The sequence below is a fragment of the Streptomyces sp. Y1 genome, assembly GCF_041053115.1.
In the GTDB taxonomy this organism is placed as follows: Bacteria; Actinomycetota; Actinomycetes; order Streptomycetales; family Streptomycetaceae; genus Kitasatospora; species Kitasatospora rubellomurina.
Map to the genome: position 1 here is coordinate 6,242,567 of NZ_CP163445.1, position 226,194 is coordinate 6,468,760.

Annotated in this window: 204 protein-coding genes and 2 pseudogenes (2 of these 206 only partly in view); 122 read left to right on the plus strand and 84 right to left on the minus strand. The window is 73.1% G+C overall.

Annotated features, from left to right (window positions below; translation table 11 throughout):
* Nucleotides 1–75 carry the 5' end (the start) of a tetratricopeptide repeat protein gene (locus AB2U05_RS27370; protein WP_045700521.1) on the minus strand. The gene continues 243 nt to the left of window position 1, outside the view, so only the first 75 of its 318 coding nucleotides appear in the window; it begins with the start codon at nt 73–75; its stop codon lies off the left edge, out of view.
* Between the two features lie 86 nt (nt 76–161).
* Nucleotides 162–2,381 (minus strand): regulator, encoded by a 2,220-nt coding sequence (locus tag AB2U05_RS27375; RefSeq protein ID WP_369184508.1) that lies wholly within the window; start codon nt 2,379–2,381, stop codon nt 162–164.
* A gap of 227 nt (nt 2,382–2,608) precedes the next feature.
* On the opposite strand from AB2U05_RS27375, the gene AB2U05_RS27380 reads away from it, so the two are divergent.
* The 13 genes from AB2U05_RS27380 (at nt 2,609) to AB2U05_RS27440 (ending at nt 16,350) form a co-directional block, all read left to right on the plus strand.
* Nucleotides 2,609–3,091: a DUF948 domain-containing protein gene (locus tag AB2U05_RS27380; RefSeq protein ID WP_045700517.1), complete on the plus strand. Its 483-nt coding sequence runs from the start codon at nt 2,609–2,611 to the stop codon at nt 3,089–3,091.
* Between the two features lie 4 nt (nt 3,092–3,095).
* Nucleotides 3,096–3,560: a DUF6167 family protein gene (locus AB2U05_RS27385; RefSeq protein ID WP_052707559.1), complete on the plus strand. Its 465-nt coding sequence runs from the start codon at nt 3,096–3,098 to the stop codon at nt 3,558–3,560.
* Complete coding sequence (gene alaS, locus AB2U05_RS27390; protein WP_045700515.1) at nt 3,560–6,229, plus strand: alanine--tRNA ligase; 2,670 nt, start codon at nt 3,560–3,562, stop codon at nt 6,227–6,229. Before AB2U05_RS27385 ends, alaS begins: the two co-directional genes overlap by 1 nt.
* A complete protein-coding gene (ruvX, locus tag AB2U05_RS27395; RefSeq protein WP_045700512.1) occupies nt 6,229–6,711 on the plus strand; it encodes a Holliday junction resolvase RuvX in 483 nt (160 codons plus the stop codon). Before alaS ends, ruvX begins: the two co-directional genes overlap by 1 nt.
* Before the next feature lie 176 nt (nt 6,712–6,887).
* A complete protein-coding gene (gene mltG / locus AB2U05_RS27400; protein ID WP_369184509.1) occupies nt 6,888–8,153 on the plus strand; it encodes an endolytic transglycosylase MltG in 1,266 nt (421 codons plus the stop codon).
* Between the two features lie 183 nt (nt 8,154–8,336).
* The gene (gene mltG / locus AB2U05_RS27405) at nt 8,337–10,151 is read left to right on the plus strand and encodes an endolytic transglycosylase MltG (RefSeq protein WP_369184510.1); all 1,815 of its coding nucleotides are present in this window, start codon (nt 8,337–8,339) and stop codon (nt 10,149–10,151) included.
* Between the two features lie 34 nt (nt 10,152–10,185).
* Nucleotides 10,186–11,016, plus strand: coding sequence for a shikimate dehydrogenase (locus AB2U05_RS27410; RefSeq protein WP_369184511.1), 831 nt, complete (start codon nt 10,186–10,188; stop codon nt 11,014–11,016).
* Between the two features lie 168 nt (nt 11,017–11,184).
* On the plus strand, nt 11,185–12,369 hold the full coding sequence (gene aroC, locus AB2U05_RS27415) for a chorismate synthase (protein ID WP_369184512.1): 1,185 nt from the start codon (nt 11,185–11,187) through the stop codon (nt 12,367–12,369).
* Entirely contained in the window at nt 12,366–12,887 is a 522-nt protein-coding gene (locus AB2U05_RS27420) for a shikimate kinase (RefSeq protein WP_045700504.1), read from the plus strand. The genes aroC and AB2U05_RS27420 overlap by 4 nt, the downstream gene beginning before the upstream one ends.
* A complete protein-coding gene (aroB, locus tag AB2U05_RS27425; protein ID WP_045700502.1) occupies nt 12,880–13,971 on the plus strand; it encodes a 3-dehydroquinate synthase in 1,092 nt (363 codons plus the stop codon). The genes AB2U05_RS27420 and aroB overlap by 8 nt, the downstream gene beginning before the upstream one ends.
* An 8-nt stretch (nt 13,972–13,979) precedes the next feature.
* Entirely contained in the window at nt 13,980–14,408 is a 429-nt protein-coding gene (gene aroQ, locus AB2U05_RS27430; protein WP_045700577.1) for a type II 3-dehydroquinate dehydratase, read from the plus strand.
* 97 nt (nt 14,409–14,505) lie between these two features.
* Entirely contained in the window at nt 14,506–15,453 is a 948-nt protein-coding gene (locus AB2U05_RS27435; protein WP_369184513.1) for an AAA family ATPase, read from the plus strand.
* Nucleotides 15,454–15,540: 87 nt separating this feature from the next.
* A complete protein-coding gene (locus AB2U05_RS27440; protein WP_045700498.1) occupies nt 15,541–16,350 on the plus strand; it encodes an Fpg/Nei family DNA glycosylase in 810 nt (269 codons plus the stop codon).
* A 55-nt stretch (nt 16,351–16,405) separates the two neighbouring features.
* On the opposite strand, the gene AB2U05_RS27445 is transcribed toward AB2U05_RS27440, so the two are convergent.
* The gene (locus tag AB2U05_RS27445; protein WP_045700496.1) at nt 16,406–16,789 is read right to left on the minus strand and encodes a metalloregulator ArsR/SmtB family transcription factor; all 384 of its coding nucleotides are present in this window, start codon (nt 16,787–16,789) and stop codon (nt 16,406–16,408) included.
* 54 nt (nt 16,790–16,843) lie between these two features.
* Nucleotides 16,844–17,695 carry an EamA family transporter gene (locus AB2U05_RS27450; RefSeq protein ID WP_045700494.1) on the minus strand — a complete coding sequence of 284 codons (852 nt, stop codon included), beginning with the start codon at nt 17,693–17,695 and terminating at the stop codon, nt 16,844–16,846.
* 151 nt (nt 17,696–17,846) lie between these two features.
* On the opposite strand from AB2U05_RS27450, the gene AB2U05_RS27455 reads away from it, so the two are divergent.
* Entirely contained in the window at nt 17,847–18,419 is a 573-nt protein-coding gene (locus tag AB2U05_RS27455; protein ID WP_369184514.1) for a helix-turn-helix domain-containing protein, read from the plus strand.
* 73 nt (nt 18,420–18,492) lie between these two features.
* Here AB2U05_RS27455 and rpmG read toward each other — a convergent pair whose 3' ends face one another.
* Nucleotides 18,493–18,657, minus strand: a complete 165-nt coding sequence (gene rpmG, locus AB2U05_RS27460) for a 50S ribosomal protein L33 (RefSeq protein WP_045700490.1) — start codon at nt 18,655–18,657, stop codon at nt 18,493–18,495.
* 136 nt (nt 18,658–18,793) lie between these two features.
* Between rpmG and rpmB the strand changes: the two genes are divergently transcribed.
* The 10 genes from rpmB to AB2U05_RS27510 all read left to right on the plus strand — a co-directional run bounded on the left by rpmB (nt 18,794) and on the right by AB2U05_RS27510 (nt 25,336).
* A complete protein-coding gene (rpmB, locus tag AB2U05_RS27465) occupies nt 18,794–19,030 on the plus strand; it encodes a 50S ribosomal protein L28 (RefSeq protein ID WP_045700488.1) in 237 nt (78 codons plus the stop codon).
* Nucleotides 19,030–19,335, plus strand: a complete 306-nt coding sequence (rpsN, locus tag AB2U05_RS27470) for a 30S ribosomal protein S14 (RefSeq protein WP_369184515.1) — start codon at nt 19,030–19,032, stop codon at nt 19,333–19,335. The genes rpmB and rpsN overlap by 1 nt, the downstream gene beginning before the upstream one ends.
* Nucleotides 19,332–20,507: a GTP-binding protein gene (locus tag AB2U05_RS27475; protein WP_244178936.1), complete on the plus strand. Its 1,176-nt coding sequence runs from the start codon at nt 19,332–19,334 to the stop codon at nt 20,505–20,507. The genes rpsN and AB2U05_RS27475 overlap by 4 nt, the downstream gene beginning before the upstream one ends.
* Nucleotides 20,508–20,518: 11 nt before the next feature.
* Entirely contained in the window at nt 20,519–20,755 is a 237-nt protein-coding gene (rpsR, locus tag AB2U05_RS27480; protein WP_369184516.1) for a 30S ribosomal protein S18, read from the plus strand.
* Nucleotides 20,756–20,764: 9 nt separating this feature from the next.
* Nucleotides 20,765–20,938 carry a 50S ribosomal protein L32 gene (gene rpmF, locus AB2U05_RS27485; protein WP_369184517.1) on the plus strand — a complete coding sequence of 58 codons (174 nt, stop codon included), beginning with the start codon at nt 20,765–20,767 and terminating at the stop codon, nt 20,936–20,938.
* Between the two features lie 119 nt (nt 20,939–21,057).
* A complete protein-coding gene (locus AB2U05_RS27490) occupies nt 21,058–22,164 on the plus strand; it encodes a Xaa-Pro peptidase family protein (protein WP_045692865.1) in 1,107 nt (368 codons plus the stop codon).
* Between the two features lie 78 nt (nt 22,165–22,242).
* Nucleotides 22,243–22,806 (plus strand): elongation factor P, encoded by a 564-nt coding sequence (gene efp / locus AB2U05_RS27495; protein ID WP_045692866.1) that lies wholly within the window; start codon nt 22,243–22,245, stop codon nt 22,804–22,806.
* 4 nt (nt 22,807–22,810) lie between these two features.
* On the plus strand, nt 22,811–23,248 hold the full coding sequence (gene nusB / locus AB2U05_RS27500) for a transcription antitermination factor NusB (RefSeq protein ID WP_045692867.1): 438 nt from the start codon (nt 22,811–22,813) through the stop codon (nt 23,246–23,248).
* 167 nt (nt 23,249–23,415) lie between these two features.
* The gene (locus AB2U05_RS27505) at nt 23,416–24,255 is read left to right on the plus strand and encodes a thioesterase family protein (protein WP_045692868.1); all 840 of its coding nucleotides are present in this window, start codon (nt 23,416–23,418) and stop codon (nt 24,253–24,255) included.
* 148 nt (nt 24,256–24,403) lie between these two features.
* Entirely contained in the window at nt 24,404–25,336 is a 933-nt protein-coding gene (locus tag AB2U05_RS27510; protein WP_045692869.1) for a hypothetical protein, read from the plus strand.
* Nucleotides 25,337–25,481: 145 nt separating this feature from the next.
* Here the strand turns inward: AB2U05_RS27510 and AB2U05_RS27515 are convergent, their stop codons facing one another.
* Complete coding sequence (locus AB2U05_RS27515) at nt 25,482–25,985, minus strand: transcriptional regulator (protein WP_045692870.1); 504 nt, start codon at nt 25,983–25,985, stop codon at nt 25,482–25,484.
* Nucleotides 25,986–26,315: 330 nt separating this feature from the next.
* Here AB2U05_RS27515 and pyrR point away from each other — a divergent pair, with 330 nt between their 5' ends.
* The 14 genes from pyrR (at nt 26,316) to AB2U05_RS27585 (ending at nt 42,828) form a co-directional block, all read left to right on the plus strand.
* Nucleotides 26,316–26,939 (plus strand): bifunctional pyr operon transcriptional regulator/uracil phosphoribosyltransferase PyrR, encoded by a 624-nt coding sequence (gene pyrR / locus AB2U05_RS27520; protein WP_045692871.1) that lies wholly within the window; start codon nt 26,316–26,318, stop codon nt 26,937–26,939.
* 6 nt (nt 26,940–26,945) lie between these two features.
* Complete coding sequence (locus tag AB2U05_RS27525; RefSeq protein WP_045692872.1) at nt 26,946–27,923, plus strand: aspartate carbamoyltransferase catalytic subunit; 978 nt, start codon at nt 26,946–26,948, stop codon at nt 27,921–27,923.
* On the plus strand, nt 27,920–29,224 hold the full coding sequence (locus tag AB2U05_RS27530; RefSeq protein ID WP_045692873.1) for a dihydroorotase: 1,305 nt from the start codon (nt 27,920–27,922) through the stop codon (nt 29,222–29,224). The genes AB2U05_RS27525 and AB2U05_RS27530 overlap by 4 nt, the downstream gene beginning before the upstream one ends.
* Entirely contained in the window at nt 29,221–29,799 is a 579-nt protein-coding gene (locus AB2U05_RS27535; RefSeq protein WP_369184518.1) for a hypothetical protein, read from the plus strand. Before AB2U05_RS27530 ends, AB2U05_RS27535 begins: the two co-directional genes overlap by 4 nt.
* A complete protein-coding gene (gene carA / locus AB2U05_RS27540; RefSeq protein ID WP_045708606.1) occupies nt 29,796–30,953 on the plus strand; it encodes a glutamine-hydrolyzing carbamoyl-phosphate synthase small subunit in 1,158 nt (385 codons plus the stop codon). Before AB2U05_RS27535 ends, carA begins: the two co-directional genes overlap by 4 nt.
* Nucleotides 30,946–34,254 carry a carbamoyl-phosphate synthase large subunit gene (gene carB, locus AB2U05_RS27545; RefSeq protein WP_045692876.1) on the plus strand — a complete coding sequence of 1,103 codons (3,309 nt, stop codon included), beginning with the start codon at nt 30,946–30,948 and terminating at the stop codon, nt 34,252–34,254. The genes carA and carB overlap by 8 nt, the downstream gene beginning before the upstream one ends.
* 87 nt (nt 34,255–34,341) lie before the next feature.
* The gene (locus tag AB2U05_RS27550) at nt 34,342–35,445 is read left to right on the plus strand and encodes a quinone-dependent dihydroorotate dehydrogenase (RefSeq protein ID WP_045692877.1); all 1,104 of its coding nucleotides are present in this window, start codon (nt 34,342–34,344) and stop codon (nt 35,443–35,445) included.
* A 29-nt stretch (nt 35,446–35,474) separates the two neighbouring features.
* Nucleotides 35,475–36,308 (plus strand): orotidine-5'-phosphate decarboxylase, encoded by an 834-nt coding sequence (gene pyrF, locus AB2U05_RS27555; RefSeq protein WP_045708605.1) that lies wholly within the window; start codon nt 35,475–35,477, stop codon nt 36,306–36,308.
* A gap of 362 nt (nt 36,309–36,670) precedes the next feature.
* Complete coding sequence (gene mihF, locus AB2U05_RS27560) at nt 36,671–36,997, plus strand: integration host factor, actinobacterial type (protein WP_030290269.1); 327 nt, start codon at nt 36,671–36,673, stop codon at nt 36,995–36,997.
* Between the two features lie 49 nt (nt 36,998–37,046).
* Complete coding sequence (gene gmk / locus AB2U05_RS27565) at nt 37,047–37,604, plus strand: guanylate kinase (protein WP_045692879.1); 558 nt, start codon at nt 37,047–37,049, stop codon at nt 37,602–37,604.
* 37 nt (nt 37,605–37,641) lie between these two features.
* A complete protein-coding gene (gene rpoZ, locus AB2U05_RS27570) occupies nt 37,642–37,908 on the plus strand; it encodes a DNA-directed RNA polymerase subunit omega (RefSeq protein ID WP_045692880.1) in 267 nt (88 codons plus the stop codon).
* 171 nt (nt 37,909–38,079) lie between these two features.
* Entirely contained in the window at nt 38,080–39,309 is a 1,230-nt protein-coding gene (gene coaBC, locus AB2U05_RS27575; protein ID WP_045692881.1) for a bifunctional phosphopantothenoylcysteine decarboxylase/phosphopantothenate--cysteine ligase CoaBC, read from the plus strand.
* A gap of 152 nt (nt 39,310–39,461) precedes the next feature.
* Entirely contained in the window at nt 39,462–40,670 is a 1,209-nt protein-coding gene (gene metK / locus AB2U05_RS27580) for a methionine adenosyltransferase (RefSeq protein WP_045692882.1), read from the plus strand.
* Nucleotides 40,671–40,758: 88 nt separating this feature from the next.
* Nucleotides 40,759–42,828, plus strand: a complete 2,070-nt coding sequence (locus AB2U05_RS27585; RefSeq protein WP_369184519.1) for a primosomal protein N' — start codon at nt 40,759–40,761, stop codon at nt 42,826–42,828.
* A gap of 47 nt (nt 42,829–42,875) precedes the next feature.
* Here the strand turns inward: AB2U05_RS27585 and AB2U05_RS27590 are convergent, their stop codons facing one another.
* Entirely contained in the window at nt 42,876–43,475 is a 600-nt protein-coding gene (locus tag AB2U05_RS27590; protein ID WP_369184520.1) for a hypothetical protein, read from the minus strand.
* A gap of 256 nt (nt 43,476–43,731) precedes the next feature.
* Here AB2U05_RS27590 and def point away from each other — a divergent pair, with 256 nt between their 5' ends.
* The 4 genes from def to AB2U05_RS27610 all read left to right on the plus strand — a co-directional run bounded on the left by def (nt 43,732) and on the right by AB2U05_RS27610 (nt 47,291).
* On the plus strand, nt 43,732–44,277 hold the full coding sequence (gene def / locus AB2U05_RS27595) for a peptide deformylase (protein WP_045692884.1): 546 nt from the start codon (nt 43,732–43,734) through the stop codon (nt 44,275–44,277).
* Between the two features lie 40 nt (nt 44,278–44,317).
* Complete coding sequence (fmt, locus tag AB2U05_RS27600; RefSeq protein ID WP_045692885.1) at nt 44,318–45,256, plus strand: methionyl-tRNA formyltransferase; 939 nt, start codon at nt 44,318–44,320, stop codon at nt 45,254–45,256.
* Between the two features lie 92 nt (nt 45,257–45,348).
* Nucleotides 45,349–45,705 carry a hypothetical protein gene (locus AB2U05_RS27605; protein ID WP_045692886.1) on the plus strand — a complete coding sequence of 119 codons (357 nt, stop codon included), beginning with the start codon at nt 45,349–45,351 and terminating at the stop codon, nt 45,703–45,705.
* Nucleotides 45,706–45,857: 152 nt separating this feature from the next.
* A complete protein-coding gene (locus AB2U05_RS27610) occupies nt 45,858–47,291 on the plus strand; it encodes an RsmB/NOP family class I SAM-dependent RNA methyltransferase (RefSeq protein ID WP_045692887.1) in 1,434 nt (477 codons plus the stop codon).
* Between the two features lie 33 nt (nt 47,292–47,324).
* Here the strand turns inward: AB2U05_RS27610 and AB2U05_RS27615 are convergent, their stop codons facing one another.
* The 4 genes from AB2U05_RS27615 to AB2U05_RS27630 form a co-directional block, all read right to left on the minus strand.
* Nucleotides 47,325–47,756, minus strand: coding sequence for a hypothetical protein (locus AB2U05_RS27615; protein WP_369184521.1), 432 nt, complete (start codon nt 47,754–47,756; stop codon nt 47,325–47,327).
* Between the two features lie 101 nt (nt 47,757–47,857).
* Entirely contained in the window at nt 47,858–48,148 is a 291-nt protein-coding gene (locus AB2U05_RS27620; protein ID WP_045692889.1) for a sulfurtransferase TusA family protein, read from the minus strand.
* A gap of 42 nt (nt 48,149–48,190) precedes the next feature.
* Nucleotides 48,191–48,682, minus strand: a complete 492-nt coding sequence (locus AB2U05_RS27625; RefSeq protein WP_369184522.1) for a MarR family winged helix-turn-helix transcriptional regulator — start codon at nt 48,680–48,682, stop codon at nt 48,191–48,193.
* Between the two features lie 73 nt (nt 48,683–48,755).
* Complete coding sequence (locus AB2U05_RS27630) at nt 48,756–49,115, minus strand: DUF6204 family protein (protein WP_045692891.1); 360 nt, start codon at nt 49,113–49,115, stop codon at nt 48,756–48,758.
* A 217-nt stretch (nt 49,116–49,332) separates the two neighbouring features.
* Between AB2U05_RS27630 and AB2U05_RS27635 the strand changes: the two genes are divergently transcribed.
* The 3 genes from AB2U05_RS27635 to AB2U05_RS27645 all read left to right on the plus strand — a co-directional run bounded on the left by AB2U05_RS27635 (nt 49,333) and on the right by AB2U05_RS27645 (nt 53,392).
* On the plus strand, nt 49,333–50,829 hold the full coding sequence (locus tag AB2U05_RS27635) for a PQQ-binding-like beta-propeller repeat protein (RefSeq protein WP_369184523.1): 1,497 nt from the start codon (nt 49,333–49,335) through the stop codon (nt 50,827–50,829).
* Between the two features lie 128 nt (nt 50,830–50,957).
* The gene (locus AB2U05_RS27640; RefSeq protein ID WP_045692893.1) at nt 50,958–51,767 is read left to right on the plus strand and encodes an alpha/beta fold hydrolase; all 810 of its coding nucleotides are present in this window, start codon (nt 50,958–50,960) and stop codon (nt 51,765–51,767) included.
* 233 nt (nt 51,768–52,000) lie between these two features.
* Nucleotides 52,001–53,392 carry an alpha/beta fold hydrolase gene (locus AB2U05_RS27645; RefSeq protein WP_369184524.1) on the plus strand — a complete coding sequence of 464 codons (1,392 nt, stop codon included), beginning with the start codon at nt 52,001–52,003 and terminating at the stop codon, nt 53,390–53,392.
* A 61-nt stretch (nt 53,393–53,453) separates the two neighbouring features.
* On the opposite strand, the gene AB2U05_RS27650 is transcribed toward AB2U05_RS27645, so the two are convergent.
* From AB2U05_RS27650 to AB2U05_RS27660, 3 genes are all read right to left on the minus strand, one after another.
* The gene (locus AB2U05_RS27650) at nt 53,454–54,032 is read right to left on the minus strand and encodes a hypothetical protein (RefSeq protein ID WP_369184525.1); all 579 of its coding nucleotides are present in this window, start codon (nt 54,030–54,032) and stop codon (nt 53,454–53,456) included.
* Nucleotides 54,023–55,153, minus strand: coding sequence for a serine hydrolase (locus AB2U05_RS27655; protein ID WP_045708596.1), 1,131 nt, complete (start codon nt 55,151–55,153; stop codon nt 54,023–54,025). The genes AB2U05_RS27650 and AB2U05_RS27655 overlap by 10 nt, the downstream gene beginning before the upstream one ends.
* Nucleotides 55,154–55,520: 367 nt before the next feature.
* Nucleotides 55,521–56,009 carry a hypothetical protein gene (locus tag AB2U05_RS27660; protein WP_369184526.1) on the minus strand — a complete coding sequence of 163 codons (489 nt, stop codon included), beginning with the start codon at nt 56,007–56,009 and terminating at the stop codon, nt 55,521–55,523.
* Between the two features lie 213 nt (nt 56,010–56,222).
* Here AB2U05_RS27660 and AB2U05_RS27665 point away from each other — a divergent pair, with 213 nt between their 5' ends.
* A complete protein-coding gene (locus AB2U05_RS27665; RefSeq protein ID WP_045692896.1) occupies nt 56,223–57,599 on the plus strand; it encodes a pyridoxal-phosphate dependent enzyme in 1,377 nt (458 codons plus the stop codon).
* 58 nt (nt 57,600–57,657) lie between these two features.
* Here the strand turns inward: AB2U05_RS27665 and AB2U05_RS27670 are convergent, their stop codons facing one another.
* Entirely contained in the window at nt 57,658–58,470 is an 813-nt protein-coding gene (locus AB2U05_RS27670) for a TetR/AcrR family transcriptional regulator C-terminal domain-containing protein (protein WP_369184527.1), read from the minus strand.
* Nucleotides 58,471–58,573: 103 nt separating this feature from the next.
* Here AB2U05_RS27670 and AB2U05_RS27675 point away from each other — a divergent pair, with 103 nt between their 5' ends.
* The 6 genes from AB2U05_RS27675 to AB2U05_RS27700 all read left to right on the plus strand — a co-directional run bounded on the left by AB2U05_RS27675 (nt 58,574) and on the right by AB2U05_RS27700 (nt 63,811).
* Entirely contained in the window at nt 58,574–59,563 is a 990-nt protein-coding gene (locus tag AB2U05_RS27675; protein WP_369184528.1) for an ATP-binding cassette domain-containing protein, read from the plus strand.
* Entirely contained in the window at nt 59,563–60,384 is an 822-nt protein-coding gene (locus tag AB2U05_RS27680) for an ABC transporter permease (RefSeq protein WP_369184529.1), read from the plus strand. Before AB2U05_RS27675 ends, AB2U05_RS27680 begins: the two co-directional genes overlap by 1 nt.
* Before the next feature lie 59 nt (nt 60,385–60,443).
* Complete coding sequence (locus AB2U05_RS27685; protein WP_045692977.1) at nt 60,444–61,430, plus strand: aldo/keto reductase; 987 nt, start codon at nt 60,444–60,446, stop codon at nt 61,428–61,430.
* Between the two features lie 100 nt (nt 61,431–61,530).
* Nucleotides 61,531–62,166 carry a TetR/AcrR family transcriptional regulator gene (locus AB2U05_RS27690; RefSeq protein ID WP_369184530.1) on the plus strand — a complete coding sequence of 212 codons (636 nt, stop codon included), beginning with the start codon at nt 61,531–61,533 and terminating at the stop codon, nt 62,164–62,166.
* Between the two features lie 96 nt (nt 62,167–62,262).
* Nucleotides 62,263–62,856: a DUF4188 domain-containing protein gene (locus AB2U05_RS27695; RefSeq protein ID WP_078859622.1), complete on the plus strand. Its 594-nt coding sequence runs from the start codon at nt 62,263–62,265 to the stop codon at nt 62,854–62,856.
* Nucleotides 62,857–63,109: 253 nt separating this feature from the next.
* Entirely contained in the window at nt 63,110–63,811 is a 702-nt protein-coding gene (locus tag AB2U05_RS27700; RefSeq protein ID WP_369184531.1) for a C39 family peptidase, read from the plus strand.
* Here AB2U05_RS27700 and AB2U05_RS27705 read toward each other — a convergent pair.
* Nucleotides 63,808–64,659: a hypothetical protein gene (locus tag AB2U05_RS27705; protein ID WP_045692901.1), complete on the minus strand. Its 852-nt coding sequence runs from the start codon at nt 64,657–64,659 to the stop codon at nt 63,808–63,810. The genes AB2U05_RS27700 and AB2U05_RS27705 overlap by 4 nt on opposite strands.
* Before the next feature lie 242 nt (nt 64,660–64,901).
* A complete protein-coding gene (locus AB2U05_RS27710) occupies nt 64,902–65,762 on the minus strand; it encodes a hypothetical protein (protein ID WP_369184532.1) in 861 nt (286 codons plus the stop codon).
* Nucleotides 65,763–65,991: 229 nt separating this feature from the next.
* Between AB2U05_RS27710 and rpe the strand changes: the two genes are divergently transcribed.
* Together rpe and AB2U05_RS27720 are read left to right on the plus strand one after the other, a co-directional pair.
* Nucleotides 65,992–66,675 carry a ribulose-phosphate 3-epimerase gene (gene rpe / locus AB2U05_RS27715; RefSeq protein WP_045692903.1) on the plus strand — a complete coding sequence of 228 codons (684 nt, stop codon included), beginning with the start codon at nt 65,992–65,994 and terminating at the stop codon, nt 66,673–66,675.
* A 153-nt stretch (nt 66,676–66,828) separates the two neighbouring features.
* The gene (locus AB2U05_RS27720; protein WP_369184533.1) at nt 66,829–67,788 is read left to right on the plus strand and encodes a pirin family protein; all 960 of its coding nucleotides are present in this window, start codon (nt 66,829–66,831) and stop codon (nt 67,786–67,788) included.
* Nucleotides 67,789–68,322: 534 nt separating this feature from the next.
* On the opposite strand, the gene AB2U05_RS27725 is transcribed toward AB2U05_RS27720, so the two are convergent.
* From AB2U05_RS27725 to AB2U05_RS27745, 5 genes are all read right to left on the minus strand, one after another.
* Entirely contained in the window at nt 68,323–68,811 is a 489-nt protein-coding gene (locus tag AB2U05_RS27725; protein ID WP_369184534.1) for an NUDIX domain-containing protein, read from the minus strand.
* 65 nt (nt 68,812–68,876) lie between these two features.
* Complete coding sequence (locus AB2U05_RS27730; RefSeq protein ID WP_369184535.1) at nt 68,877–69,461, minus strand: AAA family ATPase; 585 nt, start codon at nt 69,459–69,461, stop codon at nt 68,877–68,879.
* Nucleotides 69,458–69,898: an NUDIX domain-containing protein gene (locus AB2U05_RS27735; protein ID WP_369184536.1), complete on the minus strand. Its 441-nt coding sequence runs from the start codon at nt 69,896–69,898 to the stop codon at nt 69,458–69,460. Before AB2U05_RS27735 ends, AB2U05_RS27730 begins: the two co-directional genes overlap by 4 nt.
* Nucleotides 69,899–69,951: 53 nt before the next feature.
* Nucleotides 69,952–71,553 (minus strand): tetratricopeptide repeat protein, encoded by a 1,602-nt coding sequence (locus tag AB2U05_RS27740; protein ID WP_369184537.1) that lies wholly within the window; start codon nt 71,551–71,553, stop codon nt 69,952–69,954.
* A gap of 288 nt (nt 71,554–71,841) precedes the next feature.
* The gene (locus tag AB2U05_RS27745) at nt 71,842–72,630 is read right to left on the minus strand and encodes a very short patch repair endonuclease (protein WP_369184538.1); all 789 of its coding nucleotides are present in this window, start codon (nt 72,628–72,630) and stop codon (nt 71,842–71,844) included.
* Between the two features lie 283 nt (nt 72,631–72,913).
* Here AB2U05_RS27745 and AB2U05_RS27750 point away from each other — a divergent pair, with 283 nt between their 5' ends.
* The 8 genes from AB2U05_RS27750 to AB2U05_RS27785 all read left to right on the plus strand — a co-directional run bounded on the left by AB2U05_RS27750 (nt 72,914) and on the right by AB2U05_RS27785 (nt 87,176).
* Nucleotides 72,914–73,231 (plus strand): CU044_2847 family protein, encoded by a 318-nt coding sequence (locus AB2U05_RS27750; RefSeq protein ID WP_369184539.1) that lies wholly within the window; start codon nt 72,914–72,916, stop codon nt 73,229–73,231.
* Nucleotides 73,228–77,400 carry a trypsin-like peptidase domain-containing protein gene (locus AB2U05_RS27755; protein WP_369184540.1) on the plus strand — a complete coding sequence of 1,391 codons (4,173 nt, stop codon included), beginning with the start codon at nt 73,228–73,230 and terminating at the stop codon, nt 77,398–77,400. Before AB2U05_RS27750 ends, AB2U05_RS27755 begins: the two co-directional genes overlap by 4 nt.
* Before the next feature lie 186 nt (nt 77,401–77,586).
* Nucleotides 77,587–80,193: a Z1 domain-containing protein gene (locus AB2U05_RS27760; RefSeq protein ID WP_369184541.1), complete on the plus strand. Its 2,607-nt coding sequence runs from the start codon at nt 77,587–77,589 to the stop codon at nt 80,191–80,193.
* Nucleotides 80,190–81,209, plus strand: a complete 1,020-nt coding sequence (locus AB2U05_RS27765; protein ID WP_369184542.1) for a PD-(D/E)XK motif protein — start codon at nt 80,190–80,192, stop codon at nt 81,207–81,209. Before AB2U05_RS27760 ends, AB2U05_RS27765 begins: the two co-directional genes overlap by 4 nt.
* Entirely contained in the window at nt 81,206–83,200 is a 1,995-nt protein-coding gene (locus AB2U05_RS27770) for a hypothetical protein (RefSeq protein ID WP_369184543.1), read from the plus strand. The genes AB2U05_RS27765 and AB2U05_RS27770 overlap by 4 nt, the downstream gene beginning before the upstream one ends.
* Nucleotides 83,197–84,096: a hypothetical protein gene (locus AB2U05_RS27775; protein WP_369184544.1), complete on the plus strand. Its 900-nt coding sequence runs from the start codon at nt 83,197–83,199 to the stop codon at nt 84,094–84,096. Before AB2U05_RS27770 ends, AB2U05_RS27775 begins: the two co-directional genes overlap by 4 nt.
* Nucleotides 84,093–85,982 (plus strand): DUF6339 family protein, encoded by a 1,890-nt coding sequence (locus AB2U05_RS27780; protein ID WP_369184545.1) that lies wholly within the window; start codon nt 84,093–84,095, stop codon nt 85,980–85,982. Before AB2U05_RS27775 ends, AB2U05_RS27780 begins: the two co-directional genes overlap by 4 nt.
* A gap of 84 nt (nt 85,983–86,066) precedes the next feature.
* Nucleotides 86,067–87,176 carry a DNA cytosine methyltransferase gene (locus AB2U05_RS27785; protein ID WP_369184546.1) on the plus strand — a complete coding sequence of 370 codons (1,110 nt, stop codon included), beginning with the start codon at nt 86,067–86,069 and terminating at the stop codon, nt 87,174–87,176.
* Nucleotides 87,177–87,459: 283 nt separating this feature from the next.
* Here the strand turns inward: AB2U05_RS27785 and drmB are convergent, their stop codons facing one another.
* From drmB to AB2U05_RS27805, 4 genes are read right to left on the minus strand one after another with little or no spacing between them, the layout of a single operon-like run.
* The gene (drmB, locus tag AB2U05_RS27790; protein WP_369184547.1) at nt 87,460–89,271 is read right to left on the minus strand and encodes a DrmB family protein; all 1,812 of its coding nucleotides are present in this window, start codon (nt 89,269–89,271) and stop codon (nt 87,460–87,462) included.
* Nucleotides 89,252–92,431 carry a helicase-related protein gene (locus AB2U05_RS27795; protein WP_369184548.1) on the minus strand — a complete coding sequence of 1,060 codons (3,180 nt, stop codon included), beginning with the start codon at nt 92,429–92,431 and terminating at the stop codon, nt 89,252–89,254. Before AB2U05_RS27795 ends, drmB begins: the two co-directional genes overlap by 20 nt.
* Before the next feature lie 2 nt (nt 92,432–92,433).
* Nucleotides 92,434–93,954 carry an NERD domain-containing protein gene (locus tag AB2U05_RS27800; protein WP_369184549.1) on the minus strand — a complete coding sequence of 507 codons (1,521 nt, stop codon included), beginning with the start codon at nt 93,952–93,954 and terminating at the stop codon, nt 92,434–92,436.
* Nucleotides 93,951–98,660 carry a sacsin N-terminal ATP-binding-like domain-containing protein gene (locus AB2U05_RS27805; protein WP_369184550.1) on the minus strand — a complete coding sequence of 1,570 codons (4,710 nt, stop codon included), beginning with the start codon at nt 98,658–98,660 and terminating at the stop codon, nt 93,951–93,953. The genes AB2U05_RS27800 and AB2U05_RS27805 overlap by 4 nt, the downstream gene beginning before the upstream one ends.
* Before the next feature lie 652 nt (nt 98,661–99,312).
* On the opposite strand from AB2U05_RS27805, the gene AB2U05_RS27810 reads away from it, so the two are divergent.
* The gene (locus AB2U05_RS27810) at nt 99,313–99,504 is read left to right on the plus strand and encodes a helix-turn-helix transcriptional regulator (protein ID WP_369184551.1); all 192 of its coding nucleotides are present in this window, start codon (nt 99,313–99,315) and stop codon (nt 99,502–99,504) included.
* A gap of 51 nt (nt 99,505–99,555) precedes the next feature.
* Here AB2U05_RS27810 and AB2U05_RS27815 read toward each other — a convergent pair whose 3' ends face one another.
* Complete coding sequence (locus tag AB2U05_RS27815) at nt 99,556–100,713, minus strand: tyrosine-type recombinase/integrase (RefSeq protein WP_369184552.1); 1,158 nt, start codon at nt 100,711–100,713, stop codon at nt 99,556–99,558.
* 92 nt (nt 100,714–100,805) lie between these two features.
* On the opposite strand from AB2U05_RS27815, the pseudogene AB2U05_RS27820 reads away from it, so the two are divergent.
* Nucleotides 100,806–100,970: pseudogene (locus tag AB2U05_RS27820) on the plus strand (pirin family protein); the annotation flags it as partial.
* Between the two features lie 21 nt (nt 100,971–100,991).
* On the opposite strand, the gene AB2U05_RS27825 reads toward AB2U05_RS27820, so the two are convergent.
* The 5 genes from AB2U05_RS27825 to AB2U05_RS27845 all read right to left on the minus strand — a co-directional run bounded on the left by AB2U05_RS27825 (nt 100,992) and on the right by AB2U05_RS27845 (nt 108,834).
* Nucleotides 100,992–103,793: a BTAD domain-containing putative transcriptional regulator gene (locus AB2U05_RS27825; RefSeq protein ID WP_369184553.1), complete on the minus strand. Its 2,802-nt coding sequence runs from the start codon at nt 103,791–103,793 to the stop codon at nt 100,992–100,994.
* Between the two features lie 146 nt (nt 103,794–103,939).
* Entirely contained in the window at nt 103,940–105,229 is a 1,290-nt protein-coding gene (locus tag AB2U05_RS27830) for an MFS transporter (protein ID WP_157881995.1), read from the minus strand.
* 224 nt (nt 105,230–105,453) lie between these two features.
* Entirely contained in the window at nt 105,454–106,194 is a 741-nt protein-coding gene (locus AB2U05_RS27835) for a sulfite exporter TauE/SafE family protein (protein WP_045692907.1), read from the minus strand.
* A 56-nt stretch (nt 106,195–106,250) separates the two neighbouring features.
* The gene (locus AB2U05_RS27840; protein WP_369184554.1) at nt 106,251–107,177 is read right to left on the minus strand and encodes a polysaccharide lyase; all 927 of its coding nucleotides are present in this window, start codon (nt 107,175–107,177) and stop codon (nt 106,251–106,253) included.
* Nucleotides 107,178–107,463: 286 nt separating this feature from the next.
* Nucleotides 107,464–108,834: a right-handed parallel beta-helix repeat-containing protein gene (locus tag AB2U05_RS27845; protein WP_078859623.1), complete on the minus strand. Its 1,371-nt coding sequence runs from the start codon at nt 108,832–108,834 to the stop codon at nt 107,464–107,466.
* A 31-nt stretch (nt 108,835–108,865) separates the two neighbouring features.
* Here AB2U05_RS27845 and AB2U05_RS27850 point away from each other — a divergent pair, with 31 nt between their 5' ends.
* Nucleotides 108,866–110,086, plus strand: coding sequence for a Dyp-type peroxidase (locus AB2U05_RS27850; protein WP_369184555.1), 1,221 nt, complete (start codon nt 108,866–108,868; stop codon nt 110,084–110,086).
* Nucleotides 110,087–110,129: 43 nt separating this feature from the next.
* Here the strand turns inward: AB2U05_RS27850 and AB2U05_RS27855 are convergent, their stop codons facing one another.
* The 5 genes from AB2U05_RS27855 to AB2U05_RS27875 all read right to left on the minus strand — a co-directional run bounded on the left by AB2U05_RS27855 (nt 110,130) and on the right by AB2U05_RS27875 (nt 113,732).
* A complete protein-coding gene (locus AB2U05_RS27855; protein WP_244178642.1) occupies nt 110,130–110,450 on the minus strand; it encodes a metal-sensitive transcriptional regulator in 321 nt (106 codons plus the stop codon).
* Nucleotides 110,451–110,529: 79 nt separating this feature from the next.
* A complete protein-coding gene (locus tag AB2U05_RS27860) occupies nt 110,530–110,850 on the minus strand; it encodes a heavy-metal-associated domain-containing protein (RefSeq protein WP_369184556.1) in 321 nt (106 codons plus the stop codon).
* Between the two features lie 179 nt (nt 110,851–111,029).
* Nucleotides 111,030–111,521 carry a hypothetical protein gene (locus AB2U05_RS27865; protein ID WP_045692910.1) on the minus strand — a complete coding sequence of 164 codons (492 nt, stop codon included), beginning with the start codon at nt 111,519–111,521 and terminating at the stop codon, nt 111,030–111,032.
* A gap of 331 nt (nt 111,522–111,852) precedes the next feature.
* Nucleotides 111,853–112,536 (minus strand): response regulator transcription factor, encoded by a 684-nt coding sequence (locus AB2U05_RS27870; protein WP_045692911.1) that lies wholly within the window; start codon nt 112,534–112,536, stop codon nt 111,853–111,855.
* Complete coding sequence (locus tag AB2U05_RS27875; RefSeq protein WP_369184557.1) at nt 112,533–113,732, minus strand: sensor histidine kinase; 1,200 nt, start codon at nt 113,730–113,732, stop codon at nt 112,533–112,535. Before AB2U05_RS27875 ends, AB2U05_RS27870 begins: the two co-directional genes overlap by 4 nt.
* A gap of 143 nt (nt 113,733–113,875) precedes the next feature.
* Between AB2U05_RS27875 and AB2U05_RS27880 the strand changes: the two genes are divergently transcribed.
* Together AB2U05_RS27880 and AB2U05_RS27885 are read left to right on the plus strand one after the other, a co-directional pair.
* Nucleotides 113,876–114,604: an ABC transporter ATP-binding protein gene (locus tag AB2U05_RS27880; RefSeq protein WP_045710861.1), complete on the plus strand. Its 729-nt coding sequence runs from the start codon at nt 113,876–113,878 to the stop codon at nt 114,602–114,604.
* A 29-nt stretch (nt 114,605–114,633) separates the two neighbouring features.
* Nucleotides 114,634–117,018: an ABC transporter permease gene (locus AB2U05_RS27885; RefSeq protein WP_369184558.1), complete on the plus strand. Its 2,385-nt coding sequence runs from the start codon at nt 114,634–114,636 to the stop codon at nt 117,016–117,018.
* Between the two features lie 145 nt (nt 117,019–117,163).
* On the opposite strand, the gene AB2U05_RS27890 is transcribed toward AB2U05_RS27885, so the two are convergent.
* Nucleotides 117,164–118,282: a helix-turn-helix transcriptional regulator gene (locus tag AB2U05_RS27890; RefSeq protein ID WP_157881996.1), complete on the minus strand. Its 1,119-nt coding sequence runs from the start codon at nt 118,280–118,282 to the stop codon at nt 117,164–117,166.
* Nucleotides 118,283–118,508: 226 nt separating this feature from the next.
* Between AB2U05_RS27890 and AB2U05_RS27895 the strand changes: the two genes are divergently transcribed.
* From AB2U05_RS27895 to AB2U05_RS27905, 3 genes are all read left to right on the plus strand, one after another.
* Entirely contained in the window at nt 118,509–118,739 is a 231-nt protein-coding gene (locus tag AB2U05_RS27895; protein ID WP_045692916.1) for a hypothetical protein, read from the plus strand.
* Between the two features lie 66 nt (nt 118,740–118,805).
* On the plus strand, nt 118,806–119,576 hold the full coding sequence (locus AB2U05_RS27900) for an HAD hydrolase family protein (RefSeq protein WP_369184559.1): 771 nt from the start codon (nt 118,806–118,808) through the stop codon (nt 119,574–119,576).
* Between the two features lie 207 nt (nt 119,577–119,783).
* Entirely contained in the window at nt 119,784–120,332 is a 549-nt protein-coding gene (locus tag AB2U05_RS27905) for a DUF1062 domain-containing protein (RefSeq protein WP_369184560.1), read from the plus strand.
* Nucleotides 120,333–120,568: 236 nt separating this feature from the next.
* Here the strand turns inward: AB2U05_RS27905 and AB2U05_RS27910 are convergent, their stop codons facing one another.
* The 5 genes from AB2U05_RS27910 to AB2U05_RS27930 form a co-directional block, all read right to left on the minus strand.
* The gene (locus AB2U05_RS27910; protein ID WP_369184561.1) at nt 120,569–121,024 is read right to left on the minus strand and encodes a hypothetical protein; all 456 of its coding nucleotides are present in this window, start codon (nt 121,022–121,024) and stop codon (nt 120,569–120,571) included.
* 168 nt (nt 121,025–121,192) lie between these two features.
* Complete coding sequence (locus tag AB2U05_RS27915) at nt 121,193–122,851, minus strand: alpha/beta hydrolase (protein ID WP_369184562.1); 1,659 nt, start codon at nt 122,849–122,851, stop codon at nt 121,193–121,195.
* Entirely contained in the window at nt 122,848–123,129 is a 282-nt protein-coding gene (locus AB2U05_RS27920) for a hypothetical protein (protein ID WP_369184563.1), read from the minus strand. Before AB2U05_RS27920 ends, AB2U05_RS27915 begins: the two co-directional genes overlap by 4 nt.
* Nucleotides 123,130–123,517: 388 nt before the next feature.
* The gene (locus AB2U05_RS27925; protein ID WP_369184564.1) at nt 123,518–124,405 is read right to left on the minus strand and encodes a hypothetical protein; all 888 of its coding nucleotides are present in this window, start codon (nt 124,403–124,405) and stop codon (nt 123,518–123,520) included.
* A 41-nt stretch (nt 124,406–124,446) separates the two neighbouring features.
* Nucleotides 124,447–124,731 carry a metal-sensitive transcriptional regulator gene (locus tag AB2U05_RS27930; protein ID WP_045692922.1) on the minus strand — a complete coding sequence of 95 codons (285 nt, stop codon included), beginning with the start codon at nt 124,729–124,731 and terminating at the stop codon, nt 124,447–124,449.
* Between the two features lie 255 nt (nt 124,732–124,986).
* Between AB2U05_RS27930 and AB2U05_RS27935 the strand changes: the two genes are divergently transcribed.
* The 5 genes from AB2U05_RS27935 to AB2U05_RS27955 all read left to right on the plus strand — a co-directional run bounded on the left by AB2U05_RS27935 (nt 124,987) and on the right by AB2U05_RS27955 (nt 131,764).
* Entirely contained in the window at nt 124,987–127,227 is a 2,241-nt protein-coding gene (locus tag AB2U05_RS27935; RefSeq protein WP_369184565.1) for a heavy metal translocating P-type ATPase, read from the plus strand.
* A 321-nt stretch (nt 127,228–127,548) separates the two neighbouring features.
* Nucleotides 127,549–128,601 (plus strand): iron ABC transporter substrate-binding protein, encoded by a 1,053-nt coding sequence (locus AB2U05_RS27940; RefSeq protein WP_045692924.1) that lies wholly within the window; start codon nt 127,549–127,551, stop codon nt 128,599–128,601.
* A 41-nt stretch (nt 128,602–128,642) separates the two neighbouring features.
* On the plus strand, nt 128,643–130,181 hold the full coding sequence (locus AB2U05_RS27945) for an ABC transporter permease (protein WP_369184566.1): 1,539 nt from the start codon (nt 128,643–128,645) through the stop codon (nt 130,179–130,181).
* Nucleotides 130,178–131,224: an ABC transporter ATP-binding protein gene (locus AB2U05_RS27950; RefSeq protein ID WP_369184567.1), complete on the plus strand. Its 1,047-nt coding sequence runs from the start codon at nt 130,178–130,180 to the stop codon at nt 131,222–131,224. Before AB2U05_RS27945 ends, AB2U05_RS27950 begins: the two co-directional genes overlap by 4 nt.
* A gap of 93 nt (nt 131,225–131,317) precedes the next feature.
* Nucleotides 131,318–131,764 carry a nuclear transport factor 2 family protein gene (locus AB2U05_RS27955; protein WP_045692926.1) on the plus strand — a complete coding sequence of 149 codons (447 nt, stop codon included), beginning with the start codon at nt 131,318–131,320 and terminating at the stop codon, nt 131,762–131,764.
* A 22-nt stretch (nt 131,765–131,786) separates the two neighbouring features.
* Here the strand turns inward: AB2U05_RS27955 and AB2U05_RS27960 are convergent, their stop codons facing one another.
* The gene (locus tag AB2U05_RS27960; protein ID WP_369184568.1) at nt 131,787–133,574 is read right to left on the minus strand and encodes a hypothetical protein; all 1,788 of its coding nucleotides are present in this window, start codon (nt 133,572–133,574) and stop codon (nt 131,787–131,789) included.
* 255 nt (nt 133,575–133,829) lie between these two features.
* Here AB2U05_RS27960 and AB2U05_RS27965 point away from each other — a divergent pair, with 255 nt between their 5' ends.
* The 8 genes from AB2U05_RS27965 to AB2U05_RS28000 all read left to right on the plus strand — a co-directional run bounded on the left by AB2U05_RS27965 (nt 133,830) and on the right by AB2U05_RS28000 (nt 144,791).
* Nucleotides 133,830–138,050, plus strand: a complete 4,221-nt coding sequence (locus AB2U05_RS27965; RefSeq protein ID WP_369184569.1) for a hypothetical protein — start codon at nt 133,830–133,832, stop codon at nt 138,048–138,050.
* 143 nt (nt 138,051–138,193) lie between these two features.
* Nucleotides 138,194–138,619: a hypothetical protein gene (locus AB2U05_RS27970; protein WP_045692929.1), complete on the plus strand. Its 426-nt coding sequence runs from the start codon at nt 138,194–138,196 to the stop codon at nt 138,617–138,619.
* Nucleotides 138,616–139,317: a nucleotide exchange factor GrpE gene (grpE, locus tag AB2U05_RS27975; RefSeq protein ID WP_369184570.1), complete on the plus strand. Its 702-nt coding sequence runs from the start codon at nt 138,616–138,618 to the stop codon at nt 139,315–139,317. The genes AB2U05_RS27970 and grpE overlap by 4 nt, the downstream gene beginning before the upstream one ends.
* A gap of 30 nt (nt 139,318–139,347) precedes the next feature.
* Complete coding sequence (locus AB2U05_RS27980) at nt 139,348–141,918, plus strand: Hsp70 family protein (protein WP_369184571.1); 2,571 nt, start codon at nt 139,348–139,350, stop codon at nt 141,916–141,918.
* Nucleotides 141,915–142,217, plus strand: coding sequence for a hypothetical protein (locus AB2U05_RS27985; RefSeq protein WP_369184572.1), 303 nt, complete (start codon nt 141,915–141,917; stop codon nt 142,215–142,217). The genes AB2U05_RS27980 and AB2U05_RS27985 overlap by 4 nt, the downstream gene beginning before the upstream one ends.
* 99 nt (nt 142,218–142,316) lie before the next feature.
* Nucleotides 142,317–142,556: a chaplin gene (locus tag AB2U05_RS27990; RefSeq protein ID WP_045692931.1), complete on the plus strand. Its 240-nt coding sequence runs from the start codon at nt 142,317–142,319 to the stop codon at nt 142,554–142,556.
* A gap of 149 nt (nt 142,557–142,705) precedes the next feature.
* Nucleotides 142,706–144,337: an AMP-binding protein gene (locus tag AB2U05_RS27995; RefSeq protein ID WP_369184573.1), complete on the plus strand. Its 1,632-nt coding sequence runs from the start codon at nt 142,706–142,708 to the stop codon at nt 144,335–144,337.
* 139 nt (nt 144,338–144,476) lie between these two features.
* Nucleotides 144,477–144,791 (plus strand): hypothetical protein, encoded by a 315-nt coding sequence (locus AB2U05_RS28000; RefSeq protein ID WP_244178645.1) that lies wholly within the window; start codon nt 144,477–144,479, stop codon nt 144,789–144,791.
* A 64-nt stretch (nt 144,792–144,855) separates the two neighbouring features.
* On the opposite strand, the gene AB2U05_RS28005 is transcribed toward AB2U05_RS28000, so the two are convergent.
* Nucleotides 144,856–145,257 (minus strand): YccF domain-containing protein, encoded by a 402-nt coding sequence (locus AB2U05_RS28005; protein WP_045692933.1) that lies wholly within the window; start codon nt 145,255–145,257, stop codon nt 144,856–144,858.
* A gap of 356 nt (nt 145,258–145,613) precedes the next feature.
* Between AB2U05_RS28005 and AB2U05_RS28010 the strand changes: the two genes are divergently transcribed.
* Nucleotides 145,614–146,168, plus strand: a complete 555-nt coding sequence (locus AB2U05_RS28010) for an RICIN domain-containing protein (RefSeq protein WP_369184574.1) — start codon at nt 145,614–145,616, stop codon at nt 146,166–146,168.
* A gap of 126 nt (nt 146,169–146,294) precedes the next feature.
* A complete protein-coding gene (locus tag AB2U05_RS28015) occupies nt 146,295–147,338 on the plus strand; it encodes a VanZ family protein (protein WP_369184575.1) in 1,044 nt (347 codons plus the stop codon).
* On the opposite strand, the gene AB2U05_RS28020 is transcribed toward AB2U05_RS28015, so the two are convergent.
* Nucleotides 147,335–148,387, minus strand: a complete 1,053-nt coding sequence (locus tag AB2U05_RS28020; RefSeq protein ID WP_045711050.1) for a YncE family protein — start codon at nt 148,385–148,387, stop codon at nt 147,335–147,337. The two genes, AB2U05_RS28015 and AB2U05_RS28020, sit on opposite strands and share 4 nt — an antisense overlap.
* 126 nt (nt 148,388–148,513) lie before the next feature.
* Between AB2U05_RS28020 and AB2U05_RS28025 the strand changes: the two genes are divergently transcribed.
* The 4 genes from AB2U05_RS28025 (at nt 148,514) to AB2U05_RS28040 (ending at nt 153,991) form a co-directional block, all read left to right on the plus strand.
* Nucleotides 148,514–149,446: a LysR family transcriptional regulator gene (locus tag AB2U05_RS28025; protein ID WP_369184576.1), complete on the plus strand. Its 933-nt coding sequence runs from the start codon at nt 148,514–148,516 to the stop codon at nt 149,444–149,446.
* 134 nt (nt 149,447–149,580) lie between these two features.
* Nucleotides 149,581–150,000 (plus strand): hypothetical protein, encoded by a 420-nt coding sequence (locus AB2U05_RS28030; RefSeq protein WP_369184577.1) that lies wholly within the window; start codon nt 149,581–149,583, stop codon nt 149,998–150,000.
* A 108-nt stretch (nt 150,001–150,108) separates the two neighbouring features.
* Nucleotides 150,109–151,749, plus strand: a complete 1,641-nt coding sequence (locus AB2U05_RS28035; protein WP_369184578.1) for a multicopper oxidase family protein — start codon at nt 150,109–150,111, stop codon at nt 151,747–151,749.
* A gap of 295 nt (nt 151,750–152,044) precedes the next feature.
* Nucleotides 152,045–153,991, plus strand: coding sequence for an amino acid transporter (locus AB2U05_RS28040; RefSeq protein ID WP_244178647.1), 1,947 nt, complete (start codon nt 152,045–152,047; stop codon nt 153,989–153,991).
* A 74-nt stretch (nt 153,992–154,065) separates the two neighbouring features.
* Here the strand turns inward: AB2U05_RS28040 and AB2U05_RS28045 are convergent, their stop codons facing one another.
* From AB2U05_RS28045 to AB2U05_RS28060, 4 genes are all read right to left on the minus strand, one after another.
* A complete protein-coding gene (locus AB2U05_RS28045; RefSeq protein WP_369184579.1) occupies nt 154,066–154,668 on the minus strand; it encodes a transglycosylase family protein in 603 nt (200 codons plus the stop codon).
* A 332-nt stretch (nt 154,669–155,000) separates the two neighbouring features.
* A complete protein-coding gene (locus tag AB2U05_RS28050; RefSeq protein ID WP_369184580.1) occupies nt 155,001–155,750 on the minus strand; it encodes a hypothetical protein in 750 nt (249 codons plus the stop codon).
* Between the two features lie 34 nt (nt 155,751–155,784).
* Nucleotides 155,785–156,528: a hypothetical protein gene (locus AB2U05_RS28055; RefSeq protein ID WP_369184581.1), complete on the minus strand. Its 744-nt coding sequence runs from the start codon at nt 156,526–156,528 to the stop codon at nt 155,785–155,787.
* On the minus strand, nt 156,525–157,460 hold the full coding sequence (locus AB2U05_RS28060; protein WP_045692990.1) for an ABC transporter ATP-binding protein: 936 nt from the start codon (nt 157,458–157,460) through the stop codon (nt 156,525–156,527). Before AB2U05_RS28060 ends, AB2U05_RS28055 begins: the two co-directional genes overlap by 4 nt.
* A gap of 247 nt (nt 157,461–157,707) precedes the next feature.
* Here AB2U05_RS28060 and AB2U05_RS28065 point away from each other — a divergent pair, with 247 nt between their 5' ends.
* Together AB2U05_RS28065 and AB2U05_RS28070 are read left to right on the plus strand one after the other, a co-directional pair.
* Nucleotides 157,708–158,919, plus strand: a complete 1,212-nt coding sequence (locus AB2U05_RS28065) for a sensor histidine kinase (protein ID WP_369184582.1) — start codon at nt 157,708–157,710, stop codon at nt 158,917–158,919.
* Nucleotides 158,916–159,578 (plus strand): response regulator transcription factor, encoded by a 663-nt coding sequence (locus AB2U05_RS28070; RefSeq protein ID WP_045709966.1) that lies wholly within the window; start codon nt 158,916–158,918, stop codon nt 159,576–159,578. The genes AB2U05_RS28065 and AB2U05_RS28070 overlap by 4 nt, the downstream gene beginning before the upstream one ends.
* 93 nt (nt 159,579–159,671) lie before the next feature.
* Here the strand turns inward: AB2U05_RS28070 and AB2U05_RS28075 are convergent, their stop codons facing one another.
* Entirely contained in the window at nt 159,672–160,157 is a 486-nt protein-coding gene (locus AB2U05_RS28075; RefSeq protein ID WP_045692946.1) for a hypothetical protein, read from the minus strand.
* A 68-nt stretch (nt 160,158–160,225) separates the two neighbouring features.
* On the minus strand, nt 160,226–160,861 hold the full coding sequence (locus AB2U05_RS28080) for a TetR/AcrR family transcriptional regulator (RefSeq protein WP_045692947.1): 636 nt from the start codon (nt 160,859–160,861) through the stop codon (nt 160,226–160,228).
* 57 nt (nt 160,862–160,918) lie between these two features.
* On the opposite strand from AB2U05_RS28080, the gene AB2U05_RS28085 reads away from it, so the two are divergent.
* Nucleotides 160,919–161,803, plus strand: a complete 885-nt coding sequence (locus tag AB2U05_RS28085; RefSeq protein ID WP_369184583.1) for an alpha/beta fold hydrolase — start codon at nt 160,919–160,921, stop codon at nt 161,801–161,803.
* Between the two features lie 41 nt (nt 161,804–161,844).
* The gene (locus AB2U05_RS28090; protein WP_369186006.1) at nt 161,845–162,633 is read left to right on the plus strand and encodes a nucleotidyltransferase domain-containing protein; all 789 of its coding nucleotides are present in this window, start codon (nt 161,845–161,847) and stop codon (nt 162,631–162,633) included.
* A gap of 141 nt (nt 162,634–162,774) precedes the next feature.
* Here AB2U05_RS28090 and AB2U05_RS28095 read toward each other — a convergent pair.
* A pseudogene (locus tag AB2U05_RS28095) lies at nt 162,775–162,999 on the minus strand (CbiX/SirB N-terminal domain-containing protein); the annotation flags it as partial.
* Nucleotides 162,999–163,262 carry a transcriptional regulator gene (locus AB2U05_RS28100; protein WP_369184584.1) on the minus strand — a complete coding sequence of 88 codons (264 nt, stop codon included), beginning with the start codon at nt 163,260–163,262 and terminating at the stop codon, nt 162,999–163,001. The pseudogene AB2U05_RS28095 and the gene AB2U05_RS28100, both read right to left, overlap by 1 nt.
* Between AB2U05_RS28100 and AB2U05_RS28105 the strand changes: the two genes are divergently transcribed.
* The 5 genes from AB2U05_RS28105 (at nt 163,218) to AB2U05_RS28125 (ending at nt 167,788) form a co-directional block, all read left to right on the plus strand.
* Nucleotides 163,218–163,568: a hypothetical protein gene (locus AB2U05_RS28105; RefSeq protein WP_369184585.1), complete on the plus strand. Its 351-nt coding sequence runs from the start codon at nt 163,218–163,220 to the stop codon at nt 163,566–163,568. The genes AB2U05_RS28100 and AB2U05_RS28105 overlap by 45 nt on opposite strands.
* 116 nt (nt 163,569–163,684) lie before the next feature.
* Entirely contained in the window at nt 163,685–164,140 is a 456-nt protein-coding gene (locus AB2U05_RS28110; protein WP_369184586.1) for a hypothetical protein, read from the plus strand.
* Nucleotides 164,141–164,310: 170 nt separating this feature from the next.
* Nucleotides 164,311–164,571, plus strand: coding sequence for a cupredoxin domain-containing protein (locus tag AB2U05_RS28115; protein ID WP_369184587.1), 261 nt, complete (start codon nt 164,311–164,313; stop codon nt 164,569–164,571).
* Between the two features lie 182 nt (nt 164,572–164,753).
* Entirely contained in the window at nt 164,754–165,374 is a 621-nt protein-coding gene (locus AB2U05_RS28120) for a hypothetical protein (protein ID WP_052706534.1), read from the plus strand.
* A 425-nt stretch (nt 165,375–165,799) separates the two neighbouring features.
* Complete coding sequence (locus tag AB2U05_RS28125; RefSeq protein ID WP_369184588.1) at nt 165,800–167,788, plus strand: Ig domain-containing protein; 1,989 nt, start codon at nt 165,800–165,802, stop codon at nt 167,786–167,788.
* A gap of 79 nt (nt 167,789–167,867) precedes the next feature.
* On the opposite strand, the gene AB2U05_RS28130 is transcribed toward AB2U05_RS28125, so the two are convergent.
* Nucleotides 167,868–168,332 carry a hypothetical protein gene (locus AB2U05_RS28130; protein WP_052707166.1) on the minus strand — a complete coding sequence of 155 codons (465 nt, stop codon included), beginning with the start codon at nt 168,330–168,332 and terminating at the stop codon, nt 167,868–167,870.
* Between the two features lie 386 nt (nt 168,333–168,718).
* Here AB2U05_RS28130 and AB2U05_RS28135 point away from each other — a divergent pair, with 386 nt between their 5' ends.
* Nucleotides 168,719–169,855 (plus strand): esterase family protein, encoded by a 1,137-nt coding sequence (locus AB2U05_RS28135; protein ID WP_045692951.1) that lies wholly within the window; start codon nt 168,719–168,721, stop codon nt 169,853–169,855.
* 96 nt (nt 169,856–169,951) lie between these two features.
* Here the strand turns inward: AB2U05_RS28135 and AB2U05_RS28140 are convergent, their stop codons facing one another.
* Both AB2U05_RS28140 and kdpB read right to left on the minus strand, forming a co-directional pair.
* Nucleotides 169,952–170,437 carry a universal stress protein gene (locus tag AB2U05_RS28140; protein ID WP_045692952.1) on the minus strand — a complete coding sequence of 162 codons (486 nt, stop codon included), beginning with the start codon at nt 170,435–170,437 and terminating at the stop codon, nt 169,952–169,954.
* 170 nt (nt 170,438–170,607) lie between these two features.
* Nucleotides 170,608–172,785, minus strand: coding sequence for a potassium-transporting ATPase subunit KdpB (gene kdpB, locus AB2U05_RS28145; protein ID WP_369184589.1), 2,178 nt, complete (start codon nt 172,783–172,785; stop codon nt 170,608–170,610).
* Nucleotides 172,786–173,114: 329 nt separating this feature from the next.
* Here kdpB and AB2U05_RS28150 point away from each other — a divergent pair, with 329 nt between their 5' ends.
* Both AB2U05_RS28150 and lysA read left to right on the plus strand, forming a co-directional pair.
* A complete protein-coding gene (locus AB2U05_RS28150; RefSeq protein ID WP_369184590.1) occupies nt 173,115–173,282 on the plus strand; it encodes a hypothetical protein in 168 nt (55 codons plus the stop codon).
* Nucleotides 173,283–173,301: 19 nt separating this feature from the next.
* Nucleotides 173,302–174,645 (plus strand): diaminopimelate decarboxylase, encoded by a 1,344-nt coding sequence (gene lysA, locus AB2U05_RS28155; RefSeq protein ID WP_369184591.1) that lies wholly within the window; start codon nt 173,302–173,304, stop codon nt 174,643–174,645.
* A gap of 10 nt (nt 174,646–174,655) precedes the next feature.
* Here lysA and AB2U05_RS28160 read toward each other — a convergent pair whose 3' ends face one another.
* Together AB2U05_RS28160 and AB2U05_RS28165 are read right to left on the minus strand one after the other, a co-directional pair.
* Nucleotides 174,656–174,922, minus strand: coding sequence for a GNAT family N-acetyltransferase (locus AB2U05_RS28160; protein WP_369184592.1), 267 nt, complete (start codon nt 174,920–174,922; stop codon nt 174,656–174,658).
* Between the two features lie 87 nt (nt 174,923–175,009).
* Nucleotides 175,010–175,303: a hypothetical protein gene (locus tag AB2U05_RS28165; RefSeq protein ID WP_167352895.1), complete on the minus strand. Its 294-nt coding sequence runs from the start codon at nt 175,301–175,303 to the stop codon at nt 175,010–175,012.
* A gap of 67 nt (nt 175,304–175,370) precedes the next feature.
* Between AB2U05_RS28165 and AB2U05_RS28170 the strand changes: the two genes are divergently transcribed.
* Nucleotides 175,371–175,637, plus strand: a complete 267-nt coding sequence (locus tag AB2U05_RS28170) for a hypothetical protein (protein ID WP_078859629.1) — start codon at nt 175,371–175,373, stop codon at nt 175,635–175,637.
* Nucleotides 175,638–175,706: 69 nt separating this feature from the next.
* On the opposite strand, the gene AB2U05_RS28175 is transcribed toward AB2U05_RS28170, so the two are convergent.
* The 3 genes from AB2U05_RS28175 to AB2U05_RS28185 all read right to left on the minus strand — a co-directional run bounded on the left by AB2U05_RS28175 (nt 175,707) and on the right by AB2U05_RS28185 (nt 177,157).
* Nucleotides 175,707–176,060 (minus strand): VOC family protein, encoded by a 354-nt coding sequence (locus AB2U05_RS28175; RefSeq protein WP_045692957.1) that lies wholly within the window; start codon nt 176,058–176,060, stop codon nt 175,707–175,709.
* Between the two features lie 12 nt (nt 176,061–176,072).
* Entirely contained in the window at nt 176,073–176,483 is a 411-nt protein-coding gene (locus AB2U05_RS28180) for a hypothetical protein (protein WP_369184593.1), read from the minus strand.
* Between the two features lie 116 nt (nt 176,484–176,599).
* Nucleotides 176,600–177,157, minus strand: coding sequence for a TetR/AcrR family transcriptional regulator (locus AB2U05_RS28185; protein WP_045692998.1), 558 nt, complete (start codon nt 177,155–177,157; stop codon nt 176,600–176,602).
* A 159-nt stretch (nt 177,158–177,316) separates the two neighbouring features.
* Here AB2U05_RS28185 and AB2U05_RS28190 point away from each other — a divergent pair, with 159 nt between their 5' ends.
* Nucleotides 177,317–178,162 carry an SDR family NAD(P)-dependent oxidoreductase gene (locus AB2U05_RS28190; RefSeq protein WP_369184594.1) on the plus strand — a complete coding sequence of 282 codons (846 nt, stop codon included), beginning with the start codon at nt 177,317–177,319 and terminating at the stop codon, nt 178,160–178,162.
* Here the strand turns inward: AB2U05_RS28190 and AB2U05_RS28195 are convergent.
* The 5 genes from AB2U05_RS28195 to AB2U05_RS28215 form a co-directional block, all read right to left on the minus strand.
* A complete protein-coding gene (locus tag AB2U05_RS28195; RefSeq protein ID WP_369184595.1) occupies nt 178,140–178,520 on the minus strand; it encodes a hypothetical protein in 381 nt (126 codons plus the stop codon). The two genes, AB2U05_RS28190 and AB2U05_RS28195, sit on opposite strands and share 23 nt — an antisense overlap.
* Before the next feature lie 84 nt (nt 178,521–178,604).
* The gene (locus AB2U05_RS28200; protein ID WP_369184596.1) at nt 178,605–180,956 is read right to left on the minus strand and encodes an FtsX-like permease family protein; all 2,352 of its coding nucleotides are present in this window, start codon (nt 180,954–180,956) and stop codon (nt 178,605–178,607) included.
* Nucleotides 180,953–181,687, minus strand: a complete 735-nt coding sequence (locus AB2U05_RS28205) for an ABC transporter ATP-binding protein (RefSeq protein ID WP_369184597.1) — start codon at nt 181,685–181,687, stop codon at nt 180,953–180,955. The genes AB2U05_RS28200 and AB2U05_RS28205 overlap by 4 nt, the downstream gene beginning before the upstream one ends.
* Nucleotides 181,687–182,211, minus strand: coding sequence for a PadR family transcriptional regulator (locus AB2U05_RS28210; protein WP_045709973.1), 525 nt, complete (start codon nt 182,209–182,211; stop codon nt 181,687–181,689). The genes AB2U05_RS28205 and AB2U05_RS28210 overlap by 1 nt, the downstream gene beginning before the upstream one ends.
* An 86-nt stretch (nt 182,212–182,297) precedes the next feature.
* The gene (locus tag AB2U05_RS28215) at nt 182,298–183,248 is read right to left on the minus strand and encodes an ArsR/SmtB family transcription factor (protein WP_369184598.1); all 951 of its coding nucleotides are present in this window, start codon (nt 183,246–183,248) and stop codon (nt 182,298–182,300) included.
* An 85-nt stretch (nt 183,249–183,333) separates the two neighbouring features.
* Here AB2U05_RS28215 and AB2U05_RS28220 point away from each other — a divergent pair, with 85 nt between their 5' ends.
* Together AB2U05_RS28220 and AB2U05_RS28225 are read left to right on the plus strand one after the other, a co-directional pair.
* A complete protein-coding gene (locus AB2U05_RS28220) occupies nt 183,334–183,840 on the plus strand; it encodes a hypothetical protein (protein ID WP_052706539.1) in 507 nt (168 codons plus the stop codon).
* Between the two features lie 117 nt (nt 183,841–183,957).
* Nucleotides 183,958–184,557, plus strand: a complete 600-nt coding sequence (locus AB2U05_RS28225) for an isochorismatase family protein (protein WP_045709974.1) — start codon at nt 183,958–183,960, stop codon at nt 184,555–184,557.
* Nucleotides 184,558–184,561: 4 nt separating this feature from the next.
* Here AB2U05_RS28225 and AB2U05_RS28230 read toward each other — a convergent pair whose 3' ends face one another.
* Nucleotides 184,562–185,650, minus strand: a complete 1,089-nt coding sequence (locus AB2U05_RS28230; RefSeq protein WP_369184599.1) for a hypothetical protein — start codon at nt 185,648–185,650, stop codon at nt 184,562–184,564.
* A 365-nt stretch (nt 185,651–186,015) separates the two neighbouring features.
* On the opposite strand from AB2U05_RS28230, the gene AB2U05_RS28235 reads away from it, so the two are divergent.
* The 6 genes from AB2U05_RS28235 to AB2U05_RS28260 all read left to right on the plus strand — a co-directional run bounded on the left by AB2U05_RS28235 (nt 186,016) and on the right by AB2U05_RS28260 (nt 192,468).
* Nucleotides 186,016–187,356 carry an ABC transporter substrate-binding protein gene (locus AB2U05_RS28235; protein ID WP_045692965.1) on the plus strand — a complete coding sequence of 447 codons (1,341 nt, stop codon included), beginning with the start codon at nt 186,016–186,018 and terminating at the stop codon, nt 187,354–187,356.
* Nucleotides 187,353–188,303, plus strand: a complete 951-nt coding sequence (locus AB2U05_RS28240) for a carbohydrate ABC transporter permease (RefSeq protein WP_369184600.1) — start codon at nt 187,353–187,355, stop codon at nt 188,301–188,303. The genes AB2U05_RS28235 and AB2U05_RS28240 overlap by 4 nt, the downstream gene beginning before the upstream one ends.
* Nucleotides 188,300–189,127, plus strand: a complete 828-nt coding sequence (locus AB2U05_RS28245) for a carbohydrate ABC transporter permease (RefSeq protein WP_045709976.1) — start codon at nt 188,300–188,302, stop codon at nt 189,125–189,127. Before AB2U05_RS28240 ends, AB2U05_RS28245 begins: the two co-directional genes overlap by 4 nt.
* 2 nt (nt 189,128–189,129) lie before the next feature.
* On the plus strand, nt 189,130–190,842 hold the full coding sequence (locus tag AB2U05_RS28250; protein ID WP_369184601.1) for a glycoside hydrolase family 36 protein: 1,713 nt from the start codon (nt 189,130–189,132) through the stop codon (nt 190,840–190,842).
* Between the two features lie 20 nt (nt 190,843–190,862).
* Nucleotides 190,863–191,897: a LacI family DNA-binding transcriptional regulator gene (locus AB2U05_RS28255; RefSeq protein WP_045709978.1), complete on the plus strand. Its 1,035-nt coding sequence runs from the start codon at nt 190,863–190,865 to the stop codon at nt 191,895–191,897.
* Nucleotides 191,898–192,177: 280 nt separating this feature from the next.
* Nucleotides 192,178–192,468: a hypothetical protein gene (locus AB2U05_RS28260; RefSeq protein WP_369184602.1), complete on the plus strand. Its 291-nt coding sequence runs from the start codon at nt 192,178–192,180 to the stop codon at nt 192,466–192,468.
* Between the two features lie 44 nt (nt 192,469–192,512).
* Here the strand turns inward: AB2U05_RS28260 and AB2U05_RS28265 are convergent, their stop codons facing one another.
* On the minus strand, nt 192,513–193,175 hold the full coding sequence (locus AB2U05_RS28265; RefSeq protein WP_045692971.1) for an NADPH-dependent F420 reductase: 663 nt from the start codon (nt 193,173–193,175) through the stop codon (nt 192,513–192,515).
* A 104-nt stretch (nt 193,176–193,279) separates the two neighbouring features.
* On the opposite strand from AB2U05_RS28265, the gene AB2U05_RS28270 reads away from it, so the two are divergent.
* A complete protein-coding gene (locus AB2U05_RS28270; RefSeq protein ID WP_369184603.1) occupies nt 193,280–193,969 on the plus strand; it encodes a hypothetical protein in 690 nt (229 codons plus the stop codon).
* 1 nt (nt 193,970) lies between these two features.
* On the opposite strand, the gene AB2U05_RS28275 is transcribed toward AB2U05_RS28270, so the two are convergent.
* The 5 genes from AB2U05_RS28275 to AB2U05_RS28295 form a co-directional block, all read right to left on the minus strand.
* A complete protein-coding gene (locus tag AB2U05_RS28275) occupies nt 193,971–194,591 on the minus strand; it encodes an L-threonylcarbamoyladenylate synthase (RefSeq protein WP_045692973.1) in 621 nt (206 codons plus the stop codon).
* Between the two features lie 83 nt (nt 194,592–194,674).
* Nucleotides 194,675–196,540 carry an acetolactate synthase large subunit gene (locus tag AB2U05_RS28280; protein WP_369184604.1) on the minus strand — a complete coding sequence of 622 codons (1,866 nt, stop codon included), beginning with the start codon at nt 196,538–196,540 and terminating at the stop codon, nt 194,675–194,677.
* A gap of 259 nt (nt 196,541–196,799) precedes the next feature.
* A complete protein-coding gene (locus AB2U05_RS28285; RefSeq protein ID WP_045694504.1) occupies nt 196,800–198,020 on the minus strand; it encodes an MFS transporter in 1,221 nt (406 codons plus the stop codon).
* Between the two features lie 79 nt (nt 198,021–198,099).
* Nucleotides 198,100–198,579 (minus strand): Rrf2 family transcriptional regulator, encoded by a 480-nt coding sequence (locus AB2U05_RS28290; protein ID WP_045694506.1) that lies wholly within the window; start codon nt 198,577–198,579, stop codon nt 198,100–198,102.
* Between the two features lie 124 nt (nt 198,580–198,703).
* Entirely contained in the window at nt 198,704–199,678 is a 975-nt protein-coding gene (locus tag AB2U05_RS28295) for an NADPH:quinone reductase (RefSeq protein ID WP_045711423.1), read from the minus strand.
* A 303-nt stretch (nt 199,679–199,981) separates the two neighbouring features.
* Between AB2U05_RS28295 and AB2U05_RS28300 the strand changes: the two genes are divergently transcribed.
* A complete protein-coding gene (locus AB2U05_RS28300) occupies nt 199,982–201,220 on the plus strand; it encodes an IS701 family transposase (RefSeq protein ID WP_369184605.1) in 1,239 nt (412 codons plus the stop codon).
* 21 nt (nt 201,221–201,241) lie between these two features.
* Here the strand turns inward: AB2U05_RS28300 and AB2U05_RS28305 are convergent, their stop codons facing one another.
* Nucleotides 201,242–203,155: a helix-turn-helix domain-containing protein gene (locus tag AB2U05_RS28305; protein ID WP_369184606.1), complete on the minus strand. Its 1,914-nt coding sequence runs from the start codon at nt 203,153–203,155 to the stop codon at nt 201,242–201,244.
* A gap of 446 nt (nt 203,156–203,601) precedes the next feature.
* Here AB2U05_RS28305 and AB2U05_RS28310 point away from each other — a divergent pair, with 446 nt between their 5' ends.
* From AB2U05_RS28310 to AB2U05_RS28325, 4 genes are all read left to right on the plus strand, one after another.
* Nucleotides 203,602–204,774 (plus strand): 3-deoxy-7-phosphoheptulonate synthase, encoded by a 1,173-nt coding sequence (locus tag AB2U05_RS28310; RefSeq protein ID WP_045694514.1) that lies wholly within the window; start codon nt 203,602–203,604, stop codon nt 204,772–204,774.
* 75 nt (nt 204,775–204,849) lie between these two features.
* The gene (locus AB2U05_RS28315) at nt 204,850–205,620 is read left to right on the plus strand and encodes a 2,3-dihydro-2,3-dihydroxybenzoate dehydrogenase (RefSeq protein WP_045694518.1); all 771 of its coding nucleotides are present in this window, start codon (nt 204,850–204,852) and stop codon (nt 205,618–205,620) included.
* A gap of 97 nt (nt 205,621–205,717) precedes the next feature.
* Entirely contained in the window at nt 205,718–206,347 is a 630-nt protein-coding gene (locus tag AB2U05_RS28320) for an isochorismatase family protein (RefSeq protein WP_045711426.1), read from the plus strand.
* The gene (locus AB2U05_RS28325; protein WP_369184607.1) at nt 206,344–208,254 is read left to right on the plus strand and encodes an anthranilate synthase family protein; all 1,911 of its coding nucleotides are present in this window, start codon (nt 206,344–206,346) and stop codon (nt 208,252–208,254) included. Before AB2U05_RS28320 ends, AB2U05_RS28325 begins: the two co-directional genes overlap by 4 nt.
* Nucleotides 208,255–208,327: 73 nt before the next feature.
* On the opposite strand, the gene AB2U05_RS28330 is transcribed toward AB2U05_RS28325, so the two are convergent.
* The 6 genes from AB2U05_RS28330 to AB2U05_RS28355 all read right to left on the minus strand — a co-directional run bounded on the left by AB2U05_RS28330 (nt 208,328) and on the right by AB2U05_RS28355 (nt 216,513).
* On the minus strand, nt 208,328–209,893 hold the full coding sequence (locus tag AB2U05_RS28330) for a class I adenylate-forming enzyme family protein (protein ID WP_369184608.1): 1,566 nt from the start codon (nt 209,891–209,893) through the stop codon (nt 208,328–208,330).
* A 227-nt stretch (nt 209,894–210,120) separates the two neighbouring features.
* A complete protein-coding gene (locus AB2U05_RS28335; protein ID WP_369184609.1) occupies nt 210,121–211,530 on the minus strand; it encodes an adenylosuccinate lyase family protein in 1,410 nt (469 codons plus the stop codon).
* Nucleotides 211,527–213,515, minus strand: a complete 1,989-nt coding sequence (locus AB2U05_RS28340) for an FAD/NAD(P)-binding domain-containing protein (RefSeq protein WP_045694530.1) — start codon at nt 213,513–213,515, stop codon at nt 211,527–211,529. Before AB2U05_RS28340 ends, AB2U05_RS28335 begins: the two co-directional genes overlap by 4 nt.
* Nucleotides 213,512–215,194 carry a class I adenylate-forming enzyme family protein gene (locus tag AB2U05_RS28345; protein ID WP_369184610.1) on the minus strand — a complete coding sequence of 561 codons (1,683 nt, stop codon included), beginning with the start codon at nt 215,192–215,194 and terminating at the stop codon, nt 213,512–213,514. The genes AB2U05_RS28340 and AB2U05_RS28345 overlap by 4 nt, the downstream gene beginning before the upstream one ends.
* A gap of 162 nt (nt 215,195–215,356) precedes the next feature.
* Nucleotides 215,357–215,905, minus strand: coding sequence for an SRPBCC family protein (locus AB2U05_RS28350; protein WP_045711224.1), 549 nt, complete (start codon nt 215,903–215,905; stop codon nt 215,357–215,359).
* A gap of 164 nt (nt 215,906–216,069) precedes the next feature.
* Nucleotides 216,070–216,513: a GNAT family N-acetyltransferase gene (locus tag AB2U05_RS28355; RefSeq protein WP_369184611.1), complete on the minus strand. Its 444-nt coding sequence runs from the start codon at nt 216,511–216,513 to the stop codon at nt 216,070–216,072.
* 91 nt (nt 216,514–216,604) lie between these two features.
* On the opposite strand from AB2U05_RS28355, the gene AB2U05_RS28360 reads away from it, so the two are divergent.
* From AB2U05_RS28360 to AB2U05_RS28370, 3 genes are all read left to right on the plus strand, one after another.
* Nucleotides 216,605–217,921 carry a cytochrome P450 gene (locus tag AB2U05_RS28360; RefSeq protein ID WP_369184612.1) on the plus strand — a complete coding sequence of 439 codons (1,317 nt, stop codon included), beginning with the start codon at nt 216,605–216,607 and terminating at the stop codon, nt 217,919–217,921.
* Nucleotides 217,922–218,113: 192 nt separating this feature from the next.
* Nucleotides 218,114–220,288 carry an RICIN domain-containing protein gene (locus AB2U05_RS28365; RefSeq protein WP_052706797.1) on the plus strand — a complete coding sequence of 725 codons (2,175 nt, stop codon included), beginning with the start codon at nt 218,114–218,116 and terminating at the stop codon, nt 220,286–220,288.
* Nucleotides 220,289–220,407: 119 nt separating this feature from the next.
* The gene (locus tag AB2U05_RS28370) at nt 220,408–220,998 is read left to right on the plus strand and encodes a hypothetical protein (RefSeq protein WP_369184613.1); all 591 of its coding nucleotides are present in this window, start codon (nt 220,408–220,410) and stop codon (nt 220,996–220,998) included.
* A gap of 18 nt (nt 220,999–221,016) precedes the next feature.
* Here the strand turns inward: AB2U05_RS28370 and AB2U05_RS28375 are convergent, their stop codons facing one another.
* Nucleotides 221,017–221,439 carry a Fur family transcriptional regulator gene (locus tag AB2U05_RS28375; protein ID WP_045694536.1) on the minus strand — a complete coding sequence of 141 codons (423 nt, stop codon included), beginning with the start codon at nt 221,437–221,439 and terminating at the stop codon, nt 221,017–221,019.
* A 192-nt stretch (nt 221,440–221,631) separates the two neighbouring features.
* On the opposite strand from AB2U05_RS28375, the gene katG reads away from it, so the two are divergent.
* The gene (gene katG / locus AB2U05_RS28380; protein ID WP_045711223.1) at nt 221,632–223,857 is read left to right on the plus strand and encodes a catalase/peroxidase HPI; all 2,226 of its coding nucleotides are present in this window, start codon (nt 221,632–221,634) and stop codon (nt 223,855–223,857) included.
* 61 nt (nt 223,858–223,918) lie between these two features.
* On the opposite strand, the gene AB2U05_RS28385 is transcribed toward katG, so the two are convergent.
* Together AB2U05_RS28385 and AB2U05_RS28390 are read right to left on the minus strand one after the other, a co-directional pair.
* Nucleotides 223,919–224,611, minus strand: a complete 693-nt coding sequence (locus tag AB2U05_RS28385) for a response regulator (protein ID WP_369184614.1) — start codon at nt 224,609–224,611, stop codon at nt 223,919–223,921.
* Entirely contained in the window at nt 224,611–225,849 is a 1,239-nt protein-coding gene (locus tag AB2U05_RS28390) for a sensor histidine kinase (protein ID WP_369184615.1), read from the minus strand. Before AB2U05_RS28390 ends, AB2U05_RS28385 begins: the two co-directional genes overlap by 1 nt.
* A gap of 207 nt (nt 225,850–226,056) precedes the next feature.
* On the opposite strand from AB2U05_RS28390, the gene AB2U05_RS28395 reads away from it, so the two are divergent.
* Nucleotides 226,057–226,194, plus strand: partial view of an ABC transporter ATP-binding protein gene (locus AB2U05_RS28395; protein ID WP_045694546.1) — the beginning only. 549 nt of this gene lie beyond the right edge of the window; only the first 138 of its 687 coding nucleotides appear in the window; the start codon lies at nt 226,057–226,059; its stop codon lies off the right edge, out of view.

Sequence of the window (226,194 nt, forward strand, 5' to 3'; positions counted from 1 at the left end):
CAGGCGGGCGGCGTCGGCGTACGCCTTGGAGTCGAAGTAGAACGCCGCGCGGCGGTACTCGTCGTGGACGGCCATGGTGCTCCTTCCGGGTGGTTGCTTGCCTCCTCAAGCAATCGGCAAGCTTCGGCTATTCCGGGCCGCCCCCTCAGCTGTTCGGGACCTCAGCTGTTCGGGACGGGCGCGGGCGCCGGAGCGGGCGGCACCGAGCAGGGGCCGGGGCCGGGCTCCGGGCCCTCCGGCGAGCCGCCGCCGTCCAGTGCCCGGGAGACCGCGGCGTCCAGGTCCAGCCGGGCGCCGGCCCGGTAGCAGTCGTCGAAGGCCTGCTGGGTGAGCCCGGCCCGGGCCCGCTCGGCGCACTCCTGGTGGGTGCCGAAGAACGAGCGCGAGCCCAGGAAGGGCGTGCCGACCGTGCGCCAGATCCGGTGCGCGGCGCCCTGCAGCACCCGGGCCTCGCACAGGTCGGCGGGCTCGCCCGGCCCGGCCGGCTCGGTCTCCAGCAGCGCCAGCAGGTCGATCCCCAGCACGATGCCGAGCAGGTCGCGGAACTGGTGGTTCAGCCGTACGCACTCCCGGGCCAGGGCGCGGGCGGGCTGGATCGCGCCGTCCAGGTAGTGCGAGTACGCCGACGCGTACAGCACGTACGCGTACGCCCACTGCTCGCCGTGCTCCTCGCAGACCTCGCGGGCCTGGCCGAACCAGAGCTCGCCGCTGTCGAGGTCGCCCTGGAACAGGTAGGCGAGGCCCAGCTCGATCATGGCCATCACGACGTTGCTGTTGAGCTCGCCGATCGTCCGGTAGTGCCAGAGCGCCTCCTCGAAGAGCTCGGCGGCGCGCTCCGGCTCGTCGCCGATCAGCGCCGCGCAGCCCTGGCGGTGGACGGCGTAGGCGAGCGCCCGGTCGTCGCCGGTGTCCAGCGCCTGGCGGCGGCACTCCTCCAGGGCCGGGCGGGCGGCCGTGAGGTCGCCCTGGAGGGTGGCCATGTAGCCGGTCACCCACAGCGCCTTGGCGCGGGCCTCGGTGGGTTCGCGGTCCAGCGCCAGCGCGCGGTCCAGCCAGTGCCGGCCCTCGCCGAGGTGGCCGCAGCCGACCCAGAAGAACCAGAGGGTGCCGGCCAGCAGCAGGGCGATCTGCTCCTCGCCGGGCTCGGACAGGCAGAACTCCAGCGCGGCGCGCAGGTTGGTGTGGGCGAGCTGGGTGCGTTCGGCGGTCTCCGCCTGGCGGGGGCCGAACCACTCGACCTCGCCCCAGGTGGCGACGCCCAGGTACCAGTCCCGGTGGCGGCGCAGCAGCCGCTGCTCCTCGCCGGCCGCGCGCAGCCAGTGGCCGCCGTACTCGCGCAGGGTGTCCAGCAGCCGGAAGCGGACGCCGAAGGGGCTGTCCTCGCGCAGCAGGACGGACTTGGCGACGAGTTCGTCCAGCAGGTCGAGCACGTCCTCGGGTTCGATGCCCGCGCCGGCGCAGACGTACTCGGCGGCCTCCAGGTCGAAACTCCCGGCGAAGACCGACAGGCGGGCCCAGAGTAAACGTTCCTGCACCGTGCAGAGCTCGTGACTCCAGCCGATCGTGGTGCGCAGCGTCTGGTGCCGGGGCAGCGCCGTCCGGGAGCCTCCGGTGAGCAGCCGGAACCGGTCGTCCAGCCGCGCGGTGATCTGCTCCACCGACAGCGCGCGCAGCCGCCCGGCCGCCAGCTCCACGGCCAGCGGGATGCCGTCCAGCCGGCGGCAGAGCAGGCCGACCGCCTCCGCGTTGGCCTCGGTGACCTCGAAGGACGGCAGCACCGCCCGGGCCCGGTCGGCGAACAGCCGCACCGCGTCCGGCAGCACGCCCGGGCCCGGGCGCTGCCCCGGCAGGGCGCCGACCGGCAGCGGCGCCAGGGTCAGCAGGTGCTCGCCCGAGGCCCGCAGCACCGAGCGGCTGGTGGTCAGCACCCGCAGGCCGGGCAGGGCCCGCAGCAGGGTGTCCGCCAGCTCGGCGCAGGCCTCCACCAGGTGCTCGCAGCCGTCCAGCACCAGCAGCAGGCGGCGGCCGGCCAGCCGCTCGGCCAGCACGTCCACCGGCGGGCGGGCGGTGCAGTCGGTCAGCCGCAGCGCCTCCAGGACGGCGTGGCCGAGCAGCAGCGGGTCCTGCACCGGGGCCACCTCGACCAGCCAGGTGCCGTCCGGGAAGGCGCCGGCCGCCCGGGCCGCCGCGCGCAGCGCCAGCCGGCTCTTGCCCACCCCGCCCGGGCCGGTCACCGTCACCAGCCGGGCGGCGGCCAACAGGGCCGCCAGCTCGGTCAGTTCGCGCTGCCGCCCGACGAAGCCGGTCACCTCGGCCGGCAGCCGGCCGGGCTCCGGCTCGCGCGGCTGCGCCGCGGGCTGTGCTGTCCAGTCGCCGGCCACGCCCTGCTCCCCGTCGTTCCTCGGCCCGGACCGCTGCGGTCCGGACGTGCGTCCGGGCCGTCCGTGCTGTCGGCCCGCCTGGCAGAACGAGGTGACCGGCCGGTAGGTTACGCGCGGGGATCGCACACCCGACCGGATCGGCGGGGGCGAACGGCCCGGTCCGGATTCCGGGCGCGGGCGCGATAGGGTTCCTTCTGAATACGTGCAAGGCGAGGGAGCGCGCAAAGGTGTCCGTGGGAGAGCTGGCCGGATTGCTCGTCGCCGTGTTCTGGGCGGTCCTGGTCACCCTGCTCGCCGTCGTGCTGGTCCGCCTCTCCCGGGTGCTGAAGGAGGCCGCCGTCCTGGTCTCCGCCGTCACCGAGCAGGCCGTGCCGCTGCTGTCCGAGGCGGGCGCCGCGGTGCGCAGCGCCAACCAGCAGCTGGAACGGGTGGACGAGATCACCGCCAACGTGCAGGATGCCGCCGCCAACGCCAACGCGCTGTCCTCCACCGTGGCCGCCACCCTCGGCGGGCCGCTGGTGAAGGTCGCGGCGTTCAGCTACGGCGTCCGCAAGGCGGTCGCCAAGCAGCAGGGCGGCGGGCTGCCGAACGTGCCGCTGCAGAGCGGCGAGCGCGAGGAGCTGGCCCGGCTGATCCGGGCCGAGGTGCGCGCCGCCACGGCGCCCCGCGGCGGCCTGCTCTCCCGGGTCCGGCGAGCGGTGAGGGGCTGACGGCATGGCACGCATCTTCTGGATGGCGGTCGGCGCCGGCGCCACCGTCTGGGTCATGAAGAAGGCCAACGAGGCGGCCCAGCGGCTCACCCCCGAAAGCCTCTCCGGCACCGCCGCGCGCGGTGCGCTGCACCTGGGCGACGCGGCCAAGCAGTTCGCGCTGGACGTGCGGGCCGGCATGGCCGAGCGCGAGGAGCAGCTGAAGGACGACCTGGGCCTGCGCGGCACCGCCGTGGTGGAGCCCCGGCGCACCCGCCGGGCCCGCCCGTCGCCCGCCGCCACCCTTCTTGGGAAGCGCTCCGCGCTGCCCCTCTCGGGCGAGCCGCAGTACCGAGCTATCTCGGCGGCGCCCGGTCGCCCGGCCGCCGCCCTGCCCCCGTCCGACAGCATCCGCACCACCCCCCAGACCATCGATGAAACGCCCCGCCGAGCCCTGCCGCGGGGCGGCACCAACCGGAAGGACCACTAATGGAGTCGGCTGAGATCCGCCGCCGCTGGCTGCGCTTCTTCGAGGAGCGCGGCCACACCGTCGTTCCGTCGGCGTCCCTGGTCGCCGACGACCCCACCCTGCTGCTCGTCAACGCCGGCATGGTGCCGTTCAAGCCCTACTTCCTGGGCGAGGTCAAGCCGCAGTTCTCGCGCGCCACCAGCGTCCAGAAGTGCGTGCGCACGCTGGACATCGAGGAGGTCGGGAAGACCACCCGGCACGGCTCCTTCTTCCAGATGTGCGGCAACTTCTCCTTCGGCGACTACTTCAAGGAAGGGGCCATCAAGTTCGCGTGGGAGCTGCTCACCACTCCCGTCGCGGACGGCGGCTACGGCCTGGAGAAGGAGAAGCTCTGGATCACCGTCTACAAGGACGACGACGAGGCCGAGCAGATCTGGCGTGACGTCATCGGCGTGCCCTCGGAGCGCATCCAGCGCCTGGGCATGAAGGACAACTTCTGGTCGATGGGCGTCCCCGGCCCGTGCGGCCCGTGCTCGGAGATCAACTACGACCGCGGCCCCGCGTACGGCGAGGAGGGCGGCCCGGCGGTCAACGGCGAGCGCTACCTGGAGATCTGGAACCTGGTCTTCATGCAGTACGAGCGCGGCCACGGCGACGGCAAGGACGGGTTCGAGATCCTCGGCGACCTGCCGAGCAAGAACATCGACACCGGTCTCGGCCTGGAGCGCCTCGCCGCGATCCTGCAGGGCGTCGACAACCTCTTCGAGATCGACACCAGCCGGATGATCCTCGACCGCGCCGCCGAGCTCACCGGCCACGCCTACGGCGCCGACCACAAGTCGGACGTGTCGCTGCGCGTGGTCACCGACCACATCCGCACCGCGCTGATGCTGGTCGGCGACGGCGTCACCCCCGGCAACGAGGGCCGCGGCTACGTGCTGCGCCGCATCCTGCGCCGCGCCATCCGCAACATGCGCCTGCTGGGCGCGACCGAGCCGGTGGCCAAGGAGCTCATCGACATCGCCATCAAGGCGATGGCCCCGCAGTACCCGGAGCTGGAGAGCGACCGCAAGCGCATCGAGACGGTCGTCGTCGGCGAGGAGGCGGCCTTCCTGCAGACGCTGAAGGCCGGCACCAACCTGCTGGACGCGGCGGTCACCGAGACCAAGCAGTCCGGCGGCGTCGTCCTCTCCGGCGACCAGGCGTTCAAGCTGCACGACACCTACGGCTTCCCGATCGACCTCACCCTGGAGATGGCCGAGGAGCAGGGCCTGCAGGTGGACGAGGCCGGCTTCCGCCGCCTGATGCAGGAGCAGCGGGACCGCGCCAAGGCGGACGCCAAGGCGAAGAAGATGGGCCACGCCGACGTCGCCGCGTACCGTGAGGTCGCCGACAAGTCCGGCGCCAGCGTCTTCACCGGCTACACCCTGACCGAGGGCGAGGCCACCGTGGTCGGCCTGCTGGTGGACGGCGTTCCGGCGCCGGCCGCCTCGGAGGGCGACGAGGTCGAGATCATCCTCGACCGCACCCCGTTCTACGCCGAGGGCGGCGGCCAGCTCGCCGACCAGGGCCGGATCCGGCTGGAGTCCGGCGCGGTGGTGGAGATCCGCGACGTGCAGCAGCCCGTCCCGGGCGTGGTCGTGCACTCCGGCGGCGTGCTGTTCGGCGAGGTCGTGCTCGGCGCCTCGGCGTACGCCACGATCGACACCGACCGCCGCCGGGCGATCGCCCGGGCCCACTCGGCCACCCACCTGACCCACCAGGCGCTGCGCGACGCGCTCGGCCCGACCGCCGCCCAGGCCGGTTCGGAGAACGCCCCCGGCCGCTTCCGCTTCGACTTCGGCTCGCCCGCGGCCGTCCCGGGCAGCGTGCTGGTCGACGTCGAGCAGAAGATCAACGACGTGCTGGGCCGCGAGCTGGAGGTCACCGCCGAGGTCATGACGATGGACCAGGCCCGCAAGGCCGGCGCCATCGCGATGTTCGGCGAGAAGTACGGCGACGAGGTGCGCGTCGTCACCATCGGCGACTTCTCCAAGGAGCTGTGCGGTGGCACGCACGTCGGCAACACCGCCCAGCTGGGCCTGGTGAAGCTGCTCGGCGAGTCCTCGATCGGCTCCGGCGTGCGCCGGGTGGAGGCGCTGGTCGGCGTCGACGCGTACAAGTTCCTGGCCCGTGAGCACACCGTGGTCGCCCAGCTGACCGAGCTGGTCAAGGGCCGTCCGGAGGAGCTGCCGGAGAAGATCTCGGGCATGCTCGCCAAGCTCAAGGATGCCGAGAAGGAGATCGAGCGCTTCCGCGCCGAGAAGGTGCTGGCCGCCGCGGCGGGCCTGGCCGACTCGGCCGAGGACGTCCACGGCATCGCCGTGGTCGCCGCCCAGGTCGCCGACGGCGTGGGCGCGGACGAGCTGCGCAAGCTGGTGCTGGACGTGCGCGGCCGCCTCGGCTCGCGCCCGGCCGTGGTCGCCGCGTTCACCGTGGCGAACGACCGCCCGCTGACCGTGATCGCCACCAACGAGGACGCCCGCGGCCGCGGCATCAAGGCCGGCGAGCTGGTCCGGACCGCCGCCAAGACCCTCGGCGGCGGCGGTGGCGGCAAGGACGACGTCGCCCAGGGCGGCGGCACCAACCCGGCGGCGATCGGCGAGGCCGTCGCCGCGGTGCGCGGCCTGGTCGCGGAGCGCGCCTCCTGATGATCGAGCAGGAGCCGAAGCCCTTTCGTCGCGGCCGGCGGATCGCCGTCGACGTCGGCGACGCCCGGATCGGGGTCGCGTCCTGCGACCCCGACGGGGTGCTCGCCACGCCGGTGGAGACCGTGCCCGCCGGGGTGAAGTCGCAGGCCAGGATCGCCGCGATCGTCGAGGAGTACGACGCGATCGAGGTGATCGTGGGGCTGCCGCGCTCGCTGAGCGGCAAGGAGGGCCCGGCGGCCGAGAAGGTCCGCGCGTACTGCGCGCGGCTGGCCAACCGGCTCTACCCGGTGCCGGTGCGGCTGGTGGACGAGCGGATGACGACCGTCACCGCGACCCACGGGCTGCGCGCTTCGGGGGTCAAGGCGAAGAAGGGCCGCTCGGTGGTCGACCAGGCCGCCGCGGTGGTGATCCTGCAGACCGCCCTTGAGTCCGAACGGGTGAGCGGAAGGCCGCCCGGTGAGAGCGTCGAGGCGGCGGGCTGACCGGCCTGGTCTAACGTCCCGTCGAGGGGTCCGTGCGGACGCGTCCGCACGGACCCCTCTTCGTTCGTGTCCGGTTTCCTCCCGTGTCGTGGTGGCCTTTCGGATCGACCTCCGATCGGCGCTGATCGAGGCGGACGGATCCGGGCCGGTTCGAGACCGCCGAGGGGACGCCCGCCATGACCGACCAGGACTGCCACCCGGGGCTCACGCCCGGCCACCTGGGTGCGCCGGTGTGGGAGCCGGAGGGTCGGCCGCCGTCCGCGCCCCGTCCGCGCTCCGATGCGCCCGATCCGCACCGACGGCGTAACGGGCTGGCCTGCGGGCTCACCGCGCTCGCCCTGGTCGCGGTGATCGGCGGGGTCGGACTGACCGGCTACACCTGGTTCCAGGGGCAGCGCCGGCCGGCGGCCGCCGCCGACTACGCCGGGCAGGGCAGCGGCAGCGTCCAGGTCTCGGTGCCCGAGGGCGCCGGCCTGACCCAGATCGCCTCCGCGCTGGTCCGCAACGGGGTGGTGGCCAGCTCGCTCGCCTTCACGCGGGCGGCGAAGGGCAGCGCGGCGGCCGCCGGGCGCATCCAGCCGGGGACGTACACCCTCAAGCTGAAGATGTCGGCCGCGGCCGCGCTCGCCGTCCTGATCGACCCGGCCAACGCCAACGGCCTGACCATTCCCGAGGGTTGGCGCGGCTACCAGATCTACGCGGCGATCGACAAGAAGCTGAACCTGCCCGAGGGCACCACCCAGCGCACCGCGAAGGAGCAGAGCGCCGAGCTGGGCCTGCCGGAGTTCGCGGCCGGCAGCCCCGAGGGCTACCTGTTCCCGGCGACGTACAGCGTCACCGAGGGCACCACCGCGCTCGACCTGCTCAAGCAGATGGTCGAGCGGGCCGGCAAGGAGTTCAGCCGGGACGACGCCGACATCGTCGCCCAGACCCTCGGGCAGAGCCTGTACGGGCTGGTCACCGTGGCCAGCATGGTCCAGGGCGAGGCCGACAACACCGAGGACATGGGCCGGGTGGCCCGGGTGATCTACAACCGGCTGGCCAAGGGCATGCCGCTGCAGCTGGACTCCACCATCAACTACGCGCTCGGCCGTTCGACGCTGAACACCACCGTCACCGAGACCAAGCTCGACTCCCCGTACAACACCTACCTGCACGCCGGGCTGCCGCCGACCCCGATCTCCAACCCCGGGCGGCAGGCGATCATGGCGGCGCTGGACCCGACGCCGGGGGACTGGCTCTACTTCGTCACCGTGAAGCCGGGGGACACCCGCTTCACCGACAGCTTCGAGGTGCAGCAGCGCAACGTGGCGGAGTTCAACGCCAACCGGGCGGCGGCGCCGGGCGCTTCGTCGTCCGCGTCGGCCGCCGCCTCGGCGTCGGCCCAGCCCTCCGCCCAGCCCTCCGCCCCGGCCCAGGTGCCCGGCACGGGGACGCCGTAGCGGACGGTGGCCGCGGGTGAGGTCGGGCACTGACGGTACGTCCGCCCTGCCGGAGGCCCGGCTGCGGTACGGTAACGTCTCCTCCCAGGCGTTGCGCTAGCACGCCGGTTCGAGAATCAGCCGGGACGGCGTCCCGGACGGCCGGTCCGATCCGTCGGTCGTCACTGTCGGTTAAGGGGATCAATGACCGATCTGGGTCGGGGCTACGGCCCCCAGGGCGAGCCGTGGCACCCCGGTGATCCCGGGTACGGCGGCCAGCAGCCGGTCCCCGGCCAGCAGGACGGCCAGTGGCAGCAGCAGTACCAGCAGCCCCAGCAGCAGGGTTACCAGCAGCCGATGGCCCCGCAGGGCCAGTACCCGCAGCAGCAGGCGCCCCAGCCGATGTCGCCGCAGATGTCGCAGCAGGGCTACCCGCAGGGCGGCGGCCAGTACGGCCAGCAGCAGGGCTACCAGGGCGGGCAGCAGGCGTACCCGCAGCAGGGCCAGAGTTTCGGCGGGCAGCAGGGCTTCCAGCCGCAGGCGCCGCAGCAGGGGCAGTACCCGCAGCAGCAGATGCCCCAGCAGATGTCGCAGCCGATGCCGCAGCAGGGCTACCCGCAGGGCGGCGGCCAGTACGGGCAGCAGCAGATGCCCCAGCAGGTCCAGCAGGCTCAGCAGCCCGAGCCGGTGTCCGGTCCCGGCCCGGACGGCATCGACTGGGAGGCCGAGGCCGCCGCGCTGGAGGCCGGCGCCGACCCGGTCGGCGGCGCGCACGAGGCCGAGGCCGAGGAGTGGGACGGCCACCCCGAGGACCACCTGGACGGCCACCACGAGGACGGCGCGTACCTCGAGGAGGAGGCCGAGCACGAGGGCGGCTTCCTCGGCGTGGAGGACGAGTCCCGCGACGCGAAGAAGAAGCGCAAGGAGAAGAGCAAGAAGTCGGGCCGGCGCAACGGCGGGGCCTGCCTGGTGGTCGCGCTGGTGCTGCTCGGCGCCGTGGGCGGCGCCGGCTGGTGGGGCTACGGCTTCTACCAGGACCACTTCGGCCCGCCGCCGGACTTCTCCGGCGAGGGCAGCGGCAGCGTGCAGGTCGAGGTCGAGAAGGGCGCGGTCGGCGGGCAGATCGGCCTGAAGCTGAAGAACGCCGGCGTGGTCAAGAGCGTCGACGCCTTCACCAAGGCCTGCGACGCCGACAAGAAGTGCCAGAACATCCAGCCGGGCTTCTACGCGCTGAAGAAGGAGATGTCGGCGGCCTCCGCCGTGCAGTCCCTGGTCGACCAGATGGGCGGCGCCGCGCTGGTGCTGCCCGAGGGGCTCAACTCCAGCGAGATCTACGCCAAGATCGACGGGAAGCTGAAGCTGGCGCCGGGCACCACGGCCGGTGTCGCCAAGGCCCAGGCCGGCAGCCTCGGCTTGCCCGCGTACGCGAACGGCAACGTCGAGGGCTTCCTCTGGCCGACGCGCTACAACATCTCCGACGGCATGAAGCCCGAGGACCTGCTCAAGCAGATGGTCAAGAACGCCACCGAGAAGTACGCGAACCTGGACGCCCAGGCCTCCCAGGCGGGCCTCAAGAACGGCTACGAGGTGCTCATCGAGGCGAGCATCCTGCAGCGCGAGGGCAACAACGTCGGGGACTTCGCCAAGATGGCCAAGACCATCCAGAACCGGCTGGCCAACGAGCCCGAGACCCACCACCGGCTCGGCATGGACACCACGCTGCAGTACTCGCTGGGCCGCAAGGAGCTCACCAAGAAGGACATGGACGACGCGTCCAACAAGTACAACACCTACCTCAACGCGGGCCTGCCGCCGACGCCGATCTCCAACCCCGGCGACGACGCGATCAACGCGGTGCTGCACCCGGCGGACGGCAAGTGGCTGTACTTCATCGCGATGTCCGCGAGCGACACCCGGTTCGCCGAGACGGCCAAGGAGCACTACGCCAACGTCGAGGAGTACTGCAAGAACGCCGGCCAGGGCTTCGACAAGGAGCGCGGCCACTGCACCAGCAAGTAGCCCCGGTTCGAAGGACGCCCACGGAGAGGCAGCGTTGACCAGCAAGCACCGGGCGGCCGTCCTCGGCTCGCCGATCGCCCACTCGCTCTCGCCGGACCTGCACCGGGCCGCCTTCGCGGCGCTCGGGCTGGACGGCTGGCGCTACGACCGCTTCGAGGTCGACGAGGCCGGGCTGCCCGGCTTCCTCGCCGGGCTGGACGAGGCCGAGTGGGCGGGGCTGTCGCTGACCATGCCGCTCAAGCGGGCCGTCATCCCGCTGCTCGACGAGGTGAGCGCGACGGCCCGCTCGGTGGACGCCGTCAACACCGTGGTGTTCACCGCGGACGGACGGCGCACCGGGGACAACACCGACGTCCCCGGCCTGGTGAACGCGCTGCGCGAGCGGGGGATCACCGAGGTGCCCGAGGCGGCCGTGCTCGGCGCCGGGGCGACCGCCTCCTCGGCGCTGGCGGCGCTCGCCCAGATCTGCTCCGGCGAGGTCACCGTCTACGTCCGCAGCCCCGAACGGGCGCGGGAGATGGCCGAGTTGGGCGAGCGGCTGGGCGTCGCGGTGCGCACCGCCGACTGGGCCCGCGGAGCCGAGGCGCTGGCGCGGCCGCTGACCGTCTCCACCACGCCGGTCGGCGCCACGGACGGCTTCGCCGCGGCGCTGCCGGGCGCGCCGGGCGCGCTGTTCGACGTGCTCTACCACCCGTGGCCGACCGCGCTGGCCGCCGCCTGCGCCGAGCGCGGGGCCACCGTGCTCGGCGGGCTGGACCTCCTGGTGCACCAGGCGGTGCTGCAGAGCGAGGCCTTCACCGGGCGCACGCCGGGCCCGCTGGCCGCGATGCGCGAAGCGGGGGAGAAGGCGCTCGCCGGGCAGTGACCGGCCGGGCACCGACCGGCCGCGCCGGTCCGAGGTGTGTCCACTTGCTGTCCGGCACGCGGACTGCGGCCCCGGTGCGCCGCCGCGGCATGAAAGGATTCGGACAGAAGGCACGCCCGGGCGGGCCCCGGCGGTGCCGTGGGCCGGTCCGCTGATGAAGGAGCTCCGTTGGGTACGTTGCGCTGGCTGACGGCGGGGGAGTCGCACGGCCCCGCACTCGTCGCGACGCTGGAGGGCCTGCCCGCCGGTGTACCGGTCACCACCGCCGTGGTGGCCGACGCGCTGGCGCGCCGCCGGCTCGGTTACGGCCGCGGCGCGCGGATGAAGTTCGAACAGGACGAGGTGACCTTCCTCGGCGGCGTCCGGCACGGCCTGACCATGGGCAGCCCGGTCGCGATCATGGTCGGCAACACCGAGTGGCCGAAGTGGGAGCAGGTCATGTCGGCCGACCCGGTCGACCCCGAGGTGCTGGCTGGCCTGGCCCGCAACGAGGCGCTCACCCGCCCCCGGCCCGGCCACGCGGACCTGGCCGGCATGCAGAAGTACTCGATCGAGGAGGCCCGGCCGATCCTGGAGCGCGCCAGCGCCCGGGAGACCGCCGCCCGCGTCGCGCTGGGCGCCGTCGCGCGCGCCTACCTGCGCGAGGTGGCCGGGATCGAGATCGTCAGCCACGTGGTCGAGCTGGCCGCCGCCAAGGCCCCGGCCGGCGTGCTGCCGCTGCCCTCGGACGAGCCCCGGCTGGACGCCGACCCGGTGCGCTGCCTGGACGCCGACGCCTCGAAGGCGATGGTCGCCGAGATCGACCAGGCCCACAAGGACGGCGACACCCTCGGCGGCGTGGTCGAGGTGCTGGCGTACGGCGTGCCGGTGGGCCTCGGCTCGCACGTGCACTGGGACCGCCGCCTCGACGCGCGGCTGGCCGCCGCGCTGATGGGCATCCAGGCGATCAAGGGCGTCGAGGTCGGCGACGGCTTCGAGCTGGCCCGGGTGCCCGGCTCGAAGGCGCACGACGAGATCGTGCCGACCCCCGAGGGCGTCAAGCGCACCTCCGGACGGGCCGGCGGCACCGAGGGCGGCCTGTCCACCGGCGAGGTGCTGCGGGTGCGCGCCGCGATGAAGCCGATCGCCACCGTGCCGCGGGCGCTGCAGACCCTGGACGTGCGGACCGGCGAGCCGGCCAAGGCGCACCACCAGCGGTCGGACGTCTGCGCCGTGCCGGCCGCCGGCATCGTCGCCGAGGCGATGGTCGCGCTGGTGCTGGCCGACGCGGTGAACGAGAAGTTCGGCGGCGACCACGTGTCCGAGACCCGCCGCAACGTGCAGGGCTACCTCGACCACCTGATCGTCCGATGACGAATCCCGTCGTGGTGCTGGTCGGGCCGCCCGGCAGTGGCAAGTCCACCGTCGGGCGGGCCCTGGCCGAGCGCCTGGGCGTCGGCTTCCGGGACACCGACGCCGACATCGAGTCGGCGGCCGGCAAGCCGATCCCGGAGATCTTCATCGACGAGGGCGAGCCGCACTTCCGCGCGCTGGAGGTGGCCGCCGTCCGGGCGGCCGCGACCGGGCACGGCGGCGTGCTGGCGCTCGGCGGCGGCGCGGTGATGGCCGAGGCCACCCGCGAGCTGCTGCGCGAGCTGCCGGTCGTGTTCCTGGAGGTCCCGCTGGCCGACGCCGTCAAGCGGGTCGGCCTGGACGCGCCGCGCCCGCTGCTGGCCGTCAACCCCCGCGCCCGCTGGCGCGAGCTGATGGAGGCCCGCCGCCCCCTCTACCTCGAGGTGGCCACCGCCGTCGTCGACACCGCCGGCCGCACCCCCGAGCAGGTCGCGGACGCCGTACTGGAAGCACTGGAGCTGAAGACCCCCCATGACTGACCCCATCGTCAGGATTCACGTCGGCGGCAGCGCCGGCCACGACCCGTACGACGTGCTGATCGGGCACCAGCTGCTCGGCGAGCTGGCGCCGCTGATCGGCGGCCGGGCGAAGCGGGTCGCGATCATCCACCCGGAGGCGCTGGCCGCCACCGCGGACGCGATCCGCGAGGACCTGGTCGCCGAGGGCTACGAGGCGATCGGCCTGCAGGTGCCGAACGCCGAGGACGCCAAGAGCGCCGAGGTCGCCGCGTACTGCTGGTCGGTGCTCGGGCAGACCGGCTTCACCCGCAGCGACGTGGTCGTCGGCCTCGGCGGCGGTGCCACCACCGACCTGGCCGGCTTCGTCGCCGCGACCTGGCTGCGCGGGGTGCGCTGGGTCTCGATGCCCACCACGCTGCTCGGCATGGTCGACGCGGCCGTGGGCGGCAAGACCGGCATCAACATCGCCGAGGGCAAGAACATGGTCGGCGCCTTCCACCCGCCGGTGGGCGTGCTGGCCGACCTCGGCACCCTGGAGACCGTGCCCAAGCACGACTACGTCTCCGGCCTCGCCGAGGTCATCAAGTGCGGCTTCATCGCCGACCCGGCCATCCTCGACCTGATCGAGGCCGACCCGGAGGGCGCCAAGTCCCCGGCCGGCCCGCACACCGTCGAGCTGATCCGCCGGGCCATCCAGGTCAAGGCCGACGTGGTCTCCGGGGACCTCAAGGAGTCCGGCCGGCGGGAGATCCTCAACTACGGCCACACCCTGGGCCACGCCATCGAGCGGGCCGAGCGGTACAAGTGGCGGCACGGCGCCGCGATCTCCATCGGCATGGTCTTCGCCGCCGAACTCGGCCGCCTGGCGGGCCGGTTGGACGACGAGACGGCCGACCGGCACCGCAGCGTGCTGGCCTCGGTCGGGCTGCCGCTGAGCTACCGGGCGGACGCCTGGCCGAAGTTGCTGGACGCGATGAAGATCGACAAGAAGTCGCGCGGCGACCTCATCCGCTTCATCGTCCTGGACGGCCTCGGCAAGACCTCCGTGCTGGAGGGCCCCGACCCGTCGCTGCTGGTCGCCGCGTACGCCGAGGTCTCCTCGTGACCAGGGTGATGGTGCTCAACGGCCCCAACCTGGGCCGGCTGGGCAGCCGCGAGCCCGACGTCTACGGCGCCACCTCGTACGCCGGGCTGGTCGAGCGCTGCACCGCGCTCGGCAAGGAGTTCGGCTTCGAGGTCGAGGTCCACGAGACCAACTCCGAGCAGCAGATGGTGGAGTGGCTGCACGAGGCGGCGGACGGGCAGGTGCCCGTGGTGATCAACCCGGGCGCGTTCACGCACTACTCGTACGCGATGCGGGACGCCGCCGCGCAGCGCACCGCTCCGCTGATCGAGGTGCACATCTCCAACCCGTACGCCCGGGAGGCGTTCCGGCACACCTCGGTGATCGCCGCGGTGGCCTCCGGCACCATCGCCGGGTTCGGGATCGGCTCGTACGAGCTGGCGCTGCGGGCGCTGGCGGAGCAGCTGACCACGCGCTGAGCGCGGGGGGCGAGGACCGGCCGAGGGCCCGGTGGCGGACTGTGCCCGCCGCCGGGCCGCCGTGTAGTGTCCCCGCTGAGAGGTGTCGGGAGGTTCCGTGACGCAGTACGCCGCAGGCGGGCAGGTCCCGCCGCGTCCCGCGGGTCCGCCGGTGCCGCCGGGGGGCGGTGCGGCGGTGTCGGGTCCGCCGGTGCCGCCGGGGGCGGGGGCGCCCGTTCCGCCGTCACCGCCGACGTCACCGCCGCCCGCGCCGCAGCCCGTGCCTGCGCCCGCGCCGCAGGCCGTGCCTGCGCCCGCGCCGCAGGCCGTGCCTGCGCCCGCGCCGCAGCCCGTGCCTGCGCCCGCGGCGCAGCCCGCGCCGGTGCCCGTTCACGCGACCGTGCAGCTGTCGACCGTGCCCGTTCCGCCCGGCGGCACCGGGCACTTCGTGCTGCCCCCCGGCACGCCCGTCCAGCTGCCCGCCCACCCGCCGCGCCCGCACGCGCCCGCCGGGCCGATCGCGGTGCTGCTGATCGGGCCCGCCGGGGCCGGCAAGACCACCGTCGCCCGGTACTGGGCCGAGCGGCGGCCCACGCCGACCGCCCACGTCAGCCTGGACGACGTCCGCGAGTGGGTGCAGTCCGGCTTCGCCAACCCGCAGGCCGGCTGGAACAACGCCTCCGAGGCGCAGTACCGGCTGGCCCGGCGCACCTGCGGCTTCGCCTGCCGCAACTACCTGGCCAACGGCATCTCGTGCATCATCGACGACGCCGTCTTCCCGGACCGCCCGGCGATCGGCCTCGGCGGCTGGAAGCGGCACATCGGCCCGGGCATGCTCCCGGTCGTGCTGCTGCCGAGCCTGGACTCGGTGCTGCGCCGCAACTCCCGGCGCAGCGGCAACCGGCGGCTCGGCGACGAGGAGGTGGCGCGCATCCACGGGCGGATGGCGGGCTGGTACAACTCCGGGCTGCCGATCATCGACAACTCGTACCTGGACGTCGCCGGGACGGCCGCCGAGCTGGACCGGGTGATCCTGGCGCGGCTGACGGGGATGCCGGTCCGCTGACCTCGGGGGTCCGGGGGCGCCCGGGCTGTCGGTGCCGGCTGGGATGATGGACCGGTCCAGTCGAACCGACCGTGGGGAGTCGCGCCCGTGCCGGAAGGCCACATCATCCACCGTCTCGCCGCCGAGAACCTGAAGGCCTTCGGCGGCCGCGCCGTCCGGGCCGCGAGCCCGCAGGGCCGCTTCGCCGACGAGGCGAAGGTGATCGACGGGCAGCTGCTCACGGGTGCGGAGGCCTTCGGCAAGCACCTGTTCCTCGGCTTCGAGGAGGGCGGCTGGGTGCACGTCCACCTCGGTCTGTACGGCGGCTTCACCTTCGGCACCGGCCCGGCGCCCGAGCCGGTGGGCCTGGTCCGGCTGCGGCTGGAGAACGAGGACGGCTACGCGGACCTGCGCGGTCCCAACACCTGCGCGCTGGTCACCGACGCCGAGAAGGCCGCGGTGGCCGCCCGGCTCGGCCCCGACCCGCTGCGTGCCGACGCCGAGCCGGAGGCCGCCTGGCGGCGGATATCGGGCAGCCGGACGACCGTCGCCGCGCTGCTGATGGACCAGAAGGTGCTGGCCGGGGTGGGCAACGTCTACCGGGCCGAGGTGCTGTTCCGGCACGGCATCGACCCGCACCGGGCCGGGCGGGACCTCACCCGGCGCGAGTGGGACGCGATCTGGGCGGACCTGGTCGCGCTGATGCGCGAGGGCGTCGGGGCCGGCCGGATCGACACCGTCCGCCCGGAGCACACCCCCGAGGCGATGGGCCGTCCGCCGCGGGTGGACGACCACGGCGGCGAGGTGTACGTCTACCGGCGCGCGGCCATGCCGTGCCTGGTCTGCGGCACGGAGGTGCGGACGGAGGAGCACGCCGCGCGGAACCTGTTCTGGTGCCCGTCCTGCCAGCAGGCCTGAGGCCGTCCGGCCGGGCGGGCCGCCGGGTCGGTCGCCGGGTCGGTCGCCGAGTGGGTCAGCAGACGGCGGCGGAGGGCTCGTTGTGCTCCCCGGCGACGCACTCGTCGAGCAGGGGGCGCATGCTCTCGTCCACGAGCCGGTAGCGCACCACGCGGCCGTCCTTGTCCCCGGTGACCACGCCCGCCGTCCGCAGCAGCCGCAGCGCCTGCGAGACGGCGGTGTCGCGCATGCCGGTGGCGACGGCGAGGTCGGACACGGCGAGCGCCCCGGCCCGGTGCAGGGCGAGCAGCAGGGCGAGCCGCCCGGGGTCGGCGAGCAGGGAGAAGCGCTCGGCCCAGGACCGGACGTGCGCGGGATCGCCGATCGCGGCGATGGCCTCGCAGACCCGGTGCCCGTCGATGGTGCGGTGGCCCGCGCGGTCGGCCGGTACGAGATGCATACCGACATTCTGGCAGGGCGGGCCCCTGTCGGCGGTCCGCCCGGGCCGGCGGCGCTACGCCGCCGCGAGCAGCAGGGTGCCGGCGACGGCGAGCCCGGCGCCGACCACCTGGACCGGGCGCAGCCGTTCCTTCAGCAGTCCGCGCGCCAGCAGCGCGGTGACCACCGGGTAGAGCGAGGCGAGCACGGCGGCCACCGCCGCCGAGCCGGCGTGCGCGGCCAGCGCGTACGCGGCGTTCCCGGCGACGTCGGCCAGCCCGACCGCGGTGAGCAGGGGCAGCCGGGAGCGCAGGTCCGGCAGCAGCCCGGCGGTGTCGGCGCCGCGCTGCTCGACCACCAGCGCGGCGCCGCCCACGGCGACGTTGACGAGCCGCTGGACGCACAGCACGAGCAGCAGCCCGCCGCCGGCCGAGGCCCGGGAGAGCAGGGCCATGTTGGCGCCGAAGCCGAACGCGGCGGCCAGGGTGAGCAGCAGGGCCGTGCGGGCGGCGGACGGCCCGCCGCGCTCGGGGCCGCCGGCCAGCACCACGCCGGCCACGGCCACCGCGATCCCGGCCAGCTGGCCGGGGCCGGGCCGCTCGCCGAGCGCGAGCCCGACGCCGACCGGCACCGCGACGCCCACGGTGGCCAGCGGGGACACCACGCCCATCGGGCCGAGCGCGAGTGCCCGGTAGAAGGCGAGCATCGCGAAGGGGCCGATCACTCCGGCGGCGACGGCGTACCAGAGCGCGGGGGAGGCGTCGGCCCAGCCGCCGGTGGCGAGGACGGCGAGCAGGAGGACGACGGTGGCCGTGGCCTGGGAGACGACCACGACGGCGAGCGCGGGCAGCCGGCGGGTGAGGACGCCGCCGCCGAAGTCGCCCAGGCCGGTGAGCAGGCTGGCAGTGAGGGCGAGCAGGGCGGTCACGGGAGGGACCGGGGGATCGAGGACAGCACGATGCACTCCGCAGTACAGTCGGGTGGACTTGTTGCCGGATCGGCAGCGTAGTGCACTGAACTGAACTCGGCCGAACAATATTCTGTACGTCTCGTACAGTGGACACCGGAGGGCTGCCCGCGTGCCGGACCCCGACCTCGTCTCCCGGGCGCTCGCCCGCAACCTCAAGCGGCTGCGCGCCGAGCGCGGCCACACCCTGGACGCCCTCGCCGCCCGCTCCGGGGTGAGCCGCGGCATGATCGTCCAGATCGAGCAGGGCCGTACCAACCCGAGCGTGGCCACCGTCGTCCGGCTCGGCGACGCGCTCGGCGTCTCGATCGCCACGCTGCTCGACTACGAGGAGGGGCCGGACGTCCGGATCATCCCCGGCGACCAGGCCGTCCCGCTCTGGACCGGCGTCAGCGGCGGGACGGGCACCCTGCTGCACGGGATCGAGGCGCCCGGGCCGCTGGAGCTGTGGGAGTGGCGGATGGAGCCGGGCGAGGAGTACTCCTCCGAGCCGCACCCGGCCGGGACGGTGGAGATCGTCCGGGTCGACGAGGGCGAGCTCACGCTGGTGCACGACGGCGCGGGCCACCCCGTCCCGGCCGGCAGCACGGTCTCCTTCGACGCGGCCTACGCGCACGTCTACCGCAACGCGGGGGACCGGGTGCTGCGGCTGACCATGGTGGTCTCCGTCCCGCCGCCGCGCTGAGGCGGCTCCGCGCGTGCCGAAGCGGCGCCTCCCCGCGGTGGGGGAGGCGCCGCTTCGCGTTGTCCGGCGCGGTTCAGCGCTCCTCGCGGAAGTCGACGTGCCGACCGGCCATCGGGTCGTACTTGCGCAGCACCATCCGGTCCGGGTCGTTCCGGCGGTTCTTGCGGGTCACGTACGTGTAGCCGGTGCCGGCGGTGGAGCGGAGCTTGATCACGGGGCGCAGTTCGCTGCGGGCCATCGGGGCCTCCTGGGGGTCGGGGGTGCGGTCGGCTCGAAACCGTACACCGAAATGGAAGTCATTTTCATGTGGTGTAACGTGAGCCCGGTCCTGCCCATTCCCGGATCCCCGGGTACCCGGACGCCAGGGAGCACCCATGTCCGCACACTGCCAACTCACCGGCCGCCGCCCCGGGTTCGGCAACGCGATCTCGCACTCGCACCGCCGCACCCCGCGCCGCTTCGACCCCAACATCCAGCGCAAGCGCTACTGGCTGCCCAGCGAGGGCCGGTACGTCCGGCTCGTGCTCAGCGCCAAGGGCATCCGCACCGTCGACGCGATCGGCGTCGAAGCCGCCGTCGCCCGCATCCGGGCGCGAGGGGGGAAGGTCTGATGGCCAAGCGGAGCAAGATCGCCAAGAACGAGCGGCGGCGCGCCCTCGTCGCCCGGTACGCCGAGCGCCGCGCCGAACTCAAGCGGGCCATCGCCCACCCCGGCACCGGCCCCGCCGAACGCGCCGCCGCCCTGGCCGAACTCGCCCGTCAGCCGCGCGACGCCAGCGCCACCCGGGTGCGCAACCGCGACGCCGTCGACGGCCGTCCGCGCGGCTACCTGCGCGCCTTCGGCCTCTCCCGGATCAACCTGCGGGCACACGCGCACGCCGGCCACCTGCCCGGCGTGCGCAAGGCCAGCTGGTGAGCGCCGTGGAAGCGGTCAGGCTGCCCGTGGTCGTGGTCGGCGGCCTGCACGCCGACGAACGCCGCGATGCCGTCCGGGAGTTGGCGGAGGCGGCGGTGGACGCCGTGATCCTGCGGCACGACCTGCGGGACGCCGCGCGCGGCCTCGTCCACCGCGAACTGCGCGACGGGCGCGGCGCGTTCGACCGGGCCGAGGTGCCGCTGCCCAACGACTGCCCCTGCTGCGCCCTGCGCGAGGACCTGCTGCCCAGGCTGCTGGACTTCGCCGAGAACGGCCGGTACGGGCTCGCGATCGTCGAGCTCTGGGGCGGCAGCGACCCGCACCCCGCCGTCGAGGTGATCGCCGGGGGAGAGGCGGACGGGCGCTGCGCGGCCGACCTGCTGGAGATCGCGGGCGTCGTCACCGCCGTCGACCCGGACCGGCTGCTCGGCGAACTCTCCGTCCCCGACGAGCTGGTGGAGCACGGCGAGCACACCGCCCGGCAGGACCGGCGGACCCGGGCGGAGGCGCTCGCCCACCAGGTCGAGTACGCCACCACCCTCGCCGTGCCGCGCGCCACCGCGCACGCGCCGGGGCTCGCGCTGCTGCGACAGCTCCACCCCACCGCCCGGATCGTCCGGCTCGGCAGCGGCGCGCTCACCCGGGCCGCGCTCGGCGGCTTCGACGTCCCCGCCGCCCGCGACCGCGTCAACCCGGCGATCGCGCTGCTCCCCCAGGAGGGCGACGAGGCCGGCGTCGCCACGCTCGTCTGGGAACGGCGCCGGCCCCTGCACCCGGACCGGCTGCACCGGGCGCTCGACCTGCTCGTCCCGGCCGCGCAGCGCAGCCGAGGACGGTTCTGGCTCGCCAACCGGCCCGCGCTGATGCTCGGGTGGGACGCGGCCGGGGCCAACCTCGCCGTCGAGGAGTGCGGGCCCTGGCTCGGCTCCGTGCCCGACGCCGTCTGGGACCTCTACCCGCCGGCCCGCCGGGCGGCCGCCGCCCTCGACTGGCACCCCGTGCACGCCGACCGGGTGCAGCAGCTCAGCTTCACCGCGCACGGGCTGGACGTCGACGGCATCACCGAGCTGCTCGACTCCTGCCTGCTCACCGACGCCGAACTCGCCGCCGGCGAACCGGGCTGGAAGGCCCTGCCGGACGGCTTCCAGGACCTGCTCGACCCCGTCTGCTGAAGGAGCCGCCCGTGCGCCGACGACCCGCCCCCTCGAAGACCCGGCCCGACCCGCTGACGGCGGCCGGCATCGAATACATCGACTACCAGGACACCGACCTGCTGCGCCGCTTCGTCTCCGACCGGGGCAAGATCCGCAGCCGCAGGGTCACCCGGCTCACCGTTCAGCAGCAGCGGGCGATGGCCCGGGCGATCAAGAACGCCCGCGAGATGGCCCTCCTCCCGTACGCCTCCGGAACCAACCGATAGGAGCCCCCGATGGCAGTCCCCAAGCGCAGGACCTCCCGCAGCAACACCCGGCACCGCCGCGCCCAGTGGAAGGCGAAGGCCCCCAGGCTCGTCCCCGTCACCCTCAACGGCCGCGAGTTGCTCGTCCCGCAGAACCTCGTCCCCGCCTACCGGCGCGGGCTGCTGGGGGAGGAGGAGGCGTAGGCCGCCGCGCGGGCGGCGAGGCGGGGGGAGGAGGGGCGCGGCCGATGGGGTCGCCCCCGGCTGCCGGGGCGGGGGCCGTTCGGCGGGCGGGGTGGGGCGGGGGTCCGTAGGCTCGACGCATGGTGGATGCGTACGCGGCGCGGCGGGAGCGGGTGCGGGAGCACTGCGGTGCGGCCGGGGCCGATGCGGCGCTGATCACCCGGGCGGCGAACGTGCGGTACCTGACGGGCTGCGCGCCGTGCGGGGCGACGGTGCTGCTGACCCGCGAGGAGGTGCTGCTGGCGCTGCCGGACGACCTGCCGCCGGACGATTCGGGCGAGCACCTGATCGCCCCCGACGTCGCCCAGCTGCCGGTCTCGGCCGGGGCGGACACCGCGCTGGCCGCCGCCGCGGCGGCCGTCCGGCTGGGGGTGGCGGGCCTGGCGGTGGAGGAGCACGACCTGACCGTGAGTCGGCACCGGGCGGTGGCGGCGCTGGCCGAGGGGGCCCGGCTGACGGACCTCGGGCAGGTGGTCGAGCGGCTGCGGGTGGTCAAGGACGAGCACGAGATCGCCGACCTGCGGATCGCCGCCGAGATCGCCGACCAGGCGCTCGGCGAGCTGCTGGAGTCGATCCTGGTCGGCCGCACCGAGCGGCACCTGGCGATGGAGCTGGAGCGCCGGATGATCGACCACGGCGCGGACCGGGCGGCCTTCCCGGTCTCGGTCGGCACCGGCACCCACTCCGGCCAGCCCGCCCACCAGCCGACCGACCGCCGGGTGGAGGAGGGCGACTTCCTCACCGTCGTGCTGGGCGCCCAGTACCGGGGTTACGGCGTCTCGACGGCCCGGACCTTCGTGATCGGCGCGGCCCCCGCGCCCTGGCAGGTCGAGCTGCACCGGCTGGTCTTCCGCGCGCAGCGGGCCGGCCGGGAGGCGCTGGAGCCGGGGGTGGAGCTGTCCGTGCCCGACCGGGCCGCGCGGCAGGTGCTGGAGGCGGCCGGCCACACCGAGCCGTCCCCGCGCCCGATCGGGCACGGCATCGGGCTGGAGATCCGGGAGGCGCCGCGCCTCGGCCCGGCGGACATGGGTAAACTGGACAGCCGCGTACCGGTCACCGTCGGTCCGGGAGTCCACCTCCCGGGCAAGGGTGGTGTCCGGATCGAGGACACGCTCGTCGTGCGCCCCCTCGAGGAGGGCGGGCCCGAGCTGCTCACCATCACCACCAAGGAGCTCCTCGCCCTGTGACGGCGGCCCCTGACGGCCGCCGGCGGCAGGACGCAAGCCTTGGTTCCTTGACAGCTATATCCAGGAGTAAGTGCGCCCGTGGCTTCCACGAACGATCTCAAGAACGGCATGGTCCTCAAGCTGGAGGGCGGCAAGCTCTGGTCCGTCGTCGAGTTCCAGCACGTCAAGCCCGGCAAGGGCCCGGCCTTCGTGCGTACCAAGCTCAAGGAGGTCCTGACCGGCAAGGTCGTCGACAAGACCTTCAACGCGGGCACCAAGGTCGAGACCGCCAACGTCGACAAGCGCGGCATGCAGTTCTCGTACAAGGACGGCGAGAACTTCGTGTTCATGGACATGGACACCTACGACCAGCTGACGGTCGAGCCGGCCGTCGTCGGCGACGCCGCCAAGTACCTGCTGGAGGGCTTCGAGGCCCTGGTCGCCACCAACGAGGGCGCGGTGCTCTACATCGAGCTCCCGGCCGCCGTCGAGCTGACCATCGAGCACACCGAGCCGGGCGTCCAGGGCGACCGCTCCACCGGTGGCACCAAGCCGGCCACCCTGGAGACCGGTGCGGAGATCCAGGTCCCGCTCTTCGTCGTCACCGGCGAGAAGGTCAAGGTCGACACCCGCGACGGCAGCTACCTCGGCCGGGTGAAGTAAGTCCGTGTCGGCCGCACGTAGCAAGGCCCGCACCCGGGCCTTCCAGATCCTCTTCGAGGCCGACCACCGCGGGGTCGACCCGCAGCAGGTCCTCGCCGACTGGGTGGCCCGCGCCCGCGAGCCCAAGCCCGACGAGGGCACCCCGCAGGTCGCCGAGTACACGATGGAGCTCGTCGAGGGGTACGTCCAGCACGCTCGCCGCATCGACGAGCTGATCTCGCAGTACGCGGTGGGCTGGACCCTCGACCGGATGCCGATCGTGGACCGCAACGTCCTGCGCCTCGGCGCGTACGAGCTGATCTGGGAAGACGGCGTCCCGGACGCGGTCGTCCTGGACGAGGCCGTCGAGATCGCCAAGGAGTTCTCCACGGACGACTCCCCGGCCTTCGTCAACGGTCTGCTGGCCCGCTTCCTGGAGCTGAAGCCGAGCATCCGCCGGTAGTCCTCCGGAAGGCGACGCACGAACGCACGGCCGCCGGACCCGAACCTCGTTCCGGGTCCGGCGGCCGTTCCGCGCTTCACCCGCGCGGCGTATGGTGGTGCCCTATGGTGGTTCCCTACTCGCCGGTAACTTGACGCCGGTAACCCGTCGAAGGGCAGGCCACCCCCATGACCACCGTGACCCGCAGCGAGTTCGACCAGGGCATCGCCCTCACCAGACACGCCGAGGAGCCCGGCCGCTACGACGGCGACCTGGGCGCCGGCTGGCAGATCGGCGGCGGCGTCAACGGCGGGCTGCTGCTCGCCGTGGCCGCCCACGCGCTCTCGCTGGAGCACGGGCAGCACGCGGCGCACCCGGACCCGATCTCGGTCAGCGGCTACTACCTCTCCGCCTCCACCCCCGGCCCGGCCACCGTCCGCACCGAGGTGCTGCGCACCGGTCGCGGCCTGTCCACCGGCACCGCCTCGCTCAGCCAGGACGGCGTCGAGCGGCTGCGGGTGGTGGCCAGCCACGGCGACCTCGCCACCGCGGACGGCGAGGTGCGCACCACGGCCACCCCGCCCCAGCTCCCGCCGCCGGACCAGTGCATCGGCATCGAGCACGCCCCCCGGCAGCTGGTCGAGCAGGCCGCCCTGCTGGAGCGCTTCGACCTGCGGCTCGACCCGGCCGCGGTCGGCTGGGCGCTCGGGCAGCCCTCCGGCCAGGGGCGGATCCAGGGCTGGTTCCGGCTCGCGGACGGCCGCCAGCCCGACCCGCTGATGCTCCTGCTGGTCGCCGACGCGCTGCCGCCCGTCACCTTCGACCTCGGCCTGCCGGGCTGGGCCCCGACCGTCGAGCTGACCGTGCACCTGCGCGCCAAGCCCGCCCCGGGCTGGCTGCGGGTCGTGCACGCCACCCGCAACCTGGCCGGCGGGTACTTCGAGGAGGACGCCGAGGTCTGGGACGAGACCGGCCGCCTCGTCGCGCAGTCCCGGCAGCTGGCCCGGGTGCCGCGCGGCCAGGGCTGACGCCCGGGGCCCTGCGCCGAAAATTCCGACTTACGTTCGGTTACATTCCTGTGACACGCCGTACGTGTGCGGCGCGCGCGGGTGGGGAGGAAGACGGTCGGCGGCACGCCCGCCGTCGACCGTCACCCGCCGATGCCAGGAGCCACCGATGAGTAGCCACCAGGGCCGCGCCCGCCGTAACTCCGACTGCACCGCGGGCGGCTCGCGGCCCGTCGCGCGGGCGCCGCACCGGCGGCAGCGGGCCGAGGGCGCCGACCAGGCCTTCGTCATCGGGGTGCTCACCAACGCCGCGGACTTCGCCCGGGCCCGCGCCTGGGGCGTCACCGACGCCCCCGACTTCGAGCGCTACCTGGCCGACACCGCCGAGCTGCTGGCCGACGCGCTGGAGCGCTTCGACACCGTCCGGGCCCGGATGTTCCACCCGCAGGACTTCGCCGAGTTCTGCCTGCTGCACGGCCTGGACCCGGCCGAGGCCGCCGCCCGCGACCGCTACCTGGTCAACCCGCCGCTGCGCACCCAGCTGCTGCCCTACCAGGGCGAGGAGCTGGCCGGGGACTACCTGCCGCGGCTGGTCCGGGCCCGCGAGAACGGGCTGACGCTCTGCCACGCCGACCTGCTGCTCGACGGCGCCCTGTACGGCGCGGCGCAGGGCGCGGAGGGCGAGGCCGACGAGGAGCACGTGCGCTGGGTGCGGTCCGCCTACCAGCGCGGCGGCGAGGTGTTCCGCCGGATGCTGGTCGGCGCGGGCGCCGGGGTGTACGAGCTGCGGCTGCGGGTGGACGCGCCGGGCGGACGGCTGACGGCGGCGGCGCGGGTGCTCCAGTGGGAGGACGGCGTGGTGCGGATCAACGACGAGGACCTGGAGCTGGTCTGCGCGGTGCTGTGCGCCGGTCTGGCGCTGGAGCTGCCGGGGGTCGCGGTGCTGCACGGCTCGCAGGGCTCGGCGGCGACCTGCGGGGAGTACCTGCCGGCGGCCTGGGCCTGGTCGAGCGGCGGGCCGGACTGGGGCCCGGCGGCCCGGCCGGTGCGGCTGGACGGCGTGGCCGCCCGGCCCGGCTACAGCCTGGGCACGGTCTGCTGACCGTGCGGCGGCGGGGAACGCCGCGGCGCGGCCCCGGGTCTCCCGGGGCCGCGCCGCGCAACGCAGGGACGTTTCTGCGCCTCTGCTGAATGCTCCCGTGCGGACTGCTGGGTGCCTCCGCCGGCGGGAGCCGGTGCGGTCGGCCTCAGCCGGCCTCCTCCTCGCGCACCGCACGGCGCGCGTCGGGGTTCAGCACGCCCCAGGAGATGAGCTGCTCGGTGAGGATCGACGGCGACTGGTCGTAGATGACCGCCAGGGTGCGCAGGTCGTCCTGGCGGATCGACAGCACCTTGCCGTTGTAGTCGCCGCGCTGGCTCTGGATGGTCGCCGCGTAGCGCTGCAGCGGGCCGGCCTTCTCGGACGGAACCTGAGTCAGTCTTTCGAGGTCGAGGACCAGGCGCGGCGGCGGCTCGGCCGCGCCGCCGGGGGTGCCGCCGGGCAGCAGCTCCTGCACCGGGACGCCGTAGAACTCCGCCAGTTCGGCCAGCCGCTGCACGGTGACCGCACGGTCGCCGCGCTCGTACGAGCCGACGACGACTGCCTTCCAGCGCCCCTGGGACTTCTCCTCGACACCGTGCAGGGAGAGCCCCTGCTGAGTGCGGATCGCTCGGAGCTTGCCTCCGAGCTGCTTCGCGTAGTCGCTGGACATTGATCTCCCCGGACGAGATTGCTTCGCGTTCAGTAGTGGGTCACGGGCGATTGTCGACGCCGTTACCGGTGGGTTCGACGTCCATCTCGTAACTCACTGTGAGGTTACGTAGAGTAAGGTAGTTGCGTCAAGCCGAATGGGGCACCCGTGCGAATGGACCGCATCGTCGGCGCATCCGCGGCGTGAACCCGGTGAAGCGGAATGATGGAGGTCTGTTTGCCTCCAGGCTCGCTGATAGGATGACCCGAAGTCCACGCCCGGTCGGCGTGGCACCCCCCAGGCATCCTTTAAGGCCCGTCCCGTGAGGCGGGGAAGGAGGTCCGCTTCGGCATGACCACACATCGAGAACCGACGCCGCGCCCGCCGCACCAGGTGCTGGACGGCACGGACATCACCCGGGTCGTCACCCGGATAGCGCACGAGATCGTCGAGCGCGCCAAGGGCGCGGAGGACGTCGTGCTGCTCGGCATCCACACCAGGGGTGTCCACCTCGCCCGGCGGCTGCACGCCCGGCTGGCCCAGATCACCGGCCGCGAGATCCCGCTCGGCACCCTGGACATCACCATGTACCGGGACGACCTGCGGCTGAAGCCCGCCCGGGCCCTGGAGCACACCGAGATCCCGCCCGGCGGCATCGACGGCAAGCTCGTCATCCTCGTGGACGACGTGCTCTTCTCCGGCCGCACCATCCGGGCCGCGCTCGACGCGCTCAACGACATCGGCCGCCCGCGCGCCGTCCAGCTGGCCGTCCTGGTCGACCGCGGCCACCGCGAGCTGCCGATCCGGGCCGACTACGTGGGCAAGAACCTCCCCACCTCGCTGCGCGAGGCCGTGCAGGTGCGGCTGTCCGACTCCGACGGCGTGGACGCCGTCCTGGTCGGGGACCGTGACTTCGCCTCCCGCAGTTCGCAAGCCATGGCCGCCGAGCCGTCCGCACCGCACCTCCCGGAGTAAACCCGCGTGAAGCGCCACCTCGTCTCCACCGCAGATCTCACCCGTGACGACGCGCTGCTGATCCTGGACACCGCCGAGGAGCTGGCCCAGCTCTCCGGCCGGGCCGTCAAGAAGCTGCCCACGCTGCGCGGTCGCACCGTCGTCAACCTCTTCTTCGAGGACTCCACCCGCACCAAGACGTCCTTCGAGGTCGCCGAGAAGCGGCTGTCCGCCGACGTCATCAACTTCTCCGCCAAGGGCTCCTCGGTCTCCAAGGGCGAGAGCCTCAAGGACACCGCGCTGACCCTGCAGGCGATGGGCGCCGACGCCGTCGTCATCCGGCACCACGCCTCGGGCGCGCCGGCCCGGCTCGCGCAGTCCGACTGGCTGCACGGCAGCGTGATCAACGCCGGCGACGGCACCCACGAGCACCCCACCCAGGCGCTGCTCGACGCCTTCACCATGCGCCGCCACCTGAACGCCGGCCCGGGCAAGGACCTGGCCGGCCGCCGGGTGACCATCGTCGGCGACGTCCTGCACAGCCGGGTCGCCCGCTCCAACGTGCACCTGCTGACCACCCTCGGCGCCGAGGTCACCTTCGTCGCCCCGCCGACCCTGCTGCCGATCGGCATCCAGAACTGGCCCTGCGAGGTCAGCTACGACCTCGACGCCGTGCTGCCCAAGACCGACGCGCTGATGATGCTGCGGGTGCAGCGCGAGCGGATGAACGCCGCGTTCTTCCCGACCGAGCGCGAGTACAGCCGCCGCTACGGCATGAACGGCATCCGGATGGCCCAGCTGCCCGAGCACGCCATCGTCATGCACCCCGGCCCGATGGTCCGCGGCATGGAGATCACCGCCGAGGTCGCCGACTCGCCGCGCTGCACCGCGGTCGAGCAGGTCGCCAACGGCGTCTCGATCCGGATGGCCGTCCTGTACCTGCTGCTCGGCGGCGCCACCCTCGCCGACAGCCCCCGCACCGAATCCGTGGAGACCGCTCAGTGACCAGCTACCTGATCCGCAACGCCCAGATCCTCGGCGGCGCCCCGCAGGACCTCCACATCGCCGACGGCGTGTTCAAGGCGATCGGCACCGGCCTGGCGGTCGAGGCGGACATCGAGATCGACGCCACCGGCCTGGTCGCCCTCCCCGGCCTGGTCGACCTGCACACCCACCTGCGCGAGCCCGGCCGCGAGGACGCCGAGACCGTCCTCACCGGCACCCGGGCCGCCGCGATGGGCGGCTTCACCGCCGTGCACGCGATGGCCAACACCACCCCGGTGGCCGACACCGCCGGTGTCGTCGAGCAGGTCTGGCGGCTCGGCCAGGAGGCCGGCTACTGCGACGTGCAGCCGGTCGGCGCCGTGACCGTGGGCCTGGAGGGCAAGCAGCTCGCCGAGCTCGGCGCGATGCACGAGTCCGCCGCCGGCGTCCGGGTCTTCTCCGACGACGGCAAGTGCGTGGACGACGCGGTGCTTATGCGCCGCGCCCTGGAGTACGTCAAGGCCTTCGACGGCGTCGTCGCCCAGCACGCCCAGGAGCCGCGGCTCACCGAGGGCGCCCAGATGAACGAGGGCCAGGTCTCCGGCGAGCTCGGGCTCGGCGGCTGGCCGGCCGTCGCCGAGGAGTCGATCATCGCCCGCGACGTGCTGCTCGCCGCGCACGTCGGCTCCCGGCTGCACGTCTGCCACCTCTCCACCGCCGGCTCGGTCGAGATCGTCCGCTGGGCCAAGTCCAAGGGCTGGGACGTCACCGCCGAGGTCACCCCGCACCACCTGCTGCTCACCGACGAGCTGGTCCGCACCTACGACCCGGTGTACAAGGTGAACCCGCCGCTGCGCACCGCCGAGGACGTCCAGGCGCTGCGCAAGGCGCTGGCCGACGGCACCATCGACGCCGTCGCCACCGACCACGCGCCGCACCCGGCCGAGGACAAGGACTGCGAGTGGGCCGTCGCCGCGATGGGCATGGTCGGCCTGGAGACCGCGCTGTCGGTCGTCCAGCAGACCATGGTCGACACGGGCCTGCTGAACTGGGAGGGCGTCGCCGACCGGATGTCGCACCGCCCGGCGCGGATCGGCCGTCTCACCGGGCAGGGCCGCCCCATCTCGGTCGGTGAGCCGGCCAACCTGGTGCTGTTCGATCCCGCGTACCGTGGTGCCGTGAACCCGGAAAGCTTCGCCACCCGCAGCCGCAACACCCCCTACAAGGGCCTCGACCTGCCCGGACGGGTGCACGCGACCTTCCTGCGCGGCCGCGCCACCGTGCTCGCCGGCGAGCTGGCCGAGCAGGGCGGGCTGGCGTGACCGGCCGGCTCCCCGCGCTCCAGCCGCTCGCCACGGAGCAGGCCAAGGTCACCAACTGGCCCGGCTACATCGGCTGGACCGTGGGCCTGCTGATCATCATCGGCCTGGTCTACTGGCTGATGCGGCAGGGCTGGAACTGGCGGCGCACGCTGCAGTCCGGCATGCCGCCGCTGCCCGCCGTGCCGGACGGCGCCGGGCGCACCATCCTGGAGACCAGCGGCCGGTACCACGGCACCACCACCGCCGGGAACTGGCTCGACCGGGTGGTCGCCCACGGGCTGGGCACCCGCAGCCGCGCCGACCTCACCCTCGGGGAGGACGGCCTGCTGGTCCGCCGCCCCGGTGACGTCGACCTCTGGATCCCCGCCGAGCGCCTGACCGGTGCCCGGACGGACTCCGGGATCGCCGGCAAGGTCGTCCCGTCCGGACTGCTCGTCGTCAGCTGGACGCACGAGGGGACCGAACTGGACTCCGGCTTCCGGGCCGACCACCCGGACGAGCACACCGCCTGGGTCGAGGCGATCGCTCACCTCGCAACACGTACGAAGACGAAGACGGAAGAGGCCGCGCAATGACCGCACCTGCCCCCACCACGCAGCGCCAACGGCGGGAACGAGTGCCCGCCGTGCTCGTCCTGGAGGACGGCCGGACGTTCCGCGGCCAGGCCTACGGCGCGACCGGCGAGACCTTCGGCGAGGCGGTCTTCAACACCGGCATGTCCGGCTACCAGGAGACCCTGACCGACCCGTCGTACCACCGCCAGGTGGTCGTGATGACCGCCCCGCAGATCGGCAACACCGGCTGGAACGACGAGGACGACGAGTCCAAGCAGATCTGGGTCGCCGGCTACGTCGTGCGCGACCCCGCCCGGGTCGCGTCCAACTGGCGCTCCCGCCGCTCGCTGGACGAGGAGCTGGACCGCCAGGGCGTCGTCGGCATCAGCGGCATCGACACCCGCGCGCTGACCCGCCACCTGCGCGAGCGCGGCGCGATGCGCTGCGGCATCTTCTCCGGCGAGGCGCTGGCCGAGCCGGCCGCGCTGCTGGCCCGGGTGCAGCAGTCGCCCGAGATGAAGGGCGCCGACCTGTGCGCCGAGGTGGCCACCACCGAGCCGTACGTCGTCCCCGCCATCGGTGAGAAGAAGTTCACCGTCGCCGCGCTGGACCTCGGCATCAAGGCGATGACCCCGCAGCGGATGGCCGAGCGCGGCATCGAGGTGCACGTGCTGCCGGCCAACTCCACCCTGGAGGACGTCTACGCCGTCAACCCGGACGGCGTGTTCTTCTCCAACGGCCCGGGCGACCCGGCCACCGCCGACCACCAGGTCGCCGTCGCGCAGGGCGTGCTGGAGCGCAGGACCCCGTTCTTCGGGATCTGCTTCGGCAACCAGATCCTCGGCCGGGCGCTGGGCTTCGGCACCTACAAGCTCAAGTACGGCCACCGCGGCATCAACCAGCCGGTGCAGGACCGCACCACCGGCAAGGTCGAGGTCACCGCCCACAACCACGGCTTCGCCGTGAACGCCCCGCTGGACAAGGTCAGCGACACCCCGTACGGGCGCGTCGAGGTCTCCCACGTCTGCCTCAACGACGACGTGGTCGAGGGCCTGCAGGCGCTCGACGTCCCCGCGTTCAGCGTGCAGTACCACCCCGAAGCGGCCGCCGGCCCGCACGACGCCGCCTACCTGTTCGACCGCTTCGTGAAGCTCATGGAGGGCCAGCGTGCCTAAGCGCACTGACATCAAGTCCGTCCTGGTGATCGGGTCCGGCCCGATCGTGATCGGCCAGGCCGCCGAGTTCGACTACTCGGGTACGCAGGCCTGCCGCGTCCTCAAGGCCGAGGGCCTGCGGGTCGTGCTGGTCAACTCCAACCCGGCCACGATCATGACCGACCCGGAGATCGCCGACGCCACCTACGTCGAGCCGATCACCCCGGAGTTCGTCGAGAAGATCATCGCCAAGGAGCGCCCCGACGCGCTGCTGCCGACCCTCGGCGGGCAGACCGCGCTCAACACCGCGATCTCCCTGCACGCGGCCGGCACCCTGGACAAGTACGGCGTCGAGCTGATCGGCGCCGACGTCGTGGCGATCAACAAGGGCGAGGACCGCGACCTGTTCAAGGGCGTCGTCGAGGCCGTCAACGCCAAGATCGGCTACGGCGAGTCCGCCCGCTCGGTCATCTGCCACACCATGGACGAGGTGCTGGCCGGCGTCGACACCCTCGGCGGCTACCCGGTCGTCGTGCGCCCCTCCTTCACCATGGGCGGCGCCGGCTCCGGCTTCGCCCACGACGAGGAGGACCTGCGCCGCATCGCCGGCCAGGGCCTGGCCCTCTCGCCGACCACCGAGGTGCTCCTGGAGGAGTCCATCCTCGGCTGGAAGGAGTACGAGCTGGAGCTCATGCGCGACAAGCACGACAACGTCGTGGTCGTCTGCTCCATCGAGAACTTCGACCCGATGGGCGTGCACACCGGTGACTCGATCACCGTCGCCCCGGCGATGACCCTCACCGACCGCGAGTACCAGATCCTGCGGGACATCGGCATCGCCGTCATCCGCGAGGTCGGCGTCGACACCGGCGGCTGCAACATCCAGTTCGCCGTCAACCCCGAGGACGGCCGGGTCATCGTCATCGAGATGAACCCGCGCGTCTCCCGCTCCTCGGCGCTCGCCTCCAAGGCCACCGGCTTCCCGATCGCCAAGATCGCCGCCAAGCTGGCCGTGGGCTACACCCTGGACGAGATCCCCAACGACATCACCGAGGAGACCCCGGCCTCCTTCGAGCCGACCCTCGACTACGTCGTGGTCAAGGTGCCGCGGTTCGCGTTCGAGAAGTTCCCGAGCGCCGACGCCACCCTCACCACCACCATGAAGTCGGTCGGCGAGGCCATGGCGCTGGGCCGCAACTTCCCCGAGGCGCTGCAGAAGGCGCTGCGCTCGCTGGAGAAGAAGGGCTCGCAGTTCTCCTGGACCGGCCCGGTCGGGGAGAAGTCCGAGCTGCTCGCCAAGGCGGTCGTGCCGACCGACGGCCGGATCAACACCGTCATGGACGCGATCCGGGCCGGCGCCACCCCGGAGGAGGTGTTCGAGGCCACCAAGATCGACCCGTGGTTCGTCGACCAGCTCTTCCTGCTCGACGAGATCGCCGGCGAGCTCGCCGACGCCGCCGAGCTGACCCCCGAGCTGCTGCGCCACGCCAAGCGGCACGGCTTCTCCGACCAGCAGATCGGCGAGATCCGCGGCCTCAAGCCGGACGTGGTCCGCGAGGTGCGGCACGCGCTGGGCATCCGCCCGGTGTTCAAGACCGTCGACACCTGCGCCGCCGAGTTCGCCGCCAAGACCCCGTACTTCTACTCGTCCTACGACGAGGAGAACGAGGTCGCGCCGCGCACCAAGCCCGCGGTGATCATCCTCGGCTCCGGCCCGAACCGCATCGGCCAGGGCATCGAGTTCGACTACTCCTGCGTGCACGCCTCCTTCGCGCTGGCCGAGGCCGGGTACGAGACCGTGATGGTCAACTGCAACCCGGAGACCGTCTCCACCGACTACGACACCTCCGACCGGCTCTACTTCGAGCCGCTCACCCTGGAGGACGTGCTGGAGATCGTCCACGCCGAGCAGCAGGCCGGCCCGCTGGCGGGCGTCATCGTCCAGCTCGGCGGCCAGACCCCGCTGGGCCTCGCCCAGGCGCTCAAGGACAACGGCGTGCCGATCGTCGGCACCCAGCCCGAGGCGATCGACCTCGCCGAGGAGCGCGGCGCCTTCGGCCGCGTGCTGCGCGACGCCGGCCTGCCGGCCCCCAAGCACGGCACCGCCTTCTCCTTCGAGGAGGCCAAGGCGATCGCCGACGAGATCGGCTACCCCGTGCTGGCCCGCCCGTCCTACGTGCTCGGCGGCCGCGGCATGGAGATCGTCTACGACGAGGCCTCGCTCGCCTCCTACCTGGAGCGGCACGCCGGCCTGATCTCCGAGCACCCGGTGCTCATCGACCGCTTCCTCGACGACGCGGTGGAGATCGACGTCGACGCGCTCTACGACGGCACCGAGCTGTACCTCGGCGGCGTCATGGAGCACATCGAGGAGGCCGGCATCCACTCCGGCGACTCCGCCTGCGCGCTGCCCCCGATCACCCTCGGCGGCCACGACATCAAGCGCCTGCGCACCTCCACCGAGGCGATCGCGCGCGGCGTCGGCGTCCGCGGCCTGATCAACATCCAGTTCGCGCTGGCCGGGGACATCCTCTACGTCCTGGAGGCCAACCCGCGCGCCTCCCGGACCGTCCCGTTCACGTCCAAGGCGACCGCCGTGCCGCTGGCCAAGGCCGCCGCCCGGATCTCGCTCGGCGCCACCATCGCCGAGCTGCGCGCCGAGGGCATGCTCCCGACCGAGGGCGACGGCGGCACGCTGCCGGCCGACGCGCCGATCGCGGTCAAGGAGGCCGTGATGCCGTGGAGCCGCTTCCGCGACATCCACGGCCGCGGCGTGGACACCGTGCTCGGCCCGGAGATGCGCTCGACCGGTGAGGTCATGGGCATCGACAAGGTCTTCGGCACCGCCTACGCCAAGGCGCAGTCCGGCGCGTACGGCGCGCTGCCGACCAAGGGCAAGGTCTTCGTCTCCGTCGCCAACCGGGACAAGCGCAACCTGGTCTTCCCGGCCCGCGCGCTGGTCGGCCTCGGCTTCGAGGTGCTCGCCACCGCCGGCACCGCCGAGGTGCTGCAGCGCGGCGGCATCCCGTCCACGCTGGTGCGCAAGCACAGCGAGGGCGAGGGCCCGAACGGCGAGAAGACCATCGTCCAGCTGATCCACGACGGCGAGGTCGACCTCATCATCAACACGCCGTACGGCACCGGCGGGCGCCTCGACGGCTACGAGATCCGCACCGCGGCCGTCTCGCGCGGCGTGCCGTGCCTGACCACCGTCCAGGCGATGGGCGCGGCCGTCCAGGGCATGGACGCGCAGCTGCGGGACGAGGTCGGGGTGATGTCGCTCCAGGAGCACGCCGAACTGATCAACGCCGGCCGCAAGTAGCTCCACCGCAGTGGGGGGCACCGGAGCCTGTCGGGTGCCCCCCACTCCCATGCCCAAGTCCTATAGCTGTCCGGGGAGTTAGCCGCTTTGTACAAGCTCCTGTTCAACCTCGTGTTCAAGAAGATGGACCCGGAGAAGGCGCACCACATGGCCTTCTTCTGGATCCGGCTCTGCCACTCGGTGCCCGTCCTGCGCACCGTGGTGCGGATGGTGCTCGCCCCGCAGGACCGGGCGCTGCGCACCCGGGCCCTCGGCCTCGACCTGCCCGGCCCGTTCGGCCTCGGGGCCGGCTTCGACAAGAACGGCATCGGCATCGACGGCCTCGCGATGATGGGCTTCGACTACGTCGAGATCGGCACCGTCACCGGCGAGCCGCAGCCGGGCAACCCGACGCCCCGGATGTTCCGCCTGGTCGAGGACCGCGCGCTGATCAACCGGATGGGCTTCAACAACCAGGGCTCGGCCCGGGTCGCCGCCCGGCTGGCCGCCCGCCCGCACACCAGCTCCACCCCGGTGATCGGCGTCAACATCGGCAAGACCAAGGTGGTGCCGGAGGCCGAGGCCGTCGCCGACTACGTCAAGTCGACCGAGCGGCTGGCCAAGTACGCCGACTACCTGGTGGTCAACGTCAGCTCGCCGAACACCCCCGGGCTGCGCAACCTGCAGGCCGTCGACCAGCTGCGCCCGCTGCTCTCCGCCGTCCGCGAGGCCGCCGACCGCACCACCGCGCACCGGGTGCCGCTGCTGGTCAAGATCGCGCCCGACCTGGCCGACGAGGACGTCGACGCCGTCGCCGACCTGGCCCTGGAGCTGGGCCTGGACGGCATCATCGCCACCAACACCACGATCGGCCGCGAGGGCCTGGTCGCCGACCCGGCGCTCGTCGAGGAGATCGGCATGGGCGGCCTGTCCGGCGCCCCGCTCAAGGCCCGCGCCCTGGAGGTGCTGCAGCGGCTGCGCGCCCGCACCGGGGGCCGGCTGACCCTGGTCTCGGTGGGCGGCATCGAGACCGCCGAGGACGCCTGGCAGCGGATCATCCACGGCGCCGACCTGATCCAGGGCTTCAGCGGCTTCATCTACGAGGGCCCGTTCTGGTGCCGCGCCCTCCACAAGGGCCTGTCCGCCCGGGTCCGGGGCGCGGGCTTCCGCGACCTGTCCGAGGCCGTGGGCAGCGCCGTACGCAGCTCCTGACCCACTTCTACCCCGCACCCGGAGACGACATGACCCTCGCCCCGTTCGGCGCCCGCCTGCGCCAGGCCCTCGACACCCGCGGCCAGCTCTGCGTCGGCATCGACCCGCACGCCTCCCTGCTCTCCGCCTGGGGGCTCGGCGACGACCTGGCCGGGCTGGAGACCTTCAGCCGCACCGTGGTGGAGGCACTGGCCGACCGGGTGGCCGTGCTCAAGCCGCAGGCCGCCTTCTTCGAGCGCTTCGGCAGCAAGGGCGTCGCCGTGCTGGAGAAGTCCGTCGAGGAGGCCCGGGCGGCCGGCGCGCTGGTGCTGATGGACGCCAAGCGCGGCGACATCGGCTCGACCATGGCCGCGTACGCCGAGGCCTTCCTGGCGGCCGGCAGCCCGCTGTTCTCGGACGCCGTCACGGTCAGCCCGTACCTGGGCTTCGGCTCGCTGCGCCCGGCGCTGGACCTGGCGCGGGCGAACGGCTGCGGCGTGTTCGCGCTGGCGCTCACGTCCAACCCGGAGGGCGCCGAGGTGCAGCGCGCGGTCGGTGCGGACGGCGAGCCGGTGGCGGCCTCGGTGCTGCGGCAGCTGGCGGCGGAGAACGCCGGGGCCGAGCCGCTGGGCTCCTTCGGCGCGGTGGTCGGCGCGACCCTGTCCGACGCGGGCGTGGACCTCGCCATCAACGGGCCGCTGCTGGCGCCGGGGATCGGCGCCCAGGGCGCGACGATGGCGGACCTGCCGCGGGTGTTCGGCGCCTCGGTGCGCAACGTGGTGCCGAGCGTCAGCCGGGACGTGCTCAAGCACGGTCCCTCGGTGGCGGCGCTGCGGGAGGCGGCCGAGCGGTTCGTCGGCGAGTACGCGGACGCCGTCAAGTAGCCCTCGGCGGTGGGCCCGCGGCCCGCTGCGTGGTCGGGTCGTGACGCTGCGCAATGTGCGCAGGACGGCGGCGGGGCACCGCAGTTGGCGTGAGCGCCGTCACATCGGCGGTGTCAAAGTCTCGCAATCGCGGTCATTTTGCCCGGGAAAGTCCTGGTCGGCCTTGGCTGACCAGGACTTTTCGTGTTCTTTTCCTGACGCGGCGCCGCAATCCGGGTAGTGTCCGGCGAGAGGTCATCGGAGAGCCGCGTTTGTCGTAGCTCCCGCAGGTCAGGGCCCTGTGGTTCCACTTGCGGACGGTGTCCCGGGTACCAAAACAGTCATAGCTCAATCCCTACCTTCCACACCCTGAGGTGAACGGCGTGGCTCTTCCGCCCCTTACCCCTGAACAGCGCACCGCCGCGCTCGCCAAGGCCGCCGAGGCTCGCCGGGAGCGCGCCGAGGTCAAGAACCGGCTCAAGCACTCCGGCGCCTCCCTGCACGAGGTCATCAAGGCGGGCAAGAACGACAACGACGTCATCGGCAAGATGAAGGTGTCGGCCCTGCTGGAGTCCCTCCCGGGCGTCGGCAAGGTCCGTGCCAAGCAGATCATGGAGCGCCTCGGCATCAGCGAGAGCCGGCGTGTCCGCGGCCTCGGTACGAACCAGATCGCTTCCCTGGAGCGGGAGTTCGGCGGCGGCGCCGCCTGACCGTGCCCCCCGTGTCCCGGTATCGCCCGCGATCCGGGATAATCGGTGCATGAGTGAGCGTCCGCGGCTGACCGTGCTCTCCGGCCCTTCGGGGGTCGGCAAGAGCACGGTCGTCGCTCATATGAGGAAGATGCACCCCGAGGTCTGGCTCTCGGTGTCGGCGACGACCCGCCACCCGAGGCCGGGCGAGAAGAACGGGGTCCAGTACCACTTCGTCGACAACGACGAGTTCGACAAGCTGGTCGCCAACGGCGAGCTGCTGGAGTGGGCCGAGTTCGCCGGGAACCGCTACGGGACCCCGCGCGCGGCGGTGCTGGAGAAGCTGGAGCGCGGCGAGCCCGTGCTGCTGGAGATCGACCTGCAGGGTGCCCGGCAGGTCCGGGAGTCGATGCCCGAGGCGCAGCTGGTCTTCCTGGCCCCGCCGAGCTGGGACGAGCTGGTCCGCCGGCTGACCGGCCGGGGCACGGAGCCGCAGGACGTGATCGAGCGGCGGCTGGAGGCGGCCAGGGTGGAGCTCGCGGCCGAGCCGGAGTTCGACTCGACCCTTGTCAACCACTCCGTCGAGCAGGTAGCGGCCGAACTGCTAGCCTTGCTCGGTGTAGCCTGACCTGTCAGTCTTTTCCACCCTTTCGGAAGGTTTTCGCGTGTCCTCTTCCATGACCGCGCCCGAGGGCATCATCAACCCGCCGATCGACGAGCTGCTTGAGGCCACCGACTCGAAGTACAGCCTCGTGATCTACGCCGCCAAGCGCGCGCGCCAGATCAACGCGTACTACTCCCAGCTCGGCGAGGGTCTGCTGGAGTACGTCGGCCCGCTGGTCGACACCCACGTGCACGAGAAGCCGCTGTCGATCGCGCTGCGCGAGATCAACGCGGGCATGCTGACCGCCGAGGCGGTCGAGACTGCCTGAGCAGTCCCACGTTCCCGGAAGGGCCCGGCGGAATCGTTTCCGCCGGGCCCTTCGGCTTTTCCGGGTGTTCCCGGGTGTTCCCGGGTGTTTCCCGGATGGTGGGGCGCGGTGCGGCGCGTCGCTGAGGGGCCGTAGGGTGGGCGGGTTCCCGATGCGGAGAAAGGCCGGAACATGAGCGCGAACGTGGAAGCCCCCCGCGTGGTCCTCGGGGTCAGCGGCGGGATCGCCGCCTACAAGGCGTGCGAGCTGCTGCGCCGGTTCACCGAGTCCGGCCACCGGGTCACCGTGGTGCCGACCGCGGCCGCGCTGCACTTCGTCGGCGAGGCGACCTGGGCCGCGCTGTCCGGCCGCCCGGCCGCCACCGAGACCTGGGAGAACGTGCACGAGGTGCCGCACGTGCGGATCGGCCGGGAGGCCGACCTCGTCGTGGTCGCCCCCGCGACCGCCGACCTGATGGCCAAGGCCGCCCACGGCCTGGCCGACGACCTGCTCACCAACACCCTGCTCACGGCCGGCTGCCCGGTCGTGCTGGCGCCCGCCATGCACACCGAGATGTGGGAGCACCCGGCCACCCGGGAGAACGTCGCCACGCTGCGCCGCCGGGGCGTGGTCGTGCTGGAGCCGGCCGTGGGGCGGCTGACCGGCAAGGACACCGGCAAGGGGCGGCTGCCGGAGCCGTCCGCGATCTTCGAGGCCTGCCAGGCGGTGCTGCGCCGCGGCGGCGCGGTGCCGACCGACCTGGCGGGCCGGCACGTGGTGGTCTCGGCCGGCGGCACCCGGGAGCCGCTGGACCCGGTGCGCTTCCTCGGCAACCGCTCCTCCGGCAAGCAGGGCTACGCGCTGGCGGTGACGGCCGCGGCGCGCGGGGCCAGGGTGACGCTCGTCTCGGCCAACGCCGAGCTGCCCGACCCGGCCGGGGTGGACGTGGTGCACGTCTCGACCGCGCTGGAGCTGCGGGAGGCGGCGCTGAAGGCGGCCGGCGACGCGGACGCGGTCGTGATGGCCGCGGCGGTGGCCGACTTCCGGCCAGCGGAGTACGCCACCGGCAAGATCAAGAAGGTCGAGGGGGTCGAGCCCGCCCCGGTCGCCCTGGTGCGCAACCCCGACGTGCTGGCCGAGCTGGCGGCCCACCGCACCCGTTCGGGCCAACTGGTGGTCGGTTTCGCGGCCGAGACCGACGACGTGCTCGCCAACGGCCGGGCCAAGCTCGCCCGCAAGGGCTGCGACCTCCTGGTGGTCAACGAGGTCGGGAACGGCAAGGCGTTCGGCCAGGACGTCAACGAAGCCGTGGTCCTGGGCTCGGACGGCTCCGAGACGCCGGTGCCGGTGGGGCCCAAGGAGGCCCTGGCGGATGTGGTCTGGGATCTGGTGGTAAAGCGGCTCGAAACGGTCGATAGCTGATCCGGACGGCCGGAAAATCGATCTTTATTTTCCGGAGCGGGTGCCGTTTGACGGAACCAGACCGTTAGACTCCAGGAATCAAGTCTTTCCGGATGTCCCCGGTTTCCCCCGGGGGCCTTCAGTCAGCAGCCGCTGCAACCCCAGGGAGCGCTGTGTCTCGCCGCCTGTTCACCTCGGAGTCCGTGACCGAGGGACACCCCGACAAGATCGCTGACCAGATCAGCGACACCATCCTTGACGCTCTCCTCCGGGAGGACCCGACGTCCCGGGTCGCCGTGGAGACGCTCATCACCACCGGCCAGGTGCACGTGGCCGGCGAGGTGACCACCAAGGCGTACGCGCCGATCGCCCAGCTCGTCCGGGACAAGATCCTGGAGATCGGCTACGACAGCTCGAAGAAGGGCTTCGACGGCGCCTCCTGCGGCGTGTCGGTGTCCATCGGCGCGCAGTCGCCCGACATTGCTCAGGGTGTCGACACCGCGTACGAGGCCCGTGTCGAGGGCGATGAGGACGACCTGGACAAGCAGGGCGCCGGTGACCAGGGCCTGATGTTCGGCTACGCGTCGGACGAGACGCCCGAGCTCATGCCGCTGCCGATCACCCTGGCGCACCGCCTCTCGCGCCGCCTGACCGAGGTCCGCAAGAACGGGACGATCCCGTACCTGCGCCCGGACGGCAAGACCCAGGTCACCATCGAGTACGACGGCGACAAGGCCGTCCGCCTCGACACCGTGGTCGTCTCGACCCAGCACGCCAGCGACATCGACCTGGAGTCGCTGCTCACCCCCGACATCCGCGAGTTCGTCGTGGAGCCGGAGCTGAAGGCGCTGGCCGAGCAGGGCATCAAGCTCGTCACCGACGGCTACCGCCTGCTGGTCAACCCGACCGGCCGCTTCGAGATCGGCGGCCCGATGGGCGACGCCGGCCTCACCGGCCGCAAGATCATCATCGACACCTACGGCGGCATGGCCCGCCACGGTGGCGGCGCCTTCTCCGGCAAGGACCCGTCCAAGGTGGACCGCTCGGCCGCGTACGCGATGCGCTGGGTGGCGAAGAACATCGTCGCCGCCGGCCTCGCCCGCCGCGCCGAGGTGCAGGTCGCGTACGCGATCGGCAAGGCCGAGCCGGTCGGCCTCTTCGTCGAGACCTTCGGCACCGAGACCGTCCCGGTCCTGGACATCCAGAAGGCCGTCTCCGAGGTCTTCGACCTGCGCCCGGCCGCGATCATCCGCGACCTGGACCTGCTGCGCCCGATCTACTCGCAGACCGCCGCGTACGGCCACTTCGGCCGTGAGCTGCCGGACTTCACCTGGGAGCGCACCGACCGGGTCGACGCCCTGAAGGCCGCCCTGGAGGCCTGATCCGTCGTTCGCAGCGGCGCCCGTCCCCGGTGGGGGCGGGCGCCGTTCTGTGCGTGGTGTCGGTGTGACCTGGTAGTACTTGGGAGCGATGAGCAATACAGGGGAGCCGGAGCAGCTGGCGTTCATCCGGGAGACGGTGAAGCGGGCCAAGCCCCGGACGTGGCGGGGTGCCAAGCGGGCCGAGCACCTGCCGGTGGCCCGGGTCGTGGTGGACAAGGGCGTGCTCACCATCGACAAGTTCTTCGACTACGAGGTGCCGGCCGCGATGGCCGAGGAGGCCCGGCCGGGCGTCCGGGTGCGGGTGCGGTTCGGGGCCCGGGTGGTGCGGGGCCAGCGCGAGGGCGGGGAACTGCACGACGGGTTCATCGTCGCCCGGCTGGAGAAGAGCGACTTCCCCGGGCCGCTCGCCCCGCTCGCCCAGGTGCTCTCGCCCGAGCCGGTGCTCACCCCGCAACTGCTGCGGCTGTGCCGCACCGTCGCCGACCGGTACGCCGGCACCCTGGCCGACGTGCTCCAACTGGCCGTCCCGCCCCGGCACGCCAAGGCCGAGGCCGAGCCCTCGCCGGAGCCGCGGCCCCGCCCGCAGGCCCCGGCGCCCGGCGGCTGGCAGCGCTACCCGGCCGGGCCGGAGCTGCTCGCCTCGCTGGCCGGCGGTGGCTCGCCGCGCGCGGTCTGGGCGGCGCTGCCCGGGCCCGGCTGGCCGTACGAGATCGCCCGGGCGGTGGCGGCGACGCTGGCGAGCGGGCGCGGCGCGCTGGTGGTGCTGCCGGACAAGCGGTCGGTGGCCCGGGTCGACCAGGCGCTGACCGAACTGCTCGGGCCGGGGCTGCACACCGCGCTGGAGGCCGAGCTGGGCCCGCGCGAGCGCTACCGGCGCTGGCTCTCGGTCAGCCGGGGCTCGGTGCACGCCGCGATCGGCACCCGGGCCGCCATGTTCGCGCCGGTGCGCGACCTCGGGCTGATCGTGGTCTGGTCGGACGGCGACGGCAGCCACAGCGACCCGCGCGCGCCGCACCCGCACGTCCGGGAGGTCGCGCTGCTGCGGGCCGCCGAGGAGGGCGCGGCAGTGCTGCTCGGCGGCCACGCCGTCACCGTCGAGGGCGCGCAGCTGGTCAGCACCGGGTGGGCCCGGCCGCTGGTCGCCGACCGGGAGACCGTGCGGCGGACCGCGCCCCGGGTGCGGACCGTCACCGACCAGGACCAGCACCGGGACGCGGCCGCGCAGGCCGCCCGGCTGCCCTCGGTGGCCTGGGAGGCCGCCCGGGAGTCGCTGGCCGCCGGGCACCCGGTGCTCATCCAGGTGCCCCGGCGCGGCTACGTGCCCCGGCTCGCCTGCGGGCGCTGCCGCACCCCCGCGCGCTGCCGGCGGTGCGAGGGGCCGCTGGAGGCGCCCTCGGCGGACGCCTCCCTGGTGTGCGGCTGGTGCGGCGAGGCGGAGAACGACTGGCACTGCCCGGAGTGCGGGTCGTTCCGGCTGCGGGCGCAGGTGGTCGGCGCCCGGCGCACGGCCGAGGAGCTGGGCAAGGCTTTCCCGCGCATCCCGGTGCGGACCTCCGGGCGGGACGCGGTGCTGGCGACCGTCCCGGACGAGCCCTCGCTGGTGATCTCCACGCCCGGCGCGGAGCCGGTGGTCGAGGGCGGCTCCGGGTACGGGGCGGCGCTGCTGCTGGACGGCTGGGCGCTGCTCGGCCGGCCCGACCTGCGGGCCGGGGAGGAGGCCCTGCGGCTGTGGCTGGCGGCCGCGGCGCTGGTGCGGTCGGCGGAGGAGGGCGGCACGGTGGTGGTCGTCGCCGAGCAGTCGGCGCGGCCGGTGCAGGCGCTGGTGCGCTGGGACCCGCTGGGGCACGCCGGGCTGGAGCGGGACGAGCGGGCGCAGCTGCACTTCCCGCCGGTGTCGCGGATGGCCTCGGTGAGCGGCAGCCCGGGGGCCGTCGCCGACCTGCTGGGGCTGATCCGGCTGCCGGAGGGGGCGGACGTGCTCGGGCCGGTGCCGGTGACCGCCCTGCGCGGGGAGGAGCAGGAGCGCGCGCTGCTGCGGGTGGCGCCCGGGCAGGGGGCGGCGCTGGCGGCGGCGCTCAAGGCGGCGCAGATCGCCCGGATCGCGCTGCGGACGCCGGAGGCGGTGCGGGTACGGGTGGATCCGACCGACATCGGGTGAGCCGCCGGGGCGGGGTGGGGTGGCCACCCCGCCCGGGGCGGGTCGGGTCAGCCGCGCAGGGGGATGCCCGTGCGGTCGGTGGTGCCGCGCTCGATCGCGCCGCGCTCCAGGGCGGTGCGCTCCAGGGCGGTGCGCTCGATGGCGTTGCGCTCCAGCGCGGTGCGGTCCAGGCCGCCCTGGCGGGCCGCCGGGACGGTGGCGGCCAGGCCGCCGCGCTCGGGGGCGGCGGGCAGCTCCTCGGAGCGGTCCGGGCGGCTCGGGCCGGGGACGGCGCCGCCGGCGGCGAGGAGTTCGCTGGTCGGTCGGCGCATGCCGTAGCGGCGGTGCACGGCCTGCTTGGTGACCCCGAGGGCGGAGCCCACCGAGTCCCAGGAGAAGCCCAGCGCCCGGTCGAACTCGACCGCCGCCGCGACCAGGGTCTCCACGCTCTCCCGCAGCTCCTGCGCGAGGCGCACGGTCGGCGCGGGCGCCCGGCCGTACACCACGAAGCCGGCCGAGGTGCTCGGGCGGCGCGGACGGTAGACGTTGCCCAGCTGGGCGGTGAGCGTCCGCAGCGCGTCGACCTGGCGCCTCACGCGCTCGATGTCCCGCACCAGCAGGTGCAGGCTCGCCCTCGCCCGGGCGTCGTGGTTGATCTGCTCGGCCATGGCTTACGCGCCGCCTTCCGTACGGTCAGCTCGGCCGGGGCGCGGTGTCCCGTGCGCCCGGCCCCGGTCAATCTCTCTTGACCAACGCCGAAGCGGGGGCCGGGGTAACGCGGTGGAACCGAGACGGGATATGCCAGCCGGGTCCGCGCGGCCGGGGGAGGACCCGGGGGAGTTGCATAGACTTGGCGGCGCACCAGCCGTAGCCCCCACCCGTAGCCCCAGCCCCGCGCGTCCGAAGGACAGGAGCCCGCACCCCGTGGCGATCCAGCCGATCCGTCTCTTCGGAGACCCCGTCCTGCGGGCCACCGCGAAGCCGGTGACCACCTTCGACAAGGAGCTGCGCACCCTCGTCCGCGACCTCACGGAGACCATGCTCGACGCCCCCGGCGCCGGGCTCGCGGCCCCCCAACTCGGCATCTCGCTGCGGGTGTTCACCTACCACGTGGACGGCGTCACCGGGCACCTGATCAACCCCGACCTGTCGCTCAGCGAGGAGGAGCAGGACGGCCCGGAGGGCTGCCTCTCGCTGCCCGGCCTGCGCTACGACACCCGGCGCGCGTACGGCGTGGTCGCCAAGGGCTTCAACGAGTACGGCGATCCGGTCACCGTGGAGGGCACCCAGCTGCTCGCCCGGTGCATCCAGCACGAGACCGACCACCTGGACGGCATCGTCTTCATCGACCGGCTCGACCGGGAGCAGCGCAAGGCCGCGCTCCGGGCGATCCGGGAGGCGGACTGGGGCGGCGGGCCCGCGCCGGTCGTCAAGGTCTCGCCGCACAGCACCTTCGGCTCGGCGCGCTGAGTCCCACCACGTCCAACGTTCGTTTGCAGAAAGGCACTTGATGCGTCTCGTCTTCGCCGGCACCCCCGAGGTCGCCGTTCCCGCGCTCGACGCGCTGCTCGCCTCCGACCAGCACGAGGTGGTCGCGGTGGTCACCCGCCCCGACGCCCCGGCCGGGCGCGGGCGCAAGCTCGTCGCGAGCCCCGTCGCGCAGCGCGCCGAGGAGGCCGGGATCGAGGTCCTCAAGCCGGCGAAGCCCAGCGACCCGGACTTCGTCGCCCGGCTCACCGAACTCGCCCCCGACTGCTGCCCGGTGGTCGCCTACGGCGCGCTGCTGCGGCCCGGCACCCTGGAGATCCCCAAGCACGGCTGGGTCAACCTGCACTTCTCGCTGCTGCCCGCCTGGCGCGGCGCGGCGCCCGTCCAGCACGCGGTGCTGGCCGGCGACGAGGTCACCGGCGCGTCCACCTTCCTGATCGAGCAGGGCCTGGACTCCGGGCCGGTCTACGGCGTGATCACCGAGGAGGTCCGGCCGACCGACACCAGCGGTGAACTGCTCACCCGGCTGTCGCACTCCGGCGCCCGGCTGCTCGCCGCCACCATGGACGGCATCGCGGACGGCTCGCTGCACGCCGTGCCGCAGCCCGCCGAGGGCGTCACCCTCGCCCCGAAGATCACCGTCGAGGACGCCCGGATCGACTGGAACCTGCCCGCGCTGCGGATCGACCGGGTGGTGCGCGGCTGCGCGCCCGCGCCGGGCGCCTGGACGGAGTTCCGCGGCGAGCGGCTGAAGGTCACCGGGCCGGTCACGCTGCTGCCCGGCACGGCCGAGCTGGCGCCCGGTCAGGTCGCGATGGCCGGCAAGAACAGCGTGCGGGTCGGGACCGGGTCGCACGACATCGAGCTCGGGGAGGTGCGTCCGCAGGGCAAGAAGGAGATGCGGGCCGCCGACTGGGCGCGCGGGGCGCGGCTGGAGGAGGGGGAGCGGTTCGGGGCCTGACCTCCCGGGCCGGTCCGGCTCGCCGCGCGGGGCGCCGCGGGCGGGCCTACCTTGGTCCGAGTGGGGGATTCCTCACCAGGAAGGCTGATCCCATGGCCCGACTCACCTGGACGAGCCCGCGTACGTGGACCGCCGTGGCCGGCGCACTGCTGGTGACCGGGGTCTTCGGGCTGGCGACCGCACCCCCGGCCGGCGCCGTGGCCACCTCGGTGGTCACGGGGGATCTGGCGGCCTCCGGCTCGGTGTCCCACGCGACCTGCGGTCAGGGCACCCACCTGATCGGGGGAGGTTTCAGCCTGGGGCCCGTCACGGTCGACCAGAGCACCAACACCCCCCAGCCCGAGCTGCTGATCGTCAACGCCCCTTCGCCCGACCAGCACGACACCTGGCTGGCCGGCGCGGTCGGGGCGGTCGGGGCGCAGGCCTTCGCCCTCTGCGAGGCGGACTGACGAGCCGTCCGGGGTCGCCCCCGCCGCCCGGGCGGCGGGGGCGCGGAGGGAATCACGGCGGGGCGCGGAGGGGCGGCGGTGGGGAATTCGGGCGGGATGTCCGGGGCGGGATATCGTGGGTGTGATAGCCACCGCAGCACTTTGAGGCACCTGTGACCACTCCCAGCGCCAAGCGCGCCCCCCGCCCGCACCGCCGTCCGAAGAAGGACCCGGCCCGGATCGTCGCGTTCCGCGCGCTGCGCGCCGTCGACGAGCGGGACGCCTACGCCAACCTGATCCTGCCCTCACTGCTGCGCGAGGCCGAGCAGAAGGGCATGGACCGGCGCGACGCCGCGCTCGCCACCGAGCTGGTCTACGGCACCCTGCGCCTGCAGGGCACCTACGACGCCGTCATCGCGGCCTGCGTCGACCGGCCGCTCAGCAAGGTCGACCCGCCGGTGCTCGACGTGCTCTCGCTCGGCGCCCACCAGCTGCTCACCACCCGCATCCCCACCCACGCGGCCGTCTCGGCGACCGTCGAACTGGCCCGGGTGGTGCTCGGCGACGGCAAGGCGAAGTTCGTCAACGCCGTGCTGCGCCGGATCAGCGCGCACGACCTGGACACCTGGATCGAGCAGGTCGCCCCGCCGTACGACCAGGACGCCGAGGACCACCTGGCGGTCGTGCACTCCCACCCCCGCTGGGTGGTCGCCGCGCTCTGGGACTCGCTCGGCCGCTGGCAGCCGGACGCCTCCGGGCGCACCGCGATGGAGGAGCTGCTGCGCGCCGACAACGAGCGGCCCGAGGTCACCCTGGTGGCCCGCCCCGGGCGGGCCACGGTCGGCGAGCTGGCCGACGCGCTGCCGGAGGCCGAGCCCGGCCGCTGGTCGCCGTTCGCGCTGCGCCTCGCCGAGGGCGGCGACCCGGGCGCGCTGGACGCCGTCCGGGAGAACCGGGCGGGTGTGCAGGACGAGGGCAGCCAGCTCGTCGCCCTCGCCCTGGCCTCGGCGCCGGTGGACGGCCCGGACCGGCTCTGGCTGGACGGCTGCGCCGGCCCCGGCGGCAAGGCCGCGCTGCTCGGGGCGCTGGCCGCCGAGCGCGGCGCGGCGCTGGTCGCGAGCGAGAAGCAGCCGCACCGGGCCCGGCTGGTGGCCCGGGCGCTGGAGGGCAACCCCGGCCCGTACACCGTGATCGCGGCGGACGGGACCCGGCCGGCCTGGAAGTCCGGCGGCTTCGACCGGGTGCTGGTCGACGTGCCCTGCTCCGGCCTGGGCGCGCTGCGCCGGCGGCCGGAGGCCCGCTGGCGGCGCCGGCCGGCCGACGTCGCGGCCTTCGGGCCGCTGCAGCGGGACCTGCTGCGCTCGGCGATCGAGGCGACCCGGGTCGGCGGGGTGGTCGGCTACGCGACCTGCTCGCCGCACCTCGCCGAGACCCGGGCCGTGGTGGACGACGTGCTGCGCGGCGAGGGCGGCCGGGTCGAGTGGATCGACGCGCGGCCGCTGCTGCCCGGCCTCCCGGCGCTCGGGGACGGGCCGGACGTGCAGCTGTGGCCGCACCTGCACGGGACGGACGCGATGTACCTGGCGCTGCTGCGGCGTACGGCCTGAGGCCGGCGGTGTGATGGCCTGCCGGTCCGACGGTCAGATCGGCAGGCTGCTGAGGAGGGCGCGCGCCTGGGTGCGGAGCTCCTCGACCGGGACGTTGTCGCAGACCACCTCCAGGCCGAGCGCGGGCCCCAGCCGGGTGTTCGACCAGGACTGGAAGACGAAGTACGGGCGGTGGTCGGCCTGCGGTTCGGTGGCCAGGTGGAGGGTCGCGCCGCCCGGGAACGGCCAGCCGGAGGGATCGCCCGGATCCTCGAACTCCCAGTCGTACTGGTACGGCGCGGGTTCGGTGGGCAGGTCGAGCAGGGTCCGGGCGAACTCGCGGACCTCGTCCGGGCCCGCGAACGGCATCGTTTCGCTGCCCCAGCGGTTGCCGACCTCCAGCTCCCAGCCGTCGCCGACGCGCTGGACGGACAGCGACCACCAGCCCTGCTCGTCGTGCGACTCGCAGTCGATGATCGGATCCATGGTCAACCTCCTGGTGGCAGGCGGGAGTTCGAGGACCCGCAGGGGCAGTGTGCCCCGGGGGCGGGGGTCGGCGCGCGGGGATTTTCGGGGCGGAGCTGCCGTCAGTCGGTGGCCGGGTGCCAGGGGCGGCCCGGGCGGGTGGGGACCGGCGCCGAGGTGAGGCGCAGCGCGTACACCTCGTGGTCGGTGGCCGGGTGCGGGACCGGGCCGAGGTAGTCGTGGCCGGTGAGGTGGCACCAGGCGGGCAGGTCGAGCGGCGCGGCCGGGTCGGTGGTGCGGATGTGGACGACGGCGCCGGCCGGTAGGTGGGCGATCGTGGCGCGCAGGCGGAGCAGGAGCTGGACGCAGAGCAGGCCGGTGCCGTCCACGGTGAGGTCGGGGGTGTCGGTCACGGGTGCTGCCCTTTGCGCGGAAGCGGATGCGTCCGGCCCAGCCTAGGAGGCCGGGTCGACGGGACGCTGGTCGGGGGCGGTGCCGCCGGCGCGGGTGAGGAGGGTGGTGAGCCGGTCGAGGTCGTCGGGACTCCAGCGCTCGGCGGCGAAGTGTTCGGCGGCGACCTTGCGGGCGGTGTAGCGCATCTCGGCGAGCCGGTCGCGGCCGGTGGGGGTGAGGGCGGCGTAGGCGACCCGCGCGTCGCGGGCGGCGGCCTCGCGGGAGACCAGGCCGATCCGCTCCAGCGGGGCGAGGCCGCGGGTGACGCCGGAGGCGGTGAGGCCGAGGGCTTCGGCGAGGTCGACGCGGCGCATCCGGCCGCCGGGGGCCTGGCCGAGGTGGAGCAGCAGGGTGAAGTCGGAGAGGCTGACTCCGTGCAGGCCGCTGAGGCTCGCGTCGAAGCGCTTCACCAGGGCGGCCTGGGCGCGGACCAGCCGCAGGGCGGTGTCCAGCGGGTCGGGCGTCGGGGTCGGCGTCGGGTCGGGGATTGTCATTGCCACCTCCTTGACTACTCAAGCATAGGGTACGGGAGAGCCGTCAAGGAGGTGGCGGGGGAGGGGGTGTGGACTACCGGGAGGGCTGTGCGGCCTGGCGCTTCCGGCGCTTGCCGAGCGGCGCCTGGGACAGGTCCTCGGCCTGGGAGCGGAGGTTCTTGTGGCCGTAGCCGCGCTCGGCCAGCCAGGCGAGCGCCGCCCGCTCGGCCCGCTCGGTGGCGAGCAGGATGTCCGCTTCCTCCTCGCCCTCGTCGAGGAAGCGGAAGGTGAACGCGGCACGGGCGGTGAGGTCGTAGCTGAGGTGGCCCTCGCGGGTGAAGGCGGCGTGCAGCACGTCGTGCTCGGCGGCCTCGGCCTGGAGGGCGGCGCGCTGCTCGTCGGTGAGGCCGTCGAAGACGCCGCGCACCATGATGCGGAAGGTTCGGATGGTCATTCCCCGACGATAGGCGCGCGGAGTGCCCGGCCGCTAACGCGTATTCGACCCTCACGCGCCCTCACGCGCCCGGCGCCGGGTCGGCGAGGGCGCGGACTTCGGCAACGCCGGGTTTTCCATGCTCTTTGTTCCGGATCTTCCCGGGCTCTGCGACGATCCGAAGATCGCCGCCCTCGCTGAGCGGGGGCGGTCCGGGCAGGGGAGAGAAGAGACCGGGATGGCCGATGGGCCCGTGGACGACGGCGTCCTGGGGAGGTGGCGGGGCGGCCGGATCGCCCTGGACAAGGAGACCTGGCTGGTGGTCTCCGGCGGGGTGCTGGGCGCCATGTTCGCGGCCATGGGGCTGGCGGTGCTGTTCGGCCCGGCCAACGGCTTCGGCGGCCCCGGCCTGTCGTACATGGGGATCGGCAGCGTCCTCGGCCTGATGCCCTGCGGCGCCGGCCTGGTGTGGGCGCTGATCCACCCCCGGTACGGCTTCCCGTCGATCGCGGCGGGCGCGCTGCTCGGCCTCGGCCTGTTCCTCTGGTTCGCCGGGGACGGGCTGAACGACGCCTGGAAGGCCGCGGCCGACCGGCCGTCCACCGTCCGCGCGGTCGGCAGCTGGACCAGCGGCGACCTGGTCGTCCGGGTGCGGCCCGACCAGGTGGTGGCCTACCGGGGCGCCACCGGGGCCGTCGCCTGGCGCTGGACGCCGCCCGGCGAGGACTCGGTGTGCGCGATGAGCCGCGGCGTCGGGGCCGGCCGGCTCGGGCTGCTCGGGCACTCGCCGCACGACCGGCCCTGCGCCGCCGTCACCGCGCTCGACCTCGCCACCGGCGCGGCGGACTGGACGGCGGCCGTGGACGCCCCCGCCCGGGACGGCGACTCGGCCGCGCCCGACCAGATCGCCGTCGCCGGCGACCGGGCCGTCCTGCAGGAACGCGAAGCCTGGCGGGCCGTCCGGCTGGCCGACGGCGGCCCGCTGTGGCGCAGCGCCGTCGACGCCGGCTGCTCGCCGCTGGAGGTCGCGGGCGGGGCGGACGAGGTGGTGACCGTCGCGCAGTGCGGCACCGCCGCGCCCGTGCTGCGTTCGCTGGCGCCCGCGGACGGGCGGGAGCGCTCGCGCACCGCCCTGCCCGCGGCCGGCGGGCTGAAGAACCTCGCCGTGGTGTCCGTCGACCCGCTCGCCGTCTGGGTCGACGCGCAGGCCGAGCGCGGCACCCACGCGGTGCTCAGCTACGACGCCGCGGGGCGGCAGCGGGCGGCGATACCGGTATCCGGGGACGAGTACGACCTCGACGTGATGCTCGGCGGCGTGCACGCCTTCGACGAGTTCAACGCCCGGCCGCTGTTCGGCGGGGTGGTGGTCGGAGACCTGTTCATCGCCCCCGCCCAGAAGCCCGGGGACGTCCGGATCGGCGGCGGGAGGAACCCCAGCCGGATCGCCACCGGGCGGCTGGTCGCCTACTCGCTGGCGGACGGGCGGCAGCGGTGGACGGCCGCGCTCGACGACCAGGTCACCGGTGTGCTGGCGGACGGCGGCTCGGTGTGGGCGCTCACCCGCAACTCCCTGACCAGGGTCGACGCGGCCACCGGGCGCCGGACGAGGGAGCTGGACGTGAACGACACCGCCTCGCTGTACCCCGTCGACCTCTCGGCCTTCGGGGGCGAGCGCTTCACCGTCGTCGCCGAGGACGGCACCCGGGACGAGCCGCCGGTGCGCGGGCTGAACTGACCCGGTCCGCCGGTGCGGGGCCGGGCGGGATCCGGAAGAGCGGCCTCCGCCCGAGCCGACCCGGTCGGGGCCGGTTGTGTCAGGCTGGTGGGGGAGCACCGCCGAGACGACCGATCGGGAGGCTCGTGATGGCCGGGATCAGCGTGAACGGGGTCTCGCTGCACTACGAGGCCAGCGGCTCCGGCCCCGGCGTCGTCCTGGTGCACGGCTCGTGGAGCGACGGCGACACGTGGGCCCGGGTGGTGCCCGGCCTCGCCGCGCGCACCACCGTCGTCACCTACGACCGGCGCGGCCACAGCCGCAGCGAGGACCCGCTCACCCAGGGCTCGGTGCACGAGGACGCGGCCGACCTCGCCGAACTGATCCACGCCCTCGGCCTCGCCCCGGCCTACGTCTACGGCGACTCCTACGGCGCCCTCGTCACGCTCCGGCTCGCCGCCGCCCGCCCCGACCTGCTGCGCGGCCTCGCCGTCCACGAGCCGCCCGGCACCGGCATCCTGCTCGCCGACCCCGACCTGCGGCCGATCGGCACCGCCTTCGCCGACCGGATCGCCGCCGTCCGGGAACTGCTGGAACAGGCCGAGTCCGCCGCGGCCGCCGAGCTGTACGTCGACACCCTCGCCTTCGGGCCGGGCGCCTGGGAGCAGCTGCCGGCGCCCGTCCGGCACACCTACGTCCGCAACGCGCCCACCTACCTGGACGAGCTGCGCGACCCGGACGCCCTCGATCTCGACCTGGTCGGCCTCGCCCGCTACGGCGACCCGGCGCTGCTCACCCAGAGCGACGACAGCGCGCCGATGTTCGGCGAGGTGCTGGACCTCATCGACCTCACCCTGCCGAAGGCCGAGCGCCACCTCTACGAGGGCGCCGGGCACGCCCCGCACCTGGCGCAGCCGGAGGAGTGGGTGCGGGTGGTGCTGCCGCGCGCGCTCGCGTAGCGGCCACCGGGCCCGTCCCCTCCGGACCTGGTCCGGAACGTTCTGTCGGGTGTGCTCCGGGGACCGGAAAGCCCGGTTCGTCCGCCTTCCGCGGCCCGACGACGGCCCGACGACAGCCCGACGATTCGACACTGGTCGAATCCTGGCGCGAACGCTCGCCAACCGGGCGCCCCCGGGCACAAGCTTCTCCCTGACCGCGTCGGACCGGACGCGGCACGACCGGGAGGACGAACATGACGAGCACGCGTGGCCGCGTCGCCGCCCTGCTGGGCACCGTCGCGGTGGTCGCCGGCACCACCCTCGCCACCCCCGCCGCCGCGACGCCGGACCCGGGCCGCCGCGGCGGCGGAGTCGCCGGCCAGGCACCCTGCCAGGGCGCGCCCGAGTTCGTCTGCGGAACCGTCGACGTGCCGCTCGACCACAGCGGCGCCACCCCCGGCACCCTCACCCTCGACGTCGCCATGACCGGCAACGCCGACGCCCCCAAGGGCGACCTGCTCTTCCTCACCGGCGGCCCCGGCCAGCCCGGCGTGCCGTTCCTCGGGAGGCTCTCCACCAAGCTGGCGCCGCTGCTGAAGGACTACCGGATCGTCGTGTACGACCAGCGCGGCACCGGGCGGCACGCCCTCGACTGCCCGGGCCTGCAACAGGACATGGGCTCCTCCGACCTCGCCGTGCCGAGCAGGCGGTCCGTCGCGGACTGCGCCGCCACCCTCGGCCCGAACGCCCGCTACTACAGCACTGCGGACACCGTCGAGGACATCGACGTGCTGCGCCGGGACCTCGGCGACAAGCGGCTGACCATCGACGGCGTCTCCTACGGCAGCTTCGTCGCCGAGCGGTACGCGCTCGCCCACCCGGCGCACGTCAACGCCCTGGTGCTCGACTCCGTGGTGCCGCAGCAGGGTTACGACCCGCTCGACCTGGTCGCCCTGCCCGCCACCGCCCGGGTCCTGGGCGCCGCCTGCCGGGCCACCGGCTGCACCACCGACCCGGCCGCCGACCTCGCCGCGACCGTGCGGCGGTACGGCAACGGGGCGCAGATCCTGGACGCCCTCACCAGCTACGAGTTCGCCGACCCGAACTACGGCGGGGTGGCCGAGTACCTGCACGAGGCCGCGGCCGGGAAGCCGGAGAAGCTCCGGGCGTTCATCGACGACGTCCACAAGAACGACGCCGCCCCCGCCGAGGCGCTCAGCCAGGGCCTGCACGCCGCCACCCTGTGCGCGGACGGCGTCTACCCGTGGGGCACCGCGGACACCCCGGTCGAGGGCCGGGCGGCCGACCTGGCGCAGACCCGGGCCGAGCTGGCCGCCGACCCCGAGCTGACCTGGCCGTACGACGCGGCGACCGCGACCGGGCTCGGCAGCCTGCTGGTCTGCGAGGACTGGCCGCGCATGCCGGTGCCGCCGGCGCCGCCGGAGCACCGCAAGCTGCCCAACGTGCCGGTGCTGCTGCTCGGCGGCGACCGGGACCTCTCCACGCCGTACGAGTGGCTCTACCGGGAGGCGGCTTCCGCCCACGACCCGACGATCGTGATCGTCCCCGGGGCGGCGCACTCGGTGCAGAACCGGGCGGCGAACCCGGCCGGGCGGCAGGCGGTGTTCGACTTCCTGCTCGCGTAGGGCGGGGTTGATCGGGCGGCGGGTCGTTCCGTACAGGGGTCGGAACGACCCGCCGCCGGTTCTACCGGCGGTCCGGGGTGTCGGCGCCCCAGCCGTCGTCGGGGAGGGTGCGGTCGGGCTCGGGGCAGTCCGGGTGGTCGTAGCCCCAGAGGCTGACCGTGTGCAACAGCCAGTCGGCGGCGGGCGGTTGGTCGCGGTCGATGCGGTCGACCAGGACGAGGGCCACCCGCACCTCCGGGGCCGGGGCCACCTCCAGGGTGCGCTGGCCGGGGATGTGCTCGTACGTCACCGTCTCCCAGCGGCAGCCGGCGGCGGTGAGCGCGGCGGTCAGCGCGGACTCGGTGACCCGGGTGTCGTAGGTGGTGAACTCCTCGCCGGGCTCGGGGAGTTCGAGCTCGCCGTGCCAGGTCGGCAGGGAGAGCGAGCGGAGCCGGCGGCAGCGGCAGAACACCGTCCAGACGTCGCCCCAGCCGAAGGCGTGCGGCCAGCGCGAGTCCTTGTGGACGCGCCCGCAGTCGTACGGATCGCCGAAGCGGGCCGCGAGTTCGGGCAGCGAGGCGTCGTAGCGCAGCGCGGCGCCGAGGCCGCCGGTGGTGGCGAGCTCGGTGAGCCGGTGCGCGAAGGCGGCGGCTACAGGCATCCGCGCACCGCCTCGATCAGGCGGTTGGCCCGGGCGTCGCCGTGGCCGATCATCCGGTTCGCGACGTAGGCGAAGCCGACGCCGAACTCGTCGTCGCCGAAGGCGAACTGGCCGCCGGCGCCGTCGTTGCCGAAGCTGCGGGCGCCGAGCAGCGGGCGGAAGGCGGGGGAGTCCAGCAGGAAGCCGGAGCCCCAGCGGGCGCCCAGGTCGAAGCCCAGGTAGCCGGCGCCGGCGGAGAGTTCGCGGGTGGCGTCGGCGAGGGTGGCGGGCGAGAGCAGCGGCTCGCCGCCGTCCAGGCCGGTCGCGGCGGCCGCGTACAGGCCGGCCAGGCCGCTCGCGGAGGCGACGGCGCCCGCGCCCGGCAGCTCGATCGCGTGCAGGGCCGGGTCGTTCCAGCCGCGCGGGACGTCCAGGCCGGGGAAGACCAGCGCGCCGTTCATCGTCACGATCCGGGTCAGCAGGTGCTCCGGGCCGGGCATCGGGCGGCGGCCCTCGGCCTCCACCAGGCGGGCCACGTGCGGGAGTTCGTGGTGCGGCAGGCCGAGGTAGACCGGGAGGTCGGGGAGCTCCGCGCGCAGGAAGGCGCCCGGCGTCCGGCCGGTGATCCGGCGGATCACCTCGCCGACCGCGAAGCCGAGCACATGGCCGTGGTACTCGTAGGTGCTGCCCGGCTCCCACAACGGCGGCTGGTCCTCGATCGCGCGGACCACCGGCTCCCAGGCGGCGATCTGCTCGAAGGTGAGCGCCGCGTCCAGGGCCGGGATGCCGGCGCGGTGGCCGAGGATCATCCGGGTGGTGATCGCCTGCTTGCCGTGCCGGGCGAACTCGGGCCAGTAGCGGGCGACCGGGGCGTCCAGGTCGAGCCGGCCGCGCTCGGCGAGCAGGTGGGCGGCGATGCCCACCGCGCCCTTGGCGCAGGAGAACACCGGGACGAGCGTGTCCCGCACCCACGGCCGCCCGGTGCGCTCGTCGGCGGTGCCGCCCCACAGCTCCACCACCTTGCGGCCGCCGACGAACACGGTGACGGCGGCGCCGAGTTCGGGGAACTCCGCGAAGTTGCGGCCGAAGACGTCGGCGACGGCGCCGTACCGCTCGTCCGCCCAGCCCTGGTAGTCCTGCATGGTGTACCGCCCCGTTCTGTTCGCACGTCATGGCGCCCGACATCTCGCGCGACGTGCCGCATGGTGTCTGCCAAGATCAACGACCGGACCACGCTACGGGGTCGGGACCCGCAGGACGACGGGTTTTCCCCGGACTGGGGCGGATGGGGCAGGTGAGGCGGGGTACGCCCGCGCTGCGGGAGGAGCCCGGGGTGGACCTGTCGGAGTCGACCGCGCGCCGGGAGCGCCGGTGGCCGGGCAGCCGGCCGGTCGGACACGAGATCGACGCGCGGGAAGTCGGTCCGGCCGACTTCCTGATCCGTTGGTGCGGCGGGTCAGGAGGTGGTCCGCACCTCGGAGTGCGCCGAGGCCGTGGGGCACGTGCGGATCAGTGCGCGCCGGTCCGTGCGCCCCGTCGCAGCGGGCGGTGCGGCCAGGCGGCGGCCGCGAGGGCGGTGCCGATGCCGACGAAGGCCGCGACTCCGGCCGGGAGGATCCAGCCGGTGATGCGGGCGTCCTCCGCGCCGGTGCCGAGCGCGCCGAGCAGCGCGGTCAGCAGGCCGTAGGGGATCAGCAGCGTGCCCGCCCAGGCGGGGGCGAGCAACAGGCGCCGTAGCAGGGGGTTTTGGGGGAGGTGGCGGGCGACGGCGAAGGCCAGCGCGACACCCGTGAGAGCGAGCACGGCGGTGAAGTCGACGCCGTGGTGCTCCAGCCGGATCAGGGCCGCGGGCCCGCCGTTGCGGCGGAACTCGTCCGCGAGCGAGAAGCCGTCCGCGAGTCCGGCCCGGCCGCCGGCCGCCCAGTAGGTCTTCATCGCGACGTACGGCAGGGCGAGGCTGCCGGCCAGGGTGACGGTGCGCAGCTGGTGGCGGGTCATGTCGGGCTCCCGTGTTCGGTGGTGGTCCCATGGTCGGGCGGCGGTGCTCCGGCGGGCGTCCTGCCGGGGGACGGGGTGGGGCCGGTGTCTCCCTCGGGCGGGCCTCCTCCCGGGGGAGCGGGCCCTCCCCCCGGTGGGGGAGCCGTGTGCCGGGAGGCGGGGGTGGGCAGGCTCGTTCGGGTACCGAGCTGAACCGAACCGAGGAGGCCCGAGTTGGCCGCAGTCCACGAATCAGTGCTCGACGCGATCGGCGGGACGCCGCTGTTCCGCCTCGCCCGCCTCGGCGCCGGGCTCGCCGCGCCGGTCTACGCCAAGGCGGAGTTCTTCAACGTCGGCGGCAGCGTCAAGGACCGCGCGGCGCTCTCCATGGTGCTGGCCGCCGAGCGGGAGGGGCTGCTGAAGCCGGGCGGGACGATCGTCGAGGCGACCTCCGGCAACACCGGCATCGGGCTGACCATCGTCGGGCGGCAGCGCGGGTACCGGGTGATCGCCGGGGTGTCGGACAGGTCGGCGGCGGAGAAGTCGGACATCCTGCGGGCGTACGGGGCCGAGGTGGTGACCGCCGCGACCTCCGTGCCGCGGGAGGATCCGAGCCACCTGTTCAACGTCGTCCGCCGGCTGGTGGCGGAGATCCCCGGCGCCTGGCTCGCCGACCAGTACGACAACCCGGCCAATCCCGACGCGCACCTGCGCACCACCGGCCCCGAGATCTGGGAGCAGACCGCCGGCCGGGTCACCCACTTCGTCGCGGGCGTCGGTACGGGCGGCAGCATCACCGGCACCGGCGAGTACCTGAAGCGGGTCAGCGGCGGCGCCGTCCGGGTGGTCGGCGCCGACCCGGAGTCCTCGATGTACGGCGGCGGCGACGGCAGCCCCTGGTACGTCGAGAGCATCGGCCACTTCCTGCACCCCGAGACCGTCGAGGACCGCTGGCCCAAGGCCTACCGGGCGGAGGCGGTGGACACCTTCGAGTGCATTCCGGACCGCGAGTCGCTGCTGACCGCCCGCCGGCTCGCCCGCGAGGAGGGCATCCTGGCCGGCCCGTCCTCCGGCACGGCGGTCGCGGCGGCGCTGCGGGTGGCCCGGCGGCTGGGGCCGGACGACCTGGTGGTGGTCCTGCTGCCGGACTCCGGGCGGTCCTACCTGTCCAAGGTGCACAGCGACGCGTGGATGCGGCAGTGGGGCTTCCTGGAGGACGGGGACGGTCTGCGGCCCCTGCTGGACGCCGCCGGCCTGCTGGTGGCGGTGACGGCGGACACCACCGTGGCCCGGGCGCTGGAGGCGCTGCGCACCGCGCCGGGCGGGGTCGCGCCGGTCCTGCTGGCGCGCGGGGCGCGGCCGTACGGGGTCGCCGCGTCCGAGGTGGTCGGCACGGCGTCGCGGGAGGTGCTGGCGGCGGCGCTCGCGGACGGCTCCGTCCGGGCGGAGGACCCGGTGGGCGGGCTGCTCGGGCCGGCCCTGCCGGTGGTCGGGGTGGGCCAGCCGGTCGGCGAGGCGCGGGAGGCGCTGGGGGAGGCGCATCCGGCGGTGGCGGTGCTGGTGGACGGGCGGGTGGCGGGGGTGCTGCCGCGGGCGGCGCTGCTGGCGTAGGGCCTTCGGTCGTGCGGCCCGGGCCGGCTCGGCCCGGGCCGCGTTCGGCCGCTGTGCGCTACTCCCCGGGCGGCGTCAGGACGGCCAGGATCACCCGGTCCAGGGAGCGGTCGAAGACCCGGGCCGGATCGGCCGGCCGGCCGGCGGTCGCGAACGCCTGGGCGAGGTGCGGGTACTGGCCGCTCATCGCCGCCTGGGTGAGGTAACCCACCATCTCCGCCTGCCACTTGGCGCCCGCGGCGGCGGTCTGCTCGTACTGGGCGAACTGGCACAGGAAGCCGTTGAACATCGCCATCGCCTCCATCCGCGTGCCGCCGGGCAGGCCGGTGGCGGCGGTGACGGCCAGGAAGTGGTCGGTGTAGCGCAGCGCGTTGGGCCCGATGCCGGGCCGGGAGAGCACCAGGCCGGGCAGCCAGGGGTGGCGACGGAAGATGGCGAGCTGCTGGTGCGCGAGGTCGGCGAGGTCGGCCCGGACGTCGCCGCTCGGCTCCGCCGGGAACCGGTACTCGGCGACGGCCGCGTCGAGCATCAGGTCGAGCAGGTGCTCCTTCTTCGGCACGTAGTTGTAGAGCGACATGGTGCCCGCGCCGAGCGCGGCCGCGACGCGGCGCATCGAGACGGCGTCTAGGCCCTCGGCGTCGGCGATCCCGATGGCGGCGGCGGCGATGGAGTCGCGGCTGTGGGCCGGGCGGGGGCCGCGGCCGGTGCGCTCGGGGCGCAGCCAGATCAGTTCGGGGGCCTCGGGGGGTGTGGGGCGCCCGGGTTGAGCGGCGCTGCCGGGTTGATCCGGGCTGCCGGGCTGATCCGGCCTGCCCGGCTGATCCGGATTGTCGGGACTGTCGGGACTGCTGGGGGGCTTGCTGGACGGCACGGAAGATCACCTCGCGCTCCCATCTTAGATACGTACGGCGTACGTAGTACGATACGTGGGCACGAGCTTCTACGTACGCTGTACCTAGAGAAGGGGCAGAGCCATGTCCGATGTCACCCGGCCCGCCATCGAGATGGCGGGCGTCGAGAAACGCTTCGGCGCCACCGAGGCCCTGTGCGGCCTCGACCTGGTCGTCCCCGCCGGCACCGTCTGCGGCCTGCTCGGCCCCAACGGCGCCGGCAAGACCACCGCCGTGCGCGTGCTCGCCACCCTGGTCGCCCCCGACCGGGGCGTCGCCCGGGTCGCCGGGCACGACGTCGTCCGCGCCGCCGAGGAGGTGCGGCGCGCCATCGGCCTCGCCGGCCAGTACGCCGCCCTGGACGAGGGCATCACCGGCCGCGACAACCTGCGGATCTTCGGGCGGCTGCACCGCCTCGGCGCCCGCGGGGCCCGGCGGCGCGCCGACGAACTGCTGGAGCGCTTCGGACTCGCCGACGCCGGCGACCGGCTGGTGCGCACCTACTCCGGCGGCATGCGCCGGCGCCTCGACCTGATCGCCAGCCTGGTCACCAGCCCGCCGGTGCTCTTCCTCGACGAGCCCACCACCGGGCTCGACCCGCGCAGCCGCCAGGGGATCTGGGACACCGTCAAGGAACTGGCGGACGGCGGCACCACCGTGCTGCTCACCACCCAGTACCTGGAGGAGGCCGACCGGCTCGCCGACGAGATCGTGGTCGTCGACCACGGCGCCGCGATCGCCACCGGCCCGCCCGACCGGCTCAAGGCGGCGATCGGCAGCGAGGTCTCCGTCACGCTCGTCGATCCCGGCCGACTCCCCGCCGCCGCCGCGGTGGTGACCGCGCTGGCCGGCGGCGAGGCGCAGCTGGACGTCGCCGCGCGGACGGTCACCGTGCTGACCGAACCCGGCCGTGCCGTCCTGCTGCCCGCGCTGGTGCGGGAGTTGGACGCCGCCGGCGTCGCCGCCGAGGACGTCGCGGTGCGCGCGCCCTCGCTGGACGACGTGTTCCTCGCGCTCACCGGGGAGGCGCGAGTGAAGCCCGAGCTGACCGTTCTCGAAGGGGAGGCCGCCTGATGGCCACGGCCGTGTACACCGCCTCGCGTCCGTCCACCGGTGGCCGGCTGGCCTCCGACACCTGGACGTCGATGCTCCGCGTGCTGCTCAACTACCGCCACTCGCCGGGCCTGTTGGTCGCCTCGTTGGCCGTGCCGGTGCTCATGGTGGTGGTCTTCGGGTACGTCTTCGGCAGCGCCATGCAGGTGCCCGGCGGCGGGGACTACCGGGAGTTCCTGATGCCCGGCCTGTTCGCCATGGTCGCCACCAACGGCATCATGCCCACCATGGTCGGCGCCGCCCGCGACGTCGGGCGCGGCGTCACCGACCGGCTGCGCTCGATGCCGGTCTCCCGCGCCGGACTGCTGCTCGGCCAGACCCTGGCCGACCTGCTGGTCAGCCTCGTCGTCATGGCGCTGATGGCGCTGGTCGGGCTCGCCGCCGGCTGGCGCGCCCGGCACGGGCTCGCCGACACGGCGGAGGCGTTCGCGCTGCTGCTGCTCTTCCGGTTCGTGATGACCTGGGTCGGCACACTGCTCGGCCTGGCCGTGGGCAAGGAGGAGCAGGCCGGTCAACTCGCCGTCGCGGTCTTCCCGTTGGCGATGATCACGAACGCCTACGTGCCCACCGGCGGGATGCCCGGCTGGCTGCGCGCCGTCGCCGACTGGAACCCGATCAGCGCCGTCGTCCAGGCCTGCCGGGAGCTGTTCGGCAACCCGTCCGCGGCCGGCTCCGCCTGGCCGATGCAGCACGCCGTGCTGACCGCGCTGCTGTGGAGCGCCGCCCTGATCGCGCTCTGCGGGCCGCTGGCCGTACGGAAGTTCGCCACCCACGGGCGGTGATCCACTCGTCCCGGTAAATGTGCTGGACACCGGTGTCGGTGCGGCAGAAGGTGGGCGCCATGGAGTACACCCACCTCGGCCGCACCGGCCTGACCGTCTCCCGGCTCTGCCTCGGCACCATGAACTTCGGCCCGCACACCGAGGAAGCCGACGCCCACGCCATCATGGACACCGCGCACGAACGCGGCATCAACTTCTTCGACACCGCCAACACCTACGGCCGCGACAGCGAAGGCCGGCAGCAGGGGCGCACCGAGGAGATCATCGGCCGCTGGTTCGCCCGCGGCGGCGGCCGCCGCGAGCGCACCGTCCTCGCCACCAAGGCCTACGGCAACACGAGCGACTGGCCCAACGACGGCAAGCTCTCCGCGCTCGCCATCCGCAAGGCCGTCGAGGCCAGCCTGCGGCGGCTGCAGACCGACCACATCGACGTCTACCAGATGCACCACATCGACCGGGACACGCCCTGGGAGGAGATCTGGCAGGCGATGGAGGTCCTGGTCGCCCAGGGCAAGGTCATCTACGTCGGCTCGTCCAACTTCGCCGGCTGGCACATCGCCCAGGCCCAGGAGGCCGCCCGCTCCCGCAACTTCCTCGGCCTGGTCAGCGAGCAGTCGCTGTACAACCTGCTCGACCGCACGGTCGAGCTGGAGGTCGTCCCGGCCGTCCGGCACTACGGCCTCGGCCTCATCCCGTGGTCCCCGCTGCGCAGCGGCCTGCTCGGCGGCGTCCTGCGCAAGGAGCGCGAGGGCACCCGGGTGCGCGGCGCCATGGGCCTCGCGAGCGAACTGCTGGACAAGCACCGCGACCGGATCCAGGCCTACGAGGACTTCGCCGACGAACTCGGCGCCGACCCGGCCGAACTCGCCCTCGCCTGGCTGCTCAGCCGCCCCGCCGTCACCGCCCCGATCGTCGGCCCCCGCACCCCGGCCCACCTGGACGCGGCCGTCCGGGCCCTCGACCTGACGCTCGACCAGAAGACCCTCGACCGCCTCGACGAGATCTTCCCCGGCCACCGCCCCGCCCCGGAGGACTACGCCTGGTAGCGCCCGGCTGGTGGGGCCCGGCTGATGGGCCCCGCTGGTGAGGCCCCGCGCCCGCCCCGGCACCGCGCCGGGGCGGGCGCGTTGTGGTAGCAAGGCGGGCATGACGGGAGAGCGTGGAGAGCGCGGGGAACGCTGGGTGCGTGGGGCGTACCACCACGGGGCGTTGCCGGAGGCGTTGGTGGCGGCGGCGCTGGAGGTGTTGGACGAGCAGGGGCAGGAGAAGGTCAGCGTCCGGGAGGTGGCCCGGCGGGCGGGGGTGTCGGCGGGGGCGCCGTTCCGGCACTTCGCCGATCGCCGGGCGCTGTTGACGGCGCTGGCCGACCGGGTGCTGGCGGACTACGCGTGCTGGCAGGAGGCCCAGGTGGCCGCCTCGGACGCGGCCGGCAGATCGGGGATGCGGGCGCTCGGCCTGGGGTGCGTCCGGTACGCGCTGCGGCACCCCCGGCGGTTCGAGCTGCTGCGCTCGCGGGCGTTCACGGCGGTGCGGGATCCCGAGTTGCGGGACCAACTGGAGTTCTTCGACCGGGCGTTGACCGGCCAGGTGGCGGCGGACCAGGCGGCCGGAAAGCTCCGCCCGGGCGATCCGGAGGTGGTCGGCCTGGCCGGGCAGGCGCTGGTGTACGGGCTGGCGCAGATGATCGTGGACGGCTACCTGCCGGCCGAGAAGGCGGAGGAGCTGGCCGTCCGGGTGCTGGACACCTTCGGCGAAGGGGTCGCCAACCGGCCTGGGCGGTAACCGAATTGTGGCTGCGGTGAGCCTTGACCGGCCTGGCGCCCGCTGATGTAATCGCCGATTACATAGTGCGTGGATCCGGGGAGGCCGGAAATGCCCTTGTTCGCGAAGACGCAACCGGGCTACACCACCGCCGCCGCGACCGGCGACACCGTGGTGCTGCTGATCGGGATGCGGATCAACCGGTTCTGGGCCGTGCACCACTGGGCCCCGCTCATGTTCGCGATGTTCCGGATGCTGCACGAGCTGCGCCGCAGCCCCGAGCGCGGCCTGCGCGGCCGCGTCCTGCTCACCGCCTCGCCGCGCACCTGGTACGTCGTCCAGTACTGGGAGTCCAAGGAGAAGCTGTACCGCTACGCGAGCGCGCCGGACGGCTTCCACCACACCGTGTGGGGCATCGCCAACCGCATGGTGAAGGAGGGGAAGACGCACCGGCACGTCGGGCTCTGGCACGAGACGTACATCGTGCCGGAGGGCGGCTACGAGTCGATCTACTTCGACATGCCCGCCTTCGGCCTGGCCGGAGCCACCGGCGTGATCCCGGTGGAGGAGCGCGGCCGGCGCGCGGCGCAGCGGCTGGCCTACCGGAGCGGCGCCGGCGGTGCGGGGGAGCCGAACGGGTCGAAGGAGCCGAGCGGCGCGGGGATGCGGGACGGCGAGGCGGCGGTGGGGGACGGCGCGGCGGGCGCGTAGGTGGGGGCGTCCGGCCAGTCGGGCGAGTCCGGCCCCAGCGTGAACGCCAGGTAGATCCACGGCGCGAAGAGCAGGAACGCGCCCATCGCCACCAGGAACAGCACGCCCGGAGCGACCTTCTTCACCGTTGCCTCCCGTGTCCTCGTTCGCGGCGTGATCAAGCTGGGGACGCGCCGCGGGCCGGCGCCTGAGTACGGGTACTCAAGGAGTGTCGTGAGTCGCCCGGTCACCCCGGGCGTGAGAGCGTCTGGGCATGGCGGACAGGGCGACGGACAACACCGCGGACCGGGCCGGGGCACCGGTGGTGCACGAGGTGCCGTACCACTCGCAGTGGGAGTCGGCGGAGCTGGTGCGGGCGATCATCGACGGGCGGCTGGACGCGGCCGAGGACCCGCGCTGGGGCCAGTCCGGCGCCGCCACCCCGGAGGAGTACGCCTGGTGGTCGTGGCGGCTGTGCGGGGTGGCCTGCCTGCGGATGGCGCTGGACCACTGGTGGGGGGTGGCCCCGCCGGCGCTGACGCTGGCGGACGAGTGCGTGAAGGCCGGCGCGTACGTCCGGGACGGCGAGAGCCTGCGCGGGCTGGTGCACACGCCGTTCGCGGCGTACGTGCGGGAGCGCTGGGGGCTGGCCGCGCAGGCCCGGGAGGCGAGCCCGGAGGAGGTGGCGGCCGAGGTGGCCGGCGGTCGGCTGGTGATGCTGTCGGTGCACCCGTCGATCCGGGAGCCGGCCGGGCCGGAGCCGGTGCGCCGGGGCGGCCACCTGGTGCTCGCGGTGGGCGTCACGGACACGGCGCTGGTGATCCACAACCCGTCCGGGTTCCCGGGGGAGTCGCAGGAGTTCGCGCACGTGCCGTGGCGCTCGTTCGGGCCGTTCTACGCCGGGCGGGCGATCGTCCTCGGCCCGCCCGGCGGCGAGGGCCGGGCGGCCTCCGGCAGGCCGGCCGCCGGTGGCTAGGAGTTCTCCGGCAGCCCGACCGGGTACCACGGCAGGCTGCCCCGACAGAGTGCCGAGATCGGCTTCAACGCGGCGGCCAGCCGGTCGAGTTCGGCGCGCGGGTAGTCCTCCCAGACCCGGGCGGCGGCCAGGTCGGTGGCGGCCTCCAGGGCCTGGTGGCGGATCCGGCCGAGCTCGGTGACGGTGCCGGCGGGCGTCAGCCAGCCGCGCTCGACCAGGCGGCCGGCGGCGGCCTCCCACTCGGCGTCGGTCCAGCCGCGCACCGGCTGGACCTGCTCGCGGCGCATGTCCATCGCGCAGCGGACGACCAGCGCCTCGCAGCCGTCCAGGCCGGCCGCGACCAGGGCGGCCACGTGGCCGTCGCCGCGGTGTTCGCGCATCACCGTGGTGGCCTGCCAGAGCCGTTCGAACAGTCCGGTGGGCCGGGGGAGAGCGGCGTTGGCGGCGGCCAGCACCCGGCCGGCGCAGTCCAGCCGGGCCGCGGCCTGCTCCAGCGTCTCCGTCGCCCGCTCGACCTGCTCGCGGTCGACGTGCTCCAGCAGCCGGGCCAGCGCCTGCCCCGCTCCCTTGGACCGGGCCGCCAGCGTCTCCTGCGGGCTCGCCAGTGACCACAGCGAGGGGAGCGCGCGCTCCACCATCGGCGGGGCGAAGCCGAAGAACGCGGCGATCACCGGCGGTGCGTCCACCGGGCCCAACGGGGCGGCGCGGCCGCCGAAGTAGCCGCGCCAGAAGCCGCGCAGGCCGGCCTCCTCGAAGGCGCCGAGGCACTCGGGCTGGAAGTAGGTGACGGCGTGCACCGGTTCGAAGAGCCACCACAGTGCGCGGGCGGGGTGGACGAGATCGGCCATCGGGAGACCTTCCTCGGACGGGCTCCGGGCGGGGCGGGCGCGGGGAGCGGGGCTGGACGGGGACGGCCGGGCGCTCGGCGGGGCCGCTCACGTGCTGATGACCCCGGCGGGGGCCCGGGTAATCCCGGAGCCGGGTGTGATGACGGTCACGCGGGCGGTGTCTCCGCCCCGGCCCCGCCCCGGCCCCGGCCCGTCCGCGTCCCCGGCCGTACCCGGCCGTCCCCGGCCGTCCGCGCGTCCGGCTACCGGGGCGCCGTCACCGGTGGCATCGCGAGCGGGTTGATCGGCATCTGCTCGCGGCAGAGCGCCGCGATCGGCGTCAACGCGTCGGTCAGCCGGTCGAGTTCGCCGTCCGGCCGGTCCTCCCACGCCCGGCCGGCGGCCAGGTCGGTGGCGGCTTCCAGGGCCTGGTGGCGGATCCGGCCGAGCTCGGTGACGGTGCCGGCGGGCGTCAGCCAGCCGCGCTCGACCAGGCGGCCGGCGGCGGCCGCCCACTCCTCGTCCGTCCATCCGCGCAGCGGCTGCAGCACCTCGCGGCTGGCCTCCAGCGCGCAGTGCAGCACCGGCGCCTCGCAGCCGTCCAGGCCGGCCGCGACCAGGGCGGCCACGTGGCCGTCGCCGCGGTGCTCGCGCAGCACGGTCGCGGCCTGCCAGAGCCGTTCGAAGAGTCCGGTGGGTCGGGGCAGCGCGGCGTTGGCGGCGGCCAGCACCCGGCCGCCGCAGTCCAGTCGGGCCGCGGCCTGCTCCAGCGCCTCGGTCGCCCGCTCGACCGGCTCCCGGTCGACGGGCGCCAGCAGCCGGGCCAGCGCGGCCGCCGCGCCCTCGGCCCGGGCGGCCAGCGCCTGCTCGGGGCTCGCCCGCGTCCACACCTCCGGCAGGGCCTGCTCGACCCGGGCCGGGGCGAAGCTGAACAGCGCGGCGACCGCCGGCGGCGCGTCCACCGGGCCCAGCGGGGCGCAGCGGCCGGCGAAGTAGCCGAGCCAGCCGCCGTCCAGCCCGATCGCCTCGAAGGAGGCCCGGCTCTCGGGCTGGAGGAAGGCGACGGCGTGCACCGGCTCGAAGAGCCGCCACAGTGCGCGGGCGGGGTGGACGGGAGCGGACATCGGGAGGCCTTCCTCGGTGGGGTGCGGGGCGGGTGGGGCGCGGCGGACGGGCCGCTCACGTGCTGATGACCCCGGCCGCCGCCGCGGTAACCCCCGGGGCGGGTGTGATCACGGTCACCCGTGGCTCGCCGGGGGCGGTCGGCGCCCGCGCGGCGCGCGAGAATGGGGCGAGGTGCCCGTCGCCGGGCGCCCAGGTCCCCTCAAAGTCCTCGCACGAAGGTAGTCGGCCATGGCCCAGATCAACCCCAGCATCCTGTCCGCGGACTTCGCCCGGCTCGCCGAGGAGGCCGAGGCCGTCCGGGGTTCCGACTGGCTGCACGTGGACGTCATGGACAACCACTTCGTGCCCAACCTGACCCTCGGCGTCCCGGTCGTCGAATCGCTCGCCCGCGCCACGGACACCCCGCTCGACTGCCACCTGATGATCGAGGACCCGGACCGCTGGGCCCCGCAGTACGTCGAGGCCGGCGCCGGCTCGGTCACCTTCCACGTCGAGGCCGCCGCCGCGCCCGTCCGCCTGGCCCGGGAGATCCGCGCCAAGGGTGCCCGCGCCTCCATGGCGCTCAAGCCCGGCACCCCGATCGAGCCCTACGAGGACCTGCTCCCCGAGCTGGACATGCTGCTGATCATGACCGTCGAGCCCGGCTTCGGCGGCCAGGCCTTCCTGGACATCATGCTGCCGAAGATCCGCCGCACCCGGGAGCTGATCGCCAAGCACGACCTGGAGCTGTGGCTGCAGGTCGACGGCGGCGTCTCCGCCGACACCATCGAGCGCTGCGCCGAGGCGGGCGCCGACGTGTTCGTGGCCGGCTCGGCCGTGTACGGCGCCGAGGACCCGGCCGAGGCCGTCCGCAAGCTGCGCGAGCTCGCCGACAAGGCGACCGCCGAGGCCTGGTGGGCCTGCGAGCACTAAGCCCCCCGGGCTTCGGGCCTCCAGGGCTCCGGGCCTCCGGGGCTCCGGGCCTCCGGGGCAGCCGGACGGCCCGGCGCGGGTGGAGGGCCGGCGCCGGGTGACGGATGATCGGGGCGGACGCACGCCCCCTTCTCCGTACGGTGGTGGAACCGCATGAGCAACCTCGACCGCAAGCCCGCCCCGACCGCATGCGGCCGGGAGGCCGCCATCGGCCCGGTGCGCGACCTGCTGGCGGCCCGTCAGGTCCGGCTCGGCGAGAGCACGGTGGTGCGCCGGCTGCTCCCCAACCTCGGCCGCCGGATGGTCGGCGCCTGGTGCTTCGTCGACCACTACGGCCCGGACGACATCGCCGACGAGCCCGGCATGCAGGTGCCGCCGCACCCGCACATGGGCCTGCAGACGGTCAGCTGGCTGCACCAGGGCGAGGTGCTGCACCGCGACAGCCTCGGCAGCCTGCAGACCGTCCGCCCGTACGAGCTGGGCCTGATGACCTCCGGCCGGGCGATCTCGCACTCCGAGGAGTCGCCCCGCCCGCACGCCCGCTACCTGCACGGCGCCCAGCTGTGGGTCGCCCTGCCGGACACCCACCGGCACACCGCCCCGGCCTTCGAGCACCACCCCGACCTGCCCGTCGTCACCGCCCCCGGCCTGCGCGCCACCGTCATCCTCGGCACCCTCGACACCGCCACCTCCCCCGGCACCGCCTACACCCCCCTGGTCGGCGCCGACCTGGCACTCGCCGAGGGCGCCTCGCCGCGGCTGCCGGTCCTGCCGGACTTCGAGTACGCCGTCCTCGCGATGGCCGGCCGGATCGACGTCGACGGCGTCCCGGTGGAGCCCGGCTCGATGCTCTACCTCGGCTGCGGCCGCACCGCCCTCCCGCTGCGCGCCCACACCGACGGCGCCGTCCTGCTGCTCGGCGGCGCGCCCTTCGAGGAACGCCTCGTCATGTGGTGGAACTTCATCGGCCGATCCGGTGAGGAGATCGTACAGGCACGGAACGACTGGGAGAAAGGCTCGCGATTCGGTGAAGTTCATGGCTACGACGGCGCCCGGCTACGGGCCCCAGAGCTCCCGTCGATCCCGCTGAAGACGCGTGGGCGAGCGCGCTGACCTGTGGAAACGTCTCGTGCGGGATTGCGTCCGGTGCTTGCTGGCCGGTGCACTCCGGGCGTGCCTCGGGTCCTGGCGTGAGGGGGCTCCTAGCGTCGTGCGGCCCGCTCTGGCGGTTCGAAATGAGGGCTCGCCGATTCTCATGTTTGGCCACGTGTGGCAGGGTCTAATCGGATCGATGCTGACCTTTTGCTGACTTATCTGACGTCGAGTCAGTCGATTGGGTCTTGACAATATCCCCAGCGCTGCGTCTCGCCGCCAGTTGTCTTCCCGAGTCTCAACGCCTGCTGGGACCTACGCCGGCAGACGGCTGCCACCGGATTGCGGGAGCCTGGGGCGTTCGGTGCGCGGCGCTGGGCTGCGTCCACCGCCCGGGAGGCTTGGTCTCGTAGCGTCAGCTACGTGATCAAGGCGATGGCGCCAGCCAGGGACCGGCGTAGCCGTGGGGCGACCGGTACGGACCGGGCAGGGTTGGACCGGTCTGCACCGTGCCGGGCGGGCGCACTCGCCCGGCACGGTGCAGACGGGCGCCGGTCACGTCTCGACGAGCTCCCGCTGTCCGGAGGCGGGGTCGAATCCGTGGGTGGAGAATGCGGGCCCGCCGGCCAGGTACGCCTCCACCGCGGCCTTGGAGGTCGGGAACATCGGGCTGGGCAGGACGTCGGCGGCGGGGTGCCAGCGCACCTCCAGGTGCTTGTCCGGCTCGACGTTGACCAGCTCGCCCGTGAACTCGCTGGTAGCGAAGACGAACAGCACGAAACCGCCGCGCCCGTCCCAGCCCTCCTTGGCCTGGATGGTGTGCACCAGGCGCAGGTCGGACGGCCGGGCGATGAGCCCGGCTTCCTCACGCAGTTCCCGGGCGGCAGCGTCGGGGATCTCCTCCCCGGGGTCGACCTTTCCACCAGGGATCGTCCACGCGGGGCCGGGGGTCCAACTTCGTTGGGCGTAGTGGACGGTGGCGATCCGGTCGGTGCTCAGGTCGTGGGCGATGACGCCGACCGACAGCCTGCTCGTCTCGTGCATCAGGGGCTCCTGGTTGAAGGTTGAGGGGGCGATGGAGGGGAGGCGACGGTCGAGTAACTGCGCTTCTACGTGTCGCGCGGGGGCAACTCCGAGAGCGCGGTCTCGCGCATGATGCGGTCGACCGTGTCGTGGAGGGTGCTGTCGCTGCCGATGACGGTCTCGATCCCGCCGGGAAGGACGTCGTGCTCGCGGTACCAGTCGCGCAGTTCACGCTCGGTGACGGCCGTCAGGTACTCGCGATCGGCCTTCGAGGCGTGACGGACCAGCGTCTCGTCGATCGGGATGTCGAGGTAGTAGCAGCGGGTGACGCCGCGGTGGTCGCCCACCAGGCGTGTGAGCATCGCTCCGTAGTGATCGGCGTACAGGATGCCTTCGATGACGACGTGGTAGCCGGCGCCGAGTGCGTACCGAGCCACGGTGTCGATCAGGCCGATGTTCGCGCCGCCGGGCCGGTCCCGTTCGCGCAGCACGATGCGGCGCAGGTTGTCCTGCGCGACCACGGCCAGGCCCCGACCGAACCGGTCCCGGATGCCCGCCGCCACCGACGACTTGCCCGAGGCCGAATTTCCCCGAACGACCACGAGCCGGGTCTCCGCGCTCCCCGCAGGCGCCCCGGCCGCCAGGAGTCCTGGGTGGCTCGTGGTGCTCATGCCGGCCATCCGACGACGGACAGCGGGCGGCCGGCGGTGATCCGGGCGAGCGCGTCAGCGGTGTAGCCGACGATCGGCTCCGGAAGGCCGTCCAGCGGCCAGAAGCGGAGGGCGGCGCACTTGTCCGGTTCGCGGTTAGTGATCTTGCCGGTGTACGCGCACGGAGTGAAGAACAGTTGGAGGCGTCCGGCGCCGTCGTCGGCGTCGAGGTGGTGGAGGGTGTGCACCAGGTCGAGGTCCTCCTCCCGGATGGTGATGCCGAGTTCCTCGTCGGCCTCGCGGGCCATGCCGGCCAGGACGGACTCTCCCGCTTCGAGGTGGCCGGCCGGAGTGTGCCAGTGCCCTTCGGCGTATGTGGTATTGGCGCGCTGTCCGAGCAGCACCCGGCCGTTCTCGATCACGACCAGGTGCACTCCGACACCCAGGGTGTGCGGCACTCGACGTCTCCTTCCCAGGGGGTGAGGGAACCGGCGCAGGGAGCGCCGCCGGTTCAGGGCATGGCAAAGCTGCGATCAATCTGGTGATCGTTCGTCGTACGTGAGTGCGTAGGCAGGTGTCCCACCGTAGGCGGCCCGGCGGGGCCGCGTCGGCGTGTCGTGGCAGAAGCCACACGATCCGGTGAACGGCCCCAACTCGTCATACTGGTACGGCGGTTGCGGGTCGAACAGGGCAGTGTGCCACGGGGTACTGACAATCGCGCCGTGCTCGGCGGGAGGCGGGCGTTCACGTCTCCGCCAGGGCGGTGACCCGGCTCCGGAGGCGCTCGGTGTCGCGGGTGCTTCCGAGGTTTTCGTACTGCCGGAGGCTCGCGGTGTACCAGTCGCGGGCGGTGTCCGGGAGGCCGGAGCGTTCGGCGGGCCTGTCCGAGGAACTCGGTGGCGTAGGCCGTCCAGTGGTCGTGGCCGAGGTCCGTGAACTCCCGGCGGGCCTCGCTGATGGTGGCGACGGCGAGGCCGTGCTCGCCTGCCAGGGACTGCGCCTCGCCGAGGAAGACCTTCGCGCGGGCCATGTTCAGCGGGTCGGGCGGGGCGAGCGAGCCGAGGTCGACGATGGCCTGCCACAGCAGCGGTACGCCGAAGTCGGTGTTGCCCTGGCGGGCAGCGGCGGAGCCGAGGAGGATCTTGGCAAGGTCGGCACCGCGCCGGTCGTCGAGGTCGGCGTAGAGCTCGATGGCGCGGGTGAGTTCGGGTTCGGCTGCGGCGTACCGCTCGGCGTCGTAGAGCGTGGCGCCGATTCCGGCGGTGCACTGGGCGATGCCGTGGGGGTCGTGGTCATCGGTGGCGAGAGCGAGGGCCTCTCGGTAGAACCGGCGGGCTTCCTCGTGGTCCCCGGCGCGCTTGTGCGAGATGGCCAGGGTGGTGGTCATCTCCCGGATGGCCATGTGGTGGCCCCAGATCCGGGCGGAGGCCAGGCCCAGCTCGTGGAAGGCAATGCTGAGGTCGGTGCGCCGCAGGCGGTGGAACAAGGGCCACAGGTCATGGGTCAAGACGACCAGGGCCTGGTGCTCGCCGAGTTCACGGGCAGCGGCGAGGGCCGATGGTATGGCGGGGGCGATGGCCTCCAGCCAGTCGAGGCCGGCGCGGTCGTCGGCGATGTGCACCGGCTCGGCAGGGTGGTGGCGGTGTTGGCGCGGCAGGACGAGGTGGTGCGGGGTGAGGCGCTGGACGGTCTCCTGGGCGGTGGCGATCAGGTAGTCGAGGCAGCGCTGCACGATGAGCAGGCGTGTGTCGTCCGAGCTCCGGAACAGCTCCGGGACGCCGGGGCGGATGCGGTAGACGTCACCGCGCACGGGCTGGCGGCCGGCGTGCTCCAAGAGGTGCCGGGCTGCGAGTTCTTCGAGCAGCTGCCGGGTGTGGGTCGCGGGGGTGGCGGTGGCGGCGGCCACCGTGAGGTGGTCAAGGTCAGGCGCGGGGATTAACGCGGCGAGCCGGAGAAGGCGTGCTTCGCTTTCGGGTAGCGCTGCGCAGGCGACGGCGATGGCCATCGGAACACCGTCCAGTTCGGGCGCAGCAGTCAGCACGGGGTGGGAAGCGAGCGGGCGAGCGGGGGTGAGGACGGCTTCGCCGGCGGCCAGCCCCAGGGCCAGCGGCATACCGTCGCAGGCCCGAGCGAGGGCTTCGGCAGCGGCCGGCTCTCGCTTCTACGGCCTTGTCCGTCAGTATCGACGCCGGGCGAAGTCACCGGTGATAGATGCAAAATGCGCGGCCGAAGCCGGTCGCCAGATCATTGCTGGCCCCCGGGCGTTTCTTAGGCGTCCGGGGGGATCCGGACCTTCGTCCATTGAACTCCATCGAATATGGGACCGAAGTATTCCACTTCGCCCTCGGAACGCCGGACCGTGGCCGATATTTACGACCTGCTCAGCGGCCGTGCTCTCTGATCACTTCGCTGCAGCAGCCTCCGCGCGCGCTGCGGTAACCGCCTCGATCACGGTACGGGCAGCCTCCTCTGGAGAGGTGTGCTCCCAGAATCGCAGCACCTTCCAACCGGATTGCTCGAGAAGTCGAACCGTTTCCCGGTCCCGAGCCTTGTTTCCCTCGATCTTCTTAGCCCAGAAGCTCTGATTCGTCTTAGGCAGCACACCTCGGTGCTCGGTACAGCCATGCCAGTAGCAGCCGTCCACGAAGACGGCCACCTTCTCCGTCCTGAAGACGACGTCCGCCGTGCGACGGAGGGACTGTACCGGCCGAGCCGAGACCCGAAACCTGAATCCCTCGCGGTGCAAGAGTGATCGGAGTCGCAGCTCGGGTTTCGTGTTCTTCCCCGTGTTCGCGCGCATCGACTTCCGCGTCGCCGGAGATGACGCCCACGAGCTTTCGGGAACCGGCTCGGTCGAGAGCAGCCCGGCTTCATCGGCCAACCGCCAACCGGCGCGTAGGTTCTCGCCGCGGGTGGGGCGGTCGACGTCCCCCAGCGGAACCCTCGACTTGCGACCGTCGACGGACCACTGGAGAACGGCCTTGATCCGTCCGGTTCGGCTGGATCCGTTCAGTACCACGGTCGCGCGCTGCAGGCGGCCCCCGCCCGTGTCCACCAGCCGGTGGTCGGCGCCTCCGGCGGCACGGTCTTGTTCCCGAGCCCGTTGTGTCCTGTCGAGCCCTTGGCGTGGACGCCACGAACGGTCGGGTACGGCTTTCTTCGATGCCCCGGCCGCGCTCTTCGCTGTCACTGATCGTTCCTCGACTGTCAATGGTGCGCTTCGATATTGACGATACGGCCGTAGATCCGGCTATTGCAGCCCTACACGGACTAGTCCGGCCGGAACGGGGAGCTGGCGCCGAAGGGTCGGATTCGCCGCGATGAGGACATTTGCCTCATGCATGGTCGATATGGGACAGGCGTCGACCTCTGGGGCTGGAGCAACACGCCACCGGTTCGGCGGATGTTGGACCTTGCCGGTACCGTCTTTGCAACGCAGTGCGAGCGAAGGGGGGCCTGTGGCATCTCGAGTGGTGTCGTATGAGCTGGATTCGGACACGATCGTCCAGTTTGAGATCGAGCCGACGGAGGAGTGGCAGCAAGTCCGTGCCGATCAGGTCTTGGGGCGGGTCCAAGAGGCGGTACGGCCAGCCGTCGAGGCTGCGCGAGCCGTGCTGGATCAGGCTGTGAGGCTCAGCCCTTCCGAGGTCGAGGTGTCGTTCGGCATCAAGGTGAGCGGCTCGGCTAACTGGCTGATCGCCAAGGCTGACACGGAGGCTAACTTCGGAGTGAAGCTCACCTGGCGGCCCGGCCAGAAGCAGGACGGAGGCGAGGACGGAAGCCTGGAATGACCACGGCGTTCCCGAACGGCCCTCGGCCAAGGGCGGACGGCTGGGTCGCAGCAATTCACGAGACGGAGCGAGATCGGCAGCCTCTCGGTTCAGGATTCCTGATCGACGCCTATCGAGTGCTTACGTGCGCTCACGTCGTCATCTCCAACCGTGCGCCGCGTAACGAACTGTGGGTGGCCTTCCCGAAGGTCCTAGAGTTGATGCTGGATCGGTTCAAGGTCCGTCAAGTGATCCCGCCTGCCCTGGATGCCCAGGACGAGCAGGATGTAGCGGTCCTGGTCCTTGAACAACCGGTGTCAGAGGAGTTCGCTGCGCAGCTACGTCGGCCGAACCCTAGGGACCTGGCCGGCAGTCAGTGGTGGTCTTTCGGCTTTGCGGACGGTGCTTGGGGGAGCTCGGCGACCGGCACGATCGGCGAGGAGATCGGCTACGGCTGGGTCCACTTGGACACGGAGTCGAAATCTCATGTCCGGCCGGGCTTTAGCGGAGCTGCGCTATGGTCGGCCGACTATCAGGCCGTCGTCGGGCTGGTGGGCCAGGCGCAGGGAATTAGCGGGCATGCCCGCGCGCTCACGATGCGGGCGGTCGACCTGTTCCTGCCGGACGAGAAGCTGCACCTGCTCACCGACTGGTCCGTCGAAGCTGCCGGCGATGCCGCGCTGTCCGCTTGGGGCTGGACCCTTGCTGACGACCCCGAATCCGGGCGGCACTGGCGTCCTCGCGCCCGAGGGGTGAGTACGGACGCCGAGCGGGGTTTCCGCTTCCGTGGCCGAACAGCGGCGCTGAGCGCGATCGTTGCCTGGATCACGGGCCAGACCGGTGACCGTCGGCAGGTTTTGCTGGTAACCGGCTCGCCTGGTGTCGGTAAGTCCGCAGTGCTGGGGCGCATCGTCACCACCGCCGATCGGGGAATCGCGGAGACTTTGCCGCCTGAGGACGACGCGGTGCGCGCGCCAGAGGGATCCGTAGCGTGTGCGGTTCACGCCAGGGGCAAGACGGCGTTGGAGGTCGCACAGGAGATCGCCGCTGCTGCGTCCGCTCCTCTGCCCGACAGCGCGGACGACCTGCCCTTGATGCTGCGAAGCGCGCTCAGAGAGCGACCTCAGCGGGGCTTCGCCGTCGTGATCGACGCTCTGGACGAAGCCGTCACGCCTGAGCAAGCACGGACGATCATGCGGAGCATCGCGATCCCTCTCGCAGAGACGTGCGTGGATCTCGGCGTGCGAGTGGTGGTCGGAAGCCGACGTACGGACGACGCCGGTGACCTCTTGGCCCCCTTTCGCAACGCCATCGAACCCGTGGACCTCGACAGCCCCGAGTACTTCGCGCAGGAGGACCTGGCCGCCTACACGCAGGCGACCCTGCAGTTGCTCGGCGACGAGCGCCCGGACAGCCCATATGGTGAGCAGACCGCAGCCATCGCAGTGGCCGAGCGAATCGCGCTCCTGGCGCACGGCAACTTCCTGATCGCCGGACTGGTTGCACGTTCCCACGGCATGCACGACCGACATGCGATCGACCCGGCGCGTGTTTCCTTCACGCCGACCGTCGACGCTGCGCTACGGGACTACCTCGTTCTGCTACCGACCGTGGACGGAATCCCGGCCGTCGACGTGCTCACTGTCCTGGCATACGCGGAGTCCCCCGGACTGACGATCGACCTATGGCTCGCGGCCGTCCAGGCCGTAAGCGGCCGGGCTCCCAGCGCGAGTGGATTGTTGGCCTTTGCCCGATCCTCAGCAGCCAACTTCCTGATCGAATCAAGTGATGCCTCTACGCCTTCGGGCGCTTTCCGGTTGTTCCACCAGGCACTGAACGAGTCCCTTCTCAGGCCACGTGCCGCGGCCAGCGCGACCGAGAGCGACGAGTGCGCCATCACTCACGCCTTTAAGTGCTTGGGCCGCACCGACCACTGGAAAAGCGCCCCGAGTTACCTGCTTAGTTCGCTACCTCGGCATGCCGTCCGCGGCGGTGTCATCAACGATCTGCTGGACGAGGACTCGTATCCCCTTTATGGCGACTTGCGCCGCTTGATTCCAGCCGCGAAGGCGGCATCCTCAGCCACAGCGCTGGCCCGTGGCCGTCTGCTTCGCAAGACGCCACAGGCGCTCGACGCGGCACCGGCAGATCGAGTCGCCCTTTTCAGCGTTACGGAGGCACGGGAGCATCTGGGCAACACCTATCGCAAGGTCACGCTTCACGCTCCGTATCGAGCGGTCTGGGCGGTGGGATCGACTCATGCGGAGGAGATCGTTCTCGAAGGCCACACCGACTGGGTCAACACGTTGTGCTCGGTTTCGGTGGGTGATCAAGCGCTCCTCGCCACCGCCAGCAGCGATACGAAGGTTCGGTTGTGGGACCCCGAGACCGGCGATCTGCTCCGTGTCCTCGAAGGACATACCGGCGCAGTGCTGGCTCTGTGCTCGATCCCGGTAGGTGACCGAACCTTCCTCGTTTCCGGTGGCAACGACAACACGGTTCGGCTCTGGGACCCCGAAACCGGCAAACCGCTGCATGTCCTCGAAGGACACACCGGAGCAGTCAGAGCGACGCACGCGGTCCCGGTGGGTGACCGTACCGTCCTCGTCTCGGGTGGCAACGACAACACGGTTCGGCTCTGGGACCCCGAGACCGGCAAACCGCTGCATGTGCTTGAGGGGCACACCAAGTGGGTCAACACCGTGTCCGCGGTCCCGGTCGGCGACCGAACGCTTCTTGCCACCGCCAGCAGCGATACAACGGTTCGTATGTGGGACCCCGAGACCGGCGAGTTGCTTCGCGTTCTCGAAGGACACACCGAGTGGGTCAACACCGTGTGCTCGGTCCCGGTGGGTGACCGTACCGTCCTCGTCTCGGGTGGCAACGACAACACGGTTCGGCTCTGGGACCCCGAAACCGGCAAACCGCTGCGTGTGCTTGAGGGGCACACCAAGTGGGTCAACACCGTGTCCGCGGTCCCGGTCGGCGACCGAACGTTCCTCGCCACCGCGGGCGACGACCGAACGGTTCGTCTCTGGGACCCCGCCACCGGCGACACGCCCGGCACCCTCGAAGGCCACACTGGCGCCGTACTGGCCTTGTGCGCAGTCTCGGTGGGTGGCCGAAGTCTCCTTGCCACGGCCGGCGATGACAACACTGTTCGCCTCTGGGACCCCGGTACCGGCGACGCGCCCGGCACCGTCGAAGGTCACATCGGCGCCGTAGCCGCTCTGTGTACAGTCTCGGTAGGCGGCCGGAGTCTCCTCGCCACCGCGGGTGGTGACGACACGGTCCGCCTTTGGGACCCGAAGACCGGCCACGTGCTGCGTACCCTCGAAGGACATAACGACTGGATCAGGGCCGTCTGCGTCCTCCCGGTGGGCGGCCGAACTCTTCTCGCCACCGCCGGCGATGACGACACGGTTCGCCTCTGGAACCCGGACACCGGTGTGATGCTGCGTGTCCTGGGGCATGCCAGCGGGGTCAACACCGTATGCGCGGTTCCGATGGGCGGCCGAAGTCTCCTCGCCGCCGGCGACGACCGAACGGTTCGCCTTTGGGACCCCGAGACCGGCTACATGCTGCGTACCATCGAGCGGACGAAGTGGGTCAACACCGTGTGCTCGGTTGTGGCGGGCGACCGGAATCTCCTCGCCACCGCGGGGGGTGACGAGCTCGTGCGCCTTTGGGATCCCGACACCGGCGACATGGTGCGCACCCTCGAAGGACATACGAGCAGAGTTAACGCCGTGTGCTCGGTTCCGTTGGGAGACCGAACGCTCCTCGCCACCGCGGGCGACGACCGAACGGTTCGTCTCTGGGACCCCGCCACCGGCGACACGCTGCACATCTTCGACGGGCACACCGGACCGGTGAGGGCCGCGTGCGCCATTACGTCGGGTGACCGACCGCTCCTCGCCACCGCAGGCGATGACCGTACGGTCCGCCTCTGGGACCCCCGCACGCCGTACTCGGTCATGGCGATTCCGGTCCACTCACGCGCCTTGTCCATCGCCGAAACCGAGGGACTCATCGTGATCGGTCTGGACGACGGGATCTTGGCACTGTCCATCGCGCAGCCGACGGCACCGTCGACACATACTCCGCTTTCCGGAGAGTCGCACGCCGCTACGCGCTGGAGAGCGCCTCAGCCTCAGCAGGAAGCCGAGGTCCCACGCGATGAAGACTGATCGTGACCTTGATTCCGTCTCTGAGACCTCTACGCGACCACTAGCGTGTACCTGCTATACGACGAGGACTCGCCGGCGCAGGTTTTCGCTTGCGCTCGCAGTGTCTGCGGGACGCGCCGCCGGAGCCCCGAGTACCCGAGGGCATAATCAGCTGTATCGAACGAGAACGGGGAGCGGTCGACTCGCATGACCGATGAATTCGACGGGATGTACGACACTTTCAGGGCACTCCTCGACTCCTTCACACCTGCCGAGTCGGTCAAGCGACTGCAGCAGTTCGGCATCGCTCCTGAGATCGTTCAGCAGATCCGCGAGCGGCACGAGCAACAGACGTTCCGCATCAAGGAACTGGAAGAACCGCACTCAGTGGTCGACGGCGACCGCTACACCTGGTACACGGGCCCACGGCCGAGTGACAAGTGCTGGCCCGCGATCGTGAATCTGCTCCGAGAGGACCGCTGGCCACAGGATCCGGCGATTAACAGCCTGGACGACTCCTCGACACGGATCGTCTCGTTGCTGAACCACCCGCGGGAGCAGGAGTTCTCCACGCGCGGCCTGGTCGTCGGTCACGTGCAGTCGGGAAAGACCACCAACTTCACGGCCGTGATGGCCAAAGCCGCGGACCGCGGCTACAAGCTGTTCATCGTCCTCGCCGGCATCCACAACGGTCTGCGCAGGCAGACGCAGGCGCGCCTCGTGCAGCAACTGGTGGAGCCCAACCCGACCATGTGGTCTCAGCTCACCGGTCTGGACCAGGACTTCACGCCGCGGGAGAACCCGGCCTCCTACTTCGGAAAAGCCAATCGGACACATGTTCTATGTGTCGTCAAGAAGAACGCGGCCGTGCTGCGCAAGCTCGCCCGTTGGCTCGACAAGGCGTCGGCCTACCTCCAGGACTGTCCCGCGCTGATCATCGACGACGAGGCCGATCAGGCGACCGTCGCCACTAAATCGATCAATCCTCTGATCCTCGACATCATGCGTAGCCTGCCGAAGTCCGCGTACCTCGGCTACACGGCCACGCCGTTCGCCAACCTGCTGATCGACCCGGCGGCCGAGGACTTGTACCCCAAGGACTTCATCGTCAACCTGCCCAAGCCTCAGGGGCACTTCGGGACCGAAGTCCTCTTCGGCCGTGATGCACTGGACGGAGAAGACCCGGAGCAGGTCGACGACGGCTTCGACATGATCCGGCTGATCCCGGCCAGTGACGAGAAGCGCGTACGGCCGCTATCGCGTCTCGACGTCGACGGCTTCGTGCCGGCCATCACCGACACCCTACGTAATGCCGTCCGGTACTTCTGGATGGTGACGGCCGCCCGGCGAGTGCGTGGTACGGGCAATCCCCACAACACCATGCTCATTCACACGAGCGTCAACACCGCGGTACACAACAGCTTCAAAGCACCGTTGGAACACCTCTGCAGGAGCGCGAAGGAGAACCTGGGCGATCCGGTCTTCGTTACCGAGCTGCGGGCGTTGTGGGAAGCGGAGACCGCACGAGTTCCGGCCGAGGATCTCGACGAGACGAAGGTAGAGTTCGACGAACTGCTGCCGGAAGTCCGCGGAGTGCTGGACAGCTGCCGTGTCATCATGGACAACTCCAGCAGTGAGGACCGGCTCGACTACGAGAACGGTCCTATCGTGGCCATTGCCGTGGGCGGCAACACGCTTTCGCGCGGGTTGACCCTGGAAGGTCTCTCGGTCAGCTACTTCGTCCGCGCCGTTTCCGCCTACGACACGCTGCTGCAGATGGGACGCTGGTTCGGGTTCCGGCGCGGTTACGCCGACCTCCCCCGGATCTGGATGACGGCTGAACTGGCCAAGTGGTTCCGGCACTTGGCGACCGTAGAGGCGGAGATGCGCCTCGATATCGACCGTTACATGACCGAAGACGAGACGCCGCTCACCTTCGCAGTCCGGCTGCGCACCCACCCGGCACTGCGAGTTACCGCAGCGGCCAAGATGCGGGACGCGGTTACGGCCGCCTCCTCGTACGGTGGGAAGCGTGTGCAGACGCACTACTTCCACACCAATGCCGAGTGGTTGCGGGCGAACCTCTCCGCGGCATGTAGCTTCGTCGACCAGGCCGCAGCGAACGCCGTTCGGCGAGAGGAGCGACCCGCGGAGGGCCGGTTCATCTTCCGAGACGTTCCGCACGACCTGGTGCTGGACTTCCTGCGCGACTACCGTTTCCACGAAAAGTCACCCGAGAACGATGGCGGACTGATCAGCGATTACGTTCGGAAACGCGTCCGCACCGCCGGTTCGCTGGGTCGGTGGAACGTCGCCATCGTCGGAACCCCGGTCGACTCCGAGGGCTCGAACCTCTTCGAGTTCACCCCCGGCATTGCCGTCGGACGAGTCAATCGTGCCCGACTCGCCCCCGAGCAGGGCGCCTCAGAGGCCGACTTCGCGGACATCAAGACGCTGATGAGCCGGCGAGATGCCGCGATCGACCTGAGCGGGGAGATCTCCAAGCTCCCGGAGAAGGAAATCATGGCCGAGCGCCGGCGTCAGTTCCCGGACACCGGACTGCTCGTGCTGTACCCGATCGACAAGACGTCTGAGCCCGATCCCTCGAAGGATCGTCGTCGATCCGCGCTGCACCCGACCGCACCGGCCCGCCGCGCGGCGTTGAACGCCGAGGAGCACGTCATCGGCGTCGGCATGGTCTTCCCCGATCCGAGGGGCAACGACAGTGAGGTTGTGAAGTACATTTCCGCCGACCTGTCCGGGGTCGACATCGAGGAGGAAGACTTCAGCCTGCTCGATGGCGAGGAAGCGTGAGGGAAACCATCTTGCGCGACGTCGTCGACGAACATTGGTCTGCTCTTTCGACCGAGCCGGCCTCCGGTGAGCGTCGCCTGCGTGTGTCCGAGCTTCCCGTCGCCACCGTCAACGGCTCGCTGGCCGTGGCGATCGACCACGACGGGCATCGCCATGTGTTGGTGCCGATCGCCTCGCAACAAAGAGTTCGACGCGGCCTGGACGGACCGGTGCTCCGACTGAGTAAGCGTGCCCTGGAGGACGAGGACAGTTACCGGACGTACGCGGACCTAGGTTGCCTGCGCAGCGATCTCGAGGATCTGTTCACCGTTTTGTGCGGGGACGTGCTCGCCGCAGCGGCTGCTCTCTCGGACAATCCCCTCAAGGCGCTCTATCGTGTACTCGACCGTTGGAAGGCGCTGTTCCAGACGAACGGTGCACCCCTTGGGATCGAACAACTTGCCGGTCTGTTCGGTGAGTTGACGGTTCTCAACCGTCTACTCGAACAAGACCCGAGCGCACATCGGTTCTGGCGGGGTCCTCACGGGCACCGCCACGACTTCGCGTCTTCGTTCACCGCGATCGAAGTTAAGTCCTCTATGAGAGGCGAAGGCCGCCGCCCTCGTATTCACGGCCTTGACCAGCTCGAAGCCCCAACCGGAGGGGCTCTCCATCTCGTCTGGTACCGCCTTGAACGCGCGACTGAAACGGGCACGGCGTTCGCGGACCTGGTCAACCGCGCGTTGCGACTCTGCGACGACGAGAGCGCCCTGTTGGCTTTGCTCGCCGGGGCGGGGTACCGCTCTTCCGACCTCGACCGCTATCACGACGTCCGATTCGCCATAACCGAAGAACGCTGGCACGAAGTGGATGCCGACTTCCCGAAGCTGACAGGTCGGGATCTGGCCCGAGCGGGGATTCCCGTCGCCGCCCTCGACGTCGAGTACACCATCGACCTCTCCGGTGCAGTGCCGGCCCCGATGGATGCCGACAAGGTCACGGAGGTTCTGCGCGCTGTGATGGAGGAGCCCGTATGACCGAGCCGCGCTGGTTCTCCCAGCCTTACCCCCCGGAAGGCGCGAGCGCCGCCGAAGGCATCCGCAATCAGCTCGGCCGTCCGGAGCTCGACCTGCTCACCATCCTGGTGCGTGAATCCGCGCAGAACAGCTGGGACGCGCGGCAGACGGACTCGTCGGAACCGGTCGACTATCGGATCGACCTTCGAACGGTCGGTCCTGCCCACATAGGTGCATGGCGCGAACTGGTTCTGAACGGCGCACCCGTCACAGCACACCTGCCGCTCCGGGACTCCCTCAAGCACGGCACGGCCTGGATGATGGCGATCTCCGACCGCGGTACCAAAGGCCTCGGCGGACCCACCCGAGCCGACAATGCGATCGGCGATGATCGCGACTTCGTCTCCTTCGTTCGCAACATCGGCGAGCCACGCAACACAGTGCTCGGCGGGGGTACCTACGGCTTCGGCAAGGGCATCTTCTACCTTCTCTCCAAGTGCGGCACGATCTTGGTACACACCCGTTGCCGCACGGGGGACGGGACCTATGAGAGCCGGCTCATCGGTTGTGCCCTGTGGAAGAGCTACGTCGCCGACGAACCGGCCGGAGAGCGTCGGTACACCGGTAGGCACTGGTGGGGCGACGCCTCGGGAGAGGTCATCGAACCGCTCGTCGGTGCCGAAGCCGAGTCGATGGCCCGACGTCTTGGCCTCAGGCCGTTCGGCCCACAGGAGACCGGCACCACCATCGTGGTCATCGACCCTCTGCTCGAGGATCTCCAGCCGGCCCAAGCAGCGGACTATCTCGCGGAGACCGCTGCCTGGCATCTGTGGCCCAAGATGATCGCCACCGGCTCGGGACAGCCCGCGATGCGCTTCACCGTCAGCTGCGACGGCAGAGACTATCCCGTCCCGGATCCGCGGCAGACCCGCCCGCTCGACATGTTCGTCGCCGCCTACGAAGCCATGATCGGACCGGACGGCACCGACGTCGAGTGCGGCAGACCCAGGAGGTTTCTCGGCAGGATGGGGCTGGTCACCCGCATCATGCTGCCTCTAGAGCCCACTCGCGCCTCTCGCATGCTCGGCATCGAGGACCTCATTCATCACGTCTGCCTCATGCGACCGGCCGAGCTGGTCGTCACCTACCACCCCGGCCCCAAACCGCCGAGCGTAAACCAGGGATACGCCGGAGTGTTCCGGGGAGACCCGGGTATGGACGACGTCTATGCGAAAGCCGAGCCACCGACCCACGACGCCTGGAACCCTCAGTCGCTCGAGTACCCCGAGAGCACCTTCGTCCGGACCACGTTCCGACGCATCCACGAGGCCGTTGACGGGCTGCTCACACTCGGCGGGACTGCCCGGGCCGGCGCAGCCAAGGTGGCGCTAGGCGCAGCCAGTTCACTCTTCTCAGGTCTTGTCGGAGGCGCCTGGGGAATCGGCGGGGCCACCGACTACGGCAGACCCGGCAGCACGGCAACCACGTCCTCACGCACCTCGGAGATCGACGAACGGGAGGCACCGGAGCCGACAGACAACGATCACGTCCCGACCGGCACCGGCTCTGCGGCTACTCTCCCGGCGGCGGATCACAGATCGGGAGGCGACTCAGACATCGGTACCGTAGGCAGTGCGGACACACCTACCTATGGCACGGAGTCGACGGCTCGCCGCCGCCCACGCGTGCAGTACGTGGGCGAGCCCTATTACGACGACCTCGCCGAGACGACCGTACTCGTGCAGGAGTTCAGGCTGCCCGTACCCGGACGCCAACGCGTCCGAGCCGATCTGGCGGTCACGCTGCCGGGCAGCGGCGGACGCGAAATCGATCCTCCGCTCGGCGCACAGATGCCCGAGCTTCTCGGCTGGCAGGACGCCGACGGACGATTGCACGTTGGCCCGTCCTGCGAGATGGACGGAAGCGATGTCGTATGGCGGGCCGTGGTCCGTCCCGCCCCCGACACCATGACCGAGATCGACATCAAGGTTGCGGCGGTGACGACCCAGTGAGCCGCCGAGCACTCCCGTACCGGATCCCCTCAGAGAAAGTCGTCCACACCGACCCCTGGGTTCTGGTCACCGACGACGGCCAGGTTCCCATACCTGAGGCGCTGCCCGACTGGGACTATCAGATGGACCTTCGGCTGCGCCGGACCGTCCGGATCGACCAAGACCAGGCACGTACCCAGGCCGGGCTGCCGCCGAGCGCCGCGCTCATGGTCGCCGCCGTTTGGACGGCCACCGGCTCCAATCTCAGCGGGCCGGCCCAGCACGTCCGCTTGGCAGGCAGTGGCTTGGTTACGATCTCGCTCGACGTCGTGCTCCGAGGGGCGGACCTAGGCGGTCTGCTTCTACTGGACACGGCTCTCGTTCTCGCAGGACGTCGAGGCGACGGGCGGCCCTCATCTCCGCGCCGAGCCGGATCGGTCTTGTGGAGCGACCGCGCGTCGGTGCGCCTTCAGGGCGATGCGCCGCAATTCCCCATGGCAGTGATCGACTTCGCGCGGACCTCCTTCCCGGACCGCGCGGCCTGGCACCTTCAGATCAGCGGCAACCTGGAGAGCGCCACCATGGGCTCACTCCTTTTGCTCGTCAACGAGCGGAATACCGTAGTCGCCACTGCCTTCGAGAACGCCGGCAAGCCACGCGACGTCGACAGGATCGTCCTGTCCGCGGTGTATGCGGACACGGCCCGGACCATGATCGAATGCGCGCTGTCCCATGAGGAATTCGTAGAGAGCGCCGACTTCCCCGACGACTCGCTCGGGGCAACTTTGACGGCCCTGTTCAACCAACTCTTTCCCGGGCGTTCGATCAACGACATGCGGCTACGCCGGCAGCAGTCGCCCAGCCTGTTCGCCTCGGATATCCAGGAGGCCGTCAAGATCTTCGAGGTGTCGCAATGAGCTTCCTCTACCCCCGGCTGCTCGCCGGTCAGGCCCGCCCGCTCTTCGAGGAGTATCGCCACCTCTCGCCTGCCGAACTCACCGAGCGTGTGGCCATCACCCACTCCTCCGCCGTGTACGTCGCGACCGGCGGCGACCGGATCTCCGAAACCCGACTCAAGCGACTGCGCGGCCTGGTGGTAGACCTCGCCACAGAGGCCGGATTCCCGAACCGATCCAGTCGCACGTCGAACGCCGAGTTCGATATCCGACTGGCGGCGTTGCTGCACTCCGAGATGGGCCTGGTCCCTGCGGAGGCCGCTTCGCGGGACGTGTGGGCCTTCCTGGCCCTGGTCCTGCTGCCGGACGTCGCTTATTGGCGCTACCCGGACCCGCCCAGAGACCGCGTCCTCGGCAGTGACCTTACCCGGCACGTCTTCGGTCGCCTGTGGTGGCGGGCCCAGCTCGTCCACTCCTCCGATGACCCCGATCCCTATGGCGCGCTCAGGATTCTCGGAGAGGCCGCTTTCGACCAGATCTATGCCCGTCGGGCTGCGCTCGGTGGAAGCCCGTACACGGTCAAGGCGATCCTGCGGGTGTGGAACGGTCTCGACCTGCGCGGCCTGAGTGAGCGCGATACCTTGCGCGACTTCCTTAAGAGGCTGCTCCGGCTTGCCCCCTTCGTCCTGTTCGACGGCATCGAGGAGCAAGCTCTCGACGAGGAGCTTCAGGCCGTGGCGCAGGAGTCGGTAGCGGCGCTTCTGCGGGCGGCTTCCGCGGAGAAGGTCGAGCCGGAGCCCAAGCCGAACGCGGTGTCGGGTTTGATCCCTGCACCAGCCCCACCACCGGCACGGTTCACGCCCCCGGCAACGGACGAAACCCGACATGCAAGGCGACGCTTCACCTCCCTGGAAATTTGCGCCGGAGCCGGTGCCCAAGCACTCGGACTCGAGCGGGCGGGGTTCGACCCCGTCATGCTGCTCGACCACAACCGCAAGGCCTGCGCCACCATCAGCCTCAACCGCCCGCACTGGGACGTACGCTGCGGCGACCTCGTCGAATTCGACCCGCTGGAGTACCCGAATCTGCTCAATGTGGACTTGCTCAGCGGGGGCCTACCGCGGATCAAGTCGGCAGCCGCGGTCCGGCGGGCCGACGACACCGAGGCGCGCAAGGTGCTCGCCGCAGCCCTTCGGTTGTTGACTCTCGTCCGGCCGAAGGCACTCCTGCTGGAGAACCTCCCGGACCTCTTCGACAGCCCCGACTTCGCCGCCGACCGATCCTCGATCGAATCGGAGCTGACCCAGGCCGGATACCATCCCAGCTGGACGGTCCTTAACGCTGCCGACTTCGGCGTCCCCCAGAACCGGCGAAGCGCGTTTCTCGTGGCTCTGCTCGAGCCTTATAACTCGGCCTTCTCCTGGCCGGAGCCGACCGGCAAGCCCACACGCACAGTCGGTGAGGTGCTCCGCACTTCCATGGCCGCCAACGGCTGGCCCGGTGCCGAGCTGTGGTGCACGCGCGCCGATCAAGCGGCACCCGCGCTCGTGGGCGGGTCCGAGAACCGAGGTGGGGCGGACCTCGGCCCCACCGGCAGCAAGCGCGCTTGGGCGAACCTCGGCGTCGACGGCAACAGCCTCGCCGATGATCCCCCGGATGCCGGTTTCCCGATCGACGGGAATCCCAAGATCACGGTGCGGCAGGCGGCGATGATCCAGGCAATCCCCGACGACTGGCAACTGGCCGGCGGCAAGACCGCCGAGTACCGCCAGGTCGGCCATGCTCTGCCGCCACCGCTAGCCGAGGCCATCGGCCGCGCGCTCGCCCGCGCCCTCAGCACAGGCGAGGCGGTCCTGGGGCACCTCACACAGGTCCCCACCCGGTCCAGTGACAGTCTCGCCGGCTAGCATAGGGGCCGACCCGAGTCCGCGACGTGGGAGAGCGGAAGGAAACCGAAGCTCTCCTCTCCCTGAGCCCCGCAAGGAAACCGCGTGTCCACGCCCTTCAAGATCATCGACCTGTTCGCCGGCCCGGGAGGACTGGATATGGCGGCGAGGGCGTTGGGAATCCCGGTTGTCACGGGCATCGAATGGGATGAGGATGCCTGTGCTACACGCCAAGCAGCCGGTCTGCCGACGGAGCCGGTGGACGTACGCAAGTACAAGCCGGCCCAGTTCCGGGACGCCAACGTGCTCGTCGGCGGGCCGCCGTGCCAAACCTTCACAGTCGCCGGTAACGGCGAGGGCAGGGCGGCGCTAGACCAGGTTTTCGAGTTCGCGAAGCGCTACGCTGCGGTGCAGCCGGGTCGGCACGACGAGGAGTTCGAGGCGATTCGGCGCGATCTCAAGCAACTCAGCGACGAGCGCACCGGGTTGGTCCTGGAACCGCTGCGATGGGCGCTTGAAGCTCTCATCGACGGAAGGCCCTATCAGGCGATCGTCCTTGAGCAGGTTCCGGCAGTACTCCCGGTCTGGGAGGCGTTCGGGGAGATCCTGAAGAGCAAGGGCTATGCGGTGGCCAAGCCGGGCATTCTCCACACCGAGGAATTCGGGGTGCCTCAGACCCGTCGGCGTGCCATTCTGATCGCTCGTTGGGCGGGCGACGGCGCTCAGCTAAAGGGGGACCCGGAGCTTCCCACCCCTTCGCATCGCCGCTTCCGCAAGGGGGTTGAGCGACACGCGGGGGACTCGTGCCGTCTGCCTTGGGTGACAATGCAGGAGGCACTCGGACGCGGTGACAGCTTCGAGGTGGTGTCCAACTATGGCACCGGCGGCGATCCCAAAGCGAGAGGCCGCCGCCGGTACGACGAGCCGTCGGCGACTGTGACCGGCAAAGCTTCGCGCAACAAACTGGTGTGGGGTGAGCAGCCTCTCGGAACGTTTTGCCTGACGGAGTTGGGTGCACTCCAGACCTTCCCCCGCGACTACCCCTGGCGGCGGCACAATGGCGATGACGTCCACGCTCCAGGCGCACGGAGCGTCATCGGCCAGCAGATCGGCAACGCCGTACCTCCGCGGCTTGGTATGCACGTCCTTGCCTCAGCGCTCGACATCTGCCGCGAAGAGCTAGAAGCCGCTATCAAGCTCCAGTACGACTACTGAGCCTGCGGGTATCGGCGACAGGTGAAACGAGGAGCACGGAGGGCGGATCAAAAGCGGGCAGTGCGTGATCTCTCGATCATCCTGACTTCCGGGTATTGGAGGCAGAAGCCGTTCTTACCGATCATGCTGGACATGGGTTCGGTTGGGGCAGCTCGGTCGGGTGATTTCCGGCTGGTGCGCGCATGAAGACAGGGCCTCCTGATCGGCTCGGGGTTGTCGAAGTCCGAAGCCCAGGAGGCCGCGGTATCCCCTGAGCGCTTGCAGGGGATACCGGGCCCGTCGTCTACACGATCGCCCCGCGTCGGACCTCGTCAAGGACGGTGTCGAGGAAGCCGGGCACGTTTCCTCCGCCGAGGACGAGTTGGCGGTCCAAGAGGCGGTTCGAGGTCTCGCAGGAAGTCTCGCTGACGAGGGCGCAGCCGTGGCAGGCCGACAGGTTGAGGGAGGAGGAGCCCTGGTGGTCGCTTTCGATGCAGACGGGGTCGTTGGAGCAGACGTCGGCGTCGTTGAGGGCGGCGAGTAGTAGCGGGAAGAGCTTGTCCGGTGCGCCCAGTCGGACGAGTCCGCCGAGTGTGCCTTGCACGTCGCCGGCGGCGGTGTAGATGAGGATGCCGGCGGTGTGGTCGGGTCGGTCGGAGTTGGCGTAGATGCGTTCTTGGAGGGCGGCCGACGCGTAGCCGCTGGCGAATGCGAGTCGGCGGATGAGCAGGTGGGCGATCGTGTGCAGGGCGATGAAGCGGGGCTCGGGGGCGTCGAGGCGGTGGGCCCACTGGCTCGCCTTGCGCCGTTGCACCAGGATGTCGGCCCGGCTGCGGACCTCTGGCAGGTTCTCCCAATCGGAGATCCGGTTCTCGTCGAACCGGAGGAAGATCCCTTCGCCGAACAGCTGGACGGCCGGGTAGATCGGCAGTCGCTTTCGGTCGGTTCCCAGGTGGGCGGGGATGAGGTCGGCCTCGGCGTCGTGACGTCGGAAGCCGCGTAGGGCTCTCACTTCACGGACGCGCCGGACCTGGCCCACGCCGACGAGTCGGTCGGCCAGCGCCGGGGGCCATGTGGTGTCGGCGGGCATCTTCCAGCCGTCGACGACGAAGTCGTCGACGCCGTGGTCCCTGCCGCCGTCGAGCTTCTTGAGGAACGCGGCCCACTCGCCGTCCTTCAGGTCGAGGAGTGGGGTGTCCCCGGGGTCATCGCCAGCGGTTGCGATGGTGAGGACGTCCTCGGGCGTGACCCCAAGGTCGTCCGCGATCATTTCGGCGAGCATTTCCGCCTTGGGGCCGCCGTTGTCGTCGACGATCCTGGCGAACAGTTCGTGGCCGCGGATGCGGTCGGCGTTCTGCTCGGACTGTGGGCGTTCCTCGGGGATGTCGAGTGCGGAGAGGCGGTCGGCGATGTAGTTGCCGGTGGCGCCGCGTTGGACGGCGACGAGCCGGTGGTCGCAGGCGTGGTCGGGTTTCGGTTCCTCCCACGGTTGCGTGGCGGTGCAGCGGATATTGTCGCGGTGGAGCGACTCCTTGCTGACGAGGTCGGAGAGGGGACGGGAGCGCTTGCAGCCGTTGCAGTGGACGCGGAGGGAGGACAGGCCCTCGCCGTGTTGCGAGGAGCGGACGAATTTCAGTTCCTTGTACGCGCGGCAGAAGCGAACGGTCTCGGTGACGCCTGCGTCGTGGCCGCGGTGTGCCCAGGTGAACCAAGGGATGTCCTGGATGTGGCTGCCCTTCTGGCAGACGGCGACGTAGCGCATCGGCACGAGCGCTCCGCCGCACTTGCACTTGTTGTTCCAGCGGCCCTTGTAGGTGCCGGTGGTCTTCGAGAGGGTCGTGCACTGTTCGCAGAACCGCCAGGCGGGGAAGCGCCAGTAGAGCAGGTGCGCGGTGTCCTTGGTCGCCCGTCCCGAGTGGGAGGGGGGCTGCCGTAGGACGCCTCCGGGGCCCAGCCGTGCGAGGAGTCGGTCGCAGCTGATCTCGGGAGCGGACTTGCGGTCCCACCACGAGGTGTCGGGCGCGATCAGCGACTCGCCGAGGACGTCGACGACGGCCCCCACGCCGAAGGGTGTGATCGTCTCCGAGAGGCGCAGATCATGCAGGATTCGTTCCACGGCCGGCTCCTTCCAAGGGCTCGCGTACCTGGACGGCGACGTTCGGTTCGACGGACCGCATCGAGTCGCCGACGAGCCATCCTTCCCTGCGCTGGCCGAACCGCTTCAGCAGCGCCTGGTCCTCTGCCTTCCGGTAGTCGTACAGCAGGGGGGTTGCGTCCTCGCGGGCGCGCTTCGCGCGGCGGTCCCAGTCGCGCAGGATCAGCCACACCTGCTCCCGAGTCTCCTCGGCCTCGACGTGCTCCGCGCGGCTCACCAGGTCGACGAAGGTTGCGACGATCCTCTCGATCGCGTCGCGCATCCGGTCGTCGTCCAGGTCGAGACCGGCTGCGGCGTCGTTCGCGGCGAGGGTCGACACGGAGTGCCGCAGCAGCGCCACGAGGGCGCCCGCCAGCGACCGGTCGCGGGAGGCGGTCGACCACGGTGTGACGCTGGTCGGTTCGACGCTGCGGTAGAGCGCTTCGTGGTAGCCGCGGAAGGTTTCGAAGTGCGAGCGGTCGCGGGCCCGGTTCGATCGGAACAGCGTTGTGACGATGCCGTTGTTCGTGCCGCGGCCGACTCGGCTGGTGGCCTGGATGTACTCGGAGGTCGTCTTCGGCTGGCCGACCATCAGCATCAGGGCGAGGCGGGGGATGTCGATGCCGACCGACAGCATGTTTGAGGAGAGGACGACGTCGACGGCGTCGTCGGTCTGGTCGACGCTTCGGCCCAGTTCGCGCAGGTGGTTGGGGAGTTCCTCGGGGCCGCGGCGGCTGGTGAGTTCGAGGACGCGGCCGGCCCGGACGCGGCGCAGCGGCAGATCTAGTCGCTGGGCGCGGGGTTCCAGGCGGCCGTTGACGTCGTCGACCACGAGTGTTCCGGTGCGGCCGAGTTCGCGGAGGCTGTTGTGGTACATCACGGTCGTCCAGTAGGAGTCGCGTGTCGCGCCCGGGTCGGGGTGTTTGGCGAGCACCTCGGGGATCTCGATGAGGGGCGCGGCCGCGGAGATGACCGCGGACACCTGTGAGAGGGACTGCGGCATCAGTCCGACGTACAGGCGGCCTTCGCCGCTATCGACGGGGCGGGAGAAGAAGGTGCGGTCGCCGTCGAGGCCTGCCGGCGGATACAGGGCGACGGCTCGGCCGTACAGTCCTTGGACCTGTTCCGAGGAGGCGCGGATCGTGGCGGTCGAGGCGATGATCTTGGGTGATGTTCCGCCTCTGCGCAGGAGCAGCTGGATGACGGCGTCGAAGACGGCGACGGTCGTGCCGAGGGGGCCCGACAGCAGGTGCAGCTCGTCCTGGATGATCACCGAGGGCTGTCGATAGGCCGTGCCGAGGCCGAGGAGGCTGCCCGCCTTGGTGTTGAACTGGAGGCGGGCGAACTTGTCGACGGTCGCGAGGAGGATCGTCGGCGGCTCCTCGTAGAGGACGTCGTCGACCACGGCGACGGGGAGCTCGTCGCGGAACGGGCAGTCGCCGTCGGTGCAGTGGACGACGACGTCGTGGCCGAGGGGACGGAAGCCGTACCGGCCCCGGTCGTGGGAGGCGGCGTCGGGTACGAGCGCTGCACCGCACCAGGGGCAGCCCTCGATTTGGAACGCGTTCGCCTCCTTGGGCCTCGCGGCCTTGCGCAGGCGCTCGAGAGCCTTCTTGGCGTCCGCCCTCGTCCCCGGGGTGACCTCGTTGCCGACCCACAGGCCGATGGAGAAGGGGGCCATGCCCTGCGCCCGCCGGTCGTCTTTCCGCAGGATCTCCATCGCGCACACGAGTGAGGCGGCGCGTTGGAACTGCTGCGACGTCAGAAGGCGGAGCGTGTAGCGGGTGATCACCGCGGTGCCGGCGCCTTCCGCGCCGTGCACGAGCCGGCGGCGGAAGATCTCGACGGCCGCCAGGCCGAGGTAGGCCTCCGTCTTGCCGCCACCGGTGGGGAACCAGATCAGGTCGACGAGTTCCCGGTCGTCGTGCTTCTCGTCGACCGTGGACGCCAACGCCACCAGGAGGAAGCCGAGCTGGAAGGGGCGCCAGCGGGGCTCCTTCACGTTCTCCGGGGCCTGGCCGTGCCTGATCGAGCTCTGGCGCATCTGCAGTCGCATCGCGGTCATGCCCAGCGCGAACGCGGCTCGCAGCTTCTCCTGCTCAGGGTCGCGCAGCAGGTCGACGCCGGCCTCCATGCGTTCGACGGCCGTGCGCGCCCGCCCGGTGATCGATCGGGCGACCGGCGTGTCGGTCCCGAAGTCTTCGGCACGGCCCTCCTGTTCCGCGACCCAGGCGGAGAAGGCCTCGACGAACGCGTCGAGCATCGGCACGACCTCATCCGGCCGCGTGTCGATCCGCGACAGGTTGTCGAGCAGAAGCGCCTTTGCCGGTTCGGACGCGTCGTCGAACCCGACGGTCTCGACGGCGGGGACGACGTACGACGGCACGGGGTCGAGGAGGACGCGCGTGCACTCGCCGTCCTCGACTTCCCAGTCGGCCGCCATGCCGTGGCCCACCGCGTAGACCTTCTTGTCCCGGTAGCGAAGTCGCAGCTCCGCGGACTCGTCGTCCAGATCGAAGGACCTCGAGGCGTCGTACTCCAGGATCCGGCCGCCGGGGGCCGGCGTCACGCCGAGCGCGACCTGGAAGAGTATGCGGGCGATGTCCTGCCGGTCGACTCCCGTCGACTCGGATCGCACGCGCGCGTGAACCGTCACGAGATGGGCATCGCCGTAGGGGCGCCACCTGGATCCGATCTCGAGCGCGACGTCGCCGGCTTCGAGCGAATGCGGGGGAAGCTTCCGGGCGAGCTCCAGGCCCTTGAACCCGAACGGGCGACGCCGCCAGCGCGGGGGTCCGTCGTCGGTGATCGGCTCGTAGGTGCCTCCCGAGAGGTCGCAGAGGACGGTGTCCTGGTCCGTGACGAAGGAGATCGCGACGGACGAGGGGCGCCAATCCTCGGCGAGGGGCACGGCCGCGCCGCCCTCCTCGACGTCCCCCGGTATCACGTCCGCCTCGGCGTCGTCGATTCCGGTCGCGGGTTCCTGCCCGGCGTCTGGAAGGACGAGTGTGGGCGGAGGGAACAGCATCCCGACGGCGTACTGACGGTCCGGCAGGTTGAGCAGCACCTCTTCGTCCCCGCCGTCCGGTCCGACGTAGGCCGCTCGAAGATGCTTCAGGGCGCGCTTCTGCGCCTTGGTCATGCTCATTCCGTCACCAACCGCTGTCGTACGAGTTGCTGAAGACGTCGCTTGTCGTCCTTGGACGCGACGATGTGCAACGAGACGCGGGCACGGGTCACGGCGACGTAGAACGCCGCCGTCCCGGCCTCGTCGAACACCGTCGGAAGGTCGCAGACGACAACGTGCTCCGCCTCGAGGCCCTTCGCGTACCGCGGGCTCGTCACGACGACCCCGTCCGCAGTCTCGACGGGGGCGGCGTCCGACGTCGCGCTGACGATCCAGACGTCCTCCCCGCGCACCCCGTCGGCCATCAATTGCCTGGCCACGGACTCGCCCTGCTCGACGCCAGCGGCCCCGTCGAGCATGTGCCACTGGACCCTCTCCCCGTGGACGATGCCCGGGTCCCCGACGTCCGCGCCGAGATACTCCTGCACCATGTGCACCATCGCCCGGGTGTTGCGGACGTTGAGGCTCAGGTCCACCGAGAGCGCCTCGGGCTCGACGAGGTCGAAGACGTCCCGGTCGAAGCCTCCGTCGACGTGCGCCTGGTTGTTCATGTCGAGGAACATGCGCCACCGGCCCGTGGCCCGCCCGCCCGCGACGACCGCATCGAGCCTGTCCATCGCCTCGGCGGTCATCAGGTCCTGCGCCTCATCGACGAACACGGCGTCGTAGACCCTGCCGGGCCCGAGCCGGTCGAACGGGACGACGTCGATGTCGCGGTCGACCACGTGGGGGGCGAAGAAGCGCAGCAGCTTGGGGGAGTGAAATGTGATCAGGACGGACCGTCCCTGGCTTTCCTCCTGCTTGGCCGCCTCGACCAGGACGAGCGACTTGCCCGTGCCCGCGCCGCCGAACACCATGACGCGGGGGTTGCGCGCCAACGAGGCCAGGACCCTGGACTGGCCGGCCGTGGCGCGGTTCTGCTCCTCGATGACCGCTCCGCGCTGGGCGTCGATCACGGGCATGCGCGTGAACTCTCCGAACAGGCGCGCTCGCAGGTCTTCCGTCCGGGCGAGCTTCCGGCCGGACGGGGGCGTCGCCGCACCCTTCGCCACGGCGTCGAGGGCGGCAGTCAGTCCCGCGACGCTCATGTCATCCTTCGCCAACCAGTGGGTCGGCTGCCAGTCGAGCGCGTGCGGGGGCGTGTCGGTCTCGGGAGTGACGACGAGGGCCTCGTGCGCGAACCAGCCCACCCCCTCCTCGTGGAGGATGTCCCTCAACGCGTACATGGCGGACCGGGCCTGATCCATCGGTGACTCGGCCAGCGGATGCCAGTCGTCGCGCCGGTCGATGCTGTACCAGGTTCCGTTGTGCTTGCTGACTCCTCCCCCCTTCACCTCGACGACGATCACGACCTTCTTCCACAGGATGACGAAGTCCGCTTCTGCCTGGCGCTTGTAGGCGTGGGAGCGAAGCTTCACGGAGTAGAAGGCGACGGCGTCGGGGTCACCCTCCACGTCCCGCAGCAGGCGGGCGATCCTGAGCTCGGCGCCGCTGCTGGCGTTGCGCTCGATGTCCTTCAGATCGGGAACCAGGATCATGCGCGCTGCTCCTGCCAGAGGTCCTCGTACTCTCGGTACCCGAGCTTCTCGGTGACATCTCCGAAGTCGTCGGCCATGTCCACGATCAGGCACTCTTCCTTTCCACCGTTGGCCGGACCGCGCAGGCCGCGGCCAGCCATCTGAATGTAGGCGTTGGGGCTGAAGGTCGGGCGGGCGATGTAGAGCGCGCGGACGCCGGGCGCGTCGAAACCCTGGATCAGCAGGTCGCAGTTGGCCAGGACGCGGATCTTGTTGGCCTTGAACCTCTCGATGATGTCGCGGCGCTCCTGCCGGCCGGTCTGTCCGCTCACCGAGGCCGCCTTGACCTCGCGATAGCGCAGGGTTGCGGCGAGGACCTGGGCGGAGAGGACGCTCGGGGTGAAGACGAGCACCGGCCAACTCGGGTCCTGGCTCATGATGTGCTCGACGAGGATCCTCATGCGCGCCTGGTCCTGGCCGATGCGGTCCATGACGGACGGACTGAGCCTGTGCTGATTCGCGGCCTCGGCGCGTTCCTCGGGTCTGAGCTCGACCTCGATGCCGGGCAGCACCTCGTGCTGGACGCGTGCGAGCACCTTGAGTTCCGCGAGCCGCTCGTAGGCGTTCTCCTCGAAGGCCTTGAGCTTCTTCCGGCCGAATCGGCCCGCGAGCGCGTCCGTCGCAGTCTCGGACCTGCCCTTGAAGGGCGTCGCCGAGAGGCCGACCAGTGGGCGTTCCCTTCCATGTCCGGAGACGCCGAGCCAGTTCAGAATTCGCGTGTAGCGCACGGAACCCCCCGCGCGGTGCCCTTCGTCGACGATGGCGACAGACGCCTTGCCGAGCCACTCGTACTCGGCGTTGTCGAGGACCTTCTCGAGTTTGGCGTCCGTCGCCACGATCACGCTGAACTCGGTGTCCGGCTCGTGAACGACGTTGTTCTCCCACAGACGCCCGATCGTCAGCGGGCGTTCGTCCCCAAGCCCTCGCCACACCGTGCTCCAGGTCTGCACGGCCTGTTCGCACAGCTCCACCGACTGCGCGATCCACAGCACCGGGCCGCGGAGGCGTCCTTCCGTGAAGAGCCTAAGTACGGTCTCCGACGCGACGCGCGTCTTTCCCGCACCGGTCGGGAGTTCCACCATCGCCTTCTGATGGCGGCCGTCCGCCTCACGAAGTGTGAGCACCTCACCGAGCTGCCGACTGATCTCCTGCTGGAAGTCGTGCAGGGGGCTGAGCTTCACCGCGCCAGGGACGACGAACTCGTCGGGCTGGTGCTCGGTACGGCGGCCCGCGTATTCGGGCGGGAACCCCATCTTGTGCAGCCACGACACGGTCGCCGCGCCGCCCGCCCAGGTCGACGGGACGTCGGGGAAGCCCTGCTGCCGGAACAGGTCGGCGAGCAGTTTGACGGAGTCCGAGCCGTAGACCTTGAGGAAGAGGTCGGCGACGGAGGTCTCGCGGTTCACCAGGTCCTGCGCCGCGAGCGCCTGCCAGAGCCCCTTGGGCAGAGCGTCCCGCAGGTCGTCCGAGCCGAAGTAGACGCCGAGCCGGTCGGCGTCGGTCCGGGCCGCCTTGGCTTCCTGCCGAAGCCGTTCGAGCTGATGGTCGAGGCCCGTCTGCAGCACCCCGTCGAGGTCGATGTTCGACATGCCCAGATCGAAGGCACTGTCGACGATCCCGAGGAGCCGGCGCTCGTCGGCGTCGCCGCGCGCCACCAGGTCGAGCCCGTCGAGGTGCCAGTCGAGGGACTGGTCCTCGACACCGTCCTCCATGGTCACCCGCTTGACCACCTGGACCGCCCGGGAGACCGTCGCGTTGACCAGCCTGTCGGCGACGAGCGAGTTGCGAAGTCCGGTGAAGACGTCGAGCACCTTCTCGCTCTCCTGGGCCCCCTCGACGATCACCGAGAACGCGAAGCTGTCCTCGAACCGTCGGCAACCCGCCAGCTCGACGAGTTCGTCGGCCTGCTCCTCCGTCACCCTCAGGCAGGGGCGCTGGCGCGTGGAGAGGTAGTTCTCCTGCTCGTCTGTCGTGGCGAGGTATACCGACGACGGTGAACGAGGCTCGACCATGCGCCCCACCCTGGCCGGGATCCCGGGGGGCTGGGCATCCGGATAGGCGACGCGGCACGCCGTCCGGATGAAGTCGACGAGCACGGCGTCCGGGACACGCGGGTTGAACACCGGTGCGTCGAGCGCCTCTTTGAGAACGCGAGCGGGCACCGCGTCGAGCTCGTCCGGAAGGTCCAGGACGTCGGCCACCTGACGAGGCCCCTTGAACAGCGGCAGAAGGTGCTCGTACCGCAGGAGGGACGGCGCGACGACGTCCGCCGGCCCGTGAAACAGCCCCTTGTTCGACCGCAGCAGACCGGCACGGCCCACCGCCCAGAGAACCGGCGAACGGACGGCGTGGGTTCTGCCCGTGTCGAGGTCCTCGCAGGACCAGTCGGACGCACCGGCCTGGAGCAGTTCGACGGTCCAGGTCTCGCGCAGTTGCTTGGAGGCGCCGGCGTCACGGAGGTGGAACAGCACGGAGAACGGGCCGGGGCCCTGTCCGGGGTAAAACTCGATAGTCTCGATCGGCCGTTCGCCAGGGCCCTGTTTCGCGTTGAGCCTCGCGAGGACCCACTCCCGGTACTGTCCGATCCACGGCTCGTCCTCAAGGGCGTAGTCCCGTACGGGCCGGCGAACCACCCCCAGCCCGTGGGCGACCGCTGGCAGGCAGCGTCCGCGGTCCAGCGTCCTCTTCGCATGCTCGTCGCCCAAGGGCTCCTCGAGGTCGAATACCTGGTGGGGCCACGCCCACCCGCCATCGCGCGTGGGGACCTTGACCGTCGCCGAGTGATCGGCCAACGCCTTCACCGCGGCGGCGACGGGGACCCCGAGAACGGCGTCCCAGAGCTTGGAGAACTCTTCGTCGCCCGAGGTGTTCGAGAGCGCGGCAAGGCGCGCGTTGAGGATCGCGACGGGATCCAGATCCCGGAAACCGGCCTTCCTGAGCCCGTCCTCCACACCGGGCCGCGCCAGGAACCCCGGGGCGACGAAGACCGCACCCTCGATCTCGACGCCCTCCTCCTGGTGCAGGAAGACGGTGCTCCTGTCCTCGAGCGCGCGCATGCCGTCGGTGGTGGGGATCACCTTGGCACGGTCGACGTCCGGCAGACTCCGGTGCCCGAGCACGAACTTGAACGCGTTCGCCGCGGACGTGTCGTCCGTCCCCTCCGCCCACTCGCGCAGCCACGAGAGGAGGCCGTGCTGCGGCAGCGCCGCCAGGGCGCGCTTCATATCCCGGTCGTCCTGGTCCAGGTGGCTTCGGGACACCGACGCCGCGAAGAGCTGCCGAAGACGAGCGGACCGTTGCGGGGACGTGTAACACCGCCAGTGCGGAACCTCGTTCCCAGTGTTCGGGGACTGGATCCACGCCTGGTGAACGGTCTGATCGATCTCGATCGCGAAGTCCAGCGGCTTGAGTGCGGAGGCGTTGCACAGCGTGCCCGTGGCGTCGGGAACGAGTTCGTGCGATGTCGAGATCACCGGAACGTGCGCGCACAGCAGCCTGTCGCCGAACGAGAGCTGCTCCCTTCCTCGCGCGGGCATGTAGTCGAGGTGGGCGGCTGGGTCGCCGGGCGTCGCCACGCGCGGCAGCATTCCGACGAACATCTCCGACAGCGTCTGGAGGATCTCCCGGTTGTAGTCGTTGGGCAGCAACGTGGTCCGGTCGTCGTTGACGCTCCACGGGGCGTTGAAGAGGGCGGACGCCGATGTCTGGTCCTGGAGCGGGAAGTAGGACCAGAACCGCCCGACCCGCTGCCGCGCATGGCGTTTCGGGATCGCGACGGTGACCTTGACCTGGGATCGCGAGACGGCCTCTCCGACCTGCCGTCGGGCATCCGGGGACGGTGCGTGCATCCGGTTCTCGACGATCCATTCGTCGCCGTCTCCGTTCGGGTCCTCGATCCGGAAGACGCCCCCGCCGAGGTCGCGGGACGTGTGAATCGTCTCGAACGCGTCCGCGCCGAGTACCCTGAGCCTGACCTCCCGCACGGCGTCGGCGAAGAGGAGGAACTCCGAGGAGAACCCCTCGATCTCCTGGCGGATCCGGTCGAGGCCAGACGCGTTCGAAAGCTTCACGACGGTGGACGCCCAGGACGCGAGCCCCGCGAGCACGGGGTCCCCGGCGAACGCCGCGTTAGGGTCGAGGACAGTCGCGGTGCGAAGGACCGGATACCGCTTCACGGCGGGCGTGATCCTGGCGAACTCGGCGCGGGCCGCAGGCGAGTTGAACTCGAACGACACCGAGCGGCTGAACACCTGAGGGACGTCCGTGACAGCGAGGACGGACTTGAACCCGAGCCCGAAGCGCCCGATCTCGTCGCCCCTCTTGCCGCTGAGGTGCGCGTGCGTGATCGCGGTCAGCCCGCTCGTCGAGAACGGCCGACCCGCGTTGGCGCAGTAGAGGGTCCGGCTCTCCGGATCGAGGACTATCTCGACGCGACCGGCGAACTCCTCCCGGCCCTCGCCCGCCCCCGACATGGCGTCGGCGGCGTTCTGCACGAGTTCGAGGAGCGTGCGATTGGCGTACCCCCCGACCCGGATGGACTCCTCGTGGTTCGCATGCTCGGAAACGAGGTGCGGATCCTCCTGGTAGGAGGCGACTGCTCTCCTGAACTGGCTTTCCACCTCCTGTACAAGACACGCGTCCGGCGTCCATGACTGTCGCGTCGTCACAGGTGAGCACTCCTCGCGTCTGAGCCATCCGCGCTGCGGCCAGTCGCACATCCGCTCGGAGCAGCCTGAACTTTCCTGGAACCACGCAACGTCGGGCGTGAATTCACCCCCTGAGCAGGGCCTCGGAACGCACCTGCCCGACGGGGGCATGCTCGCGCCGACCCGCCCCACGATGAGGCTGGCGGCCGTGGCCCGGCTGTGCCCCAATCTTGCAGCTTCAACCCCCGTGTTGTCACCGTCTGCCTGCAAACCGTGCACAGCCTGCACATATCGGCCCGCACAAGACTCTAGTCGATGCGTCAGGTACGGGTCGCAGGGCCAGCCCCACGGGCAGGAGCCAACAAAGCTCGCCTACTTCGTCGCGGTTTGGGGGCGTGAGGCAAATCACTCTCGACCTTCCCTCGCCCGCCGCCTCTCACGGACTGAGTGTCATTAGGCGTCACGTGTAGTGGACGAGGTAGGCCCTGACCTGCGGGATTCTGACTGGTGAACGCAAGTCGGACACCTTTTCGACTGATGGGGGTCAAGTGAGCCCGCAGGCAACGACAAGGTTCGCTACGCCCGGTACCACACTGTGACGGTCCTACCAAGCCGTTGAGATCCGGTGAGATTTGGGCTCCGTTTAGATCTGGCCGCCACACAGGAGGAGCCCGTGCCCGAGCAGTTCATGAGCGTCAAGCAGACGGCGTCGTATCTGAATATGTCCGTTGCGTGGGTTTACCGCGAAGCGCCTCGGGTCGGGCTTGTGCCGTACAGGTTCGGGAGTGGGCGGAACGCGAAGCTTCAGTTCAAGGTGTCTGAGGTTCAGGCGTGGGTGAAGCAGCAGCGCCTGCCTGCTACGTGAGGCTGCTATCACGAGAGGGGTCTGCCCACCTGGGCAGACCCCTCTCGTGGTTCAGGCGGCGAGCCCGAGGTCGAGGACCTGGGCGGCGCGGCCCATGGAGCCGGGCATGAGGTGGCGGTAGATCTTGAAGGTGACGTCGATGCTCTTGTGGCCCATCCACTCGGCGACGTCGGTGATGGGGAGGTTGTGGCTGAGGCAGTTCGAGGCGAAGAAGTGGCGGAGGCCGTAGACCACCATGCCTTCAGGGATGTCGACGTCGTCGGACTGCTTGACGACGCGCTGCCACTGGTTGTGCAGCAGGTGGTACGGGTAGGGCTTGCTGAGGTCTCGGGGGTGGCGGAGGAGGTAGCCGTCGACGGTGCCGTACGTGTCCGCGTACGAGAGGATGCTCAGCCGGGTGCGGGTGGGTAGAGGGACGTCGCGGTATTCGCCTTCCTTGCGGTGTTTGAGCGGCGCGTAGTCCTTGGTGGTCTGGTTGACCTGTTCGGTGACACGGTAGACGTCGTCCGCGACGAGGTTCTTGAGGTTGACGGCTGCCGCTTCGCCGTTGCGCAGGCCGCAGCCGCTCATGAGGTCGGCGATGAGGCGGAAGGTGTCGTCGCCGGCCATCCGTATGCCCTGGAGCTGGGTGCGGGAGGGAATGACGGCGCGCTTGGGGTCGTACTGGGGCGGTGCGACACCGTCGAGCGGACTCGCGTCGTAGAGGCCAAGGCGGTGGGCGTCGAGGAGGATCGACTTCAGCTTGTCGAAGGCGTTGGACTGGGTGGCGAGTCCGACGCCGTTTCGCTCCATGGTTTGGATGAAGGCATCGACGACCTTGTGGTCGAAGGTGCCCATGCGACGGCTCCGGAATACCGGGGAGAGATGGTGGTCGAGGAGTGAGTCGAGGTGCCTCAGCGATTGCGGGCTGAGGTGGCGCTGGCCGGCCTTCCACTCCTCGACGTACTCGTGGAACTGCATCGAGCCGTACTTCTGGATCCGTTCCGCCTTGCGCTGGCTCTGTGGGGAGTTCTTCCGGGCCTGGTAGACCTCGGCGAGACGGGCCTTCGCCTTGTCCTGGGTGGCGAACCCGGACTCCTCGGTCTGCTTCCCGGCCGCGTTGCGGTAGCGGATCTTGTACTCGTGCGGGCACCTCAGCCACCGGCTTTCGGGGTGCTCGCACTCCTTGTAGAAGCTGCCCATGCCGCGGACGAGGTTGATGGTGGCCATGGTTGTCGACTCCCGGGCGTCTTGCTGACCTTTTGCTGACCCCGGATGGTCGATCACGCCCCTGACCTGGGGCGAAACGGTGAAGCCGTGATATGTGGTGGAACTTCATCGCCCGCACCGGCGAGGAGATCGCCGAGGCCCGGCGGGACTGGGAGCGCGGCGGCCGCTTCGGCGAGGTCCGCGGCTACGACGGCCTCCGCCTCCCGGCCCCCGACCTGCCGGCCACCCCGCTGAAGGCCCGGGGGCGGGAGCGCTGAGGCCGGGCCCCTCGGGGGGCCTCAGGCAGGGGACGAGGTGGCCGAGGCGGTGCTCGGCAGGGTGGCCAGGGCGGCGAGGGCGGTGCGGGCGGCTTTCTCGCCGTCCCGGTAGCCGTGGCCGCGGGCGATGCGGACGGCTTCGGTGAGGTGTCGCTCGGCCTCCTCCGGCTGCCCGGTGGCGGCGAGGGCCCGGCCGTAGAGGGTGTGCAGGACGACCTGGCGGGAGGCCGGGAAGGGGGGCTCGACCAGGGCGAGGCCGCGGGCCGCGTGCTGGGCGGCCTCGGTGTGGGCGCCGACGGTCAGGCAGTGGTCGGCCAGGTGCTGGTGGGTGAGGGCGATGAGGTCGCGGCGGCCGCCGCGTTCGGCCAGGGCGCGGGCGCGGGTGAGCAGGCCGTGGATGCGGGCGAGCCGGTCGTGGCGGGTCAGCGCGAGGGCGAGGTTGACGAGGGCGACCGCCTCGCCGGTCACGTCCCCGGCCCGGGCGGAGAGTTCGGGGGCCAGCTCCAGATGGGTCAGCGCCTCGGCGTGCCGGCCCTCCTCGGTGAGCACCCAGCCCAGCAGCGCCCGGGCGCGGGACTGCGCCCGGACGTCCCCGCAGGCCTCGGCGGCGGCCAGGCCCTGGGCGAGCAGCGGCGTCCAGTCGTCCCGCACCTGCCAGACGATCAGCGGCCACTGGAGCAGCACGAGCCGCCAGGCGCGGTCGTGCAGCCCGACCGCGACCGCGGCCTCGACGGCGCCGCGCAGGGTGTCCCGCTCGGCGGCGTACCAGGCGAGCGCGCTCGCGCGGTCCGGGAACGGGCGCACGTCCACGGAGTGCCGGGAGCCCACGGGCAGCAGGCAGCACGGCTCGCTGCCCGGCTCGGCGGCGGCGCTCGCGGCGAGCAGGGTGCTCATCAGGTGGTCGAGCAGCCGCGGCAGCGCCTCGGCGTCGTCGTCGGCGGGCAGGCTGCGGGCGTAGAGCCGGACGAGGTCGTGCAGGGTGTAGGCGTCCTGGCCGGTCTCGATGATCAGGTGGGCGGCGGCCAGCTGGTCGAGCGCCTCGGTGGCGCGCTCCAGCCGGCAGCCGGCGATCGCGGCCGCCGTCCGGCCGTCCAGGGTCGCGCCGGTGTGGGTGCCGAGCCGCTGGAACATCCGGCGGGCCGACTCGGGCAGTTGCTGGACGGTCAGGCCGAGCGCGGCGGCGACCGAGGTGTCCTCCACGTTCAGCAGGCTCAACCTGCGCTGCTCGTCGGCCAGTTCGTCGGCGAGCGCGGCCAGACCGCGGGTCGGGCGGGAGGCCGTCCGGGCGGCCGCGAGGCGCAGCGCGAGCGGCAGCCCGTCGCACAGGTCGGCCAGCCGGGCGGCGGCCTCGGGTTCGGCCGCGACCACGTCGGGGCCCAGGGTGTCGGCGAGCAGGGTGATGGCGTGCCGGGAGGACAGCTCGGCGAGCGGCACCAGCCGGGCGGCGTCCGAGGCGACCAGGCCGGCCAGCCGGTCGCGGCTGGTGATCACGGTGACGCAGCCGTCGCCGTCCGGCAGCAGCGGGCGGACCTGCTCGGACCGGTGGGCGTTGTCCAGGACGAGCAGCAGCCGCCGCTCGGCGGTCAGTTCGCGGTAGCGGGCGCCCATGGCCTGGTGCGAGCCGGGCATCTGTTCGGCGGGCACGCCGAGGGCGAGCAGCAGCTCGCGCAGCACGGCGGCGGTGTCGCGGGCGGGGATCGGGCTGTAGCCGCAGAGGTCGACGAACAGCCGGCCGTCCGGGAAGTCGGCCTGGCGGCGGTGCGCCCAGTAGCCGGCGAGGGCGGTCTTGCCGACGCCGGCGCTGCCGGTGACGACGGCGATCGCGCCGGGGGCGGCGGTGGCCCGGTCGAGCGCGGTCAACTCGTCCTCGCGGCCGGAGAATCCGCGCGGGCGGCGGGGGAAGAGCCGGGGGGTGAGGGCGGGCGGCGGCACGGCGAGGCCGTGCGACTCGGTGGGGACGGGCGTCGGCGGGGTGACCGCGGGCACCGGGACCGGCGGCGGGGGCGGAGCCGCGGCGGGAATCGGAGCCGGAGTCGCGGCGGGAACCGCGGCCGGGGCCGGCTCGGGCGGGGGCACCGGCGCGGGGCCGTGCAGCAGGGTGTCGTAGGCGTCGACCAGGTCGGTGCCGGGGTCGACGCCGAGCTGTTCGGCGAGGGTGCGCCGGGTGCGGTGGAACCAGTCCAGGGCCTCGGAGCGCCGTCCGGCCCGGCCGAGCGCGCGCATGAGGGCGGCGATCAGCGGCTCCCGGAGCGGGTCCTTGGCGACCTCGGCGCGCAGCACCCGGGCCGCGGCGCCGTGATCGCCGAGCAAGCCGTGGGCGTGCGCCAGCTCCTCGACGGCGGTCAGGCGCAGTTCCTCCAGGTTGTGCGCCGCGCACTCCAGTGCCGGGCTGGGCGCGGTGCCGGTGAGCGCCGGGCCGCGCCACAGGGCGAGAGCCTCGCCGAGCACGGCGACCCGCTCGGCGGGGTCGGGCCGTTCCCGGCCGGTGCGCAGCAGGTGTTCGAACCGGTCGGCGTCGACGGCGTGCCGCGGGGTCCGGAGCAGGTAGGCGTTGCCCTCGGTGCGGAGTTCGACGCCGTGCGCGGCGGCGTCGTGTTCGGCGAACAGGGCGCGCAGTTGGGAGACGTGGCCCTGGATGACCGTCCGGGAGTGCCGGGGCGGGTCGGTCTCCCAGAGCGCCTCGGTGAGCTGGTCGACGGTGACGGGCGCGCCCGCGCCGAGCGCCAGCATGGCGAGCAGGCTGCGGCGCTTGACGGGCCCGGCCGGCAGGTCCCGGCCGTCCGCGCTGGTCACGGTGACCGAACCCAGTATTCGGAAGTCCACCCCGTGCCACCCCGCTGTCCCTGCCCCGTTCGATCCGGTGACTATAGGCCAGCCACCGGCTATATGCCAGTCACCGACAGGTCCGGTTCGGGTCCGGGAGGTGAACATCCGGTGATCCAGGTTGCGGGCCGGTGACCGAGCGTGGCTCAGTCGGTGGACCCGGTGCGTTCCGCCGGGGCCGGCCCGCCCTGGCCGGGCACGGCGGCCGGGGCCGCCTCGATCCGGGCGAGGCGGGGCACCAGGAGCAGGCAGAGCAGCAGGACGGCGCCGCCCAGCACGATCGGCACCCGGATGCTGGTGACGCCGGCGATCCAGCCGCTCAGCGCCGTGCCGACGATGATGCCGAGTCGGCTGATCAGCATGTAGCAGCTGTTGACCCGGCCGAGCAGTTCCTTCGGCACCGCCTGCTGGCGCAGCGAGGTGGCCTGGACGTTCCACAGCACGACGCCGAAGCCGGTGCCGGTGCTGATCGCCGCCACCAGCAGCCAGGAGGAGGACAGGCCGAGCAGCACCCAACAGGAGCCCATCAGGCCGAAGCCGAGCGCGATCCGGGCGCTGCGGTCGATCCGGCGGCTGATCCGGCCGGCCAGCATGCTGGCGGCGGTGCCGCCGACCGCGGCGGCCGCCAGGACGACGCCGAAGGCCGTGACCGGGGCGTCCAGGGTCCGGGTGACCAGCAGCACCATCATGGTGTTCGCCATGAAGAAGGCCATCGCGCCCAGCGTGGAGACGACGGTGAGCAGTCGCACCTCGGGGCTGGCGAGGAGCCAGCGCACGCCCTCGCGGATCTCGGTCGCCATCGGGCGCCGGTCGGCGCGCGGCGCGACCTTGCCGGACTGGCCGGTGAAGGTCACCAGCACGGCGGCGACCAGGAAGGACGTGCCGTCCACGGTGAACGGGGCCCAGGCGGCCAGGGCGAAGAGCGCGGTGCCCAGCAGCGGGCCGCCCAGGTTGGCGCCCAGGATCACGCTGCCCTGCATCCGGCCGTTGGCGGCGTCGAGCTGGTCGGCCCGGACGACGTCGGGCAGGGCGGAGGTGGCGGCGTTCGAGAAGATCGTCTCGCCGCAGCCGAGGGCGAAGGCGAGCACCGCGAGCGCGGCCAGCGGCGGCGAGGACAGCAGCGCCCAGGCGGCGAAGCCGAGGACGATCGCGCCGCGGCCGAAATCGATCGTCCACATGAGCCGCCGGCGGTCGGACCGGTCGGCGATCACGCCGGCGTGCAGGGACATGATGAGCCAGGGGAGCGCGGCGGCGCCCTTCACCAGGGCGACGGCACTGGGCGAGTCGGAGAGTGTCGCGGCGAGCAGCGGCAGGGCCGCGTCCCGCATGCCGTCGCCGACCGCCGAGATTCCCGACGCGGACCACAACAGGTTGAATTTCCTGCCCAGTTGGGTCTTGCTGGGGGGTCGCGGGGTGTCCAGGCTCGTTGGCGTCACCGATGCAGTATGGCATGGCCTCCTCAGCTCCAGGAGGGGTTTGACCAAGGCTGTTCCGTTACCCGGTGGGGTTTTGGGTCGTGGAGGAAATGCGTCGGAATTCCGGCCGTGTTGCGCGTCTCGAGTGGCGTTCCGGGCGATGGGCCGGGTGGTGTTCCGGGTGGTGTTTCGCGCTGAAATCGAGCCGCGCGCCCGCGGGTCGGCGCGAGCGCCGTGGGAGCGGGCTACCGGAGCAGCCCGGTGAGGCCCTTGGCGAGGGTGGCCAGGCCGCCGGCCAGGGCGAGGCCGAGCACCACCCGGCGGGCCCGGTGCTCCGGGACGCGGTCCGCCAGGGCGTGGCCCAGCGCGGTGCCGCCCGCGATCGCCGCGGCCGCCGTGGCCCAGGCGGGCGCGGCCAGGTGCGGGACGCCCTTGGCGGTCAGCGACAGGGAGTTGACGACGACGCCGTACAGCTGGGCGTTCGGCACGAACTCCCGGGCCGTCCAGCCGGTGTTGACGGCATAGAGCGAGACGGCCGGCCCGCCCACCCCGGCGGCGGAGTTCATGAACCCGCTGGTGGCACCGGCCGCCAGCGCCCCGCCCACGCCGCGCAACGCCGCCACCCGGACGCCCCGGATCACCAGCAGCACCGCCGCGCTGACCAACCCGCCGATCACCAGCAGCAGTTCGGCCTCCGGCACCTGCGCCGCCACCCAGGAGCCGGCCGGCACGGTGCACGCGGCGGCGGCGATCAGCGGCAGCATCGCGCCCGGCCGCACCTGCCGCCAGGCGCCGGCCAGGCCGATGGCGCTGATCACCCCGGAGGCGAGGTTGGCGAGCGTGACGCCGTCGCCCGGGCCGAGCAGCAGCACCAGGACGGGCGCCGCCACCAGCGCGAAGCCGATGCCCGCCAGCCGCTGCACCGAGGAGCCGAGCAGGACCACCAGGCCGAGCAGCAGCTCGGCGGGCCAGCCGGTCGTCGTCATGCCGCCTCCGTCGGGTGGCCGGTTCGGTTGAGCGGTCGCTCCGTCGGTGCGTGCCGTCAGTGCTGGACGCCGGTCGAGAGGGAGAAGTCCGCGAACCAGGCGTGCTGCGCGGTGGCCGGGCCCCACGAGGTGTCGTGGCCGCCGTAGAAGGTGGAGAACAGCACGCCGCCGAACGGGAGCGAGCCGATGCCGGAGGCCGTGCCGGTGGCGTGGTGCACCTGGCGGCCGTCGTACCAGACGGTGATGTCGCCGGTGGTGCGGTCCACCAGCTGCTCGACGGTGTGCCAGCGGTCGTCGGCCTGGAAGTGCCAGTCGCCGAGGCCCTCGTCCACGCCGTAGCCGGTCGGGCCGGAGTTGGTGGGGGTGTAGAGGTACACCTCGCCGTTGTCCGGGCTGCCCTTGGCCCCGCGCCACATGTAGCGGGTGGACCAGCCGTCGCCGTGGTTGCCGCCGGACTCCTCGCCGATCTTCCCGCCGTACAGGCCGGGCAGCTTGCCCGCCTTGCCCCAGTCGCGGCCGGCGGGGAACCTGACGGCGTACTTGAGGTCCAGGGTGCGGCCCCGGGCGAGGTTGCCCAGGCCGAGCGTGGTCAGGTCGGTGTAGAACTGGCCGCCGCCCGGGTTGGGGCAGTCGGTGCAGGAGTTGGACGAGGAGCCGGCGCCGTACGTGACCTGCAGGGCCGGGCCGCCGCCGGGCGCGGCCGGGGTGTCGACCGCGCCGAAGTCGGCGGAGCCCCAGGCGCCTTGGTCCACCGCGCCCCAGGCGTGCTTCCACTGGGCGCTGCCGTAGTCGCGGAACTGGCCGTGCCAGGCTGCGCCGCCGGGGGCGGGCGTGCCGGGGACGGGGGTGCCGGGTCCGGCGGTCTCGGTGACGCTGGCGGTGGCGGTGGGCCGGGAGTGGGCGTGGGAGGGCGTGGCCGCGCAGCCGGTGGTCGCGAGCAGGGTGACGGCGGCCAGGGCGGCGGTGCGTGCAAGGCGGTTCATCGGACTCCTCGGGCGGCGGACGGTGCGCCCGATCATGCCGTACCCGGGAGGCGGGGGTCCGGCGCGGAGCCTGTTCGGGTGCGCATTCGTGCGATCGCATGCGAACTGATGAGCATGGGCGGCTGCTTTCCCGTCGTGCAGTTCAGCGGCTATGTCAAAAGCCTGGGATGTGGACGATCGAGTGCCGATCTCCTGGGGACGCCTGTCCCGATCGGGCCATGCCCGCCGGGCGGGAGCGCGGCTGCCACGCTCCCGCCCGTCGTGCTCGATCCGCCCACCTCGGCCGCTATTTCGGCTGCGGGAGGACGGCCGGGTCGGTCGGGAGCGGGTAGGCGTCCGGGTCGACCTTGCCCGGCAGGTCGACGGCCGGCCGGGCCGGGGCGTTCGGGTCCGGCAGGGAGGGCTGGGCCGGGGGCGCCGGGACCTGGCTGAACGGGATGCCCGGCGGCGCCTGGACGGCGGTGGCGCGGCCGGCCGGAACGGGTCCGCGGCCCTGGGCGGCGCAGTCGGCGAGGCCCTCCAGGCCGTCCGGGCTCTGGACGGCCGGCTGGTTGCCGGTGAAGCAGTTGCCCGGATCGGCGGAGACGAGCACCAGGTCGGTGCCGTTGCCGGTGGCGCGGTTGCCCTCGACGCGGTTGCCGCTCGCGGGGTGCCCGGGCGGGTCGGTGACGATGACGCCCGCCGCGCGGTTGCCCTGGACGAGGTTGCGCCGCACGACGTTGGCCGTGCCGCCGCCGATGCCGATCCCGATGCCGAAGCCGCCGTCCGCCTGCTGCGGCGTCTCGACGGCGTTGTTGTCGGCGACCACGTTGCCCGCGATGACGGCGCCGTGCTGCGGGGCGAGGGCTTCCAGGTCGTTGGAGTTGACGGTGATGCCGACCCGGTTGGCGACCACCCGGTTGCCGAGGAACGCCAGGCCGTCCGAGGCGTTGGTGATCTCGATGCCGACCGCGTTGTGCTCGACGGTGTTGCCGCGCACCAGCGTGTCGCAGGGCTTGCACTGGCCGACGTAGATGCCGGAGTCGGCCTGCCCGGAGGCGTACGAGTCCTCGATGACGCCGCCCCGGGCGTCGAAGGCGTAGATGCCGTACAGGCCGTTGTCGTACGCCGTGACTCTGGTCGCGCGGAAGCCCTGGACGACGGGGAAGCGGGCGGTGTCCAGCGGGTCGTAGGCGGAGCCGCCGGCGCCGTGCTGCTGGAGGCGTTCGTCGGTGACGCCGGTGAACAGCACGCCGTTGGCGAGGTAGTTGTGGACGGTCAGGTTCTCGACCACCGAACCGGGGCCGGTCACGGTGACACCGTTGACGAGGCGCAGACCGCCGTCCAGGATCACGGTGTTGCGGTCGGTGCCGCGCAGGACGAGTCGGGGCTTGGTGACCCGGACGGCCTCGCGGTACACGCCCGGGCCGACCAGCACCGTGTCGCCCTCCCGGGCGACGTCGACGGCCTGTTGGATGGTCGGGAAGTTCTGCGGGACGCGGACGACCGTCCCCTCGGGGTGCTCGGCCCCGGCGTCGGAGGACTTCGAGCCGCCGGAGGAGCAGCCGGACAGCGCGAGGGCGGCGACGGCGAGCAGGGCGGCGAGCCGTCGTGGCGCGAATCGTGCACGTACGGGCCGTGCCCCGGAGTCGAGTTGACCGAACGTCAAAAGTTGCATGAATGGTGTTCTATCGTCTCCAATGTGCTCCATGCATGTCGAAAGCGGAAAGGCGCGGAAGGAGCCGGGCGACGCCGGACGCGGTGTCGACCGGCGGGCGCTGATCGCGGGCGGCGTGGTGCTCGCGGCCGGAATCGGCGCGGGCGTCGGGGCGTTGGCGCGCGGTAGCGGCTCCGAGCCCGCCGCGGCGGCCGCGCCGCCGCCCCCGTCGACCGGGCCCGCGCTGCCCTTCCACGGGCCCCGGCAGTCCGGGGTGACGGCGCCCCAGCAGCCCGCCACCCAGCTGCTCGCCTTCGACCTCGCGCCCGCCGCCGTCTCGGACGGCCGGGCAGCGCTGCGCTCCCTGCTGGGCGACCTCACCCGGCTGCTCGCCGAGGCCACGGCCGGAACCTCCGCCGATCCCCGGCTGCGCGGTGGCGAGGACGCCCGGCTGAGCAGCCTCGTCGCGCTCGGCCCGGCGCTCACCGGGCGGCTCGGCCTCAACGCCCCGGCCGGCCTCGCCGACTTGCCGGCCTTCCCCGGCGACCGGCTCGACCCGGCGCGCGGCGGCGGCGACCTCGTGCTGCAGCTGTGCGCGGCCGACCGCTGGCCGGTCAGCGTCCTCGCCGAGCAGGTCGCGGCGGCGGTGGCGGCCAAGGGCGGCACGCCGCGCTGGACCCAGAGCGGGTTCCTGCCCCGCACGGCCCCCGGCACCACCCCGCGCAACCTCTTCGGCTACAAGGACGGCACCGCCAACCCCGACGAGGAGACGGCGAAGCAGTGGGTCTGGGGCCCGGCGGGCGGTCCGTACGAGCACGGGACGGTGCTCGTCTACCGGCGCATCCGGATGGACACCGCCGCGTTCGCGGCCCTCGCCGAGGACCGCCGCGACCAGGCGATGGGCCGCCGGATCGGCGACGGCGCACCGCTCACGGGTGCGGCCGAGCACGACGATCCCGACATCTACGCCAAGAACCCGGACGGCTCGTACGTCATCCCGGCCGGCGCCCACGTGCGGCTCAGCAGCCCGCGGCTCGACGGCGGCGCGCGGATCCTGCGGCGCGGCTACAGCTACGACGACGGGGCGGGGGACCGGGGGCTGCTGTTCTGCGCGTTCATGCGGGATCCGGGGCAGTTCACCCGGATCCAGAACCGGCTGGCGGCGAAGGACGCGCTGAATCCGTTCCTGGAGCACAACGGCTCGGCGGTGGCGTACGTCCTGCCGGGAGTGGCGGCCGAGGGCGGGGTGCTGGGGGAGTCGCTCTGGGGGTGACCGGCGGGATACCCCTACCCCGTACTGCCCCCGTACTGCCCTGTTAGGACCGGACCAGGCGGGCGATGGCCCGGTTGGCCTCGCGGATCTTGGTGCCGGCCTCCTGGCCGCCCTCGCTGATGGCGTCCCGGACGCAGCATTCGATGTGCTCGTCCAGGAGTTGGAGGGCGAAGGACTGCAGGGCGCGGCTGGCGGCGGAGACCTGGGTGAGGACGTCGATGCAGTAGGTGTCCTGCTCGACCATGCGCTGCAGGCCGCGGATCTGGCCCTCGACGCGGCGCAGCCGCTTGAGGAAGTCGTCCTTGTGGGAGCTGTAGCCGGCCATGGCCGTCTCCGGTTCCTGTGCGGTGGGGCGGGCCCTCACTGTACCGGCGGGGCGGGGTGTGTCGGCCCGGGCGGAACGGACGGGGAAGTGCGACGTCCCGCCCGGGCCCGCCGGTGGGTCAGCCCGCGAGGCGGCCGACCAGCTCGTAGCCCGCCTCGTCGATGGCCTCGCCGACCTCGGCGTCGCTCAGGGACGCGGTGCTGTCGACGGTCACGGTGCCGGTGGCGAGGTCGACGGCGACCTCGGTGACGCCCTCGATCTTCTTCAACTCGGCGGTCACGGCGGTGACGCAGTGGCCGCAGGTCATGCCCTTCACCTGGAAGGCGGCGCGCTCGGCGGTGGTGGCGGCGGGGGCCGCGGCGGTGCCGGTGCCGCACGAGCCGCAGCAGGAGGAGCCCTCGGTGGTGGCCGACTCGACGGTGACGGTGGTCTCGCTCATGGTGTGCTCCTCTGTCGTCGGTGCCCGGAGCCGGTCGGGCGGGGTGGCCCGGCGGCTGCTTCCTGATGAACATACCATACCCCCCTAGGGTACCTGGAAGGGATTCGGCAGGAGCTCGGGAAGGGGCGATTCGCGCCGCGGCGGCCGGGGTTGGGCTTCCGGGGTCGGGCGTCCGGGCCTCAGCTCCGTACGGTGACCTGGATGTTCTTCGTGGCGGCGTTGGCGCACCGGGGGTCCGGGCGGGTCGGCGACGCCGGGCAGTGGCCCCGGTCCTCGAACCTCCAGCTGAGCGTGGTGGTGCCGGGGGCGACGGCGACGAAGACCTGGTCGCCCTCGGTGGAGCAGCCGATGCTGTCCTCCGGGCAGGGGGCGGTGACGAAGTCCGGGCCGCGCCGCACCACGGCGCTGTCGCCGGCCGACGTCGGCTCCCAGGCCCAGGCGGTCGGGTTCGTGAGCCGTCCGCGGACGCCCAGGCTCTGTCCGACCGTCAGGGTCACCGTCTCGGTCGGGTAGGGGGAGGCGGCGTCGTGGGCCTCCTTCAGGTCGGGGAGCGCGATCTCCGTGGTCGGCGCGGCGGGCGGCGTCGGCCCGCTGTCGCAGGCGGCGAGCAGCGGAGCGAGGGCCAGGAGCCCCGCCCCGATCCGGATCGCTGTGCGGAGTCGGTCGGCCATCGGTGGGTCCCCTCGTCGTCCTGCTGCTGCCCGTCGTGATCGAACGGGTGCAGAGACGCCCCGCCCGGCGGCGCGGTTGCGCTCCCGGCCGCCGCGTCGCGCCGTGCCGGTCGGTGCGTCGGCGGGTTGTGCTTCCGGGGTACCCCTGGCCGGTATGGCGTGTGCGGCGCGCACGCGCCGGGGCACGGCCTGAGGCCCAGACGGTGGTGCACAAGGCCACCGTCGTCCGGCTGCTCGGCGACGACCGCCCGCGCACGCTCGCCGTCGCCGGGGGCACGGCGCTGCTCCCGCGCAGGTCCCGGCACCGCCTTGCGGCTGCCGGCGGTTGCCCCTACCGGCTACGCGGCACGAGTCCGGTCTCGAAGGCGATGATCGCCAGGTGGACGCGGTTGCGAGCCTCGAGCTTGGCGAACAGACGCGCGACATGGGTCTTCGCGGTCGCCGCGCTGATCACCAGCCGCTCGGCTATCTCCGTGTTCGACAGTCCCTGTCCGACCAGTGCCAGCACCTCGCGCTCCCGGTCGGTGATCCCCGTGATGGGACTCGGGTCCGCGGCGGGCTCGGTGTCCGGTTCGGGGGCCGCGGGGCGGGACGTTCCGGCGAAGTCCGCGATCAGCCGTCGGGTCACGCTCGGCGCGATCAGCGCGTCGCCCGCGGCCACCACCCGGATCGCTTCCAGGATCGCATCCAGGGCCATGCTCTTGAGCAGGAATCCGCTGGCCCCGGCGCGCAGTGCGCCGTAGACGTACTCGTCGTGGTCGAAGGTCGTCAGCACCAGCACCTTGGGCGGGTCCGGCTCGGCGGTCGCCTGCCGGGTCGCCTCGATCCCGTCCATGCCCGGCATCCGGATGTCCATCACCACGACGTCCGGCCGCAGTTCACGCACCAGGCGCACCGCCTCGCGGCCGTCGCCGGCCTGGCCGACCACCTCCAGGTCGTCGGTGTCGCCGATCAGGATCCCGAGCCCGACCAGCATCAGCGGCTGGTCGTCGACCAGGAGCACGCGCACGCTCATGCCGGGAGCCTCGCAGCCACTCGGAATCCGCCCTCCGGGCGCCGGCCCGCGCTGAACTGGCCGGACAGCAGCGTCACCCGCTCGCGCATGCCGAGCAGGCCGAAGCCGCTCCCGCCGGCCGCCGTCGAGGGCTTCGGCCGGCCGGGCCCGCCGAGACCGTCGTCCCCGTCGTCCACCACCTCGATCGTCACCCCTTCCGGCTCGTAACCGACCGCCACCCGGCACGTCCGCGCACCGGAATGCCGCACCACGTTCGTCACCGACTCCTGGACGATCCGGAACGCCGACAGCTCGATCTCCGGCGGCAGCGGACGCCGCTCGCCCCGCCAGGTCACCTGGACCCGCACGCCGGCGTCGGCCGTGCGTTCGGCGAGCTGCGGGACGTCGGCCAGGCTGCCGGCCGGCGCCAGCGGAGCGGCCTGCGGTATGGCGTCGTCCGGCTCGGCGCGGCGCAGCGCCCCGAGTATGCGCTGCAGCTCCAGCAGCGTCTCCCGGCTGGTGGTCTCGATGCCGGTCAGCGCCTGCCGCGTCTGCTCGGGCTTGGTCTCCACGACCCGCGCCGCCGCTCCCGACAGCACCGTGATGATCCCGATGCTGTGCGCGACGCTGTCGTGCAGCTCGCGGGCGATCCGCAGCCGCTCCGCCATGACGGCGCGGGCCTCGGTCTGCTCGCGCAGGGCTTCGAGGTATTCACGGCGTTTGCGGTACACCCGGCCGAAGACCCACGCGACCGCGAACCACAACGCGAACCCCCCGGCCCACTGGACCGCGTCGCTGACGGACTGTTCGCGGGTGTGGATGTCGTTGACGAGCGCGGCCGCGACGCCCGCGACGGAGCCGACGGCGGCAGCCTTGGGCCGCCGGACGGCGAGGTACCCGGCCAAGCCGACGAGCAGGACGAACACGATCGAGGGCCGCGCGCCGAAGGCGTCGCCGAGGACCGTTTCGCCCAGGACCGTCGCGAAGACCGCCGCCGGCAGACGGCGCACCAGCAGAACCGGCAGGGCGAGCACGATGTACAGGCCGACCGACTGGGCGGGTTCGAGGTCGGGGAACGGGAACAGGCCGTTTTCAGGGGTCGGCATCGTCAAGGGGAGCATCAGCGCGTACAAGCAGGCGGTGGCCAGGACCACGGCCCGTGACGTCAGCCGGGTCACGCGCTTCGATGTCGAGAGACGCTGGAGGAGCTGTTCCATGCGGAAGATCGTAGGGAGCGGCGTCGGCTCCGCGCGTCGCCCCGGGGGTGTACGCCGGATACGCCCCCGAGCCGACGGCCTGGGAGAACGTGACATCCGCCGGCCGACGCGGTGGATCGGGGCCCGCTCCTAGGTTCGTGGCCATGACGAATGCACCGATGATCGAACTTCGCGACACGACGAAGAAGTACGACGACGGCCCGCCCGCACTGGCCGGCGTCACCCTGTCCGTGGCGGCTGGTGAGTGCGTGGCGATCCTCGGTCACTCCGGCAGCGGCAAGTCCACGCTGCTGAACCTGATCGCGGGTCTGGACAAGCCTTCCAGCGGCACCGTGACCGTCGACGGCACCCGCGTCGACCAGCTCGGCGAGGCCGATTCGGCGCGGTACCGCCGGGCCTCCATCGGCATGGTCTTCCAGTTCTTCAACCTGCTGGACGACCTGACCGTGTTGGACAACGTCATGGTTCCGGCGCAGTTGGCCGGGATGGGCAAGCGCGAAGCGCAGCGGCGGGCCGTCGACCTGCTCGGCTCGCTGGACATCGACCGGCACGCCAAGGCCTATCCGCAGCGGTTGTCCGGCGGGCAGCGGCAGCGGGTGGCGGTGGCCAGGGCCCTGATGAACGACCCGGCGCTGCTGCTGGCCGACGAGCCGACCGGCGCTCTGGACTCGAGCTCGGCCGAGGACGTGCGCGAGCTGCTGCTGGAGCTGAACAGCGACGGCCAGACCATCCTGCTGGTCACCCACGACGTGCAGCTGGCCGCGAGCACCGCGGGCCGCACGATCGAGCTGGTGGACGGCTCCGTGGCCCGCGACGTGGTCAACCCGGCCGGCGGCGCCACCGTCAACAGCTCGGCGGGAGCGGTCCGTTGAGCGCCCTGGGCAAGGTCGTACGCTCCGGCGTGGGCCGCCGTCGGGTCCAGTCCGTCGTGATGGCCCTGACGACGTTCGCGGCGGTGACGTCCGCCGTGCTCTCCCTCGGCCTCCTGGCCGTCGTGCAGGCGCCGTTCGAGCACGCCTTCCGTGCTCGGGACGGGGCGCACCTGGCGGTCCAGTTCGACGGTGCGAAGGTCACGGCCGCCCAGGCCACCGCCACCGCGCACGCCGCCGGCGTCACCGAGGCGTCCGGGCCGTACCCGGTCGCCGCCGCCCTGGACACGACCGTCGGCACCGACTGCCCCGACGAGGCCCTCGCCGGTCACGACAACGGTCCGCTCACCGTCACCACCCGGCCCGACCTGGGGAGCACCTCCGGGATGGACCAGCTGGCGCTGACCCGGGGGCGCTGGCCGACGAACCCGGGCGAGATCGCCCTGCCGTGGCAGCACTACGCCGCCGACTGCTTCGGCGCTTCGGTGGTGTTCTCCTCCCTGCCGGGCAGCCCGTCGTTCAAAGTCGTCGGCTTCGCCAACTCGGTGACCAACAGCGCGACCGCCTTCGCCACCGCCGACGGTTTCGCGCGGCTCACCGCGGCCGGTGCCAAGTCCGACGTCCAGATGCTCTACCGGTTCGCCACGGCCGGGACCGCCGCCGACATCGCCACCGACAAGCAGGCGGTGGCCGCCGCCGCGCCGGCGGGCGCGGTCGAGGACGGGCAGTCGTACCTGACCGCGGAGCAGCAGGCGACCGGGAACGCCAAGGCCTACGTGCCGTTCCTGACCGCCTTCGGGATCCTCGGGCTGTTCATGTCGGTGCTGATCATCTCGATCGTGGTCAGCGGGGCGGTGGCCTCGGGAATCCGGCGCATCGGGATCCTGAAGTCGTTGGGCTTCACCCCTGCGCAGGTGGCCCGCGCCTACACCGCGCAGGCCATGATCCCGGCGACCCTCGGCGTGGTGCTCGGCACGGTCTCCGGCAACCTCCTGGCCGTGCCGATCCTGGGCGAGGCCACCAAGCAGCTCGGCGCGGCCAGCGCGGCCGGTGCCACGGTTCCGTGGTGGGTCAGCGCCGTGGTGTCGCTGGGCACCCTGCTGATCGTCGGCGTCACGGCTGTGATCCCGGCACTGCGGGCCGGCCGGATGCCGACGGTGCGGGCCCTGGTGGTCGGCCGCGCCCCCAAGGCCGGGGGCGGTCGGGCGGCGCAGCGGCTGGCCTCGCGGCTGCCGCTGCCCCGGGCCGTGTCGATGGGCCTGGCCCAGTCGTTCGCCCGGCCGGCCCGGGCGGTCACGGTCGGTGCGGCGGTGCTGTTCGGCGTGGTGAGCGTCACGTTCGCGGTGGGGCTGGAGTCCGGGTTCACCAAGTACCTGGACACCAGCACCTCGGGCTTCAACGTCGCGTCGGAGATCGTGATCCCCACGGCCGACGTGGGCGTGCCCTGGGGTCTCCACGGCCCCAACGACCCGCGCACCCCGCACCTGGATGCCGCCGAGGTGGCCGCCGCGCTCGCCGGGATCCCGGGCACGAAGACCGCGTTCGGCTGGGGCGACAGCGGTGCGACCATGGTCGGCGCCCCGCCCGGCGGCGAAGCGCCGAGGGTGTTCACGGTCACCGGCGACTTCTCCTGGACGCACATGGAGCTGCTGTCCGGCCGCTGGTACTCGGCGCCCGGCGAGGCCGTGGTCGGCGACAAGCTGGCCTCGGCGGTGGGGATCCACGTCGGAGACGACGTCACCGTGGTGCAGCAGAACAAGCACCTGTCGCTGAAGGTCGCCGGCATCAACTTCGACACCAACCAGGGCGACTACACGGTCATGACGGATGCGGCCACCTTCACCGCCGCCGGCCTGACCCCGCACATCGACCAGTTCAACGTCCAGCTGGCCTCGAACGTCAGCGGATCGGACTGGTCCACCTCGGCAGCCGCCGCGCTGACCCCGCTGAACGCCTCGGTCGAGTCGAACTCGGGCTGGGGCAAGAACATCGTGATGATCACCATGGGCGCCCTGGTGGCCACGCTCACGCTGATGATGATCGCGGTCGCCGCGCTCGGGGTGCTGAGCATGGTGGTGCAGGACACCCGGGAACGGGTCCACGATCTGGGGATCCTCAAGGCCCTCGGGATGACGCCCAAGCAGACCGTCGCGATGGTCCTGACCTCGGTGACACTCACCGGCCTGATCGCCGGGCTGATCGGCGTCCCGCTCGGGGTCGCGGTGGAGAAGGCGACGCTGAGCCCGATGGGGGACGCCATCGGCCGGCACCTGCCGCCGAGCGTGTCCCACGTCTACACCCCCGGGCTGCTCGTCCCCCTGCTGGCCGGCGGGATCGTGATCGCCCTGCTCGGGGCACTGCTGCCGGCCGGCTGGGCGGCCCGGTCACGGACCGCCACCGCGCTTCGGACCGAGTAGGACGAGCGGGGCGCAGCAGGGCCGAGCAGGGCTGAACAGGGCCGCTGGTCGCCGCGGCAAAGCGGTGCTGGGCACCGCACGGCGCGGCAGGAGCGCCGATGCCGACCTCCCCCGGTTGATCCCCTCGGGAGGTCGCCACGCCGGCTCAGTGTCCGGCACCGCGCGGCGGATCCTTCCGGGCGTGCCGCATCCTGACGGCGACCCCGCCGGCCAGGACGAGGACAGGGGTGGACCAGGCGGCCCAACCGGTCCACGCCTGGCCGGAGCCCCCGTGGACCGCCAGCACGACCCCGGGGGCGACCACCAGGACCACCACCATCCAGCCGATCAGGTCGCGCCACTGGCTGCGGGGCGGGTCGTACCTGTCGAGGTCCACCGGAGCGGCCTCGACGACGACGGCGTCGGCGGGGAGGTAGCCGCTGGAGCGGGCCAATTGCGCTGCCTTGCGGCCGGCGGCCGTGCGGAAGGCCGCGAACCTGTCCTCGTACACCACGAACAGGTTCGGCCAGGCGCCCACGACCGTCGTCCCCCGCTCGTGCGCCGACTCGTAGGTCGTGCTGATCAGTTCGGCGAGCGCGGTCCACTCGGGCAGATCGGTCAGTCGGGCGAGTTCCGCGAGGCGGGGCAGGACGTCCGTGATCGCCGCGGGGCCCGGCCGGGCGGGCTCGATCGGCCGGGGGTCGAAGAGCAGGACCAGTCGCCGTAGATAGTCGGTCAGGTCCTGCCAGCACTCCTCGGCGCCGCTGCCCTGCTTCTCGGTCGTGGTCGGGAGGCTCTTGTCGAGCTGCGCCAGCAGCGGCTCCGAGTTCAGCGCCGCGAGCTTCCGGGAGCCGACCGCCCGGGCCCGGATGGTACGGAGCATGGCTTCGGCCTCGGCCGCGGCGGTGTCCAGCGCGTGGCGCTCCCGCGGCTTGGGCCGCTGGACCAGGTCGGTCCTCCCCGCCTGCTCCAGGTGTCGCCGGACGACGGCCCACCTCAGCCGCCACTCCTCCGCGTCCGCGCCGTCGAGCTCCGCGAGGGCGACCACGAGGCCCAGGGGCGGGAGCTTCACGGCGTTGAACGCCTTGGAGAACTCCGACTGCGACCAGTTGAGCGCCGCGGCGAGCTCCTTCAGGGTCCGGCGGCCCTTCAACTCCCGCAACTCCCGGGCGAACTCGCGCAGGATCGGGTCGAGCCCCGCGATGTCCAGGCTCTTCGAGGGCCGCCCGGGCCCTCGGCGCGCCGGTTCCCCGCCGTCCGTGCGACTGCCCCCGGGTATCGACACGCTGTCAGACTAGCCAGCTTCGAGGGCGGCCGACAGCCGTCTGCCCAGGCCCCCGGAAAGAATTCGCCACCGCCTCCGACGGGCGGGAAAGAACCGGCGCCATGCGGCGAAGAAGCTCCGGCGAACCGGAAACAACGATCGCGCCCGCCGGCCCCGGACCGCGGATACAACCGAATCGGGCCCCGAAGCGCGGGGTCCGAAACGGGAGGGAAGGACCACCGTGGGCATGCACCGGAAGAGCCGTCAGGACGACCGCCGCATCGACGTGATCGTGATTCTGGCCATCCTGGCCACCGGCGTTCTGCTGATCGTTCTGGGCGTCCAGGCCGACTCCCTGGGCACCATCGCCATCGCCCTCTCCGGGCTCTACACCAGCTGGAGCACCACGCGGCCCTCGCCCCCGGCGAACGGCCCGGCCGCTGCGCCCCGTTCGCCCGAGGACGCGCGCGACGCGTAGCCGTCCGCCGGAGCCACGCATCCGGCGGGCGGTCGGTCGTACACGGTGTCGGCTCGATACGATCAGATGGTGATCACTTCCACTGCCCGCACCACGGTCTTCGACATCGACGGCACGCTCTGCTTCGACGGCCGGACCATCGACCGCCGGATCCTGGCCGCCATCGAGGCCTGCGAGCGCGCTGGTCACCAGCTCGTATTCGCCTCCGCCCGACCGGTCCGCGACCTTCTGCCCGTCCTCGACGGGGCCTTCCCCACCGCCACCCTGATCGGCGGGAACGGCAGCCTCGTCTCCGTCGACGGCCAGGTCCGGGCTCGGGCCGCGTTCGACGCGGGCGACCTCGGCAAGTTGCTCGTCGAGGCCGACCGGTTCCGGGCGGGCTATCTCGCGGACGGTCCCTGGGACTACGCCTACACCGGGCCTGCCGACCACCCGATCCTCGGCCGCGTCGACCAGGGCCGCCTCGCGCGCCGGGTCGACCTCACCGAACTCATCGCCGTCGTGAAGTTCCTCGTGGTCGATGCGACCGACATGGCAGCCCTCGCCGAGGCCGGCCGCGCACTCGGGATGACCGTCAACCACCACCTCGACGAGGCGATCATCGACTTCGCCCCGGGCGCCACGAACAAGTGGGAAGCCCTCTCCTCCCTCGGCATCGACCAGTACAACGCCTTCGGCAACGACATCAACGACTTCGACCTGCTGCTCAACGCACAGCACTCCGTCCGCGTCGGCACCCACCCCGGCCTGGACGACGTCGCCCACGTCACCGCCGCCCCCGACCCGGAGGCTGTCGCCGCAGAGATCGCCAGGCTTTGCCGCAGCGGCGCCTGCTGACTGAGGCCCGTGGCCCGTAGGCGCTCGAAAACCGGTGGACCAGCGCCGCCGTGCGCACTTACCGTGCTGCCGAGCCACGTCGTCTAGGCAAGGACGTTCCGTTGTACACCCTGTGAGACCTCCCGATTGCTGATCTGTCGCGCGTCGCGCCTGTGCGCCGCGCTGCTTTTTGCTGCGGACTTCTCACACTGAAACCGGTGTACTTCTGTGCTCAACACCTGGGTGGTCATGCCCACCTGCCTTCCGACCGTTCTGCGCCGTTGCCCCGCGTGCGACTCCGACCGTTTCCGGGCGAACGGCAAGTTCCGCGTCAACGCGAACCACAAGCTCCTCGACGCCTGGCTCCTCGTGCTCTGCACCGCTTGCGGGGACACGGCGAAGCTCACGGTCCTGGAGCGGACGAACGTGCGCTCCGTCCGGCCTGAGCTGCTGGACCGGATGCACGACAACGACCCTGGCCTGGCAGCCGAGTTGCTCCAGGATCCGGTCCTGCGGCGCCGTAATCGCATCGCCCTCGACTGGGACGACGCCTGGCGACTCGACACCGGCGGATCGGATCACGTGGACCACGAGGTGATCGACATCTCGGTCCGCTTCGCGGCACGGATCCCCGTCCGGCCGGTGCGGCTGATCGCCGAAGGGTGCGGCCTTTCGCGGGCCGAGGTCGAGAGGCTGATCGCGGAGGGCAAACTCGTCTCGGCGGTCCGGCTGAGCGGCAAGCTCTCCGGCGACTTCACCTTCACGCTCAAGCGCTGATCCCTCCCCGGGGACCAGGGGCCTGTCCGGCGGGATCCGCCGGACAGGCCCGGAAGGTTCGCCCCGTGGGTGTCGGCCAGGGCCGCGTCGACGTCCCGATGGTCCATCTGGGGTTCCTCGCAGGCGTCCTGCGGAGAGGACGTCGGGGTGGCGAGTATCTGACTTCTCGCGCAAGTGTGTCAGCGCGCCATCCCACGGTCGGGGGCACCTCCAGGCGGGGCCAACTCTCGTCGCTCTTAGCCGGAGGCTGCCGATGGCGTTGTGGGCGGCATCAGGCAGGGGGTGTTGACTCGGAAGAGGAGAAGTCCCCCGGTTGTGGTTTCGACCGTGACCAGGTATCGGCTCGATGATTGGGACGCGTCGAGGACCGTGTCCACCTTTCCGTTGGTGGTCTCCCGGTAGCCGTCGATGTTGAAGCCCTGTTGTTCCAGCATCGTGCGGACCTTACGGACGGCCTCGGGGTGTTGTTCGAGCGGCGCGGAGCTGTAGACCGCGTAGGACATCTTGTACCGACCGTCCTTCGCGACCTCGTCGCGTTTGCCGACACAGTCGTTGAAGAAGGGCTCGGCGCTGCCGGGATTGAGGACGACTCCGGCTGCCTGCGCCATGTATTCGGTCATGTGCTGAGCCCAGTCTTGGGCGTCCTGCCGGGGCTTGACGGGGAGAGGGTCATCGGCGCTGGGCGTGGACATGCATCCTCCAAGGATCAGGGGCAAGCACAGTGCCACTATGGCGACACCGGGGCGTCGTGCCGGGACGCGACGTGCAGCAGCTCGTGGCAACGGGAACGGCATAGCGATTCCTTGTCCGGGACGGGTACGGACCGGGAGGCCGGGAGTGGGGAGCCCGGGCCAGAGCGATCACTTGATAGGTGGGCCGGGGTTCTTGGGAACCGTGGTCGGCTCCTTTCCGACGATGATGCGGCCCTGGTTGTCGAGGCTCTTGCTGCCCTCGTCCCAGTACCCGCTGTGCCCGGATGTGTCGACCTGGAAGTTGTTCCCACCGAACCTGTCGATCATCGGGTCGCCGCCCAGAGTAAGGCCAGTGAAAAGGTTGATGTCGTCGTCGCTCGCCCTGCCGGTCCAGAAGTGGTGCGGGTCGATCTGGAGTTGGTCAGCGCGTTGGACGGTCATACCGGGACTCGCGATGGCGACGATGTCGTCAGCGCCCAGTCCTTGTCCGCCCGAGGCAGCCACACCGACGACCGTCGTTCCGTAGCTGTGGCTGAGGACCGAGAGATGACTGTGGTGGTCACCCTGGGCGACCCGGGTGCCTTGGGTGAACTGACGCAAGGCCTCGGCGCCATCCTCGGCCCGGGTGGTGCCGGCGATGGCGAGGTTTCCTTGTACGACGGGGATCTCGGGGGCGTCGTATCCGAGCCATGAGATCACCGACACCTTCTGGTTCGTCCCCTTCGAAGCCTGCTTCGCGGCCTCCTGCATATCGTTGATGCGCGCAAGCTGGCCCGACGTGCTGGCGATGGTCGTTCCAGTCCCCGGCACCATGACGGCAGTGTGGTCGGCAGTGTCAGGATTGCCGATGGCAACGATTGCCTTGCCGTCGCCGCCATAAGCTTTGGTATCGAGTCCGAGCAGGAAGACCTGCTTGTCCTCAGCCGCGTTGTCGCGCTCGTCGAGCGCCGCTTTGACCGCCATCAGGTCTTGTTCGCGCTTGTTGTACTCCTCGGACGTCATGCCGCTGCCGCGCGCGTTGCCGGCCCTCATCTGATCCAGCTGTTGGTCGAGGGCAAGCCGGTTGGCCTCGTCCCGGACCGTGGCGGGCAGTCCGTCCAGTGGTCCGATCCGATCCGGATAAAGCGCGAGGTAGTTGCTCTGCTGCTCCGGGGTCAGCGACTTCCACCAGTCCGCGGACTTCTGAGGGTCCTTGTTGTCGGGGACGTACGGATCGGCGAGGCCGAGATCCTTTGCCACAGCCTTCACATCGGTGGCGGTGTCGGCGACGGAGCCGAACACCCTCGGCTGCGTCAGGACGCCGCCACCGAGGTGGCCGAGGGCGCGCTCACCCCTGTCGCTCGCCTCCTTCGCGTCGGTCAGTGCTTTGTTGATGCGCTCCTGGGCGTCACCGCGAAGGGTGGCCAGTGCCTTGCGTTCGGGGTCGGCTCTGGCCTCGGGGTCGTTCTGCTCGGCCTTGCTCAAGGGCGGGAGACTCACAGTCCCCTCGGAACTGACGGTCAGTCCCCATTCCTCGGCCCGGCGCACGGCGTTCTTCAGATTGGTCTGTGCCTGAGAGATCCGGTCGGCGACGGTGTCCAGGGCGAGCGCTGCAGCGGCCGATTCGACCCGCACGACCTCCAGGATCTGTTCAGTCCGAACCATGGTGCTGAACGCGTAATCGGCGTCGCTCCCCTCCCACTTCGCCTGTCGCAGCGGGCCGTTCACTTGACTCCGGTGCCTGTTCTCGGCAGACCGGGCGCCATTGGCCAACCCACGCCACGCCTTGGCGGCTTCATGCAGCCCGGCCGGGTTGAAGTGGAGCAGCAGATCGAAATCGTTGCTCACTGGCTCGGCTTCTCCCAGATCTCGCCGATCCGCTGCGTCTGCCAGACCTCCGCGTTGGCGTTCTCGTTGTTCGTGTAGGCCTGCGCGGTGGATGTGAGGTTGTCGGCCGTCTTGCTGAGGCGGTCGTGAACGCTCGTCAATATGGGGGCCCAGTGATCTGCCACCTGCCCGAGCTTTGGGGCGACCGACCAGCCGGTTAACTCGCTGGCAGCCTTGTGACTCGCGGAGATGGCTGCTTCTCGTGGCTTCGTGAAGTCCTCGCCGATGGCCCGTGCCACGCCCGCGGACTTGTATATCTCGCCCGGGTTGACTTTGAGATGACCCACCGTTTCCCCTCCGGTAGATGTTCCGATCAGCTGGCAACCTATTCGAGTGAGCGACCGATCTCAATCCGTAAAGATACTCAACTGATATCGGGTAATTGTCCCTATTTGCGGTGATCCTTGCTCACCGTCGAGGGGGCCGGGATGGGCGGGCCCGAGGCGGTTCGCGAGGCGGCCGGGCGGGCCCTCTGTGTGTGCCATGGCGCCTAGGTCCCGCCCGTCCGCGCAGTCGGTCGTGAGAAGTCGGCGGAGTCGACTTCTCGCGCAGCTGGTGCGCCGCGCAGTGGCTGGCCGATCGGCGCACGGCCAGGGTCGGGGTGGGCGCCCGCCGGGAGGTGGGTGGTCAGTGGTGGTGCTCGGCCGGGGTGGTGGTGCCCGTGGTGAGGGTGAAGGCGGCGGTGTGGACGGTGTCGGCGTGCTGGAAGTCGAGGAAGAGGCGGTAGGTGCCGGCGCTGGGGGCGGTGGCGTGGAAGGTGATGGCGGGGCCGGGGGTGGTGCTCTGCGGGTGGACGTGGAGGTAGGCGAGGTCGCCGGCGCGGAGGGCGACGAGGTGGCCGTAGGCGCCGAGGTAGGGCTGGAGGTCGGTGACCGGCCGGCCGTCCTTGCTGACGCTCAGGGTGAGTTCGTCGCCGTGGCCGGGGGTGAGGTCGCCGGTGAGGGTGACGGTGTAGCCGTCCACGGTGACGGTGCGGCCGGTCTCGGGCAACGGTGCCGGGCGCAGGTCGCCGGCGGCGTGCAGGTCGGCGCCGAGGGTGAGGCCCTCGGTCTCGCCGTCCGGGAGGAAGTCGGCGAAGACGCGGTACTCGCCGGCGGCGGGTACGGCGGCGCGGGCGCTCCAGGTGCCGTCCGCGGCGCGGGTGGGGTGCAGGTGCTGGAAGGTGGAGAGGTCGCGCGGGGCGACGATCAGGTGCAACTCCTTCTCGTGCTGCGGCTGGTAGGCGGTGAGGGCGTGGCCGTCCGGGCCGAGGATGCGGAACCGCAGGTCGGTGGGGGCGCCGGCGGTGACGAAGGGGTCGTCGACGCTGAGGGTGTAGCCGCGGTCGGAGATCTGTAGGCCGCCGGGGAGGTGCCCGGCGTCGTCCGATGCGTGGTCGCCGTGGCCCGCGTGCTCGCTGTGGCCGGCCGGGGCGGGCTTGCCGTTGGGGCCGACGGCGTGCCCGACGCCGAGGGCGAGGGCGAAGGCGGCGGTGAGGCCGACGGTGAAGGCGGTGACGCGCAGGGCGGTGTTCATGGCGGGGTGCTCCTTCGAGGGGTGAGGTTCAGGGGGTGCGCTCAGGCGCGCATCAGGCGGGCGATGGCCTGGGTGGCCTCGGCGACCTTGGCGTCGGCCTCGGCGCTGCCGCCGTCGGCGATGGCGGCGTGGACGCAGTGCGCGAGGTGGCTCTCGAGCAGGTGCAGGGCGACGGACTGCAGGGCCTTGGTGGCGGCCGACACCTGGGTGAGGACGTCGATGCAGTAGGTGTCGGTGTCGACCATGCGGTGGAGGCCGCGGATCTGGCCCTCGACGCGGCGCAGTCTGCGCAGGAGCTGGTCCTTCTCGTTGCGGTAGCCGGCCATTCGGCCCTCCTCTCGGGTCCTGTCGGGACGGTGTCGGCCCGGCTCGATGCCCTGAGTGAATACCCCCAAGGGGTATCGAGTCAAGCGGTTCGAGGGCTCCGAAAAATACCTATGGGGGGTATCGGCGAAGGCTTGCCATCGATACCCCCCTGGGGTACAAATGGACTCGGCGCCGCCCGATACCCCTCCCAGGTATCACGGACCCCGCCCGCACCACCGCACCACCCCCTGTCCGACCAGTCACGAGGAGCGACCATGACCACCCAGGCGCCCGCCTCCACGGAGGTGGAACTCTCGATCGGCGGAATGACCTGCGCCTCGTGCGCGGCCCGCATCGAGAAGAAGCTGAACCGGATGGACGGCGTCTCGGCCAGCGTCAACTACGCCACCGAGAAGGCGAAGGTCAGCTTCGACGGCGGCGTCGAGGTCGCCGACCTGATCGCCACCGTCGAGGCCACCGGCTACACCGCCGCCCTGCCCAAGCCGCCGGTCACCGAGCAGAACGGCGACCAGGCCGAGCCGGCCGACGAACTGGCCCCGCTGCGGCAGCGGTTGTTCACCGCGGTGGCGCTGGCCGTGCCGGTGATCGCGATGGCGATGGTGCCGGCCCTGCAGTTCGACAACTGGCAGTGGCTGTCGCTGACCCTCGCCGCCCCCGTGGTCACCTACGCCGCCTGGCCGTTCCACCGGGCCGCCTGGACGAACGCCAAGCACGGCGCCGCGACCATGGACACCCTGGTCTCGCTCGGTACGGGCGCGGCGTTCCTCTGGTCGCTGTGGGCGCTGTTCTTCGGCGACGCCGGGATGCCCGGCATGCGGCACGGCTTCGACCTCACCATCGGCCGCAGCGACGGCTCGTCCAACATCTACCTGGAGGCCGCGGCCGGCGTCACCGCCTTCATCCTGGCCGGGCGCTACTTCGAGGCCCGCTCCAAGCGCACCGCGGGCGCCGCCCTCAAGGCGCTGCTCGAACTGGGCGCCAAGGACGTGACGGTGCTGCGCGGCGGCGGCGAGGTGCGCATACCGATCGGCGAACTCGCCGTGGGGATGCGGTTCGTGGTCCGGCCCGGCGAGAAGATCGCCACTGACGGCACGGTCGTCGAGGGCGCCTCCGCGGTGGACGCGAGCATGCTGACCGGCGAGTCCGTCCCGGTCGAGGTCGGCGTGGGCGACGCCGTCACCGGCGCGACCGTCAACGCCGGCGGCCGGCTGGTCGTCGAGGCGACCCGGGTCGGCGCGGACACCCAGCTGTCCCGGATGGCCAAGCTCGTCGAGGACGCCCAGAACGGCAAGGCCGCCGCCCAGCGCCTCGCCGACCGGATCTCCGCCGTCTTCGTCCCGATCGTGATCACCCTCGCGGTCGCCACGCTCGGCTACTGGCTCGGCACCGGAGAGGGCTGGACCGCCGCCTTCACCGCCGCCGTCGCCGTGCTGATCATCGCCTGCCCGTGCGCCCTCGGCCTGGCCACCCCGACCGCGCTGCTGGTCGGCACCGGCCGCGGCGCCCAGCTGGGCGTGCTGATCAAGGGGCCGGAGGTGCTGGAGTCCACCCGCAAGGTCGACACCATCGTCCTGGACAAGACCGGCACCGTCACCACCGGCCGGATGACCCTGCTCGCCGTGCACACCGCCGAGGGCGTCACCGAGGCCGAGGCGCTGCGCCTGGCCGGCGCCCTGGAGCACGCCTCCGAGCACCCGATCGCCCGGGCGATCGCCACCGCCGCCGCCAAGGCCGGTGAACTGCCCGCCGTCGAGGGCTTCGAGAACGTCCCGGGCCTGGGCGTCCAGGGCGTGGTCGACGGCCACGCGGTGGTCGCCGGCCGGGAGGCGCTGCTCACCGAGTGGTCGCAGCACCTGTCGCCGGCCCTGGCCGAGGCCAAGCGCACCGCCGAGGCGGCCGGCCGTACCGCGATCGCGGTCGGCTGGGACGGCGAGGCCCGGGCCGTCCTGGTGGTCGCCGACGCGGTCAAGCCGACCAGTGCCGAGGCGATCGCCGAGCTGCGGCGCCTGGGCCTGACCCCGGTGCTGCTGACCGGCGACAACCGGGCGGTGGCCGAGGCCGTCGCGGCCGAGGTCGGCATCGAGCCGCAGCACGTGATCGCCGAGGTCCTGCCGCAGGACAAGGTGGACACCGTCAAGCGGCTGCAGGCCGAGGGCAAGGTCGTCGCGATGGTCGGCGACGGCGTCAACGACGCGGCCGCACTGGCCCAGGCCGACCTGGGCCTGGCGATGGGCACCGGTACGGACGCCGCCATCGAGGCCGGCGACCTCACCCTGGTCCGCGGCGACCTGCGCGCGGCGGCCGACGCGATCCGGCTCTCCCGCCGCACCCTGGGCACCATCAAGAGCAACCTGTTCTGGGCCTTCGGCTACAACGTCGCCGCGCTGCCGCTCGCCGCCGCTGGCCTGCTCAACCCGATGATCGCGGGCGCCGCGATGGCCTTCTCCTCGGTCTTCGTGGTCGGCAACAGCCTCCGGCTGCGCCGCTTCCGCTGAACCGTTCGACACCGGCAGGGCCGAGGCCCCGGAACCCCGTGAAGGGTTCCGGGGCCTCGGCGTTTCGATTACGTACGGTAGTGGTCGGCCCGGCGGGTGCGGTGGTCGTGCGGGTTCGATCCGACCTGTTTTTGGCCGGTGTTTTGCCTGCTTTTGGGGGATCGCTCACCGTTCTCCTAACCTGCCGAGACCGGGCCGAGATGTGACGCTCCGAAACTTGTTAGGCAAGGCTTCCCTGCCCTAAGTTCTCGCCGACGCCCTGCCCGTCAGGCCGACGCCCCGCCCGTCCGGCCCACCCCCGCTCCCTCCGGAGGACTCACCATGCCCGGAACCGTCCGGCCCCTCGCGGGCCTGTCCCTCCTCGCCGCCTGCGCGCTCGCCCTCACCGCGTGCGGCAGCTCGGGCGGCAGCGCGCCCACGGCCTCCGGCACCGCGCTGGCCGGCCAGACGATCACCGTCTACAGCGGCCAGCACGAGCAGACGGTCAAGGCGCTCGCCGAGGACTTCACCCGGCGCACCGGCATCAAGGTCGAGCTGCGTTCCGGCGACGAGGCCGAGCTGGCCAACCAGATCCTGCAGGAGGGCGACGCCTCCCCGGCCGACGTCTTCTACGCCGAGAACCCGCCCGCGCTCACCGTCCTCGGCGACAAGGGCCTGCTCGCCAAGGTCGCCCCGGACACCCTCAAGTCCGTTCCGGCCGCCGACAGTTCAGGCAAGGGCGACTGGGTCGGCGTCTCCGCCCGCACCTCCGCCTTCCTCGCCGCCGCCGGCAAGGGCGCCGACACCGCGCCGCCCGCCTCCGTGCTCGACCTGGCCAAGCCCGAGTGGAAGGGCCGCCTGGGCATCGCCCCGAGCGAGACCGACTTCGCCCCCGTCGTCACCCAGGTGGTCAAGGCCGAAGGCGAGGACGCCGCCAAGCAGTGGCTCAAGGGCCTCAAGGACAACGCCAAGGTCTACGACAGCAACGAGACCCTCTCCGCCGCGATCAACAGCGGCGAGGTCGAGGGCGGCGTCATCGACCACTACTACTTCTACCGGATGCGCGACGAGAAGGGCGCGGCCCAGACCCACGCGGCCCTGCACTACTTCCCCAAGGGCGACCCGGGCTCGCTGGTCGACGTCTCCGGCGCCGCCGTCCTCGCGCACGGCAAGCACCAGGCCGCCGCCCAGGCCTTCCTCGGCTACCTCGCCTCCGCGCCGGCCCAGACCGTCATCGCGAACTCCGCGAGCTACGAGTACCCGCTGGTCGCCGACGTGAAGGGCAAGCCCGAACTGCCCGCCCTGGACGGCATCGGCACCGTCGCCGACCCGGCCGGGCTCGGCGACGGCAAGCAGGCGCTCGCCCTGCTCCAGGACGCCGGTCTGCTCCAGTGACGAAAGCGACGAGAGCGACGAAAGCGGCGACAGTGACGCCAGTGACGACCCCTGCCGTGGCGCGCCGGTGGCGGGGCGCCGGCCTGCTCGCCCCCGTCGCCGTCGCCGTCGTCGCGGTGGTCGCCTCGCCGCTCGGCTTCGTCATCGCCCAGGCCGGGCAGGCCGGTTGGGAGCAGACCCGGCGCCTGCTCGGCCGCCCGCTGATCGCCACCCTGCTGTGGCACACGGTCAGCCTGGCCGCCGTCGTCACCCTCGCCACCGCCGTCCTCGGCTTCGGCGCCGCCTACCTGGTCGAGCGCACCACCCTGCCCGGGCGCCGGGCCTGGACCGTCGCGCTCGCCCTGCCGCTGGCCGTACCGGAGTTCGTCCGCGGCTACTCCTGGGTGTCGCTGTTCCGCTCCGTCCACGGCTACTGGGGCGCGGTGCTGGTGATGACCTGCTCGCTCTACCCGCTGGTCCTCCTCCCGGTCGCGGCCGCCCTGCGGCACGGCGACGCCGCCGCCGAGGAGGTCTCCCGCTCGCTCGGCCGCGGCCGCCTGGCCACCCTCTGGCGGGTCACCCTCCCGCTCACCCGGCCCGCGCTGGCCGGCGGCGTGCTGCTCGTCTCGCTCTACCTGCTCGGCGAGTACGGCGCCTTCGCGATGCTGCGCTACACCACCTTCGCCACCGCCGTGTTCACCCAGTACAAGCTCGGCTTCGACGCGGCCTCCGCCTCCCTGCTCACCCTCGTCCTGGTCGCGCTCGCCCTGCTGCTGGTCGCCCTGGAGGCCTGGGCGGGCCGCCGGGCCCGGGTGGTCCGGCACGGCGCGCTCGCCCGCACCGCGCCGCCCGTACGGCTCGGCCGCTGGACGGTGCCCGCGCTCGCCGGGCTGGCCGCGCTGGTCGGCGTCGCGCTCGGGGTGCCGCTGTACGCGCTGGCGTACTGGCTGGTCAAGGGCAGCTCGACCACCCTGCCCTCCGCCTCCGTGCTCGGGGCCACCCTCGCCACCCTCGGGTACGCGCTCGGCGCGGCGGTCACCGCCACCCTCGCCGCCGTCCCGGTCGCCCTGTACGGCTGGCGGCGCGGCAGCCGGCCCGCCCGGGCCGTCGAGCGGGTCGCCTACCTCACCCGGGCGCTGCCCGGCATCGCCGTCGCCCTCGCCGTCGTGTACTTCGCCGTCCACTGGGCCCGGCCGCTCTACCAGCAGCCGCCGATGCTCGTCGCCGGGTACGTGGTGCTGTTCTTCCCGCTGGCGCTGACGGCCGTCCGTGCCGCCCTCGCCCAGGTCCCGCCCGGCGTCGAGGAGGCCGCCCGCTCGCTCGGCACCCGGCCGCTCGCCGTCCTCGCCAGGGTCACCCTGCCGCTGGTGCTGCCCGGCCTCGGGGCCGCCGTCGCCATGGTCGGCCTCACCGCCTCCACCGAGCTCACCGCCACCCTGCTGCTGCGGCCCACCGGCACCCAGACCCTGGCCACCGAGTTCTGGGTGTACACCAGCGGCCTCGCGTACGGGGCGGCGGCGCCGTACGCGGCCCTCATGGTGGCGCTGTCCGTGCCGTCCGTCCTGCTGTTGACCCGCCGAGCCCTCCGGAGTGGTTCATGACCGGTCCGTCCTTCGGTCTCACCGTCACCGACCTGCACGCCGCGCACGGGCGCAGCCCGGTCCTGCACGGCATCGACCTCACCGTGCCCGAGGGCGCCCTCGCCTGCGTGCTCGGCCCGTCCGGCTGCGGCAAGTCCACCCTGCTGCGGGTGCTGGCGGGCTTCCACCCGGCCGCCGCCGGGCAGGTCGTGCTGCACGGGCGGGTGCTGGACGACGGGCGCGACCGGCTCGCCGCCGAACACCGGGGCATCGGGCTCGTCCCGCAGGACGGCGCGCTCTTCCCGCACCTGAGCGTCGCCGCCAACATCGGCTTCGGGCTGCCGCGTTCGCAGCGGCGGGCCCGGGTGGCGGAGCTGCTGGAGCTGGTCGGCCTGCCCGGGCTCGGCGAGCGGCGCCCGCACCAGCTGTCCGGCGGTCAGCAGCAACGCGTCGCGCTGGCCCGGGCGTTGGCGCCCCGGCCGCGGCTGCTGCTGCTGGACGAGCCGTTCGCGGCCCTGGACGCCGCGCTGCGTGCCGAGCTGCGCCGTGAAGTCGCGGCCACGCTGCGGCAGTCGGGGACGACGGCGGTGCTGGTCACCCACGACCAGGACGAGGCGCTGTCGTTCGCCGACACCGTCGCGGTGCTGCGGGACGGGCGGATCGCGCAGTGCGGCAGCCCGGACGAGTTGTACCACCGGCCGGTGGACCCGGCGGTGGCCCGGGTGCTGGGGGAGGCGAACCTGATCCCCTGCGAGGGGGCGGGCGGTGCGGCTCGGACGGCCTTCGGGCCGCTCGCGCCGGCGGCCCCCGGGGCGGTGTCCGGGAGCGGCCTGGCCCTGCTCCGGCCGGGCCAACTCCGGCTCACCGCCGAGCCGGTGGCGGGTGCCGTCCCGGCGAAGGTGCTCGGCTGCGACTTCCGGGGCCACGACCACCGGGTCGAACTCCGGCCCGAGGCGGCCGGGTTGCCCGAGGTGCTGGTCGCCGCGGCCGACCGGGCGTGGCCGGTGGGCGGCGAGGCGTACGTGGCGGCGGTCGGGCCGGTGCACGTGCTGCCGGGGGCCTGACGCGGGGCGACGCGGGTGTCGGGCGGCGGTTTGCGCTGATGCCGCCCGGCGCCGCGGTCGAGCTGTTATGAAGGGGGAGTGGATGACAGGATCATGCCCCCGATCGACCGGATGCTCGCGGAACGCGCCTGCGAGCGCCTCATCGTGGACTTCGCGCACCGCCTCGACCTCGGCGAACCCTCCTCCGTGGCCGAGCTGTTCACCCCGGACGGCAGCTGGCACTGGCCGCACGGCGCCCGCCGCGTCGAAGGCCGCGACGCCCTCCGCGCCTACTTCGCCTCGCGCCCGTCCGACCGGCTGTCGCGCCGCCTGATGACGAACCTCCTCGTCACGGTGGAGTCGCCGACGACGGCCCGGGCCACCTCGTACCTGACCACGTACCGGGTCGACGGCCACCCGGGCGGCATGATCGAGCCCCGCCTGCCGACCAACGTCGGGCACTACGAGGACACCTTCCGGCTGATCGACGGGCAGTGGCTCCTCGCCACCCGCACCGTGCACCTGCCGTTCGGCGCCGACACGGCGCGACTGTCGTCCTGAAGCACCGGCGAGCGCGGAGGACCTAGTCCTCCGGCAGCCCCACCGCCTGCCAGCGGTACGCCGCGTCCTCCTGCCAGACCTGCAACTCGCCCTCCACCACGGCCGCGAGGCACAGCCGCCAGTCGTCGCCCATCGCCAGCGCGACCCGGGTGGCCGGGCGCAGGGTGGGGCGCCACCAGCGCGGGCGGCGGGAGGCCCCGCCGGCGGGCAGGCGCAGCCGGACGCCGCCCTCGCCCGCGAGGGCGATGGTGGGGCCGCCGCGGTGGCCGACCATGGCGAGGCCGAGGGCGGGCTCGCCGTCGCCGATCTCGGCCGGGGGCGTCGGCGCGCCGAGGCCGTGCAGCCGGGCGGAGCCGTCCGTGCGCAGGGTGGCGGCCTGCGGGCCGGCCGAGGTGCGGGCGAGCGCGCCGGTGCGCAGCGGGCCGGACGGGCCGAGCGGGGTGTCGGGGCCGCCGGAGCCGGGCCGGCAGGCCAGCGGCTGCCCGTGCCGCTCGACCAGGACCAGCCAGGCGCCGGGCCGTTCCTCGATCGCGGCGAGGACCCGGTCGGCGCGGCAGTCGGGGTGCTCCTGCCCGGTGAGGGTGAGGCCGGGCGCCCAGCGGTAGGAGCGCAGGACGCCGCCGGCGGCCGTCCAGACCGTCAGCTCGCCGGCCGCGTCGACGGCCCCGGCCAGGCCGTTGACGCCGCGCGCGGCCTCCCACCAGCCGGCCGCCGTACCGACCCAGAGGGCGCCGGAGCGGTCCTCGGCGCAGACCACCAGCTCGCCCTGGCGGCCGGCCCAGCCGGCCATCAACTCCCGTACGGCGTACGGACCCTGTCCGGCGGGTGGGCGGTGCTCGGCGCGCCCGGGCCCGGCCAGCGCGATGCCCTCGGCGCCGGCGGTGGCCACCAGCGGCCGGCCGGAGCGGTCCGGCAGCACCGCCAGGCCGACGGTCCGGGCCACCGGCCGGTGGGCGTGCAGCAGTTCGCGTCCGCGCGCCGCCCACGGGCCGAGCGGGGACGGGCGGCGCTGCGGCTCGCGGGCCAGCGGCTCGCACGCCCACTGCGCCAACTCCTCGCCGTAGCCGGCCGCCAGCAGTTCGGCCCGGGTCTGCTCGGCGGCCAGCCGGTGGTCGAGCCGGGCGTGGTCGGGCAGCAGCAGGGTGCGGGCCAGGGTGCCGACCGCGAAGAGGTCCTTGGCGGTGGTCGGGTAGCCGCCGACCTGCTCGGCCTCGGGCGGGACGTGCCCGGGGGTGAACACGGCGACGGTCAGGGCGTGGTCGAGCGGGGCGAGGAAGGTCAGGTCGATCAGCTTGACCTGCCCCTGGCCGTCCACGAGCACGTTGGCGGGGGAGATGTCCCGGTGCACCCAGCGCTTGCGGTGCAGTTCGTCGACGATCCGGCACAGCCGTGCCAGCACCTCGGCCATCGCCGCCGGGCCGCCGTGCCGGCCGCGCGCCCAGGTGTGCAGTGGCACGCCCTCGACCCACGGCGAGATCTGGTAGCCGAGCAGCCCGCCGCTGGGCGCCGCCCCGGGCCGGTGCGGGGCCGGCCCGAGCAGGAAGCTGGGCACCACCAGGTCGGTGACCCCGAGGCGGTGGGCGTTGTGCGACACGTCGTCCCAGCGCCCCAGCCAGCGCCGCACCTCGGACGGGTCGCGCTCCAGCATGATCTTGGCGGCGACCAGCTCCTTGAGCCCGCTGTGGCCGGTCCGCACCGCCCGCCACACCTCGGCCTCGCCGCCCCGGTGGTGGAACTCCAGCAGCTCGTACTGCTCGGGGTCGAACTCCGGCCCGAACCGGAGCCCGGGGACCCAACGCGAACCGGACAAACGCGACCCCCGACGCTCTCACCGCTGCTGCCTGCAGCTGTTGCCGTGCTGTTGCTGCGCTGTTGCCGTGGTGCCGATGCGCTGCTGACACGCTTGGCGCGCTGCCCAGGATAGGGCCTGGTCCTGTTCGACCGTCCGTCGGAGGCCCTATTCTGTTGCCGCCCGAGCAACATCACGAAACGAACGTCAACTCATGATCATCGGGGGAACGTTGATCATGGGTCGGGTGAAAAGCCGAACGCAGGGGGGCGGTTCATGGTGCTGTTCGCGGTGCTGCTGATCGTGGTGGTGGCACTGGCGGGTGCGGCCGCCGTCGTCCTGGCCCGCCGCCGGCGGCCGCTGGACGCCGAGGCCGCCGACCGGGCGCTCGCGGCCGCCGCCGCACGCCTCGCCGCCGGGCAGGCCGCCCAGGCCCGCCGCCGGTACGCCCAGCTCGCCGGGCGGCTCGCCGACGCCCCCGAGGAACTGCGGCCCCGGCGCGGCCTCGCCCTGCTCGGCCAGGCCGAGGCCACCATCCCCACCGGCGACCAGCAGGCCACCCTCGCCCTCCACCGCGAGGCCTTCCCGCTGCTCGCCGACCCGGCCCGGCAGCTGCCCCGCTGGGGACTGCGCCGCCTCGCCGAGGAACGGACGGCGCAGGGGCCGGCCGCTTCGGGCGGCGACCTCGCCCCTGTCCTCGCCTTCCTCCAGGCCGCCGCCGCTGCCGCCGCTGCCGCCGCTGCCGCCACCGCCGCCACCGCCGCCGAACCGGGCGAATCCGGCGAGGAGGCCGCGGCCGCCGCCCGCGTCCAGGCCTGGCTGCAGCAGCTCTGCCGGGACGGCTCCGCCGAGCAGCGCGACCGGGCCACCGCCGGCGCCCTCGCCGCCCTCCCCGGCCGGGACTGGCCGGTGCTCGCCCGCGCCGCCCTGCTGCGCGCCACCGACCGGGCCGCCGAGGCCGAGCGGCTGCTCGCCGCCACCGCTCCCGGCGGCAGCGGCGAACTCTCCTTCCGCTGGGGCGCCCAGCTCTACACCCTGCACCGCGACGAGGCCGCCGTCGCCGCCTTCGACGAGGCGCTGCGCCGCGGCCCCGGCGAGCCCTCCCCGTGGGGCCGCGGCCCGGCGCTGCGCACCGACAGCCTGCTCTTCCGTGGCCTCGCCCGGCAGCGGCTCGGCGACACCGACGCCGCCTGGGCCGACCTCGTGGCCGCCGTCAACGAGAGCCCGACCGACCCCCGCCCCCGCTACGCGCTCGGCCGGCTCGCCCTGCTGCTCGGCGCCGACGAGCAGGCCCGCGAGCAGTTCGCCGCCGCCCTCACCGTCCAACCCGACTTCGCCCCGGCCCGGTTCGGCCTCGCCCTGGTCCACGAACGGGCCGGGAGCCCCGAGCGGGCCGCCGCCGACTACCGGGCGGGCCTCGACCGGGCCCCCGACTGGCGCCCCGCCAAGGTGCGGCTCGGCGCCGCCCTGCTCGCCGCCGGGCAGGCCGCCGAAGCCGAACCGCTGCTGCGCACCGAGGCCGCCACCGATCCCGCCGGCCGGTGGGCCCGGATCGCCGGCTACCACCACGGGCTCGCCCTCGCCCGCCAGGGCGACCCGGCCGGCGCCCTAGCCCGCTGGGAGCAGCTCGACGACCCGGAGCTGCGCGACCGCCGGGCCCTCGCCCGCGACCGGCTCGCCCGCACCCGCCTCGCCACCGACCCGGCCGCCGCCCGCGAGCTCTGGCAGCAGGCCGCCGCCGAGCGCCCCGAGGCCCCCGGCTACCGCGCCGCGCTGCGCGAAGCCGCCCTGCGCGAGGCCGCCCACCTGCTGGTCACCGGCCGCGACCACGCCGAGTCGCGCGGGCAGGCCGCCGCCGCGCTCGCCCTCGCCGACTCCCTGCCCGGCGCCCACACCCACCGGCAGGCCCGGCTGCGCGCGGCCCTGGCCCTTGCCGAGGGCCAGGCGCAGCCCGTCCTCACCCTGCTCGACGCCGCCGCCGGGCCGCGCGACCGCTACCACCTGGCGGCGGCCGCGCTGTCGACCGGCAGCCCGGTGCTCGCGGTGAAGCTGCTCGGCGCGGCCGACACCGCGCCGTCCGACCCGGCCGCCGCCCGGCTGCGCGCGGTGCTCGCCGAGCGGGCCGGGAACTGGGCCGGGGCGCTGGAGTGGTACCGGGACTTCCTGGCCGGCGACTCGCGGTCGGAGGCGCCGGCGGACGCGCCGGAGCAGCGCCCCGCCACCGCCGCCTGCGGGGGCTGCGGCCGCGAGGAGGCCGCGGACGACCTGTACGCGCCCGCCGGCGGCGCCTCGCCCCGCTGCGTCCGCTGCGCCGCCCCCGCGCTGCGCGCCGTCCTGGACTGCGCCCGCCGGGCCGGCACCCCCGAGCAGGCCGAACCCGTCCTCGCCGCCTGGACCGCCGCCTTCGGCGACAGCCCCGCGGCCGTACCCGTCCGGCTCGACCTGGCCCTGCTGCGCGCCGAACTCGGCCGGTTGGACGAGGCGTTGGCCGACCTGACGGCTCCGCCCGGGCGCGGGCGGTCCGCCCCGTCGGGCGCCGCGCAGTCCGATGCCGCGCAGTCCGATGCGGCTCGGGCCGATGCCGCCCGGGCCGCCGTCCTGGTCCGCCGGGCCGGCGCCGCGCTCGCCGAAGGGCGCCCCGGAGCGGCGGTCGGCGACCTGCGGGAGGCCCTGTCCCTCGCCCCCGCCCACCCGCGGGCGGCCGACGTGCTCGGCCTGCTCGCCGAGCACGAGGCGCACCAGCACGCCGTCGAGGGCCGCCACCGGGAGGCCTTCGACGCCTACCGGGCGCTGCTGGTCGCGGACCCGGCCCACCCCCGGCTGCTGCACGCGCTCGGGCTGGCCGGGTACCGGCTGGCCGTCGCGGAGGGGGAGCGCGGGACGGACGAGGTGTGGTCCTGGACCCTCGGCTGCCTGGTCGCCGCCCTGCACCAGGAGGGGCTGTGGACGGAGTCCGTCCGCAGCACCGGCCGCCCGCTCGACCCGCAGCGCCTGGCCGCCGCCCGTACCGCGCTCACCGACCGGCTCCGGGAGGACCTGCGCGCCCTCGACCGGGCCGCCGGGCGCAGCGGCGACGAGGCCCGGGCCTGGACGCTGCGGCTCGGCCTGGAGGCGCACAGCGCCGAGGCCTTCGCCGCGGAGGACGTCCGGATCGCGCCGCCCGGCCGCCCGGCCCGCCGCCTCGCGCTCGGCCCCACCCTCGACGGCCTGCTCCGGCGCCAGCCCGAACTCGCCGACTGGGGAGCCTGGTTCGACCGGGCCGTCGACGCCTGGCGCCGCCCGGCGGCCGACGCGGAACCGTCCGCCCTGACCCGCGCCCTCGACCTGTTCGGCGACCTCGGCCCGCAGCGCTACCTGCTGCTCCAGGGCCGCCAGGCCGCCGCCGTCGCCGCGCTGGACGCGGTGCCCGAGAACCGGCGGGACACGGCCTGGCGCATGCTGCTCGGCGCCTGCCTGATCGACCAGGCCCGCTCCCACCACCGCAACCAGGACTGGCGCGAGGTGCTGGAATGCCTCACCTGCGCCCGGGCCGTCCCCGGTCTGGGCCTGCCCGCGGACGTCCCGAGGATCGCCGCCGAGTCGGGCGTCCGCGCCGCCCGCGCGCTGCTCAAGCGCGGCGTCGACGACCAGGCCGGCGCGGCCGATCTCCTGGAACAGGCCCGGATGTTGGCCCCGGACGACCCGGAGGTGCGGGCCGACCTCGGCGCCACCTACGCCCAGTGGGCCCGCAAGGTCAACAACGAGGACCGGGACTACGTACGCGCCCTGTTCCTGGTGCGCAAGAGCCTGCGGCTCGCCCCCGGCGACCCGACCGCCAAGGACATCCTGGCGGCCGCCCTGAGCAACCGGGCCAACAAGCTCGCCCGTCCGGACGCCCCCGTCGCGGAGCTGGAGGAGGCCGCCGAGCACTGGCGCGAGCTGGTCGGCTTCCACCCGGACCCCGAACACCGCCTCGGCCTCGGCTTCGCCCTGCGCATGCTCGCCCGCGCCGCCGCCTTCGACGGCGACCGCGGCCGCGCGATCGGCCTGATGACCGAAGCCCTGGGCTACGACCCGGAGTGGAGCGGCGACCCCGCGCGCGAGGCCCCGCGCCGGATCAGCGTGATGCTCGCCAACCACATGCTGGACAACATGAAGGACAGCTCGTTCGTCCTCCAGGCGGCCATGCTCCAGAAGGCCATGTCCTTCGACGACTCGTCCGACCTGCGCCGGCTGATGGTCAACGTCTGGCGCGGCGAGGCCGCCGGGCACTTCAAGGCCCGCCGCTACGACGAGGCGATCCGGCTGCTGGAGGAGGCGGCCGGCCTGGCCGACAACCCGGAGCAGGTCGACACGGTGCGCGGCGAACTCGGCGTCGTCTACAGCGCGTACGCCGTCCAGCGGGCCAACGCCCGGCAGCTGGTCGAAGCGCGCCGGCTGATCCGCAAGGCCGTCGAGAACAGCCCCGGGGACTACGAGCTGCGCGCCCTGCAGTCGCGGATCGAGGCGATCCGCTGACGGGACGCGCCGTGCCGACGGCGCGCGACGGGCAGTCGGAACGCCGCGCGGTGACGGCAACCGCGCGGCGGCCGTCGTCGTCGTAGACCGTGCGCCAAGTCCCTGCCGCCACCGGTGAACACCGAGGAGAGAGACCGCCCGCCATGCCACTGCACGAACCGTCGCCGTACGAGGTCCTGGGCATCCCGCTCACGGCCGGCGTGCGCGAGATCAACGCGGCCGTGGGCCGGGCGACCAAGGCGGGCCGGTACACCCGCCAGCAGGTCCAGGAGGCCGCCGCGCTGCTGCGCGCCCCCGACCGGCGGCTGGAGGCGGACCTGCAGCAGCCGCTGCCGCCCGAACCGGTCGACCAGGCCGCCGAGTTGCTTGCGCCGGCGCTCGCCGAGCCGCTGCTGACGATCGAACGGCCCGCGCAGCCGCCCGCCGCCGCCCTGCTCGCGCTGCACCGCGCCGAGCTGGCCGCCGACTTCGCCGACCCGGCCCCCGCCGGAGTCGACCCCGAACCGCCCGTCCCCGCCCGCTACGCGGCCGACCTGTCCGTCCTGCCGCAGATCGAGGTACCGGAATGACCGACGCACCGCCCACCGAAGTCCTGCTCGCGGACCACCGGCCGCTGCCGATCCCGCCCGGGGTCGAGGACGCCGACCTGGAGCAGCTGTTCGGCCGACTCCTGTTCCGGGCCTCGCTGTTGGGCGGCAAGCTCGCGGACACCGAGCGCGCCGCCCAGGCCGAGCAGCGCGAACTGCTGCGCGCCCTGATCGAGGTGGACGACGCGCTCGCCGACCTCGCGCTGGACTCGGAGCTGGTCGCGCTCGGGCGCGGCGCCGGGATCGAGGCCACCCGGATGCGGATGCTCGGCCGGCTCCGCAAGGCCGAGGTGAAGGCGATGCGGCTGGAGGGCCTGTTCGCGGACCCGGCGACGACCGAGATCGTCGGTACCGAGGTCCGGCCCGGGGTGGCGCCGGAGACGGTGGTGCGGACGGTGGTCAACGGGTTCATGTGGAAGGGCGAGGTGCTGCGCCGGGCGCAGGTGGTGGTCGCCGCCGGGGCCCCCGATCCGCGCGTGTCGTCGGAGCCGGAGCCCGAGTCGGAGCCCGAGCCCGATCCGGAGCCGGAGGCGGCTGTGGTGCCGGAGCCGGACGCCGACTCGGTGTACGAGGAGCCGGTGGACGCCGCGCCCGAGCCCGCGCCGCCCGCCGCCGCCGCGCGGACCCGGCGGGTCCAGCCCCGGGTCCGCACCCGCAGCGGCCGCAAGCGCAAGAAGTAGCCAGCCCACCAGCGGCAAGAGGGGAACGACATGTACCGCACACTCGGCATCGACCTGGGGACCACCAACTCCGTGGTCGCCCACCTGCGCCGGGGCGAGCCGGAGATCATCTTCAACCGGCAGAACCAGGAGGCCACGCCCTCCGTGGTCGGCAGCGGCCGCAAGGGCGAACTGCTGGTGGGCTCCACCGCGCGCAGCCGGATCGCCATCGACGGCGCCAACGTGATCCGTTCGGTGAAGCGCTTCATGGGCCGCAAGTTCAAGGACCCGCAGGTGCAGGCGGCGCTCAAGGAGGTCGACTACAAGGTCACCGCGGGCGCGGACGGCGACGTCAACGTCTGGTTCAACGGCCGCTCCTACACGCCGATCGAGATCTCCGCGATCATCCTGCACCGGCTCAAGGAGGACGCCGAGCAGCGCTTCGGCGAGCCCTTCCACCGGGCCGTCATCACCGTTCCCGCCTACTTCGGCGAGCGGCAGGTGGCCGCCACCCAGGAGGCGGGCCGGATGGCCGGCCTGCACGTGCTGCGGATCATCAACGAGCCGACCGCCGCCGCGCTCGCGTACGGGATCACCTCGGAGGCGGGCGACGAGGGCCGGACCGTCCTGGTCTACGACCTCGGCGGCGGCACCTTCGACATCTCGATCCTGCTGCTGGTGCCCGGTTCGGTGTCGGTGCTCGGCATCGAGGGCGACAACCTGCTCGGCGGCGACGACTTCGACCGGGCGATCACCACCGCGCTGCTGGAGGACATCCGCGAGGAGTACGGCTCGGACTACCAGCCGGACCTGCGGGACCGCCCGAAGATCGCCTCGACCGCCGAGACGATCAAGATCGAGCTGTCCAACCAGGAGTCCTCCGAGGTGATCCTGCCCGGCCTCGGCGCCGGGCAGCTGGTGCTGGAGACCGAGTTCGAGCGGGCCCGCTTCGAGGAGCTGATCGAGGCGCAGATCGAGCGCACCATCGAGCTGACCCACAAGGCGATCATGCAGGCCAACCTCACCGTGGGCGACATCGACGAGGTGGTGCTGGTCGGCGGCTCCACCGCGATCCCGCTGGTCTCGCGCCGCCTCGGCGAGGTGTTCGGCACCCGCCGGATCCGGTACGGCGTCAACCCGATGCAGTGCGTGGCGCTCGGCGCGGCCGTGCAGTCCGCCCTGGTCGGCGAGGTGGAGTGCCCCGAGTGCCGGGCCCCCGGCGACCTCTCCGCCTCCAACTGCGCCAACTGCGCGACCACCCTGCTCGGCGGGGACCGGGTGTCCTGCCCCGGCTGCTACGTCCCGGTCGACGCGGCGGCCGCCGACTGCCCCAAGTGCGGCGCGGAGCTGGCCGGTTCGGGCACCGGCGGGGCGAGCGTCCCGAAGCAGTCGCAGGCCGCCACCGTCGTCCGGGTCGACAACTGCCCGCGCTGCGGCACCCCGGCCGCCCCCGGCGTCACCGCCTGCGACCTGTGCGGCGAGGCGCTGAACTCGGCCGCCCCCGGCAACACCAAGGTGTCGTCCACCGCGGCCGAGGACGTCGGCCTGCGCTGCGCCGGCTGCGCCCGGGTGAACCCGCCCGGCACCGAAGTCTGCACGGTCTGTGGCGAGTTGATGCAGGTCACCAACCCGTACGACATCACCCCGAAGAACCTCGGGATCGAGCTGAACGACGGCCGGCTGGCCGTGATGATCCCCAAGAACAGCAGCTACCCGACGAGTTCGCCGGTCAGCCGGGAGTTCGTGGTCTCCGGCAGCGGCCGCCAGCGGCTCGAAGTCGCCGTCTACGAGGGCGAGTACGAGATCGCCCAGCAGAACGAGCTGATCGGCCACCTCACCCTGCGGCTGCCCGAGGGGCTGGGCGGCCGCACCCCGGTGGAGGTCTCCTTCGGCCTCGACCGGGACCGCACCATCACCCTCTCGGTGCGCATCCAGGGCGGCGCCGAGAAGACCGTCAAGCTGGAGCGGGCCACCCTCGACCCCGAGCTGAAGGTGCAGGTCGAGGAGCAGCAGCGGCAGATCGAGACCTTCACCGACCGCTGGGGCAAGGAGCTGACCGAGGCCGAGATGCGCGAGGCCCAGCGGCTGATGAACACCCTCGACGACCTGGCCGCCGGGCAGACCCGCGGTCAGTCCGTCGACGAGGCGCTGGAGCGCGCGCAGCGCCAGCTCAAGGCGCAGCGCTGGGTGCGCGGCTCGGAGGCCTACCTGAGCCTGTTCATCCGCTACTGCGAGAAGCACCTGGACCCGAGCGACCTCGACCGGCTGCGCTCGGTGGCCGCCGAGCTGCGGCTGCGCCGCGAGGAGGCCGACTGGGAGGGCGCGATGCGCGCCGCCCAGCGGGCCGACGACCTGTGCGACTCGCTCGGGCACACCATGCGCATGCTGACCATGTGCAACGTGTACGTGAACCAGAACCTGGTCTCGCCGCTGCTGGCCCAGCAGATGCGGGCGCACCTGCGCGGCCTGGACGAGGCGGTGGAGGCCGCGAACATGGAGGAGGTGAACCGGCACATGTCGGCGCTGCTGGAGCTCTACGCGCAGGCCGAGCGGGAGCTCGGCAGCGAGCCGGCGGCCGAGTCGCTGGGCCCGGTCCGCCCGGAGGAGGCCGGTCCGCGATGAGCGAGCCCGACGTGCTGTGTCCGCTGTGCAAGGTCCCGGCGGACGGCCGGTCGCTGCGCTGCCCGTCCTGCCGGGAGGACCTGACCGCGCTGGCGCGGCTGCGCTACGCCGGTCGGATGGACTACAACGCGGCGCTGGCCGCGCTGCGGGCCGGGGAGGTGGCCGAGGCCCGGGTGCTGCTGCGCCGGGCCCTGGCGGCGGAGCCCGGGCTGGCACCGGCCCGGTCGCTGCTGGAGACGCTGGGCGCGGTCGGCACCGCGGTCGCCGGATCCGCGGGGCGGGAGGGCGACACGCCCTAGATGTGAGCAATCCCGGCAAATCGGTCCCTGGATCGCGTGAGATCGGTGATGAGTGTGATCGTCACACGGATTTTCGCCACCCTCACAAGGAGTGACGCCATGCGTATTCGCACCACCCTCGCCGCCACCGCGCTCGCCGCGGTGGCGGTCCTGGCCGGCGCCGGCACCGCTGCCGCCGGCGACGCGACCGCTGTCGGCACCGCGATCGGTTCGCCCGGTGTGCTGTCCGGCAACGTGATCCAGGTCCCGATCAACCTCGAGGCCAACATCTGCGGGAACACGGTCAGCGTGATCGGGCTCCTGAACCCGGCCATCGGGAACGTCTGCGTCAACGGCTGACGCGAGCGCCGGGGCCGTCCGTCGAACCAGGCGGGCGGCCCCGGTGCCGTGTTCGCACCCCCGTTCGGGGGTGGCGGTGCGGGCCCGGAACCGGCGACCATGGTCCCCGTCCCGCACCGCCGCACCGCCGCATCGAGGAGTCCGAGAACGTGCCGACCACGCCGACCCCGCGCAGCTACTCCTCCGGAGTCTCGGACGTCCCGCTGCTCGGGGACACCATCGGGGAGAACCTGGACCGCGCGGTGCGCGCCTTCCCGGACCGCGACGCCCTGGTCGACCGCGCCACCGCCCGTCGCTGGACGTACGCCGAACTCGCCGCCGACGTCGAGGCGCTGGCCCTCGGCCTGCTGGAGCTCGGGATCGCCAAGGGCGACCGGGTCGGCATCTGGGCGCCCAACTGCGCCGAGTGGCCGCTCACCCAGTACGCCACCGCCAAGCTCGGCGCGATCCTCGTCAACGTCAATCCGGCCTACCGCTCGCACGAGTTGGAGTACGTGCTGAAGCAGGCGGGCATCCGGCTGCTGGTCGCCGCCGAGCGGTTCAAGAGCTCCGACTACGCCGGCATGATCGAGGAAGTCCGGCCGCGCTGCCCGGAGTTGGAGCGCGTCCTGCTGCTCGGCAGCCCGGCCTGGGACGCCGTCGGCGCGGCCGGCCGCGCGGCCGATCCGGCGCGACTGGCCGAACGGGAGCGGGAGTTGGCCCCGGACGACCCGATCAACATCCAGTACACCTCCGGCACCACCGGCTTCCCCAAGGGCGCGACGCTCTCGCACCACAACATCCTCAACAACGGCTACTTCGTCGGCGAACTCCTCGACTACACCGAGCAGGACCGGATCTGCATCCCGGTGCCCTTCTACCACTGCTTCGGCATGGTGATGGGCAACCTGGCGGCCACCTCCCACGGCGCCTGCATGGTGATCCCCGCGCCCGCCTTCGAACCCGGCGCCACCCTGGCCGCCGTCGCCGCCGAGCGCTGCACCTCGCTGTACGGCGTGCCGACCATGTTCATCGCCGAACTCGCCGACCCGGACTTCGACCGCTACGACCTCGCCAGCCTGCGCACCGGCATCATGGCCGGCTCGCCCTGCCCGACCGAGGTGATGAAGGAGGTCATCGAGCGGATGGGCATGACCGAGGTCTCCATCTGCTACGGCATGACCGAGACCTCCCCGGTCTCCACCCAGACCCGCACCGACGACCCGGTCGAGCGCCGGGTCGCCACCGTCGGCCGGGTCGGCCCGCACCTGGAGGTCAAGGTCGTCGACCCCGCCACCGGCCGCACCCTCCCGCGCGGCGAGCCCGGCGAACTCTGCACCCGCGGCTACTCCGTCATGCTCGGCTACTGGGGCGAGCCCGAGCGCACCGCCGAGGCGATCGACGCCGCCCGCTGGATGCACACCGGCGACCTGGCCGTGATGGACGAGGACGGCTACCTCGCCATCACCGGCCGCATCAAGGACATGGTGATCCGCGGCGGCGAGAACCTCTACCCGCGCGAGATCGAGGAGTTCCTGTACACCCACCCCGACGTCCTCGACGTCCAGGTGATCGGGGTGCCCGACCAGAAGTACGGCGAGGAGCTGATGGCCTGGATCCGCATGCGCGACGGCGCCGAGCCGCTCACCGCCGAAGCCGTCCGCGACTACTGCACCGGCCGCCTCGCCCACTTCAAGATCCCGCGCTACGTCCACGTGGTGGACGAGTTCCCGATGACCGTCACCGGCAAGATCCGCAAGGTCGAGATGCGCGAGGAGGCCCTGCGCATCCTGGGCCTCTGACGTCGGCTTCTGGCGCCGGCCGCTGACGTCGGCCGCTGACCCCGCGCCGGGCGCGCACGGCCGGCGCGCGCTCGCCCGCGCGGGTGGGACACCGCCCGCGCGGGTGTGCGGCACCGCCGGTGCGCGCACAAACCCCGACATGACGACCCGTACCCGTACCCGCGCCCGGGCCCTCGCCGCGGACGCCACCCTCGCCCTGCTGGCCGCCCTGGCCTTCGCCGCGCCGGCCGCCCCGGCCGACGCCGCCCCCGCGCGCCCCGCGGCGACCTGCGGCCAGACCGTCGCCCAGACCCGCCAGGACCTCGCCAACGTCGGAGCCCCGACGAGCCGCACCGACTGGCAGGGCGTCCGCGACGACGCCCAGCGCTTCGTCGACTCCCACCCCTACAACGGCTCCGGCACCACCAGGCTGCGCCAGGACATCAACGAGCTGAACGCCGTCTGCGCCCCCTGACCCGCGGAAACGCCGATGGCCGACGAGGGCTCCGCTCCTCGCCGGCCATCGGTGTCCGTGGACGTCAGCGCGCGCCCCACTCGCGGTCGGTGGGGACGATCTCGCGGCCGAGCGGCATCAGCGAGATCGGGATCATCTTGAGGTTGGCCCAGCCGAAGGGGGCGCCGATGATCGACAGGAACAGCGGGATGCTGGTGACCAGGTGCGCGAGGGCCAGCCACCAGCCGGCGAAGACGAACCAGATGACGTTCCCGATGCAGGAGGCCGCCCCGGCGTCGGGCCGCTCGACGGTGGTGCGGCCGAACGGCCACAGGATGAACCCGGCGATCCGGAACGAGGCGATGCCGAACGGGATGGTGACGACCAGTACGCAGCAGATGATGCCGGCGAGGACGTAGGCAAGCGCCATCCAGAGGCCGCAGAAGAGCAGCCAGATGACATTGAGGATGAACTTTATCGCCTTCATGGCGGGTACCTTCTCACGACTGGTGGTCTCGACCTACCACCGAGCCATGCCCGTGGGCCGGGGTGTCTACGCCACTAGGGGACGGACCTCAGGGGCGGCTCCGGGTCGGCGACGGGGGCGCCGGTGGGTGGCCGGTGGGTGGGGCCGGTGGGGCGGTCGGGGCCCCTGGGGAGACCGGGGAGAAATTTCTTCGAAGTGACCTGCAACCCCCGTGGGGGTCGCACGTCTATCAGGGTGAGACGGTCGGGAAGGCCCGGTCGTGTCACTCCGAATCCATCATCCTTCGGCCCTTGGTCGGCGCCGGCTGTGCTGCCCGACCACGATGGGCCGTATGCGAACCCACTGGGGGGATCGTCATGGGCAAGAACACCGTGGCCACCGTCGTCAGGCGTCGCGCCGGCATGGCCGCTGCCGGGCTGGCCGTCGTCCTGGGCGGGGGCCTGCTCGCCGCCGCGCCGGCGTCGGCGTCCGGGTTCACCTACCAGCCGATCGACACCGCGGGCTCCGCGGTCTCGCTGCAGGTCGGCTTCAACGGCAAGTGCCTGGAGGTCGCGGACTCGCGCACCGACGACGGCGCGCCGATCCAGCAGCGGACCTGCAACGGTGCCGCCAACCAGAAGTGGGTGTTCGCGAACGGTGTCGCCCGGAACGTGAACAGCGACAAGTGCCTGGACGTGCCGTTCGGCACCGCGGCGGTCGGCACCGCGATCGAGCAGTGGACCTGCAACGGCGGTGACAACCAGCGCTGGGGCAAGACCAACGTCACCTCGGACGGGGCGATGGCGGTCGTCAACGTCAAGAGCGACCGCGTCCTGGACGTCGCCGGCTGGAACCAGGCCGACGGCGCCCCGGTGGTCCAGTGGTACGCGCAGGGCACCGCGGCGAACCAGCACTGGAACCTGGTCGGCTGATCCGGCACCGGCCTCCTCCCTCCGGATCCGGCGTGCCGGGTCCGGAGGGAAGGTTTGGAACGGGTCGTATGCGTCTGATTCACTGGGGGGCAGTCGCGTCGTCAACCTCCCCGACTGGAAGCGCAGATGATCGAAGCAGCCCTCGACGGCACCCCCGCCCTGTTCCCGGTGTTCGCCGTCCTCGGGCTGCTGCTCGGGGCCGGGGCGGGGTGGCTCGCGCGGCGCAGGGGCGCGCCGGTGGCGGTGGCCGTGCTGTGGGGGCTGAGCCTGGCGGGGGAGTTGGCGGTCACGCTGACGCCCACGACCAGCGAGGTGTCCGGGCGGGCGACTTGTGCGATCGGGGCGTCCGCCTGGAACGAACTGCTCGCCACGCAAGGGAAGTTGAACATCGCGCTGTTCGTGCCGCTCGCGGCCTTCGGCGTGCTGCTGTTCCGGCGGCCGGTGACGGTCCTGGCGGGCTGTGCGGTGCTGTCCGCCGGGACGGAGGCCGCGCAGGCGCTGCTCCGCACCGGGCGGGCCTGCGATGCCACGGACTTCCTGGACAACACCGCCGGGGCGGTGCTGGGCGTGCTGCTCGGGGTGGGCTGGCTGATGGCCCGCCGGGCCCGGCCGGCCGGGTCGCTGCGCGACCTGTGGCAGGGGGCGGTGGTCGGCGGCGTCGGGCTGGCGGCGGTCGGGCTGGTGCTGCACCTCGGAGTCCGGGTGTACTCGGGCGACCCGGGCCTCGCCGCGCCGCCGTCCGACGACATCGTGACGGCGCAGCGGGTGGCGGAGGGCCTGTTCGGCCCGCAGGCCCGGGTGTCGACGACGACGTCGAGCGACCCGACGCTGCCGCCGCAGGTCATGGACGTCACCACCGATCGGGGGACCTTCCGGATCGAACAACCCTCCGGGAGGCTGCTCGCCGCCGCGGCGGAGGACGACCGGGCCGGGGCCGCGCTCGCCCCGGAGCAGGTGGTCGCCGCCGGGACGGCGTTCGCGCAGACCTGGTTCGCCGACCGGATCGCCGGACTGACGCCGGTCGTCACCCCCGCCGGGTCGAACGGCGCGGACCGCAGGCTGAGTTACCGCCGACCGGCCGACCCGGCCGGCCCGGCCGGGGCGGCCGCGGTGCGCGTCGACGTCACCGTGTCCGCCGCCGGCCGGGTGCTGGCGGCCGAGGCCTCCTAGGCGCGGGGCAGGTACGCCAGCCCGTGCGCGCCCGGCTCGGCGAGCTTGGGGACGGTGAGGCGTGCGACGACCCGCAGGCTCGGCAGGTCGACGACCTCGACGGTGGACGAGACGACGCAGGACACGTAGGCCAGCTGCCCGTCCGGCGAGGAGGTGATGGTGAGCGGGAACAGCCCGACCTCGACGGACCCGGCGAGCCGGTGCGTGGCCGCGTCGAACACCGTGAGCCGGCCGGGGAGTTGGCGGCCGAGCGGGGAGTCCGGGTCGGCGGCCGTCCGGACCTCGCCGGCGAGCAGCAGCCCGGTGGTGGTGAGGTGGACCGGCAGGATGACGTCCTCGGTGGGCAGCACGTCGACGACGGAGGCGGTGGCGGCGTCGATCACGCGCAGGCCCGGCTCCGCGCGGTGCGGGCCGGGCGCGGCGTAGGGGCCGGCGACGTAGACCCGGGCGCCGTCCGGGGAGACGGCCAGGCCCTCGCTGCCGGGCACCTCGATCTTGGCGGTCAGGACGCCCCGGCCGAGGTCGACGACGGAGACGAACGGCGCCTCCTTGTTGGTGGCGTAGCCCGTCCGCCCGTCCGGGGAGATCGCGAACCAGTGCGGGCCGGGGGCGTCGGTGTCGATCCGGCCGAGCGGGCGGCGGGTCCCGGTGTCGATCACGACGACGCCGCCGGGCCGGTCCGCCGAGGCCTCGACGCTGACGTAGAGGCGGTTCCGGGCGGTGTCCAACGCCAGCCCGTGCGGCCCGTGTTCGGGCGCGAGGTCGATCACCTCGATGATCCGCCGGGTGTCGGCGTCGATGACGGTCAGTTCGGTGCGGCGGCCGCTGTTGGCGTGGTAGTAGCCGGAGCCGTACGCGGTGGTGCACCAGAGCTCCCGCCGGGTCGGGTCGAAGCACAGCTCGTGCGGTTCGGCGGTGACCCGGAGGGTGTCGAGGTGCCGGTCGGTGGCGGCGTCGAAGAAGCAGACGGTCGGGCCGCTCTGGCTGACGACGGCGAGGACGTCGCCCTCGCGGCCGGAACGGGCGGACGGGGAGGTGGAGTTGGGCACCGTGGCTCCTGGTCGGGAGGATTCGTGGACGGCTCCACCCTCGTCGACCGGGGAGAGCCGCGGCAATGCAAGAATCGGCACGCGATAGTTGCTCCCAGCGCAAAACCACAGCTCGGAAGGCACCGGATGGACCTCAACCTGCTGCGCGCCCTGGACGCGCTGCTCCAGGAGAGCAGCGTCACCCGGGCCGCCGAGCGCCTCGGCACCTCCCCGGCGGCGGCCAGCCGGATGCTCGGCCGGCTGCGCCGCGCGGTCGGCGACCCGCTGCTGGTGCGGGCCGGGCAGGGGCTGGTCCCGACCCCGCGCGCCCTCGAACTCCGGGAGGAGGTGGGCGCGTTGCTGCGCGACTGCGACGGCCTGCTGCGGCCGGGGGCGGGCTTCGAACCGGGCCGGTTGCACCGCACCTTCACCGTGCAGGCGAGCGACCTGCTGCTGGCCCGGACGGCCGGGCCGCTGGCGGAGCGGGTGCGCGCGGAGGCGCCGGACGTGGACGTGGTGTTCCTGTCGGAGGCGCTGGAGGGCGGGCCGGGGCTGCGGCAGGGGCTGGTGGACGTCGAGCTGGGTGTGCTCGGGCACCTCGACCCGGAGGTGCGCACCCGGCGGCTGCTGCGGTGGCCGCTGGTCGGGGTCGCGCGCGCCGGCCACCCGCTGTTCGCGGCGCGGCGGATCGACGCCCGCCGGTTCGCCGCCGCCGAGCACATCGGCGTCTCCCGGCTCGGGCGACGGCACGGGCCGATCGACGACGCGCTCGCCGGGCTCGGGCTGCGCCGCCGGGTCGCCGTGGTGGTGCCCGGCCACACCGCCGCGTTGCTGCTGGCCCGGGACACCGACCTGGTGGCGCTCACGCTGGCGGACTGGCGGCCGGAGACCGTGGCCGCGCTGGGCCTGCGCACCTTCCCGATCCCGCTGGAGCTGGAGCCGCTGGACCTCGGCATGGCCTGGCATCCGCGCAACGACGCCGACCCGGGGCACCGGTGGTTCCGCGAGCACCTGGCGGCGGCCGTCCTGCCGGAGGCGGAGGCGGAGGCGGAGGCGGACGGGGGTCGCTCGGGAGGGTGATCCCGGGTGACCCCGCTCGGTGCCCGGCGGCTCGGCGGGATACCCTGCGGGGGTACAGGGCGGATGGGGCGACCGGGACGGGAGGTGAGCCGATGGGGCGGTCACCGCGGCCGTTCGGCCCGTCGATCCCGTGGGTGCCACGGCTGTTGCTGCTGGCCGCGCTGGTGCTCGGCATCGTGACGATGCACACCCTCGGCCACCCGTCCGGTGGACATGGCGGACATGGTGGTCACGACGGGCACGGTCGCCCGGTGCAGTCGGCGGCAGGTGCGAGCCACCACGCGATGGCCGACAGCATGGCCGCGGCCGTCGAGCAGTCCGCCGCGTTCGGCTCCGCCGACCCCGGCACCGCCGACGGCATGGACCCGATGGCCGTCTGCCTCGCCGTCCTGGCCGGCTGGGCGCTGGTGCTCCTGGTCGCCGGCCCGCTGCTGCGCCGCAGCGGCGACGCCGCCGCCGAGGTACGGGCCCGCCTGCTGCGGGCCGTCCGCGCGTTGCCGCCGCCCGGAGGCGGGCGGCTGCTCCTCACCCGGTTGTCGGTGCTGCGTCAGTAGGCGCGCGCCGGCCGTGCCGTGCCCGCGTGCGCGCCTTCGCGCCCGCGCACGGAACGGCCGACGCGCCCTCCGACCACACCCACACCACCCCACGAGGTGCACTCCGTCATGCGCACACCCACCCGTCGTTCCGTGCTCGGCGCGGCGCTCGCCGCCGCCGGCACCGGCCTGCTCGCCGCCTGCTCGTCCGACTCGATGAAGGGCATGGACCACTCGGGCATGGCCGGCATGAACCACGGCGGCGCGAGCAGCCCCGCTGCGGCCCCGCCCGCCGGCTTCGTCACCCCGGACGGTCCCGAGGTGGCCGCCGCCGAGGCCCGGCGCAACCCCGGCCCCGAGCGCAAGGTCGCGCTCACCGCCACCGAGACCACCCTGGACCTCGGCGGCCGCACCGTCCGCAGCTGGGCGTACGGCGACCGCCTGCCCGGCCAGGAGATCCGGGCCAAGGCGGGCGAGACCCTCGCCGTCTCGCTCGCCAACCACCTGCCGCAGCCCACCTCCCTGCACTGGCACGGCCTCGCGCTGCGCAACGACATGGACGGCGTGCCGGGCCTGACCCAGGCCGCCGTCAAGGCCGGCGCCGCCTTCGACTACCGCTTCGCGCTCGCCCACCCGGGCACCTACTGGCTTCACCCGCACTCCGGCGTCCAGCAGGACCGCGGCCTGTACGCGCCGCTGGTCGTCGAGGACCCGCAGGAGCCGCTGCGGTACGACAAGGAGTGGGTCGTCGTCCTGGACGACTGGGTGGACGGCGTGGACGGCAGCACGCCGGACGCGGTGCTCGCCGAACTCGCCAGGGGCATGGCCGGGACGGACCACTCCGGCCACGACATGTCGAACATGCCGGGAATGCCGGGAATGCCCGGGATGGACATGGGCGGCGGCTCCCCGAGCGGTCCGAGCTCCCCCGGCCCGAGCGGCCCGTCCCGGATGCTGATGGGCGCCACCAGCCCGCTGCTGGGCGGCGACCCCGGCGACGTCGCGTACCCGTTCCACCTGGTCAACGGCCGCCTCGCGACCGCTCCCGAGACCTTCACGGCCAAGCCCGGCGACCGCGTCCGGATCCGGCTGGTCAACGCGGGCGGCGACACCGCCTACCGGGTCGCCCTCGGCGGCCACGAGCTGACGGTCACCCACACCGACGGCTTCCCGGTCGAGCAGGCCGCCACCCAGGCGCTGCTGCTCGGCATGGGCGAGCGCTACGACGTGCTGGTCACCGTCAAGGACGGCGTGTTCCCGCTGACGGCGCTCGCCGAAGGCAAGAACGCGTCCGCCCTGGCCGTGCTGCGCACCGGCGGCGGCGCCGCGCCCGACGCCTCCGCCCGTCCGGCCGAGCTGGACGGCAAGCTGCTCACCGCCGCGCAGCTCAAGGCCGATGCGAGCGTCCGGCTGCCCGCCAGGGCCCCGGACCGCACCATCGGGCTGGAGCTGACCGGCGGCATGGCGAAGGCGGACTGGGGCTTCAACGGCCGTACGTACGACCCGGCGCAGCGCTACCCGGTGGCGGCGGGGGAGCGGGTGCGGCTGGAGTTCCGCAACAGCACGAGCATGTGGCACCCCGTCCACCTGCACGGGCACACCTTCGCGCTGGGCGGGGACGGCCCGCGCAAGGACACCGCCGTCGTGCTGCCCGGCACGACCCTGGCCGTCGACTTCGACGCCGACAACCCGGGGTTGTGGATGGTGCACTGCCACAACGTCTACCACGCGGAGACGGGCATGATGACGGTCCTCGGTTACCAGGCGTAACCGCGGTCCGAGGAGCGGGACGCCGGGGCGGGGAGCGCGTGCCCCCCGCCCCGGCGCCGACCGTGCGGCACCCGGCCACCCGCCCGACCTGCGCGGCCATGACGTTTTCTTAACGCGGGCCGATGACGTGTCCTTAGCACCTGTCGCATAGCCTGGCGCACTGCCGTCGCCCGACGGCGCTTTTACGGGGTCTTTAAACAAGAGGTGCAAGGTGGTTTCGTCGGGTTCGACGGAGGTGACGACGGAGGAGCCGTCGTCCGCGCGAATACGGCTGCGCAGCTGGCTGCTCGAGGACATGTCCCCCGAGAAGGCCGCCGCCAGGAAGGCCGAGGCCGAGGCCGCGAAGGCGCGGGACGGCGGTGCGGAGCCGGGGGACTCCGCCGCCGCCGTCGATCACGCAGCGCACGCGGGCCAGCCGTGGTGGCGCGTGATGTGCCTGACCGGCCTGGACTACTTCTCGACGCTCGGTTACCAGCCCGGCATCGCCGCCCTGGCGGCCGGCCTGCTGTCGCCGATCGCGACGATCGTGCTCGTGCTCGTCACCCTGCTGGGCGCGCTGCCGGTCTACCGGCGGGTCGCCAAGGAGAGCCCGCGCGGTGAGGGCTCGATCGCGATGCTGGAGCGGCTGCTGTCGTTCTGGAAGGGCAAGCTGTTCGTCCTCGCGCTGCTCGGCTTCGCGGCGACGGACTTCATCATCACGATCACGCTCTCGGCGGCCGACGCCAGCGCGCACCTGGTGGAGAACCCGCACCTGACCGGCGTGCTCGGCGGCAAGCAGATGATCATCACGCTGGTCCTGGTCGCCCTGCTGGGCGCGGTGTTCCTCAAGGGCTTCAGCGAGGCGATCGGCCTGGCCGTGGGGCTCGTCGGGATCTACCTGGCGCTCAACGTGGTCGTCGTCGCGGTCGGCATCTGGAAGATCATCCAGGCGCCGCACGTCGTCACCGACTGGTCCGGCGCGCTGACCGCCGAGCACGGCAACGTGTTCGTCATGATCGGCCTCTCGCTCACGATCTTCCCGAAGCTCGCGCTCGGCATGTCCGGCTTCGAGACCGGCGTCGCCGTGATGCCGCACATCAAGGGCGACGCGGGCGACACCGAGGCCAACCCGGTCGGCCGGATCCGGGGCACCCGCAAGCTGCTCACCACCGCCGCCGTGATCATGAGCACCTTCCTGATCGCCACCAGCTTCATCTGCACCCTGCTGATCCCGGCCAAGGAGTTCGAGGCCGGCGGCGAGGCCAACGGCCGCGCGCTCGCCTTCCTGGCGCACGAGTACCTGGGCGGTGCCTTCGGCAGCGTCTACGACCTGTCGACCATCGCGATCCTCTGGTTCGCCGGCGCCTCCGCCATGGCGGGCATGCTCAACCTGCTGCCCCGCTACCTGCCGCGCTACGGCATGGCCCCGCACTGGGCGCGGGCCGTCCGGCCGATGGTGATCGTGCTGACGCTGATCGGCTTCCTGATCACCTGGCTGTTCGACGCGAACGTCGACGCCCAGGGCGGCGCGTACGCGACCGGTGTGCTGGTCCTGATCAGCTCGGCGGCCATCGCCGTCACCATCGCGGCCTACAAGAAGCGCCAGCGCGGCTGGACCATCGGCTTCGGGATCATCGCGGCGGTCTTCCTGTACACCACGGTGCTGAACACCATGGAGCGCCCGGACGGCATGAAGATCGGTGCCTGCTTCATCGCCGGCATCATCCTGATCTCGCTGCTCTCGCGACTGCGGCGCGCCTTCGAGCTGCGCGTGACGAACGTCGAGCTCGACGATGTGGCGGAACGTTTCATCAGGGACTACGCGCACCGCCCGCTGCGCCTGATCGCCAACGAGCCGACCAAGCGCGACAACGCCGAGTACCGCGACAAGATCCGGCAGATCCGCGCCGACAACGACATCCCCGGTGAGGACGACCTGGTCTTCGTCGAGGTCACCGTTCGGGACGCCTCCGACTTCGAGTCCGAGCTGACCGTGCGCGGCGAGGTCCTGCACGGGCGCTACCGGGTGCTCACCCTGGAGAGCTCCAGCATCCCGAACGCGATCGCCGCCCTGGCGCTCACCGTCCGGGACCGCACCGGGCAGCGGCCGCACCTCTACTTCGAGTGGACCGAGGGCAACCCGTTCGCCCAGTTCCTGCGGTTCTTCCTGTTCGGCCAGGGCGAGGTCGCGCCGGTCACCCGCGAGGTGCTGCGCGAGGCCGAGCCGGACCGCACCCGGCGGCCGCGCGTGCACGTCGGCTGACGCCTTCGGGAGGTGTGACACGGCCCGCCCGGTCCTGGTGACCGGGCGGGCCGTTCGCGTTCCCCGGGGCTCGCTCAGGAGGGCAGGCGCAGGACCAGGCCGGGGCGGATGAGGTCCGGGTCCTCGCCGACGACGGAGCGGTTGAGGTCGTAGAGGGCGGGCCAGCCGCCGGGGACGCGCAGGACGGTGGCCAGCCGGTCCAGGGAGTCGTCCTCGCGGACGGTCCACCGGCCGTCCGAGGGGGAGGGGGCGGGGACGGGGGCCGGCGGCGGGGGCAGGACGGCTTCGCGCCCGTGGTCCCGGGTGGCGCGGGCGCCGCAGACCGGCCACGGGGAGAGGCCCCGCTGCCCGGCCAGCCGCTGGGCGACGGCGATCTGCTCCTCGCGGCTGGCCAGGTCGGCGCGCGGGGCGAAGGCCAGGCCGCCGGTCTCGCGCCAGGTCGGGTCGTCGAACTGGAGGCCGCCGAAGTAGCCGTTGCCGGTGTTGATGTGCCAGTCGCCGCTGCTCTCGCAGGCCGCCACGCCCTCCCAGTCGTACGGGCCGCCGGCTGGTCCGCCGCTCGTGCGGCCGCCGTCACCGCCCGGGGGAGCGGCGTGGGCCGCGGGGGCCGCGAGGGCCACGGCGAGGGCGCAGAGCGCGGCGGGGAGCAGGCGGCGGAGGTGAGCGGTGGGAGGCATCGGCGGCTCTCAGGTCCGGGGACAGGGCGTGCGCCGTTCGGAGACGGCGCCCTCCCACCGACGCACGCCGGACGGGGCGTGCGGTCGCCGACACGTCCGAGAGGTCACCCGAGCGGCCGACCGGGACCACCCCGGCAGCCCGCCGCCATCCGGCCGTACCGCCAGCCCGGGCGAAGCGCCGGAGCCGGCGCGGCCGCCCACTGACTCCCGCGCTCCCCGAGGGCCCGCCGCGCCCCGCGCGGCGGGCCCTGTCACCCGGTGGCCCTGACGTAGATGTCACTCGGCCCCGGCCGGTGGTGTGCCGGCAGGGGCCCGTGCCGGAGCCGGGGAGGCTACCGGTGTGCGGAGGTTTCGCGGCGGCGCAGTGCCCGCAGGCCGGCGTAGGCGGCTGTGGTTGTCCAGAGGAGCATGATCAGCAGGCCGGTGCAGTGGCTGTAGTGGATGCCGGGCTCGGCCTGGGTGCGCAGGGCGTACTGGCCGGCGCGGTCGGGGAGGAACTGGGCGGCCTCGCGGATGCCGGGGATGGCGGTCAGCCAGGTGGTGCCCAGGAAGAGGGTGGGGGTGAGGAGGCCGAGGGCGGCGGTGAAGTTGCCGAGTGCGGAGGTCAGGCCGAGGCACAGGACGACCAGCAGCGGGTGGTAGAGGACGCCGGCCAGGAAGCTCCGGGCCAGGCCCGGGGTGGTGAGGTCCAGGCCGGTCGTGGTGGCGACGGCGAGGAAGGAGAGGGTGGTCGAGGCGAGCCCGAGCAGCAGGCCGAGTGCGGCGCCGAGGGTCAGCTTGGCGAGGTAGAGGTGCCGGCGGCGGGGGACGGCGGTGAGCGAGACGTCGATCATCCGGGTGTTGAACTCCTGCCCGATCAGCAGGATCCCGAGGCAGGCGACGGCCACGTGGCCGAAGTTGAGGCCGTAGTAGACGGTGTTGGCCGGGTCCTCGCCGGGTGTCGTGTCGGACGCGTAGGCGAGGCCGACTGCGGCGGTGATGCCGGTGTTCAGCACCAGGGCGACCAGGGGGGCCGTCCACTGCGACGGCAGAGTGGCGAACTTGATCCGTTCGGCGCGCAGGGCGTGTGCGGTGGTGGTCATCGGCGTCTCGGCTCCGGGAGGTTCGCGGGATTCGTCAGCGGTGGCGGATCGCGCGCAGGCCGCCGTAGGCGGCCGCGCCCGTCCAGAGGGCCATGAGGAGCAGGCCGGTCCAGTGCCCGTACGCGAGTTGCGGGTCGTCGGTGTAGCGCAGCGCGTACTGGCCGGCCCGGTCGGGCAGGAACTGCGCCACCCGCCGCACCCCGGGCAGGCCGGCGAGCAGGGGCGAGAGCAGGAAGACGGTCGGCACCAGCAGGCCCATGGCGGCGGTGAGGTTGCCGAGCACCGTCGTCACGCCGAGGCAGAACACCACGAGGAGGACGGGGTAGAGCACGCCGGCGGTGGCGCTGCGGGCGAGGGCGGGGCCGTTCCAGGCGCCCGGGACGGTGGCCGCGTACCCGGCGAAGGCGCCCGCCGTCCCGGCCGCGCCGACGCCGAGGGCGACCAGTGCGCCGAGGGCCAGCTTGGCTCCGTACAGCCACCCGGGCCGGGGGACGGCCAGGCGCGAGACGTCGATCATCCGGGTGTTGAACTCCTGGCCGATCAGCAGGATCCCGAAGCAGGCGAGTGCGGCCTGGCCGAAGTTGAGGCCGTAGAAGACGCCGACGCCGGGGTCGTCGGTGAGGTGGCGATCGGTGCCGCCGAGGGCGGCGCCGATCGCAGTGGTGACGCCCGCGGTCAGCAGGAGGGCGAGCACCGGCGGGAGCCAGAGCGAGCGGAGGGTCGCCAGCTTGATCCGTTCGGCGCGCAGGGCGGGGGCGGCGCGGTGAGGCGTGCTCATGGCCGCACCTCCGCCCGGTAGTCGACGCTGTCGGCGGTCATCCGCATGAACGCCTCCTCCAGGGAGTCCTGGTGGACGGCGATCTCGTACAGCACCACGCCGTGCGCGGCGGCGAGCGCGGCGATCCGCTCCGGCGCGGCGCCGGTCACCTCCCAGGCGCCGTCCTCCGCCGGTTCGGCGGTGACCGCGTCGGCGCCCGGCTCCGGCAGGGCGCCGCCGCCGAGCAGGGCGGCCAGCTTCGTCGGATCGACCGCGCGGACCCGGATCCGGGGGCGGCCGTGGCGGTCGATGAAGTCGGTGGTCGCGGCGTCCGCCAGCAGCCGGCCCCGGCCGATCACCACCAAGTGGTCCGCGGTGAGGGACATTTCGGCCATCAGGTGGGAGGACAGCAGCACCGCCCGGCCCTCGGCGGCGAGGTCGCGCAGCAGCGTGCGGATCCAGCGGATGCCCTCCGGGTCGAGGCCGTTCACCGGCTCGTCGAGCAGCAGGGCCGGCGGGTCGCCGAGCAGCGCGGCGGCGACGCCGAGGCGCTGGCGCATGCCGAGCGAGAAGCCGCGGATCCGGCGGCCGGCCGCGTCGGCCAGGCCGACCTGGGCGAGCACCTCGTCCACCCGGCGGTCCGGCAGGCCGTTGCTCGCGGCGAGCCAGCGCAGGTGGCCGCGCGCCGTCCGGCCGCCGTGCAAGGCGTGGGCGTCCAGCAGCGCGCCGACCCGCCGCAGCGGCTCGGTCAGTTCGCGGTACGGGCGGCCGTCGATCAGGGCGCGTCCGGCGGTGGGCCGGTCCAGCCCGAGCACCATCCGCAGGGTGGTGCTCTTGCCCGCGCCGTTCGGGCCGAGGAAGCCGGTCACCACCCCCGGCCGGACCTCGAAGGAGAGGTCGTCGACCACGCGTACGCCGTCGTACTCCTTGGTGAGGCCCTGGATCTCGATCATGGTCGTGCCGCCCTCCATCGGGGTGTCGTCCCGCGCTGACGACCCCATTCGACCGGACCGGGCGGGCCCGGCGGATCCCGCCGGGGACGGGATCGGCCTCCCTCTCCGGAGGGAGACGGCCGGAGGCCGCAGCGGGACGACCGGAGCGCCGCTGACCTGGCAGGATGGCCGAATGCCCAGAGGTCGAACGCCCAGAGGTCGAATGCCCAGAGGTCGAACACGCGGAGGTCGCATACGTAGAGGCCGCGTGCCCAGGACCCTCGCGCCGCTGCTGGCCGGTGCCACGTACGCCCGCTGGCTGCACCTGCTGATCGGGTGGATCTTCGCGGGCGTCGTGCTGATGATCTACCCCGGGACGAACCACGGGAGCCTCACCCGGATCGTGACGGTGAGCGCCGCGGTGGATGCCGCGCTGCTCGGGCTGATCGCGCTGCTGCCCGCGGTCCGGCGCGCCGAGGGTGTCCAGGCGCGGCTGCTGCTGGTGCCCGACCGGGAGGAGGACATCGCGGTCGAACCCGCCCGCACCCGGGCGGACCGGTGGCGCACGGCCGGCTGGCTGGTCGGCCGGGTCGCGCTCGGGTCGGCGGTCGGCTTCGCCCTGGTGCTCACGCTCACGGCCTGCCAGCGGCTCCTGGCCGGGCCCGGCCTCGGCCCGGCCGGTGCCCGGCCCGGCCAGGGGGACGCGCCGTGGTGGTGCCTGCCGCTCGTTCCCCTGCTGCTCTTCGGCTACGGCTGGCTGACCGTCTGCGCCGGACGCCTCCAACTCGCCATGGCCGTACGGCTGCTGGGGCCGTCCCCGGCCGAGCGGCTGGCCGAGGCCGAACTGCGCGCCGAACGCCTGCTGGAACGCAACCGGTTGGCCCGCGAGTTGCACGACTCCATCGGCCACGCGCTGACGGTGACCGTCATCCAGGCGGGTGCGGCGCGCGAGGTCGGCGACTGGGCGTTCGCCGCCAAGGCGCTCGAAGTCATCGAGGAGACCGGCCGGCAGGCCATGGACGACCTCGAACGGACCCTCGTCCTGCTCGACGAGACCGCCGACGGCACGGCTGCCGAGCGCCCCGGCATCGAGCACCTGCCCGCCCTCCTCGACACCGTGCGGGCGGGCGGCAGCCCGGTCGACGCGTCGGTCGAGGTGCCGCCCGGCCGGCTGCCCGGGGTGCTCTCGCGCGAGTCCTACCGGATCGTCCAGGAGGGCGTCACCAACGCGCTCAAGTACGCCCCCGGCGAGCCGATCAGCGTCCGGATCGCCGTCCGGGACGGGCAGTTGGAGCTGCGCTGCGCCAACCCGGTGCCGGCCGCCGGCGCACCCGCGGGCGGTGCGGCACCGCGCAAGGGCGGCAAGGGACTTCGCGGCATCCGTGAGCGCGCCGCGCTGCTCGGCGGGGAGGCGACGGCGGGCCCGGAGGCGGGCAGCTGGGTGCTGGCCGTCCGGGTGCCCCTACGCTTGGGCGCGTGATGATCGACATTCTGCTCGCCGACGACGAGGACCTGGTCCGCGCCGGACTGCGCGCCGTCCTGGAGGCGCAGGGCGACCTGCGGGTCGTCGGCGAGGCGGCGGACGGCGCCGAGGCGGTGGCGCTGGCCCGTGCGCTGCGCCCGCACGTGGTGCTGATGGACGTCCGGATGCCGGTGCTGGACGGCCTGGCGGCGACCCGCGAACTCGTCCGGGCCGGGGTGCCGGACGGGCAGCCGCCCAAGATCCTGGTCGTCACCACCTTCGAGAACGACGACTACGTCTACCAGGCGCTGCGGGCGGGCGCCGACGGCTTCCTGCTGAAGCGCGCCCGCGCGGCCGAAGTCGCCCACGCGGTACGGCTGCTCGCGGCCGGCGAGTCGCTGCTCTTCCCGGCGGCACTGCGCCGCCTCGCCGCCGGCCGGGGCAACCCGACCGCCCGCGACGCCATGGCCCGCGCCGCCCTGACCGAGCGCGAGGCCGAGGTGCTGCGCCTGGTGGCCGGCGGCCTGACCAACGGTGAGATCGCCGAGCGGCTGTTCCTCGGGGTGCAGACGGTGAAGACCCACGTGAGCAGCGTGCTGGCGAAGCTCGGCGCGCGCGACCGCACCCAGGCGGTCATCGCCGCCTACGAGTCCGGCTTCGTCGAACCGTCCGAGTAGCGCGGCGGCTCCCCGCCGCCGGGCGGCGGGCACGACGAGGGCCCGGCGGGAGCCCGAACGGCTCCTGCCGGGCCCTCGCGCGTCAACCGCGGGTCAGCAGGTGAACCTCGGCGACTGCACCGATCCGTACCGGTTGCCGCTCTCGGTCACGTACGCGTCCACGACCATCGTCGTGCCGTAGCCGCAGTAGCCGGACATGTCGATGTAGGCGCCGATCGGCCCCTGCGGGATGAGGAATCCGCCGTTGGTGTACCGGTCGGTCACCGAGCCGCCCGAGACCGTGGCGACGGCGGCGTACAGGCGCAGGTCGGTCGAGGCGTTCCCCGACACGTACACACGCATGGTCATGGCACCGGCGTTCGGGCCGCCGTTGAAGGCGCAGTCGGCCAGCGAGATGCCGAAGCCGACGTAGGCGTAGGAGAGGTTCCCGGACTGGTCGACCCGGCAGCCACCGCCGCTGATGTTCTGGGCGTGGGCGGCCGGCGTGGTCGCGATGAGGGACGTGCCGGCGAGGGCGGCCGCGGCGAGGCACTTGGCGATGCGCCTCGTGATCGGCGTGCGAGGGGAGGTTGTGGCCATGTCGGCGAGCGTAGGAGCGCCTCGCGATCCGGACGAAGGCGCATTCCGGCCATGTGTGCTGCGGCGGTTCAGGCCGGCGGCCCGTCCTGGGTGGTGGCGGGCCGGGTGGGGAGGACGCGGCCGAGGTGGTACCGGAGGACGGCGGTGGCGTCCTCGGGGGTGCGCTGGCCGAGGAGGACGCTGAGGCCGAGGCCGGCGGAGGCGGCCAGGAGGACGACGGCCTCGTGGCGGGGGTCGAGGTCGGGATCGGCCGTGCCGGCGTCGCGGGCGGCGGTGAGGTGGGTGACGAGGAAGGCTTCCATCGCGTCGGGGGCGGCGAGGAAGGGCCGGCCGCCCAGCGCGGGGTCGGTGACGGAGAGTACGGCGTACTCCGTGTGGACGAGGTGGAAGACGCGGCTCTCCTCGTCGGTGGGGACGGCTTCGAGCAGGACGGCCTCGATGACGGCGCGCGGGTCGGGGGTGGCGCCGGTGCCGCGCAGGCGGTGCTGGATGCGTTCGCCCATGCGGGTGGTCAGGCGGGTCATGGCCGCGAGGAGCAGCTGTTCCTTGGTGTCGAAGTAGTACTGCACGAGCCGCACGGAGATGCCCGCCTCGACGGCCACCGAGCGCATGGTGACGGAGTGCAGGCCGGTGTTCGCCGCCGCGCGGAGCAGGGCGTCGATGATGTGGGCCCGTCGCTCTTCGTGATCCACCAGCTTGGGCATCGGGTTCCTTCCGGATGTTTTTGTGGTACAACCATACCACCAAGCGAGGGAGGGGTCATGACGAGGACCAGCGTCGGACGGTTCGTCAGCGAGGCGGCTCGGGCGAGGTTCCTGGAGGCGTACGACCGGGCGATGGAGCTGTGGCCGGGCCCGCGCCGGGAGCTCGACGTCGAGACCGGGTACGGCACGGTGCACGTGCACCACTACGGCGCGGCGACCGGCGAGCCGATCGTGCTGCTGCACGGCCACGCCGGGCACCCGTCCAACTGGTACCCGCAGGTCGCGGCCCTCGGCGAGCGGCACCCCGTCTACGCGATCGACACCCTCGACGACCCCGGCCGCAGCGTGCAGCGCGCCGTCGCGGCGGGGTCGGCGGAGAACGCGGAGTGGCTGGGCGAGGTGCTGGCGGGGCTCGGGCTGGAGCGGGTGCACCTGGTGGGGATGTCGTACGGCGGGTGGCTCGCCCTCAACCAGGCGATCCGGGGCCCGGAGCGGCTGGCCTCGGTGGTGGCGCTGGACCCCGGGGGGATCGAGAAGGTGCCGGCGCGGTTCTACCTGCACATGGTCGGCGGCCTGTTCGGGATGCTCGCCCCGCGACGGCTGCGCCCGGCGGTCGGGCGGCTGCTGGCGAACCCGGCGCTCAGCGCGCCCCGGGAGATGATCGCGCCGCTGATGCTCGCGATGCGCAGCTACCAGCCGGGGTCGCGCCCGCCCGCCCGGCCGTTCACGGACGAGGAGTTGGCCTCGATCGCGCTGCCGGTGCTGGTGCTAGTGGGCAGGCGCAGTGCGTTGCTGCGCCCGCGTCAGGTGGTGGGGCGGGTGACGGCGCTGGTGCCGGGCGTACGGGCGGAGGTCGTGGAGCGGGCCGGGCACGGGCTGAACCTGGAGCGGCCGGAGCTGGTGAACGAGCGGCTGCTGGAATTCGTCGGCTCCCGCCGCTGAAGAACTGCCAGACTGGGCCCGTGCGGACGATCATCGAGGACATGGCCGACCGCCTGGCCGAGGTGCCGGGCGTCGTCGGGGTGATGCTCGGCGGGAGCCGGGCGCGCGGCGAGCACCGGCCGGATTCGGACTGGGACCTCGGCGTCTACTACCGCGACGGGCTCGACCTCGGCGCGTTGCGCGCGCTGGCCGGCCCCGGTGTGGAGGTGGCCGGCCCGGGCGGCTGGGGGCCGTGGGTGAACGGCGGTGCGTGGCTGCGGGTGGACGGCGTGGCGGTGGACTGGATCCTGCGGGACCTGGACCGGGTCGAGCGGGTGTGGGCGGACTGCCGGGCGGGCCGCTACGAGGTGGGCGTGCAGGCGGGGCATCCGCTCGGGTTCTGGTCGCCCTGCTACGCGGGTGAGGTGGCGCTCGGCCAGGTGCTGGCCGACCGGACGGGTGCCCTGGCGGACCTGCGGCGGCAGGCCGCGAGCTACCCCGAGCCGCTGCGGGAGGCGTTGACGGCGGGCGCCTGGGAGGCGGAGTTCCTGGTCGGCGCCGCGGCCAAGGGGGCGGCGGGGGCGGATCCGCTGCACGTCTCGCTCTGCCTGTCCAGGGCGGTCGGCGTGCTGGTGCAGGCGCTGTACGCGGACGACCGGCGGTGGTGCCTCAACGAGAAGGGCGCGCTGGCCGTCGCCGAGGCCCTGCCGGGCGCGCCGGCCGGCTTCGGACGCCGCGTGCGCGGCCTGCTGGGGGCGCCCGGGGAGAGCGCCGAGCGCCTGACGGCGACGGTGGCCGGCGCGCGGGCGCTGGTCGAGGAGACCGTCACGGCCCTGCGCGGCCGGTCCTGACCGGTCAGGCGGACCGGGCCGGCCGGGCCGAGGCGGCGAGGGCCTGGTCGTAGCGGTGCAGGACGAGCCGGGCGACGGCCGGGTGGGGCCGAGCGGGGCGCCGGTCCAGCTCGCCGGGGCTGCGGTGGCGCGGCGGGCGAAGTGGCCGGGGGAGAGCAGGTAGGTGGCGAGGGCGACCTCCGGGCGGCCGGCCGAGTGCAGGTCGGTGACGGCCTGGTGCGGGGTCGGGCTCGCGGCGGAGGGGTGGGCCGGGGTGACGGGCCGGTCGAGCCGGGCGGCGAGCAGCTGAGTCATCCGGTCGGTGTCGGCGTGGGTGGCGGCGGGATCGCGGCTGCCGTGCGCGACGGCGAGCAGCACCGGCGCCATCAGGGCGCCGCCAGCCGGTAGCCGCGCTTGGGCACCGTCCGGATCAGCGCCGCGTGCGGCCCGAGGGAGGCCCGGAGCCGTCCGACCGCCGCCTCGACGGCGTGCTCGTCGGCCGTCGCGTCCGGCCAGGCGGCGCGCAGGAGTTCGGCGCGGCTGAGCACCCGGCCGGGCCGTTCCGCGAGTGCCCGCAGGACGGCGGCGCCGCGCGGGCCGAGCCAGTGGCTCTGGCCGTCGACCAGGGCGGCGTTCCCCTGCAGGGTCAACACCAGCCCGGACAGCGGCACTTCGCGCCGCGCCGCGGCGATGGGGGCCGGGACGGCCGTGGTGCCCGGCGCGCGGTCGCGGCGGGTGTCGACCGGGCGGGCGCCGAGGCCGCCGCCCGGCGCCGGTCCGCCGCACTGATCGGGCTGGCCGGGGCGGTCGGGGCGTTCGGCGGGGTGCTGGTGAACCTCGCCTTCCGGCAGACCTTCCAGGCCAGCGGGAACGGGGACGCCGCCTACCTCGGGTTCCTGGCGGCGTACCTGCTGTGCTCGGTGCTGACCTGGGCGGTGTGGCTGCGGCGGCGGTGACCGGGGGCCGGAAGGGCCGGTGGGCTCGTACGACGATCGGACGGCCCGGCGCGCGGGGGCCGGGCCGTCCGGTTAGCGTCGGCCGCAACACGTTCCGCGGAGCTCCGGAGGTTGCAGTGCAGCGGTGGATCATCGTCACGGCGCTCACATCGGCCCTCACCGGCCTCGCCGCACCCGTCCGGGCGGCCTGCGACGACGCCGGCAAGGACCCCGCCCCCGTGGCCACCACGGTCACCCTGGGCGACGCCCGGATCGACCCGAAGCAGCCCGGGAAGGTCAGGGTCGACGTCAGCTACGTGTGCACGATCGCCGACGAGGCGCGCTCGCTCAGCGTCTCCGTCGAGCAGAAGGACCCTCAGGACGCCTCCTCGATCGGCTTCGGCACCAGCCGGGCGGCCGAGACCGACGTGCTCTGCGACGGGACCTGGCAGCAACGGACGATCGTCGTCCAGTCCAAGACCTTCAACTGGATCCCGGACGCCGATGCCGTCCTCAGCAGCACGGTGACCAACATCGGCGCCACCCCGCCCGCGTCCGCGGACGCCCGGCGGGTCAAGCTCGTCGTCGGCTGATGCGGGGGCCCGGCCGGGCGGCGGCCGCGCTGCTCCTCGGGGCGGCGCTGGGCGGGTGCGTCAGTGCCCTGGTCGGCCCGGCGCCGGAGAAGTCCGGGACGGGTGCCGCGCCGTCGCCGTCGCCGGGGGCTACGGCGACGGCTTCGGCTACGGCGACGGCTTCGGTTTCGGTGAGTGCCGCGCCGGGGACGGTGACGATCCGCGACTTCCTGTTCCAGCCCGCCGACTTCACCGTCCCGGCGGGCACCCGGCTGACGGTGGTCAACGCGGACACCGTCAGCCACACCCTCACCGCGCAGGACAGCAGCTTCGACACCGGCCCGATCGCGCCCGGCGCCTCGGCGGTCCTCACCGCCCCGGCCCGGCCGGGCGACTACCCGTACCGGTGCACCTTCCACCACTTCATGCGGGGGACGCTGACGGTCGCCTGACGGGAGGGGCACGGGGCCGGTCGGCGGCCGGTGGGGGCCCGGCGTCCGGCCGGGTGGTGCGCGCCGGGGTGTGGGCCGCTGCGCCCGGTGCGGGATCGAACGGGGCTGCTCGGGCCTGGCCCTTTGTTCTACAGTGCTGTAGAACAAAGGGCTCGCAGGTGAACAGCGAACGGGGACGCACGATGGACAGGCCGCTTCGACTGCCGCAGCAGGACCGGGCTGATTTCGAGACCGAGCTCGGCCGGGCGCTGGCCGGCGCCCGGGTGCGTACGGCGCTGCTGGAGGCCGGGGACGACGGCCACGGCGTGGAACGCCTGCGGCGCAGCGCGCGGGAGAACGCGGAGTTCGTGCTGGCCGCGGCGGCGCCGGAGTACGAGCGGTACGTCGAGCTGCGGGCGGACGCGGACGCGGTGGCCCGGCTGCCGGTGGACGTGCCGGCGGCCGGCCGGGTGTCGGGCTGGTGGGGTGTGGTCGGGGTGATAGCCCCGATCGTCGCGGGGGCCGCCGCCGCCGTCTTCCTGCTGCTCGGCTACGGGTTCGGGCTGGCCGAGGACCTGGAGGTGCTCGGGCGGGCCCTGGTGACGGCCGGGTGGATCGCCGCGGGCGTGGCGGCGGTGAGCCTGCTGGTGGGCGGGCTGGGGCTGTTGGGCGCGGCGTCCCGGGCGAGGTCGGCGGAGACGGCCGAGGAGGCGGGTGCGGCCGGGGAGTTGACGCGGGCGCGGGACGCCTGGCGGGCGGCGCTGGCGGAGCGCGGGCTGGTGCCGTACCTGGTGTCGCAGGTGAACGCGGGCCGGCGCGTCTGACCGGACGGCGGGTGGTGCCCCCCCCGGGGGTGCCGAGCGCAGTGGCGGGTCGCAGCGTCAAGACGAGGTGGACTCGGGTAAGGCGCAGTTAAAATCCGCGCCCGGCCCCGGAGTCGGTGCGCCGCCGCCGGCGGCTTCGGTGCGTGGGCGACCGGGCCGGACGGGGCGGGCGCGGTGGTGTGCCGAGGAGTGCGCGGGGTGCGGCCGGGCGGTGTGCCCGCAGGAGGGCGGCGCGATCGGGTGTCGTGCTCGGGACCTTGTGCGCGCCGGTCAGTGAAATATCATATGGCGCATTGCACAGCGGCGCCCGGGTGAGATCAGGTTCCCCGTCCTCCGTCGCAGCCCCGTTGGTGATCAGTCAACTCCGCATGCGCGCCGCGCCGTGCGCCCCTCGCCCCCACGTCACGAGAGACGGAAGCCGACCTGTGTCCAGATTCCGATCCCGCCTGTCCGAACGCGCCCAGCGCGGCCGGCGAACCGCCCTGGTGGCGCTCGCGGCCGCGCTGGCCGGCGCCGGGCTGAGCGCCCCGCTGTCCGCCATGGCGGACTCCCACCTGCCGCAGTCCGACACCGTGGCGGTCCAGCCGGGCACCCCGAAGGGGGCCGCGCCCCAGAAGTCCGGCCCGCGCCGGGCCAAGGCCGCCCGGACCGGTCCGGTCGCCGCCGCGAACAACGGCGGCAGGAAGGCGCCCGAGCTGGTGGACGGCGCCGACCCGGGCACCGGCAAGAACGGCGACGGCAACGTCGCGAACCAGTACGACCTCCAGGTCACCTACAAGGGCGGCCAGGAGTCGACCGGTGTGGTGATCGGCGCGCCCAAGGTCTACCTGGTGCTCTGGGGCTCCCAGTGGGGCACCCCGTCGACGAGCGCGACCGGTGACGTCACCGCGACCGGCGACCCGGACCAGGCCGCCCCGTACCAGCAGGACTTCTTCAAGGGCCTCGGCAGCGCGGGTGACGGCTGGAGCGCCGTCCTGACCCAGTACTGCGAGGGCATCGCCGCCGGTTCCGTCCAGTGCCCGGCCGGGTCCGCGCACATCCCGTACCCGCAGGCGGGCAGCGTGCTGGCCGGCGTCTGGGTGGACAACGCCGCCCCCGCGCCGCAGTCCGCGACCGAGCCGCAGATCGGCGCCGAGGCGCTGGCCGCCGCCAAGCACTTCGGCAACCTGACCGAGGCGCAGAATCGCAACGTGCAGTACGTCATCGACTCGCCGCAGGGCACCGATCCGGACAAGTGGAAGGAGCTGGGCTTCTGCGCCTGGCACGACTTCCAGCGCTCGCAGTACGGTCAACTCGCCTACACCAACATGCCGTACCTGTCGGACGTGGCCGGCTGCGGCACCAACTGGTTCGGCGAGAACACCCCGCGGGGCCGGCTGGACGGCTACGGGATCATCGGCGGCCACGAGTACGCGGAGACGGTGACCGACCCGAACACCCCGGGCGGCTGGACCGATGCCACCGGCCAGGAGGTCGGCGACAAGTGCGCCTGGATCCCGCAGGGCTCCAACGGCGGGCTGTTCTTCGAGAACCTGTCGACGGGCAGCTTCCCGCTGCAGACCCTGTGGTCCAACTCCGACCACCTGTGCGTCGGTTCGGACCCCGTGGTGGCCAGTCCGCCGGTCTCGGTGAGCACCATGTGCGACCGGGTCGACAAGGCCGGGCAGCCGCTGTCGATTCCGGCCGTGGGCGTGTCGAGCAGCGGCGCGGCCCTCACCTACAGCGCCACCGGGCTGCCGCAGGGGCTGGCCATCGACGCGCACAGCGGAGTGATCTCCGGTACCGCCGCCGCGACCAACAACTACCAGCGGATCACCGTGACGGCGACGGACGGTGCGGGCAAGGCGGCGTCGACCGGCTTCTGGGAGAACGTCAGCGCCTCCGGCGGCACGGGCTGCGGCTCGATCGAGCAGCTGACCGACCCCGGCTTCGAGAACGGTTCGGCGGACGTCAACCACACCGTGATGACGGACGCCTGGGGCCCGTCCGGCTACAACATCATCACCCCGTCCAGCCTGCACGCGTCGCACTCCGGTTCGTGGTACGCCTGGCTCGGCCAGAACACCGGGACGGACGACTCCATCACCGCCTACCTGAACACCTACCCGGGCTACCGGCAGGCCCAGTTCTCCTTCTGGCTGGACGTCGAGTCGACCAACGCCTCCGCCTCCGCGCCCGACACGCTGTCCCTGGTGGCGATCAACCAGTACACCGGGCAGACGATCGGCACGGTGAAGACCTGGACCAGCCAGAACACGACCGGCGGCTACCAGTACCAGTCGGTCGACCTCTCCTCGGTCATCGGCCAGGTCGGCTGGGGGACCACGGTCGGTCTCAAGCTCGTCTCCCACGAGACCGGGACGAGCCCGACCACGGCCTTCCTGATCGACGACGCCTCGGCCCGCGAGAGCTGACACCCGCGTGAGCCGAGCGCTCGCGTGAACACCGGCCCCGGCCCCGCGACCCGCGGCGCCGGGGCCGACGTCGTGCCCGTCACGACCCCGGTAGCGGCCGGGTGCCGGTGCGGGCGGCGTCCACCAGTACCTGCGCGGTGTCCACCGGGAGGCGCAGCCGGCGGGCGATCCAGGCGGCCGGGTGGCCGGCCCGGGCGAGCATCCAGGCCGAGTACAACTGGTCGAGCTGGTGGGCGTGTTCGCCGAGCAGGAGCGGCCGGACGGCGTCCATCGGGAAGCCTTCGAGGGCGCGGGCGCTGTACTCGCGCCCGTGGGGGCCGGGGGGCGGCAGCGGGAGCGGGCGCCGGTCGTCGATCCAGCGGCGCAGCAGCACGGCGCCGACCAGCAGCAGGCCGGTACCGGAGGCGCCGATCATGATGCCGCTGATCACCGGCCGGTCGTCCTCGTCGGCGAGGCCGAGGGCGACCTCCTCCAGCAGGAGCAGGCCGAGCACGGCGAGCAGCACGGCGGCCTCGGCGGGGCTCGGGCGGAGCCAGGCTGTCATGGGGGACCTCTTCCTCGGCTTCCTCGGCCGGCGTGCCGGGGGTTGCGGGCGGGCGGCGCGGCGACTCACCTCCGGTACAACGGCGGTCGGCGGCCCGGGGCACGCCCGGCGGGTCAGGTCCGGGGCGGCGGGTTGACGGACCGTCAGGCGGCCTGCGGGAAGGATCGGTTCGGGCCCGGGCCTCTGCGTGAGGCGGTCCGGGCCGAGGTGTGAGCTCCGGCTCAGCATAACCCGACCTTGGCATGTCCTCGACAGTCTTGTCGAAGTCGACCACGACCCGCCGCGGCGAAGGTGACGTGGAGTGACGAGGTGGGTACGCCTTCGAGGGGTGCCGAATCCCGGCCCGTGGTCCACCGTGGTAACAGTGGTAGGGGAGGCCGGAGGCGATGGGACTCACCAGTCACAAACTGGTGGCGCTGGTGGCGCTGCTCGCGGTGTTCACGGTGCTCGGCACGCTCTGGGTGTGGCCCAGGCTCGCCGTCCGCAGCTGGCCCGCGATGTTCCTGCGGCTGGGCACCGTCGTGGCGACCCAGCTGACGCTGCTGGCCGCGCTCGGCCTCGCGATCAACGACTACTTCGTGTTCTACAGCAGCTGGTCCGACCTGCTCGGCCACGAGCACGGCGCCGCCGTCATCCAGAGCGCCGGTACGGGCGGCGCCGCCGCCGGCCCGGCCGGGGTGCAGGTGCTCGGCCAGGCGGACGTCACCGGCGCCCCCTCGGTCGGCCGCGACCCGGCGCAGATCGGCCGGCTCGACCGGGTCCGGCTGCCCGGCGGCACCACCGGCCTCAGCACCGACGGCTACGTCTACCTGCCGCCGCAGTACTTCCAGCCCGGCGGCGAGGCGCGGCACTTCCCCGCCGTCCTGGTGCTCACCGGCTTCCCCGGCGACGCCGCCAACCTGGTCGGCAAGCTCCGCTACCCCGCGCACGAGCTCGACCTGTTGAAGCAGGGCGCGATGAAGCCGACCGTCCTGGTGCTGATGCGGCCCTCGCCGTCGATGCCGCGCGACAGCGAGTGCGAGGACGTCCCGAACGGCCCGCAGGCGCAGAGCTACTTCGCCACCGACGTGCCCGCCGACCTGCGCGCCTCCTACCGGGTCCTGACCGGCCCGGGCAGCCTGGGCGTGATCGGCGACTCCACCGGCGGCTACTGCGCCGTCAAGCTCGGCATGGTGCACCCGCAGACCTTCGGCGCCGTGGTCTCGCTGTCCGGCTACTTCAAGGCGGCCGACGACGTGACCACCGGCGACCTCTTCGCCGGCAGCCCGCAGCGCCGCGACGAGGCCGACCTCAACTGGCGCCTGGCGCACCTGCCGGTGCCCGCGCTGTCGGTGCTGCTCGCCGACAGCAAGCAGGACGGCAGCACGTACGCCGACTCCACCGCCTTCGCGGCCGCCGCCCGTCCGCCGCTGACCGTGACCCAGGAGACGGTGGACGCGGGCGGGCACAACTTCACCACCTGGAACCGGCTGCTGCCGCCCTCGCTGAGCTGGCTCAGCGCGCACCTGGCCGATCCGGCGTAGCGGAGAGGGTGGTTGGTGCCCGCCGGCTCGGCGCGGTGCGGTGCTTGGGCGCGGTGGGCGCGCGTCGAGCCGGCGGGGGACTCGGGGTCTCGCTGCTCAGCGGGCGAGCAGCGGCAGCGGGGCGCCGGTGCGGGCGGGCAGTTCGAGGCGGGTCAGCAGCGCGGACGGGGAGACCTCGACGACCCGGCAGCCCGCCCGGTGCCGGCAGTGCCGGGCGACCGAGCCGTGCCGCAGCCGGTCGAGGCGGCGGCGGGTGGCGGTGCCGAGGACGAGCAGGTCCGCCGGGCCGGTGACGGCGCCGACCAGGGCGGGCCCGGGCTCGGCGCGCACCACCAGCGGGTGGATGACCAGGCCGGACGGGAAGCCGCCGTACGCCTGCTCGAAGGCGACATCGAGGCGCCGCCGGGCGGCGTGCTCCAGCTCGGCGAGCGGGCGCAGCCCGGCCCGCTCGTTCGCCGTCCAGGCGGCGACCGGGACGAGGACGGCCTCCTGCCGGGCGGCCTCGCCGACCGCGTGGTAGAGGGCGGCGAGACTGCTCAGTGATCCGCTCAGGCCGACGATCACCCGGGTCGTTCCGGTCATGGCCGTTCGCCTCCGTCTCCTCGGTACTCCTGGGTACACCGCTCTCCGGATGCCTCCAGTGAACCCCGGAACCCGTCACTCCGTACCGCTCCTGACACCGCCATGACGCCGGTCGTGCACTTCTTGACGGCCTCCTGACAGGGCCGGTCGCCGTCGTCACCCGGCCGGCCTCAGCCGAGCCCCGGCACGAACTGGATCAGCAGGTCGATCGCCTTGATCCCGAGGAAGGGCAGGACGAGCCCGCCGAGCCCGTACACCCGGAGGTTGCGCCGCAGCAGGTCGGTCGCGGAGGCCGGCTGGTAGCGCACGCCGCGCAGGGCGAGCGGGATCAGGGCGACGATGATCAGCGCGTTGAAGATGATCGCGGAGGCGATCGCCGAGGTGGGGCTGTGCAGTTCCATGATGTTGAGGTGGTGCAGCCCGGGGTAGGCGTGGGCGAACATCGCGGGGATGATCGCGAAGAACTTGGCCACGTCGTTGGTGATCGAGAAGGTGGTCAACGCGCCCCGGGTGATGAGGAGTTGCTTGCCGACCCGGATGATGTCGATCAGCTTCGCCGGGTTGGAGTCGAGGTCGACCATGTTGCCGGCCTCCTTGGCGGCCGGGGTGCCGGAGTTCATCGCGACGCCGACGTCGGCCTGGGCGAGCGCGGGGGCGTCGTTGGTGCCGTCCCCGGTCATCGCGACCATGTTCCCGGCGGCCTGTTCGCGCCGCAGGTGGGCCAGCTTGTCCTCGGGGGTGGCCTCGGCGAGGAAGTCGTCGACGCCGGCCTCGGCGGCGATCGCCTTCGCGGTGAGCGCGTTGTCACCGGTGACCATCACCGTGCGGATGCCCATCCGCCGCAGTTCGGCGAAGCGTTCGGCGATGCCCTCCTTGACGACGTCCTTGAGCTCGACGACGCCGAGCGCCCGGGCGCCGTGCCGGTCGTGGACGGCGACCAGCAGCGGGGTGCCGCCGGCCTCGGCGATCCGGTCCACCAGTGGCTTGGCCTCCATCGGCAGCCGGCCGCCGGCTTTCACCACCCAGCGGGCGACGGCGCTCGCGGCGCCCTTGCGGACGAGGCAGGCGGCGCCGTCCGGCCAGCTGAGGTCCACGCCGCTCATCCGGCTGTGCGCGCTGAACGGGACGGGCCGCCGCTCGCCCAGTTCGCCGGGGGCGCGCGGCGGCACCCAGTACTGACGATGCGTCAGTTCGACGATCGACCGCCCCTCCGGGGTCTCGTCCGCGACGGAGGCCAACTGGGCGGCCTCGGCGAGCTGTTCGGCGGTCGCGCCGGGCAGCGGGTGCAGCGCGACGGCGCGGCGGTTGCCGTGGGTGATGGTGCCGGTCTTGTCGAGCAGCAGCACGTCCACGTCCCCGGCGGCCTCCACCGCCCGGCCGGACAGGGCCACGACGTTGCGCTGCACCAGCCGGTCCATCCCGGCGATGCCGATCGCCGACAGCAGCGCGCCGATCGTGGTCGGGATCAGCGCGACCATCAGCGCCACCAGCACGATCGTGGTCTGCGGCGCGTGCGCGTAGATCGCCATCGGCTGGAGGGAGACGACGGAGAGCAGGAAGACGATGGTGAGCGAGGCGAGCAGGATGTTCAGCGCGATCTCGTTCGGCGTCTTCTGCCGGTTCGCGCCCTCGACCAGCGCGATCATCCGGTCCACGAAGCTCTGCCCGGGGCGGGAGGTGACCCGGACGACCAGGTGGTCCGACAGCACCTTGGTGCCGCCGGTGACGCCGGTGCGGTCGCCGCCGGACTCGCGGACGACGGGCGCGGACTCGCCGGTGATCGCCGACTCGTCGACGGTCGCGACGCCCTCGACCACCTCGCCGTCGCGCGGGATCACCTCGCCGGCCGGCACGAGGACGATGTCGTGCAGCATCAACTCCTCGGCGGGCAGCACCTCGTGGCGGTGGTCGCGGGTGCCGACCCGCCAGTGCAGCAGCCGCCGGGCGGTGGTCGCGGACTGGGCCGCGCGCAGCGAGTCGGCCTGGGCCTTGCCCCGGCTCTCGGCGACGGCCTCGGCGAGGTTGGCGAACAGGACGGTCAGCCAGAGCCAGAACGAGATCACCCAGGCGAACACGCTCGGGTGGACGACGGCGGTGATCGTGGTGAGCGCCGAGCCGGTCTCGACCACCAGCATCACCGGGTTGCGCATCATGGCGCGGGGGTGGAGCTTGCGGACGGCGGCGGGCAGTGCCTGGGCGAGCTGGGCGCGGGTGATCAGTGTGCGGCGGCCCTTGGGCGCGGACGGGCGGTGGCGGGGGTGCTGCTGTGGTGGCTCCGGGCGGCGGAACCAGTTCTGCTGGTCGGTGGTGTTGGTGGTGTCCGGTGTGGTGAGGGCCGAACGGCGCATCGTCTCGGGGACCTTCCGGGCCGCCCCGGATTGCTGGATCGCGGGGCGGCGGGGCTCGGTGGCGGCGGGGGACGGCGCACAGCCCACCACCGGATTCCGGCGCGCCATGCGGGTCTTGACGTGGGCTTGGCGTCCGACCGGCCATCCTTGACAGTTCCCTGACACTGCGCCCGATCGGCTCGAACGCCCGTTCCGGGGGCCTGTCAGGGGAGCGTCAAGGTCCGGGCCCGTCGCGTACGACCTGTGTCAAGGGCGGGGCCGCGCGGCGCGCGGAGGGGTTCCACTGGAGGTGTCCGGCCGTACGGCCAGTCACCCGAAGGGACCTCGCCATGAACGACACCGCCCTCGCCGCCGAACCTCCGCTACTGCCCCGGGTGGTCCGGCTGCTCGACCGACCGGCCCAGCCCGAACCGCCGGTCCGGATCCCCGAGCCCGAGCGCGCGCACGACCGCACCCGCCCGGCGCACTGCCGCATCGCGATGCAGTTCGAAGACTGACCCCGAAGGAGTGCCACCCATGACGCAGCTCGCCGTTCCACCCCTCCCCTGCGGCCTCGCCGACGCGCTCGGCGGCCCCTGGCCCGCCTCGGCCCGGACCGGGCCGGGCGGCGAGGTGCTGGTCGGCGGGGTCGGGCTGGCGGAGGCTGCCGAGCGGTTCGGCACCCCGCTGTACGTGCTGGACGAGGGCGAGGTGCGCGGCCGCGCCCGGGCGTACCGGCGGGCGCTGCCGCACGCGGAGGTGCTGTACGCGGCGAAGGCCTTCCTGTGCAGCGCGATCGCCGACTGGGTCGCGGAGGAGGGCCTGGGGCTGGACGTCTGCTCGGCCGGTGAGCTGTGGCTGGCCGTGTCCGCCGGCTTCCCGGCGCAGCGGATCCTGCTGCACGGCAACGCCAAGTCCCCGGAGGAGCTGCGGCTGGCCCGGCGGCTGCGGGTCGGGCGGATCGTGATCGACGGCCCGGCGGAGATCGCCCGGCTGGCCGCCCTGGTCGCCGCCGACACCCCGCAGAAGGTGCTGGTGCGGGTGGTGCCCGGGATCGCCGCCGGGCACCACGCGGCCGTGCGGACCGGAGTCGGCGGCCAGAAGTTCGGCTTCCCGGTCGAGGGCGGCGACGCGGCCGATGCCATCGCCCGGGTGCTCGACCAGCCGAGCCTCGAACTCGCCGGACTGCACTGCCACTTGGGCTCGCAGATCACCTCGGTCGGGCCGTACCTGGAGGCGGTGGACGCGCTGGTGCGGTTGCTCGCGGAGGTGCGGGAGCGGCACGGCGTCGAACTGCCCGAGCTGGACCTCGGCGGCGGGCACGGCATCAGGTACCTGCCCGGGGACGCGGAGTTCGACCTCGCCGAGTTCGCGGTCCGGGTGACCGACCGGCTGGCCGTGCGGTGTGTCGAGGCCGGCCTGGAGGTGCCCCGGCTGATCGTCGAGCCGGGGCGTGCGCTCGCCGGGCCGGCGGCCGTCGCCGTGTACCGGGTGCTGTCGGTGAAGCACACGGCGGACGGCCGCTGCTTCGTCGCCGTCGACGGCGGCATGAGCGACAACCCGCGCCCGGCGCTGTACGGATCGCCGTACAGCGTCCGGCTGGTGGGGCGCCGCTCGGACGCGGGCTCGGCCCGGGTCGACGTGGTCGGCCGGCACTGCGAGGCCGGGGACGTGCTGGTGCGCGACGCGGTGCTCCCGGCCGACCTGCGGCCCGGCGACCTGCTGGCCGTACCCGCGGCGGGGGCGTACCAGCTGTCGATGGCGTCCGGCTACAACCTGGTCGGCCGCCCGGCCGTCGCCGCGGTGAGGGACGGCCGGGCGCGGCTGTTGATCCGGCGGGAGACGGTCGAGGACTTCCGCTTGCGGGAGGTCGGCCGCTGAGGCGCTGCCGTCAACGAGCGATGGTGGAGACGTACTGATCCGACGACAGCTCGTACACCCGCACCCGCTGGCCGCCGGTGGGATGGACGGTCTCGCGGGCCAGGTGCATTCCCAGTTTGGTCATGATCCGCTCGGAGGCGTCGTTTCCCGCCTGGGCGATGCTGACGATCCGCTCCAGTCCGCGCTTCTCGAACCCGAACCGGACGGCGGCCATGGGCGCGACGTCGCTCTCGTGCCAGCGGCGCAGGATCAGACGGGGAGTCCTCAGGGTGACCATCCCGCCATTCTCGCGCACCGCTGTTCAGCGCCCGATCGGGCTATCCGACCCATGGATTAATGGGTGACGCCCTGTCACACATGAGTATTACAGTCTGCCCATGATTCGAATGACTCGTGTGTATCCCGTTGCGATCCTCGGCGTCTCCGCCCTTCTCCTCACAGCCTGCTCCTCCTCGGGCTCCTCCACGTCCTCGGGCTCCTCGTCGTCCGCGACGGCTGCCGCATCGGGCAGCGCCGCGCCCAGTGCTGCCGCATCGAGCGCCGCCGCTTCGGTGCCGGCCGCCGCGCCGACGTCGGCCGCCCCCTCGAAGGCGGCCGGCGGATCGGGCGGCGCGGCTGCCCCGGCAGGTGCGAACACCATCACCATCAGCGGCAGCAACGGCGGGACGTTCCAGTTCGAGGCGCCCAACTGCCTCGGCCAGAAGTCCCCGTCCGGCAACCTGGCCGTGACGGCGACGGGCGGGGCCGACAAGAAGACCGCGCTGGTCATGGGCTTCGACGGCAAGGGGCAGATGAGCCTGCTGCTGACCATCGGCGACGGCGAGGACCCGAAGTCGGCCGTGTGGACGGGCAAGGCCCCGGTCGGTGCGGCGGCCGGCCGCACCGAGGACGCCGTCACGTTCACCGATCTGGCGGTGCAGCAGATGCCGGGCGGCTTCTCGGCCAAGGCCAGCGGTTCCCTGAAGTGCGAGTCCCAGGACGGGCTGCTCTGACCGACCGGAGCCGCGCGAGAAGTCGGCCCGGCCGACTTCTCGCGCCACGCTGTCGGGAGGGACGCGCGGTCAGGCGGGCTGCCAGAGCTCGATGCGGTTGCCCTCGGGATCGGTGACCCAGCCGAACCGGCCGACGCCCGCCAGGTCCTGCGTCTCCTCGGCGACCTCCGCCCCCTTGGCCCGCAGCTGCGCCAGCATCGCATCGAGGTCGCGGACCCGGAAGTTGAGCATGGTCTGCTGGGAGCGGGGCCCGAAGTAGTCGGTGTCGGCGTCGAAGGTCGTGAAGACCATCGGCCCGGGTTCCTGGCGCCACAGGCCGTACTCGTCGGCGTCCAGGCCCAGGCAGTCGCGGTACCACGCGTTCAGGGCCGCCGGGTCGGCGGCCCGCAGGAAGTACCCACCGATTCCACGCACGCGTTCCATGCGGCCATCCTGTCAGGGCAGCGGGCGTTCGTGGGCGACCACGGCGGACTTCCGCAGCCGGGTGTCGTACGCCGTCCAGCAGTCCGAGACCTCGATGCCCACCTCGGCGCCGCAGCCGGCGCACACCAGGTTCGGCCCGTCCGCGCCGTCGCGGCGGCAACATCCGTACAGCCGGGCCGTGTTCGGATGCGGCCCCATGCCCACGGCGTCCGCCGGGTGGATGACCCAGTCGAGCTCCGAGGAGACGCGGGGGTTGTACGGCTCCGGGGCGGCGGCGAACCGGCCCTGCGGCACGTGCGACGGGCCGTACGTGTAGTGGGCGCGCCCCTTGATCCGGGGCAGCGGCTGCCACGCCTGCTGCTCCACGGAGTTGGACAGGGGCCTGGTGCACTGCCGGCAACGGAAGACGGTTCCTGTCGACACCCTGACGAATCCCCCTGTCGATCGCCCGCTCACGTCCCGCCATTCAAGCACGCGCCGGGTGGCGACGGCCGGGTGCGACCGTCCGGGCCCCGGCCGCTCGCCACCGGGGGTAGCGGCTACCGGTCCGGCCGGTACCGGAGGCCGTCGAGGATCAGGTCGAGGAGGCGGCCGGCCCGGTCCCGCTGGGCGGCGGAGTCGGTGACCAGGGAGACGCCGGCGAGGCTGAGGCCGAGGTCGATGGGCTCGACGTCCGAGCGCAGCAGGCCGGCCTCGGCCCCGGCGCGCAGCAGGGAGCCGATCGCCGCGCTCAGCTTGTCGAGGGATTCGGCGAAGGGGTCCGCGCCGGAGGCGACCGCGGCCCGCAGGGCGTCCGCCATGCCCTGCTTGGCGGCCAGGTAGCCGATGAACCGGTCCATCCACAGGCGCAGCGCCCGGTCCGGCGGGAGCTCGGCGAGCAGTTCGGCGGCGCTGTCGCAGACGCGGGCGAGCTCGTTGCGGTAGGCCGCCTCGACCAGTGCCTCGCGGGTGGGGAAGTGCCGGTAGAGCGTGGCCGAGCCGACGCCGGCGGCCTTGGCGATCGTGTCGATCGGGACGTCCGCGCCCTTCTCGGCGAAGGCGCGGACGGCTGCTTCGAGGATCCGCTCGCGGTTGCGGCGGGCATCGGCGCGCAACATGCTCGGCTGGGTGGTCACGGCTGTTCCCTTCGTCCGGAGGCCAGTCTATCTGGACAACCGGGGAGTTCTCCGGTTAGCGTGGCAGCTAAGTGGGGAGTTCCCCGGTTGTTGGGTTCCGGCGCTCCGTTCCATGCGTATCGAAAGACAGGGAGACCCCTGATGACCAGCGAGAAGACCGTTCTGATCACCGGCACGTCCTCCGGCATCGGCCTGGCCGTCGCCGTGGCCGCCGCCCAGGCCGGCTGGACCTCCGTCGCCACCATGCGCGACACCGCCAAGGCCGGGGCCCTGCTCAAGGCCGCCGCCGAACTCGGCGTCACCGACCGCATCCGGGTCAAGCGCCTGGACGTGGCCGAAGCCGACAGCATCGCCGCCTGCCTGGACGAGGTGATCACCGAGCACGGCCGGCTCGACGCCCTGGTCAACAACGCCGGAGCCGCCCGGGTCGGCACCCTCGAACAGCTGAGCCTCGACGACGTGCGCGCCGCGATGGAGGTCAACTTCTTCGGCGTCGTCGCCGCCACCCGCGCCGCCCTGCCGCACCTGCGGGCCTCCGGGGGCCGGGTGATCACCGTCACCAGCGTGGGCGGCGCGGTCGGCCAGCCCTTCAACGAGGCCTACTGCGCGGCCAAGTTCGCCGTCGAGGGCTTCATGGAGTCGCTGGCCCCCGTCGCGGCCACCGTCGGCGTGGACGTCACCGTGGTCGAACCGGGCGCGGTGGCCAGCGAGTTCGTCGCCAACGCCGGGCTGGACATCCCCACCCTGCTCGCGGCGGCCGGGCCGTACGCGCCGGCCCTGCAGGCGTACCTCGCCCGCACCCAGCAGTCCTTCGGCAACGCCCAGACGCCGGCCGAGGCCGCGGCCCCGATCATCGAGGCGCTGACCGCGAACCGGCCCGCCTTCCGGGTCCAGACCTCGGCGTGGGCCCGGGAGTTCGTCGCCACCTCGCTCGCCGACCTCGACGGCTCCGCCGTCCAGTCGCTCACCCGCGACTGGGTCCGCTGACCGGGCGCCGCCGCGGGCCCGGGGCCCCCGCGTCGGCCGGCCGCGCGCCGAAGAACCGGCCCTGCTCGCAGAGTTCGTCGACGAGCGCGTTCTCCTCGGGCGTCAGCTGCTCGTCGAGGGCGACGCCGAGGAGCTGACGGGCCCGGGCCAGCCGGCGGGCCACGTCCCAGTCGGCGACGAACTCGCCGACCGTGCGCGCGTCGGCCGTGCCGGCGGCCTGGCGGGAGCCGAGCCGGTCGAGGGAGACCACGAACTCGTTCAGGTCGCGCAGGATCGACACGAGCTGGTCGAGGGGGAGGCGGATCTCCCGGGCGGGCAGGTCGTTCATATGCAGGTCGTTCGCGGGCAGGTCGTGCATGCGGCGGCTTCCACTCCGGAGCGTGCTGGAAACGGGCGCCGCGTGGGAAGTCGGCCCGGCCGACTTCCCACGCGGGGGCGGGGGCTACTCGTAGCGCAGGCCCGCGGGCGTGATCCGGCGCCACAGCGCCGGCAGGCTCAGCGCGGTGATCAGCAGCACCGCGGCCGCGCCCGCGCCGGTCATCAGGGCGATGTCGCCCCAGACGAAGGTGATCGGCAGCTTGACCAGGAAGAGCAGCGCGGTGCCCAGGGCCAGGCCGGAGGCCACGGCGAGGGCCAGGCCGAGCACGACCGGGACGAGGCTCTGGCAGAGCAGCGCGCCGGCCAGCGTGCGGGTGCGGGTGCCGAAGGCGGTGAGCACCGCCAGGGTGCGCCTGCGCTCGCGCAGTTGCTCCAGCAGGCCGACCAGCATGCTGGCGCCGATCAGGGTGAGGATCGCCACCGTCCCGGCCGTCAGGGCGCTGCGCACGCCCAGGAAGCGGGCGTCCGGCTGCCCGTTCGCGGGGTTGTGCACACTGCTGGTCGGACTGATCAGCGCCGCGTTGGAGCGGATGCGGTCCTCGGCGTCCGGCGTGCCGGGCACCGGGTGCACCTCGACCATGGCCGCCTGGGAGTGCAGCAGTTCGGCCGGGAGCACGGACGGCGTGACCAGGACGACGTCCAGGTAGTGCGCGCGGCCGCCCTCCGGGGCCCGCTGGACCGTGGCGCGGGAGGCCGGCAGCTGCCAGGTGCTCTCCGGCCGGCCGAGGGGCTGCAGCGTGACCGGTCCGCCGGCCGCGAGCGGGCTGCCGCCGGCCTGGCCGGACGACAGGCCGACGGCCGTGAACACGTCCCCGTCCGCGCACTGGGTGACGCGGTGGACGGCCGTCAGGGTGGCGCAGTCGGCCACCCGGATGGTGAACGGCCGGTCGCCGGCGGTGGCGTAGACCTCGGTGTAGCCGACCGCGTCGGCCACCCCGGGGCTGCGGCGCAGCTGGTCGGCGAGCTGCCCGGAGCGGTCCCCGGCCGCGTCGAAGTGGACGGACAGCGGGGCGCGGTCCTGGAGGGCGAGTTCGGCGGGGGTGGCGCTGCGGGCGGTGGCGAGCGAGCCGAGCAGGGTCTGCAGGGCGATCGTGCCGGCCACCGTCACGACGATGCCGGTCACCGGCCGGGCGGCGCTCTCCGGGCTGAACCGCAGCCGGCCGAGCGCCAGTTGCCAGGCCGGCGGCCCGCTGACCCGGCGCAGTGCGCGGGAGGCCAGGGCGACCAGCGGCGGCAGCAGCAGGGTGGCGCCGATCAGCAGCAGGAGCAGGCAGCCGACCAGGACGACCAGGGCCTCGTTGTCGCCGAGTGAGGTGAGCTTGCCGCGCTGGGTGAAGAGCAGGGTGAAGCCGAGCGCGGGCAGCGGCACCCGCCACCAGACGGCCCGCCGCCCGGCCCCGGTGCCGCGCAGCACGCCGAGCGGCTCGGCGGCGATCCGGCGCATGGTCAGCATGGTGACGGCGACGGCCAGCAGCGGGACGGCGACGAGCACCAGGGCGGCCAGCAGCGGCTGCGGTTGCAGGTCGTCGGCGAAGACGCTGAGCCCGGCGATCTTCACGTGTTCGACCAGCGGGCGGCCGGCCAGGAAGAGGGCGGCGCCGAGCCCCAGGCCCACGAGCGCGCCGGCCAGTGATTCGCCGGCCGAGATCCGCGCGGTGGTGGCGCGGTCGGCGCCGGTCAGCCGTAGCGCGGCCAGCCGCCGGTCGCGGGCCTCGCTGCCGAACCGGGCGGCCGCGGCGACGAACACGGCCACCGGGCTGAGCAGGATCACCACGCCGACCACGGTGAGCAGCGTGAGGACGGGGTCGACCGGCTTGGGCGGCAGCTCGTCCTCGAAGTGGTCGATCCGCAGGGTCGACGGGTCGGCGTCGCTCAGCCGGTCGCTGCCCAGGTAGAAGGCGTAGTCGCCGGGGCCGGCCAGGCCGGCGGGGCCGATCGTGCCGGTGACGGGCTGGGGGTAGCGCTCGCGCAGCAGGGCCGCGTCGGGGGAGCGCAGCAGCTCGGCCAGGGCCGGGGAGACGGCGAGCGTGTTGGGCGCCGGGTAGGCGCTCAGGCCGGGCGGCAGCGGGGAGTCGGGCCCTTCGGGCTGCACGATCCGGCCGAAGAACTCCTCGCCGCGGTAGACGCCGCGGGCGTCGTGGATCAGCAGGCTGTGGTCGGAGCGCGGTGCGATGTCGGCGGAGACGACGGCGCCGCTCTGGATGCGCAGCTTGTCGTCGCGGTGCTCGCGCACGGTGGGGAAGGAGGCGGCGAGCAGCAGGGTGGCCACGCCGAGGCCGACGCCGATCGCGGTCAGCGCGGTGCGCAGCCGGCTGTCCCGGCCGCCGGTGAACGCCAGGCGCAGGCCGAGCAGCAGGTCGGTGGCGAAGCGGGAGAGCGGGCGGGAGTGCGGGCGGGAGTGCGGGCGGTCCGTCATCGGCCCCGCCCGGGCTCGCGGGTGCGGCCGTCCTGCACGACGACCTCGCGGTCCGCGTAGGCGGCCACCCGCATGTCGTGGGTGACCAGCAGCACGGCCGCGCCGGACTCCCGGGCGGCGGTCACCAGCAGCGCCATCACCCGCTCGCTGTTCAGCGAGTCGAGCGCGCCGGTGGGCTCGTCGGCGAAGACCACCGCGGGCCCGGTGACCAGCGCACGGGCGATCGCGGCCCGCTGGCCCTGGCCGCCGGACAGCTCGCCGGGCCGCTTGTCGGCCAGGTCGGCGACGTCCAGCCGGTCCAGCCACTCCCGGGCCCGCTCCTCGGCGGGGCGCCGGCGCATGCCGTTCAGCCGCAGCGGGAGCGCCGTGTTCTCCAGGCAGGAGAGTTCGGGCACCAGCTGGCCGAACTGGAACACGAAGCCGAAGTCGGCCCGGCGCAGCGCGCTGCGGGCGCTGTCGGAGAGGCCGGCCAGGTCCTGGCCGCGGTAGCTGACGGTGCCGGCGTCGGGCCGGATCAGGCCGGCCAGGCAGTGCAGCAGGGTGGACTTGCCGGAGCCGGAGGCGCCCAGCACGGCGACGAGTTCGCCGGGGCCGATCTCCAGGGAGGCGCCGTCGAGGGCCTGGGTGAGGCCGAAGCCCTTCCGTACGTCGGTGGCGGCGAGCAGCGCGCCCTCGGCGCGCGGGTCGGCGCCGGCGTCGGGAGCGGCGGCGGTGGTGGGGGCGGTGGACATCAGGCGCGCACCTTCCCGGCCAGTTCGTCGAGGCGGGACGCGGTCAGCTCCAGCCAGCGCAGGTCGGCGTCCAGGTGGATCAGCGCGTGGTCGCAGAGCAGCTGGTCGGCCAGGTCGCCGGCCAGCTTGCGGCGGGTCAGTTCGCGCATGTGGCGCAGGTGCTCGGCGCGCTGGGTCTCCAGTACCTCCCGGGCCGGGCGGCCGGTCATCAGGGCCAGCACCACCTTGGTGTAGAGGGTGCTCTGCAGGTAGGAGGCGGGGCTCTCGGGCTCGGTCAGCCAGCGGCTGACGTCGGTGATCCCGGCCTCGGTGATCACGTACCGCTTGCGCTCGGGGCCCTCGCCCTGTTCGGTGCCGCAGGCCTCGACCAGGCCGTTCTTCAGCAGCCGGGAGAGCGTCGCGTAGACCTGGCCGTAGGGCAGCGCACGGGCCTGGCCGAAGCGCTCGTCGTAGGCGCGTTTGAGGTCGTAGCCGTGGCGCGGACCGGGCTCCAGGAGCCCCAGGATGGTGTGACCGAGTGACATGCGAGTGACTATACATAAGGTGTATACATCGAATGTACAGCCGGGCGGCCTCGGCTGATGCGGGCTCAGGGCGCTCTGCCCCGGCGTCAGAGGAGGCTGTGGCCGAAGGAGGTGAGGCCGTGCCGGACGTGTCGGCCGCGGCGTTCGGTGGTGATGGCGCCCGCTTCCCGCAGGGCGGTCGCATGGGCCGAGGCGGTCGGTGCGGAGACGGTCAGCCGGACGGCCAACTCGGCGGTGCTGCACGGGCCTTGGGCGACCGCCCGGAGTGCGCGGGCCCGGGCGGGGCCGAGCAGCGCGGTGAGGCCGTCCGCGCTGCGGGCGGGGTGGACGCCGCTCGGGTACAGCAGGGCGGGTTGGCGGTCGTCGCAGAGCGGGACGGCGACGCCGGAGAGGAAGAGGTTCGGGCGCAGTTGCAGCCCGCGACCGCCGAGGTCGTACCTGAGCTGCCACTCCGGGGTGACGTAGCGCAGGACGCCCTCGTCGTGCCAGGTCAGGTCCGGGTGGAGCTGCGACAGCATCGTGCCGAGACCCGCCTCGGCGATGGTGCGCGTGCGCGCGGAGACGTCGGCCCGCAGGGCGCGCTGGATCTCCGGCCAGTCCGGCGCGAGGCAGGACCGGAACAGCACCCAGGCGGCGTCGGCGACCCGGCGCAGGTGGTGCGGGCCGTCGTCGCGCAGCTCGGTGATGATGCGGGGGAGCCGGGGCCCGGTGCCGTAGAACTCCATCGCCTCGTTGATCTCGGCCTCGGGGACGGCGAGCATGGCGTCGAGCTCGTCGGTGAGGGACAGGCCGGCGGCCGCCGCGTCGCCGCCGAGGAACAGCGGCACGCCGAGCGGGCTCGCGTTCACCAGGTCGATGAACGGTGCCGCGCGGCCGGGCACGTGGCCGCGCACCCGGCGCCACCAGTCCTCGCGGTGCAGGGAGTCGCGGCTGCAGTGGTGCTGCGGGCCGGCCACCCCGCCCAGCACGTGGTCCAGAGGGGAGACCGCGAACCGGACGCGCGCCAGGTCAGCGATTCCGAAACCGATTTCGAGCACGGTCGATGGTGTCATGTCCGTGCTGGGCCCACCGCGATCGGGTGCCGGGCCTCCGGGGGGAACGGGCGGAGGCCATACTCGACGGATGAAGCTCGCGGAGGTGCTGACGGAGTTCGGGGTGGCGGGCGGCGTCGTGGGACTGCGGCCGCTGGGGAGCCTGGCGGACGCGGTTACCGGGCTCGGCCCGCCCGGGAGGGGTGGCCCCCTGTTCGACGGGAAGGCCTGGCCGCAGTGGTTCATGTTCGGGGACGCGACGATCGAGGTCTGCGGCTGCGAGCTGATCAACGCGGTCTCGATGCGCACCTGGTACGAGGAGGTCCGGGTGCCGGGGGTGCGGCCCGGGGAGCTCCACATCCTGCCGGCGGCGGTCGGGTTCGGGGAGTTGGAGCGGGCGCTGGCCGGCGTCGGCGTCGGCTGGCGCAGGATCCGGGAGAGCGAGGACTCGTTCGCGATGGAGGTCGAGCCGGCGGGAAGGCCCGAGTTGACGGTCGTGTTCACCTTCACCACGGACGAGGGCGAGCCCGAAGGGCTGCTCTACTCCGTGCACGCCCGCGAACACGTCCACGCGTGCCCGTCCGGCACGAGCGCGTAGCGGCGGGCCCGTTCGGGTGAACCGTCCGCCGGTTGCTTCGTCCGCGGTCGGTCGACCGGCAAGCTAAGCCGCGCGATTCGTCTCTCCGTAGCAGTTTTCTGGCGAAAGGGCCGGCCGATGACGCGTGCGCTGATCGTGGTGGATGTACAACGGGACTTCTGTGAGGGCGGGAACGTCCCGGTCGGCGGCGGCGCCGATCGGGCGCGTGCGATCGCCGAGCTGATCCAGGGCCCCGAGCGCGGGAGTTGGACACGGGTGATCGCCACCCGCGACCATCACATCGACCCCGGCGACCACTTCTCCGAGCACCCCGACTTCGACCACTCCTTCCCGGTGCACTGCGTGGCGGGCAGCGACGGCAGCGAGTTCCACTCGGCCTTCGCGCCCGCCGTCGCGGCCGGGGCCGTCGACGAGGTGTTCTTCAAGGGCGCCCACTCCGCCTCCAAGAGCGGCTTCGAGGGCTTCTCCGAGGACGGCACCCCGCTCGCCGACTGGCTGCACGACCGGGGCGTGGACGCCGTGGACGTGGTCGGCATCGCCACCGACCACTGCGTGAAGGCCACCGCCCTGGACGCCGTACGGGCCGGCTTCGCCACCCGGGTCCTGCTCGACTACACGGCGGGCGTGGCGCCGCACACCACGGCCGCCGCGATCACCGAACTGACGGAAGCCGGAGTCGAGTTGGCGGGCTCGCCGGTGGTGAAGGCGAACGCCTGACCGGTCACCCGTCGAAGCGGGACCAGCTGAACCCGTGTGCGAGCAGCGGCGTCAACGCGGCGCGGTGAAGTGCACCGAAGGTGACGACCGCCTCGTGCTCGTCGCTGCTGACCATCGCGAGCAGCCCGGGCGCGACGTGGAACCGCGCGGCGCTGTACGCCGGCAGGAACGGGCTCAGCGGGACGGGCCGCAGCGGCCGCAGCAGCGGGTCGAGCCGTGCGAGCGGCGCGCTCTGCGCCCAGGCCTGGTAGGGCGCGCCGTTCAGCGCCTCGTAGAGCGTGAACTGGAGCAGGAAGCGGCTCAGCGGCTCGGCCTCGACGCTCGTCTCGGGCTCGTCGTACGGATCCTCGGTGTGCCACACCCGGGGGTCGGCCTTGCCCGGGCCCTCCGGCGGCCACGGGACGGACCAGTCCATCCCGCCGCCGAGCCACTCGGCGAACACCAGCCGGCCGCCCAGCGGTCCGGAGGCCCGGCGGGGCCGTTCCAGCATCGGGTCCCGGAAGCGCAGCAGCGCCGGGCGCCGTCGGGCCAGGTGGTGGTAGGCGGCCAACGCCTGGGGCAGGCCGTCGAGTTCGGGTTCCGGGCCGGGCGCGTGCTCGGCCGGGAACCAGCCGAGGGCGAAGGCCTCCAGGGCCTGGAGCGGCTGCACCTCCACCTGGTCCACCCACTCCACCCCGGGGACCGGCCCGGGCGCGGGGACCGGCCGTACGAGGTCCAACAGCTCACGGTGGAGCGGCTGTTCGAAGCGCAGCTCGACGCCCCGCGCGTCGGCGGGCGCGGACGCGGCCCGGGCGGCGATCGCCGTGCCGAGCGGCAGGCAGCCGCCGTCGAGGCGGGCGAAGACCCGGACCGGCCACTGGGCGGGGTGGACGAGCCGCAGGTGGAGGGCCGGTACGGCGGCGCCGGGCAGCAGGACGCTGGTGTCGTTCTGCACGCCGCTGACCCCGGGGCGGTCCCCGGCCTCGACGACGACGACGGTGGCGTCCGGTCCCGTCGCGAGCACGGCGGGGCCCAGCTCGTACCGCTGGAATCCGGGGCCGGCGTCGGAGAGCGCGGCCGCCTCGGTGATCAGGGACGGGAGCGTCTGTGTCATGGCGAGCAGCCTAGCGATCCGTCACCTCCGCCGGGGCGGCGATCAACTCGCCGGCCGGCCGGGGCGGTTCCTTCCGTCGCGCGCCCCGTGAGGCGCCCGTGACGCGCCCCGCGCCGGGTAGTGCGCCGGGTGACGCGCGGGGTGCCGCGCCGGGTAACGGAAGGGTTGCGGAGGCGGTCCCTCCCGTACGCGGGTCTTGACGGCGCGGGGAGACCGGGCGTTTGCTGTGACCCGCTCGTTCGAGCCTGTTTGGTTCTGGTTTGTTTTGTGTGTTTGAACGTTCAAATCGCGGTCAATCAACTCCCAGGCGCCCCGCCACCCCCTCGCACCTCGCCCGCCCGCGCCGCCCCACCGAGAGGAATGCAATGTCACACCTTTCTCGTCGCGACCTGCTCCGCGCCTCCGGAGCCGGCCTGCTGGCCCTGGCCGCCGGCGGCGCCCTCGCGGCCTGCGACTCCGCCTCAGGCGGCGCCTCCGGCGGGGACGCCGACACCGGCACCGTCACCGTCTGGTCCTGGGCCACGGCCGCCCTCGCCCTGCGCGGGGTCGTCCCGGCCTTCGAGAAGGACAACCCGGGGATCAAGGTCGACGTCCAGGACATCGGCAACCCGGCCATCTGGGACAAGATCACCGTGGGCCTCGCGGCCGGCGGCCAGGGCCTCGGCGACGTGCTGCACATCGGCTGCGACTACCTGCCCGGCTACCTGGAGAAGTTCCCCGGCGGCCTCGCCGACCTCTCCGCCTTCGGCGCCGACGCGCACCGCGACAAGTTCGCCAAGGGCCTGTGGCCGGTCGTCACCGGCAAGGACGGCCACGCCTACGCGCTGCCCTGGGAGGCCAACCCGCTCGGCTTCTTCTACCGCAAGGACTGCTTCGACAAGGCCGGGATCGACCCCACGACCTTCGCCACCTGGGACGACCTGATCGCCGTCGCCGACCGCTTCAAGGCCGCCAACCCCGGCATCTCCCTCCTCGGCATCAACAAGGCCGCCAACCCCGACCCCGACCTGGACTTCGTGCAGAACCTCATGCAACTCCAGGGCGCCTTCTACTTCGACCTCCAGGGGAAGATCACCCTCGGCTCCGAGCCGGCCGCCCGCGCCCTGACCGTCCTCAAGCGCCTGGACGACACCGGACTGGTCGCCGACGCCCCCGGCGCCCACGGCTGGGCCGACCTGATGAAGACCGGCAAACTCGCCGTCGCCCCGATGCCCTCCTGGGCCGCGCACTACCTGGAGGCCAAGTTCGCCGACCAGAGCGGCACCTGGCGCCTCACCAAGCCCCCGGCCGTCACCCCGGGCGGCAAGCGCGCCGCCCTCGTCAACTCCACCCACCTGGCCGTCGCCGCCTCCAGCCCGCGCCGCCGCGCCGCCTGGAAGTTCGTCGAGTACGCGCTCACCCGCCCCGCCTCCGTCAACAGCATGTTCACCGCCGGCGGCGTCTTCCCCGCCCTCACCACGGCCTACGCCGACCCGATGTACGCCGCGCCCAGCGCCTACTACGGCGGCCAGTCCGTCCTGAAGACCTTCGCCGACCTCGCCACCGACGGCGGCGACGCCACCAACTTCACCGGCGACTACGCCCGCGCCCTCAAACTCGCCAGCGACGCCCAGACCAAGGTGTTCCTCAAGGGCGCCGACCCGGCCGCCGTCCTCCGGGACGCCGCCAAGCAGCTCGCCCAGCAGACCGGACGCACCATCGCATGACCGCCGTCACCACGCCCGTGAACACGCCCGCCGCCCCGCCCGACACCCCGCCCGCGAAGGCGCGCACCCGGGCCCGCCGCGGCCCCCGGTGGCGCCGCACCGCCCTGCCGTACCTGCTGCTCGCCCCGGCCCTGGTCACCTTCGGCGTGTTCAAGGCCTACCCGATCGTCGACTCGCTGCTGCTCTCCTTCACCACCGGCAACGGCTCCGCCGGCCACGCCGACGGCCTCGCCAACTACCGCCGCCTGCTGGACGACCCGCTGTTCTGGACGGCGCTGCGCAACACCGGCGAGATGCTGGTCGTGCAGGTCCCGCTGATGCTGGCGCTCGCCCTGCTGATGGCCGTCGCCATCAACTCCGCCCTGGTGCGCTGGCGCACGGTCTGGCGACTCGGCATCTTCATGCCCGCCGTCACCGGACTCGTCGCCACCGGCGTGATGTTCTCCTTCCTGCTCCGCACCGAGGACGGCGCCGTCAACCGGCTGCTGGAGGCGGTCGGCCTGCCCGCCGTCGACTGGCTCGGCCAGCCGTTCTGGGCCCGGATGTCCGTCGTCCTCGTCCTCAGCTGGCACTACACCGGCTACAACGCCGTCATCTACCTCGCCGGGCTGCAGTCCATCCCCCGGGAGCTGTACGAGGCCGCGATGGTCGACGGCGCCGGGGCGGTCCGCCGCTTCACCGCGATCACCGTCCCCGCGCTGCGCCCGCTGCTGCTCTTCACCGTCGTGCTGTCCACCATCGGCACGCTCCAACTCTTCGACGAGCCGTACGTGTTGACCGGCGGCGGCCCCGACAACGCGACCCTGACCGTCTCCATGTACCTGTACCAGAACGGCTTCCGCTACTTCGACTTCGGCTACGCCTCCGCCATCGCCTACGCGCTCACCCTGCTGGTGTCGGTGCTCGGCGCGGTCCAGATGCGCCTGATGGGGGAACGCGACCGATGAGACTCAGCACACTGCGCGGCTGGCCGCTGACCTTCCTGCTGGCCGCCGTCACCGGACTGTCGATCGCCCCGTTCACCTGGATGCTGCTCTCCACCACGCGCAAGGACACCGAGATCTTCGACTGGCCGCCGAGCCCGGTGCCCGGCGACAGCCTCGGCGACAACCTGCACCGGCTCGACCGGCGGATCGGACTGCTCCGCGTCCTCGGCAACTCCCTCCTGGTGGCGGGCGTCCAGACCGTCGGCGCGCTCCTCGTCGCCCTGCTCGCCGGGTACGCCTTCGCCAAGTTCCGCTTCCGCGGCCGGACCCTGCTGTTCGGGGTGCTGCTCTCCACCCTCGTGGTGCCCGAACAGGTCATGCTGGTACCGCTGTTCAAGATGATGATGAACTTCGGTCTGCTCGACACCTACCAGGCCCTCATCCTGCCCGGCCTGTGCGTGCCGTTCGCGATCTTCCTGATGCGCCAGTCGCTGAGCGGCCTGCCGGACGAACTCCTGGACGCCGCCCGGGTCGACGGCGCGGGCGAGTTCCGGGTGCTGTGGAGCGTCGTCGTCCCGGTCATGCGGCCGGTGCTGGCCGCGCTCGCCATCTTCCTCTTCCTGGGCTCGTGGAACCAGTTCGTCTGGCCGCTGGTCGCCCTGCGCAGCCCCGAGATGCACACCCTGCCGGTCGCCCTGGCGACCCTGCAGGGCAACCAGAACACCACCGACTACGGCGCGATCCTCGCCGGCACCGCGCTGTCCACCCTGCCGATGATGGTCCTCTTCCTGGTCCTCCAGCGGCAGTTCATCTCCGGCCTGCTGGCCGGCGCGACGAAAGGCTGAGCATGACCGACATCTGGGAGCCGCACGCCCCCGCCCCCGCCGGCGGCCTGCGCCCGCTGCCCGTACCGGAGTTGGCGCTGCTGGCGAGCGGGCAGGCCACCGCGCGCACGGTCGCGGACGGCGTGGTCGAGGTGACCGCCGAGGGCGCCGGCGAGGTGCGGATCGAATGGCGGCTGCCCTGCGTCGACGCCACCGCCCTGTGGACGCCCGAACCGCGCGGCACCGGCTGGCTGCCCGCCGCCTGGAGTGCCCCGCGCCGCACCGGCCTGGCCGCCGGCGCCCCGATCGCCGCGCTGATCGGCACCGGCGACGTCGCCCTGTGCGCCTTCGCCGCCGAGCGGCCCGACGTCCTGGCCGGGGCCGGAGTCGTCGAGGAGACCGGCGAGTTCCGCTTCTGGGCCCAGGCCGCCGGCCGGCTCACCGTCCGGATCGACACCTCCCGCCGGCACTTCGCCCACTGCCTCGCCGACCTCGCCGCCTGGTGGGGCGAGGGCCGCACCGCCGACATCCCCGACGCGGCCCGCCGCCCCGCCTACTCCACCTGGTACGCCATGCACCAGGACGTCACCCCCGAACGCGTCGAGACCCAGGCCGCGCTCGGCAAGCGACTCGGCCTGGACGTCGTCATCGTGGACGACGGCTGGATGACCGCCGACCGCACCCGCGGCTACGCCCACTGCGGCGACTGGGAACCCGTCTCGCTGCCCGACACGGCCGGGCACGTGCGCCGCGTGCACGAGCTCGGCGTGCGCTACCTGCTCTGGTACGCACTGCCGTTCATCGGCGAGGACAGTGCCGCCTTCCACGAGCTGGGCCGCTACGCCCTCGCCGAGGTGCCGCACCTCGGCGCGATCGTCGCCGACCCGCGCCACCCCGAGGTCCGCGACTTCCTCACCGACCGGCTCGCCCGCGCCGTCGAGGAGTGGGGCATGGACGGCCTCAAGGTCGACTTCGTCGACTGGTTCTCCCGGGCCGACGCGCCACCGGCAGGCCCCGGGGCGGACTGCGCGAGCGTCGACGAGGGCGTGGAACGCCTCCTCGCCGCCATCCGCCGCCGGATCACCGCCGCCAACCCCGAGGCGATGGTCGAGCACCGCCAGCCGTACGTCAGCCCGGGCCTGTGGCCGTACGTCACCATGGTCCGCGCCACCGACTGCCCGCTCAGCCCGCAGGAGAACCGGCAGCGGACCGTCGACCTGCGGCTCGCCGCCGGGCCCGTCCCGGTCCACTCCGACATGCTGATGTGGCACCCGGCCGAGCCGCCCGAGCAGATCGCCTGCCACCTCATCAACGTGCTGTTCGCCGTCCCCCAGGTGTCCGTCGACCTCGCCGCGCAGAGCGACGCCCAGCGCGAGGCGCTCGCCTTCTGGCTCGGCGTCTTCCGCACGCACCTCGCCACCCTGCAGCTCGGCGAGCTGCGCCCGGCCCGGCCCGACCTCGGCTACCCGCTGGTCACCGCGCTCGGCGACGGCACGCGCGCGGTCGCCCGGTACGCGGCACTGCCGGTGGACGCCTCCGGCGACGGCTGGCACACCCTGCTGGTCGCCAACGCCGACGCCGACCCGGACGTCCGGCTGACGGGCGGCAGCGGTGCGGCCGCCGTCACCGTGCAGGACGCCCGGGGGCGTATCGTCCGGCAGGGCGAGGTCGAACTCGGCGGGGCGGACGTGATCGGAGTGCCGCGCGGCGGACTGCTGACCCTGCGCCGCCGTTGACCCACCCGGGGGAGGACCCGATGCCCGAGCGAGCCCACCCGCCGCGCCGTGGCGCCGCCACCATCGAGGAGGTCGCCCGGGCCGCCGGGGTCTCCCGGCAGACCGTGTCCAACGCGCTCAACGCCCCGCACCGGGTCCGCCCGGAGACCCTGGCCCGGGTGACCGCGGCGATCCGCGAACTCGGCTACCGGCCGGACCAGTCGGCCCGCTCGCTGCGCAGCGGCGCCCGGCACGCCCTCGGCTACCTCGCCCCGGTGGACGACCCCTTCGACCCCAACCCGCTGATGGCCGGCTTCCTGGAGGCCCTGGTCGACGCGGCCGGGGAGCAGGGCCAGCGGGTGCTGCTCTTCCGGCCCGTCCCGCCGAGGGCCGATCCGCGGTCGGCCGTCGACGAACTGGTGGCCGCCCGCCAGGTCGACGGGCTGGTGCTGGCCGACGTGCTGGCGGAGGACGCCCGGATCAGGCACGTCGCCGGGCTCGGGCTGCCGTTCGTCGCCTTCGGCCGCACCGGGCCGGCGGAGCCGCAGCACTGGGTCGACATCGCCAACGACGCGGCGATGGCCGCCGTGGTGCGCCACCTCGCGGCGCTCGGGCACCGGCGGATCGGCTACCTCGGGGCCGACGAGGAGCTGCCGTGGATGGCGGCCCGCCGGGCGGGCTTCCTGGCGCAGGCACGGCGGTCGGGGGTGTCGGCGGTGACCGTCGACCGGCCGGAGCCCGGGCCGGCCGCGGTCGCCGCCGTACGGGCGCTGCTGCGCGGCCCCGACCGGCCGACCGCCGTCGCGGCGGGCAGCGACCTGCTGGCGCTGGACGCGTACGAGGCCGTCCGGGCGGAGGGGCTGGCGGTCGGGCCGCACGGGGTCGCCGTCACCGGCTTCCACGACACGCCGCTCTGCCGCCACCTGCACCCGGCGCTGACCTCGGTGCGGCTGCCGCTGCGGGCGATCGCCGGCGCACTGGTCGGGCGGCTGCTCGGGCAGGTGCGGGGGGAGGCGGCACCGGCGACGGGGACGGAACTGGCCGCCGAGCTGGTGGTCCGGGGGAGCAGCGGCTGACCCGGTCGCCCGGCGGGTCGGGTCGGCCCGGGGCCCTGATCGACCCTGAAGCCCCGGCTCGCACCGCCGTAGAGTGGGGGACATGTTCTCCGCAGCAGTCCTGTCGCCGCCCGCACGCTGAGGCGGGTCGCCGGCGCCAGCGGCGCGCGGGCGGGCCGACACAGGCCGGCCTGACGCGCTGATCGGTCGTACCCGCAGACGCGAGACCACGACCGATCTGCTCCGTCTGGAGAACCCTTCCGTGTCGAGAACCACTCCTGTCATCATCACCCCTGCCCCCGTGACGGCGCCGCGTTCCGTGCGCCGCGGCCTGGCCTGCCTGGCGCTCGCGGGGCTCACCTGGGGCACCACCGGGGCCGCCGTGGACGTCGTCTACCGGTCCAGCGACTTCGGGCCCGCGGCCGTCTCGTTCTGGCGCTTCCTGGCCGGCGTCGCCCTGCTGCTCGCCGCCCGGGCCCTGCGCCCGGCCCGTCCCGCCGCCAGGGCCCGGCAGCCGCTGCGCCGGCGGGTGCCGCTGTTCGCGGGCACCGGCCTCGCGGCCGCCGAGTCGCGGCTGGGCAGCGGGAGTTGACGAGGCGCCGAGCCCGGGCGACCGGGCTCGGCGCCGTCAATCCCTTACGCCCGGTGGGCCGCCGGGCGCTCCGGGGAGGCCTCCGCGAGCGCCCGGGTGACGGCCTCGACGCCCTCGCGCAGCCCGTACACCGGGGTGCCCGGCTGCTGGCGCCACGAGTCGTCGATCCCGCCGGCGTCCACCGAGTCGAAGCCCAACTCGTCGATCAGCGCCCGCACCACGCGCTTGGCCGCCTCGTCGTCCCCCGCGACCGGCAGGGCCAGGCGCTCCGGGTCGCCCGCCGGGCGGGGGCGGTCCAGCAGGTCCTGCGCGTAGGTGCCGTTGAACGCCTTCACCACCGGGTGGCCCAGGTGCTGTTCCGTCCAGCGGCTCTCCGTCAGGCCGCCGTCCTCGATCGCGTCGATCCGGCCGTCCCGCTCACGGGGGTAGTAGTTGCCGGTGTCGATCACCACCGCCCCCTCGGCCGCCCCGTCGAACAGCCCGGCGGGCAGCCCCGGGACCGCCTTCAACGGCACCGTCACCACCACGACCTCCGCGCCCCGCGCGGCTTCCGTCGCGGGCACCGCCGTCGCGCCCGTCTCCTCCACCAGCGCCTTCAGCGACTCCGGCCCGCGCGAGTTCGCCACCGCGACCTGGTGCCCGAGCGCGGTCAGCCGCCGGGTCAGGTTGCCGCCGATGTTGCCCGCGCCGATGATGCCGATCTTCATGGGAAACCCCTCGTCTGCGAGTGGTGCACGCTCTACGCAAGGCGCCAACCGGCCGGCGGGCGGTTCTGTTCCCGTCCCGGCGGCGTGCTGGAATGGCGTCCACCATGAACGCACTTGCCGAGCTCGTCCAGGGACTCCCCGCCGCATTCGCCGCCGCGCCGTGGCCAGGGCGGATCGACGCCTGCTGCTGCCGGGAGGCCGTCGTCGGTGCGCTCCTGCGAGTGCCCAGGGAACGGCTCGGGCCGGACGAGCTCGGGGTGTACGGGGCCTCCGTGCTGAACACGATGGGCGCGCCGGCCGACCTGCGGTACTTCGCGCCGAGGCTGCTCCAGCTCTCGCTCTCCGGTGAACTCGCTTACCCCGAGCTGGAGTTGATCTGCCACAAGCTCGCCCGGGCGGGCTGGCGGGACTGGCCCGAGGCGGCGTACCTGCGGCGGCTGTTCGACGCCCTGTGGGCGGAGGTGCTGGCCTCCGCCGACGAGCGGCGGGACGCCGACGCGGTGCTCTGCGCGCTGGCCGCCGCCGAGGGGTGCGTCGATCGGCGGCTGGCCGCGTGGGAGCGGCTGGAGAGCCCGAGCGCCGTCGCGCGGCTGTACGGGCTCGTGACGGCGACCGGGCTGGAGCCGCGGAACGGGTACTGGTGGAAGGACGGCCCCGCGTACCGGGCGTTCGCCGCCTGGCTGCGCGGGGACGGGCTCCGCGCAGCCGTCGCGGAGGCCGTCGGCCGGACGGACGACGAGCTCGCCCTGGAGCGGCTGTTCGTCCTGCACGACGCCCTGGCGGGTGCGGCGTGAGCTACTCGAAGCGGGTGGGGTCGCCGGCGCCGTAGCGGATGATCTCGGGCTCGCCGGAGGAGAAGTCGACGACGGTGGTGGGTTCGGTGCCGCAGTCGCCCGAGTCGACGACGGCGTCCAGGACGTGGTCGAGCCGTTCCTTGATCTCCCAGCCCTGGGTCATCGGCTCGTCCTCGTCGGGGAGGACCAGGGTGCTGGAGAGCAGCGGTTCGCCGAGGGCGGCGAGCAGGGCGCGGGTGACGGTGTGGTCGGGGATGCGGACGCCCACGGTCTTCTTCTTCGGGTGCATCAGGCGGCGGGGCACCTCCTTGGTGGCGGGGAGGATGAAGGTGTAGCTGCCCGGGGTCGCGGCCTTGACGGCGCGGAAGACGTTGTTGTCGAGCTGGACGAACTGCCCCAGCTGCGCGAAGTTCTCGCAGACCAGGGTGAAGTGGTGGCGCTCGTCGAGGCGCCGGATCGAGCGGATCCGGTCGAGGCCTTCGCGGTTGTCGAGCCGGCAGCCGAGGGCGAAGCAGGAGTCGGTCGGGTACGCGATGAGGGAGCCGGAGCGGAGGCTGTCGGCCACGGTGCTGATGGTGCGCGGCTGGGGGGACTCGGGGTGCACGTCGAAGTACTTGGCCATTGGCCGACCCTACGGGATCCGGGCCGCCGGCGGGCGCTGCCCGGCCCGGGCGGGTCCTTCCCCGCCCGGGCCGGACAGTGGGGTCAGTCGAGGTCGTCGCCGAAGTCGGGCCGCAGGCCCATGGCGAACTGGATCTCGTCGTTGCTGGTGCCGGCCGCGACCATCGGCCAGACCATGGCGTCCTGGTGGACGATGAAGTCGATGACGACCGGGCGGTCGTCGATCGCCATCGCCTGCTCGATGACGGCGTCCAGGTCCTCGGGGCGCTCGCAGCGCAGGCCGACGCAGCCCATCGCCTCGGACAGCTTGACGAAGTCGGGGATCCGGGTCGCCCCCGTGCCGGAGTGCAGGGCGGTGTTGGAGTAGCGCTGGTTGTAGAACAGCGTCTGCCACTGGCGGACCATGCCGAGGGAGCCGTTGTTGATGACGGCGACCTTGATCGGGATGCCGTTGAGGGCGCAGGTGACGAGTTCCTGGTTGGTCATCTGGAAGCAGCCGTCGCCGTCGATGGCCCACACCGGGGTGTCGGGGCGGCCGGCCTTGGCGCCCATGGCGGCGGGGACGGCGTAGCCCATGGTGCCGGCGCCGCCGGAGTTGAGCCAGGTGCCGGGCTTCTCGAAGCGGATGAACTGCGAGCTCCACATCTGGTGCTGGCCGACGCCGGCGGCGTAGATGGCGTCGGGGCCGACCTTCTGGCCGATGCGCTCGATGACCTGTTGGGGGGAGAGCCGGCCGGCGGGGGCGGGTTCGTGGCCCAGCGGGTAGGTGCGCTTCCACTGGTCGAGCTTGTCCCACCAGTCGGCGTAGTCGCCCTTGTGGCCGGCGTCGAACTCGGCCTGGACGGCGACGATCAGGTCGGCGAGGACCTCGCGGGCGTCGCCGACGATCGGGACGTCGGCGGGGCGGTTCTTGCCGATCTCGGCGGGGTCGATGTCGGCGTGGACGACCTTGGCGTGCGGGGCGAAGCTGTCGAGCCGGCCGGTGACGCGGTCGTCGAAGCGGGCGCCGAGGGTGAACAGCAGGTCCGACTTCTGCAGCGCGGTGACGGCCGGGACCGAGCCGTGCATGCCGGGCATGCCCAGGTGCTGCGGGTGGCTGTCCGGGAAGGCGCCCAGCGCCATCAGCGTGGTGACCACCGGCGCGCCGGTCAGCTCGGCCAGGATCCGCAGCTCGGCGGTGGCCTGCGCCTTGATCACTCCGCCGCCGACGTAGAGCACCGGGCGCTTGGCGGAGACCAGCATCTTCGCGGCCTCGCGGATCTGCTTGGCGTGCGGCTTGGTCACCGGACGGTAGCCGCGGACGGAGGCGGGGGCGGGGTGCCGGTACGTCGTCCGGCCCTGCAGGGCGTCCTTGGTGATGTCGACCAGGACGGGGCCGGGGCGGCCGGTGGCGGCGATGTGGAAGGCCTCGGCGATCACCTGCGGGATCTCGTCGGGGTCCGTGACCAGGTAGTTGTGCTTGGTGATGGGCATCGTGATGCCGCAGATGTCCGCCTCCTGGAAGGCGTCCGTCCCGATCATGGACGACGGCACCTGGCCGGTGATGGCCACGATCGGCACGGAGTCCATGTACGCGTCGGCGATCGGGGTGACCAGGTTGGTCGCGCCGGGGCCGGAGGTGGCCATGCAGACCCCGACCCGGCCGGTGGCCTGGGCGTAGCCGGTGGCGGCGTGGCCGGCGCCCTGCTCGTGCCGGACCAGGATGTGGCGGACCTCGGCGGAGTCCATCAGCGGGTCGTACGCAGGGAGGATGGCCCCGCCCGGGATGCCGAAGACGGTGTCCACCCCGACCTCTTCGAGGGAGCGGATCAACGCCTCGGCCCCGGTCACCCCGGCCGCCGGGGCGGCGTCCTCCGGGCTGACGGCCTCCGGACTGACGGCCTCCAGGGCGGGGGACTCCAGGGCGGCGTCCTCCGGGGCGGGCGCGGCGAACGTGCTGAGCTGGGACATGCTGACAACCTCTCGGTTTCGTCGACGAGTTGGTCCCGTGGGACCGGGTGGTGTCCACGGCCGGGGCCGCCGCGGTGGGCGGCGGCCGGGTCGGCCGTGGACGTCGTGTCGGGAAACCGGGGCAGCAGGGTCTCTCTCCGCGCCGGTCGTCGGTCGTCGCGGTCTGAGGGGTGACTCAGCGCTGGGTGCGACGCCGCACCGTCAGGAAGCGGTGGCCGGAAGGGCGTTGTCCGGCCCCGCGGGGGAATCGTCCCGCGTGTCAGCCCTTCCGCGCGGACGCGCGCCGGGTGAACAGCAGGAAGAGCAGGGCCAGGGCGCCGATGCCCGAGGCCAGGCCGTACACGGTCGTGGCGCCGGCGCCGAGGGCGGCACCGCCGATGATGCTGCCGAGGCCGATGCCGAGGTAGATGCCGGAGGAGTTGAGCGAGATCACCAGCGGCGCCTCCTGCGGGGCGACCTCGATCAGCCGGTGCTGCTGCGGGGGCGTCTGGGACCAGCTGCTGCCGCCCCAGAGCATGCACAGCAGGCCGACCAGCGGCTTGACGTCGGCGTCGGTGGAGGCCAGCCAGGCGAGCGCGCCGAGCGCGACCGCCATCACGGCGCAGCCGACGATCAGGACGTTGGTGGAGCCCCAGCGGTCGGTGGCGTGGCCGGCGGCGAGGTTGCCGATCACCGCGCCGATGCCGTACAGGAAGAGCATCCAGAGCACGCCGCTCTCGGGGATCTGGACGGCGTCCAGCATCGGCACGGCGTAGGCGTACGGCACGTAGGTGGCGCACATGCCGAGCACGGTGAGCGGCAGCACGGCGAGCACGGCCGGGCGGCGCAGCACGGCCATGCGGGTGCGCAGCGGCACCCGGGCGGCGCCGGGGAGCCACGGCATGATCAGCCGGAGTATGACCGCGACGAACAGGCAGAGCCCGGCGACGATCCCCAGGGCGGTGCGCCAGCCGAACCAGTGGCTGGCGGCGTTGCCGAGCGGCACGCCGAGGGCGGTGGCGATGGTGAGGCCGCCGATGACCACGGCGAGGGCGCGGGCCCGCAGTTCGGGCCGGACGAGGGAGGCGCTGACGGCGCCGGCGTTGGGGGTGTACGAGGCGGCGCCGGCGGCGGCGAGGATCCGGCTGATGATCAGCACGGCCATGTTGGGGGCCAGTGCGGAGCCGAGGTTGGCGATGCCGAGGGTGAAGAGGGCGCCGATCAGCAGGGTGCGGCGGGGAAGCCGGGCGAGCAGGGTGGCCAGGACGGGGGAGAGGATCGCGTAGGCGGCGGCGAAGACGGTGATCGACTGGCCGGCGGTGGCGGAGGAGACGTGGAGGTCCTTGGCCATGGAGGGGAGGAAGCCGGCCACCACGAAGGCGTCCGTGCCGACCGCGAAGGTGCCCAGGGCGAGGACGAGGGTGGACGAGAGTCCGCCCTGGGGTGGTGTGCCGGGCTCGGCCGCGGCCTTCCGGTCGGTCGGAACCGAGACACTGGACATCCGGATTCTCCTTGCAGTTCGGTCGGGGTTCGGTCCGGGCACGTTCCGGCGGCCCGGTCGGGTGGTCGGGTGGTCGGGGTCAGCCCGTCATGCGGGCGTAGTGGCGTCGGGTACGGGCGGCGGCGCCGCCGGGGGCGGAGGCCATCAGGTCGGCCACCGTCTGCCCGGCGAGCTCGCGGCGCCAGGCCAGTTCGGCCCGGCGCATCGCGGTGGCGATCCCGCAGGGGCTGCGGAACTCCCGTTCGGGGGCTCCGCCGCCCTCGGCGCGCTGGCGGATCTCGGTGCAGCGGAAGGCGTCCTCGGGGCCCTCGATGGCGGTGACGACGTCCATCAGCGAGATCCGCTCCGGCGGCCGGGCCAGCCGGAAGCCGCCCTTGATGCCGGGGGTGGAGCTCAGGATGCCGGCCCGGACCAGGGCCTGGAGGCGCTTGGTCAGGTAGGCCGGCGGCAGGTCGAACCAGGCTGCCAGCCGGGCTGTCGGCACCGGTTGCTCGCTGTCGAGCCAGGCCAGTGTGAGGCAGCAGTGGAGGCCCCATTCGACCCCTTCGCCCATCCGCATAACCAGGACGATACACATCCAGGTTCCGCCCGCGCAGGTCGGGAGCGGGATCGGCCGAAAGTATGTCAAGTTGCGGTCAGGGCAGGCCATTGCGGACCTGTCGGGCCGTCAGGTACAACAAGCGCTAGGGCCGGAGGACGACCCGGGTGCCGTGCAGTTCGCCGCGTTCCATCCGTCCGTGGACCTCGGCGGCGGCGCTCAGCGGGAGGGTCTCGACGGCCCGGGGCCGCAGCCGTCCGGCCGCGAGCAGGCGGTTGAGGGTGGCGGCGGCCTCGGCCAGTTCGGTGCCGGTCGCGTGCGAGATGACGAAGCCGGCGATCGAGCAGTCCTTCATGTACAGCGGCCCGACCGGGAGGACCGGCCGCGAACGGGCGCCGGCCAGCAGGACGATGCGTCCGCGCGGGGCGAGCAGGTCGACGGCGGCGGCCAGGTCGTTCTCGCCGGAGGTGTCGAGGTGGAGGTCGACGCCGCCCGGGCAGGCGCGGGTGAGGCGCTCGGCGAGCTCGGGGTCGCGGTAGTCCAGGGCCTCGGCGGCGCCCAGCGCGCGGCAGTGGTCGAGGTCGCGGGCGGAGGCGGTGGCGACCACCCGGGCCCCGGCTTCGACGGCGAGGGTGACCAGCGCGGAGCCGACGTTCCCGGCGGCGCCGGCCACCAGGACGGTCTCGCCGGCCCGCAGGCGGCCGTGCGTGAACAGCCCGAGGTAGGCGGTCGCGCCCGGGTGGACGACGGCGACGGCGTCCTCGGGGCGCACGCCAGGAGGGAGGTGGTAGAGGCGGTCGGCGGGGACGACGGCCTGTTCGGCGGCGGCGCCCTGGCGCCCGCCGTGGCCCAGGCTGTTGGTCCAGACCCGGTCGCCCACGGCGAAGCCGGCGGTGCCGGGACCGGTCGCCGCGACGGTGCCGACGAGGTCGCGGCCGATCACGAACGGGAACGGGAGGGGGGTGCGGAAGAGCCCCGAACGGACGAAGGTGTCCACCGGGTTGACGGTGGTGGCGGTGACGTCGACCAGGACGTCGGTCGGTCCCGGCCGGGGGGTGGGCAGTTCGCCGTACCGGATGTTCTCGGGGCCGCCGAGGGTCTCGATGAAGGCTGCTCGCATGATCGGAGAGTCTTCCACCGGGCCGCGCGCGGAGGCGCCGACACGGTGATTGTTCGTCAACTCGCCGGAACCGCTTCACGTGAGGGCCGCCGGCGGGACGGGTCGGCGGGCCGCGGGCGGCCGCGTCCGCTCCGTTTGCGGGTCGGCCGGAGGGCGGTTTCGCCTGCTCAGGCGGCCTGTCCGGTGGTCCCGCCATAGGTCTCTACCGCAGTCGTGTGGTCGGTGCACCTGGGCCGGGTGCGGATCCTCCGTTTACCGTCGAACCATTCGGAGGAGACGGCTGCCATGCGGAGGTTGGTCCACGTGCGCGACTTTGACCTGCACATGATCGATACGGGAACGCCAGGGCGCGCGCCGGTGCTCGGCAGTTCCCACGACATCGTCCTCTCCGAGCTCTGTGCGGTGCTGTTCGCCTCGCTGCCCCGGTCCGACCAGCGCCGCAAGGGCGTGGAGTACCTGCGCGGGCTGCTGGGCGCGCAGGGCCGCAAGTCGGTCCGCAACATCGCGCGGCTGATCGGCGGCCAGGCCACGGAGCAGAACCTGCACCACTTCATCAGCAGCTCCACCTGGGACTGGGACCCGGTCCGCGCGGCGCTGGCCCAGTACGTGACGGCCGTCGCGCCGCCGCAGGCGTGGGTGGTGCAGCAGACCGTCATCCCGAAGGCGGGGGAGCACTCGGTGGGCGTGGACCGCCGGTTCATCTCCTCGCTCGGCCAGGTGCTCAACGCCCAGCAGGCGGTGGGCGTCTGGTCGGCGTCCGAGGAGGCGAGCATGCCGGTCAACTGGCGGCTGCACCTGTCCCGGGCGTGGCTCGACGACGTCCCCCGGCGCAGCCAGGCGTCCATCCCGGCGAGCGTGAACACCCGGACCCTGGGCGACTGCGCGGTCGAGGCGGTGCTGGAGCTGACCCGCTCCTGGGGCCTGCCCACCCTGCCGGTGGTGATGGACGTGCGGGAGCTGGACGGCATGAAGGCGGTGCGGCGGCTGCGGGCGGCGGGGGTGCCGTTCGTCGTCCGGATCAACAGCACGCTGCCGCTGAGCCCGGCCGAGGGCGGGCCGACCGGGCACGGCGCGGAGGCGCTGCCGGCCCACCGGATCATCGGGGCGTGCCGGGACCGCCGGCGGGTGGTGACCTGGACGGACCACGGGCCGGAGGGCGCGCCGCACGCCGCCCTGGTCGGCGCCGTCCGGGTCCGGACGGCGGCCGGCGCGGCCCGCACCCTGCGCTCGTCCGGGCGTCCGGGCGGCGGCGCGGGCGACGACCTGCTGCTGCTCGGCGCGGGCACCCCCGGCCGGCGGTGGCCGCAGGAGCTGTGGCTGGCCGACGTGCCGCACGCCTCGCCCGCCCAGCTGTTCCGGCTGAGCCTGCTGACCGGGCGGGTCGAGCGGGACTTCCACGAGATCGCCGACCGCACCGGCGTGCGCGACTACACCGGCCGCTCCTTCAACGGCTGGCACCGCCACGTCACGCTGGCCTCGGCCGCCCACGCGGTCGCGGCCCTCGCCCACGGCGGCGGCCGCTCCCCGCGCCGGGTCGGCTGAGGCCTCGGGCGCGCGACCTGCTCACTCCGGCGGCGGGCCGTCCTGGGTGAGCAGGTCGCGGACGCGGGAGAGCCGCAGGGCGAGCTGGACTTCGAGCGCCTGGGCCGGGTCCTGCCAGTTGGGGCCGATCAGTTCGCCGATCCGCTCCAGCCGGCGGGCGACGGTGTTCGGGTGGACGTGCAGCTTCTGGGCGGCCCGGGTCGGGCTGCCGCCGGTCTCGAAGTAGGCGTCCAGGGTGCGGCCGAGGTCGGTGAACCGCTGCCGGTCGTAGTCGAGCACCGGGCCGATCACCGAGTCGACGAAGGGGCGGACGTCCCGCTTCCCGGCGAGCAGGACGCCGAGGAAGCCCAGCTCCCCGGGGGAGGCCGAGCAGCCGGTGCTGCCGAGGGCGATCATCGCGTCGAGGCAGCGCAGGGCCTCCTGGTGGCAGTGGAACACCGAGGCGGCGTCGGTGACCGGCCCGGCCCCGGCCACCGTGACGGGTTCGCTGAGCAGCGGGGCGAGTTCGTTCAGGACGGTCCGGGCGGCGGCGCCGGCGTCGGTGCCGGGCAGCAGCAGGACGACGTTGCCGTCGTGGGCGACCCGCAGGCCCTTCAGCCGCGGGGCCAGCGCCATGAGCAGGGCACAGGCCCGGCCGACCGCGCGGGTGTCGGGGCGGGCGACCACCACGACGTGCGGTGCGCTCAGGTCGAGGCCCAACCGGCGGGCGCGTTCCTCCAGCTGCTGCGGCGGGCGCTTGGTGCCGGAGAGCAGGTCCTCCAGCAGCTCGTCGTGGGCGCGGCCCTGGGTGACGGTGGCGTCGCCGGTGCGCAGCAGCTGCACCGCCACGGCCTGGGCGGTGAGTTGCAGCAGTTCGTCGGTGTCGGGGGCGGCGTCGGGCCCGGGCCGGCACACCAGGGTGCCGAGCACCTCGCCGCCGGCGGTGACCGGGACGGCCCGCAGGCCGTCGGCGGTGTCCACCGGGCGCCCGGCGGCCTGCGCGCCCGCGGCGGCGGGGGCCGTTTCGGGCAGCCGGCCGACGCTGGTCAGGACGGTGCCGTCGGCGGCGTGGATCCGCAGCCCGTCGCCCAGTTGCCGGCTCGCGGCCTCGGCGACCCCGTACAGGTCGCTGTCGGTCAGCGCCCGTTCGGTCAACTCGCGCTGCAGCAGGCGCTGTTCGCGCAGGTCGCGGAGGGCGGTGACGGTGCGGTCGTGCTCCTCGCTCAGCTGGCGGGCGGCGGCCGCGGTCTCCTCCAGCTGCTGGGTGCGCAGGACGGCCAGCCCGGCGAGTTCGCCGAGCAGGTTCATGGTGGAGATCTCCTCCGGCGTGAAGTGCCGCACGTTGCGGTCGGCGACGTAGAGCGCGCCGTAGGAGTCCGGGCCGTGGCTCAGCGGGACGGCCATCAGGGCGCGCAGCGCCTCGGCGCGGACCACGTCGTCGATCGCGTGGGTGTGGCGGATCCGCTGGTCGACGAGGTAGTCCGGGGTCCACATCGGGGTCAGTCCGGCGACGGCGGCGTGGCCGAGGCCGGCGCCGTCGGTCAGCCGCAGGCCCACGTTGAGGGCGGAGGTGTGGCCGTCCGAGGCCCGGACGTAGGACTGGCCGTCCTGCTCCCCGGGGAAGCTGACGCAGGCCATGTCGGCGCCGAGGAGCAGCCGGGCGCGGCGGGTGACGACCTTGAGCACCTCGTCCAGGGTGTTCGGGACGAGGAGGTCCCGGGCGGTGTCGAGCAGCGCGGACAGCCCGGCCTCGCGCTGCTGGCGGCCCCGGCGCTGGGCGCAGATGCCGAGTCCGAGCCGGACGGCCTGCTCCAGGGCCGCCGCCTCGGCCTGCCCGGCGCCCTCGCGGGCGGCCTCGGCGGGCAGCGACTCGATGCGGGCCGCCGGGGCCTCGGCCACGAGCAGGCTCAGTACGGACAGTGCGTCGGGCCGCTTGCGGGCCTCCTGTTCGGTCATGTCCCATCCCTGCCTGTGCGCCGAGGTCGTCGGTTCGGCATGTCGGTTTGGCATGTCGCAGTCGAATGATGATGTGTTTATCACGTCACTTTGTGTGGATGGCAGGCGATTTCACAGTTCGGACGGTGGAGCCCACCTCCCGGGGCGCCCTCCGATGTGGTGCCGGGCCACCTTCCCGCCACCCCCGCCGATGGGGCCGGCCCGGGCGCGGACGGTGGTCCGCCCACCCCCGGGGTGTGCCGGGACCACCGGGGAACGGCGGCATCTGACGGAGTCTGCCGTCACCTGATGGAGTATCCGCCCACCTGACGGAGTGCGGCGGCCGGCGTTGGCGGGGCGGGAGGGCGCGGCCCAGGATCGGGACCGACCAGTGCCATCCGCAGCCTCTCCACGACGCCCCCCGTGCGCGCCGCCGAGCCGACGCACCTTCGCCCCGGGAGACACCCATGGCCACCGCCCTGTCCACGCTGCTGTCCCGGCCGGCACTCCACCAGCCGGACTGGGGCGACCACGAGCAACTGCCCGAGATCAAGGACCGGTTGGCCGGCCTGCCGCCACTGGTCGGCCCGGCCGACGTGCGGCGGCTGCGCGCGGTGCTGGCCGAGGTCGCGGCCGGGCGGGCCCAGGTGGTGCAGATCGGCGACTGCGCCGAGGACCCGGCGGAGTGCACCGCGGAGGACGTCGCCCGCAAGGCCGGACTGCTGGACGTGCTGGCCGGCATCGTCACGATGGCCACCCACCGCCCGGTCGTCCGGGTCGGCCGGATGGCCGGCCAGTTCGCCAAGCCCCGCTCCAGCGACACCGAGCGGGTCGGCGGCGTCGACATCCCGGTGTTCCGCGGCCACCTGGTCAACAGCCCCGAACCCGACCCGGAGCTGCGCCGCCCCGACCCGCAGCGGCTGCTGCACTGCTACTGGGCGGCGGCCGAGGCGATGACCCACCTCGGCTGGCCGGACCCGGACCGCCGCTCGCCGCTCAGCGCGCCGGTCTGGACCAGCCACGAGGCGCTGCTGCTCGACTACGAACTGCCGCTGATCCGGCAGGTCGGCTACACCGAGAGCATGCTGACCTCCACGCACTGGCCGTGGATCGGCGAGCGAACCCGCGACGTGACCGGCGCCCACGTCGCGATGCTCGCCTCGGTCGCCAACCCGGTCGCGTGCAAGGTCGGCCCCGGCATGACGCCCGAGGAACTGCTGGCCCTGTGCGAGCGGCTCGACCCGCGCCGCGAGCCCGGCCGACTCACCCTGATCGCCCGGATGGGCGCCGAGGCGGTCGCCGACCGGCTGCCCCCGCTGGTCCGGGCCGCCCGGCTGGCCGGCCACCCCGTCATCTGGCTCACCGACCCGATGCACGGCAACACCGTGACCGCGCCCGGCGGGCTGAAGACCCGGTTCGTCGAGACCGTCGTCCGGGAGGTCCAGCGCTTCCGGTACGCCGTCCGTTCCGAGGGCGGCGTGGCCGGCGGCCTGCACCTGGAGACCACGCCCGACGACGTCACCGAGTGCGCCCACGACGCCTCGGGGGCGGCGCAGGTGGGCGACAAGTACACCAGCTTCTGCGACCCCCGGCTCAACCCCGGCCAGGCCATCACCGTGGTCTCCGCCTGGGAGGGCTAGACGGCGTCGCAGCGGCACACCACCACACCCAGAGCAACGGGCCGGCCTCGCGCCGGCCTCGAGGGAGGTCCGGCAGTGACGAACACGATCGCCCTGGTCACCGGGGCAGCAGGCGGCATCGGCGCGGCCGTGGTCCGCGCCCTCGCCGAACAGGGCACCACCGTGGCCGCGCTGGACCGCGACGAGGAGGGCCTGCGCGCGATGGCGGACGCCCTCGCCGCGGACGGCCTGCGGGCCGAGCCGTACCCGGTGGACGTCAGCGACCACCGGGCCGTCGAGCAGACCGTCGACCGCGTGGAGCGCGAACTCGGCCCGGTGGACCAGCTGGTCAACGCCGCCGGGATCCTTCGGCTCGGCGAGGTCCGCGACTTCAGCGTCGAGGACTGGACGGCCACCTTCGCCGTCAACGTCAACGGCGTCTTCCACGTCTCCCGGGCGGTGATCGACCGGATGATCCCGCGCCGGCGCGGCGCCGTCGTCACCGTCGCCTCGAACGCCGCCAGCACCCCGCGCACCGAGATGGCCGCCTACGCCGCCTCCAAGGCCGCCGCGACGATGTTCACCAAGAGCCTCGGCCTGGAGGTCGCCAAGTACGGCATCCGCTGCAACCTGGTCGCCCCCGGCTCCACCGACACCCCGATGCTCAGCTCGATGTGGCACGACGAGACCGGCCCCCGGAACACCCTGCGGGGCCGCCCGGACGCGTTCCGGGTCGGCATCCCGCTCAACAAGCTGGCCCGCCCCGCCGACATCGCCGCCGCCGTGCTCTTCCTGCTCTCCGACGCGGCCGGCCACATCACCCTGCACGACCTCACCGTCGACGGCGGCGCGAGCCTCGGCGCCTGAGCCCCTCCGTCCGTCCGCCCAACGGCCGGGCCGCTGTGGCCGACCCCCACCGGCCGCAGCGGCCCAACTCGCCCCTTTCCCAGGAGAGTCCATCCCCATGGCAGGCATTCCGCCCATCGCGCCGTACCCGATGCCGACCGCCGGCGAACTGCCCGACAACACCGTGTCGTGGACCGTCCACCCGGACCGCGCGGTGCTGCTCGTGCACGACATGCAGCGCTACTTCCTGCGCCCCTTCCCGGCGGACGCCTCCCCCGGCGGGGAACTGCTGCGCAACGCCGCGCTGCTGCGCCGCCGCGCCGCCGAACTCGGCGTGCCCGTCGCGTACACCGCCCAGCCCGGCGGCATGACCCCCGAACAGCGCGGCCTGCTGCGGGACTTCTGGGGCCCGGGCATGCGGGTCGACCCGGCCGACCGCGAGGTGGTCGAGCCGCTCACCCCGCAGCCGGGCGACTGGCTGCTCACCAAGTGGCGCTACAGCGCCTTCTTCCGCTCCGACCTGCTCCAGCGGATGCGCGAACACGGCCGCGACCAGCTGGTGCTGTGCGGCGTGTACGCGCACGTCGGCGTGCTGATGACGGCCGTCGACGCGTTCACCAACGACATCCAGCCGTTCCTGGTCGCCGACGCCGTCGCGGACTTCTCCGCCGCCGACCACCGGCTCGCCCTGGAGTACGCCGCCGCGCGCTGCGCCAAGCTGACCACCGCCGAGGAGACCTTCGCATGACCGACCGGACGACGGAGCGGACGACAGAGGCGCTGCTGCGCCGGGTGCTCGTCGAGCAGCCGCCCGCCTTCGCCCTGCTGCACCGGCCCGAGACCACCGGCCCCGGCAGCCTGGACGTCCTGTTCGGCGAGGTCGCCGCCGCGCGCACCCTGGCCGAGGTCCCGCTGGCCGGGCCCGCCGGCGCCGCCGGCCCGGACGTGCTGCTGCTGGTCCCGTACCGGCAGCTCGCCGAGCGCGGCTTCGAGGCCCCGGACGACGGCGCCCCGCTGCTCGCCATGACGGTCGCCGAGCACGCCGTCGTCCCCCTGGCCGAGGCGCTGGCGCTGATCCCGGACCGGCCCACCGCGCTGACCGGCGCCCGCTTCGACCTGGCCGACGAGGAGTACGCCGACATCGTCCAGCGGGTCGTCGCCGAGGAGATCGGCCGGGGCGAGGGCGCCAACTTCGTCCTCCGCCGCTCCTTCCTGGCCGAGATCACCGACTACACCGTGCCCGCCGCGCTGGCCTTCTTCCGCCGGCTCGCCGAGCGCGAGGCGGGCGCCTACTGGACCTTCGTGGTGCACACCGGGGAGCGGACCTTCGTCGGCGCCAGCCCGGAGCGGCACCTGAGCCTCGTCGACGGCGTCGCCGTGATGAACCCGATCAGCGGCACCTACCGCTACCCGGCCTCCGGCCCGACCCTGAGCGGCGTGATGGACTTCCTCGCCGACCGCAAGGAGACCGACGAGCTCTACATGGTGGTCGACGAGGAGCTCAAGATGATGGCCCGGATCTGCCCGGGCGGCGGCCGGGTCGTCGGCCCCTACCTCAAGGAGATGGCCCGGCTCGCGCACACCGAGTACCTGATCGAGGGCCGCACCGACCGCGACCCGCGCGAGATCCTGCGCGAGACGCTGTTCGCCCCCACGGTCACCGGCAGCCCGCTGGAGAGCGCCGCCCGGGTCATCCGCCGCTACGAACCCGCCGGGCGCGGCTACTACAGCGGCGTGGCGGCGCTGATCGGGCGGGACGGGCGCGGCGGGCGCACGATGGACTCCGCGATCCTGATCCGCACCGCCGACATCGACGCCGCCGGCCGGATCCGGATCGGCGTCGGCGCCACCCTGGTGCGCCACTCCGACCCGGCCTCCGAGGTCGCCGAGACCAGGGCCAAGGCGGCCGGCCTGCTCGCCGCGCTGGAGGGCGGCGGCCGGACCGGCTTCGCCGACCACCCGCAGGTCCGGGCCGCCCTGGCGGGCCGCAACACCGGCATCGCGGACTTCTGGCTGGCCGACGGCCCGGACCGCGGCCGGGAACTGGCCGAACTCGCCGGGCGCCGGGTCTTGGTGGTCGACGCCGAGGACACCTTCACCGCCATGATCGGCCACCAACTCCGGTCCCTCGGACTCGAGGTGACGATCAGTCGGTTCGACCGGCCGTACGCCTTCGAGGGTTACGACCTGGTCGTGATGGGCCCGGGGCCCGGCGACCCGCAGCGGGTCGACCACCCCAAGATCGCCCATCTGCGCGCCGCGGTGGCCGAGTTGCTCGACCGGCGGCTGCCGTTCGTCGCGGTCTGCCTCAGCCACCAGGTGCTGGCCGCCCGGCTCGGCCTGCCGCTGCGCCGCCGCGACGTCCCCAACCAGGGCGTGCAGCGCGAGATCGACCTGTTCGGCGCCCGGGAGCTGGTCGGCTTCTACAACACCTTCGCCGCGACCAGCCCGCGGGACACCGTCGAGGTGCCCGGCGTCGGCACCGTCGAGGCCAGCCGCGACCGGCGGACCGGCGAGGTGCACGCCCTGCGCGGCCCGCACTTCGCGTCCATGCAGTTCCACGCCGAGTCGGTGCTCACCCAGGACGGGCCCCGGATCACCGGCGGCCTGATCGCCGGCGTCCTGCGGGCCGCCGCCCTTCCCCTGGCCCGGTAGTTCCCCGTCCGGCGACGCGGAAGGCGTGGACCCCGCCCGGGGCCCACGCCTTCCGTGCTGTGCGGTGCGGTGCTTACGCCTCTTCGGCCGCCAGCTCCCGGGCCAGCTCCAGCCGCTTCACCTTGGTGGTGGCGGTGTGCGGCAGCTCGTCCAGCCGGCGCTGCACCGGCGGTGCCAGCGCGGGCAGGCCGGCCACCGCGCGGTTCCACCGGTCGACGTCGAGCGGTCGGTCGTCCCGGGTGCAGACCACCGGTATCGGCGCCCGGTCCCCGCCCGGGACGATGATCACCTCCAGCAGCTCGGGCAGCCGAGTGAACAGCTTGTCCTCCAGGTCGAGGGTGCTGTTGATGCCCGGGATCTCGTCGACCTCGCGGTCCAGCAGGTGCAGGCAGCCCCACCGGGTGCGGTAGCCGAGGTCGCCCATCCGCCACCAGCCGTCCGGCGAGAACTGGCCGTCGAAGCGCTCCTGTTCGCCGTGGTAGCCGATGATCTGCCCGCCGGTGCGCACCTCGATCCGGCCGGGGGAGTCCTTGGTCACCGGCCGGCCGTCCCGGCTGACCACCCGGACCTCGGTCATCCCGGGGAAGTTGCGGCCGACGCAGCGGCCCTCGGCGTTGGCGTTGCGGTACCGGGTGTAGGTGCGGGCGGCGACGGCGCCGGTCTCGCTCTGCCCGTACGTCTGGGCGAAGAACGGCAGGCTGCGCCGGGAGGCGCCCAGCAGGGTGTCGACGGTGCGGGGGTGGATGGCGTCGAAGGTGTTGCTGAAGCAGCGCACCTTGGCCAGCGGTTGTGCCGGGTGGTCGGCCAGCACCTCCCAGCCGAGCAGCGTGTTGGGGTGGGACTCGATCACGCCGGGCGGGATCCGGGCGAACAGCGCGGCGGCGTGCTCCGGCTCGTCGTCGCGCATGATGATCATCGGGTGGCCGCGCAGCGCGAACAGCGCGGCGCCGCTGATCATCCGGGAGTGGACGAAGGAGACGTGCACGGCGATCGGCTCGTGCCGCCCGACCGGGGCGAGCAGCACCGACTGCGGGCGGCAGCGGGCCTGGATGGTGATGCCGGTCTGGACGGTGAGCTTGGGCAGCCCGGTGGTGCCCGAGGTGTGGGTGATCAGCGCGGGCTGGTCCTGCGGCATGGTCACCGGCCTGATCCGCTCGGCCCCGGCCAGCGCGGGCAGCGAGGTGGCGCCCGGGAACTCCCCGGTGGCGACCAGCACCCGCTCGGACAGCTCGAAGACCTCGGACGGCAGCTCCTTCTCCAGCTTCGCCGCGTCGGTGAGCAGCGTCGGCCGCGACAGCCGCCCCAGCAGCCGGGCGACGGTGGTGCCGTCCAGCTTCGGGGAGAGCAGCACCGGCACCGCGCCGACCCGGGCGACGCTGTAGGCGAGCAGCGAGATGTCGAAGCCGTCCGCCTTGTGGATCACCACCCGTGCGCCCGGCCGGACGTCGGCCGCCCACAGTCGGGCGGCGAAGTCGTCGACCAGGTCGGCGACCTCGGTCAGGGTGATCCGCCGGCCCAACTCGGGGGCGATGTCGAGGTCGTGGTCGAGGTAGACCGGGTTCGCCGGGTGGCGGGCGGCCGCGCGGTCGAAGACCGTGCCCAGCCGGATGCCCCGGTTGCCGACGCGTTGCAGGAACATGCTCCTCTTTCCCTTCGATTGGTCGCACTGCGCACCCGGCGGGGCCTTGGTGCCGGACCAGCCCCAGGGCTCGTCTGACAATTCCCGCCGGGCACGCGACGCCGGGCATCCCGCCTGGACGCACCGGCGAATCGCCCAAGTACACCCAGTACGAGGACGATCCGCCGGCACGCCCAGCCGGGCGCCCAACGCCGCGCGCTGATCCGACGCGAATTGTCAGACGAGCCCTAGTGCTCGCGCAGGGCCCGGTCGACGAGGGGGCCGGCCGCCCCGGTGTAGGCGGTCGGGTCGCACAGCCGGGTGAGCTCGTCCTCGCTGAACACGCCCTTCAGCGCGGGGAGTTCGGCGAGGACCAGGGCCAGCGGCCGGTGGCCGCGGTCGGCCTCGGCGGAGGCCTCGGTGAGCAGCTGCTTCGCCTCCGCCTTGCCGAGCCGCGGCGCCAGGACGGCCGCGATCCGCTCCGAGACGACCTGACTGCCCGTCAGGTCCAGGTTGGCCCGCATCCGTTCGGGCCGGACCTCCAGGCCCTCGGCGAGCTCCACCGCGGTGTGCGCGGCGCCGCCGGTGAGCCGCAGCGCCTCGCGCAGCAGCTGCCACTCGGCGTGCCAGGCGCCGGCCGAACGCTCGTCCTCGGCCAGCAGGCACTGGGTGAGCCCGGTGGCGATCACCGGCACCTGCAGCGCGGCGCTGCGGATCAGGGTGGCGAGCACCGGGTTGCGCTTGTGCGGCATCGCGGAGGAGCTGCCCCGCCCGGCCGCGGTGGGCTCGGCGACCTCGCCGACCTCCGTCCTGGTCAGCGACTGCACGTCGATCGCGAGCTTGCCGAGGGCGCCGGCCGTGAAGGCGAGCGCGCCGGCGAGGTCGGCGATCGGGGTGCGCAGCGCGTGCCAGGGCAGCACCGGGCGGGCCAGTCCGGTCTCGGCGGCGAAGGCGGCGACCAGTCGGTCCGGGTACCCGTCCGGATCCCCGGCGTCGCCGCCGTCGATCCGGGCGTACTCCAGGTAGCCGGCGAGGGTGCCGGCGGCGCCGCCGAGCGAGACCGGGAGCTGGTCGGCGACGGCGCCGAGCCTCCGTTCGGCGTCCAGCACCAGCTGCCGCCAGCCGGCCGCCTTGAGGCCGAAGGTGGTCGGCACGGCCTGCAGGGCGAGGGTGCGGCCCGCGAGGGCGGTGTCCCGGTGGCGCCCGGCGAGGACGGCCAGCGCCCGGGCGGTGCGGGCGAGGTCGGCGCGGACGGTGCGCAGCGCGCGGGCGGCCACCAGCATCGCGCCGGTGTCCAGCACGTCCTGGCTGGTGGAGCCGCGGTGGACGTACTCGGCGGCGGCCCGGTCCTCGGCCGCCACCACCCGGGTGAACGCCCTGACCAGCCCGACCACCGGGTTGGCGGTCTCCCGGGCTTCGAGCGCGAGGGCGCGCAGGTCCAGCCGGTCCGCCCGGGCCAGCCGGGTGATGGTGTCGGCGGCGGCCCGGGGCACGGTGCCCAGGGCGGCCTGGGCCCGGGCGAGGGCCGCCTCGGCGTCCAGCATGGCCTGCAGCCAGGCCAGGTCGCTGACGGCGGCCTCGACCGGGGTCCCGGCCCGGACCGGGGAGAGCAGGCCGCCGTCGGTCAGCGCGTCGGCGGCGCCGTGCGGGTCGGTCATACCAGTACTCCGGTCAGGTCGGTCACGTCCGCGCCCGGCCGGACGGCGGCCGGCACCTCGGCGGCGGGCGACAGGGCGAGCACCGCGCGGGCGATCGCGTCCGAGTCGCCGAGGGTCACCGAGTCCACGCCGGGCCGGATCCCGGCGGCCGTCACCCAGTGCACCGACTCGGTGGGCACCCCGTAGGCGTAGCGCCGCGGGTGCGCGCGGCCGCGGGTGTCCAGCAGCCGGTACGGCCGCTCGGTGACGGCCAGCCCGCCGGTCTCGTAGCTGCTCCCGTCCTGGGCCGGGATCCGGTACGCGGTGGCCTGCTCGGTGCTCAGCAGGTGCTGGAGCAGCGGGTCGGTGGTGCGCCGCAGGTCGGGTTCGGGCAGCCGCGCCTCGATCAGGACGGTGGCCCGCACGGGCGTGCGCGGCACCTTGGTCGAGCTGAGCACGTAGCAGGGCGTGCCGGTGTCGATCCGGATCTCGGTGCCCGGGCCGGAGAGTTCGACGACGCCGGCCTCGATCAGGGCGATCAGCTCCTCGATCCGGGAGACCGGCGGGCCGATCGACAGGAAGGCGTTGAGCGGGGTGTACCAGCCCTCCAGGTCGTCCCGGTGCGAGGTGCCCTCCAGCCCGCCGTGGTCGACGGCCTGCCGGATCTCGTTGCGCAGGTCGCGCAGCACGTCCAGGGCGGCCTTGAGCGGGCCGCTGAGGTTCCCGGCCCGGGCCGCCTCGACGTCCAGGGCGAGGTAGTCGAGGAGCCAGTCGCGGAAGTCCTCCGGGCCGGTGAACTCCCGGTCCCCGTACGGGCGGAAGAGTCGGTCCCAGTCCCAGCGCTCGGCCTCGGTGATGCCGTACTCCTCGCACAGGAACGCGAAGCCGTCGCCGCGCGCGACCGTCAGGTAGCGCTGGACGAAGTCCTCCCGCTCGGCGCCGCGGCCCCGGGCGTCCAGCAGCGTGCCGTAGTAGACGCTCTCCACCTCGCGGGAGATCAGCGGCCACAGGTCGGTGCGGAAGTGCACCGGTTCGCCGGCCGCGGCGCGCCGGCGCAGCCCGGCGATGTACTCGGCGGTGAGCAGCCGCGGGTAGTAACGGCCGTACGCGCCCTTCTCGTTCTCGCCGCGGGCGTGGTACGGGATGCCGCGCCGCGACCAGGCGAACAACTTCGGCTCCCGGCCGGAGGGCCGGTAGACCAGCCGCTCGTCGACGCGCTCGAAGGAGCCGCCGCGGCCGATGGTGAAGAGCGCCATGTGGTCGAAGAAGTTGAGCCCGAGGCCGCGCAGCAGCACGTTCTGGCCCGGCTCGATGCCGCTCAGGTCGAGGTCGGCGGGGTTGGCCGGGGTGAGGTAGGTGAGGTGGTGGATCCGGGCGAGGCTCGCCGTCCGCTCCTCGTGCGGGGTCGGCCGGGCGGCGACGTGGCCCTGGGCGAGCACGATGGCGTCCAGCTCGTTGAGCCGGCTGCCGTCCTCCAGCCGGATGCCCTGCGGGCCGCCGGGGATGCCGTGGGTGTCCGCCATGGCGACCGCCCGCGAGCGGTGCACCACGACGGTGACGTGCGCGGGGGCGCCGTCGATCACCTGGCGGAAGCAGGCGTTCAGGTAGCGCCCGTAGAAGGCCCGGCTGGGGTAGGTGTTGGGCCCCAGGGCGCGGGCCTCGGCGAGGCAGGCCTCGTCCTGCCCGGAGGCGGCGCCGGCGGCGGCGATCTCGGCGGCCCACCCGTACAGGCTCGGGCCGGGCTCGATCGGGCCGTCGATCCGCGAGCTGTCGTCGGTGTAGACGGTGATCTGCGAGGCGACGGTGTTCATCAGCAGGTGCTGCGACTGGTCCTGGCGCCAGACGGCGCCGGCGCCGGGCGCCGCCGGGTCGATCACGTGCACGGTGACGGCGTCGTGCGAGGGCCGGGCGCGCTCGTTGGCGCACAGCCGCTCCAGCACGGACAGGCCGCGCGGGCCCGCTCCGACGATGCAGACCTCCAGGCCCGCCTGCTTCCTTCCGGTCATGGCTGTCCGCCCTCCGCGTCCGATGCGTGGTCCGATCCGTCGTCCTGTGCGTCGTGCTGTGCGTCCTGCCGTGCGTCGTGCTGTGCGTCCTGCCGTGCGTCGTGCTGGGTGTCGTGCCGTGCGTTGTGCTGGGTGTCCTGCTGGGTGTCGTCCACCGGCTCCGCGGCGAGCAGCAGCCGGGCGAGCTCCAGGCGCTTGATCTTGGTGGTGGCGGTCCTCGGCAGGTCGGCCAGCCGCCGGTGGACCGGCTCGGCCATCGGCGGCAGCGAGGCGGTGGCGCGCCGCCAGGCGGCGAGGTCCAGCGGCGCGTCGTCCTTGGTGCACACCACCGGCACCACCCGGCCGTCCGTGCCGGGGATGATGATGACCTCGGCGAGGCCGGGCAGCCGGCCGAACAGGGTGTCCTCGACGGCCAGGGTGCTGCCGAAGCCCTCGATCAGGTCGACCTCGCGGTCCAGCAGGTGCACGCAGCCCCACCGGGTGCGGTAGCCGACGTCGCCCATCCGCCACCAGCCGTCCGCCGACACCTGGGCGTCGTAGCGCTCCTGCTCGCCGAGGTAGGTGACGATGCGCCCGTCGCTGCGCACCTCGATGAAGCCGGGGTTCTGCGGGGACGGCGGCCGGCCGTTGCGGCTGACCACCCGCACGTCGGTCATCCCGGGGAACGGCATGCCGACGCAGCGGCCGTCGTCGTCCAGCGTGCGGCGGCGGCTGAAGCCCCGGACGATCGCCGGGCCGACCTCGCTCTGCCCGTACAGCTGGCCGAACACGGGCGCCCGCCGCTTGGTGGCGCGCAGCAGCCGGTGCACGGTGCGCGGGTGGATCGCGTCGAAGGTGCTGCTGAACAGCTTGACGTTGGACAGCGGCCCGCGCGGGTCCTCGGCCAACTCCTCCCACTCCATGAAGGAGTTGGGGTGGGCCTCCAGGATGCCGGGCTTCAGCCGGGCGAACAGGTCGCCGATCTCCTTCGGGTCCGAGCCGCGCAGCAGCACCAGCGGGAAGCCGCGGTACAGCGAGATCGCCAGGGCGGTGATCAGCCGGGAGTGGACGAAGGAGACGTGGATCGCGATGGTCTCCCGGCGCCGGATCAGCGGGGCGATCACCGAGGCCTGCGGGCGGTAGCGGGACTGCAGGCTGAACCCGGTGTGCACGGCCAGCTTGGGCGTGCCGGTGGTGCCCGAGGTGTGGGTGATCAGCGTCGGGTGGTCGGCCGGCATGACGACCGGGGCGACCCGCTCCACCCCGGCCAGCGAGCGCAGTTCGACCGCGTCGCGGTAGGAGCCGGAGGTCAGCACGACCCGGCCGGCGAGCTCGAAGACCGTCCCGGGCAGGACGTTCTCCAGCTTCTCCTGGTCGGTCACCAGGTACGGCCGGTCGGTCCGGCGGACCAGCTCGGCGACGGTGGCGCCGTCCAGCTGCGGGGACAGCAGGACGGGTACGGCCCCGATCCTCGCCGCCGCGCAGGCGAGCAGGGTGATGTCGAAGCCGTCGGCCTTGTACACCACCACCCGCCGGGCCGGTCGGACGCCCGCCGCCCAGAGCCGGGAGGCCAGGTCGTCCACCAGGTCCGCGACCTCGGCGACGGTCGCCCGGCGGCCCAACTCCGGTGCGACGTCCAGGTCGTGGTCGAGGATGAGGACGTTGGCGCCGTGTCTCGCCGCGGCGCGTTCGAACAGCATTCCGAGGTGGATCCCCCGGTTTCCGATACGTTGCAGAAGCACCTGTCCGCCTCCCGGACCGCGGCATGCCGCCGACGGCGCTCGACGTGGAATGTGATGGGGGCCGTGCGGGGCGAAGGGGGCCGGTCGGCGACCGGGCCCGGTGTCACGTCCGAGCGACGCTCACGCCTGCTCGACGACGGCCTTGATGCGCCGCAGCGTGACGGCCAGGTCGGCGGAGATCTTGTCGCCCCATTCGGCGAAGAAACGTTCCTTTGCGCCGGCGTCCATCTCCGCGGTGATGCCCTTGATGCCCTCGGTGGCCGCGTTCATCCGGAAGTGGTGGGTCAGCAGGCTGCCGCCGCCCTCGGCCGGCTCGATGTCGAAGCCCCACACGCTCTGCTGCGGCTCGCCCGCCGAGTCGTGCATCGCCCACCGGAAGGTGCGGCCGGGCTCGGCGGCCACCACCTGGGCGTGCGTCGTCCACCGGCCGCGCACCACCGGCGCCCAGGCGACCACGTCCTCGCTGCGGAGGTTCTCGCCGCGGAACACCGAACCGACCTCGGCCGGGGCGCCCACCACCCACTCACCGCCCTGGCACTCCGGGCTCCACTCGCCGCTGCGCGGCAGGTCGCTGAGCACCGCGTACACGTCCAGCGGGGTCGCGGCGACGCGGATGTCGGCGTCGGCGGAGAAGATCGGCTGCTGCTTGTCGTTGCTGGTTTCGCCCATGCCGGGAATCGTCCCAGCCGGGCCCCGGCGGGGGTCAAGGCCGGGCCGGCGGGTCCGTCAACTCCATGATTCCGTGTCAACTCCCTGCTGGAAAAAGGGGCGAACGGGGCGGCCGGACCGTGCCCTGACCTGGGCTCCAGCGGCCCGGCCGCCCCCGGCTGCCGTCACGGACCGGCGGGCACCTCGCGGGCGAAGTGCAGGGCCACGATCGCCATCCGGCCGGCGTGGTAGAAGCGGTGGGCCCCGTGGTTGGACACCCCGGAGTCGAGCTCGATCCGCACGCACCCCGCCCGCCGGGCCCGCCCCTCCAGCTCCGCCATCAGCCGCCGCCCGACCCCCGCCGAGCGCACCGCCCGGTCGGCCACCAGGTCCTCCACGAACAGCAGCCGCCCACGGCTGGTGGCCAGCACCCGGTGCGCCGCCACCCCGACGCACCGCCCGCCCGCGTCGTAGGCGGCGGTGAAGACCAGCCCCTGCCGGTGCGCCTCGGCGGCGAAGTCCGCGAACTCCCCGGCCGTCAGCGCCGGCCTCAACTGTCTGATCAGCGGCCCGACATCGGCCGCCATCGCGGCCTGCCCCGGGACGACGTCAACCATCGTCAGCTCCATGCGGGGCACTCTAGAGCCTGCGGCCCCGCCTCAACTCGTCATCGCCCGCGACGTCCTGGCGCCCCGGCCCGGCCTGTCGTACCGTCCCCCCGTGACCCTCTCGCAGGCGGACGTCAACCGGATCTTCCTCCCGGCCACCTACGCGGACGGCGTGCCGTACGGCCTGTTCCGCGAGCTGCGGCGGGCCGCCCCGGTGTGGTGGGTGGAGGAGCCGCCCGTGGCGGGCTGGCCCGGCGGCACCGGCTACTGGGCGGTGCTGCGCCACGCGGACGTGAAGCACGTGCTGCGCAGCCCGGACGTCTTCTCCTCGCACCTGGGCGCGACCCAGGTCCGCGACCCGGACACCCCGGCCGACCTGGACTTCGTCCGGGCGATGATGCTCAACCAGGACCCGCCCGACCACTCCCGGCTGCGCCGGATCGTGGCGGGGGCGTTCACCCCGCGCGCCCTGGTCGAGCTGACGGACGCGGTGGCCGGCCGGGTGCGCGAGCTGGTGGCCGGGGTGCGGCCGGAGGGCGCCGCGGACCTGGTGCGACTGGTGGCCGACCTGCCGGTGTGGACGCTGGCGCGGGTGATGGGGGTGCCCGAGCAGGACCGGCAGCTGCTGGTCGACTGGGCGAACCGGGTGATCGGCTACCAGGACGCCGACTACGCGCAGTCCAGCACCGCCGACCCGGCCACCCTGACCGACCTCGGCCGGGCGGCGCTCGCTCACCGCCCCACCGCCCTCACCGCGCCGGACGGCCGTCCGGTCAACCCGCGCTCCCGGCCCGCGCTGGCCGACATGTACGCCTACGCCCACGGGCTGGCCCAGGCCCCCGGGGAGTCGCGCGGCATCCTGGCCCGGGCCCTGCAGGCGGGCCTGACCGCCGACGAGTTCGAGACGATGTTCTTCCTCTTCGCCGTCGCCGGGAACGAGACCGTCCGCAACGGCCTGCCCGGCGCCCTGCTCACCCTCTTCGGCCACCCCGCGCAGTACCGGCAGCTGCGCGAGCGGCCCGAGCTGACCGGCCCGGCCGTCGAGGAGCTGCTGCGGTTCTGGCCGCCGGTGATGAACATCCGGCGCACCGCGGCCGCGGACACCGAGCTCGGCGGCCGGCCGATCCGGCGCGGGGACAAGGTGGTGGTCTACCACGCCTCCGCCAACCGGGACGAGACCGTCTTCCCGGAGCCGGACCGCCTCGACCTCACCCGCACCCCGAACGACCACGTGAGCTTCGGCTACGGCCCGCACTTCTGCGTCGGCGCCCAACTCGCCCGCGTCCAGCTGCGGTTGATGGTGCGCGAACTGCTGGACCGGCTGCCCGGGCTGGAGCCGGACCCGGCGGCGGGGCCGCCGCGGCGGCTGGTCACCAACTTCCAGAACGGCCTCAAGTCCCTGCCGGTCCGCTGGCGGACGACCGGCTGACGGCCCGCCGGCCGTCATGGCCCCTCCCCGCCGGGCCCTCCGTCGTCGAACGAGCGCCCGTCGAACACCTCGGAGATTTTCGCAAGAAGTTTCCGTTATTCCCGGCCGCCCCAGTCGCTCTCCGGAGTGTCAGCGGGCCCGAGCCCCCGGTTCAGCGGGGTGCGCGGGCCATGGCACGAGGAAAGGAACGCGATGGGACACCGAAGCAGCGAGCTCCGGCGGCGCAGGCGCCGCAGGCTCACCCGCCGGAGCGCACTGGTCGCCGCCGTGGTGGCGGCCGGACTGGTCGTGGGGACGCTCGGCATCCGCACCGCGCTGGAGCCGACGTCCGCGCACAGCACGGTCACGGCCGCGGACGTCGTCGGTGACCAGGCCGGCGTCGTGCCGGACGGCGACGGGTCTGGGGAGACCGGCACCGCCGAGGGCGGCAGCAAGCCGCCCGCCCCGAAGCGGGACGAGAAGGCCGCCCCGCCGAAGTCGATACCCAAGGACCAGCCCGAACGCGGCCTGGTCTACGCGGGGTTGAACCTGCCGGCCAGTGACCGCTGCGGCAGCATGCTGGAGGTCAGCGGCAGCACCCAGTGCAGCCACGGCCCGGACGTGCCCCCCAAGGACGTGGACATCCGCAAGGACGTCCCGCCGGTCGCCGCCCCGGCCGCCCAGCCGCCCGCGCTCACCCCGCCGGCCGACGTCCGCGCACCCGCCGCCGCGGACCTCCTCAAGGGCGGCGAGCCCGTCCTCGACGTCCAGCAGAAGGCGCTCCTCGACGGCTCCGGCGGCTCCGGCGGTGGCGCTGCCCCCGCCGGGTCCGGCCTGATCTGCGAGGGCGACGGCCGCAGCGGCAACCGCGTCCAGGTGGTGTACGTGCACACCCCGGGCAACGACCGCTACGCCCAGTACCTGGCCTCGTTCAAGAAGTGGGCCGTCGACGTCGACGTCATCTACAACGCCAGCGCGGCGGAGACCGGCGGCGAGCGGCACGTCCGCTTCGTCACCGAACCCGACTGCAGCGCCTCGGTGCTGAACGTGCAGATCTCCGACGCCGAGGCGGCGGACTTCAACGCGAGCAACCGCGCCCTCGCCGCGCAGGGGTTCGACCGCAAGGACCGCAAGTACATGATGTTCACCGACGCCAAGGTGTACTGCGGGATCGGCACCTTCGCCGGTGACGAGCGCCCCGGCCAGGACAACCTCAGCAACTTCGGCCCCTCCTACGGCCGCACCGACGCCGGGTGCTGGGGCGGCACCACCGCCGCGCACGAACTCGGCCACAACCTGGGCGCGGTGAACAACAGCGCCCCCAACTCCAGCAAGGCCGGGCACTGCGTCGACGAGTGGGACATCATGTGCTACTCGGACGCCCCCTACTACCCGCAGATGCGGACCGTCTGCCCGGACCGCGCCCATGACGACCGGCTCGACTGCAACCACGACGACTACTACAACACCGACCCCAAGCCCGGTAGTTACCTGGCCACCCACTGGAACGTCGCGAACAACCGCTTCCTCGTCGCGGGCGGCGGCACCGGCCCCAACCCCAACCCCACGCCGACGCCCACGCCCACGCCGACTGGCTCGCCCACCCGCACGCCCTCGCCGACCCCGACGCCCACCGGCAGTCCGACCGCCACGCCGACCGGCTCCCCGTCGCCGACCGCGTCCCCGACCCGGGGCGGCGACACCGGGCCGGACCTGACGGTCAGTCAGGTCACCCAGAACTCCGCGGTCCTGAGCTGGAAGGCCGCTCCGGCGGCGGCCGGCTACGACGTCCAGCTGAACGGCCAGACCGTCGGCACCGTGCGTTCGACCGTGGTCGGCCTGGTCCGGCTCGCCCCCGGCACCTCCTACACCGTGGCCGTCGCCGCCCGCGACGCCGCCGGTTCGGTCGGCAGGCCCGGCCGCGCCGTCACCTTCCACACCCTCGCGGACGCGGGCCACCCGCAGCCCGGCACCCGGTACACCATGGTCAACGGCCTCACCGGCCAGGCGGCCGACCTGTGGGGCAGCTCGCTGAACGACGGCACCGTGGCCATCGCCTACCAGCGCACCGGCTACGCCAACCAGAAGTGGTCCTTCGAGGACGCCGGCAACGGCGCCGTCCGGATCAAGTCCGTGCGCTCCGGCAAGTGCCTGCAGCTCGGTGGCGCCGCCGTCGCCGGCCAGTACGTCGCGCAGCAGCCGTGCGCCGACACCGCCGCGCAGAAGTGGCAGCTCAACGCCGCCGGCGGCGGGTTCACCGTCACGGCGGACGGGGGTTCGCTGGTCCTCGGGCTCAGTGACCGCTGGTACTACGGCGGCTGGCTGCTGGAACTGCAGCAGCCGAGCGGCCAGCCGTACCAGAACTGGTCGCTGGTGAAGACCTCGTAGGCGCGGACCTCGTAGCTCCACGCTCCACCAGCGGGCGCGGCCGCCGTCACCGGACGGCGGCCGCGCCCTGGCATCCCGGCACCGCAGCCCCACCCCCGCCACCCCGAGGACTTCCCGCCATGCGCACCCGACCGCTCTTCGCCGCCCTCGCCCTCGCCGCCGCGGCCGTGCTGTCCGCCACCGCACCCGCCGCCGCCCACGGCGACAGCGTCCACCTGGACGTCTCCGGGCAGCGGAACGGTCACGTCAGCACCGTCGCCACCTGGGAGAACGACCACGACCCGGTCACCGAGGACTTCGCCGGCACGCTGTCCGCGACCGCCGCGGACGGCCGCACCGCCGGCCCCTGGCGACTGGTCGCCGTCCCGGGCAGCCCGGGGACGTACACCACCCGCGAGATCCTGCCGGCCGGCCACTGGAAGGTCACCGTCGAGTGCGCCTTCCCCTCCCTCGGCCACGGCGAGCGCGAATTCGACGTCGCCCCCGCCGCGGTCGACGACCCGCCGACCGCCTTCGCGACCGCGACGGGCGCCGCCGGTTCCCCGGTGGCCGCTCCGGTGGCCGGCCCCACGGTCGCTGCCACCCCGGTGGGGGACGCGTCCCACGAGGCCGCCGACGGCGGTGTCAGCCGGGCGACGGTCGGCGCGGCCGCAGCCGCCGCGGTCGTGCTCCTGGCCGCCGCCGGCCGCTGGCTCCGGCGCCGCCGCTGACCGTCCGACCCGCGGCCGTCAGACCGCGGCGCCCGCGCAGGTGGGGCAGAGCCCCCGGTAGGTGACCTCGGCGCCCGCCACGGCGAAGCCGAAGCGCTGCTCGGCCGGCAGGTCGGCGAGCGGGTCGCCGGTGGGGTGGACGTCGCGGATGGTGCCGCAGCCGGTGCAGACCAGGTGCTGGTGCGCGTGGTGCGCGTTGGGGTCGTAGCGCTTGGCGCGCCCGTCCGTGGAGACCTCGATGACCTCGCCGAGGGTGACCAGCTCGCCGAGGGTGTTGTAGACCGTCGCCCGGGAGATCTCCGGCAGGCGCGCGGCGGCTCTGGCGTGCACCTCGTCGGCCGTGAGGTGCACGTGGTCCCCGTCCAGGACCTCCGCCACGACACGCCGCTGGGAGGTGAGGCGCCAGCCGCGCCCGCGCAGTCGCTCCAGCAGGTCACTCATATCGGTTCACCTATTCAGGTCAAGGGGAAGAACGGATGGTACCAATCGGTGTCCGAGGTCTTCCGAATCCCGATCGAATATGGGTTTGGTGTCTTTCTTGACGTGGACTGTGTCCATCGTAGGATCGGCTCCGGCGATAGCCTAGGTAGTAGAGAAGACACCGCGTGATCCGCCTTGTGAGGAAGGATTCCCATGTCTGACAACCACGAAGCAACCGGCGAGGCCGCGGCGGGCTGCCCGGTGAACCACGGGCGGGCGCCGTACCCCGCGCAGGGCGGGGGGAACCGCCAGTGGTGGCCGGAGCGACTGAACCTGAAGATCCTCGCGAAGAACCCGGCCGTGGCGAACCCGCTCGGCGCGGACTTCGACTACGCGGCGGCCTTCGCCGCCCTCGACCTCCCGGCCGTCAAGCGGGACATCCAGGAAGTCCTCACCACCTCCAAGGACTGGTGGCCGGCCGACTTCGGCCACTACGGCCCGTTCATGATCCGGATGGCCTGGCACAGCGCCGGGACCTACCGGATCAGCGACGGCCGCGGCGGCGCCGGCGGCGGCCAGCAGCGCTTCGCGCCGCTGAACAGCTGGCCCGACAACGCCAGCCTCGACAAGGCCCGCCGGCTGCTGTGGCCGGTGAAGAAGAAGTACGGCCGCAGCCTCTCCTGGGCGGACCTGATCGTCCTCACCGGCAACGTCGCCCTCGAGGGCATGGGCTTCCGGACCTTCGGCTTCGGCGGCGGCCGGGTCGACGAGTGGGAGCCCGACGAGGACGTCTACTGGGGCCCCGAGACCACCTGGCTGGGCGACCAGCGTTACACCGGCGACCGCGAGCTGGAGAACCCGCTCGCCGCCGTCCAGATGGGCCTGATCTACGTCAACCCGGAGGGCCCCAACGGCAACCCGGACCCGATCGCCGCCGCCCGCGACATCCGCGAGACCTTCTACCGGATGGCGATGAACGACGAGGAGACCGTCGCGCTGATCGCCGGCGGCCACACCTTCGGCAAGACCCACGGCGCCGGCCCGGCGGACAACGTCGGCCCGGACCCGGAGGACGCGCCGATGGAGCAGCAGGGCCTCGGCTGGAAGAGCCGCTTCCGCACCGGCGTGGGCGCCGACGCGATCACCTCCGGCCTGGAGGGCACCTGGACGGCCACCCCGATCACCTGGGACAACAGCTTCTTCGAGACGCTGTTCGGCTACGAGTGGGAGCTGACCAAGAGCCCGGCCGGCGCCTTCCAGTACAAGCCCAAGGACGGCGCCGGCGAGGGCACCGTGCCGGACGCGCACGACCCGAACAAGCGGCACGTGCCGATCATGCTCACCACCGACCTGTCGCTGCGCTTCGACCCGGTCTACGGGCCGATCTCCCGGCGCTTCCTGGAGAACCCGGACCAGTTCGCGGACGCCTTCGCCCGCGCCTGGTTCAAGCTCACCCACCGCGACATGGGCCCCGTCGTGCGCTACCTCGGCCCGGAGGTCCCGGCCGAGCACCTGCTCTGGCAGGACCCGCTGCCGGCCGTCTCGTACGGGAACCCGGAGGAGGCGGACGTCGCCGACCTCAAGCGGCGGATCGCCGCCACCGGCCTGTCCGTCTCCGAGCTGGTCTCCACCGCGTGGGCGGCGGCCTCCTCCTTCCGCAGCAGCGACAAGCGCGGCGGCGCCAACGGCGGCCGCATCCGCCTGCAGCCGCAGGCCGGCTGGGAGGTCAACGAGCCGGACCGGCTGGCCGGAGTGCTGCGCGCCCTCGAAGGCGTCCAGCGGGACTTCAACGCGCAGGGCGGCGCCAAGCAGGTCTCGCTCGCCGACCTGGTGGTGCTGGCCGGCGGCGTCGGCATCGAGCAGGCGGCCCGGGCGGCCGGCCTCGCCGTCGAGGTGCCGTTCGCGCCCGGCCGCGTGGACGCGCCGCAGGAGCTGACCGACGTCGAGTCCTTCGCCGCGCTGGAGCCCAAGGCGGACGGCTTCCGCAACTGGGTCGGCAAGGGCAACCGGCTGGCGGCCGAGTACCTGCTGCTGGACAAGGCGAACCTGCTGGGCCTCAGCGCCCCCGAGATGACCGTGCTGGTCGGCGGTCTGCGGGTGCTGGGCGCCAACCACCAGCAGTCCTCGCTCGGCGTGCTGACCGACACCCCCGGGGTGCTGACGAACGACTTCTTCGTCAACCTGCTGGACCTGGGCACCAGTTGGCGCGCCACCTCGGAGGCCGCCGACACCTTCGAGGGCCGGGACGAGTCCGGCGCCGTGCGCTGGACGGGCAGCCGGGCCGACCTGGTGTTCGGCTCCAACGCCGAACTGCGGGCGATCGCCGAGGTGTACGCGGCGGACGACGCCAAGGAGAAGTTCGTGACGGACTTCGTCGCGGCCTGGGTCAAGGTCATGAACGCGGACCGCTTCGACCTGGACGCGAGCCGGGCGGTGTGATCCCGTCCGGTGTGACGGCGTGACGGCGGGAGCCCGGGGCGTGCGGCCCCGGGCTCCCGTTTCAGCTGTGTGCCGAGCCGACGCTGACCAGGCCGGTCTCGTACGCCGCGACCACCACCTGGGCCCGGTCCCGCAGCCCCAGCTTGCCGAGGATGCGGGCCACATGGGTCTTCACCGTCGCCTCGGACAGCCCCAGCCGGGCGGCCAGCTCCGCGTTGCTGAGGCCGCGCGCGAGCAGGGCCGTCACCTCCAGTTCGCGCCGGGTGAGCGTCGCCAGCTCCCGGTGCGGCGCCGCGGCGCCGGGGGTGTCGCCGCCGGTACGGGCGAAGCGCTCGACCAGCCGCCGGGTGATCGCGGGGGCGAGCAGCGCGTCCCCGGTGCGGACCAGCCGGACGGCGGCGGCCAGGTGCTCGGGGGTGACGTCCTTGAGCAGGAAGCCGCTCGCGCCGGCGGCCAGCGCGGCGTAGACGTACTGGTCCAGGTCGAAGGTGGTCAGCATGACGACCCGGGGCGGCTCCTGGGCGCTGCCGTCGAGGATCCGCCGGGTCGCCTCCAACCCGTCCAGGCCGGGCATCCGGATGTCCATCAGCACGACGTCCGGCCGGGTGCGGCGCACGGCGGCGACGGCCTGCTCACCGTCCTCGGCCTCGGCGACCACCTCGATGCCCTCGGACTCCAGGATCAGCCGGAAACCGGTGCGGACCAGGGCCTGGTCGTCGGCCACCACCACGTGCAGCGCGAGCTCGTCGTCCATCAACTCTCCCAAGGGATCAGGGCCTTGACGCGGTAGCCGCCGCGCAGCCGGGGGCCGGTGTGCAGGGTGCCGCCGTAGACGGCGAGGCGTTCGCGCAGGCCGAGCAGGCCGCGCCCGTTGCCGGTGGCGGCGGCGCCGGTGGGGCGGCCGCCGGTGTCGGTGACCTCCACCCGCAGCCGGTCGGCGGCGTACTCGACGGTCACCGCCGCCTCGGCGCCGCCCGCGTGCTTGACCGTGTTGGTCAGCGCCTCCTGGACGACCCGGTAGGCGGCGAGCTCGACCCCGGGGGGGACGGCCCGGCGGGCACCGACGACGGTCAGCTCCACCGGCAGTCCGGCCTGCCGGACGCCCTCGACCAGGGCGTCCAGCCGGTCGAGGCCGGGCTGCGGGCTGAGGTCGGCGGTCGCGGCGGGATCGCCGTGGCCGGCGGTCGAGTCGATGGTCAACAGGCCCATCACGTGCCGCAGTTCGGTCATCGCCGCGCGACCGCCGGCCTCCACCGCGGCCATCGCCTCGCGGGCCCTGTCCGGCGCGGAGTCGAGGATCTTGCGGGCGGCGCCGGCCTGGATCGTCATCATGCTCACGTTGTGCGTCACCACGTCGTGCAACTCCCGGGCGATGCGTGCCCGTTCGTGCTCCACCGCGCGCTCCAGCGCGGCCAGCTGTTCGCGCTCCAGGGCGGAGCGGCGGCCGCGCTCCTCCTCCACCCGGCGGCGCCACATCCGCAGCTCGTACGCGACCGCGAGGACCGGCAGCAGTACCAGGACGGCAATCACGCCGTTCGGGAAGTGCGGCAGCTTGGCGTCCCCGAACAGCACCACCAGCCCGGCCGTCGCGGCCAGCAGACTCGCCAGCACCGGAACCGGGCGGCGCCCGTACGCGGCCGCGCCGTACGCGGCGACGATCACTGCCATGCCGACCGAGTACGCGATGTCCTCCGACTGGTGCCGTACCAGGAGCGCGCCCGGCAGCACCGCCCACAGCACCGCCAGCGGAAAGCGGCGGCGCAGCGCCAGCGGCAGCGGGACGAACGGCACCAGGACCAGCAGCCAGTGCCAGGCGTGCCCGTGCAGGGCGGGCGCGATGCTCGCGTACCGGCCGCTGACGGAGGCGAGGAAGAGGGCCAGGGCCAGGTCGAACGCCTGGCCGCGCCGGGTCGGCCGGGGCGGGGCGGGCGCGCCGCCCCCGCCCGCCCGGGCCGCCGCGCGCAGCCGTCGCACTGTCGGATGGTTGATCACCGGGACATTCTGGCGGCCCCCGGCCGTCCGGCACAGCCCGGCGGGCGGCGGCGGCCCGTACACCGGGCGACTACCTCGCAAGGATGACGCCGTGCGCCGTACGCCGGGCGCGGTACGGACTTTGCCGCGGGCGGCGGACGCGGGCCCGCGCCGCCCGTCCGTACCTTCGTCCTCGTCGAACGTCAGGAACTGCGAGGAGTACGGGACATGAGCGATCCGGTGATCGAACTGAGCGGCGTCGGCCGCCGCTACGAGGGCGCGAGGGCGGCCCTGGACGGCGTGGACCTGAGCGTGCGGGCGGGGGAGTCGGTGGCCGTGCTGGGCCCGTCCGGCAGCGGGAAGTCC

Bases quoted from the DNA above. Each gene is read 5' to 3' on its own strand.
- AB2U05_RS27385 (WP_052707559.1), top strand. From the start codon at position 3,096: ATGGCACGCATCTTCTGGATGGCGGTCGGCGCCGGCGCCACCGTCTGG.
- alaS (WP_045700515.1), top strand. From the start codon at position 3,560: ATGGAGTCGGCTGAGATCCGCCGCCGCTGGCTGCGCTTCTTCGAGGAG.
- ruvX (WP_045700512.1), top strand. From the start codon at position 6,229: ATGATCGAGCAGGAGCCGAAGCCCTTTCGTCGCGGCCGGCGGATCGCC.
- mltG (WP_369184509.1), top strand. From the start codon at position 6,888: ATGACCGACCAGGACTGCCACCCGGGGCTCACGCCCGGCCACCTGGGT.
- mltG (WP_369184510.1), top strand. From the start codon at position 8,337: ATGACCGATCTGGGTCGGGGCTACGGCCCCCAGGGCGAGCCGTGGCAC.
- AB2U05_RS27420 (WP_045700504.1), top strand. From the start codon at position 12,366: ATGACGAATCCCGTCGTGGTGCTGGTCGGGCCGCCCGGCAGTGGCAAG.
- aroB (WP_045700502.1), top strand. From the start codon at position 12,880: ATGACTGACCCCATCGTCAGGATTCACGTCGGCGGCAGCGCCGGCCAC.
- aroQ (WP_045700577.1), top strand. From the start codon at position 13,980: ATGGTGCTCAACGGCCCCAACCTGGGCCGGCTGGGCAGCCGCGAGCCC.
- AB2U05_RS27445 (WP_045700496.1), bottom strand. From the start codon at position 16,789: ATGCATCTCGTACCGGCCGACCGCGCGGGCCACCGCACCATCGACGGG.
- rpmG (WP_045700490.1), bottom strand. From the start codon at position 18,657: ATGGCCCGCAGCGAACTGCGCCCCGTGATCAAGCTCCGCTCCACCGCC.
- rpmB (WP_045700488.1), top strand. From the start codon at position 18,794: ATGTCCGCACACTGCCAACTCACCGGCCGCCGCCCCGGGTTCGGCAAC.
- rpsN (WP_369184515.1), top strand. From the start codon at position 19,030: ATGGCCAAGCGGAGCAAGATCGCCAAGAACGAGCGGCGGCGCGCCCTC.
- rpmF (WP_369184517.1), top strand. From the start codon at position 20,765: ATGGCAGTCCCCAAGCGCAGGACCTCCCGCAGCAACACCCGGCACCGC.
- AB2U05_RS27490 (WP_045692865.1), top strand. From the start codon at position 21,058: ATGGTGGATGCGTACGCGGCGCGGCGGGAGCGGGTGCGGGAGCACTGC.
- AB2U05_RS27505 (WP_045692868.1), top strand. From the start codon at position 23,416: ATGACCACCGTGACCCGCAGCGAGTTCGACCAGGGCATCGCCCTCACC.
- AB2U05_RS27510 (WP_045692869.1), top strand. From the start codon at position 24,404: ATGAGTAGCCACCAGGGCCGCGCCCGCCGTAACTCCGACTGCACCGCG.
- AB2U05_RS27515 (WP_045692870.1), bottom strand. From the start codon at position 25,985: ATGTCCAGCGACTACGCGAAGCAGCTCGGAGGCAAGCTCCGAGCGATC.
- pyrR (WP_045692871.1), top strand. From the start codon at position 26,316: ATGACCACACATCGAGAACCGACGCCGCGCCCGCCGCACCAGGTGCTG.
- carA (WP_045708606.1), top strand. From the start codon at position 29,796: ATGACCGCACCTGCCCCCACCACGCAGCGCCAACGGCGGGAACGAGTG.
- pyrF (WP_045708605.1), top strand. From the start codon at position 35,475: ATGACCCTCGCCCCGTTCGGCGCCCGCCTGCGCCAGGCCCTCGACACC.
- gmk (WP_045692879.1), top strand. From the start codon at position 37,047: ATGAGTGAGCGTCCGCGGCTGACCGTGCTCTCCGGCCCTTCGGGGGTC.
- coaBC (WP_045692881.1), top strand. From the start codon at position 38,080: ATGAGCGCGAACGTGGAAGCCCCCCGCGTGGTCCTCGGGGTCAGCGGC.
- AB2U05_RS27585 (WP_369184519.1), top strand. From the start codon at position 40,759: ATGAGCAATACAGGGGAGCCGGAGCAGCTGGCGTTCATCCGGGAGACG.
- AB2U05_RS27590 (WP_369184520.1), bottom strand. From the start codon at position 43,475: ATGGCCGAGCAGATCAACCACGACGCCCGGGCGAGGGCGAGCCTGCAC.
- fmt (WP_045692885.1), top strand. From the start codon at position 44,318: ATGCGTCTCGTCTTCGCCGGCACCCCCGAGGTCGCCGTTCCCGCGCTC.
- AB2U05_RS27605 (WP_045692886.1), top strand. From the start codon at position 45,349: ATGGCCCGACTCACCTGGACGAGCCCGCGTACGTGGACCGCCGTGGCC.
- AB2U05_RS27615 (WP_369184521.1), bottom strand. From the start codon at position 47,756: ATGGATCCGATCATCGACTGCGAGTCGCACGACGAGCAGGGCTGGTGG.
- AB2U05_RS27625 (WP_369184522.1), bottom strand. From the start codon at position 48,682: ATGACAATCCCCGACCCGACGCCGACCCCGACGCCCGACCCGCTGGAC.
- AB2U05_RS27630 (WP_045692891.1), bottom strand. From the start codon at position 49,115: ATGACCATCCGAACCTTCCGCATCATGGTGCGCGGCGTCTTCGACGGC.
- AB2U05_RS27635 (WP_369184523.1), top strand. From the start codon at position 49,333: ATGGCCGATGGGCCCGTGGACGACGGCGTCCTGGGGAGGTGGCGGGGC.
- AB2U05_RS27640 (WP_045692893.1), top strand. From the start codon at position 50,958: ATGGCCGGGATCAGCGTGAACGGGGTCTCGCTGCACTACGAGGCCAGC.
- AB2U05_RS27645 (WP_369184524.1), top strand. From the start codon at position 52,001: ATGACGAGCACGCGTGGCCGCGTCGCCGCCCTGCTGGGCACCGTCGCG.
- AB2U05_RS27650 (WP_369184525.1), bottom strand. From the start codon at position 54,032: ATGCCTGTAGCCGCCGCCTTCGCGCACCGGCTCACCGAGCTCGCCACC.
- AB2U05_RS27655 (WP_045708596.1), bottom strand. From the start codon at position 55,153: ATGCAGGACTACCAGGGCTGGGCGGACGAGCGGTACGGCGCCGTCGCC.
- AB2U05_RS27660 (WP_369184526.1), bottom strand. From the start codon at position 56,009: ATGACCCGCCACCAGCTGCGCACCGTCACCCTGGCCGGCAGCCTCGCC.
- AB2U05_RS27675 (WP_369184528.1), top strand. From the start codon at position 58,574: ATGTCCGATGTCACCCGGCCCGCCATCGAGATGGCGGGCGTCGAGAAA.
- AB2U05_RS27680 (WP_369184529.1), top strand. From the start codon at position 59,563: ATGGCCACGGCCGTGTACACCGCCTCGCGTCCGTCCACCGGTGGCCGG.
- AB2U05_RS27685 (WP_045692977.1), top strand. From the start codon at position 60,444: ATGGAGTACACCCACCTCGGCCGCACCGGCCTGACCGTCTCCCGGCTC.
- AB2U05_RS27690 (WP_369184530.1), top strand. From the start codon at position 61,531: ATGACGGGAGAGCGTGGAGAGCGCGGGGAACGCTGGGTGCGTGGGGCG.
- AB2U05_RS27700 (WP_369184531.1), top strand. From the start codon at position 63,110: ATGGCGGACAGGGCGACGGACAACACCGCGGACCGGGCCGGGGCACCG.
- AB2U05_RS27705 (WP_045692901.1), bottom strand. From the start codon at position 64,659: ATGGCCGATCTCGTCCACCCCGCCCGCGCACTGTGGTGGCTCTTCGAA.
- AB2U05_RS27710 (WP_369184532.1), bottom strand. From the start codon at position 65,762: ATGTCCGCTCCCGTCCACCCCGCCCGCGCACTGTGGCGGCTCTTCGAG.
- rpe (WP_045692903.1), top strand. From the start codon at position 65,992: ATGGCCCAGATCAACCCCAGCATCCTGTCCGCGGACTTCGCCCGGCTC.
- AB2U05_RS27720 (WP_369184533.1), top strand. From the start codon at position 66,829: ATGAGCAACCTCGACCGCAAGCCCGCCCCGACCGCATGCGGCCGGGAG.
- AB2U05_RS27725 (WP_369184534.1), bottom strand. From the start codon at position 68,811: ATGCACGAGACGAGCAGGCTGTCGGTCGGCGTCATCGCCCACGACCTG.
- AB2U05_RS27730 (WP_369184535.1), bottom strand. From the start codon at position 69,461: ATGAGCACCACGAGCCACCCAGGACTCCTGGCGGCCGGGGCGCCTGCG.
- AB2U05_RS27740 (WP_369184537.1), bottom strand. From the start codon at position 71,553: ATGCCGCTGGCCCTGGGGCTGGCCGCCGGCGAAGCCGTCCTCACCCCC.
- AB2U05_RS27755 (WP_369184540.1), top strand. From the start codon at position 73,228: ATGACCACGGCGTTCCCGAACGGCCCTCGGCCAAGGGCGGACGGCTGG.
- AB2U05_RS27760 (WP_369184541.1), top strand. From the start codon at position 77,587: ATGACCGATGAATTCGACGGGATGTACGACACTTTCAGGGCACTCCTC.
- AB2U05_RS27770 (WP_369184543.1), top strand. From the start codon at position 81,206: ATGACCGAGCCGCGCTGGTTCTCCCAGCCTTACCCCCCGGAAGGCGCG.
- AB2U05_RS27780 (WP_369184545.1), top strand. From the start codon at position 84,093: ATGAGCTTCCTCTACCCCCGGCTGCTCGCCGGTCAGGCCCGCCCGCTC.
- AB2U05_RS27795 (WP_369184548.1), bottom strand. From the start codon at position 92,431: ATGACCAAGGCGCAGAAGCGCGCCCTGAAGCATCTTCGAGCGGCCTAC.
- AB2U05_RS27800 (WP_369184549.1), bottom strand. From the start codon at position 93,954: ATGATCCTGGTTCCCGATCTGAAGGACATCGAGCGCAACGCCAGCAGC.
- AB2U05_RS27815 (WP_369184552.1), bottom strand. From the start codon at position 100,713: ATGGCCACCATCAACCTCGTCCGCGGCATGGGCAGCTTCTACAAGGAG.
- AB2U05_RS27835 (WP_045692907.1), bottom strand. From the start codon at position 106,194: ATGACGACGACCGGCTGGCCCGCCGAGCTGCTGCTCGGCCTGGTGGTC.
- AB2U05_RS27840 (WP_369184554.1), bottom strand. From the start codon at position 107,177: ATGAACCGCCTTGCACGCACCGCCGCCCTGGCCGCCGTCACCCTGCTC.
- AB2U05_RS27845 (WP_078859623.1), bottom strand. From the start codon at position 108,834: ATGCAACTTTTGACGTTCGGTCAACTCGACTCCGGGGCACGGCCCGTA.
- AB2U05_RS27850 (WP_369184555.1), top strand. From the start codon at position 108,866: ATGCATGTCGAAAGCGGAAAGGCGCGGAAGGAGCCGGGCGACGCCGGA.
- AB2U05_RS27860 (WP_369184556.1), bottom strand. From the start codon at position 110,850: ATGAGCGAGACCACCGTCACCGTCGAGTCGGCCACCACCGAGGGCTCC.
- AB2U05_RS27865 (WP_045692910.1), bottom strand. From the start codon at position 111,521: ATGGCCGACCGACTCCGCACAGCGATCCGGATCGGGGCGGGGCTCCTG.
- AB2U05_RS27870 (WP_045692911.1), bottom strand. From the start codon at position 112,536: ATGAGCGTGCGCGTGCTCCTGGTCGACGACCAGCCGCTGATGCTGGTC.
- AB2U05_RS27875 (WP_369184557.1), bottom strand. From the start codon at position 113,732: ATGGAACAGCTCCTCCAGCGTCTCTCGACATCGAAGCGCGTGACCCGG.
- AB2U05_RS27880 (WP_045710861.1), top strand. From the start codon at position 113,876: ATGACGAATGCACCGATGATCGAACTTCGCGACACGACGAAGAAGTAC.
- AB2U05_RS27895 (WP_045692916.1), top strand. From the start codon at position 118,509: ATGCACCGGAAGAGCCGTCAGGACGACCGCCGCATCGACGTGATCGTG.
- AB2U05_RS27900 (WP_369184559.1), top strand. From the start codon at position 118,806: ATGGTGATCACTTCCACTGCCCGCACCACGGTCTTCGACATCGACGGC.
- AB2U05_RS27910 (WP_369184561.1), bottom strand. From the start codon at position 121,024: ATGTCCACGCCCAGCGCCGATGACCCTCTCCCCGTCAAGCCCCGGCAG.
- AB2U05_RS27925 (WP_369184564.1), bottom strand. From the start codon at position 124,405: ATGAACACCGCCCTGCGCGTCACCGCCTTCACCGTCGGCCTCACCGCC.
- AB2U05_RS27930 (WP_045692922.1), bottom strand. From the start codon at position 124,731: ATGGCCGGCTACCGCAACGAGAAGGACCAGCTCCTGCGCAGACTGCGC.
- AB2U05_RS27935 (WP_369184565.1), top strand. From the start codon at position 124,987: ATGACCACCCAGGCGCCCGCCTCCACGGAGGTGGAACTCTCGATCGGC.
- AB2U05_RS27940 (WP_045692924.1), top strand. From the start codon at position 127,549: ATGCCCGGAACCGTCCGGCCCCTCGCGGGCCTGTCCCTCCTCGCCGCC.
- AB2U05_RS27950 (WP_369184567.1), top strand. From the start codon at position 130,178: ATGACCGGTCCGTCCTTCGGTCTCACCGTCACCGACCTGCACGCCGCG.
- AB2U05_RS27955 (WP_045692926.1), top strand. From the start codon at position 131,318: ATGCCCCCGATCGACCGGATGCTCGCGGAACGCGCCTGCGAGCGCCTC.
- AB2U05_RS27965 (WP_369184569.1), top strand. From the start codon at position 133,830: ATGGTGCTGTTCGCGGTGCTGCTGATCGTGGTGGTGGCACTGGCGGGT.
- AB2U05_RS27970 (WP_045692929.1), top strand. From the start codon at position 138,194: ATGCCACTGCACGAACCGTCGCCGTACGAGGTCCTGGGCATCCCGCTC.
- grpE (WP_369184570.1), top strand. From the start codon at position 138,616: ATGACCGACGCACCGCCCACCGAAGTCCTGCTCGCGGACCACCGGCCG.
- AB2U05_RS27980 (WP_369184571.1), top strand. From the start codon at position 139,348: ATGTACCGCACACTCGGCATCGACCTGGGGACCACCAACTCCGTGGTC.
- AB2U05_RS27985 (WP_369184572.1), top strand. From the start codon at position 141,915: ATGAGCGAGCCCGACGTGCTGTGTCCGCTGTGCAAGGTCCCGGCGGAC.
- AB2U05_RS27990 (WP_045692931.1), top strand. From the start codon at position 142,317: ATGCGTATTCGCACCACCCTCGCCGCCACCGCGCTCGCCGCGGTGGCG.
- AB2U05_RS28000 (WP_244178645.1), top strand. From the start codon at position 144,477: ATGACGACCCGTACCCGTACCCGCGCCCGGGCCCTCGCCGCGGACGCC.
- AB2U05_RS28005 (WP_045692933.1), bottom strand. From the start codon at position 145,257: ATGAAGGCGATAAAGTTCATCCTCAATGTCATCTGGCTGCTCTTCTGC.
- AB2U05_RS28010 (WP_369184574.1), top strand. From the start codon at position 145,614: ATGGGCAAGAACACCGTGGCCACCGTCGTCAGGCGTCGCGCCGGCATG.
- AB2U05_RS28015 (WP_369184575.1), top strand. From the start codon at position 146,295: ATGATCGAAGCAGCCCTCGACGGCACCCCCGCCCTGTTCCCGGTGTTC.
- AB2U05_RS28025 (WP_369184576.1), top strand. From the start codon at position 148,514: ATGGACCTCAACCTGCTGCGCGCCCTGGACGCGCTGCTCCAGGAGAGC.
- AB2U05_RS28035 (WP_369184578.1), top strand. From the start codon at position 150,109: ATGCGCACACCCACCCGTCGTTCCGTGCTCGGCGCGGCGCTCGCCGCC.
- AB2U05_RS28040 (WP_244178647.1), top strand. From the start codon at position 152,045: ATGTCCCCCGAGAAGGCCGCCGCCAGGAAGGCCGAGGCCGAGGCCGCG.
- AB2U05_RS28045 (WP_369184579.1), bottom strand. From the start codon at position 154,668: ATGCCTCCCACCGCTCACCTCCGCCGCCTGCTCCCCGCCGCGCTCTGC.
- AB2U05_RS28050 (WP_369184580.1), bottom strand. From the start codon at position 155,750: ATGACCACCACCGCACACGCCCTGCGCGCCGAACGGATCAAGTTCGCC.
- AB2U05_RS28055 (WP_369184581.1), bottom strand. From the start codon at position 156,528: ATGAGCACGCCTCACCGCGCCGCCCCCGCCCTGCGCGCCGAACGGATC.
- AB2U05_RS28060 (WP_045692990.1), bottom strand. From the start codon at position 157,460: ATGATCGAGATCCAGGGCCTCACCAAGGAGTACGACGGCGTACGCGTG.
- AB2U05_RS28075 (WP_045692946.1), bottom strand. From the start codon at position 160,157: ATGGCCACAACCTCCCCTCGCACGCCGATCACGAGGCGCATCGCCAAG.
- AB2U05_RS28080 (WP_045692947.1), bottom strand. From the start codon at position 160,861: ATGCCCAAGCTGGTGGATCACGAAGAGCGACGGGCCCACATCATCGAC.
- AB2U05_RS28085 (WP_369184583.1), top strand. From the start codon at position 160,919: ATGACGAGGACCAGCGTCGGACGGTTCGTCAGCGAGGCGGCTCGGGCG.
- AB2U05_RS28090 (WP_369186006.1), top strand. From the start codon at position 161,845: ATGGCCGACCGCCTGGCCGAGGTGCCGGGCGTCGTCGGGGTGATGCTC.
- AB2U05_RS28120 (WP_052706534.1), top strand. From the start codon at position 164,754: ATGGACAGGCCGCTTCGACTGCCGCAGCAGGACCGGGCTGATTTCGAG.
- AB2U05_RS28130 (WP_052707166.1), bottom strand. From the start codon at position 168,332: ATGACAGCCTGGCTCCGCCCGAGCCCCGCCGAGGCCGCCGTGCTGCTC.
- AB2U05_RS28135 (WP_045692951.1), top strand. From the start codon at position 168,719: ATGGGACTCACCAGTCACAAACTGGTGGCGCTGGTGGCGCTGCTCGCG.
- AB2U05_RS28140 (WP_045692952.1), bottom strand. From the start codon at position 170,437: ATGACCGGAACGACCCGGGTGATCGTCGGCCTGAGCGGATCACTGAGC.
- kdpB (WP_369184589.1), bottom strand. From the start codon at position 172,785: ATGCGCCGTTCGGCCCTCACCACACCGGACACCACCAACACCACCGAC.
- AB2U05_RS28150 (WP_369184590.1), top strand. From the start codon at position 173,115: ATGAACGACACCGCCCTCGCCGCCGAACCTCCGCTACTGCCCCGGGTG.
- lysA (WP_369184591.1), top strand. From the start codon at position 173,302: ATGACGCAGCTCGCCGTTCCACCCCTCCCCTGCGGCCTCGCCGACGCG.
- AB2U05_RS28160 (WP_369184592.1), bottom strand. From the start codon at position 174,922: ATGGTCACCCTGAGGACTCCCCGTCTGATCCTGCGCCGCTGGCACGAG.
- AB2U05_RS28175 (WP_045692957.1), bottom strand. From the start codon at position 176,060: ATGGAACGCGTGCGTGGAATCGGTGGGTACTTCCTGCGGGCCGCCGAC.
- AB2U05_RS28185 (WP_045692998.1), bottom strand. From the start codon at position 177,157: ATGTTGCGCGCCGATGCCCGCCGCAACCGCGAGCGGATCCTCGAAGCA.
- AB2U05_RS28190 (WP_369184594.1), top strand. From the start codon at position 177,317: ATGACCAGCGAGAAGACCGTTCTGATCACCGGCACGTCCTCCGGCATC.
- AB2U05_RS28195 (WP_369184595.1), bottom strand. From the start codon at position 178,520: ATGCACGACCTGCCCGCGAACGACCTGCATATGAACGACCTGCCCGCC.
- AB2U05_RS28200 (WP_369184596.1), bottom strand. From the start codon at position 180,956: ATGACGGACCGCCCGCACTCCCGCCCGCACTCCCGCCCGCTCTCCCGC.
- AB2U05_RS28205 (WP_369184597.1), bottom strand. From the start codon at position 181,687: ATGTCCACCGCCCCCACCACCGCCGCCGCTCCCGACGCCGGCGCCGAC.
- AB2U05_RS28210 (WP_045709973.1), bottom strand. From the start codon at position 182,211: ATGTCACTCGGTCACACCATCCTGGGGCTCCTGGAGCCCGGTCCGCGC.
- AB2U05_RS28220 (WP_052706539.1), top strand. From the start codon at position 183,334: ATGAAGCTCGCGGAGGTGCTGACGGAGTTCGGGGTGGCGGGCGGCGTC.
- AB2U05_RS28225 (WP_045709974.1), top strand. From the start codon at position 183,958: ATGACGCGTGCGCTGATCGTGGTGGATGTACAACGGGACTTCTGTGAG.
- AB2U05_RS28230 (WP_369184599.1), bottom strand. From the start codon at position 185,650: ATGACACAGACGCTCCCGTCCCTGATCACCGAGGCGGCCGCGCTCTCC.
- AB2U05_RS28235 (WP_045692965.1), top strand. From the start codon at position 186,016: ATGTCACACCTTTCTCGTCGCGACCTGCTCCGCGCCTCCGGAGCCGGC.
- AB2U05_RS28240 (WP_369184600.1), top strand. From the start codon at position 187,353: ATGACCGCCGTCACCACGCCCGTGAACACGCCCGCCGCCCCGCCCGAC.
- AB2U05_RS28245 (WP_045709976.1), top strand. From the start codon at position 188,300: ATGAGACTCAGCACACTGCGCGGCTGGCCGCTGACCTTCCTGCTGGCC.
- AB2U05_RS28250 (WP_369184601.1), top strand. From the start codon at position 189,130: ATGACCGACATCTGGGAGCCGCACGCCCCCGCCCCCGCCGGCGGCCTG.
- AB2U05_RS28255 (WP_045709978.1), top strand. From the start codon at position 190,863: ATGCCCGAGCGAGCCCACCCGCCGCGCCGTGGCGCCGCCACCATCGAG.
- AB2U05_RS28265 (WP_045692971.1), bottom strand. From the start codon at position 193,175: ATGAAGATCGGCATCATCGGCGCGGGCAACATCGGCGGCAACCTGACC.
- AB2U05_RS28270 (WP_369184603.1), top strand. From the start codon at position 193,280: ATGAACGCACTTGCCGAGCTCGTCCAGGGACTCCCCGCCGCATTCGCC.
- AB2U05_RS28275 (WP_045692973.1), bottom strand. From the start codon at position 194,591: ATGGCCAAGTACTTCGACGTGCACCCCGAGTCCCCCCAGCCGCGCACC.
- AB2U05_RS28280 (WP_369184604.1), bottom strand. From the start codon at position 196,540: ATGTCCCAGCTCAGCACGTTCGCCGCGCCCGCCCCGGAGGACGCCGCC.
- AB2U05_RS28285 (WP_045694504.1), bottom strand. From the start codon at position 198,020: ATGTCCAGTGTCTCGGTTCCGACCGACCGGAAGGCCGCGGCCGAGCCC.
- AB2U05_RS28290 (WP_045694506.1), bottom strand. From the start codon at position 198,579: ATGCGGATGGGCGAAGGGGTCGAATGGGGCCTCCACTGCTGCCTCACA.
- AB2U05_RS28295 (WP_045711423.1), bottom strand. From the start codon at position 199,678: ATGCGAGCAGCCTTCATCGAGACCCTCGGCGGCCCCGAGAACATCCGG.
- AB2U05_RS28305 (WP_369184606.1), bottom strand. From the start codon at position 203,155: ATGACCGAACAGGAGGCCCGCAAGCGGCCCGACGCACTGTCCGTACTG.
- AB2U05_RS28310 (WP_045694514.1), top strand. From the start codon at position 203,602: ATGGCCACCGCCCTGTCCACGCTGCTGTCCCGGCCGGCACTCCACCAG.
- AB2U05_RS28320 (WP_045711426.1), top strand. From the start codon at position 205,718: ATGGCAGGCATTCCGCCCATCGCGCCGTACCCGATGCCGACCGCCGGC.
- AB2U05_RS28325 (WP_369184607.1), top strand. From the start codon at position 206,344: ATGACCGACCGGACGACGGAGCGGACGACAGAGGCGCTGCTGCGCCGG.
- AB2U05_RS28330 (WP_369184608.1), bottom strand. From the start codon at position 209,893: ATGTTCCTGCAACGCGTCGGCAACCGGGGCATCCGGCTGGGCACGGTC.
- AB2U05_RS28335 (WP_369184609.1), bottom strand. From the start codon at position 211,530: ATGACCGACCCGCACGGCGCCGCCGACGCGCTGACCGACGGCGGCCTG.
- AB2U05_RS28340 (WP_045694530.1), bottom strand. From the start codon at position 213,515: ATGACCGGAAGGAAGCAGGCGGGCCTGGAGGTCTGCATCGTCGGAGCG.
- AB2U05_RS28345 (WP_369184610.1), bottom strand. From the start codon at position 215,194: ATGCTGTTCGAACGCGCCGCGGCGAGACACGGCGCCAACGTCCTCATC.
- AB2U05_RS28350 (WP_045711224.1), bottom strand. From the start codon at position 215,905: ATGGGCGAAACCAGCAACGACAAGCAGCAGCCGATCTTCTCCGCCGAC.
- AB2U05_RS28355 (WP_369184611.1), bottom strand. From the start codon at position 216,513: ATGGAGCTGACGATGGTTGACGTCGTCCCGGGGCAGGCCGCGATGGCG.
- AB2U05_RS28365 (WP_052706797.1), top strand. From the start codon at position 218,114: ATGGGACACCGAAGCAGCGAGCTCCGGCGGCGCAGGCGCCGCAGGCTC.
- AB2U05_RS28370 (WP_369184613.1), top strand. From the start codon at position 220,408: ATGCGCACCCGACCGCTCTTCGCCGCCCTCGCCCTCGCCGCCGCGGCC.
- AB2U05_RS28375 (WP_045694536.1), bottom strand. From the start codon at position 221,439: ATGAGTGACCTGCTGGAGCGACTGCGCGGGCGCGGCTGGCGCCTCACC.
- katG (WP_045711223.1), top strand. From the start codon at position 221,632: ATGTCTGACAACCACGAAGCAACCGGCGAGGCCGCGGCGGGCTGCCCG.
- AB2U05_RS28385 (WP_369184614.1), bottom strand. From the start codon at position 224,611: ATGGACGACGAGCTCGCGCTGCACGTGGTGGTGGCCGACGACCAGGCC.